A 228,605-nucleotide genomic window follows, 5' to 3' on the forward strand; every position below is an offset into this window, starting at 1 on the left:
AGCCACTGTCTGCGTTGCATCTTCCCACTTTCGCACGGTGCCCGCAGCACCGCGGGCATGAAAAAAGGGTGCCCACGGGCACCCTGGCTGGAAGGAGGGAGCCAGAGCGGCCCCGGCAAGTTCCGCTCAGCGCAGCGCGAACCCCAGCGCCACACCGGCAAACATGCAGGCACCGATCCAATGGCTTTTGCTGAAGGCCACAAAACAGCCTTCGCGCGTGCGGTGCCGGATCAGCGTGTAGTGCCACACGAGCTGCGCCGCCGCCGCGCCCATGCCCAGCCAGAACGGCCAGCCCAGCTGGTACGGCGCCAGCACCCAGGCCGTCAGGCCCCAGCACAGCACGAAGAAGGCCATGATGCCGGCCACATCGAAACGGCCCAGCGTGATGGCCGACGTCTTCATGCCGATCTTCAGATCGTCGTCGCGGTCCACCATGGCGTACTCGGTGTCGTAGGCCAGCACCAGGAACATATTGGCCAGCCACAGCACCCAGGCGGCCAGCGGTACGCTGCCTGTCACTGCGGCAAAGGCAATCACGATGCCGAAGTTGAAGGCGATGCCCAGAAAGGCCTGGGGCATGGCAAAGAAGCGCTTGGTGAACGGGTAGAGGATGGTGAACAGCACGGCCGGCACCGACCAGGCCACCGCCTCCCAGCGCGTCGACAGCACCAGACCGAATGCCACCAGGGTGAGCACCACGCCGACCATGACCGCCTCTGGCACCGAGACCTGGCCGCTGGTGATGGGCCGCTGCGTGGTGCGCTTCACATGCTTGTCGAAGTCGCGGTCGGCAATGTCGTTGATGGTGCAGCCGGCGCTGCGCATCAGCACCGTGCCCAGCACAAAGACGAGCAGCAGATGCCAGCCCGGAAACCCGTCTGCAGCCACCCACAGCGCTGCCAGCGTGGGCCAGACCAGCACCAGCCAGCCCGCGGGGCGGTTCCAGCGGATCAGGTCCAGATACAGCGACAGTTTGCTGCGCGCCGGTGCAGCAGGGGAAGCAACAGGGGAGGTCATAGCCGGGAATTGTCGCGCCAAATGCACAACGCCCGCTGGCAGCGGGCGTTGCGACTGAGCAGTCTGGTGCGGGAAGTGGTCAGTCTTCCAGCAGCGAGCGCAGCATCCAGGCAGTCTGCTCATGCACCGTCAGGCGCTGGGTCAGCAGGTCGGCCGTGGGCTCGTCGCTGGCCTTGTCCGCCAGGGGGAACAGTTCGCGCGCGGTGCGGGCCACGGCTTCGTTGCCCTGTACCAGGATGCGGATCATCTCCACGGCCTTGGGCGGGGTGGCGGGCACATCGGGCAGGCTGGTCAGCTTGCCGAACTGGGCATAGGAGCCGGGGGCAAAGTGGCCCAGCGAGCGGATGCGCTCGGCAATCGGGTCCACCGCATTCCACAGCTCGGTGTACTGGCCCATGAACATGGTGTGCAGGGTGTTGAACATCGGACCCGTCACATTCCAGTGGAAATTGTGCGTGGTCAGGTACAGCGTGTAGGTGTCGGCCAGCAGGCGCGACAGGCCTTTGGCAATCGCTTCACGGTCCTTGTCGCTGATACCGATATTGATAGCAGGCACTGCCGGTACAGCCTCGGTCTTGCTGTCTTTCTTAACGCTTGTCTTGCTCGAATCTTTGGCCATGGATCTGGACTCCTTTCATGCAAGCCCCGTGGGGCGTTCTGAAAACTGTAGCGCACAACGCGCGCGCTGTCATGCGCGCGGCTGTGACCAAGCTCAAGATAGGCGCGTGACGCCCGGCAGCGCGCAGGCGTAGACGGCGTTGCGCAGCGCGGCAATGGCTTCGTAGCGGGTGAAGCTGCGGCGCCAGACCAGCACCACGCGGCGGCTGGGAGGCGGCACACCGTCTTCTTCGACGATGGGCAGGTAGCGGATGTGCGGCTCGTCCGATTTGCGGCGGCGCGGCGTGTCCAGCGCATCCTTGGGCACGGACAGGCGCGGCACCAGGGTCACGCCCATGCCGGCGGCCACCATGTGCTTGATGGTTTCCAGCGACGAGCCTTCGAAGGTGCGGCGGATGCCTTCGGCATTGCTGGCGTAGCGGGCGAACTCGGGACAGACCTCGAGCACATGGTCGCGGAAGCAGTGGCCTGCGCCCAGCAGCAGCATGGTCTCGTTCTTCAGGTCCATGGTGGACAACGGTGGACTTCTGCGCCAGCGGGGGTGGCTGCTGGGCACGGCGGCCATGAAGGGCTCGTCGTACAGCGGCGCGATGGCCAGGCCGGTGTCGGGGAAGGGCTCGGCCACGATGGCACAGTCGATCTCGCCGGTGCGCAGCATTTCCAGCAGCTTGACGGTGAAGTTCTCCTGCAGCATCAGCGGCATCTGCGGTGTGCGCTCGATGGAGTTGCGCACCAGATCGGGCAGCAGATAGGGGCCGATGGTGTAGATCACCCCCAGCGTCAGCACGCCGGACAGCGGGTCCTTGCCACGCTTGGCGATCTCCTTGATCGCGGCCGCCTGTTCCAGCACGCTCTGCGCCTGGCGCACGATTTCCTCACCCAGCGGCGTCACCGTCACTTCCCCCGCGCTGCGCTCGAACAGCTTGACGTCCAGTTCATCCTCGAGCTTCTTGATCGCCACAGACAGCGTGGGCTGCGACACATAGCAGGCATCGGCCGCGCGGCCAAAGTGCTTTTCTCGGGCAACCGCAACGATGTACTTCAGTTCTGTGAGCGTCATGGCGTGTGTGGATCTTTTCTATGCAGGGAGAGGACTCAACATTTTGCATGCCCTCGCTTGTTTCGCAGTCAGGGTGCAGCGATTTTTTCAGAAAAATGTCAGCTGAACACCAGATATCGACCGCATATCGTGCGCTGATCCGGAAGTTCACGCCTTGAGGTATTCGGCCTTGCCGCCCAGCCAGCGTGAAATATGCATCTCCGCCAGCAGCGGATGCTGCTCCAGCATGGATGGTGCCAGCTCACGCGCCCATTCCAGCAGCGCAATGTCCTGCTCCAGATCGGCAAAGCGCAGCATGGCCGCGCCCGACTGGCGTGCGCCCAGGAATTCGCCCGGGCCGCGGATTTCCAGGTCGCGCCGCGCAATCTCGAAGCCATCGTTGGTCTCGGCCATGGCGCGCAGCCGCTCCTTGCCGGTATCGGACAAGCGCCCGTTGTCGTTGACCGCATACAGCAGCACGCAGGCCGAAGCCGCCGCGCCCCGCCCCACGCGGCCGCGCAGCTGGTGCAGCTGGCTCAGGCCAAACCGCTCGGCATGCTCGATCACCATCAGGCTGGCATTGGGCACGTCCACCCCCACTTCGATCACCGTGGTGGACACCAGCACGCCCATGATGCCGGCCGTGAACAGCTCCATCACGGCCTTCTTCTCGGCCGTGGGCATGCGCGAGTGCAGCAGCCCCACCATCACGCCGGGCAGGGCTTCGCTCAGATCGGTGTGCGTGGCCGTGGCATTGGACAGGTCCAGCGCCTCGCTTTCCTCGATCAGCGGGCACACCCAGTAGACCTGCCGCCCGGCGGCCACCTGGGCACCGATGCGGGCGATGACCTCGTCCTTGCGACTGTCCGAGATGACCTTGGTCACGATGGGCGTGCGCCCCGGTGGCAGCTCGTCGATGACGGACACATCCAGATCCGCGTAATAGCTCATCGCCAGGGTGCGGGGAATGGGCGTGGCACTCATCATCAGCAGGTGCGGCTCCAGGCCGGCATGGGCCAGCTTCTGCCGCAATGCCAGGCGCTGGGCCACACCAAAGCGGTGTTGCTCGTCGATCACGGCCAGCGCCAGGTTGTGGAACTGCACCTGCTCCTGGATCACCGCATGCGTGCCGACCACCAGCGCGGCTTCGCCGCTGGCCACCAGCGCCAGCATGGCGGCACGTTCCTTTTTTTTCTGCGCCCCGGACAGCCAGGCCACTTTTTTGCCCAGCGGCTCCAGGATGGGCTCCAGCCAGCCCACCAGCTTGCCGAAGTGCTGTTCGGCCAGGATTTCAGTGGGCGCCATCAGCGCGCACTGCCAGCCGGCGGCAATGCAGACCATGGCCGACAGGGCGGCCACCACGGTCTTGCCCGAGCCCACATCGCCCTGCAGCAGGCGGTGCATGGGCATGGTGCGCGCCATGTCATCGGCGATTTCGCGGCAGACGCGCTGCTGGGCCCCGGTCAGGCCAAAAGGCAGGACCGCCAGAAACTGCTCCACCAAGGACTGCTCCCCGGCGGCAGGCGGCGGCACGCGCAAGGCCGGGGCCCTGAGCCGCGCACGCTCGCGCTTGGCCTGGTACTGCGACAGCTGCTGGGCCAGCAGCTCTTCGGCCTTCAGGCGCTGCCAGGCCGGGTGGGAATGGTCTTCCAGCGTGGCCAGCGCCACATCGGGTGTGGGGTTGTGCAGGAAATAAAGCGCCTCCCGCAAGCCCAGCAGGCCATGCAGCCCCGCTTCGCTCCAGTACGGCAGCACCGGCGGCGGCGTGCCCGGCGGCAGCGTCTCGGGCAGCTGCACACGCTGCAACGCACTGGCAATCGCACGGCGCAAATAGGGCTGCGGCAGGCCGGCGGTGGTCGGGTAGATGGGGGTCAGCGCCTGGGGCAGCTCGCCACCGGCCAGCTTGAAGGCAGGGTGCAGCATCTGCCGCCCCCAGAACCCCCCTTTGACTTCGCCCCGGATGCGCAGCACCGCCCCCGGCGACAGGGTTTTCTGGTGCGAGGGGTAGAAGCTGAAGAAGGTGAGCACGCAGGTGCCGGTGCCGTCGTCCACCGTGACCTTGAGCATGCGGCGGGGGCGCAGCTGGACTTCGCTCTGGGTGACCGTGGCTTCGATCTGCACCGTCTCGCCATCGCGCGCATTCTTCAGCGGGATGATGCGGGTTTCGTCCTCGTAGCGCAGCGGCAGGTGCAGGGCCAGATCGATGTCACGCACCAGGCCCAGCTTGTGCATGGCCTGTTGGGCGGCACTGGCGGCAGGTTTTTTGGCGGGAACAGAAGCAGGCATGAGCAGAATCAAACAGCAGGCAGGCGATGGCGACAAGCAGCGGGGGACAGGCTACCATGGTCCACTCCTGACCAGCGCCAAAGTGCCGCCCCTATCGCATGTTCAAGCGCATCTCCGTTCAGCACCTGACCACCGGCATGTACATCTACGAGATGTGCGGCCCCTGGATCTCCCACCCTTTCTGGCGCAGTGCCTTCCTGCTGACCGATGCGTCCGACCTGCAGCGGCTGCGCAAAAGCAAGGTCACGGAGGTCTGGATCGATCCGGCCCGCGGCAAGGACATTGCCCCCGGCGTGCCCTGCGTGGTCTGGGATCCCCAGCAGACATCCGACCCGGACCGCACACCGCCCACGGCCAAACCGCAGGCGCGCCCGCTGGCGGCCATCGACACGGCGCCGACCTCCCTTGGCAAGGAGCTGCACACGGCCATGGCGCTGTGCGAGCAGTCGCGCGATGCCATGCTGGACATGTTCAGCGAAGCCCGCATGGGGCGCGCCATCGGCATGGACATGGCCGAGAACCTGGTCAACGAAATCACCGGCTCCGTGCTGCGCAGCCCGGATGCACTGCTGAGCGTGGCGCGCCTGAAGACGGCCGACAACTACACCTATATGCACTCGGTGGCGGTCAGCGGCCTGATGGTGGCGCTGGCACGCAAGCTGGGCCATGACGAGGCCGCGGTCCGGCGCGCCGGCATGGCCGGCCTGCTGCACGACCTGGGCAAGGCCCACATGGACCCGGCCATTCTGAACAAACCCGGGCAACTGACGGACGCAGAGTTTGCGCACATCAAGGGCCACCCCCGCGCCGCCTATGACCTGCTGTGCGGCAGCAGCGACATGGATGCCACCGTGCTGGACGCCTGCCTGCATCACCACGAGCGGCTGGATGGCGGTGGCTACCCCGACGGACTGGGGGGCGATGAAATCAGCCTGCTGGCACGCATGACCGCCATCTGCGATGTGTACGACGCCATCACCTCCGACCGCCCCTACAAGAAAGGCTGGCCCCCGTCCGAATCGCTGCGCCGCATGGCCGAATGGACGGGTACCCACCTGGACAAGCGCCTGTTCGAAACCTTTGTCAAAACCGTGGGCATCTACCCGGTGGGATCGTTGGTGCGCCTGCAATCCGAACGGCTGGCCGTGGTCAGCGAGCCCTCGGTCAAAAGCCTGACCGCCCCCCGCGTGGTGGTGTTTTACTGCACACAAAGCCAGCGCAATCTCAGCCCCCAACTGGTCGATCTGTCCCAGCCGGGCCAGGACCGCATCGTCTGCCAGGAAGACCCGGGCGAATGGCCGTTCACCCACCTGGAAACGCTGTGGCGCAAGGGTGCAGCTGCCACTGCCTGAAGGCGCCACGGGGCGCGGTAGGCAAGCGCCCGCCTGCAGGCTGCAAGGCGCGTGCGGGCTTCAGACCGGCTGCTGGGTGGCGTCTTCCGCCGGCACCTGCGGCGCGGCTGCCAGCTGGCAGCCGTTGCGCCCCAGCGATTTCGCGCCGTAAAGCGCCGCATCGGCCATGTCCACCAGCTGGGTGCGGCCATAGCGACCGTCCTTGCTGGCGGGCGGCACCATGCTGGCCGCGCCCGCGCTGACGGTGACGCAAGGCCAGACCGGCGAGTTGCCGTGCGCCAGCTCCAGCAGGCGTACATTGCGCACGATCTGCCTGGCCACGGCCAGCGCGCCTTCGGCGTCGGTGTCCGGCAGGATCACGGCAAACTCTTCACCACCGTAGCGCGCCACCACATCGCTGACGCGGTGCACGCTGGTGCGCAACGCCTGGGCGACGGCCTGCAGGCAGCGGTCGCCCTGCTGGTGGCCGTGGTGGTCGTTGTAGCGCTTGAAATGGTCCACATCGACCATCACCAGCCCCACGGGCCGGCCGCTGCGGCCGGCCTGGGCACAGGCCTGCACCAGGCGTTCCTCAAAGTAGGCGCGGTTGGCAATCTGCAGCAGGCCATCGGTGCGCGACATGGCTTCCAGCCGCACATTGGCCTGGGCCAGCTCCTGGGTGCGTTCGGCCACGCGTTCTTCCAGCAGCAGATTGGATTCGGCCAGCTGCATGTTCTGCAGCGACAGCGCGGTGTAGAGCTTGCCGATCATCTTCAGCAGCGCCTGGGTGCCGTTGTCGTTGTTGCGGCGCTCCTGGTCGAAGGCCTGGGCCGGCGACAGGCCGCCGCGGATAGAGCAGATCTGCCGCGCCATCGACTGGTCCACGCCCAGGATGTGCAGGCCCAGCCACGAGGTCAGAAAGCCCACCAGCGTGGTGCCCGGGTCGGCCATGCTCTTGCGCTGGCGCCACAGCAGCGCCACCTGCTCCACAAACTGCTGGTGCAGATGGCGGTGCGGCTGCATGTGGCGTTCGTCCAGGCCGTGCTGCTGCATCAGCTCTTCTTCTTCGGCAAAGTGGTATTCGGTATAGGCCAGCAGACGGCGGTAGATGTCTTCCAGCAGGGCGTCGTTGTCCTGGCCCTGCCCCTGGCGAAACAGCGCACCGCTCAATTCGTTGAACAGATCCACCAGCGCATGGTGTTGCCCATCCACGCCTTCCAGATCGGTAATGAAGTTGTCGTCCCAGACAAATGTCGTGTCCATGCCCACACCACTTGTTGCAGTAAGTAACTAGCCAGTCTAGGCCGTGCGCTTTGTACGTGTACTGATACGGCGCAAACATTCCCATGGACCCCGGGGACATATGTGGAGCGATCAGGGGAATTACCCGTATGCTTTTGCGCCCCGTCGCCGGTATTTGCGACAATTCGTCTTTCGGTTTCGACCTTGGAACGGGCTTGTCAGGCCCTCAAGAACACGCATGTCTTTCAGTCCCCGCCCGCACACCCTCAGTGATTTCGACTTTGCTCTGCCCGAGCATCTGATTGCCCAACACCCTGCCGCCGAACGCAGCGCCTCGCGCCTGCTGGACGGCCGCCAGAGCCCTCCGGTGGACCGCGTGTTCAAAGAGCTGCCCGATCTGCTGCACGAAGGCGATCTGCTGGTCTTCAACGACACCAAGGTGGTCAAGGCCCGCGTGTTCGGAGAAAAAGCCAGTGGCGGCAAGCTGGAACTGCTGATCGAACGCGTGCTGGAAGGCAACGAGGTCGTGGCCCATATGAAGGTCAGCAAGAAGCCCCTGCCTGGCGCCAAGATCCATCTGCACGGCGGTCTGGGCAAGGGCGGCTTCGATGCCACGCTGCTGGGCCGCTGGCCCGATGAAAGCGGCCCGCTGTTCCGCTTTGCGCTGCAGGGCGCCCACAACGCCACCCCCTGGGATCTGATGGAGCAGTTCGGCCACCTGCCGCTGCCGCCCTACATCGCCCGCAACCAGAACAGCGACGAAGACCCGGACGAAGCCGAGGACACCGAACGCTACCAGACCGTTTTCGCCAGCCACCCCGGCGCCGTCGCGGCGCCCACGGCAGCCCTGCACTTCGACCAGGGCGTGCTGGATGCGCTGAAGGAGCGCGGCGTGGAGACCGCCTCAGTCACGCTGCACGTGGGGGCCGGCACCTTCCAGCCGGTGAAGGTGGAGAACATCGCCGAACACCAGATGCACAGCGAGTGGTACAACATTCCGCTGGGCACGCTGGCTGCGCTGGAGCGCTGCCGCCAGCGCCGTGGCCGCATCATCGCCGTGGGTACCACCAGCGTGCGCACGCTGGAATCCTGGGCCCGCACCGGCCAGATCAGCGGCGACACCAACATCTTCATCACCCCGGGCTTCGAGTTCCGCGTGGTGGACTGCCTGATCACCAACTTCCACCTGCCCAAGAGTACGCTGATGATGCTGGTCAGCGCCCTGGCCGGCTACAAGCACGTGATGGAGCTGTACCAGCATGCGGTGCAGAACGAGTACCGCTTCTTCAGCTACGGCGATTCGATGCTGCTGGAGCGCAAGCGCTGAGCCACCGCGGCGTTTGCCGATCGCCCCAGGGCGTCAAGCCCCCCTTGTCGCCCTGCATGCCTCCGCTCCGGAGCGGGGGCTCCCGGAGAAGCCGGCGCGCCTACTGCGGCACGCCCTTGCAGCCCCGCACGCGCGACAGCTGCATATGCTGCGGGGCCAGCAGCGCCACCAGGCCGCAGCCCAGCGACGCCTGCCACTGGACATAGTCGTGGCCGCTGACGAAGCTGCGCTGCATCACCCTCAGCCCGCGCGCGCGCAGCACGTCGCCCAGCTCGGCCGTGGTTTCCAGAATGCCGTCGCGCGCGCCCCGACCGCTTTCGAACAGGCCCGCATCAAGGTAGAAGCGCACGTTCGGCATGGGCGCGGGCAGCGTCTGCCAGGCCCGCTGCATCCAGCCCGGCGCTTCGCCCTCTGGTGCCCACCAGTAGGAGCCTGACATGCTCAGCACGTTGCCAAACAGCTCCGGGTGGGTCAGTCCCAGGTAGCTGGACACCAGTCCCCCATAGCTGCTGCCCGCCACCACGGTGCGGCGTGCCATCTGCCCCAGCCCCTGGGCCTGCACCCAGGGCATCAGTTCCTCGGCCATGAAGCGGGCGAACTGCGGGTTGGGTGGCAGCTCGTCCCCCCGGACCTCGGGACTGGCATTGCCCACGATCACCGCCGCCACCGGCGGCAGCAGGCCATTGGCCACCAGGTTGTCCAGAATGCGCGGCGTGGCCACGTCGTGCACATAGGCATGGGCGTCGAACAGCACCAGCAGCCCCTGCACGCCCTGCGCGCCCGCGCCCGCAGGCACATAGGTCCACACATCGCGCTCATTGCCCAGGATGGCGCTGTGCACCACATGGCGTGTCAGCGTGCCGCGCGGCACCCCGGCGCGTGCGGCGACCCAGGGCTGGGCAGGCGCCTGCGGCAGGCTCAGCACCGAGCGCCCCTGGTGGATGTCGTCCAGCCCGCCCCACGGGGCGGTGGGAAAGACCGCCGGGTTCAGCGGATCGCGCTGCAGTGTGGCCAGAATCATGCGCCGCTGCTGCCGCGTATCGGCAATCTGCGGCACATCCGGCGCCAGCCCATAGCTCAGGCGCGCGCGCGGATCCATCACCACGCTGGTCCACCAGACATCGCTGCCGGCCAGCTTCTGCAGCGGGTTGTGGTCGCCGCTGGGGCTGCCGAACAGGCGCACATTGGTGTTGCCCCGGTCGCGCCACACAAAGGTCACCAGCAGTTGGCCGTCCTGCCACGGCTCCACCAGCGGCGCACCCTGCCGCTGCACGGTCTGCCAGAACGCCTCGGTGCCAGCGCCGCCGGCCACGGCCTGCTCCAGCGCCTGCAGCTGCGGACCCATCGGCGTGTCCGCGGCAGACAGGGGTGCGGGCCCTTCGCTGGTCCAGGTCTGCAGCACCTGCAGGCCCGCCGTGGCCGGCAGGCCGGCCAGCACGGGCGTGGCCCACAGCTGTTCGTGCTGTGCACCCTGGGTACGCCACATGGCCGTCTGCACGCCCCGGCCGTTCTCGGCCAGGCGGCGCAGATGCAGCCCCTGGGCATCGCGCAGATCGACGTGCACGTTCTCCCCGGTGATGCGCAGCTGCACCACCTGGCCGGCGGGCACTTCCAGCGGCAGCCGCTGCCCTGCGGCGGCAACGGCGGTCTGCACCGTTTTTTTCAGCATCGGCTCCGGGCTGTTGTCCTGCGCCTCCGCCGCGCCAGCGAGCACCGCGCACAGGACCCCGGCCAGGGCGAAGGGGGTGGGTTTCTGCAAAATTCTTTTCAAGGTCATGTCTGCTTCGTTGCCCTCGGCGTGGCCCTCTCCTGCACCACAGCCCCGGCGCAGGGTATGCGCACCGGGGCTGTGGTCATGGCAATGCGCCGGACGAATTCACCCGGCGCAACATACGGTTCAGAAGTCCACCGTGGCCGACAGACGCAGCGTGCGCGGTGCACCCACGGTCATGAAGTTGTCGGCGAATGCCCCCGCCCAGTATTGGCGGTCAAACAGATTCTGCAGGTTGGCGCGCAGGGTGACGGGCTTGCCGCCCATGCGGGTGGCATAGCGCACCCCGGCGTCAAAACGCGTCCAGCTGGGCGCCTGGATGGTGTTGCTGGAATTGACCCACTGCGTACCGGTGTAGACCATGCGGCCGCTGACCGCCAGCCCCGGCACGGCGGCCACGGCATAGTCGGCCCCCAGATTCGCCGTCCAGCGCGGCACGCCATACATGTCCAGCCCGTCCTTGCTGCCGCCCTGGGTCTTGGTCTGCTTGGCCTGGGTGTAGGCCACGCCACCCAGCAGCGTCCACGCGGATGCGAGCTTGCCCGACACGGTCCACTCCGCACCGCGGTTGCGCTGCTCGCCGTCATCCACCAGCGTGGGCAGCGTATCCCCCACGCGGGTCACCGAAATGGCGGAGGGCTTGCTGATCTGGAACAGAGAGAAGGTGTGCGTCAGCCCGGCGTTCTGCCACTTGACCCCGGCCTCCATCTGCTTGGTCTGGTAGGGCTTCAGGGTCTCGCCAGCATTCGCGTACCCGGCGGCCACGGTGGTGCCTGCGCTCAGGCCTTCGATGTAGTTGGCGTACAGCGACAGATGCCCTCCCCAGGGCTTGGCCACAATGCCCAGCATGGGCGTGGTGGCCTGGGCGTCGTAGCCAGCCATCTTCTGCTCCACCTGCTGCAGGCGCAGACCGGCGGTGACGGCGAGCTTGCCATCGAGCATGTTCAGCGTGTCGGCCACGGCATAGCTGGTGATGACGTTGTCCTTTTCCTGCTTGTAGGCGGTCGCCTCGCTGCTGAACACCACCTTGTCGCTGGGCGCATACAGATCGCTCACATAGCTGGCCGACGGCACGCCGCCCTTGGCATTCAGGCCACGCCCGCCTTCCTGGCGCAGCTGGTTCATGGACAGCACCAGTTCATGCGCCACCGCGCCGGTGCGGAACTTGCCGCGCACCCCCACATCCCCGGTGAGGTTCTTGGTGTAGCCATACTGGTTGTAGGTCTGGGTGTTCAGCGTGTGGCCGTCTTTTTGCAGAATGCCGCGCGTGCCGTTGAGCATGCCGGTGTATTCGTGCTCGGCCCAGCCCAGGCTGCCGTACACGCTCCAGGCGTCGTTCAGCTCGGCCGTACCGCGCAGCATCACGCCGTCACTTTGCTGCTCCGCCTGCATGCCGCGGAACTGGTTCAGCGAGGCATCCGGCGCGGCCACCATATGGCCCACCGTGGCAAAGCCCACCATCAGCGGGCTGCCATTGGCGATGGTGGAGCGGTAGCTGTAGGCGTCCAGCCCCAGCGTCCAGCGATCGCCCTGGTAGTCCATCGCCAGCGCACCCAGGCGCTTGCGGCGCTTCTGGTCGTCGACATCGGTTTCACCGCTGGCCATGCTGCCGTTGACACGGATGCCGAGCCGGCGCTCTTCCCCAAAGCGTCTGGACACGTCGGCGTGCACACCGAACTGCGAACCCGTGGCGAACGAGGTGGTCAGCTGTGTGCGGTCATCGGCCGTGGGACGCTTGGTCACCACATTCACGACACCGCCCACGGCGCCGCCCGGCGCCATGCCGTTGAGCAGCGCGCCCGGGCCCTTGAGGACTTCGACACGCTCCAGCATTTCGGTGGGAATGTGCCCGTCGGGCGCCATGCCGTACAGGCCGTTGAGAGAGACATCGCTGGAATTCACCTCCAGCCCGCGGATGGTGTAGTTTTCGTAGGCGTGACCGGCATTGGTGGTGAAGCGCACCGAGGGGTCGTTTTCCAGCACCGCCGCCACCGTGGCGCTCTGCTGGTCGGCAATCACCTGCTGGGTGTAGCTGGTGATGTTGAACGGTGCATCCATCACATCGCGGTTGCCCAGCAGACCCAGGCCGGCGCCCTTGGCCACCTGCCCCCCTGCCGCCGGGGCAGGCAGCGTCTGCACATCCTGTGCCGAACGCACGGTGACTTCCTTGAGCGTGGTGGTGGGCTCGTCCTGGGCCCGTGCGACGGTGGCACTCAGGCCCAGCACACCGGCCAAGGCCAGGACATGGGGAGACAGCAAGCCGCTGCGCGCAGCGGGGAACAGGGTGCGATGCGAAGGAGACATGAACAAAAAAGGCCCACACGGGCCAAGGAGTGATTTTTAATGAGAATTATTATCACTCACGTTTTGTATCGGTGCGTGCATCCTGACCCAAACTTGAGAGGCGCACGCAGTCTTGCGCCGCCTCTCCCATCGGCCAGCGCTTTCCCGCTACGCATCCCTGTCGGTGGGGTGTGGCTTGATACCGGCCGTACCTGCTACCAAAAAACAAGCACCGACGTGACTGCCAATGGCAGCCACCGTGCCAGCACCGCTACCAACCGCAGACACACTCGCTACACAGGCGCGGCGGTGCGCCCTCCCCCATGGGAACGGCCATCACGCAAAGTAGTGGCACAAGCGCTGCCCCTGGATCTCATGCACCGAGACGGGAATGCCGTAGAGCGCGCTCAGCACCTCGTTGCGCACCACGGTGGCAGGTGTGCCGATATAGGCCAGCTGCCCGTCCTTCATCGCCACGATGTGGTCGGCATAGCAACTGGCAAAGTTGATGTCGTGCAGCACCACGACCACGGTCTTGCCGCGCTCGTCCACCATGCGCCGCAGCAGCTTCATCATGGTCACGGCATGGGCCATGTCCAGGTTGTTCAGCGGCTCATCCAGCAGAATGTAGGGGGTGTCCTGGCACAGCACCATGGCGATGTAGGCGCGCTGGCGCTGGCCGCCAGACAGCTCGTCCAGAAAGCGCTCGGCCAAATCCTGCAGGTGCAGGTATTCCAGTGCTTCGTCCACATGGCGCAGGTCGTCGGGCGTCATGCGGCCCTTGCTGTGCGGAAAGCGGCCAAAACCCACCAGGTCGCGCACCGTCAGGCGCAGCGTGCTCTGGTTGTCCTGGCGCAGGATGGCCATCACACGGGCCAGCGCATCGCTGGCCGTGGTGGTCACATCCAGTCCGGCCACGCTGGCGCTGCCGCTGCTGATCGGCATCAGGCGGCTGACCAGCGACAGCAGCGTGCTCTTGCCTGCCCCGTTGGGGCCGATGATGGCCGTGAATTGCCGCTCCGGAATCTGCACCGTCACACCGTGCAGCACGGTGGTGCTGCCATGGCGCTTGACGATGTCGCGCGTCTCGATCATTGCTTTCCCCTGCGCATCAGCAGCGCAATAAACACCAGGCCGCCGACAAATTCCACCACCACCGACAGCGCAGAATTGAAGCCCAGCAGCCGCTCCAGCACCACCTGGCCGCCCAGCAGCAGGACGGTTCCCCACAGCAGCACGGCCGGCAGCACCCAGGCGTGGCGGCGTGTCCCCATCCACTGGTAGGCCATATTGGCCACCAGCAGACCGAAGAAGGTCACCGGCCCCACCAGCGCGGTCGATACCGCAACCATGGTGCAGACCACCAGCAGCAGCTGCAGCACCTGGCGGCGATAGTCCAGCCCCAGGTTGATGGCGGCATCCCGCCCCAGCGCCAGCACGTCCAGCACATGGCGGCGGCGCCAGAAGAAGCCACCGCCCAGCAGCAGCAGGATGCCGGCAGGCAACAGCAACGGCGTCTGGATGGTGTTGAAATTCGCGAACATGCGGTCCTGCAGCGAGGCGAACTCGTTGGGATCGATCATGCGCATGGCAAAGCTGGTCAGGCTGCGAAACAGGATGCCCGCCACCATGCCCACCAGCAGCATCAGGTGCAGGCTGCTTGCCTGGCCCGCAAACAGCCAGCGCACCAGCAGCACGCTGAGCGCCACCATGCAGACAATCTCCAGCCCGAACTTGGGCACCATGCCCAGCGCCACCACGCCCACGGATCCCAGCACCAGCACCAGCGCCGCCTGCAGCAACTGGTAGAGCGCATCCAGGCCCATCACCGCCGGCGTCAGAATGGTGTTGTGCGTCACGGTCTGGAACACCACGGTGGACATGCCCAGCGCACAGGCCACCACCACCATGGCCGCCAGCTTGGTGCCGCGGTGCTGCAGCACAAAGGCCCAGTCGGCCTCCACACCCACGGTCATGAACGCGGTCATGGCCAGCAGCGCCAGCACAGCCAGCAGCCCCAGCCGCACGGCAGGGCGCTGCCAGCGCACAGACTGCACAGGAGCCGGTTTTGCATCCGCCACGGTGGCGGGATTCCAGGTCGGCATGCTTCAGCCCTCCCGCTTTCGCTGGTGCAGCAGGATGGCCAGGAACAGCGCACTGCCCACCACGCCCATCACCGTGCCCACCGGAATTTCATAGGGCGCAATCACCAGGCGCCCCACCAGATCGCAGGCCAGCGTCAGCCCGGCGCCCGCCGCCGCCACCCACAGCACACTGCGGCGCACGTTGTCACCCACCAGCAGGCGCACCACATTCGGCACGATCAGCCCCACGAAGGGAATGCTGCCCACCGTGACCACGATGCAGGCCGTGACCAGCGCCACCACGATCAGCCCCTGCCAGACCAGCGCCTTGTAGTTCAGTCCCAGGTTGGTGGCGAAGGATTCGCCCAGGCCCGCCACTGTGAAGCGGTCCGCCGCCAGACAGGCCACCACGGTGACCGCCAGCGACAGGTAGAGCATCTCGTAGCGGCCTTCGACGACGGCCGAAAAATCGCCGTTCGACCAGGCACGCAGCGACTGGATCATGTCGTGCTGGTAGGCCAGGAAGGTGGTGCCCGCCTCGATCACGCCCGCCAGAATCAAGCCCACCAGCGGCACGATCCACGCCGTGCGCAGGCGGATGCGCGACAGTGCGCCAATGAACAGGCCGGTGCCCGCCAGCGCAAACAGCGCCGCCACGCCCATCTTGGCCATCACCGGCCAGTCCGGCGCCCACAGAATGCACACCAGCATGCCCAGCGTGGCCGACTCCACCGTGCCCACGGTGGATGGTTCCACAAAATGGTTGCGTGCCAGCATCTGCATCAGCAAGCCCGCCACCGCCATGGCCGAACCGGCCAGCACCAGGGCCAGTGTGCGCGGCACGCGCGAGTACATCAGCACCTGGGCCACCAGATCATCCTCGCTGCGGCTCCACAGCGTGTTCCAGGACACATCGCTGACGCCCACGGCCAAGCTGGCCATGGCCAGCGCCAGCAGGGCAATGGCGGCGGCGATGACCTTGGCACTGCCCCCGACCCATCCGGACGCGGGTGGCGAGGATGGATGGGTGCGGGGCGCCTTACTTGCCGAAAGCATCGGACAGCTGCTTGAGGTTCTCCCTGAGCGCGCCCGGACCGGCGTTGGACAGCAGATACCAGTTCGCCGCATTCAGGTACACGATATGCTGGTTGCGCCAGGCCTTGGTGGCATGCACCAGCTTGTTGTCCAGCAGCTTCTGGGCCGAAGCGCCTTCGCGGCTGATGGCCGCATCGCGGTCCAGCACCAGCATCCAGTCGGGGTTGGTCTTGAGCAGGTACTCGAAGGACACGGCCTGGCCATGCTTGGAGACCTCGATCTTGTCCTTGATGGGCTGCACGCCAAACACTGTGTACAGCATGTCAAAGCGCGAGCCCGGGCCGTACACGCTCATCTTGCCGCCATTGGTCATCAGCATCAGGGCCGAACCCTGCTTCTGTGCCTTGGACTTCACATCGGCGATTTCGGACTCGATCTGCTTGATCTCGGCCGCCCCCTTCTGCGGCACGCCGTACACGGCCGAGATGGCGCGGATGTTGCGGTAGATCTGCGTCAGCTGGTCACCGTCGCCGATCGTCACATCCAGCACGGGTGCGAACTTCTTGAGTTCATCGATCTTGGGCAGCGTGCGGTTGCCGGCAATGATCAGGTCGGGCTTGAGGGCCTTGATCTTTTCGTAATCGGGCTCGAACAGGCTGCCGATCTGTGGGTACTTGGCGGCATCCTTGTAGCCCGCCAGCAACGGCGGCAGGGCCTGGTTGGGGACACCGTGCACCGCGCCGCCCAAGGTCTGGATGATGTCCAGCGCGCCCAGGTCATAGACCAGCACAGTCTTGGGCTGCAGCGGCATAGACACCTCACCGGTGTTGTCCTGCACCTTGACATTTGCCGCCTGCGCCGCCGACCACGACAGGGCCAATACCACACCCAAGCCCGCCAACGTCTGGCGGCGCGTCCACAAACCTTGCATATCCATTCCTTTGCGATGCCTTCAAGAGGACCAAAAGCCCATCGAATCCATTTTATGAGAATCATTCTCAGTAAAAGTTCCGAAAGAATTGCTACCACTCCCAAACGAGGGCATTGCAAACGCTTCCTTGATCCGCCTGAGGCGGCTTTTACCGAGCACTCGACAAAATGACACACATACGCGACGTATCGGACGAACCAAAGTGCAGAGTCTGTGACAAACATGCTAGATTCAAAGGCTATCCATAGCCATGCTACAGATGTAATGCAGTCTCCAGAAACATATATGCCTCCCGATAATGAGATTGATCTTCTGGATCTGCTCGTGGTAATCGCCGAAAATCTTCGGCTGCTTGTAGCAGGGACCATGCTGGCCGGCCTTTTGGGGTTGGCGATTGCTTTTTCGCTGCCCAAAACTTACGAAAGTACCTCGATACTGTCGCCCAGCAAAAATGGATTGGATGTTTCCGGCCAAGTGGTCGCAAGCTATATCAAATCTGCCGATATTCTGGAGCAGGTCGCCAAAGATCTGCAGTTTGAGCAGGATGTAAGCAGCGCCCAACGGCTGAAGAAAATGGAGGCGCTGATTCAGGTCGCTGTGGGCAAACAGGAAGCCCCCTTGGTTACGCTGACAACCCAAGGCCCCACCCCTGAAAAGGCCCAGACACTCAACGCCACCATCTGGAAAAAACTTTTGCCCCACACCGCTCCACGCGGGAAAGAGCAGGAACGTCTGCAACAGCAACTGGAGGCAGAAAGCGCACGCTTGGCCTCGGCAGAAATGCTGGAAGCCGCGACCCTCAAACAGTTGCAAAGCGGCACCAGCAGCGAAGGACTTTCCCGTTTGTATGGCGAGCTGCAGGCGTCGAACAGCAAAAGGCAAGAGCTCATTTCCAAGCTGGAGTCCCAGATGGAAGGCCTGACTGAAGAGAATTTGGCCCAGCAACCCACTCTGACAGAGCTGCCCGCCAAGCCCCAGAAGTCGCTGATTGTGCTCGGCTGCACCGCCGCTGGCGGCATGTTGCTACTGCTGTTCGTTCTGATCCGTCATGCCTTGCACGGGGCCAACCAGAATCCCGCGCAAGCGGGAAAAGTCGCGCGCCTGCGTGCAGCACTTGGCCTGAAACCATAAACACCCGACGACCAAACTCCTCCAAGGCATGCTTAGCGCATGCCTTTTTTATGGTGCGAACGTCAAAACAGCTGGCACTTCATGCCAGGAGCCACAGCACATCCGGATCTCAATATCCGTGCGTTTCCCGAAACCGCTTGGCTTGCCCAAAGTGCCCATTGCCGATGAAGGGCACAGGCGGACGCAATGCGGACAGCGGTGAGGGGTGGTTGCTCATCAGCACCAGGTGACCGCGGTCCTGCGGGATCAAGAGGCGCTTGGACTGGGCATGGCTGCCCCAGAGCATGAAGACCGTGGGCCTGCCCTGTTCGGCCACCTGACGGATGATGGCATCAGTCAGCAGCTCCCAGCCGCGCTTGCTGTGGCTGGCGGCCTGGCCTTCTTCCACGGTCAGGCAGGTGTTGAGCAGCAGCACACCGTTCTGTGCCCACTTCACCAGGCTGCCACCGGGTTGCGGGAATGGGGGAAATGGCGCACCCAGGTCGCGCTGGATTTCCTTGAAGATGTTCTGCAGCGAAGGCGGCAGCCGCACGCCGCTGGCCACGGAAAACGCCAACCCTTCGGCCTGTCCTCTCCCATGGTAGGGGTCCTGCCCCAGAATGACCACCCGCACATCCTCGGGCGCGGTCAACTCCAGTGCACGCAGCGGCTGCGGTGGAAACACCACCGCACCCGCATCCAGGCGCTGCTGCAGATAGTCCAGCAACTGCTGGCCGGAGGGCGAGAAGAAGAACGCATCCACCGCCGCCTGCCAGCCAGGCGCCACGGCCCAGTCGCTGGGATTGGCGCTTTCCAGTTGCGTTGCTGTTCCAGCGCTTGCATCGGACATTTCAGACCACTTTCCTACTCAAAAACACGAATGGCCAGCGAGCGCAGTGCACTGATTCTGGCGCGCTCCCCGCACTTGCCAGCTTGGCCGCGTGCACCAGCCATCCCCTGCACACCATCCGTCACCGCACAGCGTGCCGCTGCGGGCAGAGACGCTGTGCCGTGCAATGGCCTTATTTCTTGGGATGGGCAAACAAGGCGGCCAGCGCTTCGCCCGGTTCATCCGCACGCATGAAGGCTTCACCCACCAGAAAGGCGTTGATGCCCGCATCGCGCATGGTCTTCACATCGTCACGGGTCATGATGCCGGACTCGGTCACCAGCAGACGGTCGGCCGGCACCTGCTTTTGCAGGTCCAGTGTGGTCTGGATATTGACTTCGAAGGTGCGCAGATTGCGGTTATTGATGCCCACAAGTTCGGTCTTGAGCTTGAGCGCCCGCTCCAGCTCCACGCCATCGTGCACCTCCACCAGCACCGCCATGTCCAGGCTGTGGGCGATCTGCTCCATCTCCGCCATCTGGCTGTCTTCCAGGCAGGCAGCGATCAGCAAAATGCAGTCGGCACCCATGGCCCGCGATTCGTAGATCTGGTAGGGATCCACCATGAAGTCCTTGCGCAGCACCGGCAGCAGCGTGCTGGCACGGGCCTGCTTGAGGAAATCAGGCTCGCCCTGGAAGAACTGGCGGTCGGTCAGCACCGACAGGCAGGCGGCCGTGGCGTTGCCGTGGATCTTGGCCTTGGTGTTGCTGTTGCCCACCATGTAGCTCTGGGCAATGTCGGCCGGATCGAAGTCCGGACGGATCACACCCTTGCTGGGGCTGGCCTTCTTGATCTCTGCAATCACACCGGCCTGGCCGGCTGCGATCTTGGCGCGCAGCGCACCCACGAAGTCGCGTGTGCTGACACGGCTTTCGGCATCTCGGCGCATGGCCTCGAACGGCGTACGCTGCTTGGCTTCCGCCACTTCCTGCACCTTGACGTCGCAGATTTTTTTCAGAATGTCGGACATATGGATTCCCTTGTTCGTCGCAGCCCCTGACGGGGCTTTCTATGCATTCGATTGTCGCGCCTTGCCTGCCGCCAGCCACATCACTCCATCGGTAAGCCCTCCAGGCTGCCGCGTGACGCATGCTATGCAGCACCCACACCGCCGGGGCCTGCATGCTTCAGTCCGTGGGCGGCGCTGGCTTGTCAGGCGCCGGCGTGCGGGCGATCTGCAGGATGATGCGGTGCATCACCACCCCAACCACCAGGAACAGCAGCGAAATGCCCAGCACGATCCACGTGCCAGCATCGTTCCAGATCGGGGCATCGAGCAGGCTCATGCAGACAGTTTGCCCGTGTAGGCAACCAGTTGCTGCAGTTTCTGCAGCGCGGCACCGCTGTCCAGTGCCTGCTGGGCACGCAGCAGGCCGTCTTCAATGCTGCGGGCCACATTGGCAGCGTACAAGGCAGCACCGGCATTCAGGCAGACGATGTCACGCGCAGGCCCCTGGTCGCCTTGCAACACACCCAGCAGCATGGCCTTGGATTCCTCGGGGTTCTCCACCTTCAGTGCACGCGTACCCGCCATGCGCAAGCCAAAGTCTTCGGGGTGGACTTCATACTCGCGCACCACGCCGTCCTTGAGCTCGCCCACCAGCGTCCCGGCACCCAGGCTGATTTCGTCCAGGCCGTCACGGCCATAGACCACTAGTGCGTGTTCAGCACCCAGGCGCTGCAGCGCACGGACCTGGATGCCGACCAGATCCTCATGGAACACCCCCATCAGGATGTTGGGCGCACCAGCCGGGTTAGTCAGCGGCCCCAGGATGTTGAAGATGGTACGCACGCCCAGTTCCTTGCGCACCGGGGCCACATTCTTCATGGCCGGGTGGTGGTTGGGCGCGAACATGAAGCCGATGCCCACATCGCGGATGCAGTCCGCAATCTGCGTGGGCTGCAGGGTGATGTTGATGCCCAGCGCTTCCATGGCATCGGCACTGCCGCTTTTGCTGCTGACGCTGCGTCCACCGTGCTTGCTGACCTTGCCGCCGGCCGCCGCGATCACAAAGGTCGAGCAGGTCGAGATGTTGAAGGTATTGGCACCATCGCCGCCGGTCCCCACAATGTCCACTAGGTGGGACTTGTCGTGCACCTGCACCTTATTGGAGAACTCCCGCATCACCTCGGCGGCCGCGGAGATTTCGCCAATGGTTTCCTTCTTCACGCGCAGACCGGTGACGATGGCGGCGGTCATCACGGGCGAGAGCTCCCCGCGCATGATCATGCGCATCAGGTGCAGCATTTCATCGTGGAAGATTTCGCGGTGTTCGATGGTGCGCTGCAGCGCTTCCTGGGGGGTGATGGCGTTGATGGTGGCCATGGTCCGTATTCCTTTGCGGTGGCTGGTGCTGCCTGGTATGCGCGAGGCGCCGGGTTTCAGGTTGTTTTTGCTTGGAAACCGAAGCGGCCTGCACACAGCAGCGGTGCAAAATGAAAGGGCCGGCTGCTGGTGGCAGCGCGGCCCGGGTTTTATTTCTGTTCCAGAAAGTTCTTCAGCATGGCATGCCCGTGCTCCGTGAGGATGCTTTCCGGGTGGAACTGCACACCCTCCACGGCCAGCGTCTTGTGTCGCACGCCCTGGATCTCGCCGTCCTCGCTGGTGGCGGTGATTTCCAGGCAGTCCGGCATCGTGGCCCGGTCAATGACCAGCGAGTGGTAGCGGTTGACGGTGAACTGCTTAGGCAGATCGGCGAACACGCCGCGCTGGTCGGTGGTGATGACACTGGTCTTACCATGCATCTGCTGGCCCGCACGAACGATGTCACCACCGAACGCCGCGCCAATACCCTGGTGGCCCAGGCACACACCCAGCACCGGCAGCTTGCCGGCAAAGTGCTGGATGGCGGCCACCGAAATGCCCGCTTCCGCCGGCGAACAGGGACCGGGCGAGATCACAATGCGCTCGATGCCCTGCTCCGCCACCAGTTGGATCACCGCGTCCAGCGTGGTTTCGTCGTTGCGCACCACAGTCACATCCGCCCCCAGCTCGCCCAGATACTGGACGATGTTGTAGGTGAAGCTGTCGTAGTTGTCGATCATCAGGAGCTTCATGGCTGCTCCCCCTTGGGCTGCAGGCCGGCAGCGCGCAGACGGGCCAGCTCCTGGTGTTCGTAATCGATGTAGCACTCCATCATGGCGCGGTACAGGCGTTCGATCAGGTCGGGATTGCCGCCCTGGGCCATCGCCTGGGGCCGCACCCTGTCGATGATGGTCTGGATGCGGGCTTCATCGCGCACCAGGGCTTCGTCGTTCTTCACCGTGGCGGCCTGGGTCATGTAGCCGCTGCGCTCCACCAGCAGTGGCACCAGGATGTCGTCCAGCGCATTCACGCCGGCACGCACTTCTGCCATGGTGCTGCAGGTTTTCACTTTGTCGATCGCGCGCGTCATTACTCGAGTCCTTCTTCTACCAGCTCTGCCGCGCGCAGCATGGCGCGCGCCTTGTGTTCGGTTTCTTTCCACTCCATCTCGGGAACGGAGTCGGCCACCACACCGGCCGCCGCCTGCACATACAGCATGCCGTCCTTGATGACGCCGGTGCGAATGGCAATCGCCATGTCCATGTGGCCGGCAAAGCTCAGATACCCCACGGCGCCGCCGTAGATGCCGCGCTTGGTGGGTTCCAGCCTGTCGATGATTTCCATGGCGTGCACCTTGGGCGCGCCCGACAGCGTACCTGCCGGGAACGTGGCCTTGAGCACGTCCATGCTGGTCATGCCGTCCTGCAGAATGCCCTCGACGTTGCTGACGATGTGCATCACATGGCTGTAGCGTTCCACCACAAAGGCCTCGGTCACCTTCACGCTGCCGGTCTTGGCAATGCGACCAATGTCGTTGCGCGCCAGATCGATCAGCATCACATGCTCGGCACGCTCCTTGGGGTCGTTCACCAGTTCCAGCTCGGCTGCCTTGTCCTTCTCGGGGGTGGCGCCACGCGGGCGTGTGCCGGCCAGGGGGCGGATGGTGATCTTCTCTCCCTCCTCCACTTTCTCCTGGCGTACCAGGATCTCGGGGCTGGCCCCCACCACCTGGAAGTCGCCGAAGTGGTAGTAGTACATATAGGGGCTGGGATTGAGCGAGCGCAGCGCGCGGTACAGCGCCAGCGGCGATTCGGTGTAGCGCTTGTGGATGCGCTGACCGACCTGCACCTGCATGAAGTCACCGGCTGCAATCAGCTCCTTGGCCTCGCCCACTGCCTTCAGGTAGTCCGCCTTGGCAAAGCTGCGCTCGGCCGGGTGGCTGTCACCGCCCTTAATCTGGGGCGCACTGACCGAGTAGCGCAGCTGGTCCTTCAGCTGGCGCATGCGGCGCTTGGCCTTCGAATACGCCTCGGCCTCGGCCGGATTGGCATAGACGATGAAGTACAGGCGCCCCGACAGATTGTCGATGACGGCCACCTCCTCGCACTGCAGCAGCATGATATCGGGCGTGCCCAGCGTGTCGGGAGGGCAGCTGGCTTCGAGCTTCTTCTCGATATAGCGCACCGCGTCATAGCCAAAGTAGCCGGCCAGACCGCCGCAGAAGCGCGGCAGGCCGGGCACCAGGGCCACCTTGAAGCGCTTCTGGTAGTCGGCAATGAAGTCAAGCGGATTGCCGACATGCGTTTCCACCACGGCGCCGCTGGTCACCACCTCGGTCTTGGCCGCCGCGCCAAAGCCGCTGGCACGCAGATGGGTGTGGCTGGGCAGTCCAATAAAACTGTAGCGCCCGAAGCGCTCTCCGCCGACGACGGACTCCAGCAGAAAGCTGTATTTGCCGTCGCCGTTGGCATGCGCCAGCTTGAGATAGAGGGACAGCGGCGTTTCGAGGTCGGCAAACGCCTCGGTCACCAGGGGGATGCGGTTATAGCCTTCGCTGGCCAGGCTTTTGAATTCGAGTTCCGTGATCACAGGAGCAGATTCCCATCGCGGGCGGCGCTCCGGTCTTGTGGGGGCCAGGCAGGCCCACGGGCGCCGCGGGTTCATTCTTTGCGCCCCGTGCGCAACGGCAGGGGCTACGGGTGCACGCGCGGCAATGCACCCGCGTGCGTGTTAAACGGTCATGACGGATGGCTTGCGCCAGGGCCAGGCTCCCCGGTCCGCGCAACCTGTGATGAACACGTAGTGAATGAACATAGCGCCAAAGTGTAGCAAACCTGCGCACGGACCGGCGGATGGGATGCATCTTGTCCTGCAATCCCGACCATCGCGCCCGCCCATGCCCTGGCGCAGAGCATTGCCACCGCGTGTGGTCTTCCGTTACGGCCCCGACACGGCCGCCGCATGGAACCGGCATCCCGCCACCACAGCGCCCTCAGAAAGCCGTGCGGCCAAGCTGCAACCGCCCGGACCCGGCTCAGGCCAGCGCCAACACCGCCTGCAGCTGCACCAGGCTGTCCACAAAGCCGTCGGCATCCACGCCGTGGATCGGCTGGCCGTGGTTGTAGCCATAGCTCACCAGCACCACCGGGCAGCCGGCTGCCCGTGCCGCCTGGGCGTCGTTGCTGGAGTCTCCCAGCATCAGCGTGCGCGCGGGCGGGGTGCCCAGCGCCTCGCAGGTCTTGAGCAAGGGCATGGGATCCGGCTTTTTCCGGGGGAAGGAATCGCCCCCGAACACCTGCTCGAACAGGCCCTCCAGCCCCTTGGCCGCCAGCAGCGGCACGGTGAAAGCCATGGGCTTGTTGGTCACGCACGCCAGGCGCAGGCCTGCATCCTTGAGCGCCTGCAGCCCTTGCGCCACCCCGTCGTACACGGCCGAATACTGGCCGTTGATGGCGATGTAGTGGTGCTCATACCGTGCCAGCGCCTGCGGAAACAGCGCCTGCACAGCCGCATCCCGCTCTGCCTGCGGATGGCCGGCATGCTGCAGCACATGGGCCAGCACGCTGCGCAGCAGGTGCTCTGTGCCCTTGCCCACCATGTGTTCGACCGCAGAGGCCGGCAGCGCGGGCAGCTGCAGATCGGCCAGCATGCGGGTGATGGCCTCGGCAAAGTCGCCGATGGTGTCCACCATGGTCCCGTCCAGGTCCACGATGGCGGCATCCACATCCACGGTCTTGCGGGTATGGCCCGCTGGAAATTGCACTTGCATAGATATCCCAAAGTGGGCCGCCTGTGCGCACCCAGGCGGCACAAGCCACCAGAAACAACCCATCTTCATGGACCCCTGCCGGCACAGCGCAGGTCCGAAGCCAGAGCCGCAAATTATCCCCGCACTCCTGCGCATGTGCCTGCTGCCCGCGGCGCCATGAAAAAAGCCTTCCAGCAATAGGCTGGAAGGCTTTTCCCGCCACGGCGGATCCTGCGCGCAGATGGTTCATAACGTACTCTGCACATTGCGCGCTAGCGTCGGCGGCCAAAAACACTGATGCGAGCCCTCCTCGGGAAGGCGTCCCGGCATACAGGCCGCATCAGGCCGCCAGGTTGGCGCGCATGGTGTCGATCACGGCCCGGTAGTCGGGCTTGCCGAAGATGGCGCTGCCGGCCACAAAGGTGTCGGCACCCGCATCGGCCACGGCGCGGATGTTGGCTTCCTTGATGCCGCCATCCACCTCCAGGCGGATGTCCTTGCCGGAGGCTTCGATACGCTTGCGTGCGGCTTCCACCTTGCGCAGCGTGCTGTCGATGAAGCTTTGGCCACCGAAACCGGGGTTCACGCTCATCAGAAGGATCAGGTCGATGTCCTCGATCACCCAGTCCAGCACGTCCAGCGACGTGGCGGGGTTGAACACCAGGCCGGCCTTGCAGCCATGTCCCTTGATGTTCTGGATGCTGCGGTGCACATGGCCCGAGGCATCGGGGTGGAAGCTGATGTAGTCCGCGCCCGCCTTGGCAAAGGCCGTGGCCAGATCGTCCACGGGCTGCACCATCAGGTGCACGTCGATGGGCACAGGCTGGCCGGTGGGGGTCACGGCATGGGGCTTCAAAGCCTGACAGATCATGGGGCCAAATGTCAGGTTGGGCACGTAATGGTTGTCCATCACATCGAAGTGGATCCAGTCAGCGCCGGCAGCAATGACGTTGCGCACTTCTTCGCCCAGGCGGGCAAAGTCGGCAGACAGGATGGAAGGGGCAATGCGGTAGGTGGGGCTCATGGCTTTGAATTGTCGCAGTTACCATTGCACCATGCCGACCTACGAGTTTCAGGTGGAAGTCGAAACCCAGTACCTGCCCGCGCAGTCCGCGCCGCAGGAGGGAATGTTTCGCTTTGCCTACACCATCACCATCACCAACACCGGCACGGTGGCTGCCCAGCTGGTGGCCCGAGAATGGCATATCCATGACGCCCACGGCCGCGAACAACTGGTACGCGGCCTGGGGGTGGTCGGGCGCCAGCCCCTGCTGCAGCCCGGCGAGGCCCACCGCTACACCAGCGGCTGCGAGCTGACCACGTCCACCGGTACCATGCACGGCAGCTATCTGTGCGTCGCCGAAGACGCCGAGGTGTTCCACACGCCCATCCCCCTGTTTGTGCTTGATGTCGAAGATCCGGATGACGGCATGCCCGCCGCCATGCCGGCCACCCGCATCCTCCACTGAAGGACGCATGAAGCGAAATGCCCATGACCTGCCCCGCCTGCTGGCGGAGCTCAACCCCCATGCCGAACTGGCCCAGCGCCACCTCTGGCTGATTCACCTGATCGAATGGGTGCGCGCCGCCCATCCGTCCACCGAAGGCGCGGTGGAGCGCGTGCGCCTGTTTCTGGATGCCCTGGACGCCGACCCCGATGCCGCCGCACGCCTGCAACTGTGGTGGCTGCAGTTCATCGACCAGGTGGACATCACCACCTTGCTGGCCGATTTTGGTTTTGCCCCCCGCACCGCCTTCTTCAGCGAGCTGACGGAACGCCTGCGCTACAAGCTGCTGCCCAGCACGCCCGAGACGATCGACGCCTCCGAACTATTCTCCATAGCGCTGAACGAAGAGTTCGATGTGCGCTGGCTCCAGGCGCTGGACGAACCTCTGCTGCAGCGCCTGGCCCTGGCCCTCAGCCCCGCGGGCAGCCCGGGCGCCAGCTTCTGGCAGCACGCGCTGCTGGGCGCCATCACCTACTGCGCGGGCCAGATCCTGTCGACCGGCTTTGCCCCCGAGCTGCGCCTGCGCATGAGCGAGGAAATCCGCGATGAAAAGCCTTTCCACGCGCTAATCCACGATGTGGAAAGCCTGCGCGTGGAAGTGCTCCATGGCCTGCGCACCACCGACCGGCTGGAGCAGGCCGAGGCCCGCCTGCGCGAGCGGCTGGACGCCTGCCGCGCGGCGGTCGGCACGGTGTATACGCATTTTGCGGCCGAAGGCATCTCGGTCGGTCTGGTGTTCCGCCTGCGCCAGCTGCGCACCCGCATCGTGCGCGTGCGCCAGTTGCTGGACTGCCTGCTGTCCACGCGCCCCGAACTGGATGCGGCCCGCCTGCTGGCAGGCTTTGTCAGCGTGGGCCGCGACCGCCGCAGCCTGCGTGCGCTGTATGACGCCAATTCCTCGCTGCTGGCCGCCAAGATCACGGAACGCAGCGCCGAAACCGGTGAGCACTACATCACCCGCACCCCGCGCGAATACCTGGACATGGTGCGACGCGCCGCCGGTGGTGGCCTGGTGATGTCCTTCACCACCCTGTTCAAGCTGGCCCTGCATGTCCTGGCGCTGTCGGCCTTCTGGGGCGGTTTTCTGGCCGGCATCAACTACGCCATCAGCTTTGTGCTGATCCAGCTGCTGCACTTTACCGTGGCCACCAAGCAGCCGGCGATGACGGCGCCGGCCATTGCCGCCAAGCTCAAGGATCTGGAGCGCGGCAACGCCGTCGAGGAATTCGTCGACGAAGTGGCCAACCTCACCCGTTCGCAGGTGGCGGCCGTCCTGGGCAATGTGCTGGTGGTGTTCCCTGCCGCACTAGGCCTGTCGCTGCTGGTGGCACGCCTGTGGGGCTCCCCGCCGCTGGACCCCATCCATGCACTGCAGACCCTGGATTCGCTGAGCCTGCTGGGCCCGTCGCTGCTGTTTGCCGCCTTCACCGGCGTGCTGCTGTATGCCAGCAGCATCCTGGGCGGCTGGGTGGAGAACTGGTTTGTGCTGCGGCGCATGGATTCCGCCATCCGCTACAACCCCCGCATCACCCGGCTGCTGGGCGAAAAGCGGGCCCTGCGCTGGTCCGGCTTTCTGCGCCAGAACATCTCGGGCTTAACCTCCAACATCGCCCTGGGCTTCATGCTGGGGCTGACCCCGGCCATTGCGGGCTTTTTCGGACTGGGGCTGGAAGTACGTCATGTGACACTGTCCTCTGGTCAGATCGGCGTTGCCAGTGCTACGCTGGGCCTGCAGGTCCTGCACCTGCCTGCCTTCTGGTGGGCCGCGGCCATGTTGCCCTTCAACGGCGCACTGAATGTGCTGGTCAGTTTTCTTCTGGCGTTTCGCACCGCCTTGCGTGCGCACAACGTCAGCGGCGTGGAGCGTTCGCGCATCTACGCCGGCATTCGCCACCGGCTACGCGTCCGCCCGCTGAGCTTCTTCCTGCCATCCGGCACACGTTGAACCCCAGCCACCCAGGGCACGCTGCTGCGTGATGCCAGGCGCCCCGGCCACCACGGCCGCGGTCGCGCCTCCACCCGTGCGGGCCACTGCGCCGGCACGCTGCTGAAAGGACATGCCATGCCTGACATGTTGAGCTTTTGGTCCCAATGGCTGCGCCCCTCCGCCGGCCTTCCTGCCGTGCACTGGGCCGTGCTGCTGGCGGTGGCCGCCGTCGTCGGTTCGCTGTGCCAGCGCCAGACCGGTATTCCCAAAGTGGTGGGCTATGCCATGGTCGGCGCGCTTGCTGGCTTGCTGGGGTTTTCTGGGTCGGAATGGCCGCTGCACGGCCCGGTGCTGTTCCTGGTGGAGCTGGGAGTGGCCGTGGTGCTGTTCGAATGCGGCGGGCGCATTGCGCTGCGCTGGTTCCGCCACAACCCCATGGTGCTGGTGCAAAGCGTGCTCGAATCCGCGCTGACCTATGCCGCCGTGTTCTTCACGCTGCGCTGGCTGGACCTACCGCCCCACATCGCCAGCCCGCTGGCCATGATTGCCATGGCCTCATCGCCGGTGTTGCTGCGCCGCGTCAGCGACGACACCCATGCTAGCGGCCCGGTCACAGACCGCGCCATGGTACTGGCCACGCTGTCCACCCTGTATGCACTGACCATCGGCAGCGCCAAGGCGGAGATCTTTGCCCGTCCCACCACCTCGCTGCTGGACGATATCTCGCCGGTGCTGGTGGTGCTGGGCATCTCGGTGCTGATGGCCGCGCTCCTGGCCCTGCTGATGCGCCTGGCGCTGCGCTTCATGAGCCCCACCAGCGAAAACACCTCCATCCTCATTCTGGCGCTGATTGCCGCCGCCAGCGCCGTAGCGGCCCACCTGGGCGGATCGGCCCCACTGGCCGCGCTGCTGGCGGGCATGGTACTCAAGCACATGCACCCGCGCCCCTGGGCCTGGCCGCGCCAGCTGGGCACGGCCTCCAGCCTGTTGACCATGCTGATGTTCGTGCTGGTCTCCAGCGTCGCCACCAGTGCCTCCGGTGGCTGGGCGCTGGGACTGGCCACTCTGGCACTGATTGTGGTGCGCCTGCTGGCCAAGTCGGTGGGCGTGGCGGTCGGCAATATCGGCTCGGGCAGTAGCTGGCGCCAGTCGGCGTGGGTGGCCTGCGCCATGGCGCCGATGTCGGCCGTGGCGCTGCTGCTGGCATCGCAGTTTGCCCAGGCCGCCCCCGAAGCCGGGCAACTGATTGCCAGCATTGCCCTGCCCGCCATCGTGCTGATGGAGCTGGCCGGCGCCGTGCTGGCCACCATGGCGCTGTACCGCGCCGGCGAAGGCACGGGCTGGCGTGGCGCACGGCGCAACCAGGTGGCGGCGCCCAACGCCCCTGCCCCGGCGCCCGCCGCCGCACCCGAACCCACCCCGGCCCCCACTGCTGCAGGAGACCGCGATGCCGCTTGAGACTTTTCACACCTCCGCCCCGCTGACCCTGGGCGTGGAGCTGGAGCTGCAACTGGTCAACACCCACGACTATGACCTGGCACCCTATGCCGAGGACATGATCCGGCTGATGCACAAGACGCCGCTCCCCGGCTCGGTGGTGCCGGAGATGACCAGCAGCATGATCGAGATCTCCACCGACATCTGCCACAGCGCCGCCGAGGTGCTGCACCAGCTCACGCCCATCCGCGATGCCCTGGTCAGGAATGCCGACAAGCTGAACATCGCCGTGATTGGCGGCGGCACCCACCCGTTCCAGCTCTGGCACCAGCAGCGCATCTATGACAAGCCGCGCTTTCAGGAGCTGTCGGCCCTGTATGGCTACCTGTCCAAGCAGTTCACCATCTTCGGCCAGCATGTGCACATCGGCTGCCCCGGGCCGGACGAGGCGCTGCTGATGCTGCACCGCATGAGCCGCTACATCCCGCACTGCATTGCGCTGTCGGCCAGCAGCCCGTTCGTGCAGGCCCAGGACACGGCGTTCGACTCGGCACGGCTGAACTCGGTCTTTGCCTTTCCGCTGTCGGGACGTGCACCCTGCGTGCTGACCTGGAAGGAGTTCGAGCAGTATTTCGACAAGATGACCGCCACCGGTGTGGTCAAAAGCATGAAGGATTTCTACTGGGACATCCGTCCCAAGCCCGAGTTCGGCACCATCGAAATCCGCGTGTTCGACACGCCCTTGACCATCGAGCGCGCCGCCGCGCTGGCCGGCTATGTGCAGGCACTGGCGGCCTGGTTCATCGACACCCAGCCCTTCACGCCGCAGGAAGACGACTACCTCGTCTACACCTACAACCGCTTCCAGGCGTGCCGCTTCGGGCTGGACGCCGTCTATGTGGACCCGGCCGACGGCAGCCACCTGCCGCTGGCCGAGCACATTCTGCGCACCATGGACCAGATTGCGCCGCAGGCCGAGCGCCTGGGCGCCGCACCTGCGCTGCAGATGCTGCGCAGCGAGGTCCAGCGCCAGCACAACGATGCCCGCTGGCTGCGCGAGCGCCAGCAGGACGAACAGCTGCTGGCCGAAGTGGTGCGCCAGGCCGGGTTGCGCTTTCGCGGTGCCGCATGACCCCGCTGCGTCGCCTGCGGACTGCGGCGCTCCCTCACCTGTGGGAGCCCAGTTTCGCGGTGGGCGTCCCTGGCCTGCACTCCCGGGCAAAGGCTGCGCAAAGCGGTGCTGTGGGCGCGCAGGCGGCGGTGGTTTTTGTGGCGCCCGACGCCACACAAGCTGCAGCACAGGCGCGACAATCGCAACCTTGATGACGAGGGCCGCACACCGTGGGTGAATTTGATCTGATCCGCCGCTTCTTCCAGCGCCCCGTGCGCCGCGCCGCCCTGGGTGTGGGGGACGACTGCGCGCTGCTGGCCCCCGGACCCGGCATGCAGCTGGCCGTGTCCTGCGACATGCTGGTGCAGGGTCGCCACTTCTTTCCCGACGTGGACCCGCACCTGCTGGGCCACAAGTCCCTGGCCGTCAACCTGAGCGATCTGGCGGCCAGCGGTGCCACACCGCTGGCCTTCACGCTGGCGCTGTCGCTGCCCCTGGCCGACGAAGCCTGGTGTGCCGCATTTTCCGAAGGCATGTTCGCGCTGGCGGCCCAGCACGACTGCGAGCTGATCGGTGGCGACACCACGGCCGGGCCGCTGAACATCTGCATCACCGTCCTGGGCGAAGTGCCCGCCGGCCAGGCCCTGCTGCGCAGCGGCGCCCGCGCGGGCGACGATATCTGGGTCAGCGGCAACCTGGGCGATGCCCGCCTGGCGCTGGATGCATTGCTGGGACGCCACCCGCTGCCCCCCGCCCTGCTGACCACCGCCCGCACCCGGCTGGAAGCGCCCACGCCCCGCGTGGCCCTGGGCCAGGCGTTGCGCGGTGTGGCCACCAGCGCGCTGGATGTGAGCGACGGCCTGCTGGGCGATCTGCAGCACATTCTGGATGCCAGCGGCGTCGGCGCCTGCATCGACACCAGCCTGACGACGCCGCTGATCGCCGCCTATGCCGACATGCTGGGCTCCGAAGCCATTTTTGACCGCGACTATCTGCGCCAGTGCACCCTGGCCGGTGGCGACGATTACGAGCTGTGCTTCACCGCCCCGCCGCAGGCCCGCGACGCGGTGCTGCAGGCCGGTGCCGCCAGCGCCACACCCGTCACTCGCATCGGCTGCATCGAGGCCCACGCCGGTCTGCGTCTGGTGGACGCTGCGGGCGAGCCGGTGGCAGCGCACTTTGCCTCGTTCGACCATTTCGCGGACTGACCCCCTCGGCTGCGCTGCGCCGGACTAAAACACGTGCCCCCCTGCCGGGCAGCACCGCAGGCATTTCTACAATCATGTCCATGGACCAACCGATTTCCGACGCCGAGCCCAAGCGCATCGTCGAACACGACACGCCTGCGGGCTCCGCTGCCTCCCGCACCTTCACCGCCACACCGGCCAAGCCACCGCGCCCGACGGTGTCTTTCATGATGGCCCACCCGGCCCACCTGATTGCCCTGGGCTTTGGCAGCGGCCTGGGCCGCATCGCACCTGGCACCGTGGGCACGCTGTGGGGCTGGCTGTCGTTTCTGGTGCTGCAGCTGTGGCTGACGCCGGCACAGATCGGCTGGCTGCTGCTGGCCTCGCTGTGCGTGGGCTGGTGGGCCTGCACCGTCACCGCCCGCCACCTGCGCGTGGCCGACCCCGGCCACATCGTCTGGGACGAGGTGCTGGCCATGTGGATCATCCTGTGGCTGACCATGCCCATGGGCTTCTGGGGCCAGCTGGCGGCCTTTGTCTTGTTCCGTTTCTTTGATGCTGCCAAGCCCCAGCCCGTGAAATGGGCCGACCGGCTGTTCAAGGGCTTTGGCTGGAAAGGAGGCTGGGGCATCATGTTCGATGACCTGGTCGCCGCCTTCTGCACCCTGCTGGTCATGGCCGTCTGGCGCCACCTGACCCGCTGACCCACGGAGCCCCCATGCACCCTGCCCTGCCCGCACTTTCGCTGGTCTGCCTGACATCCCTGGCCACTGCGGTGCAGGCCCAGGACTCCCGCATCACACAGGTCACGGTCTACCCCGGCAGCGCCACCGTGCAGCGCACGCTGCAGGTGCCCCCAGGTGCACGCCAGGCCGTGCTGGCCTGCCTGCCCGCCGGGCTGGATGCACAGACCCTGCAGGTCAGTGCACCCGCCGGCATGACTGTGGGCGAGCTGTCGGTGCGCCAGCAGCCACGGGCGCTGATTCCCGGTTGTGCCCACCCGCAGCAGGCCCGCATCCGCGCGCTGGAAGACCAGATCGCCGCGCTGCAGGCCGAGGCCCAGGGGCTGGAGCAGGCAGGCGGCTGGCTGAACCGCTATACCCAGCCCACAGGCACCGCCCAGATTGCCGCCACGGCCGATGCACTGCGCCGCACCGGCCAGAGCGTGGCCCAGCGCCAGCACCAGCTGGCACGCGAGCGGCAGGCGCTGGAAGAGCAGCTCAAGCCGCTGCAGGCCGATGCACAGCGCACCGGCGGCGCCCAGGGCCTGGCCAGCACGGTGCTGGTCACGTTGTCGGCCCCCCAGGGCGGAACGCTGCAGCTGAGTTACCAGGTGCGGGGCACCGGCTGGCAACCCGGCTACCGTGCCAGCCTGGATGTGGAACGCCAGCGTGTGCGGCTGGAGCGCACCGCCCAGGTCAGCCAGAACAGCGGCGAGGACTGGCGCGATGTGCCGCTGACCCTGTCCACCGGGCAGCCCAATGCCGCCGCCAGCGGTCCGCTGCCGCGCCCTTGGCGCATCAGCGAAGCCCAGCCTGCGCCGCCGGCCCCGCCCATGCCCGCTCCGGTCGCCGCGCCCATGGCCCGCATGGCATCTTCGGCAGAAATGGCCAGTCTGGCCCCCACGCCGGAACCGGCCAGTTTCGACGCCAGCGTCTTCGAAGGCAGCCACGCCACCCAGTTCGTGCTGCCGCAGCGCGTCAACGTCCCCTCCAACGGCGAGCAGCTGAGCCTGACCTTGGGCGAGCAGCAGCTGGACGCCCAGGTGCTGGTGCGCAGCACGCCGGCGCTGGATGCACATGCCTACCTGATCGCCAGCTTTGCCCTGCCTGAAACAGGCGTCTGGCCCAGCGGCCCCATCCGCCTGTACCGCGACGGTGCCTATGTAGGCGCCAGCCGCCTGGATGCCGCCCAGGTGGCCCAGACCGGCCTGGGCTTTGGCCGCGACGAACGGGTGCAGCTGCGCGCCCTGCCCACCGAGCAGACACAGGGCAGCACGGGCTTCACCGGCAGCCGCCAGCAGCGGGTGGAAAGCCGCCGCTGGGAGGTGCGCAACCTGCACCGCACGCCGGTCACCTTGCAGCTGCTGGATGCCGCCCCGGTGGCAGAACAGCAGGACATCCGCGTGGAATCGCGCTACAGCCCACAGCCGGCCAGCACCCGCTGGAACGGACAGCCCGGCAGCGTGCTCTGGGAACTGGCCCTGCCGCCCGGAACCACCCAGCAGATCAGCGCCGAGCACCGCATCTCCTGGCCGCAGGACATGCGCTTGCGCGAGCGCCGCTGACCCCGCCCGAAAGACAGCCGACATGCCCACCCCTTTGCACGACACCCTCTCCGCCCTGGCCCAGGCCCTGGTGGCACGCGGCTGGATGATGGCCACCGCGGAAAGCTGCACCGGCGGCCTGATTGCCGCCGCCTGCACCGACCTGCCCGGTTCCAGCCGCTGGCTGGAGCGGGGCTTTGTCACCTATTCCAATGCCGCCAAGACCGAGCTGCTGGGGGTGCCTGCGGAGCTGATTGCACAGCACGGCGCCGTCAGCGAGCCGGTGGCCCGCGCCATGGCTGTGGGCGCCGCCCGGCACGCACCGGTACAGGCCAGCGTGGCCGTCACCGGCGTGGCCGGCCCGGACGGCGGCAGCGCCGACAAGCCGGTGGGCACGGTGTGGTTTGGCTGGTCGGTGCAAGGCGAGCTGCACACGGCCTGCCTGCGCTTCGCAGGCGACCGTGCGGCCGTGCGCCAGCAGACACGCGACCACGCGCTGCAGCAGTTGCTGGCCCTGGTCGCAGCATCCGCACCCTAGCCAGGCGGGTAGCGATGCCGCTCAATAGACCAGCTCGGCCGCGCCGCCGCAGTTGAGCTGACCGCCCACTTCAGTGAGGGCCAGGTCAACGCCCAGCAGGCGCAGCAAGGTGTTGACCAGCGGGTCCAGCACCGGCGCCAGCACCCCGGCCACCAGGCCGCCGATCAAGGACAGCAGCCCCGCCAGAATATCGTCCACCAGCTTCAGAATGCCCTGGATGCCGGCCTGCGAGGCACGCGGATCGGCGGGCAGTGTCGTCAGCCCGCTCAGGCTGCCCAAGGTGTTGTCCAGGCTCTGGACCACGTTGTCCGTCTGGATGCCACCCCACACCGCGGCCTGGTCCAGGCGCGGGGGTTGCAGCAGCTGAAACCCCGCCACCTGTTTGCTGGCGACCGGGGTGTCCAGCTTCAGGCCCAGGCCGCCAAAGTACTGCGCCGTGCGCTTGCCCACGCCGTCGCAGCCCCAGCAGCCAATATCCAGCACCGGCAGCGGCTGCATGACCACCGGGGCATTGGAGGCAAAGGCTTTCTGTGCCGCCTCGTTGGCCGTCAGGCCCAGCCGTCCCACCCGGATTTCGGCGGCCGAGGTCCGCACCGTCTGCACCAGCGCCTTGCCGGTCGGGGTACAGACATAGTCCGTCAGATAGACCTGACCGCCGCCCGCCTCTACGACCACATCCACCCGGCTGGGGGCCGGCAGCAGCTCCAGGTCAGCATAGCCGCTGCCGCCTCCGGTCAGAAAATTGACCAGGGCCACGGCCGGCGAAATCAGCTTCAACAAGGCATTCAGCGCTGTGATGGTGGCACCCACCAGCGGCAGGTCCACCGAGATCAGGGCCCGCACCTGGGCCGTGCGCACGAACAGCCGGTCGGCCCCCAGGGGATCGGCCTTGGCCAGCGCGGGGTCGCCGATCGCGGTCAGCTGCGGGGGTTGCAGCACCTTCAGACGCAAGCTCGTATTCGCAATCCCCAGCGGGATGTCCACCGCCGCGGCCGCCGCATTGTTGCCATTGCCCACCTGGATCACGGCCTGCGCCAGCTCCAGCACATTCAGCGAGGTCGACAGCGCCGAGCCGGTCAGCCCGCTTTGCAGCTTCAGCAACTGGTTCAGCTGCAGCCGCACACCCGGCACGGTGGCCGCCACGCCCGCCAGGCTCTGCAGGGCCTGCACATTCGCATCCGCCGTGGTCGCACCACGCTGCACCACGTCCAGCATGGCCTCCAGCACCTTGTTCACGCTGACCTGGGTGCTCAGCAAGCGGTCGTAGTCCCCGGCATCAATGCCGACCTTCAATGCCAGGGCGTCCAGAAACGCCAGCAGGTCGATCTGGGTGCCCAGCAGGCCATTCCAGCCCAGCACCGAGATATCCACCTTGCCGCCCAGCAGACCGCCCACCAGCGCATTGAGCAACAGCGCATCGTTGTTGTTCTGGATGGCGGCCAGCTTGGAGCGCACGGACAGCCGGGCCAGCTGCGGCCGCTGGACGGCGGTGGCCGTGGCCTGCAGGCTGCGGCGCCCGCCGTCGGCCGCCGGCCACACAAAGAAATACGGCACCGTGCGCTGCACCGTGACCCGACAGGCGTTCACCACCGAGGCAGCACCGGCCACGAAATAGCTGGCGCGCTGTCCGGATGCATTGGGCTGCCAGTGCCCGGACTGCACCTGCAGCTGGTCGGTCGCTGCCCGTCCGTTGCTGGCGGCGCTGGCCGCCGCCAGGGAAGCACAGGTGTTCACGGGATCCGCGGCACCCGCCACCGCAGCCAGGTCGGCCATCTTCTGCAGCTCGCGCTGCTGCCAGAACAGGTTGCCGATATCGAGCGCCATCAGGCACGACAGCGCAACGCCCATCCACAGCGCCGCCACCAGCGCCACAGCGCCTTTCTGGGAGCGGTGCAGGGAAGGGGTCACGGGGGCCTTCGGTGCGCTACTTCTTCGCCATGGGCGATGCCGCGCGCTCGGGGATCGGGTGGGCAAAGCTCTCCACATAGCGTGCATAGACTTTCTGCGCCACCACGCCGGCCATGGGCTGCGGGGGACGGGAGGGCTCGGTGGTGGCCTGCTGCTGCAACAGGGCGCGTGTCGCCTGCCCCACGGGCATGGCCGTGGGGGTGGTCCCTGGCAGGGGTTGGCAGGGCGGTGCCGCACACGCAGCCACCGGAGCCGCGTGCGCAGCTTGCGGCGGCGTTGAAAGCGCTGGTGGCGGGGTCTGCGCGGACACGCTGCCCGCCCCCACCAGAACCAGGGTCCACCACATCGGTTTGCAGATCATGAGGGTGCTCCTTGCTGTGCCACGGCCGTGGTGCCGGGGATGGATGCGGCCGCGGGAAGCGGCAGCGGCAAATCCGGTTCGGGAGCGCGCTGCAGCACTTCCAGCTGCTGGGCCTGCTGAAACACCTGCTGGCGCAGCGGGGCCCCCATCTGGTGCTGCTGCATCCACTGGGCCGCTTCCTGGTCTTTGCCAAACAGCAACAGGTACACGGCCACATTGCTGAGGATGCGGCGCTGTGCAGGCTGCAGCTGTACCGCCTGCATCAGCGGAAGGCGTGCGTCGCGGGCCTGCGGCGTGTGCAGCAAGGCGTAGCCCAGATCGTTCAGCAGCAAGGCATCGGTCGGCGACAGCCGGCGTGCCGCCTGCAGCTGCGCCACGGCCTCCCGGTACTGCCCTTGCGCGGCGGCCAGCAGGCCCAGGCCATGCGCTGCACGCGCGGCCTGGCTGCCGCTCTGCAAGGTACGGTACAGGCGTTCACTGTCCTGGAACTGGCCCGTCTGGCGCAGCGCATCGGCACGCAGCAAACGGCTGGTGTCCGAAACACCCCAGCGCTGCTCCAGCGCGTCCAGATGCGCCAGCGCGGCATACCACAGCGATTTGCGCTGCAGCTCCGCCACCACCTGCAGGTAGCTGGCCTGCGTCTCTTGTCCCAGCATCGGCGTGGCGTCACCGGCGCGCTCGGCATCCGCCTGCTGCTCCGCCCGAGCCTGGCTGTCCGCCGCCTGCGACGAAGCCATGGCCGCGGCCGCCATGCTGCCCAGCACCTGGGTGCTGCAGCCGTACAGCCCCATGCTGCCTGCCAGCGCGGCGGCCAGCAGACACCGGCGCCACCCCCATCCCTTTGCACTGCCTAGCTGCTTCATTTGACACTCCCCAAAGTTCGCATCACGGCCAGAAAGCCGGGGCCGGCGGTGATCACCATCAACGCCGGCAACAGGGTCAGGACCATCACCGCCGTCATCTTGACCGTGACCTTGCCGATGGCCTCCTTCATGCGCATGCGCCGCTGCTCACGCAGGCGCTGGCCGAACTGGCGCAAGGGTTCCTGCACCGCCCCACCGTGCTGGTCGATCTGCACCAGCAACGCCGTCAGATCGGCCAGGCTGTCGCTGTGGAACATCTCGGACAGCCGGGAAAAAGCCTGGTCGCGGGAACGCCCGCCGGCATACAGCCGGTTGGCCAGCTGCAGCTCACGCGACAGCACCGGCAGCACCTGGCCAAAATCCTGCGCAATCAGCTGCAGACTCTGGTCGATGCCCTGTCCGCTGCCCTGCAGCAGGGACAGCAGATCGACCAGCACCGGCAACTCCGCCTCCACGCTGCGCCGCCGCCGCTGGGCATAACGGCGCAGCACCCACTTGGGCAGCAGATAGCCCAGGGCCAGCGCGGCAAACAGGTACAGCAAGGACAGCCGGGCCATGAAGGCTGGCGCCCACAAGGCCAGCAGCAGTGGCAGAAAAGCCATCAGGGCCAGGCGTGCCAGCACCAGGTAGACCACACCCAGGCTGTTGCCAAAGCCGCATTGCGCCAGCAAGGTCCGATCTTCCTGCGCCACCACCTGCTGCCCGGCGGGCGAGGCCAGCCATGCCCGCAGGCGCTGGCTTTGGCGCTGGAGCCACTGGCGCGGGCGCAAGGCTGTGCGGCTGCGGGGTGTGGGCCCCACCGGCTGGCGCCGCTGCAGCACCGCGTCCACATGGCGGTGCCGCTGCGCCCGCTGCCGGGCCAGCCGCCACAGCCACCACCCGAGCACCAGCAGCGGCAAAAACGCCAGCGCTGCCAGCACACTTCCTTCCCCAGGCAGATAGCGGTCCATGCGCCCTGCTCATTCCAGCTGGGCCAGGCGGTACAGCATGCACACCCCGACCACCTGCAGACCGGCGGCCGCATACAGCAGCTGGCGGCCTCCCGTGTCGTTCCACAGCTGCATGAAGTAATCCGCATTGGTGATGATGATGGCGCCCCCCACCAGCAGAGGCAGCAGGCTCAGCACCCAGGCAGACAGGCGCACCTCGGCCGACAGGGCGAACAGTTCCTGCCGGGCCTGCTGCTGGTCGCGCAAGAAATGCGCCACCCGCTCCAGCAGGCTGTCGACCCGCCCGCCGAACCGGCCGCCGACCTGCAGGATGGCCGCCAGCAGCGAGAAGGCTTCCAGCCCCCAATGGCGGCTGGCGGTGGCCAGGGCCTGGTCCACCGGCATGCCGGCCTTGGCAAAGGCCGCAGCCTGGTTCAAGGTGGCCAGCAAAGGCGGCTTGGCCGCTGCCGAGGCCAGCAAAAAGGCCGACGGGGTGGCATGCCCCAGCACCACCATGCGCACCATGCCGTCGATGAACGCCGGCAACTGCTGCTGCACCTGCTGGCGCAGCCGCTGCCAGCGCCGCCAGGCCAGCAGCAGGGCCACGCCTATCAGCAGGCACCAGAGCAGCAACGCCGCGCGCTCCCAGCCCAGCACCGCCAGCGGCAGCGCCAACACCACCGGCACCGACAAGCCGCCCCACAGCCAGCGCCAGCTGACCGCATGCCGCAGCCAGGGTGGCCCCCAGGACAGCCCTGTCGCCACCTCCTCACCGCCCACCGGGCCCAGCAGCACCGCCGTCCCTTCGCGCTGCTCCAGCACGGTCTGCAGGTGCCGGGCCATCTGCTGCTGCAGGCGCTGGTGCGCTTCATAGCCCCACAATGCCACGCCCAGCCCGGCCAGCAGGCAGGCCACACTCAGAATGGCCCAGCCGCTCACAGCGGCCACCCCCCGCCATCGGCCATGCCCCGTGCGGCGTTGCCGGCCTTCCAGGCGGCCAGCTTCGGTGTCTGCGGCGGCACTCCCAGGCTGTGCCAGCTGTCGACCTGCCCGCCCTGGGACTCGTGGCGGTACAGCTCCTGCAGCGCCACCGTGTCGTCCACCATGCCCACCACCTCCGTGATGGACAGCAGCCGGCGCTTGCCGTTGGGCAGGCGGCCGATCTGCACGATGAAATCCAGGGCCGACACCATCTGCCTGCGCAGGCTCAGCTCGCTGCCGGCAAAGCCGGCAAACCCCGCCAGCATCTCCAGCCGGTACAGGCATTCGCGCGGCGAGCTGGCATGGATGGTGGCCATGGAGCCGTCATGGCCGGTGTTCATGGCCTGCAGCATCTCCAGCACCTCGGCGCCGCGCACTTCACCGACGATGATGCGGTCGGGCCGCATGCGCAGGCTGTTGCGCAGCAGATCGCGCGTGGACACGGTCCCCTGCCCGTCCAGTCCGGCAGGCCGGCTCTCCATGCGTACCACATGCGGATGGTGCAGCGACAGCTCGGCCGCATCCTCGATGGTCACCACCCGCTCGCTCTCCGGGATGAACACCGCCATGGCGTTGAGCAACGAAGTCTTGCCGGAGCTGGTGCCACCGCTGATCAGGATGTTGCAGCGCTCGCGCACGGCGTGGTGCAGCAGGCTGGACATGGCCGCATCCAGGCTGCCCATGCGCACCAGATCGTCCATGCCCCAGGCCTCCTGCCGGAACTTGCGGATGGAGACCAGCGGGCCATCCAGCGCCAGCGGCGGAATGACGGCATTCAGGCGCCCGCCGCCCGGCAGGCGGGCATCCACCATGGGCGACGATTCGTCCAGACGCCGCCCCAGGGGGGCCAGCACGCGCTGCACAATGCGCAGCAGATGCTGGTCGTCACTGAAGGCCAGTGCCTGTTTGTGCAGCACCCCCCGGCGCGATATGAACACGTTCTGGTAGCCGTTGATCAGGATGTCTTCCACATCCTGGTCCTGCATCAGATCGTCCAGTGGACCCAGGCCATTGATTTCCTTGAGCAGGTCGCGCGCAATCTGCTGGGCTTCGCTGGTATTGATGGGAACGCGCCGCAGTTGCACAAAGCGGTCGATCTCCCGCGCCACGAATTTCTGCACCCGCGCCTCGTCCCAGTGCGAGAACTCCGATCCGACTTCCTCTATCCGCGCCAGCAGGTGTTCATGGGCCTGCAGGCGAATGGCCAGGTATTCGCGCGACGCCGCAAACCCGCCGGCCGCATCGCTGTAAATCATCTGCATCATGGTGTGCGCCCTCCTGCCCGCTGCAGCCATGTCTGACAGCGCTGCAGCAGCCCCTGCGGCCGGGGCGCGGCGGCCACGCCGTCGGCCTGCAACGATGCAGCCATCTGCCGCACCTGCACGCAATAGGGGTCGGCCGCATCGGCTTCGGACAGCAACTGCCCCTGGCTGCTGGCCTGCAGCATGGCCAGGTCGCGCTGCGGCAGCACATGGCGCAAGGGGTGTGCCACCCGCCGGGCAATTTCCTCGGGCGCCATGCCGGCACCGCGCAGCGCGCGGTTGATCACCACGCCATCGCACATCGGCGCCCCCTCCGGCTTGGACGGCAGGGTGCTGAGCATTTCCGTCAGGGACACAATCCCCCCCACCGACTGGTCGCACACCGCCCAGACGTGGTCGGCCTCGCGGGCCACGGCCTGCACCATCTCGTGGGCGGGCAAGCCCCCCAGGTCAATCACCTGCCAGGCAAAAAACGCGCGCAGACGTTGCACCATTGCCGACATGGAGCGCGGCTCCACATCCCGCATGATCTGGGGCTGTGCCGGCCACGGCAGCACCATCGGGCCGCAACGGTGGCGCGGCAAGGCGGCCGCCAACAGGGCCGGGTCCAGCCGGTGCATGCTCTGGATCGCATCGACCATGTGAAAGCTGCTTTGCAGGCCCAGGTGCATCAGCCCGTCGCGCAGCGGAAAGCCCAGGTCCAGCAAGCCCACCAGCGCACTGCTTTTTGCTGTCGCCGGACCAGTCGCCCCCATGGTCTGCGCCAGGGCCGCCGACAGGTGTGCCGCCAGGGTGCTGACCCCCATCCCGGGCCGGGCCCCCAGCAGCGCAACGGTTTTTCCCAGCTGCTGCCCTGCGGCCGCCTTACTGCCCAGCACATGCGCGCTGCCGCGCATGCTCAAGGACCAGAAGGGCTTGAGCTGCTCCTCCACGGACCCCGCCATGTCCAGGAAGTCCTGCGCCCCGCCCCGCAGTGCCGCCAAAGGCACCTTGGGGGTGTTGGCATAGCCCATGCCCAGCACGGACAGCTTGGGCTGGTGTTCGCGCAGCCACTGGGCCAGCTTGACCGGTCCTTCCAGGTCCTGGCGGGCATCGAACTGCACCACCACCATCACCACCTGGGGGGTCAGTGCGGCCTTCATCGCCTCGGGGTGGGGCGCGCAGTGCAGCACCTGCATGGCATTGCCGATGCGCGCCTGCAGCCAGGCCGCATCCTCCGCCGAATCCCCCACCTGCAGCACACACACCGGCGCATCCTGGGCGGGCGGCGGCTCCAGCAGCGAAGGGGTCGTGACATCCGCAAAGTTCATGGCCCCTCCTTATTCCGAAAAGCCCGGCAGGGCATCGCTGCTGCCGCTGGGGCCGACATAGCTGCCCCAGAAGCGGCGGCCCCCGGTGCCATCGCTTCCGGCCCCCGGCAGCTGCCCCTCCTGCAGCTGTCCCTGGGCAAACGGTCGCACCAGGCGCGGGGTGACGACGATCACCAGCTCCCGCTCCTTGCGGCTGAATTCCTGGCGCTTGAACAAGGTGCCCAGCACCGGAATCTGGCTGAGCAGCGGCACCCGGTTGACGGACGACACCGTGGCCTGACTGACCAACCCGCCGATGACAAAGCTCTCGCCATCCCCCAGCTCCACCGTCGTGTCCGCACGCCGCGTGGTGATGGCGGGCACCGCCACGCTTTGCAGCGTGACCGCATTGGCATAGTCGAGCTCGCTCGATTCGGGTGCCACTTTCAGCACGATGCGCTGGTCGTCCAGCACCGTGGGAGAGACGGTCAGGCCCACGCCATAGGGCTTGTATTCGATGCTGACGGAGCCATTGCCCTGGGACAGCGGAATCGGGATTTCACCGCCGGCCAGGAAATTGGCGCTCTGCCCGGACAGCGTCACCAGCGACGGCTCGGCCAGCACCCGTGCCATGCCACTGCCTTCGAGCATGCCCAGGTTCACGCCCACGCCGGCCTTGCCGAAATCCAGCAGCAGGCCAAACGCCTGGGCAAAAGGCGAGCTGGCATCCGGCGCCAGCAAGCCAGGGGAACCAAAGGCAGTACTGCCCGTGGCGCCCGCCGACAGCACGCCAAAGCGGAACCCCTGGCTGTTGCTGCGGGTGCTGAACAGATTGATGCCGGCCTGCTGCATGCGGTTCTTGTTGATCTCCACCACCTTCACGTCCACCTGCACCACATGGCTCTTGAGCAGCACCACGCCGGCATCCCCCTGCGCGGCCTTGTCCCCCGCCATGCGTTGCGCATGGGCTTCCAGGCTGGTGGAACGCACCCCCTCCTGCCCGGAGCGCTGGCGCACCGTCAGCACATAGTGGCGCGCCGCGCCGGTACCTTGCGGCCACACCATCAGCGAGCTCACGCCCGGCTTCAGCGGGGTCAGCACCAACTGGGCGGACCCGCCGGTGGGCCGAGCCCGCTGCACCTGCACGCCCAGCACGGTGTCATCGCCCACCGCCAGGCGGCGCACCCCCTCGGGCACCTCCAGCAGCTGCTGCACCCCCACCTGCAGGCTTTTTTCCAGCATCGACGGCGCTGCCTGCCCCTGGGACTGCGCCACCGCCAACGGCACGGCACCACACGCCACCGTCACCAGCCCCCCCACTGCCCGGCGCCACCACCAGGACGGATTGGCGGGTGTTGCGCGATATGAACTCATGGCACCTCACTCAGTAATGCACGGTTTCGGACCGGTTCCCCCGTAAGACTTCGACCGCCAGACCCGTTGCGCGCGGTGGCGATCCCTCCCCCCCGGGCCTGCGCGCCGCTGGCGGCAGGCCATGGTGTGCGGTCAGCAGTGACGCGGTCTGCGACGGCGGCAGTGCGCGCCCGGGCGCGGTGCGGGCCAGTTGCTCCAGCACCACCACTTCGGTGCTCGGTACGGCCGCGCGGGATGGCGCATCCTCCCTGTCCAGCGGATTGCGCAAGGCCAGCAGCACCTGCCCCTGGCGCTCCGCCAGCAGCAAGGCATTCACTTCCTGCGCCTGCACCGCCAGCACGGCGGTACGCGGCGGCTGCCCGGTGCGTGCGGCCTCATCGGCGCCGTCCTTGCCGGCAGCGCCCTCCATCTGGCTGCCATAGGCCAGCACCCGCTTGCGGGCCAACAGCTGCCGGGCCTGGGTGGCGTCCACTTCCTGGCTGTCCTTGCGCAGCACCACCAGTACATCCACCCAGTCGCCCGGGGCCAGCTTGTGCCCCACGGCGGAGGACTCATCCACCTTGATGGCCACGGCGCGCTCGCCGGCTTGCAGCCCGGCGGCGATACCCCCCAGCAGCCGGGAAGCGATCACCGGATCGCCTTCTGCCGCAGGCTGCGCCAGGGTGCGCCCCAGGACGCTGGCCTCCAGCGCCACCGCGCCGGGCGGCAGCATGGCCACCGGCTGCAGGCGCACATCCTCGGCCTGCAGCAGATGGCCGGCAGGCAAGGCCTTGCTGGCCACCACCATGCTGACCGTAGGAGCGACCGTGCCCGGCGTTGGAGCAACCGGCGCCCTGGCCGGACCCGAGACCAGAAAGGCCATCCACGCCAGCCCGCCTCCCAGGACCACCAGGGCCAGCGCGACGAATTTGAAGCCTTTGTGCATGTGCCTCCCGTTCAGTAGCTGAGCGCAATCTGCGTCACCGCCATCCCGGTGAGACGCTGGGGTGTGGGCAGCAGCGGCAGGCGCGGCAGGATGGGGGTGGCCGCATAGTCATAGTTCAGCGACACCGACAGACAGCGCACCCGGCTGGCCAAGGCCGCCGGAATCTGGCACTGCACGGCGGTCACCAGCTGCGTCTGGCAGGCAATGGCACGCCCGCTCACCTGTTCCAGCCAGCGCACGCCCTGCTTGGCCATGGTGCAGGCCGCGGTCGTGCGGGAGGCTTCGGCATCGTTCAGGCTGTCAAAGCGCAAGGCCGCACGCGCGCCTTCCGCCGCAGACTGGGCCAGTGAATGCTGCGCCGCAAAGATCAGCCCATAGGACAGCAGGCCATACATCATCAGAAACAGCACGGGAAACACCAATGCCAGTTCCAGCGCCGCCACCCCGCGTTGCCTGTTCGGGTTCCGGTGGGTGGCGGGCAACTGGGGCATCGGGTGTCGACTCCTTGTGCAATTCGGCGGCTCAGCGGCGCAACCACCAGACGGCCACTGCGGCCAGGCTCAGCGCCATGCCGTAGGGCACCTGCCGCAAGGGCGGCATGCGCGGCGCGGCACGGGGAACGGCCAGCGGCGCCGGGCCGGGCCGCGCCCACTGCAGGCCCAGACCCCAGGCCACCGCCAGCAGCACGCTGATCAACCATGCTTCGCCGGCGTGGGCAGCGCCCAGCCACATGCCAATGGCCGCGGCCAGCTTCACATCCCCGGCCCCCATCCAGCGCAGCAGATAGAACGGCAGCAGCGCCAGCAAGGCCAGTGCCATGCCCAGCAGGGCCTGCCCCAGGTCCAGGCCAAAGGGCGACACTTCCAGCACGGCCGCCGCAGCACCCAACGCCGCCAGCAGCAGCACATCCCGGTTGGCAATGCGGCGCCAGCGCACATCGCACCACGCCACATGCGCCAGCACGGCGGCCGCCAGCCCCTGCAGCGCGATGGCGCCGAGCATGGTCTGCCTCAGGGGGTAGCAGGCGCGGAGGCGGTCGTAATGGCCGTGCTGATGCTTTGAAACACGCCTCTGATGTCGGTGCCCAGGGCCGTCAGGGCAGCGACGATGACCACCGCAATCAGGCCAGCGATCAGGCCATATTCAATGGCGGTGGCACCTTCTTCATCGCGCCAGAAGCGCAGCAGAGCTTTTTGCATGGCAACTCTCCTCTCAGCAGGCTGACATGCCCGCCATGAGGAAAGTCTAATGACGCCATACCTGGAGAATCCCCGTCCGTCCGACCCACTGTCGGATCGCGGCGAGCGGTGAACGGGGAAACAAGTCAGCCAAACTTTTCACAATGATTTACACAGGCCAAGCTTCATCTAACTTCAAGGATTTGCAGATGTGACGGCGGCAATCCATTGATTACCACCACCACGCTGACGCCATCTATCTCCTGCGACGCACGCCGCAGTCAGAGCAGTCCTACAAACAAGACCACCCTATAAGAATGGGTACCTCGTCTCCCCCTTTCTGCTACGCCTGTGCCGCTTGACCGGCGCGGCGGCGCCCGCCCCGCGTAGGGTGATGCCTTCAGCCCTGCACCCGGTCCATCAGCCGCTGGCTGGCGGCATCCAGCCCCTGTACCTGTACCGTGCACCCGTGCTGGCGCAGGCGCTCGACCACCTTGTCCAGCGCCCCCACGGCGGTGATGTCCCAGAAATGCGCCCCGCTGACGTCGATGCGCACCACCCGGCCGGCGGCGGCACGCACATCGAACGCTTCCACCAGCGCATCGGCAGAGGCAAAGAACACCTGACCGCGCACCGTCCATTCCAGCGCACCATCGACCGCCTCGCGCAGCGTCACCTGCATCATGTGCGAGACCTTGAACGCAAAGAACACACCCGACAGCAGCACCCCGGCCAGCACGCCGGCCGCCAGGTTGTGGGTGGCGACGGTGATGGCCACGGTGGCCACCATCACGCCGCTGGACAGGCGCGGGTAGCGCAGCAGATTGCGCAGCGAGCCCCAGTCGAACGTCGACGCCGACACCATGACCATGATGGCCACCAGGGCCACCACCGGCACGCGCGACACCCAATCCTTGAGGGCCACCATCAGGATCAGCAGAAACACCCCGGCAAACAGCGTGGACAGTCGGCCCCGGCCGCCGTATTTCACATTGCCCACGGCCTGACCGATCATGCCGCAGCCGGCAATGCCGCCGAACACGCTGGACGCCATATTGGCCAGGCCCAGCCCGGTGCATTCCCGGTTCTTGTCGCTGGGGGTGCCGGTCAGCTCGTCGACCACGGCCGCCGTCAGCACCGACTCCAGCAGACCCACCATGGCAATCGCCAGCGCCGGCAGGGCGATGATGCGCAGCGTCTGCAGATCGAACGGAACGGCGGGCAGGCCGAACGCCGGCAAGGCCTGCGGCAGCTGGCCCAAGTCGGCCACGGTGTGCAACGGCAGCCCCATGGCGCTGGCGATCACCGTGGACAGCACCACGCACACCAGCGGCGGTGGAATGGCCACCAGCAGCTTCAGCCCGGTGCGCTGCGCGATCCACGGCAGGCCGTAGATCAGGGCCAGCCCCAGGCCCAGCATGGCCCAGGTGGGCAGGTTGGCCCCCTTCAGATGGGGCAGCTGGGCCGCAAAAATCATGATCGCCAGCGCATTCACAAAGCCGGTGCGCACCGAGCTGCTGACAAAGCGCATCAGCATGCCCATGCGGCACAGACCGAATGCGACCTGCATCAGCCCCGCCAGCAGGCCGGCGGCCAGCAGGTACTGCAGGCCGTGCGACGCCACCAGCGGCGCCACCACCAGCGCCACCGAGCCCGCCGCCGCCGACACCATGGCCGGCCGCCCGCCGAAAAAGGCGATGACGATGCTGATGACGAAGGACGCAAACAGCCCCACCGACGGATCCACCCCCGCCACAAAGGAGAAGGCAATCACCTCCGGAATCAGTGCGAACGTGGCGACGGCACCGGCCAGCAGTTCACGGGGAATGCTGGGGGCCCATTCGGCACGCCAGCGCATCAAGGTGGAAGGGTTCATGGAGAGCACAAAACACCCGGCATCTGCGGGCTCTGGTGCGCGATGGTACGCAGCCTGGGGCAAGTCTGCAGCCGCCGGGCTGTGCACCGTGTGCGCCGCCAGGGCGCACCCGAACCTTTTTACTCCGCATCCACCCGCTGTTGCGGGCGTGCTGCGGGCAACTCCAACTCCATCGGTGCCGGCGCCAGCATGGGCGAGGCGACCGGCGCGGGGAACAGCAGCTCCACCGTCTGCGCCACGCTCTGCTGCCAGTCGGTGCGCGGCTCCTGGCCGATCAGCGCCAGCAGGCGGCGGTTGTCCAGGCGGTGCGGGGTACGCCAGACATATTCCATCGAGCCCAGCGCGCGCATACGGGGGGAAAAACAGCCCAGCAGTTTCCACAGCGGCCACTGCACATGGCCGGAGCGCAGATCGGCGGCGCCGGTCACCCAGCCCCGCTGCTGGGCGATCTGTCCCAGGGCCTGCCACCAGTCCTGGCCTTGGCGCTGCTGGCCGGCAAAGTGCAGCCGGACCCAACTGCCCAGCCGGTGGCGTTGGCTGGCCACACGCTCCAGGGTCTGGGCCAGGTCGTGCACATAGACCCAGGGCGTGGCCACGTCATACGGCCCCAGCCAGGCCATGCGCCCGCGCGGCAGCTGGCCGGCCACCGAATCACGGATCCAGCCATCGCCCGCATGGCCGTAGTAGGCCCCGGCACGCAGGGTGCAGACCGACAGGCCGGTTTCCGCCGCCATGCGCAGCTGCAGCTCGGTCTGGGCACGCACCTCGGCCAGGTAGGAGCCCAGCATCGCCGCATGCGGCAGGGCATCGTCCTCGCGCAGCACCTCGGGCAGCTGGCGCCCGTAGGCCAGGATGGACAGCGGCACCAGCAGCAGGGCGTTGCAGCGCCGGGCGACGGCAATGCTGGAGCGGGTGAGCTGCTCCAGCTCGCGGGCCCAGGCCCAGGAGGAAAACCCCGTGGCCATGGCATGCACCACCACGTGCACTCCACCATGGCTGGCCAGCAGCTGGTCCCAGCCGGCCGTGTCGGTCAGCGGGGTGTCGACCCAGCGCACCTCGCCGGCCACCGGCGGCGCTTCGCACGGGTGCTGCACCAACCCGCTGCCGGGACACACATGGGCCAGCACGCGCCAGCCCGCCTGGGCAAATGCCTGGACACAGGCATAACCCAGACGCCCGTGTGCGCCCAGCACCAGCACGGTACACAGGGTGCGGGAGGCCAGCAGGGTGGGGGCAGCGCCATGGGGCTGTTCGGAGGGCAGCAGCCCTTGCCAGGGCAAGGTCTGCGCGGGCACGGAAGTCGCAACGGTCATCTAGGCAGGTAGGCAGATGGACCCGGACGGCGCCGTGGCGCGCCCGCAGATCATGCAGACCGCCTCGATTCACCCCGATGCGGGCGGCAAAGCGCGCGGCCCTGGGGACCGGACAGGAATCTGCCGATTATCCGGCGCGCCCAGCTACGTAATAACACGTACATCGCCACCACATGCCCCTGCACGCTGCCCAGAAAAAAAGGAACCCGCGTCCTGCAGGTTCCTTTTTCTGGTGCGATGGCCTTGCGGCCGCCGCAGTGTCCGTGCCGGCTCAGGCGCCGCAGCACTTCTTGAACTTCTTGCCACTGCCGCAGCTGCAAGGGTCGTTGCGGCCGGGCTCGTCGCCCTTGACCACGGCGGTCACGCGCGGGCCCATGCTGCGCCACAGCTGGCGCAGGTCGTACACAGCCCAGACGGCTTCGCCGAAGGCGTCGACGCGCTCCTGGCTGGTCGATACCGGGCCGGTTTCCTCGTACAGGTTCAGTGCCGGCTCGTCGGTGTCGTCTTCGGTCAGGTTGACGATGAATTCCATGGCCGCATCCAGCCACTGGGCGGCTTCCTTGTCCCGGGGAGCGGCCCATTCCTCGGCCCAGTTCTCCACCACGAACATGAAGCCCAGGGCCCACACCTGGGCGAAGGACGGCACTTCCTCGTCTTCGATCTCGGCGCGCTCGGCTTCGGGCAGCACCAGGATGGCGCCGCGCGTGTCCAGCACTTCGGGCTGGAAGGCTTCGTCATCGGCCAGGGACTTCACTTCGGTGTCCAGCTGGACACGGATTTCGTCGATGCGGCGCTGGGCCAGTTCCAGGAAGCGGGCCTGCTGCTCGGCACTGGCAAACACCTCCAGCTGGGGCAGGGGCTGGCCATCGGGCACTTGCAGGTCTTCACCGTCGCCCAGCAGCATGGGCAGCCATTCGCCCACGGAGATGGGGCGGCGCGTGCAGACCACGGCGGTCAGGAAGCCGTCGCAGAACTCCCACTGCGGCACTTCTTCCGAACGCTCGCGCAGGCTGTCCAGCAGCTCGTCCAGTTCCTGCAGGTCTTCGTTGCTCAGAGCGGGTTGTGCCGTAGCTTCGGCGGGTTGTGCCGTAGCTTCGGCGGGTGTGGTGTTTTCCATGGTGCGATCCTGCGCGTCAAAGGCTTCTATGATGGCCCGGCAGCCAGTTGCCGCAGAGGTGCGGGGCTGCGCCGGGCGGGGCCGTTGGCGCATGCCGCGCCAGCCAATGGGCGGCAGTGTAGCCCGCCCCCCATGTCCGTGCACCGTACACAGGAGTTGCCCATGGTTGCTGCCGCCACCCGCTCCGGCGGGCTGTTTCCCATCCGTTACACCGCGCTGGTGCTGTGCGCCCTGGGCGGCGCGCTGTGCCTGGCGGCTGCGCTGCTGTGGCCGCGCTGGTGGTGGTGGCTGGCCGCCGCCCTGCTGCTGGCCCTGGCCCTGGTGGGCTGGTTCGACCTGCGCCAGACCCGCCACGCCATCCTGCGCAACTATCCCATCATCGGCCACCTGCGCTTTCTGTTCGAGTCGATCCGGCCCGAGATGCGGCAGTACTTCATCGAGTCGGACAACGAGAACCTGCCCTTCTCCCGCGCCCAGCGCTCCCTGGTCTACCAGCGCAGCAAGGGCCAGCCCGACAGCCGCCCCTTTGGCACCCAGCTGGATGTCAGCGCCAACGGCTACGAATGGGTGAACCATTCGCTGCAGCCCAGCACGCTGGCCTCGCACGACTTCCGCACCTGGATCGGCGGCGTCCCCGGCCAGCCACACGAGGGCGTGGCGCCCTGCACCCAGCCCTACCAGGCCAGCGTGTTCAACATCTCGGCCATGAGCTTTGGTGCGCTGTCGGCCAATGCCATCCTGGCGCTGAACCAGGGCGCCCGCACCGGCGGCTTCGCCCACGACACCGGCGAAGGCTCCATCAGCCAGCACCACCGCGTGCATGGCGGCGATCTGATCTGGGAAATCGGCTCCGGCTACTTCGGCTGCCGCAACGCCGACGGCAGCTTCAGCGCGGAACGCTTTACCGCCAATGCGCTGGATCCGCAGGTCAAGATGATCGAGCTCAAGCTCAGCCAGGGCGCCAAGCCCGGCCATGGCGGCATGCTGCTGGGCGCCAAGGTCACGGCGGAAATTGCGGCTGCCCGGGGCGTGCCGGAGGGAGAAGACTGCATTTCGCCGTCCAGCCACAGCGCCTTCACCACCCCGCTCGAGATGCTGCAGTTCATCGCCAGGCTGCGCCAGCTCTCCGGCGGCAAGCCCGTGGGCTTCAAGTTCTGCGTGGGCCATCCCTGGGAATGGTTTGCCATCGTCAAGGCCATGCAGCAGACCGACATCACGCCCGACTTCATCGTGGTGGACGGTGCCGAAGGGGGCACCGGCGCAGCGCCGGTGGAATTCACCGACCATGTGGGCGTGCCGCTGCAGGAAGGCCTGCTGCTGGTGCACAACACCCTGGTCGGCGTGAACCTGCGCCACCGCATCCGGCTGGGTGCCGCCGGCAAAGTGATCACCGCCTTCGACATCGCGCGCATGATGTCGCTGGGTGCCGACTGGTGCAACTGCGGGCGCGGCTTCATGATGGCCCTGGGCTGCATCCAGGCCCAGACCTGCCATACCGGCCGCTGCCCCACCGGCGTCACCACCCAGGACGCCCGGCGCCAGCAGGCCCTGGTGGTACCCGACAAGGCCACGCGCGTGGCCAACTACCACCGCCAGACCCTGCACGCGCTGATGGAGCTGGTGCAGGCCGCCGGTCTGCAGCATCCGCGCGATTTCACGCCCCACCACATCGTGCGCCGCACCGGCGACAGCCAGGTGCACCTGCTGTCGAATGTGGTGCTGCATGTGCAGCCCGGCGCCCTGCTGGGGCCGCTGGATGGACAGCACAATGTGTTCCAGATCTACTGGCCGCGCGCCTGTGCGGAGAGCTTTCACATCGCCCCGCCGCCGATGACGCCTTCGGCCGAGCGCCCGCAGAACGTGCCCCAGGCCTGAGCGCCGCCACGGCTCCGGCCGGCCAGGGCGCCGTACGGCGCCGCAAAAACGGCACAATCCGCTGTCCGCACACCGGCCTGACCCCGGTGGGCCCTGTGCCCTTGTTTCCCTTTCGATCGCTGCCCGTGCCCGCTACCGACCTGCCCGTCCCCACCCTGGATTACGCCGCCTTTCTGCAGCAGCATGTGCGCCTCCAGCCGCACAGCGTGGTGCGCTATGTCCAGCCCACGGAAACGCTGTGGCTCAAGCGCGTGGGCCGCAGCAATGCCGCCTGGCGCTACCGCTTCCTGGGGGCCGTGGCGCGCTGCCTGCGCGTGCCGGTGCTCACCCCCGTGCCCAACCCGGGCGGGCGCGTGGCGATTGGCACCGAGGTGGCCCGCCTGCGCGATCTGGCGGCCCGCGGCCTGCGCGTGCCCGAGGTGCTGGCCGCCTGCGAAGACGGCTTTCTGATGCGCCACCTGGGCGCCCCCGGCGAGAACACACCCAGCCTGGGCAACGAGATGGAACAGGCCGTGCCGCGTGGCAGCGCCACCGTGCTGGCACTGTGGAAGCAGGGGCTGCAATCGCTCACCAAGGTCCACCGGGCCGGCACCTGCCTGAGCCAGGCCTTTGCCCGCAACCTGGTACGCTGCCCGGATGGCGTGATCGGCTACATCGACTTTGAAGACGACCCCGCCACCGCCCTGCCGCTGCCGCTGTGCCATGCGCGGGATGCGCTGTGCTTTGCCCATTCCACGGCCTGGATCCTGCACGCTGCCGACGCCCTGCCCGCCGCCCGCACCCAGTGGCAGGCCTGGGTGCAGACGCTGACTCCCGCCGCCCAGCAGGCCCTGCGCGACAGCGTGGCCCGCATGGCCTGGGCCGGCCGCTTCCCCGAAAACCGCAAATGGGGTCGCGACGCACAGCGCATCCGCATGGCCTGGGAACTGCTGCGGCCCTGACACCCGCGTTGCGCCCGCCGCACAGAGGGATGTCGGGGCGCATGGGCTGCGCGATACTGGGTGCCGGAGCACCATGCGCAACCTGATCCACCTCACCAACCGCCACCGCACCCCCGGCACCAACCTCACCCTCGGCCTGGTGCTGGCGTTCACGGCCGGCGCCATCAACGCGGGCGGCTTTCTGGTGCTGCACATGTACACCTCGCACATGACGGGCTTTGCCTCCCAGCTGGCCGATGCCCTGGTACTGGACAACCACCGGCTGCTGCTGAACGCGCTGGGCGCCATCCTGGCCTTCATGGCCGGGGCCGCCACCTGCGCCGTGCTGGTGAACTGGAGCCGCCAGCGCCATCTGCACAGCGTCTATGCCCTGCCGCTGATGCTGGAGGCGCTGCTGCTGTTCCCCTTCGGCCTGATGGGCGCCGCCACCCTGCGCTGGAACACCCCGTTCGCCGTACCGCTGACGGTGCTGCTGCTGTCCTTCATGATGGGACTGCAGAACGCCGTCGGCTCGAAGACCTCCGGCGGCAGCATGCGCACCACGCACATGACCGGCAACATCACCGACCTGGGCATGGAACTGGGCAAGCTGCTGCTGTGGCAGCGCAGGGCCAGCGCCAGCGCGCAGCCCGTGCCCCACCACTGGCCGCGGATGAAAGCCTCTGCGGGGCTGCTGGCGATGTTTGTGCTGGGCGGCATGGCCGGGGCACTGGGTTTTCAGCACCTGGGCTTTGTCTGCGTGGTGCCGCTGGCGGCCTTGCTGCTGGCCCTGGCCGTGCCTCCGCTGCTGCGCGATCTGCCGCGCTCCCGGCAGCGGCACGGCCCGCGCTAGCCGCACGCGCGGCCGTGCGCACCGCAGGTGGCGGCTCAGCAACAAGCCGGACCGTGCCACAGGATGTGCAGTGAGCGCGATGGCAGACCGCGCCGGCACAGGTGATACACCACCCCAGCCCGACGCAGACGCGCCAACACCCAAGGGTTAACCCCAATCTTCATACTTTCCTATAGTTCTAACAATAGAACTATGAAACCAAAGAAACTCACACCGGACTGGTCGATCGGCAAGCAGCCGCTGTACCTGCAGCTGGCCACCATCTTCCGCCCCCGCGTGGAAACCGGCCTGTGGCCGCGTGGCGAACAGACGCCGACGCTGGAAATGCTGATGCGCGAATTCGGTGTGGGCCGCGTCACCGTGCGCAGTGCGCTGGCGGAGCTCGAAAGCGAAGGCCTGCTGGTGCGCTCCCGCGGCAAGGGCACGTTCATCCAGGACCTGCCCGCCAATGCGCCGCAGAAATTCGTCGTGGGCACCACCTGGGAAGAACTGGTGGCGCGCGGCAATCTGAATGCCTTGACGGTGTCGCTCAACACCGCCAGGGAAGCAGCCTGGCCGCTGCCGGCCTGGTGCGGCACGCAGGCGGGTCAGAACCAGAAATATTATCTGCTGGAGCGCGTGTATTCACGACAAGGTATTCGCGTGTGCTACAGCCGGGTTTTTCTGGAAGCCAGCATTTATCGGCGGCTGAAAACGGAAATCCGCCAGCAGGCCGTCCTCACCGTGCTGGGCAATGACCGCCAGACACACATCCAGTCCGGCAAGCAGAGCATCACCATCATTTCCGCCGGAGATGACACGGCCGCCCATCTGCATATTCCGGTGGGTTCACCGGTGGCAGAAATTACCCGCAGCATTTATGACACGGAGAATAAATTGATTTATTGGGCCTGTGTGCATTATGACAGCCGATATATACGACTGGATTTTGATTTAGTGAAGTAAATCATTCTCCGGCATTAATAAATACATCAAAGGAGACCTTATGCCATTCACGTTCCGTGCCCTCTTGCCTGTGCGCCTGGCCGCCGCCGCCGCCCTGGGACTGGGTCTGACCGCCAGTACGGCGGCCCAGACCGCATCCCCCTACCCCAGCAAGCCGATCTCGCTGATCGTGCCCTATGGCGCCGGGGGCAGCACCGACGCCCTGGCCCGCGCGCTGACCGACCGCATGGGCAAGAAGCTGGGTCAGCCCTTCATTGTGGAGAGCAAGCCGGGGGCGGCCGGCACCCTGGGCGTGACGCAGATGGTGCGCACCCGGCCAGACGGCTACAGCCTGACCTTGGTGCCGCTGTCGGTCTTCCGCCAGCCCTACCTGACCAAGGTGCAGTACGACCCGCTCAAGGACCTGTCGTACATCGCCACGGTGATGAACTACACCTACGCCATTGCCGTGCCCTACAGCGCGCCGTGGAAGAGCATCCAGGAACTGGTGGCCGACGCCAGGAAGTCGCCCGACAAATACTCCTATGCCGGCTCGGCCCAGTACAGCTCCAACCATCTGGCCATGACCGAGCTGGCGCGTGCCGCCCAGCTGCAATGGACCTTTGTGCCCTACAAGGGCGATGCCGAGGCCATCAACGCCCTGCTGGGCGGGCATGTGGACATCATCAGCGCCACCAGCACCATCCTGCCGTTCGTCGAATCCAAGAAAGCGCGCGTGCTGGCCGTGGCCGGTGCCGAGCGCTCGCCGGATTTCCCCGGAGTCCCCACGCTCAAGGAGGCCGGCTATCCCGTGGAAATGGCTTCGCCGCTGGGCATTGCCGGCCCGGCCGGCCTGCCCAGGGACATCGTCGACAAGCTCGACAGCACGGTGCGCGAGGTCATGCAGGACCCCGACTTCATCCAGCAGGCCCGCATGCTGGGCGTCGAGCTGAACTACCGCGGCAGCAAGGCCTACACGGCCTGGGCCGCCGACACCTACGCCAAAGAAAAAACCATCATCACCCGCCTGGCGGGCCAATAACCCTGTGATCTGCTGACAACGCCATGACATCTCTCCCCCCTCTCGCTCCCGCCACCTCTGATCTGCAACTGGGCAGTCAGCCCTTCACGCCCGGCACCAGCCGCGTCACTGTGCTGGGTGCCGGCGTCATGGGCCCCGGCATTGCCCTGGTGTTTGCCGAACACGGCTACCAGGTGGATCTGTGCGAAATCCACGAGACCGGCCTTGCCAAAGGCATGCAATCGCTGCGCGACGGCCTGGCGCTGAAAGTCAGCGAACAGTTGCTGACGCAGGAGGCCGCCGACGCTGCCCTGGCCCGCGTGCAAAGCCATGTGGGCAGTGACGTGGCCATCGCCCGCGCGGACCTGGTGATCGAGGCCGTGTCCGAGAACAAGGAGGTCAAGCGCCAGGTCTTCGACACCATCGCCCGCATCGGCAAGCCCACGGTCATCACCTGGAGCAACACCTCGTCGCTGGATGTGTTCGCCCTCAGCGACGCCAGCATGCGCGGCCGCCTGGTGGTGGCGCACTGGTTTGCGCCGGCCCAGATCATTCCGCTGGTGGAAGTGGTGGGTTCGGCCCCGCACACCGACACGCTGATGCAGCAGACCTGCGAAGTGCTCCGCGCCGTGGGCAAGACACCGGTGCGCCTGAACAAGATGGTCAACGGCTTTGTCATCAACCGCCTGCAGCGCCTGCTGGGCCGCGAAATCTTCCACCTGCTGGAAAGCGGCGTCATCAGCCCGGAAGACATGGACATCGCCGTGCGCGCCAGCATTGCCCCGCGCATGCAGGTGCTGGGCGTGGTGCAGCGCTACGACTTCACCGGTCTGGGCCTGAGCGTGCGCAATTTCCGCGACCCCGACTTCCAGGACCCGCCGTTCGAGGAGGTGCCCAAGCACCTGCTGGACCGCGTCAACGACGGCCACCTGGGCGTGGCCACCGGCCAGGGCTTCTTCGACTACGGCACCCAGACCATGCTGGAGCTGCAGAACGAACGCGACCGCCACCTCTACCGCGTGATGGAGCGTTTGAGCCATTACGTCGATGGTCCCCGCCCGGTGCGCTGAGCCCCCAGCAGGTGCTGCACCGCCACCGCAGCACCCGCCGCTTTCCCTACTCCGCGCGGGACTGCGCGGAGCCCTCCGCGCCAGTCCACCCCGCCCCCTCTTCTTTTGCATCCCCCATGCACACCATCGACTTTGCTTTGCGCGCCTTTGTGCCTGGCGCCCAGGACTCGGAGTTTCCGCTCCAGAACCTGCCTTACGGCATCTTCAACACCGCCCGGGCGCCCCGGCCCCGCGTGGGCGTGGCCATTGGTGACCAGATCCTGGACCTGGCCGCTGCCGCCCAGGCCGGTCTGCTGGTCAGCGTGTCGGCAGACGCCCTGCTGCAGCCCACACTGAACGCGCTGGCCGCCCTGGGCCGCGCGCGCTGGACCGCCCTGCGGGCCGAGCTGGCCGCGCTGCTGCAGGAAGGCTCGCCACTGGCCACCTACCCGCAGGCCACGCAGCTGCTGGTTCCCCAGGCCGAAGCCCGGATGCACCTGCCGTTCGCCATCGGCGGCTTCACCGACTTCTATGCCTCGGAAAACCACGCCTACAACTGCGGCTGCCTGTTCCGCGACCCGGCCAACGCCCTGCCGCCCAACTGGAAGCACATCCCCATCGGCTATAACGGCCGCGCCAGCAGCGTCATGCTGGGCGGTGCGCCGGTGGTGCGCCCCAACGGCCAGCTGCCCGGCAAGGAGGGGCCCAGCTGGGGGCCCACGCAGTCGCTGGACTTCGAACTGGAGATTGGCGTCTTCATCGGCCGTGACACGGAGCTGGGCCAGCCTCTGCCCGTTGCCCAGGCACAGGACGCCATCTTTGGCGTGGTGCTGCTCAACGACTGGAGCGCGCGCGAGGTGCAGCGCTGGGAATATGCCCCGCTGGGCCCGTTCCAGGCCAAGGCCTTCCACACCTCGATCTCGCCCTGGGTGGTCCCGCTGGACGCGCTGCAGCCCTTCCGTGTGGCACTGCCGCCGCAGCAGCCCACCGTGCTGCCCTATCTGCAGCAAGCCCAGCGCCATTCCTACGACGTGCAGCTGTCCGTGAGCCTGCAGCCCGGCACCGCCGACCGTGCCACACCCATCAGCTGCAGCAATCTGCAGCACCTGTACTGGAGCTTCGAGCAGCTGATCGCCCACCACACCGGCAGCGGCTGCAATCTGCGTGTGGGCGACCTGCTGGGCACCGGCACCATCAGCGGCACCGACCACGATGCCCTGGGCTGCATGCTGGAGATGACGCGCAACGGCCAGGAGCCGCTGCACCTGCTCACCGGCGAAGCACGCCGCTTTCTGGAAGACGGCGACACGCTGCGCTTCAGCGCCCAGGCCCACCAGGGCGGCATCCGCATCGGCTTCGGGGAGCTGTGCAGCACCGTGGCACCGGCGGTGGCCTACCCGCAGGGGTGAGCCCCGGGTAACCCGGGTCGCGGCCACAGCGCCCGGGAGCTTGCAACCAGAAGCACCACCCCATAAAAAAACCGCTCCGGCTTCCCAGCCAGGGCGGTTTTTTGGGATGGCACTGCTACGCAGTGGCCGAGCGCAGCAGCCCGCAGGCTACCGACCGTGCTCAGGCATGGGCGCGGTGCCCGGGTTCCTCGAGCTCCACCGGGTTGCCCGACAGTGCAGCGTCCAGCTTGTCGTGGTCCAGGGCATTTTCCCACTTGGACACCACCACGGTGGCCACGGCATTGCCGATGAAGTTGGTCAGCGAACGACATTCCGACATGAAGCGGTCCACGCCCAGGATCAGGGCCATACCGGCCACGGGCACTTCGGGCACCACGGCCAGGGTGGCGGCCAGGGTGATGAAGCCGGCGCCGGTCACACCGGCCGCGCCCTTGGATGACAGCATGGCAACCAGCAGCAGCGCGATCTGGTGGCCCAGCGTCAGGTGGGTGTCGGTGGCCTGGGCAATGAACAGCGCCGCCAGCGTCATGTAGATGTTCGTGCCGTCCAGGTTGAAGGAGTAACCGGTGGGCACCACCAGACCAACGACGGACTTGCTGCAGCCGGCCTTCTCCATCTTGTGCATCAGCGAAGGCAGGGCCGATTCGGAAGACGAGGTACCCAGCACCAGCAGCAGCTCGTCCTTCAGGTACTTGATCAGCTTGACCACGGAGAAACCGCAGAAGCGGGCCACGGCACCCAATATCACCAGCACGAACAGGGCAGAGGTGATGTAGAACGTCAGCACCAGCTCGGCCAGGTTGACCAGCGAACCCAGACCGAACTTGCCGATGGTGAAGGCCATGGCGCCGAAGGCACCGATGGGGGCGGCCTTCATCACGATGTTCACCAGCTTGAAGATGGGCTTGGTCAGCGATTCCAGGAAGTTCAGCACCGGCTTGCCGCCTTCGCCGGCCAGGGCCAGGGACACGCCAAACAGCACGGCCACCAGCAGCACCTGCAGGATGTTGTCACCGACGAAGGGACTGACCAGGGTCTTGGGGATGATATCCATCACAAAGCCGGTCACCGTCATGTCGTGGGTCTTGGCCACATAGCCCTTGACGGCGGTCTGGTCCAGATCGGCCACGTTGATGTGCATGCCGCCACCGGGCTGCATGACATTGGCCACGATCAGGCCCACCACCAGCGCCAGCGTGGAGAAGGTCAGGAAATAGGCCATGGCCTTGCCGAACACGCGGCCCACAGCGCTCAGGTGCGTCATGCTGGCGATGCCGGTGACGATGGTCAAGAAGATCACCGGCGCGATGATCATCTTGATCAGCTTGATGAAGGCATCGCCAAACGGCTTCATGGCCTCGCCGTAGGCGGGCTAGAAATAGCCCAGCAGCACGCCGATGATGATGGCGAACACCACCTGGAAGTACAGTTGGCGGTAGAACGGCTTGCGCAGCGTCTGGATGGTTTCGGTGGGAATGGCGTGCATGACGCAGGCTCCTGAAAACGCAAAAAATGCACCACCTCGGTGCACCACTGCCCGCATTGGACTGCGGTCCGTTTTCCGTGCCGATAACCTATTGGTATTAGACGCAGAGGCTTCCCTAGGCAAAATGCAGACAACCAAGGGTAAACACCTAATACACCATGTCACCCCCAGGCCACGCCGGGCTGGGGTCAGGCCTGCCGTTCCGCCCTTCTCGCGCCCACCGGCGCCACTGCACCGCACCACACCGTGAGCTCCTTCAACCTGTTCTCGCCCCGCCGCCACCCGGCCTGGACCCTGCTGATCCTGCTGGGCGGCATGTGCCTGTGCATGACCCTGGCCTACCAGCTGGCCTGGCAGCATGCACTGCGCGGTGAAAGTGAAAACGTGCAGCGCCAGCTGGGCCTGTACGCCCAGGCACTGGCCCAGCGCATCGACCGCTACCGCACCCTGCCCGAAGTGCTCTCGCTGGACCCCGAACTGCGCAGCGCCCTGCACCAGGCGTTGGACCAGCCGCTCAGCCCGTCCCAGGTGGACCATCTGAACCGCAAGCTGGAGCTGGCCAACGGCGTCAGCCAGGCCTCCACGCTGACCCTGATCGATCTGCACGGCAAGGCTCTGGCCGCCAGCAACTGGCGCGATGCGCGCAGCAATGTGGGCGAGGACTACAGCTTCCGGCCCTATGTGCAGCAGGCCCTGGCCCAGGGCAGCGGGCGCTTTTACGGCATCGGCATGACCACCGGCCTGGCCGGCTACTTTCTGTCGCGCGCGATCGAAGACGAGCACGGCCGCATCACCGGCCTGGTGGCCATCAAGATCCTGCTGCACGAGCTGGAGAGCGAATGGCTGCAGGTGCCCGACACGGTGCTGGCATCGGATGCGCACGGCGTGGTCTTTCTGGCCAGCGGCGATGACTGGCGCTACCGCCTGCTGCAGCCGCTGAGCGCGGCCGACGAGGCCGAGCTGGCCGCCACCCGCCAGTACGCCAACCAGCCGCTGCGCCCGCTGCGCTACAAGGTGGAGGAGCAGCTGGACCATGGCGGCACCCTGGCCCGGCTGCAGGAGCCGGCACTGCCCGGCCGCACTCTGTGGCACACCCAGCTTCTGCCCGCCAGCCGCTGGCAGCTGCACCTGCTGCACAACACCGATGCCAGTCGCACCACCAGCCGCTGGGCCGCCGCCGCCGCCGGCGGCGCCTGGCTGGCGCTGTGCCTGCTGTGGCTGTTTGTGCGCCAGCGCCAGCGTATCACCCGCCTGCGCCTGCGCAGCCGCCAGGAGCTGGAAACCGTGCTGCACCAGCATGCCCAGGAACTGCGCACCGCCCAGGACGGCATTCTGCAGGCCGCCCAGCAGGCCGCCCGCACCACCGACACCGGCCTCTCCCCCAGCCTGGAGCACCTGCCCCAGGGCGTGGTCATCATCGATGCCGACCTGAACCTGGTGGCCTGGAACTCCCGCTACGTGGAACTGTTCCGCTATCCGGCCGAGCTGATGCGCGTGGGCCATCCCATCGAAGACCTGCTGCGCCACAACGCCCGACGCGGTCTGCTGGGCAGCGGCCCGATGGAAGGTGCCATCCAGCGCCGCCTGCAGCATCTGCGCAGCGGCAAGCCCCATCTGCACGAAAGCGCCAAGGGCGATGGCACGGTGCTGGAGATTCGCGGCAATCCACTGCCCGGCGGCGGCTTTGTCACCAGCTACGCCGACATCACCAGCTACAAGAACGCGGCGCGCGAACTGCGCTCCCTGGCGGACACGCTGGAAAAACGCATTGCCGAGCGCACCCGCGATCTGGATGCCGCCAAGCAGGAGGCCGAGCGCGCCAACCGCTACAAGACCCGTTTTGTGAATGCCGCCGTGCACGACCTGCTGCAGCCGCTGAATGCCGCGCGCATGTACACCAGCCTGCTGCCCGGCCACCTGCACGACGCAGCCGGCCGCCAGGTGGCGCACAGCATCGACCAGGCCCTGGCCTCGCAGGACGCCATCCTCACCAGCCTGCTGGACATTGCGCGCATGGAGTCCGGCCAGCTGGAAGTCCATGTGCGTGACTTCGCGCTGAACGCCCTGCTGGAAGTGGTGCAGAACAACTTCGGCATGCAGGCCGAAAGCGAAGGCCTGACCCTGCGCTGCCTGCCCACGCACTATGTGGTGCACAGCGACGAGGCGCTGCTGCGCCGCATCCTGCAGAACTTTGTCTCCAACGCCATCCGCTACACGCGCAAGGGCCGCATCGTCGTCGGCTGCCGCCGCGTCGGCCAGCAGCTGCGCATCGAGGTGCACGACCAGGGGCCCGGCATTCCCGAGAGCCTGCAGCAGGAGGTGTTCGAGGAATTCCGCCGCCTGGACGAAGGCCACGCCGACGACCGCGGCACCGGCCTGGGCCTGGCCATCGTCGAGCGCCTGGGCCGCCTGCTGGGCCACGAGATCGGCCTGCGCTCCCAGCTGGGCAAGGGCAGCGTGTTCTGGGTCACCGTGCCGCTAGGGGACGCCACCGCGCTGGCCCCGCAGCCCGTGCCCAGCCATGTGCAGCAACCGGACACCGGCCCGCTGCACGGTGCCTGCGCCTGGTATGTGGAAGACGACCCGTCCACCCGCGCCGCCACCTGCGCCCTGCTGCAACGCTGGGGCTGCCAGCTGCCTTTTGCCGGCGGTGCCCCCGAAGCGCTGGCCGAGGCCGCCCCCGGCAATGCCCCCCAGCTGGTGCTGCTGGACGTGCACCTGGGCGCGTTCTACGGCCCGGATGTCTACACCCAGCTGTGCGAACGCTGGGGCAGTGCGCCCCCCGTTATCCTGCTCACCGCCGAGCGCGACGCCACCTTGCGCCGCCAGGCCGCCGAGCGCGGCTGGGGATTTCTGGCCAAGCCGGTCCGGCCGCCGGCGCTGCGGGCATTGATGAGCCAGACCCTGGTCCGGGGGCGGGAAGGCGGATAAGGCAGGTAAGGCCGCGGAGCGGAACGCACCGCGCATGGGTGCCGAAAAGCTGCAGCGAAGGCGCATCCTAGAATGCCGGACTGGATATCCGTCGTGCGCGCGCCTGTGGCCTCCCCGCTGCGGCGCATAGAAAAACCCCTTATCCGGTTCCGTGTACATGCAACTGCCCATCCACATCGTCGACGCCTTCACCCCCGAGCGTTTCAAGGGCAACCAGGCGGCCGTTGTGCCGCTGGAGGCCTGGCTGCCTGCCGCCACACTGCAGGCCATCGCCACCGAGAACAATCTGTCGGAAACCGCCTTCCTGGTCTGGAGCGCCGAACGCTCCGCCTTTGAGATCCGCTGGTTCTCCCCGCTCAAGGAAATCGACTTCTGCGGCCATGCCACGCTGGCCAGTGCATTCGTGCTGTTCGCGGCCGATGCCGCCCTGCGCAGCATCACGTTCTGGGCGGCGGCCGTCGGCAACGTCACGGCCACACAGGAGGCCGAAGGACGCATCCAGATGACCTTCCCCCGCCGGGATGCCCGGCCCGTGGAGGCCCCGCCGGCCGCGCTGATCGACGGACTCACCCCGCGCCCGCTGGCCTACTTGGTCAATCAGCAGGCCTATGTGGCGGTGTATGCCTCGGAAGCCGATGTGCGCCAGGTGCAGCCGGATCTGGACAAGCTCACCATGCTGGGACCGCTGGATGTGGTGGTCACCGCCCCGGCACCAGCCGGCGCACCCTATGACTTTGTCAGCCGCTATTTCTGGCCGGCCAATGGCGGGGTTGAAGATCCAGTCACCGGCTCCATCCACGCGGCACTGGCCCCCTACTGGGCCGGACAACTGGGCAAAAACAGCCTGGTGGGCCACCAGGTCTCGCTGCGCACGGGCACGCTGTTCTGCGAGGTGGGCGACACCACGGTGCAGGTGTCGGGCCACTGTGCCCGCTATCTGAGCGGCACGATCACGGTCTGACGCGGGCCCATCGGCCGCATGCGGCCGAGGGCGAACCCTGCAGCCGGTCGGTTACCAGCCCCGGCACACAGCGGTTCGCGCACCCGCGCGTGGTACTGCAGTGCTCCAACGCACTCACTCCACTTTCGCTGAAGCTGGGTCCCTCTGCGCCGCAGTCCCTTCCGGCACGCCGGCTGGAGGCAACCCCGCGGGGGCCAGCGCCGGTGCATCCTCCAGCACGATGCGGTTGCGCCCGGCTGCCTTGCCGGCATACATCGCCGCGTCGGCCCGGGAGATGACGGCTTCCGTCGGTTCGCCGAGGCGGTAGGCACTCAGGCCCACAGTGCAGTGCACCTGCAGGTCGGCATGCACCAGCTGGGCCCAGGGCAGCTCGGCAATGTGCTGGCGCACGCGCTCCAGCAGCACCTGGGCCTGGCTGGGCGTGGTGCCGGGCAGCACCAGCAGAAATTCTTCTCCGCCGTAGCGGCCCACGCAGTCGATGGCACGTACCTGGGCGGCCAGCAACTGGCCGAAAGCGCGCAGCACGGTGTCACCACCGTCGTGGCCGTAGCGGTCGTTGATCTGCTTGAAGTGGTCGATGTCCAGCAGCGCCACACACAGCGGCGTGCCCTGGCGTTCCACGGCCTGCTGGGCCTGCTGCAGCCGCTCCATCACGCCGCGGCGGTTGGCCACGCCGGTGAGTTCGTCGCTGCGGGCCAGGCTTTCGATCCGGGCCAGTGCGCCGGCCAGCTGGTCATGGGCACCGCGCAGCCGGTACTGCATGCCGCGAAAATAGGTGACCAGCAGGCTGCAGCGGAACACCCCCCCCACCATCACCGCCACAGCCAGCAGCTGGCCGGCGGGGGTGTCGGTGGTCATGCGCATCTGCGGGCCCAGGACGTAGACGATGGCGGCCACGGCCACCAGGGTGCAGCCCCAGGTCATCCAGAAGCTGGTGCGCCGTCGCGCCAGAAAGCCGTCGGCGCTGAAGGCCAGCAGCATGACCATGGCCTGGAAGGCCACCTGGGGCGCGGCCATCCACAGGCCCAGGGTGCCGCTGATGGCAATCAGCTGGTGCGCCAGAAACATGCCGGGATCGCGCCGGGTCTGGCTCCAGCCACTGGCGTAGGCCCAAGTGATGAAGCCCATGCCGGCCCCAATCCACAGCGCATACCAGCCCAGCGCCTGCCAGGGTGCATAGCCCGCCCAGGCATGGCCGACGAACAGCAGCAGCGCATAGAGATGGCTGAGCACGACGGAGCCATGCAGCTGCCAGGTGCGCCGCCGCCACCGCGCCGCATAGTCGGTGTCGCCCGCCGCTTCGGGCCCCCACAGCAGGCGGCTGTCCGTCGTGTTCGCAGGAGAATCGGGCGGGGTCATAGTCAAAGCACGGGCAGGGCAATGGCGGGGATTAATGTTTCCTATTGTGACATTTTGGGCTGACACCCCTGCTGGCGGTGGGGCCGCCGTCCCTGTGGCAGTGGGCTGTGCGTCTGGCCCCGACCACCAGGCGCTCGGAGCGCACGGGGCGCGCGGAACCGGCCGCGCCGCAGCTTTTACAGCGTGTTCTTGTGGATCTGGCCGCCTTTCATGATCACACGCAGGTGCTGCCCGGGATCGGCCAGAAAGTCTAGGTTCACCGCCGGGTCGCCATCGGCCACCAGCAGGTCGGCCCAGGCGCCTTGGGCAATGCGGCCCAGCATGCCGGGGTAGGGATTGCGTTCACCCGACAGCGCCAGCAGTGCGCCATTGGTCCCCGTGGCCTGGCCCAGCAGGGTCAGCGGATCGTAGAAACGCGTCAGCTTGGCCAGATGCCGGCCCTGGCCAGCCGTGTTCTTGGGGTTGAACAGAATGTTCGTCCCCCAGCCGGTATGCACACTGTACTTCTGCGCCATGGCATAGGCGTTGACCGTGCCTTCGGCCACCTGCTTCTGGCTGGCACGGCGGGCAGGGTCGGGATAGGGGTTGCTGTCCTCGTCCTGCAAAAAGGGCTGCAGGCTCCACCACACGCCTTCGTCGCGCATCATGCGCACGGTGGCCTCGTCGGCCAGCTGCCCGTGCTCGATGCATTTCACCCCGGCGCGGATGGCCCGCTGTATGCCCTTGGAGGTGTACACATGCGCCATCACATAGGTGTTCCAGTCGCTGGCCGCCTCCACGCCGGCGCGCAGCTCGCGCTCCGTGAACTGCGTGCTGTCCAGCGGGTCGTACTGCGAGGCCACCCCGCCGCCGGCCAGCATCTTGATCTGTGTGGCCCCCAGCATCAGCTGCTCGCGCACACGGCGCAGCACCTGCGCTTCGCCGTCGGCGATCATGGCCACGCCGGTGTTCTCCACCAGGCTCATCGGTGCGCCGTCGGCGCGCGGCAGATCACTGCGCAGGCGGAAATCCCCGTGGCCCGACGTTTGCGAAATCATGGCCCCGCTGGGGAAGATGCGCGGCCCAGCCACCAGGCCTTCATCGATGGCGCGCTGGAGCGCGAACGCCGGCCCGCCTGCGTCGCGCACCGAGGTAAAACCACGCAGCAGCGTACGCTGCGCCTCCTGCGCCGCCACCAGGTACAGATAGCCCAGATCGGCTGTCATGGCCACCATCTGCGAGACGCCCGCCAGCATGGTGTGCCAGTGCACATCAATCAGGCCGGGCATGACCAGCTTGCCCTGGCAATCCAGCACCCGTGCACCTTCCACCGTGGCGGCGGCGGGCAGCAGATCGGCGATCCTCTGGCCCTGGACCAGCACCTGCACGCCATGGCGCACCGGCTTGCCCGTGCCATCGAACAGGCGCAGATTCGTCAACAGCAGCGGGCGGTCATCGCTGGCAGCCGCAGCCGTGCCCGGCAGGGCAAACGGTGCCAGCATGGCCGCCATGCCGCCCAGAAAGCGGCGGCGCGACAGATCTTCACTCACCCGGTGGTGCAGACGCTGGCACATGGCACTGCTGCAGGGGCAGGCCAAGGCGCGGATGGGGCCCAGGCGCCAGGGCAAAGAAGAGGCGGAACCGGCGGGAAACGTCATATGCACCATCCTTTGCTGCAGACAGGAAAAATCTGCCCCGCACACGGTGGCGCGGGAGGGAAAACCACAAGCGGGCCACGCCGTGGCCCACCCCCGTTTGGCACCTGGGCGCGTCCACCGCGCCGCCGTGTTCGGCGTTTATTCCAGACCGCTGATCTTCCAGGCGCCGTCGGCCTGCAGGCAGAACCAGACGTTCCAGCTCTCGGTCTGCTGGCGCTGGCTGACCTTGGCCGACAGCAGACGGCACTGGCCGGCCGACTGCGTGGCGACGGTGGCACCCGGCGTCAATTGCACCTTCACGGGCTGCTTGCTGCTGCGGGCGCTGCTGTTCCATTCCTGGGCCACGCCGGCCTGGCCTTCATTCAAGGCCTTGCCGATGAAGGCACGGAAATCCGGCACGTCCCGGGCAGGGATGTGCAGCAGCACCGACTGGTTCAACGGACCCAGCGACAGGGCCTGTGCGCCCAGAGGCATGAACAAAGCGACCGCAGCGCAGGCCGCACCCAGGGAGATGGCTTTTTTCATTTGCAACATCACCACACGATAACGCCGAATGGCGGCCATGGCGCGTTTTGCCCGCACAGGGGCATCCGGACTGTAGCGGATCCCGCACGGACGCAACGCCGGCCCCCGACGGGTGTGGACGCGGAGACCGGACCGGTGGCAGCCGACCTGCCACCACAGCGGCCTCACATATCCTGGTCGTTTTCCAGGCTCTTGACCAGCACCGCGGCCTGGGTGCGTGAATAGCATTCCAGTTTTTTCAGAATGGCCGTCACATGCACTTTGACGGTGTTCTCGGCCAGGCCCAGTTCATGGGCGATCTGCTTGTTCAGCAAGCCGTCGGCCAGGCACAGCAGCACACGGAACTGCTGGGGCGTGAGCTGTGCCAGGCGGGCGGCCAGTGCGGCATCGGCCTCGGAGCGTTCGGCCACCATGGGGGGAAACCAGTTGTCTCCGGCCAGCACCGCGTCCAGTGCCGCACCCATGGTGTCGGCCGGTGTGGATTTGGGGATGAAGCCCGCCGCCCCGAATTGCTGGGCACGGCGGATGACACGGGGGTGGTCATTGGAGGAGATGATGACCACCGGGATCTCCGGGTACTCGCCACGCACATGCAGCAGCACCGAAAAGCCGCGCGCACCGGGCATGGCCAGGTCCAGCAGCACCAGTTCCACCTCGGGGTGGGCCTGCAGCGCGGCGCCCAGGGTGGCGGCACTGGCGGCTTCCACAATGGCGTACTGCGGCAGGCGTTCGCGCAGTACATGCATCACGGCGGCGCGAAACAGCGGGTGGTCGTCGGCGACGAGAAGCGTGGGGGCGGACATGGAGGGCAAGTCTGCCATGCCCAGCGGCAGCGACGACGACGCAGCACAAAAAACCATCCCGGGCAGCGCGCGCCGCACGATCCGCCGCCACCCAGCCCCATCACTGACATTCAGAGTTCTGGAGCAGACCGCATGGTTGTGCCCCTTCGGCCTGCCGCCGAACGGCAGCAGGCAACAAAAATGCCCTGCAGCCGGTGCTGAAGGGCATATTGCTGGGGTGCCGCCAGGGCACCCTGTCCGCCGGGAAGTGACCGCGCGGCGGGCGCGGCAAGCCGCAGGGGCTTACTGGCTGGCGACTTCCAGGTGGGCCTCGCGGGCTTCGTGGATGAAGTTGATCAGAGAGTTGATAGCTTGGCGCATGACAGACCTTCTTTCGTAATGCTACGGAGAGATGCACTTCCACTGAGGGTGGGAATGGCTGCATCTCGACGGCCACTCCTAGGGTCAAACCCGATAAGTGTTAACCCGTAGACCTAAGTATAAACCACAATCCAAATTTGTGCATAGCAGCATCACGCAGCGGCCACCATGCCGTCGGTCCCCGGGGGAGAACCCGCACAACGCCGCCCAGGTGACTGTGTTGCAGCGCCGCGACTGTCCACACTGGCAGGCATCTGTTCAGGAGGACCGCAATGACCCGCAATGTGACCGTCGCCGTGGCACAGACCGCCACCGTGTTGTTCGATACCGCCGCCACCGTGGCCCAGGCCCAGCGCCTGATGCACGAGGCCGCCCGCCAGGGTGCCCGGGTGCTGGTGTTTCCCGAGGCCTATATCGGCGGCTACCCCAAGGGGGCGGACTTCCACATCTTCATCGGCGCCCGCACGCCCGAGGGCCGGGCCGACTACCAGAAGTACTACGAAGCCGCAGTCACGCTGGACGGCCCCGAGCTGGCGGCCCTGGCCCAGACCGCGGGCGAACTGGACCTGACCGTGTGCGTGGGCATCATCGAGCGCGACGGCGGCACGCTGTACTGCACCGCCGCCTACCTGGGCCGCGGCGCGGATGGCCATGGCACGGTGCTGGGCCACCACCGAAAGCTGATGCCCACGGCGCTGGAACGCCTGGTCTGGGGCTATGGCGACGGCTCCACGCTGCAGGCCATCGACACGCCCCACGGCAAGCTGGGTGCGGTGATCTGCTGGGAAAACTACATGCCCGCGCTGCGCATGGCCATGTACCAGCAGCGTGTGGCCCTGTACTGCGCGCCCACCGCGGACGACCGCGACACCTGGGTCAGCAGCATGCAGCACGTCGCCATGGAAGGACGCTGCTTTGTGCTGTCGGCCTGCCAGCACCTGCGCCGCAGCCAGTTCCCCATGGATGCCATGCACAACCGCCTGCCGGCCGCCGACGACACGGTGCTGATGCGCGGCGGCAGCGTGATCATCAGCCCGGCCGGGCGCATCCTGGCCGGACCGGTGTATGGCGAGGACGCCCTGCTGACCGCCGAGATCGATCTGGACGAGATTCCGCGCATGCAGATGGACTTCGACCCGGTGGGCCACTACGCGCGGCCCGATGTCTTCCAGCTGCGCGTGCACACCGCCGCACAGCGCGCCGTGGATCTGCAGCCTGGCCACGGGCAATAAAGCCGCAGTGGCGTGCACCGGAACGGCGCAAGGCCGCATCCAGTGGCACGGGTTCCATGCCCCAGCTGCTAAGCTGCCGGCATCCGGGGCCCATGGTCCCGGTCTTGTTCAACCCTGCCAGGAGCTGCCGCCATGATCGTGACCACCACCCCCAGCATCGAAGGCCAATCCATCACCCGGTATTGCGGGGTGGTGGCCGGCGAAGCCATCCTGGGCGCCAATATGTTCAAGGACATGTTTGCTGGCATCCGAGATCTGGTGGGCGGGCGCAGCGCCACCTATGAACGCGAGCTGCAGAAGGCACGCGAGATTGCGCTGCGCGAACTGCAGGAGCGCGCAGCCGCCCTGGGCGCGAACGCCGTGGTCGGCGTGGACCTGGACTACGAGGTGCTGGGCCAGGGCAACGGCATGCTGATGGTCAGCGCCAGCGGCACGGCCGTGGTGGTGCAGTGACGCGGGTGCGCAAAGTGGTGCGCCCGGCCGGCTGAAAAGGATTTTTCAACCGGCGCGGCACATCCCCTCAAACAGCCATCCACCCCGCGCGCTCCGCTTACGCCTTCCACGCCCCCACATGCGGGGCCGTGGCTTCGTCGATCAGGGACGGGCCGGTGCACTCCATGGCAAACGGCGCCGCACGGAACACATCGCGGCAGGAAAGCTCCACGTCGCGCTGGTCCAGGCGCTCGCCGCGGAACACGCGCAGGCGGCGGTCGTCGATGCCATAGACCACGCGGCGGATATTGGCCCAGAAGATGGCGCCGGCGCACATCACACAGGGCTCGCCGGACGCATAGATGGTGGCCGTCTCCAGCGTGGCGCGGTCGTGGCGCTGGCAGGCGTAGCGGATGGCCTGCACCTCGGCATGGGCCGTGCAATCACCGGTTTCGCCATTGCTGTTCCAGCCCTGGCCCAGCACCGTCCCATCGGCACCGATGATGACCGAACCGAAAGGCCGGTTGCCCCGCTCGCGCGCGGTGCGCGACAGCGCGATGGCCTGGCGCAGATAGCGGCCGTCCCGTTCGTCCACAGCCTGCTCGGCGGCCAGCACCGCCTGTCCGCCTGGCGGGCCTGCAAAAATGTTTTCAACGGCGTTCATGCAGCGCTCCCTTGCTTGACGGCGGTCGGCAGGAAGGCGGTGTTCCACAGTTTCTCGGGCGCCGGCAGCTGGCCCAGCGCAAAGGTCTCGCCCACCTCGGCGATCTGCTGCTTCAGCACCGCAGGCACGATGCGGCCCAGGCCGGCAGCCTGCGTCTCGGCGGTGGCCAGGTAGCCGCGGGTGATGGCCCAGCGCGCGGCTTCCAGATCGGCGCGCAGCAGCGGGTCACGCTGGCGTACGGCATCCAGGCCGGCCTGGGGGTTGGCCAGCATTTCCACCAGGGCACGCTGCGTGGCACGCAAAAAGCCTTTCAGCGCTTCGGGGCGCTCCTGCATCAGCTTGGTGGAAGCCAGCACCGCATTGCCATACAGGTGCACGCCGGCATCGGCATAGGACAGCACGCTCAGCTGGGCCGGCGGCATGCGCTGGAACAGCGAGACCGCGGAATCGTGGAAATAGGTGGCGGCATCTACATCACCGCGCACCACCACGTTGTCGCGGGCGGAGAAATCGGTGGTCACCCACTGGAACAGATCGGCGCCCAGCTTCTGCTGCTTGGCCACCATGGGCCAGCTGCGGCGGGTGGACTCCACTGCCGCCGCCGCTACCTTCTTGCCCTGCAGGCTGGCAAAACTGGTGCCCACACCCCGGTCCTTGCGACCGATGATGACAAACGGCGCGCGGTTGTAGTACTGGTAGACGGCCTGCACCGGCAACGCGGTCTCGGCCTTGGCATGGGCCTCGATCAGTGCACTGATGTCGCCCAGGCCCAAGTCGTAGGCACCGGAAGCCACACGGGTGATGGAAGCCACCGAGCCGGAGCCGGAATCGATCTGCACCTCCAGGCCTTCGGCCGCGTAATAGCCTTTGGCGGCGGCCAGCACAAAGGGCGCGGTCTGGCTGCTGAACTTGAAATCCAGCGTGAGTTTGAGCGGCTGCAGGGCCTTGGCCTGGGCGTGCACGGCCAGCGGCAGAGCGGAAGCAGCGGTCAGCGCACAGGCGCTGGAGAGGAAGTGGCGGCGTTGCATGACAAATCTCCTGGGATCGTGGGTGCCACGCCGCCGCCGGAAAGCAGAAAGCAACCGGGCCCGCGCCCATGCCACAACCTGCTCCCTTGCAACGGTGGTGGCAAGGCAGGTTGAGCAATTTCCGGGCGTTGGCGGCTGGATACAGCCGCCTTGCGCTGAACGCTTCTACTCGTTCGGCGCTGCAAGCATTTGCCGTGCCAGATGTTTGATGCAGCGCAAAAACTTCCGCAACTTTGCGCCGGACCGCCGCCACGGAATCGGGCCGCCATGCCATCGGTGCACGGCACGCCCCGGCACCCGGTCCGGCACGCTGGCACAGCTTGTGCATGCATGTGCAGCGCACGAGTAGAAGCGTTCAGCACCGTCCCCTGTACCACAGGGGGCGGGCAGGAAATTGCTCAGGCCGCACGGTGGCGGGAAGCCCCCGCACCGTGCGCCGCGCCTGAGGGCTGGACGCCACCTGCAAGACCGCTGCACCAGCAGCGTGCACGGCCACCCAGCCTGGGGCATTCACCACACCGTAGCACTCACCTGCTCCCTGTTTTGGAAAGCCAGCCATGCTGAACCCTGTCACCACCACTCCCCCCGCCCCCTCCGACTTCGCGCTGGAAGAACTGCGCAAGGAATCCACCATGGGCACCGAAGGCACGACCGTGGCGCGCGAAGTGCGCGTGATCGATCTGAGCGACTTCGAGGCCCGCCGCGCCGAAATCACCGAGCAGCTGTGGAGCGCTGCGGTGGAAATCGGCTTCTTCCAGGTCAGCCACCACGGCATTGCCCAGGCCGACATCGATGCGGCATTCGCCCGCTCTGCCGCCTTCTTTGCGCAGGCCGAAACCACCAAGGCCCAGTGGCCGCTGGCGCGCAACGCCGGCTGGGAAAGCCGTGCGCAGATCCGCCCCTCCACGGGCAAGGCCGACCTGAAGGAAAGCTACCAGGTCACCCGCCCGCGCATGGCCGGCCTGTGGCCGACCGAGGCCGAACTGCCCGGATTTCAGGCCGACACCCTGGGCTTCGAGGCGCAATGCTGGGCCGTGGGCATGCGCGTGCTGTCCTGCTTTGCCGACAAGCTGGGCATGGAGCGCGACTTTTTCACCCGCGCCCACAACCCGGCCAGCCCGCACTACCAGAGCACGCTGCGCATGCTGCGCTACTTTGCGCCCCAACCCGGCCAGGAACCCGGCGCCTGGCGCGCCGGTGCGCACACCGACTTCGACTGCCTGACCCTGCTTTTCCAGCGCCCCGGCCAAGGGGGGCTGCAGGTGCTGCCCGGCAAGGAAATGGAAGGCCGTGCCTGGACCCCGGTGGAGCCCATGGAAGGCGTGATCACCTGCAATATCGGCGACATGCTGATGCGCTGGAGCGATGACCAGCTGCCCTCCAACTTCCATCGTGTGAAGAACCCCGCTGCGCATGAATACCAGGGCGACCGCTACAGCCTGGCCTTCTTCTGCCAGGCCGACGAGGACGTGCTCATCCACAGCAAGAGCGGCAAATACCCCGATATCACCGCCGCCGAGTACCTGAAGCAGCGCATCAGCGCCAACTTCTCCAACAAGTACTGAGAAAACCCGGCAGCGCCCGTGTCCGCCCCCGGATGCGGGCTCGGCCAGCGCGGCGGGCACCCGGTGGGCCTGGGCACTGGCAGGCGCGGCACGGGCACATGCTTTTCCTACACAGCAGCCTCACAGGCTCCCACGCCACAGCAGGGGATAAACGGCGCATAACTGCAGCACGTCGCTACGGAGCCCTGCCATGCGCCACACCCTCCACGCCCACCGGGCGCATGACCGCCTGCACTTCCGGCTCCATGCGCGCTCCCACCCGCAGGCCTCGGTGCCCCCTTTGCACCTGCGCTACCACAGCCAGTTGCTGGTGGCGGCCGCCGTCATCGCGGCCCTGGCACTGTTCAGCGGCATCTGGCTGCAGCCCGCGCCGCCCGACCCAGCCCAGAGCACCACGAGCACGTCCGCCGTGGAAGCGGACCAGGACCTGGCGCCCGCGGAGTGAGCGGCATCAGCGAATGCACGGCATGCAGGCGCCCACGCTACGGCCATGGCCGCGGCACTGCCGCTGCGTCACGGCGGTGCATGGCAGCGCCCACCCGCTCAGGCCTGGTGCGCCCGGCGTGCGCGCACCGCGGCTGCCAGCTGCTGCAGCACGGGCACGGTCTGCTCCATGCTGATGCAGGCGTCCGTCAGCGACACTCCATAGGCCAGCTCGGCGCCGTCCACGATGTCCTGGCGGCCTTCGTGGATATGGCTTTCGATCATCACGCCGGTGATGCGGGCATCGCCACCCGCCACCTGTTCCGCCACATTGGCGGCCACGTCGATCTGGCGACGGTGCTGCTTGCTGCTGTTGGCATGCGACAGATCGACCATCACCTGCGGGCGCAGGCCGCTCTTTTCCAGCAGCTCGCACGCGGCCTGCACATGGGCCGCGTCGTAATTGGGCGCCTTGCCGCCGCGCAGAATGATGTGGCAATCCTGGTTGCCACGTGTTTCAAAGATGGCGCTCTGGCCCATCTTGGTGATGCCCATGAAGGCATGGCTGGACGCTGCGGCCAGCATGGCGTCGCTGGCCACCTTGACGCCGCCATCTGTGCCGTTCTTGAAACCGACGGGGCAGGACAGGCCGCTGGCCAGCTGGCGGTGGCTCTGGCTTTCGGTCGTGCGGGCACCGATGGCGCCCCAGCTGACGAGATCGCTGATGAACTGGGGCGACAGCAGATCCAGAAACTCCGTGCCCGCCGGCAAGCCCAGCTCCAGCACATCCAGCAGCAGGCGGCGCGCCATCTCCAGCCCTTCGTTCACGGCAAAGCTGCCATCGCGGTGCGGGTCGTTGATATAGCCCTTCCAGCCCACCGTGGTGCGCGGCTTTTCGAAGTACACGCGCATCACGATCAGCAGATCGTCCTGCAGTGCATCGGCGTGCACCTTGAGCTGGCGGGCATAGTCCATGGCCTGGTCGTGGTCGTGGATGGAGCACGGCCCCACCACCACCACCAGGCGGTCATCCTGGCCGTGCAGCACGCGCGAGATGGCGGCGCGGCTGGACTCCACCAGTGCATACGCCTGCTCGGTGATCGGCAGCCACTCTTCCAGCAGCGCCGGCGTCAGCAGCGGACGCACGATCTTGATGCGTGTATCGTCCACACGGGTCTTGTCCAGCGTGGTCAGCTTGGGAGAGGCGGGCACGGCCTTGCGGACCGTTGCAGCAGTGGGAGGCAGGGGCGTCGTGGAGGAAGTCATCCCGCTATTGTCGCGCCATGCGCTTCTCCCTTGGCGATGACCTGGCGTGCGGGCACGGGCAGGCTGGCGGCCCCACTCCCGCTAGACTGCGCTCCGACTCTGGCCGCACTGCCCCCCGCTTGCCCCGTTGAACACCACCCCATGGAACTGCAGTTCACCATCACCCCTGCCCACACCGCCATCCGCCTGGAGGCCGCGCTGCAGCGCGAGATCGCGCGGTTGCACGGGCAGCAACGCCGCGCCGTCGCCCACGTGGCGCACTGGCAGAGCCGCTGGCTCAGCCCCTTGCTCTACTGGCTGTGCCTGGGCGCAGGCCTGCTGGCGGAGTCGTACATCGCCATGCTGGTGTGGGTGCTGCTGTTCACCCTGCTGTGGCGGCGCTACGCCCCGCGCCTGCTGGGCGGCGTGAGCGCCCGCCAGACCGGCCGCCAGCCGCCCCTGCAAGGCCTGCACCAGCGGCTGACACGCAGCATGCTGCAGACCGCACTGCAGCGCGAGGAAGGCCGCTGGCGCCTGCTGCTGGATGCACAGGGCTTCACCCTGGTGCACGCCGGACGCCACCCTCCCCGGCAGGCCCGTACCGCATGGGCGGACATCGTGCACCTGCAGGCCACACCCGACTTCTATTGCCTGGCCACGGCCGCGCTGGCGGCCCAGGGCAAGGCCTACCACCTGCCCCGTCACAGCGATGCCATGGACCCCGCCCTCTACCAGCGGCAACTGGCGTTGTGGCTGCAGCGCTGCCTCGTGGCACTGGAAACCCCTGCCATGCCCGAGGCCACTGTGGACTTGGTCCAGAACACCGCCCAGGCAGTCACTCCGCAGACAGCTTCATCAGCACCAGACCGCTGACGATCAGCACGGCGGCCAGCATGCGCAGGGCGCTGAGCTGCTCCCCCAGCACGGTGATGCCCACCACAAAGGCGCCCACGGCACCGATGCCGGTCCAGATGGTGTAGGCCGTGCCCAGCGGCAGCGTGCGCATGGCCACCGACAGCAGACCAAAGCTGGCGATCATTGCCACCAGGGTGATGGCGCTGTATTTGAGGTTGGTGAACCCGTGGGACTGCTTCATGGTGAAGGCCCACACCACTTCCAGAACGCCTGCGATCAACAGATACACCCATGCCATAAACCACTCCTGAAACGGTTGCATGGCCGGGTCGTCCCAGCAAGCGGCGGCTGCCCCGCAGGGGCCAGCGGTGCAGGGCCGTCCCTGCACACCGAAAACATGGTCATCCTAGCCGCAGCAGCGGCCGTGGGCACAGACCGTCCGCATGGCCCGGCCGCGCATGGGTGGTTGGCACGCCACAGTCGTCCGCAAAAAGGTGAGCGGCCGGCGCCCACTGCCCTAGGATGAAAAGGTATTTGCGCACGCCCCAGCCATCCCCACGCCACCCCATGCTGACCACACTGAACCACCTGACCCTGGCCGTGACCGGTCTGCCGCGCAGCCTGGACTTCTACACCCAGGTGCTGGGCTGCCGCCTGCATGCGCGCTGGGATGGGGGGCATATCTGACGCTGGGCAGTCTGTGGATCTGCCTGTCACCGGATGCGAGGCGCGTGTCCGCCAGCACCCCGCCGGACTACACCCACTACGCCTTCAGCCTGTCCCAGGCCGACTTTGCGCCTTTTGTTGCGCACGCCCGTGCCCTGGGCGTGTGCGAATGGAAGACCAACCGCAGCGAAGGCGATTCCTTCTACTTTCTGGACCCCGACGGCCACGCGCTGGAAGCCCATGTGGGCACGCTGGAGAGCCGGCTGGCGCAGTGCCGGCTGCAGCCCTATGCGGGCATGCAGTTCTTTGACTGATCAGGCCGCTGCTGCGGCCGGCTCGGCGGCGTCCAGCACCACCACATTGCCCACCGTCGCACCGTAGTGCGTGGCCACGCGCTTGCGCTGCTTGAGCACGGCGCGGTCCTTGCTGACCAGCACCGCCTGGTGCAGGCTGGCCAGATCCAGGAAATGCTGGTCGTCCGGATCGGTACAGGTGAAGCGGATCTTGGGCGCCTCGGCCACGTATTCGACGGCCGCGTCAAAGTCCGCCATCACACCTTGCGGCGTCTTGCCGTAGTAGCTGACACGCGGCGCGATCTGGCTGTAGTGGAGCACGCGCTCCAGCTCGATGCGCTGGGCCTGGTCGGCAATCCAGCGCACTTCGCCCCGGGCGACCAGTTCCCGGATGGAGGGAATGTGCGGATCGTCAAAGATCAGCATGTCCAGCACCACATTGGTGTCCAGCACCATGGGACGCGGCAGCGGACCGGCATAGCCGTCGTTGCAGGACGGCCAGCGCAACGGAGCGATTTTCATGCCCCGTGCCCTTCGGCCCCAGGGCCTTGCGGAGCGCCGGAGGCACTGTCCTGCTTGCGGGGCTTGGTCGAGCCCTTGACCATATCGAAGCAGAACAGACGGCATTCGATCGGGCCATTCCACATCGGCGTGCGGCGCGATTCCTTGAGGCGCATCTTGCCGGGCAGCTTGAGGTCGGGCGTCAGCATCCACGCGCTCCAGCCGCTGTAGTTCTTCTTCCAGTGGCTGGCCAGCTGGCTGAAGAACTCGCCGCCGTCTTCGGTCTGCGCGGTTTCACGGCCTGCGCGCTCCACCTGCCCCATGCGCTCGGCGGCATTGCGGCCGGCGGAACCGGCCGCGGCGATCCGCTCGCCATAGGGCGGGTTCAGAATCAGCATGCCCGGCTGCTCGCAGGGCGGCATGCGCTGCAGCGCATCACCGCCGCGCAGCTGGATGGTGTCGGCCACCCCGGCGCGTTCGGCATTGCGCTGGGCAAAGTCCACCATCCGGAAGGCGATGTCGGAACCGTAAATGCCCACGGGCGACTCGGGCAGGATGGCGCTTTCCGCCTCATCCAGCATGGCTTCCCAGACATGGCGCTGGAACGGCACCAGCTTCTCGAACGCAAAGCGGCGCAGAATGCCGGCGGGAATCTTGCGCGCAATCTGCGCGGCCTCGATCACCACGGTGCCGCTGCCGCAGCAGGGGTCGTACAGCGGCTGCGGGTTGTCGCCATGCGGGTCCCAGCCGCTGGCGGCCAGCATGGCGGCGGCCAGGGTTTCCTTCAGCGGGGCGTCGCCCTTGTCCTCGCGCCAGCCGCGTTTGAACAGCGCTTCGCCCGAGGTGTCGATATAGATGGTGGCGCCGTCGGTGGTCAGGTGCAGGTGCACGCGCACATCGGGGTGGTGCGTCTCCACGCTGGGGCGCACGCCGTGGCGCTTGGCACGGAAGCGGTCGGCAATGGCGTCCTTCACGCGCAAGGCGGCAAAGTTCAGGCTGGTCAGCGGGCTGTGCTGGGCCGTGACCTCGATCTTGAAGGTCTCCTGGGGCGAAAACCAGATCTCCCAGGCCACCTCGCTGGCCGCGCGGTACAGATCGTTCTCGTTGCGGTACATGCTGTGCGACAGCTCGATCAGCACGCGCTGTGCCAGCCGGCTGTGCAGGTTGAGCAGCAGGGCGTCGCGCCACATGCCGCGCAGCATCACGCCGCCCCGGCCCACCAGCAGGTCTTGCCCGGTGGCGCCGGTGATGGCGTGGACCTCGTCGGCCAAAAAGCCCTCGACGCCGGCGGCGCAGGGCAAAAACAGGTGCAATTGGTTCATAGCAAGCCGCCAAGGATACGCGAGACACCCCGGCCACGGCGCGCGGTGGAGTTTCTGCGTCCCCCCTGTCCGGACCGTCCAGGCTCCCCTGCTGGCCTCCCGGACACTCCGCACCGCCGGGATTTGCGTACGATGCGGGCATGTCTACGCATTTCCTGACCTCTGTCCCGGCACTGGCCCGTGTCCGCCTGCTGCTGGCTGCTTCGGCCCTGGCCCTGCTCAGCGCCTGCCAGTCCGCGCCCACCCAGCCGGCAGCGCCTGCCACCGCCGGCCAGGCCATGCCCGCCGCAGCCACTGCGCCTGCCGTGGCCGAACCCCAGCCGCTGGACGAAACCCCGGAGCCGCCGATTCTGGGCAAGCGCACCGACAGCCATGGCTGCAAGCCTTCCACCGGCCATGCCTGGTGCGAACGCACCAAGAGTTGCGAACGCCCCTGGGAGCTGGCCCTGCAGCGCGGCTTTGAAAACACCCCGGCGGGCTGGCACGCCTACTGCGACGGCAGCACCCGCTGAGCACGGCACGCCTGCAGCCCGGCACGGCGGCTGGCGCGCTCGCCCCGCCGCCTACTGCACATGCAGCGGGCTGGCCACGCCACCGGCCAGGGCTTCGACCTGGGCCCGCTGCGGTATGGAAGGCTGGGCGCCCACCTGGCCCATGCACAGGCTGGCGGCACGTATGCCCCATTGCACGGCATCGCCCAGGGCATGGCCTTCGGCCAGCCGGGTGACCAGCGCCCCCAGAAAGCTGTCGCCCGCCCCCGTGGTGTCCAGCACCGGCAGCGCCAGCGCGGGATGGGTGCTGACACGCCCGCCGCAGACGGCCACCGCCCCCTGAGCACCCAGCGTGACCACCACCTGGGACACGCCCCGTGCCAGCAGGCGCTGGGCGGCGTCGGCTGCCGTGGCCGGGCTGTCCACCACCTGATCGCTGTAGGCGGCGGCTTCGACCTCATTGACCACCAGGGTGTGGACCAGGGGCCACCAGGCTTCAGGCAGCTCGCGCACCGGTGAAGGGTTGAAGACCACGCGGCAGCCGGCGCTGCGTGCTGCCTCCAGCACCTGCTCCAGCACGCTGTCCGAGGTCTCGCGCTGCAGCAGCACGAAATCGGCCTGGGCCAGCACGTTCAGCAGCGCCTCATCCGGCAGCTCCAGCAGCACATTGGCGCCGGGCACCACGCAGATCCGGTTCTGGCCATTGCCCTCCACCAGCACCATGGCCGCACCGGTAGAGACCCCGTCCAGCACCTGCACATGGTCCATGTCCACGCCGGCGTCGTGCAGCGCCAGCCGCAGGCTGTTGCCATGGTGGTCGCGGCCTACGCAGCCAAACAGCGTGACCTGGGCGCCGTGGCGTGCGCAGGCCACGGCCTGGTTGCCGCCTTTGCCGCCAGGCAGGTAGCGCAGGCTGTGGGCCATCACGGTTTCCCCGGCCCGGGGCACGCGTTCCAAGTGCAGCACCGCATCCATGTGCAGGCTTCCCACCACGGCGATGCGGGCCACGCTGTGCGGGTGGTCGGGTTCGGGCTGCGCCGACAGCAGCTTGCGAGGCAGCGCGGAAGAAGAAAGCGGTGCAACCATGGGGGGTCTCCTTTGCTGCCAACGGCCGTGGCATGTGCGGAATGAACCAAGGATGGCTGCACGATACCTCCAACTGCCGGCGCTGCCCAGCCGGTTTGCACGGGTCTGGGGGATTGCGGCAGCGCAGCATGCCACGCAGGGGTTCCGCCACCGCGGGCCGTGGCCTCACCGGGCGCCCCGCCGCCCTCTGCAGCCCCGCTGCGCTTACAGCGTCTTGCGCAGATTGGCCGGCGCGATCTTCAGCGCCTCACGGTACTTGGCCACGGTGCGGCGGGCGCACTCGATGCCCTGCTCCTTGAGCATTTCGGCGATCTGGCTGTCCGACAGCGGCTTCTTGGCGTTCTCGGCCGAGACAAACTGCTTGATCAGCGCCCGCACTGCGGTGCTGGAGGCATTGCCGCCGGTTTCCGTGCCCAGCCCGGAGCCGAAGAAATACTTGAGCTCGAAGGTGCCGTGCGGCGTGGCCATGTACTTGGCGGTGGTCACCCGGCTGATGGTGGATTCGTGCAGGCCCAGTTCGTCGGCGATGTCGCGCAGCACCAGCGGGCGCATGGCCAGCTCGCCGTGCACGAAGAAGTTCTTCTGCCGCTCCACGATGGCGCGCGACACCCGCAAGATGGTGTCGAAACGCTGCTGCACGTTCTTGATGAACCAGCGGGCTTCCTGCAGGCGCTGCTGCAGGCCGGCATGGCCTTCGCTGCCCTTGTGGCCGCGCAGCGCACCGGCATACACATCGTGCACGCGCAGACGCGGCAGCACGTCGGGGTTGAGCTGCACGTTGAACTGGGGTGTGCCTTCGCTGGCGCGGCGGCCGGCGCGGGTGACGATCACGTCCGGCACGATGATGTTGCGCTCCACATTGACAAAGCGCCGGCCGGGCCGGGGCTCCAGCCGGGCGATCAGTGCCATGGCCATGCGGGTGCGCTCTTCGCTGCTGCCGGTGGCCTGCATCAGGCGGCGCACATCGCGCCGGGCCAGCAGGTCCAGCGGCTGGGCGCAGATGGTCAGCGCCGTCTCCACCACACTGGCCTCGGCCTCACCGCGCTGCAGCAGATGGTTCAGCTGCAACTGCAGGCATTCGGCCAGCCCCTGGGCGCCCACGCCCACCGGCTCCAGGCTGTGCAGCAGCCGCAGTGCCACGGTGAAGCGGTGCACCAGCTCGTCGAGCTGCTCTGGATCGTCCGTGCCGGCCAGGCCCTCGGCCAGGGACTGCAGCGACTCTTCGAGGTAGCCGTCGTCATTCAGGTTCTCGATCAGGAAACGCAGCACATAGCGGTCCAGCTCGGACAGGTGCAGCGACAGCGACTGGCGCAGCAGGTGGTCGGTCAGCGATTCATGTGCACGGGCCAGATCCAGGGCGCTGACCTCGTCGCCATCGCCGCCCTGGGCGTTGCGCGCCGGGGCATCGCCGCCCCATTCGCTGTCATCGGGGCGCAGTTCGCTGGTGCCGTCGCCCTCCCAGTCGGGGGCATCGTATTCCGTGCTGCCGGGGCCTTCCGCACTGTCGGCGGGCGCCTCCGCAGCCCCTGCCGTCAGCGCGCCATCGGCGGCATAGTCATCGCCCTGCGCCGGCGTGTCCGACTGGGACAGGCCGAAGTCTTCGCGGGGGGCGTCGTCGCTGTCGACTTCCAGAAACGGGTTGTCGTCGAGCATCTGCTCGACTTCCTGCGCCAGCTCCAGCGTGGACAGCTGCAGCAAGCGGATCGACTGCTGCAATTGCGGCGTCAGCGCCAAATGCTGCGACACCCGCAGTGACAAACCAGGCTTCAACGCGACGCTCCCTCTCTGTGATCTTGTGTGTGTGTCGTGGCGGCGGAAGTGACGGGCTACATCCTGAAATGTTCGCCCAGGTAGACCCGCCGGACGTCGGCGTTCTCCACAATCTCTTCCGGTGTGCCCTGCGCCAGCACATGGCCGTCGCTGATGATGAAGGCGTGGTCGCAGATGCCCAGCGTCTCGCGCACGTTGTGGTCGGTGATCAGCACCCCGATACCGCGCTCCTTGAGGAAGCCGATGATGCGCTGGATCTCGATCACCGCGATGGGGTCGATACCCGCAAACGGCTCGTCCAGCAGGATGAAGCGCGGCTGCGTGGCCAGGGCCCGGGCGATTTCCACGCGGCGGCGCTCGCCACCCGACAGCGCAATCGCCGGCGAGGAGCGCAGGTGGTCCACACGCAGTTCCTTGAGCAGATCGGTCAGGCGCCGCTCCACCTCGGCCTTGGTCAGGGGCTTGCCCTGTTCATCCTGCTGCAGCTCCAGCACGGCGCGCACATTGTCTTCCACGCTGAGCTTGCGGAAGATGGAGGCTTCCTGCGGCAGGTAGGACAGACCCAGGCGCGAACGCTGGTGGATGGGCATGTTCGCCACCGAGTGGCCGTCGATGTAGATATCGCCGGCATCGCTGCGCACCAGGCCCACGATCATGTAGAACGAAGTGGTCTTGCCCGCGCCATTGGGGCCGAGCAAGCCCACCACTTCGCCTTTCTGCACGGCCAGGGACACGTCCTTGACCACCTTGCGGCTGCCATAGGACTTGGCCAGATGGTGCACTTCCAGGCGGCTGCTGGCGCCTGGGGCGGTCGGGGTGTCGGAAGAGCGGGTCACGGGTTGCGCGATTTCATGGTGTCCGAAGGCTTGAGCGGCTGCGCACTCGGCGCCACCGGGGCCTGCGGGGGCTGGGTCTTGGGCGCCAGCACGGCGCGCACGCGGCCACCGGAGCCGGCCGCAGCTTCCTCGCTGCCCGGCGTGGCGCGGCGGTTGCCGTCCACGGTGAACACATCGGTCAGGTTGTTGTAGGTGATGATGTTGCCGGTGATGTCGTCACTCAGCGTGGCGCCGGTGTAGCCGCGCAGCTGGCCCCGCTGGATCAGGCGCACATCGTCCTTCTTGCCGTCGTACTCGATGATTTCGCCTTCGCCTTCCACGTACTCTTCGGGTGCACCGGGCTGGGTGTCGCGCTTCTGGCGGAAGAACGCGCGCTTGCCGGGGGCCGCCCAGACCTTGCCGAACTGGTAACCCTCGGCGTCCTGGCGCACTTCCAGCTTGGCGCCGCGCAGCACGATGGTGCCCTTGGTCAGCACCACATTGCCCGTGAACGTGCTGACCTGCTGCAGCTCGTCATGGTGCAGCGCATCGGCTTCGATGTTCATGGGCTTGTTGCGATCGGCCTTTTCGGCCTGTGCCGTGCCCATGGCAGCTGCCAGGACCGTAAGCGCGAGTATCGGGAGGAGTTTGCGTGTCATGTGAGAAGGCATGAATCTTGCAGCCATTGTAGGGCACTGGTTTTCCCCAGGGCTGCCCTGTGGGCGACTCGCAGGGAAATCGACACAAAAAAGCCCGCTGGAAAGCGGGCTGGGTGCAGGGCGGTCAGGCCCTGCCGGGCGAAAGCGGGACCGCTCAGGCCTTGCGGCTCTGGTTGGCCAGGTAATCCACCACATTCAGCACGTTCTGCATGCTGCCGGCGCGGGGGCCGTCGGTGTAGAACTTGCCGGCCACGCCCATGGAAGGCACGCCCTCCACATCGTATTCCTGCTGCAGCGCCGAAGCCTTGCGCACCTGATTGGCCACGGTGAAGGAGTTGTAGATCTCCTTGAACTTGGCCACGTTCGCGCCCTGCTTGCCCACCCATTCGAAGATGGCGTCATCGGTGGCCAGCTTGTTGCGCTCCACGTGGATGGCGTGGAACACCTTGACGTGCATGGCATCGAAGTTGTCCATGGCCTGCAGCGTGAAATACAGCTTTTGCTGGGGCACGAAGCTGGCGTTGAAGGCCACGGGCACACGGCGCACCACCACATGGGCGGGAGCCTTCTGCTTCCAGGCGGCGAATGCCGGCTCGAAAGCGTTGCAATGCGGACAGCTGTACCAGAAGAACTCGACCACTTCCACCTTGCCGGCAGGTGCCTCGGTGGTGGCGGGCTTGGACAGTTTCACATAGTCCTTGCCTTCCTTGGGGGCGGCGGCCTGGGCATGGGCGGTCGCGGTGGCGCCCAGGGCCATGGCAGATGCGACCGAGGTGACGGCCAAGGAAAACTCACGGCGTTTCATCAAAGCTACTCCTGTTAGGGGATATTCACTGCCCAGTCAGAGCCGGGCCGTGGCAAAAAGTTCTGCCGGTCAGCGCTGCACGCGCACCAGGGCCGAATCCACCCCGGCGCCGTCGAGCTTGCCCTTGAGCTGCTCGGCGTCGTCACGCTTGCCGAATGGACCCACCCGCACCCGGAACACGGTGCGGCCGTTCTGCTCGCGCTCGCTCACGCGGGCTTCCCAGCCCAGCATGGCCAGCTTGGCGCGCTGGGCATCGGCGTCGGCCTGGGTGCGGAAGGCACCCGCCTGCACAAAGTAGTCGAAACCGTCCGAACCCGAAGCGGCGGCGGCCTTGGCCTCCGACTGCTTGAGCTTCTGGTTGGCCAGGTCCCCCAGCGGGTCCGCCGAGGAGGCCTTGCCGTCAGGTTTCTTGGCGTCCTGCGCCGGCGGAGTGGCCGGCGGGGTGCTGACACCCGTGGCCGGGCCACTGGTCGGTGGCGTGGTGGGCGTGGCCACCGGCGGCGCGGTGGGCGCCACGGGCTGCTGGGTCACCGGCTGCGTCTGCGTCTGGTTGGCCGGGTTCTTGCCGTACAGCGGCGAGTTCGGGTCCCAGTTCTTGTTGCGTTCGGCTTCCTTGGCCTCGGTGTCCTTGGGGGTCTTGGTCAGGAAGGGCACCGGCACCTTGGTCACATAGACCGCCACTGCCAGAGCGGCCCCCAGGCCGATGATGATGCCCAGGATCAGTCCGATCAGGGTTCCGCCACGTTGCTTGGTCTTCATAGTTTTGCGAGTCAATGCTTACATACGCTCGGGCGCGGACACGCCCAACACCGCCAGACCATTGTGCAGCACTTGTGCCGTGGCGGCGACCAGGGCCAGACGCGCCAGCTTGACCGCTTCATCGTCCACCAGGATGCGCTCGGCGTCGTAGTAGCTGTGGTAGCTGGAGGCCAGGTCGCGCAGGTAGAAGGTCACGTCGTGCGGGGCATTGCCCGCAGCGGCGGCGCTCAGCATCTCGGGGTACTTGGCCAGCAGCAGCATCAGCGCCTGGGCCTGCGGACCTTCCAGCGCGGACAGGTCCACCTTCTCCAGCGCAGGCACGCCCGCGCCGCCGGCTTCCTGCCAGGCGCGCAGCACGGACTGGATGCGGGCATGGGCGTACTGCACGTAGTACACCGGGTTGTCGTTGTTCTGGGCCACGGCCAGATCAACGTCGAAGGTGTATTCGGTGTCGGGCTTGCGCGAGAGCAGGAAGAAGCGCACCGCATCCTTGCTGGTCCACTCGATCAGATCGCGCAGCGTCACATACGAGCCGGCACGCTTGCTGATCTTCACTTCCTCGCCATTGCGCACCACGCGCACCATGGTGTGCAGCACATAGTCGGGGTAGCCCTGGGGAATGCCGACATTGGCCGCCTGCAGGCCGGCGCGCACGCGGGCGATCGTGCCATGGTGGTCGGTGCCCTGGATGTTGACGACCTTGCCGTAACCGCGCTTGAACTTCTGGATGTGGTAGGCCACATCCGGCAGGAAGTAGGTGTAGGTCCCGTCGGTCTTGCGCATCACGCGGTCTTTGTCGTCACCGTAGTCGGTGGACCTGAGCCACAGTGCCCCGTCCTGCTCGTAGGTATGACCGCTTTCGATCAGGCGCTTGACCGTGTCTTCCACATGGCCGTTCTGGTACAGGCTCGATTCGAGGTAGTACTCGTCGAACTTGAGGTTGAAGGCCTGCAGATCCTTGTCCTGCTCGTTGCGCAGATAGGCCACGGCAAAGTTGCGGATGTTGTCGTAGTCCTCGACATCGCCGTTGGCGGTGAACTCACGGTCATCGGCCTTGACGGTTTCCTTGTTCAGGAACGCCTGGGCAATGTCGGCAATGTAGTCACCGTTGTAGAAATTCTTGGCCAGCGGGTTCTCGCTGTCGGTCGGCCAGCATGCGTCACCGGGCTTGAAGCCCTTGGCGCGCAGCTGGGTGGACTTGGTCAGGGTGTCGATCTGCACGCCCGCGTCGTTGTAATAGAACTCGCGGTGCACCTTCCAGCCCTGGGTGGAATACAGATTGCTGATGGCATCGCCAATCGCCGCCTGGCGGCCATGGCCCACGTGCAGCGGGCCGGTGGGGTTGGCGGAGACGAACTCGACCAGGACGTTCTCGCCACGGTCGGCCTGGAAGCCGAAGCGGGCCCCCTGCGCCAGCACTTCGCGCACGATCTCCTGCTTGGCAGCAGGCTTGAGGCGGATGTTCAGAAAGCCAGGACCGGCGATCTCGATCGCATCCACCCACTGCCGGAACGCGGGCGTGGCTTCCAGCGCGGCCTTGAGCTGTTCGCCCAGTGCGCGGGGATTGGCCTTCAGAGGCTTGGCCAGCTGCATGGCCGCCGTGCAGGCGAAGTCGCCGTGGGCTGCCACCTTGGGGTTTTCAAATGCGGCGCGGGCGCCGGCGCCGGGCGAAAGTGTTTCGAGCTCGGCAGCCAGGGCTGCGAGCAAATCCTGTTTGACGGAAAGCATCGGGGGATTTTACGTGGCTGCCCATATCTTGCCGGCGGCCCGTGGCCACACCCTTGAGCCCGTGCTGCCAGCCAGGGGCCGGGCACAGGGAGCCGGGGCCCACCGAAACGCCCCGAAAAGCGGCATCCGCCCTTGCGCGACATACACAAACAGCTCCTCTTTTTACATTTTCACAAAACTTCGCTGACCGCCACGGGGGGCCGCCAGCGTGCCATTCCCCCGCACACCGTGGCGATGCCACTACACCACGCCAAACAAATAACAATCATTCTCATTCAAGAATAGAATCGCCGGCATGTCCCCGCCGCATCCGCCGTTCGACCCCATGCAGCAGGCCCAGCAACTGTTCGCGGGGCACCACCCCTGGCTGCTGTCCCGGCTGAAGGCCCGGCTGCGCAACACGGCCGAGGCGCAGGACGTGGCGTCCGAAACCTTTTTGCGGGTGGTCGCTGCGCCGCAGCCGATGCGGATCGACGAACCGCGCGCGTTTCTGACCACCATTGCCCAGCGCCTGCTGTTCACCTTGTGGCGGCGGCGCGAGCTGGAGCGCGCCTACCTGGAAGCCCTGGCCCAGCGCCAGGACGAACTGGCCCCCTCCCCCGAAGAGCGTGCGCTGCTGCTGGAAACCCTGGAAACCATTGCCCAGGCCTTGGAGGGCTTGCCGCTCAAGGCCCGGCAGACCTTTCTGCTCAGCCAGCTCGACGGACTGACCTACCATGCCATTGCCGAGCAGCTGGGCATTTCGCACAGCACGGTGCGCCGCCACATGACCGAAGCATTTCGCCGCATTGCCATCGCCCAGCTACAGCAGCAGGCAGGCGTCCCCCGGGCGTCCCGCCATGGCTAGCCACGCCAGTACCCCGCTGGACAGCGCCACCGAAGCCGCGATCGGCTGGCTGGTGCAGCTGCATTCCGGCGACATGGGCGCACCCGAGCGCGACCGCCTGGCGCAGTGGCTGGATGCGGACCCGCAGCACCGCACCGCCTGGGAACAGCTGCAGGTCCCGCTGCAACGGCTGCGCGTACCGCAGCCCGCCGCCGGGCGCCTGCTGAGCGACACCCTGGCCCGTGCCGAGTCCCGCACCCGCAAACGCCGCCAGGTGCTGCGCGGGGCCCTGGGCCTGGGCGGCGTGGCCGTGGGCGCCACCTGGCTGGCCGACCGCCACCAGCCCGTGGCGCAATGGAGCGCCGACCTGCGCACCGGCACCGGCGAGCGGCGCGAATTTCTGCTTCCCGATGGCAGCCGCCTCACGCTGGATGCGCGCTCGGCCGTGGACCTGGACTTCCGTCCCGGCCACCGCCGCGTCCGGCTGCGCCAGGGCGCCCTGCTGGCCGAGGCCACGCCCCAGGCCGACCTCGGCCCCGCCTTCACCGTGCACACCGTGCATGGCCAGGTCCAGGCCCTGGGCACCCGCTTTACCGTGCGCCTGCAGGACACCTCCAGCCTGGTGGGCATGCTGGAGCACAGCGTGGAAATCACCACCGCCAGCGGCCAGCAGCGCCAGCTGCACGAAGGGCACAGCGCCTGCTTCAATGCCACGGACATCGAGGATGCCGACACGCTCAGCCCCGAAGGCACGGCCGCCTGGCGGCACGGCATGCTGCAGGTGCACGACCAGCCGCTGGCCGACGTGGTGCAGGCGCTGCGCGCCTACCGCCCGGGCGTGCTGCGCATCGCGCCGCGTGCGGCGGCCCTGCAGGTCTATGGCACCTATGCACTGGACGACACCGACCGCGCCCTCACCGCGCTGGCCGAGACCCTGCCCATCACCGTGCACCGTGCGCTGGGCGGCTGGCTGGTGACGATCGAGTAAGGCCGCACGGAACAGAAACCAGGCATCCCGCGGGCTCCGGATGGGCTCCCCCGTCCGCACCCGCGGCACTGCCATGCCCCCCCAACCGGCTTCCCGCACCCTGTCCGTGCAAAAAAATGAACACTTTGCGCGGGCTGTTCGACAAGCCATGGACGCCTTCAGGTTCTGTCCTTTGTCCACCTTTGTCGAAAGCCTTTGCATGCTGCACCCCTGCCCCCTGCCGTTGCGCGCCCTGGCCGCCGCGGCCCTGGCCTGCGCCTTGAGCGCCCACGCCCAGACCGCCACCACTGCGGGCCCCGCCACCGCCACCTCCACCGCCGTCCGCAGCTATGACCTGCCGGCCCAGCCCCTGGGCAGCGCCCTGGCCCGCATCGCCGCCGACAGCGGCCAGCAGATCAGCCTGGATGCCGAACTGGTGCGCGGACGCACCGCACCGGCCGTGCGCGGCAGCTACACCGCCGAGCAGGCCGTGCGCGCCGCGCTGGCGGGCAGCGGACTGGAGCTGGTGCGCACCGGCTCCGGCAACTGGTCGCTGCGCACGCAGCCCACGCCCGCCCCACGGGCGGCAGGCGAAGCCCCCAGCCTGGGGGAAGTGCGCGTGAGCGCCGAGGCCACACGCAGCGCCACCACCGACCACACGGGCAGCTACACCGCCCGCGCCGTCACCATAGGCAAGAGCGAGCAGCCCCTCAAGGACATTCCCCAGTCGGTCAGCGTGGTGACGCGCCAGCTGATGGACGAGCAGAACGCCACCTCGGTCTACGACGCCCTGGCCAGCACCACCGGCATCACCCTGCTGCAAAGCCCGCAGGGCGGCAAATACATCTATTCGCGCGGTTTTGACATTGCCACCCTGCAGTACGACGGGGTCAATGTGCAGCGCCTGTACGGCCGCTCCAACAACTACAACGGCAGCACCGCCATCTACGACCGCGCCGAGATCCTGCGCGGTTCGGCCGGCCTGCTGCAGGGCGGTGGCGACCCCAGCGGCGCCGTCAACCTGTCGCGCAAGCGCCCGCTGAAGGAAGGCGGCGTCAGCGTCACGGCCAAGGCCGGCTCCTGGGACCGCTATGCCACCCAGATCGATGGCAGCAGCGCGCTGAATGCCGAAGGCACGCTGCGCGGCCGGGCCGTGCTGGACGTGGAAGACGAACACTCCTTCATCGACTTAGTCAACCGCCGCAACACCACCTTGTACGGCACGCTGGAATACGACCTCTCGGCCCAGACCCAGGTCAGCATCGGCGCCAGCTACGAAACCTTCAAGGGACGGCCCTTCATCTCGGGCCTGCCGCGCTACAGCGACGGCAGCGACATCCGCCTGCCGCGCTCCACCTACCTGGGTGCCAGCTGGAACCGCCAGGACAACAGCACCCAGACCATTTACGCCGACCTGTCGCACCAGTTCAACGACCAGTGGCGCGCCAAGGTCTCGGCCATCCACGTGCAGGAAGACGTCTACCTCAAGTACGCTTCCTCCCAGCGCACCGTCAACCCCGCCACCGGCCTGGGCGGCACCGTGGCCAACATCACCGATGCCAGCCAGACCGCCTGGGGCATCGACGCCAACCTGACCGGCGAGTTCGCGGCTTTCGGCCGCCAGCACGAGCTGGTGCTGGGCGCCAGCTACAACCACACCCGGGCAGACACGGACTACAGCTCCAAGACCCCGTTCACTCCCATCGATGTGTTTGCGCCCAATCCCTACCGGACCGAACCCACCGATGCCGAGATCCGCTACGCCAACACCGAAAACCGCCTGGCCACGTCCCGCCAGCTGGGCGCCTATGGTGCGCTGCGCCTGCAGCTGAGCGACCCGCTCAAGCTGGTGGTAGGCGGCCGTGCGGCCTCCTACCGGACCATCTGGGACACCACCGTCACCACGCTGGGCGTCGCCACCCCCTCGTCCACCCTGCAGGACAACAACCGCTTCATGCCGTTTGCGGGCCTGATCTACGCGGTCAACCCCAGCTGGTCGGCCTACGCCAGCTATGCCGACATCTTCAACCCCCAGTGGTCACTGGATGCGGCAGGCCAGAACCTCAAGCCCATCCAGGGTGCCACCTATGAAATCGGGTTGAAGGGTGAACTCTTCGGCGGCCGCGCCAACACGTCCTTCGCCCTGTACCGCGTGGACCAGAAAAACCGTGCCACCGAAGACCTGGCCTCGGGTGCGAACTGCCGCGACGGCTATTACTGCTACACCGACAGCGGCCGGGTGCGCAGCCAGGGTTTTGACGCCGAAATCAGCGGCGAGCTGGCACGCGGCTGGAACCTGTTTGCCGGGTATACCTTCAACCGCAACACCTACGAACGCGACATCAACAACCAGGGACAGGACTTCAACACCTACACGCCCAAGCACATGCTGCGTGCCTGGACCACCTACCAGCTGCCCGGTGCATGGAGCGCCTTCACCCTCGGCGGCGGTGTGAATGCGCAAAGCGCCTCCTACCGCAAGGTGGGCAGCGCGAGCATCCAGGCCCCGGGCCGCGCGGTGTGGAGCAGCTATGTGCGCTACCAGATCAACAAGCAGTGGCAAGCTTCGCTGAACTTCAACAACATGTTCGACAAGCGCTACTACACATCGATCGGCAACCTGGTCAACAGCAGCCACTACGGCGATCCCCGCAATGTGATGCTGACCCTGCGCGGCAATTTCTGACCAGCGCCAGCACGCACCACCTGCACCAGCCCATCCCGGCTGTGAAAAGGCCGCTCTAAAGCGGCCTTTTTCAGCAGTGCCGCGCTTTCACCAGCCGCGCGCCCAGAACACAGCGATGACGGCGATCACCGGAATCAGGTGCGACTGCCACATGATCCAGCGGCGTGTGCGGCGCACGGCATCTTCCGGCGGCAGGCTGCCCTCGGCCTGCAAGGCCTTGGCCCAGCGGCGGAAGTCGATGGAAGGCTTGATGGACATCAGCGCCGCCAGCACAAACAGCGTCATCTTCAGGTGGAACAGCGGCTGGCTGACATACCAGCCCATGCCTTTGGCACCCCACAGCACCCGCGCCACGCCGGACAGCAGCAGCACCACGGCGGCAATGCCGTAGATCAGGTCCAGCCGCGCCAGGCGCCGCACCACGGCGGCATTCATCCATTCGGGACGGCACAGGGCCGCCTCGCTGCTCAGGAACACCACCAGGGTCAGGATGGCCACGATGTGAATGGCGGCCAGTACAGCTTCCAGGGTCATGGATTCACTCCCTCGCGCCAGAACTCCGGGCGCTCATAGTGCATTTTGAGGTAATCGATCCACAGCCGGACGCGCAGCGGCATGTGTTTGCGTTGAGGAAACACAACGTAAATGCCATTCGGGGGGGCGGCAAACTCCTCCAGCACCGCCACCAGCCGGCCAGCAGCGATTTCGGTCTCCACCTCCCAGGTGCTGCGCCAGGCCATGCCCCAGCCGCCCAGGCACCAGTCGTGCAGCACCTGGCCGTCGGAGCAATCCAGCGGCCCGCCGGGTTTGATGTGCACCACTTCGCTGCCGCCGCTGTCCTGCGGCATGCGAAACGCCCAGCCCCGCGTCTGCGAGGCATCGCTGGACAGCGTCAGGCAGCGATGCTGCGCCAGCTCGCCCGGGTGGCGCGGCGTGCCGTAGCGCGCCAGATAGGCCGGCGTGGCCACGCACAGGCGCCGGTTGTCGGCCATGCGCACGCTGACCAGGGAAGAGTCGGGCAGATCGCCCACCCGCACCGCGCAGTCATAGCCTTCCCCGGCCAGGTCCACCACGCGGTCGCTGAGGTTCAGCGAAATCGTCACCTCGGGATGCAGATCGTGAAAGCGCGGCACCAGCGGCGCCACGTGGCGGCGGCCAAAGCCGGCCGGCGCCGTGACGCGCAAATGCCCGGTGGCCTTGACGCCACCGGCCGACACGCTGGCCTCGGCGTTGGCCACATCGGACAGCAGGCGCTGGCAATCCTCCAGAAAAGCGCTGCCCTCGTGCGTGAGGCTGATGCGCCGCGTGGTACGCACCAGCAGCTTCACGCCCAGATGCTCTTCCAGCGCGTCCAGGCGCCGCCCCATGATGGCGGGCGCCACCCCTTCCGCCTTGGCCGCAGCCGTCAGGCTGCCCTTGGTGGCAACGGAAACAAAGGATTCGAAGGCTTTGAGTTTGTCCATACACCCCGGTGCAGTCACAGTGCCTGCTGCAAGCCCACAGCGTGACGGCCCCTCCACGCCTTGCCATGGAATCGGCCGCTTGCGCCTGCTGTCCTTGCACGCACAGCGATCAAAACAGATATTGCTACAGCGCTGCCACCGTGGCAGAAAGGCCCGTAGCCCCACGCTGGTGCGCAGCATGCGTCACTTTTGCAAAAAAGTCATTGGTTTTGACATATTCGGTCGGTTTATTAACCGAATTATTTCTAATACAGTGTACCCAGCGCCTATCCTGGTGGGCTGTTTCCGGCCCGCTTTGTTTTGTTTTCTGCCCACGAGGTTTCCATGACCCAACGCACCAACGCCCACGGCCTGCAAGTGGCCAACGAGCTGTACAACTTTGTGAACACACAAGTGCTGCCCGGCACCGGTGTGGAACAGGACGCCTTCTGGAAGGGTTTCAGCACCCTGGTGGGTGACCTGGCCCCCAAGAACGCCGCCCTGCTGGCCGAGCGTGACCGCCTGCAGACCGAGCTGGACACCTGGCACAAGGCCAACCCCGGCCCCATCGCCGACATGGCGGCCTACAAGCAGTTCCTGACGCAGATCGGCTACCTGATCGAGTCCCCCAAGGACGCCAAGGCCACCACCGAAAACGTGGACGCCGAACTGGCCCAGATCGCCGGCCCCCAGCTGGTGGTGCCCATTCTGAACGCCCGCTACGCACTGAACGCCGCCAACGCCCGCTGGGGCAGCCTGTATGACGCGCTGTACGGCACCGATGCCATCAGCGAAGAAGGCGGCGCAGAAAAGGGCAAGGGCTACAACCCCGTGCGCGGCGCCAAGGTCATCGCCTTTGCCCGCAACTTCCTGGACCAGTCCGTGCCGCTGGCCGCTGGCTCGCATGCCGACTCCACGGCCTATGCCGTCGAAGGCGGCAAGCTGGTCGTCACCCTCAAGGACGGCAGCAAGACCGGCCTGAAGGACGCAGACAAGTTCATCGGCTTCCAGGGTGATGCCGCAGCCCCCTCCTCGGTGCTGCTGAAGAACCACGGCCTGCACATCGACATCATCGTCAACAAGTCCACCCCCATCGGCAGCTCCGACGCCGCGGGCGTGTCCGACGTGGTCGTGGAAGCCGCCGTGTCCACCATCCTGGATCTGGAAGACTCCGTGGCGGCCGTGGACGCCGAAGACAAGGTGCTGGGCTACAGCAACTGGCTGGGCATTCTGAAGGGCACGCTGACCGAATCGTTCGAAAAGGGCGGCAAGACGCTGACCCGCGGTCTGAACGGCGACCGCAGCTACACCGGCGCCAACGGCCAGCCCGTCACGCTGCATGGCCGCTCGCTGATGTTCCTGCGCAATGTGGGCCACCTGATGACCAACCCGGCCATCCTGTGGGGCGCCGAAGGCAAGGAAATCCCCGAAGGCATTCTGGACGCGGTGGTGACCACCGCCATCGCCATGCACGACCTGCAGGGCCACGGTGCCAACGGCATCCGCAACAGCCGCACCGGCAGTGTCTACATCGTCAAGCCCAAGATGCACGGCCCCGTGGAAGTGGGCTTTGCCAACGAGCTGTTCGGCCGCGTCGAACAGCTGCTGGGCCTGAAGGCCAACACCGTGAAGCTGGGCATCATGGACGAGGAGCGCCGCACCTCCGTCAACCTGAAGGCGTCCATCGCCGCCGCCCCCGCCCGCGTGGCCTTCATCAACACCGGCTTCCTGGACCGCACCGGCGACGAGATGCACACCGCCATGCAAGCCGGCCCCATGGTGCGCAAGGGCGACATGAAGTCCTCCGCTTGGCTGGCCGCCTATGAGCGCAACAACGTGCTGGTGGGCCTGACCATGGGTCTGCGTGGCCGCGCCCAGATCGGCAAGGGCATGTGGGCCATGCCCGACCTGATGAAGGCCATGCTGGAGCAGAAGATCGGTCATCCCAAGGCCGGCGCCAACACCGCCTGGGTGCCGTCGCCCACCGGCGCCACGCTGCACGCCCTGCACTACCACCAGGTGAGCGTGGCCGACGTGCAGAAGGAACTGGAAAAGACCAGCGCCGACACCGAGCGCGACAACATCCTGGCCGATCTGCTGCAAATCCCCGTGGCCAAGAACCCCAAGTGGACCGACGCCGAAAAGCAGCAGGAGCTGGACAACAACGTGCAAGGCATCCTGGGCTATGTGGTGCGCTGGGTCGACGCCGGCGTGGGCTGCTCCAAGGTGCCCGACATCCACAACGTGGGCCTGATGGAAGACCGCGCCACGCTGCGCATCTCCAGCCAGCACATCGCCAACTGGCTGCTGCACGGCGTGGTGACCGAGCAGCAGGTGCGTGACACCTTTGCCCGCATGGCCAAGGTGGTGGACGGCCAGAACGCCGGCGACGCCAGCTACAAGAGCCTGGCCGCCAACCCCGGCGGCGCGGCCTTCCAGGCGGCCCTGGACCTGGTGTTCAAGGGCGTGCAACAGCCTTCCGGCTACACCGAACCCCTGCTGCACGCCTGGCGTCTGAAGGTCAAGGCCGGCGCATAAGGAATTCCCCCGACGGCAACGCGCATTCGCCACTGCCGTATGACATGGCGCAAAAGCGGCACCTTCCGGTGCCGCTTTTTTGCGTTCTGCGTACATCTTGTCAGCCAGTTAAAAGTATCTTGCTGTTACATACGCGCAGAATTCATTTCTTTCATTCCTGCACGATCACATGCGCTCTTTTCAACTGACTTTCCTGGCTGCTGTCGTGGCCACGCCGCTGGTGCTGACCGGCTGCGCAACCGAAACCTCCCAGGCCGTGGCCGCCACCCAGACGCAGAGCGCCACCCGCAGCTACCACGGCCCGCGCAGCCCGATTGCCGTGGGCAAGTTCGACAACCGTTCCAGCTACCTGCGTGGTGCGTTTTCTGACGGTGCGGACCGGCTGGGCAGCCAGGCCAAAACCATTCTGATGGCCCATCTGCAGCAAACCAACCGCTTCAATGTGCTGGACCGGGACAACATGGCCGAGATCAAGCAGGAAGCTGCCATCCAGGGCGCTACCCAGCAGCTCAAGGGCGCAGACTATGTGGTCACCGGTGACATCTCCGAATTTGGCCGCAAGGAAGTCGGCGACAAACAACTGTTCGGTGTGCTGGGCCGCGGCAAGACCCAGACGGCCTACGCCAAGGTCACACTGAACATTGTCAACATCCGCACCTCGGAAGTGGTGCGCTCCGTGCAAGGCGCGGGCGAATACCAGCTCTCCAACCGCGAAATCATCGGCTTCGGCGGTACCGCCAGCTATGACTCCACCCTCAACGGCAAGGTGCTGGATCTGGCCATCCGCGAAGCCGTGGACCGTCTGGGCGAAGCCGTGGATGCCGGCGCACTGCCCGCCCTCTCGGCGCAGCGTTGAAGGAGCACGCCATGAAGATCTCTTCGGCCATCCGTACCGGCAGCGCCCTGGCCCTGACTGCATTGTTGGTGGGCTGCGTGTCCGCTCCCAAGCCACTCTACAGCTGGAACGGCTACCAGACACAGGTTTACAGCTACCTCAAGAGCGATGGGCCGGCACAGGAAGAGCAGATCCTGGAGCTGGAAAAAGGCGTGCAGCAAACCGCCGGCAAGGATGCACACCTGCCCCCCGGCTACCAGGCCCACCTTGGTCTGCTGTACCTGAACACCGGCCGCACCGACCAGGCCCTGGCCGCCTGGGAACAGGAGAAACAGCAGTTTCCCGAGTCGGCTCCCTACATCAACTACCTGGTCAGCAACCTGAAGAAGAACGGCAACTGATATGCGCTTCCCCCGGATTTCCCGCGCCCTCCAATGGGGTGCCCTGCTGGCCACCAGCGCCTGGCTGGCCGGCTGTGTCACAGCACCCACCAAGGACTACAGCGCCTACCGCGCCGCCAAGCCGGCCTCCATTCTGGTGCTCCCACCGGTCAACGACGCCCCCGAAGTCCAGGCCAGCGCCAGCGTGCTGTCACAGGCCACCCTGCCTTTGGCCGAGGCCGGCTACTACGTGATGCCCGTCACGCTGGTGAGTGAAACCTTCCGCCAAAACGGTCTGGAAATTGCCGGTGACATCCACGAAGTGCCGACGCCCAAGCTCAAGGAGATCTTCGGCGCCGATGCCGCGCTGTACATCCGCGTGACCAAGTACGGCACCACCTACCAGGTAATCCAGAGTGCCACGGTGGTCAGCGTCGAGGCCCGCCTCGTCGACCTGCGCACCGGCGAGCAACTGTGGGACGGTCGTGCATCCGCCTCCAACCAAGAGGGAGGCAACAACTCCGGTGGCGGCCTGATCGGCATGCTGGTGACGGCCCTGGTCAACCAGATCATCAACTCCGCCACCGATGCGGCCCACCCCATGGCGGGAGTGGCCACCAACCGCATGCTCGCGGTGGGTACACCCAACGGTCTGCTGTACGGCCCGCGCTCACCGCAGTACGGCAAAAACTGAACCCGCGCAGCGCAAAGCCAAGGCCCTTCGGGGCCTTTTTTCATGGCTGCCCGACTGGCATGCCTTGCGCACGCGGGGCCGCTGGTCTGCCCTATCCTCGCGGCCAACCCGACCGGCGCGCGTGCTGAGCACCAGCCCTAGGCCGACCCCAGCACCGGCCGCATTGCCAGCATCAGGCGGTACAGGGCCTGGGCCGCCACGGACAGGCTGCGCTCACGCCGGCGCACCAGGTAGATCTGACGCTCCATCCCCGGCAGCGGCAAGGGCCGGGTGCACAGGCCCGGTTTGTCAAAGTGGAACAGCGACAGCGCCGGCACCACGCTGATGCCCAGGCCCGCCTGCACCAGCCCCATCACCGTGGCCAGTTGCTCCACCTCCACCAGGGTGCGCAGGGTTTGCGGAAACAGCGCGGCATCCAGGTACTGGCGCACGCTGCTGTGCCGGGCCAGGTGCACAAAAGGCCAGGGCTGCAGATCGCCCACACGGATCTGCGCCTGGGCGGCCAGCGGGTGGTCGGTACGGCACACCAAATGAAAGTTGTCGCGGCAAAACGGCTCGGCCTGCAGCTCGGGCGTATCGGCGCGGATGGCGGCCAGGGCAAAGTCGGCATCGCCCTGGGCCACGGCGGCAATGCAGGGCTCGGACAGCACATCGTGCACCGCCAGCTCCACCCCCGGGTGCCGGGCCATGAACTGCGCCAGCACCTGCGGCAGCCACCCCGCTGCCAGCGACGGCAGCAGCGCCACTGCCACATGGCCGCGCGCCAGCTGGGCGGTGTCGCGCATGGCGCGGGCGCAGTCGTCCAGCTCGGCCGCGATGCGCTGGGCCGACAGCAAGAAGCGCTCACCCTCCTGCGTCAGCAGCACGTGGCGCGTGCTGCGGTCAAACAGGCGCAGGCCCACGCTGTCCTCCAGCGCCTTGATGAGGGCGCTGAACGCAGGCTGCGACAGGTGGCAGCGCGCGGCGGCGCGGGTGAAGTTCTTCACCTCGGCCAGCGCCATAAAGGCCTGGATGTCCCGCGCCGAAAGATTCATCTGCATTCCAAATCAATTCATCTCAACTATCTATTTCACAGCTTAGATGCCGCTTCCTATAGTGGTCTACAGGAGATTCCATGACACCCGCTACGCCCCCTCCCGCCCCCCTGCTGATTGGCTGTGCCGCCGGCTTCTCGGGCGACCGCATCGATGCCGCCGGCCCCGTGGTGCAAGAGCTGATCCGCCAGCACCAGCCGGCCGTGCTGATTTTTGAAACCCTGGCCGAACGCACGCTGGCACTGGCCCAGCTGGCCCGGCGCAGCAACCCGGAAGCCGGCTTCGAGCCGCTGATGCCCGAATTCCTGCGCCCCGTGCTGGCCGATTGCCTGCAGCACGGCATCCGCATCGTCAGCAACTTTGGGGCGGCCAATCCGCCCGCCGCGGCCCGTGCCATCCAGTGCCTGGCACAGGAGCTGGGCATCCGCACACCGCGCATCGCCGTGGTGCATGGCGATGACCTGAGCGCGCCCGCACACCGCCCGCTGTTGACCGCCGCCCTGGCCGAGCGCATGCCCGCACACGAGCTGGTCAGCGCCAATGCCTACATCGGCGCACAGCCCATTGCGGCAGCGCTGCAGGCCGGGGCCGAGATCGTGGTCTGCGGGCGGGTGTCCGACCCCTCCCTGGTGGTGGGCCCCGTCATGGCCCATTACGGCTGGGCCTGGGACGACTGGGACCGCCTGGGCCGCGCCACCATGGTGGGCCACCTGCTGGAATGCGGCACGCAAGTGACCGGCGGCTACTTTGCCGACCCCGGCTACAAGGACGTTCCGGGCATGGACCGCCTGGGCTACCCGATTGCCGAGGTGGATGCCGAGGGGCACTGCACACTCTTCAAGCCACAGGGCACCGGCGGCTGCATCACCACCGCCACCGTCAAGGAACAGCTGCTGTACGAAATCCACGACCCGGCGCAGTACCTGACCCCCGATGTGGTCGCCGACATCAGCGCCGCAGAAGTCATCGCCGTCGGCCCGGACCGGGTGCGCCTGCAAGGGGTACAAGGCCATGCCCGCCCCGAGACGCTCAAGGTCAATGTCTGCTACGCCACCGGCTGGTTTGCCGAGGCCGAAATCTCCTACGCCGGCCCCCGCGCCGCGGAGCGTGCACGCCTGGCCGGACAGACCATCCAGCAGCGCCTGGGCCATATCGCGCCCCTGCGCACCGACCTGATTGGCGTGACCAGCGTGTGGGGGGACGACCGCAGCCGCTGGCTGGAAGGCGCCGACCTGCAGCAGGCCAGCCAGGATGTGCGCCTGCGCATGGCCTGGCAGCATGCCGACCACGCTGCCGCCCTGCGCCTGCCGCGTGAAGTGAATGCCCTGTACTGCTGCGGCCCGGCCGGCGGCGGTGGCGTGCGCACCCATATGCGCCAGCGGCTGGGGCTGACCTCGTGCTACATCGCCCAGCAGCACATTCCCACCGGCTTTACCTGGGCCGCCCCTTTGACCACCACGGAGCTGTCGCATGCCTGAGCCCACCACCACCCTGCCGCTGTACCGGCTGGCCCATGGCCGCACGGGCGACAAAGGCAACCGCTCCAACATCAGTGTGATCGCCTACCACCCCGCGCTGTGGGAACTGGTCCACACCCAGGTCACGGCAGACGCCGTGCGTAGCTTGTTTGCCGACCGCCAGCCGGGCCAGGTCACCCGCCATGTGCTGCCCCGGCTGCAGGCCATGAACCTGGTGCTGGACGATGTGCTGGATGGGGGCGTGAACGATGCCCTCAACCTCGACAGCCACGGCAAGACCCTGTGCTTTCGCGTGCTGCAAATGCCCATTGCCGTGCCCACCGCGCTGCTGCCCCAGTTGCAGCCGCATCTGGCCGGCCCCCCTACAGACGCCTAGGCGGCAGCAGACCGCCAACGTACTGCTTTCATAACCATACCAAGGAGACACACCATGCCGACACTGCCCCATCCCGCCCACCTGGCCCGCCTCGCTCGCCGCACCCTGCTGGCCAGTATCGCTCTGGCCCTGGCCCCCAGCGCCTTTGCCCAAGGCGCCTACCCCAACAAGCCCATCACCCTGCTGGTGCCGTTTGCCGCCGGCAGTGCCACCGACCAGCTGGCCCGCGCCCTGGGGCAGTCCATCACCGACCAGACCAAGCAGCCCGTAGTGGTGGAAAACAAGGGAGGGGCCAGCGGCATGATTGCCGCGCAGGCTGCCGCCAAGGCCGCTCCGGACGGCTACACCGTGCTGATCACGACCAACACCACACATGCGGCCAATGAACACCTGTACAAAAAGCTGTCCTACGACCCCGTCAAGGACTTTGCCCCGCTGGGCGGCTTGGGCAAAGGCGGGCAGGTGCTGGTGGTGCCGGCCAATGCGCCCTACAAGAGCGTGGGTGAGCTGGTGGCCTTTGCCAAGGCCAACCCCGGCAAGCTGAGCTTTGGCAGCGGCAGCTCGTCCAGCCGCATCGCGGGGGAGATGCTCAAGCAACTGGCGGGCGTGGACATCCTGCATGTGCCCTACAAGAGCAACCCGCTGGCCATCACCGACCTGCTGGGTGGACAGATCAATCTGATGATCACCGACGTCTCCACCGGCGTGCCGCAGATCAAGGCCGGCAAGCTGCGCGCCCTGGGCTACTCCACCCCCAAGCGCAGCACCCAGCTGCCCGATGTGCCCACCATTGCCGAAGCCGGCGTCAAAGGCTACGACATGGGCTACTGGTTTGCCGCCTACGCCCCCGCCCATACGCCGGCCCCCGTGGTGGCCAGGCTCAACCAGTTGCTGACCACCGCCGTGGGCAGCGCTGCGGCCAAATCGTTCTTCGAGATGTCGGGTTCCGAGCCCTGGACCACCACCCCGCAAGAGCTGGCACAGTTCCAGGCGGCAGAAACCCAGAAATGGGGCCAGGTGATCAAGGCCGCGGGCATCACACCCGAATGAGGGCCTTGCCTCCGGGAAGCCAGGCGACCGCCGTGCTTTCCGGGTGCCATATGGCGCCATCCACTGCCAGGCCCTGCGGGGCTTTTTTTCTGGGGAGTAGGCAGGGGAATGCCCGTGGCTTCCGCTACCATGCGCCCATGCAGTTGAAAACCATTCTCATTAACAAGCTTGCACACGCCACCTTGGCAGCAGCGGTGCTGGCACTGGCCGGCTGTGGCGCACTGCGCTCGCCCCCTCCATCCTCCCTGGCCGCAGACGCCCTGGATGCCCCGGCCTGGCTGCAGCATCTGGAACGTTTCGACCGTGCCCAGCCCCTGCCCGCCATCCTGCTGCTGGGCGAACAGCACGATGCCCCTGCCCACCAACAATGGGAACGCGACACCATCCAGACCCTGGCGCGTGACGGCCGCCTGGCGGCCGTGGTGCTGGAGATGGCCCATGCCGGCACGGACAGCCGTGCGCTGGACCGCAACCCCAGCGAAAACGATGTCCAGGCCGCGCTGCAGTGGAATGCCGCCGGCTGGCCCTGGGAACGCTACGCCTCCGTGGTGATGGCTGCCGTGCAGGCCGGCGTGCCGGTCTATGGCGGCAATCTGCCGCGCAGCGCCATGCGCAGCGTGATGCAGCAAGCCCACTGGGACCAGCACCTGCCCTCTGAAGCCTGGGAACGCCAGCGCGATGCCATCCGCATCGGCCACTGCGGCCTGCTGCCTGAGGCCCAGCTCACGCCCATGGCCCGCATCCAGCTGGCCAAGGACGAGCGCATGACCCAGACCGCCAAGGCGCTGCTCCAGCCCGGCAAGACCGTGCTGATCGTGGCCGGGCGCGGCCATGTGCTGCGGGAGGTGGGGATCCCCACCTGGTTGCCGGCCCACATCACCACCGGTGTGGCCGTGGCCCAGGCCCAAGGCGCCGAGCCCACGCGGGTCAGCGACCGCGACTGGCTGGTTCACACCCCGGCCATCCCCGCCGAAGACCATTGCGCCGCACTGCGCGCGCAGTGGAAAGACGGGGCCCCAGGCGCAAACCGGCCCGCCGCGAAACAGCCATGACGGCGGGTGCGCATCGCACCGGCGCACACGACGGGCACGCTTGGCACCAGCGGCTATAGAGAAGAGCCCGCTTCAGCTGGCAAATGCCGCCAGTACCTGCAGCACCGCCTCCACCGCCGGGTTGGGCACGGGCAGCCGACGGTGGGCCACCGCCATGGGCCTCAGCAGCGGCGGGTGCAGCGGGCGAATGTCCACACCCGGCGCATGGCGCTGGTCCTCCACCTCTTCCAGCGGCAGCAGGGCCGCACTCTGGCTGGCAGCGGCCAGGCTCTTGAGGGCACCGGGGTAGGTCAGCGTCAGAAACGGACGCGGATGGTGGCCGGCCTGGCCAAACCAGGCGGAAATCAGCCCGTGCATCTGGGTGGCAGGCGCAAACGAGGCCCAGCGGCGCTCGGCCAGCCAATCCGGCGTGATCTGCGCCGGTGCATTCCAGGCTGAAGGCAGCAAAGCCACCATGGGATCGGTGCGCCAGGGTGTGAGCACAATGTCGGCCGCCGCCGGCTGGGGGCTGGCTACCACGGCGATATCCAATGTCCCGGCCTGCAGGCGCTGCATGGCATCGGTGGAACCCACGGCCTCCAGCCGCACTTCCACGCCCGGGCTGCGCTGGCCCAGGGCTTCCAGCATCAAGGGCAGCAGCCGGGTGCTGACGCCGGCCGACACGCCCACACGCACCAACCCTTCGCGCCCGCTGGCACGGCGTTGCACCAGGTCAATCAGATCGTCACTCGCCGCCAACAGCTTGCGGCCTTGCTCCACCAGCGCCGCACCAGCCGGCGTCAGCTCGGCCTGCCGGCGCCCGCGCAGCAACAGCACGGCATCCAGCCGGGACTCCAGCTCCTTGATGTGCAGGCTCACCGTCGGCGGCGCCAGATGCAGTGCCTGTGCGGCGGCGGCGAAAGTGCCCAGATCGGCAATGGCGATCAGGGTCTGCAACTGGTCGAGGTTGAGGTTACGCATCAGAATTTCTGCAGCAATGCTTCATGGAATTCAACTTTACGGATGGTAGTGCGGAATGGAACATCGCGTCCATGCCCCACGAACCTTCGCCCACCGCAGCAGTCTGTCCTACCCTCCCGGAGCCGGTTGCGAACCCACCCCAGGTCTACCGCCACATGGTGGTCTGCGCCCGCACTGCAGCGGTCCATGCCCTGGATGCACTGCGGCGTGCCGAAAAGCGCATCACCGAGAATTTCCGGGTACCGCCCCACGGCGGCTGAAAGGGGCAAGCTGCAACGCCATGCCAGCACATCACTCCGGCAGCGAGCGGTGACGCAAGAATCTGCTTGGGCGGGCCTCAGGTACTGCGGAGGTGCTGGCTACCCGCACACGCCATACCCCTGCGCACCCTGTCCGTGGCTGGCCGCCCTACACTGCACAGCATGGCGTTCTCTGCACCTTCCCCTGTCGCTTCCACCAGCGTGGACCCGCTGCGCTGCCCCCTGTGCGGCCAGAGCAACCAGTGCGCCATCACCGCCGGCCTGGCCCCGGAAAGCTGCTGGTGCATGGGCGCCGATATCGCTCCCGACGCGCTGGCCGCCATTCCCGAAGCCCAGCGCCGCCAGTCCTGCCTATGCCCGCGTTGCGCCGCCGGGCAGTTCCCGGGGAGAGCCCCGGCGACCACGACCACGACCACGACCACGACCACGGCCACGGCACCGCGCAACTGAGCAGAAAGTCGCCGCGTTCCGTCCTGGGGACCTGTGCCCAGGGACTGGCCAGGATGCCTGCGGCCACCCACGTTGCCCAAGAGGTGGCCACTGCACTCTCCATCGGAGCCTCCAGCCATTCCTCTGCCCCATCAATAAAAAAGAGCACGCGCAGCGTGCTCTTTTTTATGGGGTTGTCTGTCTGCAGATAAAAGACGGTGGATTGAATAATGGAGAGGCCTTGGCTGGGCCACATGCATTTCTGCACCGCTAAAAACAAAACCCCCAGCCTCTTGCGAGAGCTGGGGGTGTTGCGCTGTAAGAGCCTGACGATGACCTACTTTCACACGGGAACCCGCACTATCATCGGCGCAAATTCGTTTCACTGTCCTGTTCGGGATGGGAAGGAGTGGTACCAAATCGCTATGGTCATCAGGCATAACTTGTCACTAGGCAGTGCTATGCACTACCCAGTCAATTCATAGAGTCTGTAAATCAGCTTGTATTTCGATTGCGCCTACTTTGGCATAACAGTCTTGTACTACCTATTGGCAGTCAAAGTTATAGGGTCAAGCCGCTCGGGCAATTAGTACTGGTTAGCTTAACGCATTACTGCGCTTCCACACCCAGCCTATCAACGTCGTGGTCTACAACGACCCTTCAGGGGGCTCAAGGCCCCGGCAGATCTCATCTTGAAACGAGTTTCCCGCTTAGATGCTTTCAGCGGTTATCTCTTCCACACGTAGCTACTCGGCAATGCCACTGGCGTGACAACCGATACACCAGAGGTGTGTCCACTCCGGTCCTCTCGTACTAGGAGCAGGCTTCCTCAAATCTGCAACGCCCACGGAAGATAGGGACCAAACTGTCTCACGACGTTTTAAACCCAGCTCACGTACCTCTTTAAATGGCGAACAGCCATACCCTTGGGACCGACTACAGCCCCAGGATGAGATGAGCCGACATCGAGGTGCCAAACACCGCCGTCGATATGAACTCTTGGGCGGTATCAGCCTGTTATCCCCAGAGTACCTTTTATCCGTTGAGCGATGGCCCTTCCATACAGAACCACCGGATCACTATGTCCTGCTTTCGCATCTGCTCGACTTGTCAGTCTCGCAGTTAAGCACGCTTATGCCATTGCACTATCGTCACGATGCGACCGTAACTAGCGTACCTTCGAACTCCTCCGTTACGCTTTGGGAGGAGACCGCCCCAGTCAAACTGCCTACCATGCACTGTCCCCGATCCAGATAATGGACCTAGGTTAGAACCTCAAACGCACCAGGGTGGTATTTCAACGTTGGCTCCATGTGATCTAGCGACCACACTTCAAAGCCTCCCACCTATCCTACACAGATCCGTTCAAAGTCCAATACAAAGCTACAGTAAAGGTTCATGGGGTCTTTCCGTCTTTCCGCGGGGAGATTGCATCATCACAAACATTTCAACTTCGCTGAGTCTCAGGAGGAGACAGTGTGGCCATCGTTACGCCATTCGTGCAGGTCGGAACTTACCCGACAAGGAATTTCGCTACCTTAGGACCGTTATAGTTACGGCCGCCGTTTACTGGGACTTCAATCAAGAGCTTGCACCCCATCATTTAATCTTCCAGCACCGGGCAGGCGTCACACCCTATACGTCCACTTTCGTGTTTGCAGAGTGCTGTGTTTTTATTAAACAGTCGCAGCCACCGATTTTTGCAACCCCGTTTAGCTCCATTTGTACAACTTCACTTACTAGGGGCATACCTTCTCCCGAAGTTACGGTATCAATTTGCCGAGTTCCTTCTCCTGAGTTCTCTCAAGCGCCTTAGAATACTCATCTCGCGCACCAGTGTCGGTTTGCGGTACGGTCGTCAATAGCTGAAGCTTAGTGGCTTTTCCTGGAAGCAGGGTATCACTCACTTCGTGTGCAAGCACACTCGTTATCACCCCTCATCTAAGATCCCCGGATTTGCCTAAGGACCACGACTACAGGCTTGAACCAACATATCCAACAGTTGGCTGAGCTAACCTTCTCCGTCCCCACATCGCACTATTGATCGGTACAGGAATATTGACCTGTTTCCCATCAGCTACGCATCTCTGCCTCGCCTTAGGGGCCGACTCACCCTACGCCGATGAACGTTGCGTAGGAAACCTTGCGCTTACGGCGAGCGGGCTTTTCACCCGCTTTAACGCTACTCATGTCAGCATTCGCACTTCTGATACCTCCAGCACCCGTTACCAGGCACCTTCACAGGCTTACAGAACGCTCTCCTACCACGTGCAATAAATTGCACATCCGCAGCTTCGGTAACTGGCTTAGCCCCGTTACATCTTCCGCGCAGGACGACTCGATCAGTGAGCTATTACGCTTTCTTTAAATGATGGCTGCTTCTAAGCCAACATCCTGACTGTTTTAGCCTTCCCACTTCGTTTCCCACTTAGCCAATTTTAGGGACCTTAGCTGGCGGTCTGGGTTGTTTCCCTCTTGAGTCCGGACGTTAGCACCCGGTGCTCTGTCTCCCAAGCTGTACTCTGCGGTATTCGGAGTTTGCATAGGTTTGGTAAGTCGCCATGACCCCCTAGCCTAAACAGTGCTCTACCCCCGCAGGTAATACTTGAGGCACTACCTAAATAGTTTTCGGAGAGAACCAGCTATTTCCAAGTTTGTTGTTTAGCCTTTCACCCCTATCCACAGCTCATCCGCTGATTTTGCAACATCAGTCGGTTCGGACCTCCAGTACCTGTTACGGCACCTTCATCCTGGCCATGGATAGATCACTTGGTTTCGGGTCTACACCCAGCGACTGGACGCCCTATTCGGACTCGATTTCTCTACGCCTCCCCTACTCGGTTAAGCTTGCCACTGAATGTAAGTCGCTGACCCATTATACAAAAGGTACGCCGTCACCCCTTACGAGGCTCCGACTTTTTGTAAGCATGCGGTTTCAGGATCTATTTCACTCCCCTCCCGGGTTCTTTTTCGCCTTTCCCTCACGGTACTGGTTCACTATCGGTCGATTACGAGTATTTAGCCTTGGAGGATGGTCCCCCATATTCAGACAGGGTTTCTCGTGCCCCGCCCTACTTTTCTCTAGCTCAGTACCACCAGTCGGTTTTCACATACGGGGCTATCACCCACTATGGCCGGACTTTCCATTCCGTTTTGTTAACCGTCTGACTATCACTAGAAGGCTGTTCCGAATTCGCTCGCCACTACTATCGGAATCTCGGTTGATGTCTTTTCCTCTGGGTACTTAGATGTTTCAGTTCTCCAGGTTCGCTTCGACAGCCTATGTATTCAGCTGCCGATACCTATTGCTAGGTGGGTTTCCCCATTCAGAAATCTCCGGATCAAAGCTTATTTGCCAGCTCCCCGAAGCTTATCGCAGGCTATCACGTCTTTCGTCGCCTGTAATCGCCAAGGCATCCACCACATGCTCTTAGTCACTTGACCCTATAACTTTGACCTCTCTTGCGAGATGGTCGCCATTTCGGTTTTCAAAGACTTGTAAGGTCTCTCACCTTACGCGTTATGCCGTAATGTGAATGATTCTTCGGTGCAAATCTTTCGATTTGCGCCTAGAGAATGATTCGTCATTACTTGAATTCAAAGTTTGAATTCGTGTTGACGCAATCAAAATCGTTGCTGGTGGCACGGTGCATTTTTCATGCTTTCCACCAGCAACGCTGATTTTCGACTCTATGAATTTTTAAAGAACAGCCTATTGATCGGATCGATCAATACAAAAGCAGTCTTTGCAAGACTGCTTTTGTATTGAACTCTCATGTGCCGAGCCAATGATTGTAGCACCTTTGGGCGCTATGATTTTTCATTGGTGGAGGATGACGGGATCGAACCGACGACCCCCTGCTTGCAAAGCAGGTGCTCTCCCAGCTGAGCTAATCCCCCGGGATCCTCTTGCACTGGCATCGGAACCTAATGGTGGGTCTAGTTGGGCTCGAACCAACGACCCCTGCGTTATCAACACAGTGCTCTAACCAGCTGAGCTACAGACCCATTCCATGCAGCTCGCTTCACTCAGCGAGCCACCTGGCTTGTTCCAACAACCGATAAGTGTGGACGTTCAAACTTGATTGCTTGTTTCCAGAAAGGAGGTGATCCAGCCGCACCTTCCGATACGGCTACCTTGTTACGACTTCACCCCAGTCACGAACCCCGCCGTGGTAAGCGCCCTCCTTACGGTTAGGCTACCTACTTCTGGCGAGACCCGCTCCCATGGTGTGACGGGCGGTGTGTACAAGACCCGGGAACGTATTCACCGTGACATTCTGATCCACGATTACTAGCGATTCCGACTTCACGCAGTCGAGTTGCAGACTGCGATCCGGACTACGACTGGCTTTATGGGATTAGCTCCCCTCGCGGGTTGGCAACCCTTTGTACCAGCCATTGTATGACGTGTGTAGCCCCACCTATAAGGGCCATGAGGACTTGACGTCATCCCCACCTTCCTCCGGTTTGTCACCGGCAGTCCCATTAGAGTGCCCTTTCGTAGCAACTAATGGCAAGGGTTGCGCTCGTTGCGGGACTTAACCCAACATCTCACGACACGAGCTGACGACAGCCATGCAGCACCTGTGTTACGGCTCTCTTTCGAGCACTCCTCTATCTCTAAAGGATTCCGTACATGTCAAAGGTGGGTAAGGTTTTTCGCGTTGCATCGAATTAAACCACATCATCCACCGCTTGTGCGGGTCCCCGTCAATTCCTTTGAGTTTCAACCTTGCGGCCGTACTCCCCAGGCGGTCAACTTCACGCGTTAGCTTCGTTACTGAGTCAGTTAAGACCCAACAACCAGTTGACATCGTTTAGGGCGTGGACTACCAGGGTATCTAATCCTGTTTGCTCCCCACGCTTTCGTGCATGAGCGTCAGTGCAGGCCCAGGGGATTGCCTTCGCCATCGGTGTTCCTCCGCATATCTACGCATTTCACTGCTACACGCGGAATTCCATCCCCCTCTGCCGCACTCCAGCCTTGCAGTCACAAAGGCAGTTCCCAGGTTGAGCCCGGGGATTTCACCTCTGTCTTACAAGACCGCCTGCGCACGCTTTACGCCCAGTAATTCCGATTAACGCTTGCACCCTACGTATTACCGCGGCTGCTGGCACGTAGTTAGCCGGTGCTTATTCTTACGGTACCGTCATGACTCCAGGGTATTAACCCGAAGCTTTTCGTTCCGTACAAAAGCAGTTTACAACCCGAAGGCCTTCATCCTGCACGCGGCATTGCTGGATCAGGCTTTCGCCCATTGTCCAAAATTCCCCACTGCTGCCTCCCGTAGGAGTCTGGGCCGTGTCTCAGTCCCAGTGTGGCTGGTCGTCCTCTCAGACCAGCTACAGATCGTCGGCTTGGTAAGCTTTTATCCCACCAACTACCTAATCTGCCATCGGCCGCTCCAGTTGCGCAAGGTCTTGCGATCCCCTGCTTTCAACCTCAGTTCTCATGCGGTATTAGCTACTCTTTCGAGTAGTTATCCCCCACAACTGGGCACGTTCCGATGTATTACTCACCCGTTCGCCACTCGCCACCAGACCGAAGTCCGTGCTGCCGTTCGACTTGCATGTGTAAAGCATGCCGCCAGCGTTCAATCTGAGCCAGGATCAAACTCTACAGTTCGATCTTGAATTTAAAGTCTTTCGACTACTCACTCACTTGACGGAATCAAGAAAGATTTCTCTTTCCTCATTACTGTTTTTGTGAGCGTTTGTTTAGTTCCGAAGAACATTTGGCAATCGCCTTCAAACGCCCACGCTTATCGGCTGTACATTTTTAATGATGCGATTCAAACCAGAATCTCTGCTTTGAATTCAGTCCGCTGTGATCAGCGAAGCCTTGTATTGTAGCACAACTTTCATCGTGCTTTTGCGCTTTTAACGCTTTCTTTTCTCTTCGATGCACTCAAAGGGAAAAGAAAGCGCCCAGTCGCTCGACTGGGCGCTCTTGCTGTAAGAGCCTGACGATGACCTACTTTCACACGGGAACCCGCACTATCATCGGCGCAAATTCGTTTCACTGTCCTGTTCGGGATGGGAAGGAGTGGTACCAAATCGCTATGGTCATCAGGCATAACTTGTCACCAGGCAGTGCTGTGCACTACCCAGTCAATTCATAGAGTCTGTAAATCAGCTTGTATTTCGATTGCGCCTACTTTGGCATAACAGTCTTGTACTACCTACTGGCAGTCAAAGTTATAGGGTCAAGCCGCTCGGGCAATTAGTACTGGTTAGCTTAACGCATTACTGCGCTTCCACACCCAGCCTATCAACGTCGTGGTCTACAACGACCCTTCAGGGGCTCAAGGCCCCGGCAGATCTCATCTTGAAACGAGTTTCCCGCTTAGATGCTTTCAGCGGTTATCTCTTCCACACGTAGCTACTCGGCAATGCCACTGGCGTGACAACCGATACACCAGAGGTGTGTCCACTCCGGTCCTCTCGTACTAGGAGCAGGCTTCCTCAAATCTGCAACGCCCACGGAAGATAGGGACCAAACTGTCTCACGACGTTTTAAACCCAGCTCACGTACCTCTTTAAATGGCGAACAGCCATACCCTTGGGACCGACTACAGCCCCAGGATGAGATGAGCCGACATCGAGGTGCCAAACACCGCCGTCGATATGAACTCTTGGGCGGTATCAGCCTGTTATTATCCCAGAGTACCTTTTATCCGTTGAGCGATGGCCCTTCCATACAGAACCACCGGATCACTATGTCCTGCTTTCGCATCTGCTCGACTTGTCAGTCTCGCAGTTAAGCACGCTTATGCCATTGCACTATCGTCACGATGTCCGACCGTAACTAGCGTACCTTCGAACTCCTCCGTTACGCTTTGGGAGGAGACCGCCCCAGTCAAACTGCCTACCATGCACTGTCCCCGATCCAGATAATGGACCTAGGTTAGAACCTCAAACGCACCAGGGTGGTATTTCAACGTTGGCTCCATGTGATCTAGCGACCACACTTCAAAGCCTCCCACCTATCCTACACAGATCCGTTCAAAGTCCAATACAAAGCTACAGTAAAGGTTCATGGGGTCTTTCCGTCTTTCCGCGGGGAGATTGCATCATCACAAACATTTCAACTTCGCTGAGTCTCAGGAGGAGACAGTGTGGCCATCGTTACGCCATTCGTGCAGGTCGGAACTTACCCGACAAGGAATTTCGCTACCTTAGGACCGTTATAGTTACGGCCGCCGTTTACTGGGACTTCAATCAAGAGCTTGCACCCCATCATTTAATCTTCCAGCACCGGGCAGGCGTCACACCCTATACGTCCACTTTCGTGTTTGCAGAGTGCTGTGTTTTTATTAAACAGTCGCAGCCACCGATTTTTGCAACCCCGTTTAGCTCCATTTGTACAACTTCACTTACTAGGGGCATACCTTCTCCCGAAGTTACGGTATCAATTTGCCGAGTTCCTTCTCCTGAGTTCTCTCAAGCGCCTTAGAATACTCATCTCGCGCACCAGTGTCGGTTTGCGGTACGGTCGTCAATAGCTGAAGCTTAGTGGCTTTTCCTGGAAGCAGGGTATCACTCACTTCGTGTGCAAGCACACTCGTTATCACCCCTCATCTAAGATCCCCGGATTTGCCTAAGGACCACGACTACAGGCTTGAACCAACATATCCAACAGTTGGCTGAGCTAACCTTCTCCGTCCCCACATCGCACTATTGATCGGTACAGGAATATTGACCTGTTTCCCATCAGCTACGCATCTCTGCCTCGCCTTAGGGGCCGACTCACCCTACGCCGATGAACGTTGCGTAGGAAACCTTGCGCTTACGGCGAGCGGGCTTTTCACCCGCTTTAACGCTACTCATGTCAGCATTCGCACTTCTGATACCTCCAGCACCCGTTACCAGGCACCTTCACAGGCTTACAGAACGCTCTCCTACCACGTGCAATAAATTGCACATCCGCAGCTTCGGTAACTGGCTTAGCCCCGTTACATCTTCCGCGCAGGACGACTCGATCAGTGAGCTATTACGCTTTCTTTAAATGATGGCTGCTTCTAAGCCAACATCCTGACTGTTTTAGCCTTCCCACTTCGTTTCCCACTTAGCCAATTTTAGGGACCTTAGCTGGCGGTCTGGGTTGTTTCCCTCTTGAGTCCGGACGTTAGCACCCGGTGCTCTGTCTCCCAAGCTGTACTCTGCGGTATTCGGAGTTTGCATAGGTTTGGTAAGTCGCCATGACCCCTAGCCTAAACAGTGCTCTACCCCCGCAGGTAATACTTGAGGCACTACCTAAATAGTTTTCGGAGAGAACCAGCTATTTCCAAGTTTGTTTAGCCTTTCACCCCTATCCACAGCTCATCCGCTGATTTTGCAACATCAGTCGGTTCGGACCTCCAGTACCTGTTACGGCACCTTCATCCTGGCCATGGATAGATCACTTGGTTTCGGGTCTACACCCAGCGACTGGACGCCCTATTCGGACTCGATTTCTCTACGCCTCCCCTACTCGGTTAAGCTTGCCACTGAATGTAAGTCGCTGACCCATTATACAAAAGGTACGCCGTCACCCCTTACGAGGCTCCGACTTTTTGTAAGCATGCGGTTTCAGGATCTATTTCACTCCCCTCCCGGGGTTCTTTTCGCCTTTCCCTCACGGTACTGGTTCACTATCGGTCGATTACGAGTATTTAGCCTTGGAGGATGGTCCCCCATATTCAGACAGGGTTTCTCGTGCCCCGCCCTACTTTTCTCTAGCTCAGTACCACCAGTCGGTTTTCACATACGGGGCTATCACCCACTATGGCCGGACTTTCCATTCCGTTTTGTTAACCGTCTGACTATCACTAGAAGGCTGTTCCGAATTCGCTCGCCACTACTATCGGAATCTCGGTTGATGTCTTTTCCTCTGGGTACTTAGATGTTTCAGTTCTCCAGGTTCGCTTCGACAGCCTATGTATTCAGCTGCCGATACCTATTGCTAGGTGGGTTTCCCCATTCAGAAATCTCCGGATCAAAGCTTATTTGCCAGCTCCCCGAAGCTTATCGCAGGCTATCACGTCTTTCGTCGCCTGTAATCGCCAAGGCATCCACCACATGCTCTTAGTCACTTGACCCTATAACTTTGACCTCTCTTGCGAGATGGTCGCCATTTCGGTTTTCAAAGACTTGTAAGGTCTCTCACCTTACGCGTTATGCCGTAATGTGAATGATTCTTCGGTGCAAATCTTTCGATTTGCGCCTAGAGAATGATTCGTCATTACTTGAATTCAAAGTTTGAATTCGTGTTGACGCAATCAAAATCGTTGCTGGTGGCACGGTGCATTTTTCATGCTTTCCACCAGCAACGCTGATTTTCGACTCTATGAATTTTTAAAGAACAGCCTATTGATCGGATCGATCAATACAAAAAGCAGTCTTTGCAAGACTGCTTTTGTATTGAACTCTCATGTGCCGAGCCAATGATTGTAGCACCTTTGGGCGCTATGATTTTTCATTGGTGGAGGATGACGGGATCGAACCGACGACCCCCTGCTTGCAAAGCAGGTGCTCTCCCAGCTGAGCTAATCCCCCGGGATCCTCTTGCACTGGCATCGGAACCTAATGGTGGGTCTAGTTGGGCTCGAACCAACGACCCCTGCGTTATCAACACAGTGCTCTAACCAGCTGAGCTACAGACCCATTCCATGCAGCTCGCTTCACTCAGCGAGCCACCTGGCTTGTTCCAACAACCGATAAGTGTGGACGTTCAAACTTGATTGCTTGTTTCCAGAAAGGAGGTGATCCAGCCGCACCTTCCGATACGGCTACCTTGTTACGACTTCACCCCAGTCACGAACCCCGCCGTGGTAAGCGCCCTCCTTACGGTTAGGCTACCTACTTCTGGCGAGACCCGCTCCCATGGTGTGACGGGCGGTGTGTACAAGACCCGGGAACGTATTCACCGTGACATTCTGATCCACGATTACTAGCGATTCCGACTTCACGCAGTCGAGTTGCAGACTGCGATCCGGACTACGACTGGCTTTATGGGATTAGCTCCCCCTCGCGGGTTGGCAACCCTTTGTACCAGCCATTGTATGACGTGTGTAGCCCCACCTATAAGGGCCATGAGGACTTGACGTCATCCCCACCTTCCTCCGGTTTGTCACCGGCAGTCCCATTAGAGTGCCCTTTCGTAGCAACTAATGGCAAGGGTTGCGCTCGTTGCGGGACTTAACCCAACATCTCACGACACGAGCTGACGACAGCCATGCAGCACCTGTGTTACGGCTCTCTTTCGAGCACTCCTCTATCTCTAAAGGATTCCGTACATGTCAAAGGTGGGTAAGGTTTTTCGCGTTGCATCGAATTAAACCACATCATCCACCGCTTGTGCGGGTCCCCGTCAATTCCTTTGAGTTTCAACCTTGCGGCCGTACTCCCCAGGCGGTCAACTTCACGCGTTAGCTTCGTTACTGAGTCAGTTAAGACCCAACAACCAGTTGACATCGTTTAGGGCGTGGACTACCAGGGTATCTAATCCTGTTTGCTCCCCACGCTTTCGTGCATGAGCGTCAGTGCAGGCCCAGGGGATTGCCTTCGCCATCGGTGTTCCTCCGCATATCTACGCATTTCACTGCTACACGCGGAATTCCATCCCCCTCTGCCGCACTCCAGCCTTGCAGTCACAAAGGCAGTTCCCAGGTTGAGCCCGGGGGATTTCACCTCTGTCTTACAAGACCGCCTGCGCACGCTTTACGCCCAGTAATTCCGATTAACGCTTGCACCCTACGTATTACCGCGGCTGCTGGCACGTAGTTAGCCGGTGCTTATTCTTACGGTACCGTCATGACTCCAGGGTATTAACCCGAAGCTTTTCGTTCCGTACAAAAGCAGTTTACAACCCGAAGGCCTTCATCCTGCACGCGGCATTGCTGGATCAGGCTTTCGCCCATTGTCCAAAATTCCCCACTGCTGCCTCCCGTAGGAGTCTGGGCCGTGTCTCAGTCCCAGTGTGGCTGGTCGTCCTCTCAGACCAGCTACAGATCGTCGGCTTGGTAAGCTTTTATCCCACCAACTACCTAATCTGCCATCGGCCGCTCCAGTTGCGCAAGGTCTTGCGATCCCCTGCTTTCAACCTCAGTTCTCATGCGGTATTAGCTACTCTTTCGAGTAGTTATCCCCCACAACTGGGCACGTTCCGATGTATATTACTCACCCGTTCGCCACTCGCCACCAGACCGAAGTCCGTGCTGCCGTTCGACTTGCATGTGTAAAGCATGCCGCCAGCGTTCAATCTGAGCCAGGATCAAACTCTACAGTTCGATCTTGAATTTAAAGTCTTTCGACTACTCACTCACTTGACGGAATCAAGAAAGATTTCTCTTTCCTCATTACTGTTTTTGTGAGCGTTTGTTTAGTTCCGAAGAACATTTGGCAATCGCCTTCAAACGCCCACGCTTATCGGCTGTACATTTTTAATGATGCGATTCAAACCAGAATCTCTGCTTTGAATTCAGTCCGCTGTGATCAGCGAAGCCTTGTATTGTAGCACAACTTTCATCGTGCTTTTGCGCTTTTAACGCTTTCTTTTCTCTTCGATGCACTCAAAGGGAAAAGAAAGCGCCCAGTCGCTCGACTGGGCGCTCTTGCTGTAAGAGCCTGACGATGACCTACTTTCACACGGGAACCCGCACTATCATCGGCGCAAATTCGTTTCACTGTCCTGTTCGGGATGGGAAGGAGTGGTACCAAATCGCTATGGTCATCAGGCATAACTTGTCACCAGGCAGTGCTGTGCACTACCCAGTCAATTCATAGAGTCTGTAAATCAGCTTGTATTTCGATTGCGCCTACTTTGGCATAACAGTCTTGTACTACCTACTGGCAGTCAAAGTTATAGGGTCAAGCCGCTCGGGCAATTAGTACTGGTTAGCTTAACGCATTACTGCGCTTCCACACCCAGCCTATCAACGTCGTGGTCTACAACGACCCTTCAGGGGGCTCAAGGCCCCGGCAGATCTCATCTTGAAACGAGTTTCCCGCTTAGATGCTTTCAGCGGTTATCTCTTCCACACGTAGCTACTCGGCAATGCCACTGGCGTGACAACCGATACACCAGAGGTGTGTCCACTCCGGTCCTCTCGTACTAGGAGCAGGCTTCCTCAAATCTGCAACGCCCACGGAAGATAGGGACCAAACTGTCTCACGACGTTTTTTAACCCAGCTCACGTACCTCTTTAAATGGCGAACAGCCATACCCTTGGGACCGACTACAGCCCCAGGATGAGATGAGCCGACATCGAGGTGCCAAACACCGCCGTCGATATGAACTCTTGGGCGGTATCAGCCTGTTATCCCCAGAGTACCTTTTATCCGTTGAGCGATGGCCCTTCCATACAGAACCACCGGATCACTATGTCCTGCTTTCGCATCTGCTCGACTTGTCAGTCTCGCAGTTAAGCACGCTTATGCCATTGCACTATCGTCACGATGTCCGACCGTAACTAGCGTACCTTCGAACTCCTCCGTTACGCTTTGGGAGGAGACCGCCCCAGTCAAACTGCCTACCATGCACTGTCCCCGATCCAGATAATGGACCTAGGTTAGAACCTCAAACGCACCAGGGTGGTATTTCAACGTTGGCTCCATGTGATCTAGCGACCACACTTCAAAGCCTCCCACCTATCCTACACAGATCCGTTCAAAGTCCAAAAAAGCTACAGTAAAGGTTCATGGGGTCTTTCCGTCTTTCCGCGGGGAGATTGCATCATCACAAACATTTCAACTTCGCTGAGTCTCAGGAGGAGACAGTGTGGCCATCGTTACGCCATTCGTGCAGGTCGGAACTTACCCGACAAGGAATTTCGCTACCTTAGGACCGTTATAGTTACGGCCGCCGTTTACTGGGACTTCAATCAAGAGCTTGCACCCCATCATTTAATCTTCCAGCACCGGGCAGGCGTCACACCCTATACGTCCACTTTCGTGTTTGCAGAGTGCTGTGTTTTTATTAAACAGTCGCAGCCACCGATTTTTGCAACCCCGTTTAGCTCCATTTGTACAACTTCACTTACTAGAGGCATACCTTCTCCCGAAGTTACGGTATCAATTTGCCGAGTTCCTTCTCCTGAGTTCTCTCAAGCGCCTTAGAATACTCATCTCGCGCACCAGTGTCGGTTTGCGGTACGGTCGTCAATAGCTGAAGCTTAGTGGCTTTTTCCTGGAAGCAGGGTATCACTCACTTCGTGTGCAAGCACACTCGTTATCACCCCTCATCTAAGATCCCCGGATTTGCCTAAGGACCACGACTACAGGCTTGAACCAACATATCCAACAGTTGGCTGAGCTAACCTTCTCCGTCCCCACATCGCACTATTGATCGGTACAGGAATATTGACCTGTTTCCCATCAGCTACGCATCTCTGCCTCGCCTTAGGGGCCGACTCACCCTACGCCGATGAACGTTGCGTAGGAAACCTTGCGCTTACGGCGAGCGGGCTTTTCACCCGCTTTAACGCTACTCATGTCAGCATTCGCACTTCTGATACCTCCAGCACCCGTTACCAGGCACCTTCACAGGCTTACAGAACGCTCTCCTACCACGTGCAATAAATTGCACATCCGCAGCTTCGGTAACTGGCTTAGCCCCGTTACATCTTCCGCGCAGGACGACTCGATCAGTGAGCTATTACGCTTTCTTTAAATGATGGCTGCTTCTAAGCCAACATCCTGACTGTTTTAGCCTTCCCACTTCGTTTCCCACTTAGCCAATTTTAGGGACCTTAGCTGGCGGTCTGGGTTGTTTCCCTCTTGAGTCCGGACGTTAGCACCCGGTGCTCTGTCTCCCAAGCTGTACTCTGCGGTATTCGGAGTTTGCATAGGTTTGGTAAGTCGCCATGACCCCCTAGCCTAAACAGTGCTCTACCCCCGCAGGTAATACTTGAGGCACTACCTAAATAGTTTTCGGAGAGAACCAGCTATTTCCAAGTTTGTTTAGCCTTTCACCCCTATCCACAGCTCATCCGCTGATTTTGCAACATCAGTCGGTTCGGACCTCCAGTACCTGTTACGGCACCTTCATCCTGGCCATGGATAGATCACTTGGTTTCGGGTCTACACCCAGCGACTGGACGCCCTATTCGGACTCGATTTCTCTACGCCTCCCCTACTCGGTTAAGCTTGCCACTGAATGTAAGTCGCTGACCCATTATACAAAAGTAAGTACGCCGTCACCCCTTACGAGGCTCCGACTTTTTGTAAGCATGCGGTTTCAGGATCTATTTCACTCCCCTCCCGGGGTTCTTTTTTCGCCTTTCCCTCACGGTACTGGTTCACTATCGGTCGATTACGAGTATTTAGCCTTGGAGGATGGTCCCCCCCCATATTCAGACAGGGTTTCTCGTGCCCCGCCCTACTTTTCTCTAGCTCAGTACCACCAGTCGGTTTTCACATACGGGGCTATCACCCACTATGGCCGGACTTTCCATTCCGTTTTGTTAACCGTCTGACTATCACTAGAAGGCTGTTCCGAATTCGCTCGCCACTACTATCGGAATCTCGGTTGATGTCTTTTCCTCTGGGTACTTAGATGTTTCAGTTCTCCAGGTTCGCTTCGACAGCCTATGTATTCAGCTGCCGATACCTATTGCTAGGTGGGTTTCCCCATTCAGAAATCTCCGGATCAAAGCTTATTTGCCAGCTCCCCGAAGCTTATCGCAGGCTATCACGTCTTTCGTCGCCTGTAATCGCCAAGGCATCCACCACATGCTCTTAGTCACTTGACCCTATAACTTTGACCTCTCTTGCGAGATGGTCGCCATTTCGGTTTTCAAAGACTTGTAAGGTCTCTCACCTTACGCGTTATGCCGTAATGTGAATGATTCTTCGGTGCAAATCTTTCGATTTGCGCCTAGAGAATGATTCGTCATTACTTGAATTCAAAGTTTGAATTCGTGTTGACGCAATCAAAATCGTTGCTGGTGGCACGGTGCATTTTTCATGCTTTCCACCAGCAACGCTGATTTTCGACTCTATGAATTTTTAAAGAACAGCCTATTGATCGGATCGATCAATACAAAAGCAGTCTTTGCAAGACTGCTTTTGTATTGAACTCTCATGTGCCGAGCCAATGATTGTAGCACCTTTGGGCGCTATGATTTTTCATTGGTGGAGGATGACGGGATCGAACCGACGACCCCCCCTGCTTGCAAAGCAGGTGCTCTCCCCAGCTGAGCTAATCCCCCGGGATCCTCTTGCACTGGCATCGGAACCTAATGGTGGGTCTAGTTGGGCTCGAACCAACGACCCCTGCGTTATCAACACAGTGCTCTAATCAGCTGAGCTACAGACCCATTCCATGCAGCTCGCTTCACTCAGCGAGCCACCTGGCTTGTTCCAACAACCGATAAGTGTGGACGTTCAAACTTGATTGCTTGTTTCCAGAAAGGAGGTGATCCAGCCGCACCTTCCGATACGGCTACCTTGTTACGACTTCACCCCAGTCACGAACCCCGCCGTGGTAAGCGCCCTCCTTACGGTTAGGCTACCTACTTCTGGCGAGACCCGCTCCCATGGTGTGACGGGCGGTGTGTACAAGACCCGGGAACGTATTCACCGTGACATTCTGATCCACGATTACTAGCGATTCCGACTTCACGCAGTCGAGTTGCAGACTGCGATCCGGACTACGACTGGCTTTATGGGATTAGCTCCCCCTCGCGGGTTGGCAACCCTTTGTACCAGCCATTGTATGACGTGTGTAGCCCCACCTATAAGGGCCATGAGGACTTGACGTCATCCCCACCTTCCTCCGGTTTGTCACCGGCAGTCCCATTAGAGTGCCCTTTCGTAGCAACTAATGGCAAGGGTTGCGCTCGTTGCGGGACTTAACCCAACATCTCACGACACGAGCTGACGACAGCCATGCAGCACCTGTGTTACGGCTCTCTTTCGAGCACTCCTCTATCTCTAAAGGATTCCGTACATGTCAAAGGTGGGTAAGGTTTTTCGCGTTGCATCGAATTAAACCACATCATCCACCGCTTGTGCGGGTCCCCGTCAATTCCTTTGAGTTTCAACCTTGCGGCCGTACTCCCCAGGCGGTCAACTTCACGCGTTAGCTTCGTTACTGAGTCAGTTAAGACCCAACAACCAGTTGACATCGTTTAGGGCGTGGACTACCAGGGTATCTAATCCTGTTTGCTCCCCACGCTTTCGTGCATGAGCGTTCAGTGCAGGCCCAGGGGATTGCCTTCGCCATCGGTGTTCCTCCGCATATCTACGCATTTCACTGCTACACGCGGAATTCCATCCCCCTCTGCCGCACTCCAGCCTTGCAGTCACAAAGGCAGTTCCCAGGTTGAGCCCGGGGATTTCACCTCTGTCTTACAAGACCGCCTGCGCACGCTTTACGCCCAGTAATTCCGATTAACGCTTGCACCCTACGTATTACCGCGGCTGCTGGCACGTAGTTAGCCGGTGCTTATTCTTACGGTACCGTCATGACTCCAGGGTATTAACCCGAAGCTTTTCGTTCCGTACAAAAGCAGTTTACAACCCGAAGGCCTTCATCCTGCACGCGGCATTGCTGGATCAGGCTTTCGCCCATTGTCCAAAATTCCCCACTGCTGCCTCCCGTAGGAGTCTGGGCCGTGTCTCAGTCCCAGTGTGGCTGGTCGTCCTCTCAGACCAGCTACAGATCGTCGGCTTGGTAAGCTTTTATCCCACCAACTACCTAATCTGCCATCGGCCGCTCCAGTTGCGCAAGGTCTTGCGATCCCCTGCTTTCAACCTCAGTTCTCATGCGGTATTAGCTACTCTTTCGAGTAGTTATCCCCCACAACTGGGCACGTTCCGATGTATTACTCACCCGTTCGCCACTCGCCACCAGACCGAAGTCCGTGCTGCCGTTCGACTTGCATGTGTAAAGCATGCCGCCAGCGTTCAATCTGAGCCAGGATCAAACTCTACAGTTCGATCTTGAATTTAAAGTCTTTCGACTACTCACTCACTTGACGGAATCAAGAAAGATTTCTCTTTCCTCATTACTGTTTTTGTGAGCGTTTGTTTAGTTCCGAAGAACATTTGGCAATCGCCTTCAAACGCCCACGCTTATCGGCTGTACATTTTTAATGATGCGATTCAAACCAGAATTTCTGTTTTGAATTCAGTCCACTGCGATCAGCGGAGCCTTGTATTGTAGCACAACTTCCATCGTGCAGACCAAAGAATTTTTTGATCTTCCTGACCGCCGGAGCCGGTAGCTCTCAGCAGCGAAGCCTTGCATTGTACACCGAAATTTGAAGCTTTCCGGCGTCTCGCTGAAGACTCCACTTAGCAGCACTGCAAGGCAGTGCTGCTAAGCAAGGGAGCGAACTGTAGCAGGCTTTGATCGCCCTGCTGGCAAAAGGCTCAGCTTTTTTGCGCAATGGCCGCTTCCAGCGCATCCACAAAGAGCGCAGCGACATCACAGCCCATCTGGTCGGCGATCTCCTGGAAGCAGGTGGGGCTGGTGACATTGATCTCGGTGACACTGTCGCCGATCACGTCGACGCCCACCAGCAGCAGGCCCCGCTCCACCAGCACCGGCCCCAGGATGTCGGCGATCTGGCGGTCCCGTGCGGTCAGCGGACGGGCCACGCCCTTGCCGCCAGCCGCCAGGTTGCCACGCACCTCGTTGCCCTGGGGAATGCGGGCCAGGCAGTACGGCACCGGCTTGCCACCGATGATCAGCACCCGCTTGTCCCCATCGGCAATGGCGGGCAGGAAGCGCTGCACCATCACGCTGGTAGCACCCTGGTGGTTCAGCGTCTCGATGATGCTGCCCAGGTTCATGCCGTCCTTGCCGACACGGAAGATGCCCATGCCACCCATGCCATCCAGCGGCTTCAGGATGATGTCGCCATGCTCGGCATGGAAGGCGCGGATCTGGGCCGGATCGCGGGTCACCAGCGTGGGGCCCAGCAGCTGCGGGAACTCCATGATGGAGAGCTTTTCCGGGTGGTCCCGCAGTGCGGAGGGCTTGTTGAAGACCTTGGCGCCTTCCCGCTCGGCCTGGCTGAGCATGTGGGTGGCGTAGAAGAACTCACTGTCGAAGGGCGGATCCTTGCGCATCACAATGCCGTCAAAGTCGGCCAGCACCACCACGGACTCCTGCTCCACGGTGAACCAGCCAGGCTTTTCGCCGGTCAGGCGGATCTGGCGCACCATGGCCTGCACTTTGCCGCCGGTTTGCCAGGAGACATGCTGTGGCTCGCAGGCATAAATCACATGGCCGCGGGACTGGGCCTCACGCATCATGACGAAGGTGGAGTCCTTCTTGATGTTGAAGGATTCCAGCGGATCGGCGATGAACAGCAGTTTCATGGGTATGCGGGCCTGGCCGGCCTGTGGTCAGCGATGAAAAAAGCAGCAGCCTCAGCTGCCACGACGCCCATACTTTTGCACAAACAGCGCCACAACGCCGGCAGCCACCCCCCAAAACGCCGAGCCCACTCCGGCTATCACCACGCCGCTGAGGGTGACGAGAAAGGTGATCAGTGCCGCTTCACGGTGGGTTTCGTCCCGCAGCGCACCGGCCAGCCCGCCGCCGATGCTGCCCAGCAGTGCCAGCCCGGCGATGGCCAGCACCAGCTCCTGCGGGAAGGCGATCAGCAGACCGGTGACCACGGCACCAAAGATGCCGATGACCATGTACATGGCGCCGCAGACCACGGCCGCGGTGTAGCGCTTGTCCTTGTCTTCGTGCGCCTCCGGCCCCATGCAGATGGCCGCGGTGATGGCCGAGAAATTCAGTGCATAGCCACCGAACGGCGCCAGCAGCAGGCTGGCGATGCCGGTCATGCTGACCAGGCGCGAGACCGGCAGCTCATAGCCCGTGGCACGGATCACCGCCACGCCCGGCATGTTCTGCGAGGCCATGGTGACAACAAACAGCGGCAGCGCCAGGCTGACAAAGGCCTGCCAGGTGAATTGCGGTGCGGTGAACACCGGCAGCGCCAGCTCCCACTGCACGCGGGACCATTCCATCTTGCCGCTGGCAGCCGCCCAGGCCACGCCCACCAGCAGTGTCAGCACCACGGCATAACGGGGCAGCAGGCGCCGCCCCAGCAGATAGGCTGCCAACATGGCCAGCACCATGCCCAGGGCGGTTTGTGCAGCACCAAAGGCCTGCAGGCCGAACCGGGCCAGCACCCCCGCCAGCAGGGCGGAGGCAATTTCCATGGGAATGCGGTCCATCAGCTTTTCGAACCAGCCGGTCACGCCGCACAGGGTGATCAGCACGGCGCACACCAGGAATGCACCCACGGCCTCGGGCATGGTGAAGCTGCCGGCCATGCCCGCCGAGGCCAGCACCGCTGCTCCCGGCGTGGACCAGGCCACCATCACCGGCTTGCGCAGCCACAGCGAAGGCACCAGGCAGCACAGACCCACGCCCAGGCCCAGTGCCCACATCCACGAGGTGATTTGCGCCGGTGTGGCGCCAAAGGCCTGGGCCGCCTGGAACACCAGCGCCACAGAGCTGGTGAAGCCCACCAGCACGGCCACGAAACCTGCCGTGAAGGCAGACAAGCTCAGATCACGAAAGAAGCGCATGGCCGCAGATTCTGGCACCCGCCGGGACGCCAGGCTGACACCTGTGCGGCCGGCGATCACCGATTCATCAAAATCCATAGCTGCTCATGCGCTTGCAGATTGCATGGGCAGCGAACCGACCTGTGACAGCTTTTTTTCGGCCTCAGATGTGGACCTTGGTCCCCAGCTCCACCACCGCATTGGCCGGCAGGTGGAAGAAGCCCGCTACGCCACTGGCCCCGGCGTGCATCTGGGCGAACAGCTTCTCGCGCCACAGCGCCATGCGCCCCCCCATGCGGGGCACCACCACTTCCCGCGACAGGAAATAGCTGGTGCGCATGGGATCCAGCTTCCAGCCCGGCAGCTCGGCCGAGCGCAGCGCCTCGGGCACATTGGGGTCGTTCTTGAAACCGAAGTGCAGCACCACCTGCCAGCAGCCGGCGCCCAGCGCCTGCACCTGGGCACGCTGCTCCAGGCCGATCCACGGCACCTCGTGGTGGCGCAGCACCACAAACAGGTTTTGCGTGTGCAGCACCTTGTTGTGCTTCAGGTTGTGCAGCAGCGCCGGGGGTACCAGCCCTTCCTCGCTGGTGATGAAAACGGCCGTGCCATCCACCCGCTGCAACGGGTTGCCTTGCTGCAGACTCTCCAGAAAGCTTCCCAGGTCCACGGCTTCCGCGCGGTGCTGTTCGGACAGCAGGGTGCGGCCCAGGCGCCAGGTGCGCATCAGCAGGAAGACGCAGCCGGCGATCAGCAGCGGGAACCAGCCGCCGGCCGCCAGCTTGAGCGCATTGGAAGCGAAGAACAGCACATCCACCACAAAGAAGCAGCTGGTCGCCGCGACACACAGCCACAGCGGGTAGCGCCACAGGTAGCGGATGACGAAGAAGGTCAGCGTGGTGGTGATCAGCATGTCCAGCGTCACGGCCAGGCCATAGGCGGCGGCCAGGTTGTCGCTGGAGCGGAACATGATCACGGCCATGGCGATGGCAATGAACAGCGACCAGTTCACGAACGGCATGTAGATCTGGCCAGTGTCCTTGGTGCTGGTGTGCAGCACCGTCATGCGCGGCAGGTAGCCCAGCTGCATCACCTGCTTGGTGATGCTGAAGGCGCCGGAGATCAGCGCCTGCGAGGCGATCACCGTGGCCAGGGTGGCCAGCACCACCAGCGGCAGGGTGGCCCAGGACGGCGCCATCAGGAAGAAGGGATTGCGCACGGCCTCCGGCTGGTCCAGCAGCAGCGCGCCCTGGCCCAGGTAGTTCAGCGTCAGCGCCGGCATCACCACCGAGAACCAGGCCAGCCGGATCGGTTTCTTGCCGAAGTGGCCCAGGTCGGCATACAGCGCCTCGGCCCCGGTCACGCACAGCACCACGGCCCCCAGCAGGATGAAGGCCGTGCCCGGCTGCGCCCGCACAAACTGCAGCGCATGCGTGGGCCACAGGGCACTCAGAATTTCGGGGTGGTGCACGATCTGGCCCAGGCCCAGCGCCGCCAGCACGCCAAACCACAGCAGCGTGATGGGGCCGAACCAGCGGCCGATGCTGGCCGTGCCTCGCTTTTGCAGCGTGAACAGCACCAGCAGCACCGCCAGTGTCAGCGGAATCACCACCGGGTGCAGACCGGGCGCCACCACCTCCAGGCCTTCCACGGCCGACAGCACCGAGATTGCGGGGGTGATCACCCCGTCGCCATAGAACAGGCTGGCGCCAAACAGGCCCACGGCCATCAGCACCGCATGCAGCCGCGGCTTGTCCTGCACCGCCTCGGACGCCAGGGCCAGCATGGCCACCAGACCGCCTTCGCCGCGGTTGTCGGCGCGCAGCACCAGCACCACGTACTTGAGGGAGACGATGACGGTCAGGGTCCAGAACAGCAGCGACAGCACGCCGTAGACATTGGCCGGGGTGTAGGCCACATGGCCGCTGCGGAAGACTTCTTTGACGGCATACAGCACGCTGGTGCCGATGTCGCCATAAACCACCCCAATGGCCCCCAGCGTCAGCGCGGCCAATGAAGATCGGGATGAGGTGTGCTGCATCCAATGCAAACCGGGCCCCACGGGCCCGGTCCTATCTGTGGAAATGCCGCCATTGTGCGCGAGGTGCTGGCAGTCTGCCAGCCACCCCATGGCGCCGTTCGATCAGCGAACAACGCCAACGCTCCCCGACGGTCAGTCGTAGATTTCGGCGTCCGGGTTGGTGGCTTCCAGCTCGTAGCTGGCAGCCAGCATGGCCAGGCGGGCGATCACGCCGTACATGTAGAAGCGGTTGGGCGCGCTGGCGCCGGCGCGGGCACCGATCTGCGGCAGCTGGGTGCTCTGCGGCGGGAAAGCCAGCGGCACAAAGCCCGAACCGGGGGCATTCAGGTTCTCGTCGATGCCGCGCTCCGGGTGCATGCGGTAGAAGCCGCCCACCACGTAGCGGTCCATCATGTAGACCACCGGCTCGGCCACGGCATTGTTCATGCGCTCGTAGGTCAGCACGCCTTCCTGCACCAGCACATCGTGCACCGGCTGGCCGTCCTTGATGACGCCCATCTTGTTGCGGGTGCGCTTGTCCTTCAGGGCTTCCAGCTCCTTGGCGTCGCGCACGGTCATCACGCCCATGCCGTAGGTGCCGTTGTCGGCCTTGACCACGACGAACGGCTTTTCCTTGATTCCGTATTCCTTGTACTTGCGGCGCACCTTGGTGATGGTGGCATCCACCTGCACCGCCAGCTGGTCCAGGCCCGTGCCTTCGACAAAGTCGATGTTCTCGCATTTGCTGAACACCGGATTGATCAGCCAGGGGTCGATCCCCAGCAGCTTGCCGAAGCGCTTGGAGACTTCTTCGTAGCTCTGGAAATGGCGGCTCTTGCGGCGCACGCTCCAGCCCGCATGCAGCGGCGGCAGCAGGAACTGCTCGTACAGCTCTTCCAGAATGCCTGGGGCGCCGGCCGACAGGTCGTTGTTCAGCAAGATGGTGCAGGGGTCGAAATTCTTCAGCCCCAGGCGGCGCTTGGTGCGCAGCGCCGGCTCCAGCGTGATGGTGTCGCCATGCGGCAGCTTGATTTCGGTGAGCTTCTTGATGTCGGGACTGACCGAGCCGATGCGCACATTCAGACCCGCCATGCGGAAAATGCGTTGCAACTGCAGAATGTTGCTCAGATACGACGGATTCTTCTGCTGATTTTCCGGAATGATCAACAGATTGCGCGCTTCCGGACAGATTTTCTCGATCGCGGCCATCGCTGCCTGCACGGCCAAGGGCAGCATTTCGTCGGTCAGATTGTTCCAGCCACCGGGGAACAGGTTGGTGTCCACCGGCGCCAGCTTGAAGCCCGCATTGCGGATGTCCACCGAGCAATAGAACGGCGGCGTGTGCTCCATCCACTCGAGGCGGAACCAGCGCTCGATGGCTGGCATGGAGTCGATGATGCGCTGCTCGAGCTCGTTGATCGGGCCGGTCAAAGCTGTGATAAGATGTGGAACCATGAAACCCTCAAGAGACGGTAGTGACCCAGATTTTAGGGACTTGCGAAACGAATAGGGGTAAACCCTCAACCTTTGCCACAACCAAGTACGTACTCACCTTCTCCAGAAAGAAGGTGTTAGCAGCGCCAGAAAACTCAGTATTTCCAGCCGCCCCAGCAGCATGCCCAGGGTACAGACCCAGACCTGGAAGTCATTGAGCACCGCATAGGTGGACGAGGGCCCAATGCTACCGAGTCCCGGGCCCGTGCAGTGCACACTGGCGACCACGGCAGAGAATGCGGTGATTGGATCCAGATCGCTGAGCATCAGCAGCATGCTCAGCACAATGATGGTGCCGCCATACACCAGCATAAAGGCCAGCACCGAAAAAATCATGCGGTGGTCCACCACGCTGCGCCCCAGCAACACCGGCTGGACGGCACGCGGGTGCACCAGGCGCGTCAGCTCCAGCCGCGCCTGCTTCACCAGGATCAGCATGCGCACCATCTTGATGCCGCCGCCGGTCGACCCGGCGCTGGTGGCCACGCCGGACAGGAAGAGCATGAACACCGGCGCGAACACCGGCCAGGTCAGGTAGTCGGCCGTGGCAAAGCCGGTGGTGGTGGCCACCGATATCGTGTTGAACACCCCGTAGCGCAATGCATCCACCGGGCCATACACGCCCTTGACCCACAGCAGCAGCGCCACCAGCAGGCCGCTGCCCAGCAGCACGCCGAGGGTGGCACGCATTTCCGGGTCCTGCCAAAAGCCGCGCCAGTGCCCTTTGCGCAGGGCCACGAAGTACAGCGCGAAATTGCAGCTGGCCATCAGCATGAACACCAGCGTAATGCCTTCGATCACCGGCGAGTTGTAAAAACCCAGGCTCGCATCGTGCGAGGACAGCCCGCCCAGGCTGACCGTGGTGAACATGTGCATCACCGCATCCAGCGGTGTCATGCCCGCCAGCCAGAAGGCCAACGCGCAGCTGATAGAGAACACGGCATACACGCCCCACAGCCCTTTGGCCGTCCCTGTGATGCGCGGCGTGAGCTTGGTGTCCTTGACCGGGCCCGCGGCCTCGGCACGGAACAGCTGGCTCCCCCCCACGCCGAGCAGCGGCAAGATGGCCACGGCCAGAATCAGGATCCCCATGCCGCCCAGCCATTGCAGAAACGTGCGCCAGATGTTCAGGGACACGGGCAGCGCATCCAGCCCGGACAGGACGGTGGCACCCGACGTGGTCAACCCGGATACGGCCTCGAAATAGGCATGGGTGAAGGACAGCGACCGCCCCAGCTCCGCATAGGCCAGCTGCAGCGGCACGCTGGCGCACAGTGGTAGAAAGACCCAGACCAAAGTCACCAGAATCACGCCATGGCGTGGCTGCAGCTCTCTGCGGTAACGCTCCATGCAGGCCCACAGCAGGGCGCCGGCCAGCACCGTGCCGCCCAGCGACCACAGCCAGACCAGCCACATGCCATCGCGCAGAAACCAGGACACTGCCAGCGGCAGCCCCATGGACAGGCCGAACATCACCATCAAAGCGCCCAGCAGGCGCAGAACGGGTAACAGGTCACGCATGGCGGCCTCGGTCCGATCAGAAGAAGGTGGCGCTCACGCGGAACAACTTCTCCACGTCTTGCACCAGGCGCTTGTTGGGCAGGAAGAAGACCACGTGGTCATTGCTCTCGATCACCGTGTGGCTGCGCGGAATGATGACCTGGGGCTCGCCTGCCACGGTCTCGGACGGGTCCGCGGCATGTTCGCCCTGCTCCGGCAGGCCGCGCACGATCAGGCCGATGTGCACCTCCGGCGGCAGCTTCAGCTCCTCCACCCGGCGGCCCACCACGCGCGAGCTCTTGCGGTCGCCGCGGGCCACAATCTCCAGCGCCTCGGCCACCCCCCGGCGCAGGCTGTGCACGGCCTGCACATCGCCCCGGCGCACATGGGCCAGCAGCTCGCCCAGCATGGCCTGTGCGGGGGACAGTGCAATATCAATCTGCGTGCCGTGCATCAGATCCGCATAGGTGCGGCGGTTGATCAGCGCCAGCACCCGCGTGGCGCCCAACCGCTTGGCCAGCAGACAGGCCATGATGTTGTTTTCATCGTCGTTGGTCAGCGCCAGGAACAGGTCCACATCTTCGATGCTTTCATCGTCGAGCAGATCCTCGTCGGTGGCATCCCCCTGCAGCACCAGCACGTCCTCGGGCAGCGATGCGGCCAGCTCCATGCAGCGCTGGGGGTTCATTTCGAGGATCTTGATGTGAAAGCGTCCTGGCTCCTGGGCCAGCTGCGCTGCCAGCCGCTGGCTCACGCGCCCGCCGCCGGCCATCATGATGCGCCGCACCGGCCGCGCCGGCTGGCCGGCGGGGCGGTGCATGGCCGCCAGGATTTCCGGCAGGTTTTCCCTGGCAGACAGTATGAAGACTTCATCACCCGGCTCGATCAGCGTGCTGCCATCGCAGCGCACAAAGCGATCGGGTTCGTCGGCAAAGCGCCGGTAGATGGCCACGATGCGCAGCCCCATTTCGGGGTTGTGCAGCCGCAGTTCACCAATACGCAGACCGACGGCCGCAGCCCCCATGCGTGCCCGCACCGATGCCAGACAGGCACGGCCGCCGGCAAATTCGCGCACCTGCAGCGCCTCCGGGTATTCGGTGAGCTTGCCGATGTAGCGGGTCAGCGAGGCTTCGGGGCAGATGATGGCGTCCGCGCCCAGGCCATCCTTGCCTAGCACCACATCGTCGGCGCCAAAGCTGGACGAGCGCACCCGCGCAATGCGCGTGGGGATGTTGAACAGCAACTGCCCCAGCTTGCAGCACACCAGATTGGTCTCATCCAGCGCGGCGCAGGCAATCAGCAGGTCGGTGTCGGCCGCACCGGCCTCGGCCAGCACCTGCGGGTCGATGCCGCTGCCCACCACGCCGCGCAGGTCGAACCGACCTTCCAGATCGCGCAGCCGCGTGGCATCCGTGTCGATCACGGTGATGTCGTTGCGCTCCGAGACCAGGCTTTCGGCCACGCTGTACCCCACGCGGCCGGCTCCCAGGATGATGATTTTCATGCTGCGCTGTTGATGGTTGTGACGGTGTGTGCCAGGCCGCCCCGGCACGGGAGGCGACTTTAGCCGCGCACCTGGCCTTCGCCCAGCACGATGTATTTGAGCGAGGTCAGGCCTTCGATGCCCACCGGCCCACGCGCATGGAACTTGTCGGTGCTGATGCCGATTTCGGCACCCAGCCCGTACTCGAACCCGTCGGCAAAGCGCGTGCTGGCATTGACCATCACGCTGGCGGAATCCACCTCGCGCAGGAACTGCTGGGCGTGCATATGGTCCCGCGTCAGAATGGCTTCGGTGTGACCGCTGGAGTAGCGGTTGATGTGGGCAATGGCCTCGTCCACACCGGCCACCACCTTCACGCTGATGATGGGAGCCAGGTATTCCTCGCTCCAGTCCTGCTCGGTCGCCGCCACCAGCTTGGCGTCGGGCACCTGCTGCAAAATGGCCAGCGCTTCGGCATCGCCGCGCATCTCCACCCCCTTGGCCGCGTAGATGGCGCCGATCTGCGGCAGAAAGTCCGCCGCCACGCCACGCGCCACCACCAGGCTTTCGCTGGCGTTGCAGGGGCTGTACTTCTGGGTCTTGGCATTGTCGGCCACGGTCACGGCCATGGCGATGTCGCAAGGGTCGTCCACGTAGGTGTGGCAATTGCCGTCCAGGTGCTTGATGACCGGCACCTTGGCCTCGCGGCTGATGCGCTCGATCAGGCTCTTGCCGCCGCGCGGGATGATCACGTCCACATACGCGGGCATGGCGATCAGATGGCCCACGGCCTCCCGGTCGGTGGTCTGCACCAGTTGCACGGCGTTTTCCGGCAGGCCGGCTTCGAGCAGGGCCTGGGCCACCAGCCGGGCCAAAGCCTTGTTGGATTCGATCGCTTCCGAGCCGCCCCGCAAGATGCAGGCATTGCCGCTCTTGATCGACAGGCTGGCCGCTTCAATGGTCACGTTCGGGCGGCTTTCGTAGATCATGCCGAACACGCCGATGGGCACGCGCATCTGGCCCACCCGGATGCCGCTGGGCATCTGCTTCATGCCGAGGATCTCGCCAATCACATCCGGCATGGCTGCCAGCTGTTCGCAGCCCTGGGCGCAGGTCTCCAGCACCTTGGGGGTCAGGCGCAGGCGGTCCACCATCGGGGCCGACAGGCCGTTGGCCACAGCACGCTCCAGGTCCTTGGCGTTGTCGACCTGCAGCGGCTCCACCTGCTCCCGCAGCAGACGGGCCAGGGCCAGCAAGGCCTTGTTTTTCACAGCAGCGTTCGCCCGTGCCATCTGGGCGGAAGCCACTTTTGCTTGCAGACCCAGGGTCTGCATGGTTTCGGCAATATTCAGCGCGTTCATGCCCCGATTCTCGCCGAGTTGCCCGCCCAGGGGGTGGAATGCACGGCCATGCCCTGGGGGCGCAGTGCAGGACCTACACTGCTGCGACCATTGACCCCGCCTTGCGGCGCCTGCCATGCACTCTGCTCCCCCCGACACCCTTCTGGCTGCCCAGCAACTGGCGCAGCTGCGCACCGGCTTTGCCCAGCTGGCGCAGCAACAGCTGTCCGCCGCGGCACTGGGTGCCCAGGCCCGAGCCAGCGGTGCCCTGCTGACCACCCTGCCCCCGCGCTATGCCGAGGTACTGCTGAACCTGCTGGACCGGCTGGAGGCCAGCGCACTGTTTTCCGAGGAAAGCTGCTCCTTCAGCCAGAAAGATCTGTTCGACACACTGGAACAATGGGCCGACAAGGCCCAGGCACGGCTGGCAGCGGGGACCTGAGCCAGCGCCTGCAGCTTCTGCGCCGACACCCTGGACCCTGGCCGCCGCCTTACGCGCACCGGAGGCAGCGCGCCGTCAACGGGCCGCCGGGCGCTGTCCTTGCGCGGTCTGCACCAGGTCCATCGCCAGCCTGCGCAGCGCCTGCCAGCCATCCTGCGGCCAACCGGGTGCCGGCAGGCCTTTGATGATGCCGTCCACCACATGGGCGGAATGCAGCAGCCGGGCAGCGGCAGCATCGCTCAGGCGCGGCAGGATGCGCTCGAACAGGCGCTCCTTCACGCCCCAGATGCGCTGCGCCCGCAGTGCCATTGGCAGCGGCTGGCCGTTTGCCATGGCATCGCGCACGCGCTTGAGGGCCCGGATATCTTCGGCCAGCGTCCAGTGCACCAGCACCTCGGCCGCGCCTTCGGCCTGCAGACCGTCGAGCATGCGCACCACGCGCGCCAGCTGTCCGGAGAGCACCGCCTCGGACAGCTTGAAGACGTCGTAACGCGCCACATTCAGCACCGCCTGTTCGACCTGGGCCAGGCTCAGCTCCCCCTGGGGGTAGAGCAGACCCAGCTTCTGGATCTCCTGGTGGGCCGCCAGCAGATTGCCTTCCACCCGGTCGGCAAAGAACTGCAGCGTGCGCTGCCCTTCCTCGCCCGACACCACGCGCTGACCCTGCTGGGCCAGGCGCTGGGCAATCCACGGCGGCAGCGTGCCCCGTTCGATGGTGTCGATCTGCACCGTCACCCCATGGGCTTCCAGCGCGGCGAACCAGGCACCGCTCTTGGTCTGCTTGTCCAGGCGCGGCAGGGTGACGATGGTCAGGGTGTTGTCGTCCTGCGCCGCCTGGGCAGCCAGTTGCTGGATGGCAGCGCTGCCGTCCTTGCCCGGTTTGCCGGACGGGATGCGGATTTCCACCATCTGCTTGTCGGCAAACAGGCTCAGCGAACCGCCTGCCGCCAGGACCGCACTCCAGTCGAAATGCGCACCCGCCACGGTGTAGACGCTGCGTTCGGTGTGCCCCTGCGCGCGCGCCGCCGCCCGAATCGCATCGGCCGCCTCCTGCTGCTGCAGCGGCTCGTCCCCATGCAGGGTATAGAGCGGACGCAGCCCTTTTTGCAGGTGCGCCCCCAGCTGGTTGAACGCCAGTTGCATGGACCGCCGATCAGGATGCGGCCGTCGGCTGGGCCGAGGACAGACGCCGCATCACCTGCTGCACCAGGTCAGACTGCATGGTTTTGTACAGCACGGCGGCTTCTTGCTCCTTGGCCAGCGCCAGGTTTTCGTCGTAGCTCAGGTCGCGCTCCAGCTCCAGCTCGGTGGGTGGAATCCACTCCACACCATCTGCGCCGGTCAGGCTGAACGTCATGCGGTAGCGCAGCGTCAGCTCGCGCACCTGGCCGGCCGCGTTCTTGCTGATGATGATGCGGTCATTGCGCTCGCCCAGCAGCTTCCAGACCACCTGGGCCTCGTCCGGGCGCCGCGGTGCCCGCAGCACCTTGAGCTTGTCTCCGGCCGTGGCCAGGTTGCGTTCCAGCTCGCGTGCAAATGCGGAACGGCCGTCCGCCTGCAGATAGATGGAGGTGAATTGGAATTCCGGCACCCCGCGCAGGCGGAAGCCGCAGGCCGACACCAGCGGTGCCAGTGCCATCAGGGAAAGCAGCGTGCGCTTGCGCATGGGGGCTCCTTCTCGCTTTGTATCGCGTCAGACGACGACGTTGACCAGACGGCCCGGCACCACGATCACCTTCTTGGGTGTCGCACCCAGGATGAATTTCTGTGCCTCCTCGTTGGCCAGGGCCACCGCTTCGATCTGCGCCTTGTCGGCTGCCGCCGGCACCAGGATGGAGCCGCGCAGCTTGCCGTTGACCTGCAGCATCAGCTCCAGCTCATCCTGCACCAGGGCCGATGCATCCACCTGGGGCCAGGCGGCATCCAGCAGATCGCCCTGCTTGTTGGCGTAGCCCAGCTCGCTCCACATCACATGGGTCAGGTGCGGAGTGGCGGGGTAGAGCACGCGCAGCAGGATGCCAAAGCTTTCAATCACGGCGATCTGGCCGTCGGCCGTGTCCGTGGCCTTGAAGCTTTCCAGCGCGTTGATCATCTTCATCGCGCCCGACACCACGGTGTTGTACTGCATGCGGCTGTAGTCGTATTCCACCTGCTTGAGCACGGTGTGAATCTCCAGGCGCAGGGCCTTGGCATCCTTGCCGAACTGCACCTGCGACAGATCCGTCAGGCCGCTGGTGGCCTCCTGCGCGGCCGCGTAGTCCAGCTCGAGCAGCTTGTGGCCGAAGTTGTAGACGCGGCGCAGGAAGCGGTAGCTGCCTTCCACACCGGCATCGTTCCACTCCAGCGTCAGTTCGGGCGGGGCCGTGAACATGGTGTACAGGCGTGCCGTGTCGGCGCCGTACTTCTCGATCAGCTCCTGCGGATCGATACCGTTGTTCTTGGACTTGGACATGGTGCCCACGCCCTCGTAGTCGATGGCCGTACCCACAGGCAGCATGCCGTCGGCACTGTCCACCGCGTTCTTGAGCTTGGCGCCGATGACCTTGCCGCCTTCGTCCAGCACATGCTCGACATCCTTGGGCCAGAAGTATTCCTTGGCGCCCTTGGCGGTGCGGCGGCTGTAGATGTGGTTGAGCACCATGCCTTGCGTGAGCAGCTTGGTGAAGGGCTCGTCGATCTTGAGCAGGCCCAGATCGCGCATGACCTTGGTCCAGAAGCGTGCGTACAGCAAGTGCAGGATGGCGTGCTCCACGCCACCGATGTACTGGTCCATGGGCATCCAGTAGTCGGCGCCGCCGGCCACCATCTGCTCGCTGTTCTTCGCGTCGCAATAGCGCATGAAGTACCACGAACTGTCCACAAAGGTGTCCATGGTGTCGGTTTCGCGGCGGGCAGGCTTGCCGCAGCAGGGGCAGACCACACCGGCGTGGAAGGCTTCGCTCTTGACCAGCGGGTTGCCGGAGCCATCGGGCACCAGATCCTGCGGCAGCACCACAGGCAGGTCTTTTTCCGGCACCGGCTGGGCACCGCAGTCTTCGCAGTGAATGATGGGGATGGGGGTGCCCCAGTAACGCTGGCGGCTGATGCCCCAGTCGCGCAGACGCCAGGTGGTCTTGAGCTCGCCCAGGCCCTTGTCGGCCAGCACCTTGGCCACGGCCTGCACGCCGTCCTGGTGGTTCAGACCATCGAACGCGCCGGAATGGATGAGTACGCCGCGTTCCTTGTCGCCGTACCAGTCGTGCCAGGTCTTGCTGTCGTACGCATCCTGGCCCGCCACGGTCACCACCTGCTGGATGGGCAGGTTGTACTTGTTGGCAAAGGCGAAATCCCGCTCGTCATGGGCAGGCACGCCCATCACGGCACCATCGCCATAGCTCATCAGCACATAGTTGCCGATCCACACCTCGACTTGCGCGCCAGTGATGGGGTGGGTGACGAACAGGCCGGTGGGCTTGCCTTCCTTTTCCTTGACGGCCAGTTCCGCCTCGGTCGTGCCGCCCTTCTTGCATTCTTCAATGAAGGCAGCCAGTTCGGGCTGGGACGCCGCGGCATGCTGGGCCAGCGGGTGTTCGGGCGCCACCGCGCAGAAGGTCACGCCCATGACGGTGTCGGCACGGGTGGTGAAGACGAACATCTTGCCGTCCTGGATCAGCTGGCCGTCCGCGCCCTGGATGGTGTGGGTGAACGCAAAGCGCACACCGGCCGACTTGCCGATCCAGTTTTCCTGCATCAGGCGCACCTTGTCGGGCCATCCGGTCAGGGTGGCCTTGTCGTTGCCCATCTGCACATGGTCCAGCAGCTCTTGCGCGTAGTTGGTGATGGCCAGGTAGTAGCCCGGGATCTCGCGCTTTTCCACCAGCGCGCCGGTGCGCCAGCCGCGGCCGTCGATCACCTGCTCATTGGCCAGCACGGTCTGGTCCACCGGGTCCCAGTTCACGGTCTGGGTCTTGCGGTAGGCCACGCCCTTTTCCAGCATCTTCAGGAACAACCACTGGTTCCACTTGTAGTAGTCGGGGTCGCAGGTGGCGATCTCGCGGCTCCAGTCGATGGCCAGCCCCATGGCCTGCATCTGCTTTTTCATGTACGCGATGTTCTCGTACGTCCACTTGGCAGGCGGCACCTTGTTCTTCAGCGCAGCGTTCTCGGCAGGCAGACCGAATGCATCCCAGCCCATGGGCATCAAGACGTTGTAGCCCTTCATGCGCAGCTGGCGCGAGAGCATGTCGTTGATGGTGTAGTTGCGCACGTGGCCCATGTGCAGCTTGCCGCTGGGGTAAGGCAGCATGGAGCAGGCGTAGTACTTGGGCTTGCTGTCGTCTTCGGTGACGCGGTAGGCGTCCTGTGCGGTCCAATGGGCGTGCGCGGCGCGCTCCACCTCGATGTGGTTGTATTTGTCTTGCATGGAACTGGGGGTTGGTGCTGCAGTCACAATACTGCCTTCGCCCGGATTTTAGGCTGTGGGCGCATCCCCCTCGCTGCACTGGGCGACAGGCCCTGCCGCCGGCACTGCCCGGCACCGCGCCCCTCCCCCCGTTTTTGACCCTGCAGGCCCCGCCGTCACCGGCCCCGGGCCGATTCTGGCTTTTCGTGACCTTGACCGATTTTTCCTTCTACACCGAGCTCGCACCGCGCTACCAGGCCGCCGTGGGCCTGTGCCTGCTGGCCGTGCTGGCCTTCGCCCTGCGCCTGGTGATCCAGGGCGTGCTGCTGCATTTTGTGCGCCTGTGGCGCAAGACCCTGCCCGCCACCAGCTGGACCCAGATCCTGCTGCACGACCATGTGCTGGTCCGGCTGGCCAAGATCGTCCCGTCGGTGGTGATCCAGATCGGCATCGACGCCGTGGCGCAGTTGCCCGCCCCGCTCAGCCAGACCATCGGCAACTTCGCCACCGCCTTCACGGTCTACCACCTGGTGCGTGCCGTGGCGGAGCTGCTCAACGAGATCAATGCCGCCCACGACCGGCATGACGGCCCCAAGGCCACGCACACCCATTCCATCAAAAGCTATGTGCAGCTGGGCAAGCTGGTGGCCTACATCCTCGGCGCGCTGCTGATCGCGGCCGCCATCCTGAACCGCTCGCCGCTGCTGCTGCTGTCCGGCCTTGGCGCCATGTCGGCCGTGTTGATGCTGGTGTTCAAGGACACCATCATGTCCTTTGTGGCGGGCGTGCAGATCGGCACCAACGACATGCTGCGCGTGGGCGACTGGATCGAAATGCCCCAGGTGGGGGCCGACGGCTTCGTGGTGGACATTGCACTGAACACCGTCAAGGTGCAGAACTTCGACAAGACCATCACCACCATCCCCACCTGGAAACTGATGAGCGACAGCTTCAAGAACTGGCGCGGCATGGCCAATTCGGGGGCGCGCCGCATCATGCGCGCCCTGCCCCTTGACGCCAGCACCGTGCACCTGCTGACCCCGTCGGAGCGCAGCCAGCTGAAGCACATCCCGCTGCTGCAGGACTACTGGCATGCCGAACGCGGCCTGTTGCCCATTCCCAGCGGCATGGAGACCAGCCTGCCGCTGGCCCCGGTGCCCCCCGACCAGGTGACCAATCTGGCTGCCTTCAAAGCCTATGCCTATGCCTACTTGGTGGCCCATCCCGGCATTGCCAAAGGCCCGGGCATGTTCCTGCTGGCCCGCACGCTGGAGCCGACCCCTACCGGCCTGCCGCTGCAGCTGTACTGCTACACCGCCACCACCGTGTGGCTGGAGTACGAAACCATCCAGGGCGCCATCTTCGACCACCTGATCGGCATGCTGCCGCAGTTCGGCCTGCAGCTGTACCAGCGCTCTTCGGACTTCGGCAGCCGCCAGCTGGCCAGTGCGCTCAACGCGCACTGAGCGGAGCCAGAGCACCGCGCACGCTGCGTTCCGGGCGGTCTACGGCGCCGCAGCCGGTACCGGTTGCGCCACAAAGCCGATGCGGCCCAGCCCTGCCGCGTGGGCCCAGCCCATGACCTGCACCACGCGGCCATAAGGCACGGCAGTGTCGGCTTTCAGCTGCAGCTCGGCCTGCGGGTCCTGGGCGGCGAGGGCGGCCAGCCGCTGGCGTACGGTCGCCTCATCCACCGCCTCCGCGCCGATGTGCAGCGCGCCCTGGGCGTCCAGCTCCAGCGCCAGCGACGGGGTCTGCGCTGGCGGTGCGGCCTTCACCCCCTCGGCCTGGGGCAGCTGCACCCGCAATGTGGCCGCCAGAATGGGGGCAGCCAGAATGAAGATCACCACCAGCACCAGCATCACATCCACCAGCGGCGTGACATTGATGCCGGCCACCGGCTGTGCCTGGGTCCGGGAAGCAAAGCGTCCGAATGCCATGGCCGCCCTTCAGCGCGCCCGGCGGCGCTGCCCGCATGCACCCGCCGTTCGGGCTGTCGTTCTCCTGCCCACGTCACACCACGCTGCGCAGGCCGGGGAAAGGTGCCGCAGGCCGTTCACAAAGGCGCTCATCGCCTGTCCGCAAAATGCGCATGCAAATCGTGTGCAAAGCCGTCCAGTGCTTCGTCCAGCAGGGCGATGCTGCGGCCAAACAGGTTGTAGGCCAGCGCGGCAGGGATGGCCACCGCCAGACCGGCAGCGGTCATCACCAGGGCCTCGCCCACCGGCCCGGCCAGCTGGTCCAGCGACACCTGCTGCACGCCGGTCAGCGCCGCCAGCGCATGGTGAATGCCCCAGACCGTGCCCAACAGGCCCACAAAGGGCGCCAGCGCGCTGATGGAAGCCAGCATGGTCTGGCCCCATTGCAGACGCGCGCCCACCTGCTGCAACGCGACACGCAGATGGCGCATCAGCCGGTCCCCCTGCGCGGACTGGCCCGCCAGGGTAGCCTCTGCCGATGCTTCGGTCCGTGCCGTCTGCACCGCCTGCACCAGGGGCAGCAGCCAGGGTCCCTGCTTTTCCAGCAGCCCCCGGGCAAAGGGCAGATCGGCAGCCTGCCAGAACGCATCCATGGCCTGCGGTGCCTGGCGACGGCGGCGCACCAGCCCCACCAGCTGCACCAGAATCACCACCCAGCTGGCCACGGACATGGCCAGCAGCAGCACCGCCGTGCCCCGGGTGACCGCGTCACCTTGCGCCAGCCATTGCCAACGTGCGTCCATAAGCAGCTCCTGGAAGAGTGAAGGTGGGGCCTGGGTGCTCAGCGCAGGCTGAGCACGTCGAACATGTCGAACTGGCCGCTGGTCTTGCCGGCCAGAAAACGTGCTGCACGCAGGCTGCCCTGGGCATAGCCGGCGCGGCTACTGGACTTGTGCGAGATTTCCACGCGCTCGCCCGTGCCGGCAAACAGCACGGTATGGTCACCCACGATGTCGCCACCGCGCACGGTGGCAAAGCCGATGGTGTCGGGCTTGCGCTCGCCGGTGTGGCCAAAGCGCTCGTACACGGCGCGGTCGGCCAGCTGGGTACCCTGGGCTTCGGCAATCACCTCGCCCATTTTCAGCGCCGTACCGGAGGGTGCATCCACTTTGTGCTTGTGGTGGGCTTCGATGATTTCGATGTCATAGCCACCTTCCTGCAGCGCCTTGGCCGCCATTTCCAGCAGCTTGAACGTGACATTGACGCCCACGCTCATGTTCGGCGACAGGATGACCGCCGTCTTCTGGGCATGGACGGCGATTTCGGCCTTCTGCGCATCGCTGAAGCCGGTGGTGCCGATCACCAGCTTCACCCCCAGCTCGGCCGCCACGGCCAGGTGGGCCAGCGTGCCTTCGGGGCGGGTGAAGTCGATCAGCACATCGGCCTTGGCCAGAGCGGTGCGCACATCGCTCTCGATCAGCACGCCGGTGGCCTTGCCAAGGAAGGCGGCGGCGTCCTGGCCCAGGCCGGGGCTGCCGGGCTGGTCGAGTGCGGCGGCCAGCTGGCAGTCACCGCTGGCCAGCACGGCCTCGATCAGCATATGGCCCATGCGGCCGGATGCGCCGGCAATGGCCACGCGCAGCGAAGAAGGGGAAGAAGCGGTCATGGTGAAACAGCGGGATTCAGGGCGGGGCCGCGTACGGCCGGGGGTTCCTATGGCAAAAGGGCCGCTGGTGCGCATGGCTGCGCGGCGACCCTTTTCAATTCATGGCACGGCAGTGCCGGCGTGAGCCGGTGGCCGCCCCGTGGGCATCAGCGGGCCGGCGCATCCAGGCGCGGGTAGGCCGTGGTGCTGGCGGGCGTTGCCGGCGCAGCATCGGCCACCGCGGTGTCGGCCGTCTTCTTGACCGGGTAGCGGGCCAGCTGGGCCTCGGTGGCTTCGAGCTGGGGCACCTTGATGTTGCCCATCTTCTTGCCCAGCGAGGCCACGAATTCGTCTTCGGAGGGCATCTCATCGCCTTCGGCGCGGTCAAACTGGTCACCGTTGAAGAACACGGTCAGCTTGCGCGTCTGGGGATCGACCTTGGCGCGCTTGAGCGTGAACACGTATTCCCAGCGGTCGGCGTGGAACACGCTGGTCACCAGCGGCGTACCCAGGATTTCCCGCACCTGCTGGCGGCTCATGCCGGGCTGCAGGGCAGCGACCTGCTCCTTGGAAACGAAGTTGCCCTGCACCACGTCCACCTTGTAGGGGGTGATGACGCTGGCAACACTGCGCGAGGCACTGTCGAAGCTGCCGCAAGCGGCAAGCAGTCCGCCCAGCGACAGGGTCATGAGCACAGAAACACAACGGCGGGCTTTGGCATGCATGGGTAATGGCTACGGGATATGATCCGAACCATTGTAGCGGCAGGTTCCGGGAGGAGCCCCAGGTGCACCGCCACCCCGCTGCAAGGGCCATTCCTGCCGCCGCTGGCGCACCGTCCGTCCACGGTCGCCAGGCCAACCAGAGACCCAGACATGAAAAACATCGACGAGCTCAAAAGCACGGGCCTGAAAGCCACCCTGCCCCGCCTGAAGATTCTGGAGATCTTCCAAACCGGCAAGCAGCGCCACATGACGGCCGAAGACGTGTTCCGCGTGCTGCTGGACGAACGTTCGGACATCGGTCTGGCCACGGTCTACCGCGTGCTGACCCAGTTCGAACAGGCCGGCATCCTGCTGCGCAGCAACTTCGAAAGCGGCAAGGCCGTCTACGAGCTGAACGAGGGCCAGCACCACGACCACTTTGTCTGCACCAGCTGCGGCAAGGTCGAAGAGTTCTATGACCCCGAGATCGAAAAGCGCCAGCAGCTGATCGCCAACCAGATGGGCTGGTCCATCCAGGACCACTCCATGTCGCTGTACGGCCAGTGCGCCGACTGCTCCAAGAAAGGTGCACAGCGCTGAGGTCTGACGCGATCTTTACCTGCTGATGCAAAAAGGCGCTCCACGGAGCGCCTTTTTTTGTGTCCCAGAGCTGAGACACCCTGCGGATCTGGCCCGGCTTACTCGATGCCGCGCTCCATGGCACGGCGGTGGCGGTCCACGAACTCCTGGTAGGTGTCAATGCCCCGCAACTGCAGGATGGTGTTGCGCACGGCGGCTTCCACCAGCACGGCGATATTGCGACCGGCCACCACCTGGATGATCACCTTGAGCACCGGCACGCCCAGCACATCCTGTGTCAGCGGCTCCTGGGGCAGGCGCTCGTAGTCGCGCTCCATGGTTTCCTTGCGCACCAGGTGCACGATCAGCTTGAGGCGCATCTTGCGCCGCACCGCCGTCTCGCCAAAGATGGCACGGATGTCCAGCAGGCCGATGCCGCGCACTTCCAGCAGGTTCTGCAGCAGATCGGGGCACTTGCCTTCGATCGTGGTCTGGTTGATGCGAAACAGGTCCACCGCATCGTCGGCCACCAGCCCGTTGCCACGGGTGACCAGTTCCAGTCCCAGCTCGCTCTTGCCCAGGCCGGATTCGCCGGTGATCAGCACGCCCATGCCCAGAATGTCCATGAACACGCCGTGCATGGTGGTGCGGTCGGCAAAGTGCTTGGACAGGTAAGCGCGCAGCACGTCGATCACAAAGGCCGCAGCCTCGTGCGTGGCGAACATGGGGATCTGCGCGCGCTCGCACATCGAGATCAGCGCCTGCGGGGCCTGCTGGCCATCGGCCAGCACCAGCACCGGCGGCTCCAGCGTGACGATGCGCGACACCCGGCGGGCACAGTCCTCGGGCGTGGCATTGGTCAGGTAGGCGACTTCGCGCTCACCGATCACCTGCACCCGGTAGGGATGGATGTAATTCAGGTAGCCGACCAGATCGGCGCCGGAGCGGGCCGAGCGCACGGCCATTTCATCGAAACGGCGCTCGGAAGCTCCCAGGCCTGCCAGCCATTCCCAGCGCAGGCTTTCGCGGAAAGCCTCGAACAGGCGGTCGGCGTTGACGGCGGTGGGCTTCACAGGCTCAGGCGGCGGGGGAAGAGGCGGCCGACTTCCAGTCGGCAATCAGGCCGTACAGCTCTGCGGCGTCGGTGCAGGCCACCAGGCGCTGGCGCAGGGCCGAATCGCTGAGCAGCTCGGCGATCTCGGACAGGATTTCCAGATGCTGCTGCGTGGCCGCTTCCGGCACCAGCAGGAAGATCAGCAGGCTGACAGGTTGCTCGTCGGGCGCATCGAAACCGATGGCGCGCGCCATCTGGAACACGGCCGCCATCGGCGACTTCAGACCCTTGATGCGGCCATGGGGAATGGCCACGCCATGACCCAGACCGGTCGAGCCCAGGCGCTCGCGGGCGAACAGGCTGTCGGTGATGAGCGCGCGGGACAGACCGTGCAGGCTTTCAAACAAAAGCCCTGCTTCTTCGAAAGCGCGCTTCTTGCTGGTGGCGTCCACGCTCACAAGGACTTGTGCGGACGGCAGGATGGAGGCTAGACGGTTCATGTAGGAAGAATTATGCACCGGGTGGCCCGATCACGGCACATGCCCCCCAGTCGCGCAAAAAGAGCCGCGCGGGGCGGCTCCTCTGTGGTGAAAAGGTCGGTGTCAGGCTGTTGCAAGCGCACTGAGGTCACGTTTCGCCGCTTCCCCTCGCCGCTCCTGCAGGCGGGTCTTGTGTTTGACGACCTTGCGGTCCAGCTTGTCGATCAGCTCATCCACGGCCGCATACAGATCGAAGTGGGAACTGCCGGCATACAGATCATTGCCTTTGACGCGCACATTGCATACGGCGCGCTGGCGCTTGTCCTTTTCGCTCTGGTTGTGTACCGAAAGCAAGACCTTCACGTCGATCACTTGGTCAAAGTGGCGCAGCACGCGCTGCAGTTTTTCCATGACGTAATTGCGCAGTGCGGGGGTGACATCCAGATGGTGCCCGCTGATGGTCAGGTTCATAAACCAGCCTCCTGTGGTCTCAAAGTCCAGATTGCCTTCCGACAGGCTGAAGAACCTGCCGGAGGCGTTCGGCGGTGAATGCGCATTCGTCTCGCTTGGAGCCCACTGTGCGCGATCTGCACCGGGAAATCAACGGCATACCGCCACATCCCGCTGGGGAATGGGGGTGGTGCTGACCGACCGCCGGAATGGGCGCACAATAAGTCGTTTTGATGAAAATCCCGACAGACGGCAGCACGCGCTGCTGTCCACCGACCCTGCCCAGGAAGGCATCCGACACGCCCGGTGTGGATGTGGTCTTCCACCCGGCACAGCCCGGCGTCGGCACGTAGAATTCCGCCCTGGCACCGCCTTGCTCCCAGAGCAGCGTCCCGAGCCCGCCCCTATTCCCAGTGACCCCCATGACCACCCAGTCCAGCCCTTCCGCCCTGCACACCTCCAATATCCGCTCGCTGCCCCTGCTGGCACGCGGCAAGGTCCGTGACAACTATGCCGTGGGCGATGACCGCATCCTGATGGTGGCTTCCGACCGTCTGTCGGCTTTCGACGTGATCATGGGCGAACCCATCCCCGGCAAGGGCGTGCTGCTGACGCAGATGGCGCTGTACTGGTTCGACAAGCTGGGCCATATCTGCCCCAACCACCTGACCGGCGACCGTCCCGAATCCGTGGTCACCGCCGATGAAGTCAAGCAGGTCGAGGGCCGCTCCATGCTGGTCAAGCGCCTCAAGCCCGTGCTGATCGAAGCCGTGGTGCGTGGCTACCTGGCCGGCAGCGGCTGGAAAGAGTATCAAGAGTCGCAAGCGGTCTGCGGCGTGAAGCTGCCCGCTGGTCTGGTCAACTCGGCCAAGCTGCCCGAACCCATCTACACCCCCGCCGCCAAGGCCGAAATGGGTGACCACGACGAAAACATCACCTACGAGCGCACCGTCGAGATGGTGGGCGAGCCACTGGCAGCGCAAATCCGCGATACCGCCATCCGCATCTACAAGGAAGCGGCCGAGATCGCCCTGACCAAGGGCATGATCATTGCCGACACCAAGTTCGAATTCGGCCTGACCGAAGACGGCACCCTGGTGCTGATGGACGAGGTGCTGACCCCCGACAGCTCGCGCTACTGGCCCGTGGAAGGCTATGCCGACGCCCTGGCGGCCGGCGCCAACCCCCCCAGCTACGACAAGCAGTTCGTGCGCGACTGGCTGGAACAGGCCCAGGTCAACGGCAAGGCCTGGGACAAGACCGCTCCCGCGCCCCGCCTGCCCCAGGATGTGATCGCCAAGACCGCCGCCAAATACCATGAAGCGCTGGAACGCCTGACGGCCTGATCGCTGTGCCTGCGGCGCACCCCCGGTGCGCGCAGTCCCTCCTCACAGAACGCCTGGAGTGCGTCTGCGTGCGGTGTCAGAGATCGCCCTCTCTGAACGCCTGCCCCGGATGCGCCAGGCGTTTTGCTTGCGGCAGCGGCCTGGAAAGCCCCGCCTCCAGGCACCGCCCACCCTGCCACGTAGTAAGCGGTTAATACCCGCCACCCTGCCCGTCTGCCTACCATGGTCGCCGCCCCCACAGCAGGGGCGCACCACCACACACAGGAGACAGACATGGCAGGCAAGAAAATTCTGATGATTTGCGGCGACTACTGCGAGGACTACGAAACCATGGTCCCCTTCCAGACGCTGCAGGCGGTGGGCCACACCGTGCATGCCGTCTGCCCCGACAAAAAGGCCGGCGACCACATCAAGACCGCCATCCACGACTTCGAAGGGGCCCAGACCTACAGCGAAAAGCCCGGTCACAACTTCACCCTGAACGCCAGCTTTGCCGAGGTGAAAGCCGAGCAGTACGACGCCCTGGTCATCCCCGGGGGCCGCGGTCCCGAATACCTGCGCAACCACGCTGACGTGCTGGCCGCCGTGCGCCACTTCTTTGACGCCGGCAAGCCCGTGGCCGCCGTCTGCCATGGCGCCCAGCTGCTGGCCGGCGCGGGCGTGCTCAAGGGCCGCACCTGTTCGGCCTACCCGGCCTGCAGGGCCGAGGTGGAACTGGCCGGTGGCCGCTACGCCGACATCGCGGTGGACCAGGCCCATACCGAAGGCAATCTGGTCAGCGCCCCCGCCTGGCCAGCCCATCCCGCGTGGATGGCGCAGTTCCTGGCGCTGCTGGGCACCCGCATCAGCCACTGAGGCGATTTCCGGGCCGGTTGCCCCTCACCGCACCAGCGCGGCCGGCGCCGGGGCGCCGCCGTGTCGCTCCGGCCCCCAGCCCTCCTCCCCGCAACCCCGGATGGACGCCTGCCCTGTCGCCCCCTAGGATGGCCCGGCCACCTGCATTTCCGGGAATCTTTCCATGTGCCAAGTCTTTGTCAGCGCCGACCCGCAGCTCTATGCCCACCGCGCCCGCTCCATCCGGTTGCATGGTGTGGCCACCAGCATCCGGCTGGAGAACCTGTTCTGGCAGGTACTGGACGACATTGCCACGCGCGACGGCTTCACCGTTCCCCAGCTGTGCACCAGGCTGTACGACGAACTGGTGGCCGAGCGCGGGACGGTGGACAACTTCACCTCGTTTCTGCGCGTGTGCTGCACCCGCTACCTGGCGCTGCAGCTGTCCGGCGAGATTCCGCAGGATGTGCACATCCCCATCCGCTCGCTGACCGTGGGCCCCAGCGGCCTGGAACGCCATCCGGGCCGCACCGCGTTGCGCCACTGAAAGCCTCCCTTCCGCTACGGCGCGGCATGGGGGCGTTGGTGCACACGCGGTCTGGCGTTGGCGACGCGTACGGACACTGCCAGCCCTTCTGCGCCCGCCCCCGCCATCCGGCACGGTGGGCACCGCATGGCCCAGGCTAAAACAGATGTTTTACTCATTAACAAAATAGAAAACATTATTTTCAGAAATATCAAATGATTTCTACAGTGGCGTCCATTGACATTCCAAGCCGAAAGACGCCCCATGACTGCCCGCGAAGCCCCGCTGTTCACCCCCGACACCCTGCCCCTGCTGCTGGCCGGCCAAGGCATTGACGCTCCCGCGGCCCAGGCCGCCGTGCAGGCCGGTCTGCAGGTGCTGCAGGACTTCATGCGCACCTTCAACGCCCGCGATGCCCTGGCCTGGGCCCAGGTGATGAACTACCCCCATGTGCGCCTGGCGGGCGACCAGGTCATCGTCTGGCACAACGCCGCCGACTACGCCGCCGCCAACGACCTGACACCGCTGGCCAACACCGGCTGGGCCTACAGCCGCTGGGACTTCATCCGTCCCGTGCAGGCCGATGCCACCAAGGTGCACTTTGCGCTGCAATTCACCCGCTATGACGCCCAGGACCGTGCCCGGCAATCGTTCCAGGCCCTGTACGTGGTCACCTTGCAGGATGGCCACTGGGGCGTGCAGTCGCGCTCCAGCTATGCCGGCGTGCTGACACCCGGCGCTGCCTTCTGAAAAGGGAGCACGCCATGCCCACTTCCACTGCCGTGTCCCGTCGCAGCTGGCTGCACAGCGCCCTGGCCGCCAGCACTGCCTTCACCACGGCCGGCCTGGGCCTGCCGCTGGCGGCCCACGCCGCCCAGGCCAAGGCCGCTGCGGCCTACCCGGTCCGCCCCGTCAAGGTGGTAGTGCCCTATCCGGCCGGCGGCGTGATCGATGTCACGGCCCGCGCCGTCACCGACGCCCTGGCCCAGCGCTGGGGCCAGCCCGTGATCGTGGAAAACCGCCCCGGTGCCAACGGCAACCTGGGCGCCCAGGCGGTGCACCAGGCAGCCGCCGATGGCTACACCCTGCTGATCGGCTCCACCTTCACCGTCATCAACCCGCTGACGGACAAGACCACCCGCTACCGCACCAGCGACTTTGTGCCTGTGGCCAGCATCGGCAGCACGCCCAATGTCTGGGTCGTGCCCGCCAGCGCGCCCTGGCGCACGCTGCAGGACTTCATCACCCAGGCCCGCCAGCAACCCGGCGCCTTCAATGTGGCCAACCCGGGCCAGGGCAGCTCCAACCACCTGGGGCTGGAGCGTCTGGCCGCCAGCGCCGGCATCCAGATCACCCAGGTCAACTACCAGGGCCAGCCCCCTTTCATCACCGACCTGGCCAATGGCCAGATCCACATCGCCCCGCTGACCGCCACCCTGGCACTGCCCCATATCCAGAGCGGCAAGCTGCGTGCCCTGGCCGTGAGTGCCCCCACCCGCCTGCCGGCGCTGGCCCAGGTGCCCACGCTGGCCGAGCTGGGCCTGGGGGACGCCACCGTGGTGCCGTGGAGCGGCTTCATGGCCCCGGCCGGCACGCCGGCGGCGCTGGTCACCCAGCTGCAGGCGGCGATTGCCGAAGTGCAGGCCCAGCCCGCCGTGCTGCAGCGCTACGCCACCTTGCAAGCCCAGGTACCCGAGCGCCCGCAGGACTTTGCCCAGCTGGTCCAGCGCGAGCAGCAGCGCTGGTCCGCCCTGCTGGGTGCAGCGGTCAAGACCGCCAGCGCCCCGTGACCGCTGCGTGAGCCGCCACCCCAGCAAAAAGGCCACCCGAAGGTGGCCTTTTGACAGGGCCAGGGCCCACAGGCGTCAGTTCAGCGCCATGCTCAGACGGCGGCGGTAGCTGTTGACCAGGGCCGTGGCCTCGTCCTGCTCCGCGCCGCCCTTGCCCACCAGCTCGATGCCACCGGCGGTCTTGCCGGGCACGGCGTCCTGCTTCTTGGGCTTGGGCGGAGTCAGCAGCTCCAGAATGCCCACGTACAGCTTGCGCGCAGCCTGGCCGTTCCAGTCCTTGTCGCGCATGATGATTTCCAGCAGCTCGTCCATGGACGCCGTCCACTGGCCTTCGGCAGCCAGGATGCGGGCCTTGGCAAAGCGGGTGTCAAAGTCGCGCTTGTTCTGGGCAATGGCGGCATCGAACTGCTCCACGGGCCAGTTGCCGCGCTCATCCTGCTGCACAAAAACCATGCACTGCAGCCACTGGTTCAGCGCTTCGAAGCGCAGGACCTGGGGAATGCGCTTGAGCGGCTCCATCATCAGACTGGCGGCCTCTTCATAGCCACCAGTGGCGATCAGCAGGCGCACATAGTCAAAACGGGCATCGTCATTGGTGGGGTCGGCGGCAAGGGCATCGGCCAGCTTGCCCAGCGCGGCCTGCGTGTCCCCGGCTTCCAGCATCTGCTGGGCCTCGTCCACCTCGGCTTCGGCCTGCAGCTCGCCCTCGCTGGGCAGGTGCTTGTCCAGGAAGTCGCGCACCTGGCCTTCGGTCTGGGCCCCCATGAAACCGTCCACCGGGCGACCGCCGATCATCAGGATGCAGGTCGGCACGCTGCGGATGCCGAACATGCCGGCGATCTGCTGGTTGGCATCCACATCCACCTTGGCCAGGGTGAAGCGGCCGGCGTATTCCACCTCCAGCTTCTCCAGCGTGGGCACCAGCGTCTTGCATGGGCCGCACCAGGTGGCCCAGAAATCCACCAGCACCGGCGTCTGCATGGAGGCGGCAACCACCTCGGTTTCAAAATTTTCAATGGTGACGTCAATCATGTGGTTCCCAATGTCCGAATGCGGGGTACGGCGTGCGTACGGTGTGTCTCTACGGGTGCGGCCTGCGGGGCAGGCCACGGGGTCTCCGGCTGCGGTGCGCACCGCCTGCGCAGCGCGCAGCACACCATGCAGCGATTCTCTCCGCAAACGCGGCACACGCCTGCGAAGGCCTGCGAAGGCCTGCGAAGGCCTGCGAAGGCCTGCGAAGGCCTGCGAAGGCCTGCCGCCCGAGCGTGCACTGCTGCATGACAGCTGTACACATGGGAGCGGTTGCGGCCTTCTTCAAGGGGCGCCGTGTGCACCGCCACCCGTCCCCACTTGTCACACCGGGCGCCGATAGCTCCGCTTTTCAGAGCACCGTGCTCCGCGCCAGTGACCACACCCCGTGCCGGACGCGGTGACCCGGGCGGTGCACACGCGGCCGGCGGGGACCGTCCCTACGCCCGGCTATGCCCCGTGCAGGGCCACAGCTATGGCGAAACCGTAAAATCAGGGGTTCCACTAGGCCGGGCGGCAGTGCCCCGAAGAACATGAACCCCATCCAAGTTGGCGTGGTCATGGGTTCCAGCAGCGACTGGGACACCATGCAACACGCAGTTGCCATCCTCCAGCAATTCGGTATCGCGTTTGAAGCGCAGGTCGTCTCGGCCCACCGCATGCCGGACGACATGTTCCGCTTCGCCGAAGCCGCTGCCGACCGCGGCCTCAAGGCCATCATCGCCGGTGCCGGCGGCGCAGCCCACCTGCCCGGCATGATTGCCGCCAAGACCACGGTGCCCGTGCTGGGCGTGCCCGTGGCCAGCCGCCACCTGCAAGGCGTGGATTCGCTGCACTCCATCGTCCAGATGCCCAAGGGCGTGCCCGTGGCTACCTTTGCCATCGGCAACGCTGGCGCTGCCAACGCGGCCCTGTTCGCCGTGGCGCTGCTGGCCAACGAGGATGCGGCACTGCGCAAGCAGCTTGACGCCTTCCGCGCCGAGCAGACCGAAGCGGCCCGCAACATGACCCTGCCGGTGAACGCATGAGCGCCAGCGACACGCACGTGATCCTGCCCGGCGCCACGCTGGGCGTGCTGGGCGGCGGCCAGTTGGGCCGCATGTTTGCCCACGCGGCCCAGGCCATGGGCTATTTCACCGCCGTGCTGGACCCGGATGCCACCAGCCCTGCCGGCCGGGTCAGCCACCACCATGTGCGCACCGGTTACGAGGACGCACAGGGCCTGGCCGAGCTGGCCACGCTGTGCGCGGCCGTGACCACCGAATTCGAGAACGTGCCCGCAGCGGCCCTGAACCGGCTGGCCGAAAGCCTGCCCGTCTCGCCGGCCGGCGCCTCGGTCGCGATTGCCCAGGACCGCGCGGCCGAAAAAGCCCACTTCGTGAAGTGCGGCGTGCCCTGCGCCCCCTATGCCGTGATCGAAACGGCCGCCCAGCTGGCTGCCGTCAACGACGCGCTGCTGCCCGGCATCCTGAAGACGGCCCGCATGGGCTACGACGGCAAGGGCCAGATCCGGGTCAAGACCCGGGCCGAACTGGCGGCCGGCTGGGACGAGCTGGGCCAGGTGGCCTGCGTGCTGGAAAAAATGCTGCCGCTGGCGCACGAATGCTCGGTCATCGTCGCGCGCGGCCGCAATGGCGACATCGTCAACCTGCCGGTGCAGCGCAATCTGCACCGCGACGGCATTCTGGCCGTGACCGAGGTGTATGCCGGCAACCTGCCCGCCGCACAGGCAGAGCAGGCGATCGCCGCGGCCAAGTCGGTGGCCATCGGTCTCGATTACGTGGGCGTGCTCTGCGTGGAATTCTTTGTGCTGGACAACGGCCAGCTCGTGGTCAACGAGATCGCCCCGCGCCCGCACAACAGCGGCCACTACAGCCAGAATGCCATGGATGTGTCGCAGTTCGAGCTGCAGGTGCGCTGCATGACCAACCTGCCCCTGGTGCAGCCGCGCCAGCACAGCGCCACCGTGATGCTGAACCTGCTGGGCGATCTGTGGTTCACGCAGGGCGAAACCGCCAAGTCCCCCGCCTGGGACCAGGTGCTGGCACTGCCCGGCACCCATCTGCACCTGTACGGCAAGGTCGATGCCAAGCGCGCCCGCAAGATGGGCCACCTGAACATCACCGCGGCCACGCCCGACCAGGCGCGTGACACCGCGCTGCAGGCAGCCGCCATCCTCGGCATTGCGCCTTTTTAAGGAACACACGTGATTCTGGATGGAACGCTGGACGCCTCGGTCCAGGCTGCGGCTGCGGCACTGCAACGCGGTGAACTGCTGGGCCTGCCCACCGAGACGGTCTATGGTCTGGCCGCCGACAGCGACAACGACGCCGCCGTGGCCCAGATCTTCACCGCCAAGGGCCGTCCGGCCAACCATCCGCTGATCGTGCATGTGGCAGACAGCGCGGCCATCACCCGCTATGCCAAGGAAGTGCCGGTCTTTGCACAGCAACTGATCGACGCGTTCTGGCCCGGCCCGCTCACCCTGATCCTGCAGCGCCTGCCGGGCGCCGCCAAGGCCTCGACCGGCGGACAGGACAGCGTGGGCCTGCGCTGCCCGTCGCACCCGGTGGCCCACGCCGTGCTGGCGGCCTGCCAGCAGCTGAACCCGCCGGTCTGGGGCGTTTCCGCCCCCAGCGCCAACAAGTTCGGCCGCGTCAGCCCCACCACGGCCGACCATGTCGCCACCGAATTCGGGGATGCGCTGCTGGTGCTCGATGGCGGCGCCTGCGAAGTCGGCATCGAGTCGACCATCGTGGACTGCACGCGCGGCGTGCCCGTGCTGCTGCGCCCCGGCGCCATCACACGCGACGATATCGAGCGCGCCTGCGGGCAGCGCCCTCTCTCGAAAGAGGAACTGACGGCGGACACCCCGCGCGCCTCAGGCACGCTGCTGGCCCATTACGCGCCCAATGCCAAGGTGCGGCTGATGGATGCGGCTAAGCTGCAGCAGGCCCTGGATGGCCTGGGGCCGGAGGCAGGCCAGCTCTGCGTCTACCACCGCAGCGCGCTGCGTTCGACGGCGCCCGGCGTCACGCTGCACGCCATGCCCCGCCAGGCGCTGGCCGCTGCCCAGGAGCTGTTCGGCACGCTGCGTGACTTTGACGCACTGGGGGCCCAGTTCATCTGGATCGAAACCCCACCCGACAGCGCCGACTGGGAAGGCGTACGCGACCGGCTGCAGCGCGCGGCCGCAGCCGGCTGATCCACCGCATCCCGGGTCCTGGGCGGCCCGGTGCCGGTGTCAGCCGTCCTGCCTGCCTCGGGTGTCAGCGCGGCGCGGCCGCCGTGACGGCGCCACTGTCCCGTGCCACCCAGTCCACCAGCGCGTCCAGCGCCGGGCGGGCGGCACCGGCATTGGCGTGGTTGACGAAGGCCACCAGCACATAGCGCTTGCCGCTGACCCCATCCACATAGCCGGCCAGCGCATTGCTGTCGCGCAGCGAACCGGTCTTCAGGTGGGCGGAGGCCTGGGCCTTGCTGCGGCGCAGCGTCCCGTCCACGCCGGCAATGGGCAGCGAGGCCACGAACTCCGGCATCACCGGCGACAGCCAGGCACTCTGCAGCATGCGGCCCAGCGCGTGGGCGCTGATGCGCGACTCCCGGCTCAGGCCGGCACCGTTGTCCACCACCGGCCGCTCGGCCACACCCCAGCGGCTGCTCCACCAGCGGGCCACGGCCTCGTTGGCGGTCTGCATGCTGCCCACGCCGGCCTGCTCCAGCCCCAGCGTCAGGAACACCTGCTGAGTCATCACGTTGTTGCTGTATTTGTTGATGTCGCGCACCACCTCGCCCAGCGCAGGCGATTCGGCCACAAAGGCCGGGCTGAGACCGGCGGGCACACGGCCTTCGCGCACCACGCCGCCGAGCTTGCCGCCCAGCTCGCGCCACATGCCTTCCACCGCCCGGGCCGCGAACTGCTGCGGATCGGCCGGGGCAATGGACCACACCTTGTCGCCGCAGCTGGCCGGGTACTGGCCCGCAAAGCCCATGCGCGCCGGATCGGCCCAGTCGCCTTGCAGCGCGCTGCGCCAATCCCCGCAGTCGGTGCCCACCGGCGCCAGCGGCACGGTGGCCTGCTGCTGCACGCCCGCCAGCGGAGGCTCCCACTGCACGCGGGCCACACCGGCCCGGGCATCGGGCACCAGCGTCATCACGGCGGATTTGTAGTTCAGCAGCAATGCATCGGGCGCCACGTTGTAGGGCCGGAAAGGTTCGCCATCGAAGGCGGCCGCATCGTGGGCCGGCAGGGCAAAGGCGCTGCGGTCCAGAACGATGTCCCCCGCAATCGACTTCACCCCCATGCCCTGCAGGCGGCGCAGCAGCAGCCACAGCCGCTCCATCACCAGCTTGGGGTCGCCCCGGCCCTGCAGGTAGAGATGGCCTTGCAGGCTGCCGTTGCCGATACTGCCGTCCAGGTACACCGGGGTGCGCCAGACATAGGCCGGCCCCAGCAGGTCCAGTGCCGCATAGGTGGTGACCAGCTTCATCACCGACGCCGGGTTCATGGCTTCGCGCTCGCGCCAGACCAGGCGCGGGCTGCTGCGGCCTTCGGCCTCGGCCACATAGAAGGACACCGCCTCGCGCGGGATCTTGGCGCGCTGCAGTGCCGCGTCGACCACGGCTGGCAGGGCCATGGCACGGGCAGAAGTCGCCGGCGGTGCAACCACCGGGGAGGAAGGCGCCGCCGCCTGCGCCACGGCCAGCACCGGCAGGACGGCCAGCGCACCGGCGGCGGTCAGCCGGCACATGGCGCGGACACCGCGCCCAGGGTCAGAAATTCGCATGGCCCGCAGTCTAGTGCCTGCGCACCGACCCGGACAGCACCGGGGACGGCAGGTGCCAAGGCCATGCCTGCCCCTGGGAAAGCGCGCGCGCCCGATAATCCATGGTTGCCCTGGCGGCACTGCCCTTGTTTGTTGTGTGGCAGACCGCCCCCTCGAAAGTCGCCCCGCCATGAAACTGCTTGCCTTTGATACCAGCACGGACCAGCTGTCCATCGCCATCCAGCATGGCGAGCGCATCTGGCAGCACCAGGGTGCGGGTGGCGCACAGTCGTCGTCCACGCTGATTCCCGCCGTCCAGCAAGGCATGCAGGCCCTGGGCCTGCGCTATGACGAGCTGGACGCCATTGCCTTCGGCCGCGGTCCTGGCTCGTTCACCGGCCTGCGCACCTCCTGCGCCATCGCCCAGGGCCTGGCCCTGGGGGCCGGGCTGCGGCTGCTGCCTATCGACACCCTGCTGGCCATGGCCGAAGAGGCACGCCTGCAGCACGGCTGCACCGACCTGCTGGCCGTGCTGGACGCGCGCATGCACGAGGTCTACCACGCCGGCTACCACTACGCCGACGGCCGCTGGAGCGAAACCCGGGAACTGGGCCTGTGCGCGCCCGAGGCGCTGTCCGTGCCTGCGGGCCTGCCCGTGGTGGGCAATGCCCACGCCGCCTACCCCGAACAGCTGGCACCCGGCGCCCCCCACCTGCACGCCCTGCCCACGGCCGCCGCCCTGCTGCGCCTGGCCCCCCAGTGCATCGCCGACGGCGGGCTGGTGGATGCCATCGATGCGCTGCCGCGCTACATCCGCGATAAAGTGGCCAAAACCACGGCCGAACGCGAAGCCGAAAAGCTGGCCGCCGCCCAGCCCTCCGCGCCTGCTGCATGAGCTCCACGCTGTCTCCCGCACCGCTGCTGATCCCGCTCCAGCCTGAATGGCTGGACCGCGTCGTGGCCGTGGAGGCAGCGGCCTACACCCACCCCTGGACGCCAGGCAACTTCCGCGACGCACTGGCCTCGGGCTACCAGGCCCAGATGCTGGTACAGGGCGATCGGCTGCTGGGCTATTACGTGGCCATGCAGGTGCTCGACGAGGTGCATCTGCTGAACATCGCCGTCGCCCCCGACGCCCAGGGCCAGGGCTGCGCCCGGCTGCTGCTGGAGACACTGGACCACTGGTCCCGCCTGCAAAGCGCCAAATGGCTCTGGCTGGAGGTGCGCGCCAGCAACACCCGCGCCCGCGCCATCTACGAACGCCATGGCTACCGCCAGGTGGGCGAGCGCAAGCGTTACTATCCCGTGCACCACGGCGAGCGCGAGACCGCCATCATCATGAGCATGCCCCTCTATGGCCCTGAACCTTGACGCCCGCCAGCGCGCCATGTTGCAAGACATGGGCATCACCTTCTGGGGCCCCAGTGCGCCGCCGGCCGCCGTGCCTGCGGTCGCAGCAGCAGCCCCAGCCGAAGCCTCTGCCCTCCCGGCTGCCGTAGCGACGCCAGCGGCCCCTACGGCGGTGGCGGCTCCGCAGCCGCCCACCGCTGCCAGCGCAACGGCCACGGCACCGGCAACTGCAACGGCCGCTGCGCCCGACCCACAGCCCGAGCACGCCGCACCGGCCCAGCCCGCAGCGGATGCAGCCTCCTCTGCAACGCAGGCTGCATCAACCGACGCAGCGCCCGCCCATGCCACGCCGGTCTACCGCGCCCCGGCTGCGGCCAGTGCACCCTGGTTCATGGCCCCGCTGGTGCATGCCTATGCCGAATCGGCCGCCCCCGATGCGCCCGACGCCGGCTGGCTGGTGCTGGTCGAATGTGCCGATCCGGCCGACCCCTGGGCCGGCGATGCCGGCGCACTGCTGAACAACATGCTGCGCGCACTGCGCCTGCAGCAGCACCCCCAGGTGCGCATTGCGCCCCTGACGCGCCAGGCGCCGGGCAGCGCCGCCGGCCACCCCGGGCTGGAGCCGCTGGCCCCGGCGCTGCAGACCGCCCTGGCCACCCACCGCCCGGCGCGCGTGCTGGTGCTGGGCCTGCATGCGGCCCGCGCCGTGCTGCAGCGCAGCGAAGCCCTGGGCCCGCTGCGTGCCGAACTGCACCAGCTGCACGGCATCCCCGGCGTGGTCAGCTACGACCCCGCCTACCTGCTGCGCGCCCCGCACGCCAAACCCGGCGCCTGGGCCGACCTGTGCCGCGCCCACGCGCTGCAACCGCCCGCGCACTGAAAACCGCCCATCCGGTGATGTCCGTTGCACTGCACAAAAGCGGTGCCAGAGGCATAATCGCCGGCTTGTCACATTGAGGAGATATCTCCGTGGAAACCTACCCGAGTTGGTAGCTTCCGCCTCCCTGGCCAGTGCCGTGGAGCCGGAAGCGCACCCCGCACCGCACACTGCAAGAACAAGCCATGGGAGTGAGCCGTCATGCTCAACATCTTTACGCTGTCCAATGGACGGCTGGTTCAAGTCGAAATCGAATCGCTGGAAGAGCTCACGCAGTTCCAGCCGATCTGGGTGGACCTGGAGTCGCCCACGGTCGATGAAAAGCGCTGGGTCAAGCAGCACTACGGCCTGTCGATCCCCGAAGACGCCACCGACGAAGACATCGAAGAATCCGCCCGCTTCTACGAAGAAGACAACGGCGAACTGCACATCCGCAGCGACTTTCTGGTGGACGACGAAGACGACCCGCGCAGCGTGCGCGTGGCCTTCATCCTGAACCAGCACAATACCGAGCTCAACAGCTGCGGCGTGCTGTTTTCCATCCACGAGGAAGACATCCCCGTCTTCCGCCTGCTGCGCCTGCGCGCCCGCCGCGCGCCGGGGCTGATCGAAGAGGCCAAGGAAGTGCTGCTCAAGCTCTTCGATGCCGATGCCGAATACTCCGCCGACACGCTGGAAGGCATTTACGACGACCTCAAGCAGGTCAGCGCCCAGGTGCTGGAAGGCAATATGACCGACGACCACGCCCAGGGCGTGCTGTCCGACATTGCCCGCCAGGAAGACCTGAACGGCCGCATCCGCCGCAACATGCTGGACACGCGCCGTGCGGTGAGCTTCATGATGCGCTCCAAGATGCTCAATGCCGAGCAGTTCGAAGACGCGCGCCAGATCCTGCGCGACATTGAATCGCTGGACAGCCACACCGCCTTCCTGTTCGACAAGATCAACTTCCTGATGGACGCCACGGTCGGTTTCCTGAACATCAACCAGAACAAGATCATCAAGATCTTCTCGGTGGCCAGCGTGGCCCTGCTGCCTCCCACGCTGATTGCCAGCGTGTACGGCATGAACTTCAAGTTCATGCCCGAGCTGGAGTGGGAGTTCGGCTATGGCTATGTGGTGGGGCTGATGATCCTCAGCGCCGTCGGGCCCATGCTGTACTTCCGCAAGCGCGGCTGGCTCAAGTAAAGCGCCCCTGGCACCACCTGTGGCGCCCTGCCCCTCCCTCATGGGAGGGCACGCCTAGCGTGCGGCGCGGCACGGCGTGTGATCCGCGCACCCGCACCGGGATTCGCGGTGCCGGCACCGCTCCCGCGGCGCACGGCGCATCACCCCAGCTGCACCCAGTGCTGCACGATCTGCAGCGCGTAGCGGCTGGCCACGGCCTGCACAAAGGCGGGGAAGTCCACATGGGCGCTGTCGTCCGCACGGTCGGAGATCGTGCGGACGGCGGCAAACGGCACGCCATAGTCGGCGCAGACCTGGGCAATGGCCGCACCTTCCATCTCCACCGCTAGGGGGACATGGCCGGCGGCCTGCAGATCGGCCGTGATCTGGCCGGAGACCGCAGCCGAGACGATAAACTGGTCACCGCTGGCCACCAGCCCCGCATGGGCGCGCGGCACGTTGCCGGCCAGCAAGGGCTCGTTCCACGCTGCCGCCTGCGCCACACAGGCCTGTGCGGCCGCCAGCAAACCGGCGCTCAGCACCGCATCACAGGCCAGCGTGGGGGCCGCATAGCCGGGCACCTGCCAGCGGGGGAACAGCGGGCGCACGTCCATGTCGTGCTGCAGAAACTGCTGGGCCACCACCACATCGCCCACCTGCACGCCCGCCCCCACCCCACCGGCCACGCCGGTGAACAGCAGCTGCTGGGCGCCAAAGCCTTCCATCACGGCCGTGGCCGTGGTGGCTGCGGCCACCTTGCCGATGCCGGTCAGCCCCAGCACCACGCTGCGGCCGTGCAACCGGCCCAGGGTGAAATCCCGTCCGGCGCGGCGCACGGTCCGGGCATCCGTCAGCAGGTGCTGCAGACCATATTGTTCTTCGGGCAGGGCGCTGAGGATGGCAAGGGCCATGGCAGTTCTTCACAGGTCAAGTCGGCGGCGCCTGCGCAGCAGGGGCGCAGGCGCCGCCGGAGTTTCGGGCGCAGCGCACCGGCAGAACCCCGGTGCGGCACAGCCCGCCATTCTCGCCCAGCGGGGGCGTGGCTGCCGGGCGGCGGGTTTCAGATCGCCAGTGGTGCCACGGCGTTGCGCAAGGCCCGCAGCACGCTGAACACCGTCAGCGCCGAGGTCTTGGGATTGGCCGCCAGCGGCTGGCCCGCCAGCTCCAGCGACAACCGCCCGAACGCCCCCTGGGCGGCAATCTGGTGCCGGTTCTCGCTGCACTGCGGATCGGCCACCAGCCGGACCTCGGTGTCGTCCAGCCCCAGGCCGGCCAGGGCCACGGTGGCGGCCACATTGGCATTGCGCGGGTACTGCTGCGCAGCCTCGCGCGCGCTGCCCTGGAAGAAACAGAACGGTGCCGTCAGCGCCGCCAGATCGCACACCGTCTCGGCCGGCGTGCCCTTCCAGGCCGCTGCCGGTTTGGTGCCGGTGTAGGTCACCTGCGCCAGCCCCCCTTCGCGGGCCGCGGCCAGTGCGTCGATGGCACCGATGGCACCGGGCAGCAGCTGCACGCGTGTGCCCCCCTGCCGGGCCGCATCGGCCAGCTCTTCCACCAGACCGGGCGCCGCCAGCGCGCCGACCGACACCACCAGACAGGGAATGCCACGCCGCAGCGCCGGCAGCACATGGGTGGCAATGGCACTGTGGCCGGCACATTCCACCAGCAGATCGGGCCGTGCATCCTCCGGCAGCGCCTGCAGCAGCTGGGCGCCGGGCACATGCTGCGCCAGCCAGTCCACCACGTCGGGACGCGGCTGGCGGGCCAGCACCCAGTCCACCCGCAGGCCCTGCAGGCCGGACAGCTGCGGCAGGCGCTGCAGCACTTCACTGCCGATGGCGCCGCAGCCCACCAGGGCAATGCGCATGAAAGACGGAGGGGGAGGCTGCCGGGGTGCAGCAGCAAGGGGTGTGGAGGTCTGCATGGCGCTCAAGCGTACGCGATGGGACAGCACCTGACCGCCAGCGCCATGAAAAAAGGGAGCGCGAACGCTCCCCGGGTGGTGTGACCGCCCGCGTGGTGCGGGCAGATGGCCGTCAGGCCGCGACGGCAGCCGCCGGCGTGCTGTCGCGCAGCTCGCGGCGCAGGATCTTGCCCACCGGGGTCTTGGGCAGTTCGGTGCGGAACTCGATCACCTTGGGGCGCTTGTAGCCGGTCAGGTTTTCCTTGCAGAACTCGCGCAGCCGGGCCTCGGTCAGGCTGTCGTCCTTGCGCACCACCACCAGCTTCACGGCTTCGCCGGAGCTGGCATCGGGCACGCCCACCACCGCGCACTCCAGCACGCCGGGGCAGGTGGCCACCACATCTTCCACCTCGTTGGGATAGACGTTGAAGCCGCTGACCAGCACCATGTCCTTTTTGCGGTCCACGATCTTGAAGTAGCCGCGTGCGTCCATCACACCGATGTCGCCGGTCAGGAAATAGCCATCTGCCGTGGTGACCTTGGCGGTTTCATCCGGACGCTGCCAGTAGCCGGCCATGACCTGCGGGCCCTTGACGGCGATCTCGCCGGTCTTGCCCAGCTCGGTGACGGTCTGTCCGCCTTCGTCCACCAGCTTCACATAGGTGCTGGGCTTGGGCACCCCGATGCTGCCGGTGAACTCCTTGGCCGTAACCGGGTTGCAGCTGACCACGGGGCTGGTTTCCGACAGGCCATAGCCTTCGACGATGGGGCAGCCGGTCTTTTCCAGCCACAGCTTGGCCACAGCGCCCTGCACGGCCATGCCGCCCCCGACCGAGACCTTCAGGTGGCTCCAGTCCACGCTGTTGAAGTCCGGGTGATGGGCCAGCCCGTTGAACAAGGTGTTCACCGCCGGGAAGTTGTGGAAGACCTCGCCCTGCAGGTCCTTGAACACCGCTTTCAGGTCGCGCGGATTGGCGATCAGGATGTTGCGCCCGCCGGTGTGCATGGCCAGCATCATGTTCACCGTGAACGCGAAGATATGGTAGAGCGGCAGCGCGCAGATGCTGGTGACCTGCTCGCCCGTCTTGCGGATGTCCTGCAGCACCGGGTTGAACCAGGCTTCGCACTGCAGCGTATTGGCGATGATGTTGCGATGCAGCAGCACCGCACCCTTGCTGACGCCGGTGGTGCCGCCGGTGTACTGCAGCACGGCAATGTCCTCGGACCCCACCGCCACCGGCACAAAGCGGCGGCTGCGGCCCTGGGCCACGGCGGTCTTGTAGCCCACGGCGCCGGGCAGCTGGAACGGGGGCACCAGCTTCTTGACCTTGCGCACCACATAGTTGACCAGCAAGCCCTTGAGGCCCAGCTCATCGCCCATGCTGCACAGCACCACATGCTGCACCGGCGTCTGGGCGATGCACTGCTGCAGCGTGTGGGCGAAGTTTTCGATGATGACGATGGCCTTGGCGCCGGAGTCCTTGAGCTGGTGCTCCAGCTCGCGGGCGGTGTAGAGCGGGTTGACGTTCACCACCACATAGCCGGCGCGCAGAATGGCAGCCACGGCCACCGGGTACTGCGGCACATTGGGCATCATGATGGCCACGCGGTCGCCCTTTTCCAGGCCCAGCGACTGCAGGTAGGCGGCAAACGCCTGGCTTTGCCGGTCCACATGGCCGAACGGAATGTTCTTGCCCATATAGGTGTAGGCCGTGCGATCGGCATAGGCCTTGAAGGCCTGTTCCATCAGCGCCACCAGCGAGGTGTAGCGCGAAGGGTCGATATCTGTTGGCACGCCTTCGGGATAGGCTGCCAGCCATGGACGCTCTGTCGTCATGCCCGGGGTCTCCACTCTGTATTGTTCTAACGCGATCCCCCATTCTGATAAAAAGCACGGCCGTTCGGTACTTGTGGTTACCCTAGGGTGCAACCCTAGGCGCTGCATGCCGCCACCTCTTGGCCCCGGCTGCAGGCGCAAAAAAACCCGCAGGCTTGCGCACTGCGGGTGGGTGGGTGCCGGACTTGCCGCGCTACAGCCTGTAGCGCCGGCAGCCATCACCAGGGCCGGTTTACTTGACCAGCTGGGCCAGATCGCCTGCGGCGTACTTCTTGGCCATCTGTTCCAGGCTGTAGCCCTTGATCTTGGCGCCTTGGCCTTCGCAGCCGAACTCGATGTAACGGGCCTTGCAGACCTGCTTGGCGGCTTCGCGGGCCGGCTTGAGCCATTCGCGGGCATCGAACTTGTCGGGGTTCTCGGCCAGGAACTTGCGCACCGCGCCGGTCATGGCCAGACGGATGTCGGTGTCGATGTTGATCTTGCGCACGCCGTATTTGATGGCTTCCTGGATTTCCTCGACGGGCACGCCGTAGGTTTCCTTCATCTTGCCGCCGTACTGGTTGATGATGGCCAGCAGTTCCTGGGGCACCGACGACGAGCCGTGCATCACCAGATGGGTGTTGGGGATGCGGGCGTGGATTTCCTTGACGCGGCTGATGGCCAGGATGTCGCCTGTGGGCTTGCGGCTGAACTTGTAGGCGCCGTGGCTGGTGCCGATGGCGATCGCCAGCGCATCCAGCTGGGTGGCCTTCACGAACACGGCTGCTTCCTCGGGGTCGGTCAGCATCTGGCTGTGGTCCAGCTTGCCGACGGCGCCGATGCCGTCTTCCTCACCGGCGTCGCCGGTTTCCAGGTTGCCCAGGCAGCCCAGCTCGCCTTCCACGGTGGCGCCGATCTGGTGGGCCATGGCCACCACCTTCTGGGTCACGTCGACGTTGTAGTCGAAGGACGAGGGGGTCTTGCCGTCGCTCATCAGCGAGCCGTCCATCATCACCGAGCCGAAGCCCAGGTTCAGCGCGCCCTGGCAGATTTCGGGGGTGGTGCCATGGTCCTGGTGCATCACCAGGGGAATGTGGGGGTACTGCTCGGCAGCGGCCTGGATCAGGTGCTTGATGAAGGGCTCACCGGCGTACTTGCGGGCGCCAGCGCTGGCTTGCAGGATCACGGGCGCGCCGACTTCGTCAGCCGCCGACATCACGGCCTGGACCTGTTCCAGGTTGTTCACGTTGAAGGCGGGGATGCCATAGCCGTTTTCAGCGGCATGGTCGAGCATTTCGCGCATCGAGATCAAAGGCATGGTCGTGGTTCCGTTAAAAGTGGATCAAGGGCACGGTGGCCGCAAGGAAACGTGGCCGTAACCACGTGGTAACCGATCGATTTTAACGATTTGCCCGCACAGTGGCACCGGCAGGGGAAAGGCCGCGCGGGGTCTCCCTGTCGGACGGTGCCGCCTCCCGGTCCGGCGTGCGGCCAGAAGCCCTGGCAGTGCAGTGCGCCGGAGCGCGGCCCGCAGCCGCAGCGCCCGGCGCCCCGGTTCACTCCACCTGGCAGATCTTCAGCATGTTGCTGCCGCCGGGCTGGCCCATGGGCTCGCCGCAGGTGATGGCGTAGACATCCCCGCTTTGCACGATGTTGCGCATGCGCAAATGGTTTTCCGCCTGCTCCAGGGCAGTGTCCCGGTCGGCGCTGGTGTCCATCAGCAGCGGGCGCACATTGCGGAACAGCGCCATCTTGCGCTGCGTGGCCACCTTGGGGGTCAGCGCATAGATGGGAATGTGGATGCGGTGGCGGCTCATCCACAGCGCGGTGGAGCCGCTTTCCGTCATCGCCACGATGGCCTTGGCACCCAGGTGGTGGGCGGTGAACAGCGCGCCGATGGCGATCGCCTGGTCGATGCGGCGGAACTGGCGGTCCATGAAGTCCGAATCCTTGCGCGGCTCCTCGGCGGCCTCGGCGGCGGCGCAGATCTCGGCCATGGCACGCACGGTCTCCAGCGGGTACTTGCCGGCGGCGGTCTCGGCGCTGAGCATCACCGCATCGGTGCCGTCCAGCACGGCATTGGCCACATCGCTGACCTCGGCGCGCGTGGGCACCGGATTGGTGATCATGCTCTCCATCATCTGGGTTGCCGTGATGACCACCTTGTCCATCTCGCGCGCCATGCGGATCATTTTCTTCTGCAGCGCCGGCACGGCGGCATTGCCCACTTCCACGGCCAGATCGCCGCGCGCCACCATGATGCCGTCGGACACGCGCAGGATGGCCTCCAGCTGGGGAATGGCTTCGGCGCGTTCGATCTTGGCGATCAGCCCCGGGCGGTGGCCGCTGCCTGCCGCCGCCACGCTGCACAGCTGGCGCGCCATTTCCATGTCGGTGGCATTCTTGGGAAAGCTCACCGCCACATAGTCCGCCCCCAGGCCCATGGCGGTCTTGATGTCCTCCATGTCCTTGGCCGTCAGTGCAGGCGCCGTCAGCCCGCCGCCCTGCTTGTTGATGCCCTTGTTGTTGGACAGCTCGCCACCGATGGTGACCGTGGTGTAGACCGCATCGCCCAGCACCCGGTCCACGGTCAGCACGATCAGCCCGTCGTTGAGCAGCAGCACATCGCCCGATTTCACATCGCGCGGCAGCTCCTTGTAGTCCAGCCCCACACCGCTCAGATCGCCGGGCTCGGCGCGTGCAGCGTCCAGCACAAAGGGCTGGCCGGCTTCCAGCATCACCTTGCCGGCCGCAAACTTGCCCACGCGGATCTTGGGGCCCTGCAGGTCGGCCATGATGGCCACTTCCCGGCCCACACGCTGGGCGGCAGCACGCACCATGGTGGCGCGGTCGATATGGTCCTGGGCCGTGCCGTGGCTGAAATTCAGGCGCACCACGTTGACGCCGGTGGCAATCATCTGGGCCAGCAGTTCCGGTTCGCTGGAAGCGGGGCCCAGGGTGGCAACAATCTTGGTGGCGCGGCGCACCTGCAGGTGGGTGTAGGAGACGGGGATGCTCATGGATTCCAGCTATCAAAGGGAAAGGGCCAGGGGATCAGGTCAGCCCATGGGACAGTGCCAGGGCCAGGGTATGGGCCACTATGGCCGCTCCCAGCCCGTGGCGCCAGTAGATGTAACCCGCCAGCAGGCCGAAGACGGTGTGGTTCAGCAGCACATAGGCCAGCAGCTCCGGGGAGAGCCCGCCCATCAGCGCCATGGCCGCAGGCAAATTGGACGCGGCACCCAGCAGGGCCGCCAGCGCGATGACCGTCCACACCAGCCCGCTGCGGGGAGCGCCGCCGCGCGGCTGCAGCATGCGCCACAGGGCGAACAGCAGCACGCTCATCATGCCCCAGCGCACCAGCAGCTCTTCGGCCACGCCGCTGTACAGCAGCTTGATCCACAGCGGCAAGGCCTGCACCGGGTCGCCCGGCGCCAGCGCATCCGGGGTGAGCTGGGCCAGCGTGACCATCCAGGCCGCCCCCATCACGCCGCCGGCCACGCCGGGCAACCACATCTGCTGCAGCGCCGTCACCGGCCGGCCGCGCCGCTGCACCAGGGAGCCCAGCATGGGCGCGCCCAGACCGACCCGCGGGGACAGCCAGGCGCCAAAGAACACGGCCGCCGCCAGCAGCAGCAGGCTCTGCACGCTGCCCATCACCGGCAGGGCCCAGCCCGGCAGGTGGCCGCTGGGCAGGCGCTGGCCCACCTGCCAGGCCATGCCGACCACACCGGGCAGGCCCAGCAGCCACAGCAGCAGGCTCAGCCGCAGCGGCTGGCGCAGTTCCTCGGCGGGCAGGGAAGCAGGAGCGTCGTCGTCGGAGGCGGGGTCCATCATGGCGACTGGCAGGGCAGGCGGGTGGGAGGAGCGAACACGGAACGGTCTCAGGCGCGCATCAGCGCTTCGATGTCATCGGGCTCGACCGGCACGCCGCGCGTCAGCAGCTCGCAGTCACCGTCGGTGACCACGGCATCGTCTTCGATCCGGATGCCGATGTGGTGGAACTGCTCTGGCACGCCGGGCGCCGGGCGCACATAGATACCGGGCTCGATGGTGGTCACCATGCCGGGGTGCAGGATGCGGCTGGGGCGGTTGGTGATGGTCTCGCCCGACAGCGGATCCTTGCGTTGGCTGGACTGCCCCAGCTCGCTGGCCTCCACATAGCTGCCGCAGTCGTGCACATCCATGCCCAGCCAGTGGCCGGTGCGGTGCATGTAGAACTGGAAATAAGCGCGCGCATCGATCACATCCTGGGCGGTACCGTAGGTGGACTTGTCCAGCAGCCCCAGATCCAGCATGCCCTGGGCCAGCACAGCCACGGTGGCATCGTGCGGATCGTTGAAGCGCCGGCCGGCACGGGTCACGGCAATGGCGGCTTTCTGGCTTTCCAGCACCAGCTCGTACAGCGCGCGCTGGGGACCGGTGAAGCGGCCATCGGCCGGGAAGGTGCGGGTGATGTCGCTGGCATAGCTGTCCAGCTCGCAACCGGCATCGATCAGCACCAGCTCGCCGGCACGCACCGGCGTATTGCCGGCGCGGTAGTGCAGCACACAGGCATTGGCACCTGCCGCGACGATGGAGTCATACGCCACGCCCTGGGCGCCGCCCTGGCGGAATTCGTGCAGCAGCTCGGCATCCAGGTGGTATTCGCGGCAGTCCTCGCCGGCACGCAGCATGCGGGCCGAGCGCTGCATGGCACGCACATGGGCGCGGGCGCTGATCACGCCGGCGCGGCGCATCACATCCAGCTCATAGGCATCCTTGACCAGGCGCATGTCATCCAGCAGCGCACAGACATCGCCCTGCGCCGTGGGGCACAGCGCACCATAGCGGGAGCGGGCGCGCACGGCGGTGAGCCAGCCTTCCACCTGGGCGGCCAGGCCCTCGTGCGTGGCAAACGGGTACCAGACGCGCTCCTGGTTCTCCAGCAGGCGCGGCAGGCGGCTGCCCAGCTCCGTGACGGGATAGGCGGCATCCACTCCCAGGCTGGCCACGGCGGCTTCCGGGCCCAGGCGGTAGCCGTCCCAGATCTCGCGCTCCAGGTCCTTGGGCTGGCAGAACAGCGTGCTGCTGCCGTCGGCCGCCAGCACCAGCGTGGCCTGGGGTTCGGTGAAGCCGGTCAGGTAGTAGAAATAGCTGTCGTGCCGATAGAGGTAGCTGTTGTCGCGGTTGCGCCCCCGCTCCGGCGCAGTGGGAATGATGGCAATGCCACCGGCGCCCAGTTGGGCAGCCAGGCGCGCGCGGCGTTGGGCGTAAACAGAGGTCATGGCAGCTATCGTAGCGCTGCCGCGACCCGCTGCACGCCAGATGGCCGCCCGGAGGCCGCCAGGGGCCGAAATTTGTGGCGCCGCCCCCACCCGCCACCCGCACAACGGATGCCCGCCGGGATCAGCAGGTGCCGGAAGCGGCCCTCGAAAGCCCGCCGGGGCTCACGCCAGCAGCATGCTCACCCCGGCCACCAGCAGCAGGCTGCAGACCATCCACTGCAGTACCCGGGTGGACAGCGGCGGCGGGTATTTGGCCAGCAGCCAGGTGACGCCGGCGACCACCGGCACGGCCACGGCCGCCGTGAACAGCGACGACCAGCGCAATCCGCCCGAAGGAATGACGATGCCCAGACGCAGCACGGTGTTGGCCAGGAACATCACCAGCAGGCACTGGCGCACCAGGGCCGCCGGCAGCGGCTGGCGGTACAGGTGGTAGACCATGGGCGGCCCGGAGGTGGAAAACAGCCCGCCCAGCAGGCCGGACAGACCGCCCGCCACCCACATGGAGCCCGGCCCTGACAGCGTGGCGCGCTGGCTTTTCTGCAACAGCAGCACGATGGCGCAGGCAATGATGGTCACACCCAGCAGCATGCGCAGCACATTCACCAGATCGCCGCTGAGCCAGTGCAGCAGCGCCAGCCCGCCCACCACGCCGATCAGGCTGCTGGCCAGAATCGGTTTGAGCATGTCCCAGCGCGGCTGGAACGGGTGGCTGCGCAGGTACACCACGCCGTTGACCAGGGACAGCAGCCCTGCGACGTTGGCCGCATCGGCAATCGGCATCAGGTGCAGGGCACCGGCCATGCCGACAAAAATCAGCCCGAAGGCGAAACCGGTGAGGTTCTGGCAGGCCGACGCCACGACCACCACCGCTATCAACCACCCGTAGGTGCTCCAATCCACATCCATATGCCTGTCCGTTGGCGGCGCTTGCCCCGGCCACCCATGGGGAATTCAACTAAAACAGGAGCTGCCTGCGATACCAGGCCGGCACATTGCACCACTTTTATTACGCCAACGTTTGCGGCGTCAGCGACAGGAGCTCTGCCTTTCAGGCTGCTGCATTCAGCTGGGCCAGCCGCTCGGGCGTGCCCACATCCACCCAGAGGCCGCGGTAGACGCTGGCCCCCACGCGCCCGGCATCCATGGCACGGCGCAGCAGCGGCGCCAGCGGCGCGGCCCCACCCTGTGGGTTGCCTGCGGGAAGGTCGCACCAGGGCGCGCCAAACAGTTCGGCCTTGAGCAATGCGATGGTGCTGTAGGTATAGCGCGGCAAGGCCGCCAGCGCAGCGCTGGCCTGCGTTTTCGGCACGTTTACGGCGCGGCCCGTGCCGCTGCCCGGCGCACTTTCCGCCAGACCGAAGTCGCCTTGCGGGTTGTGCGCCGGATTGGGCACCAGCCAGAGATGGGCCAGATCGTTGCTGACAGCAAACGCGTCGTGTGCCGCAGCATCGAACACGAAATCCGGCGCAAACACATCGCCCGCCGCCAGCCAGAACACGGGCGGCAGTTGCGGCAGGGCGCGGGCAATGCCGCCGGCCGTTTCCAGCGCATGGCCGAAATCCGCGCCTTCGTGCGAATAGCGCAGGCCACCGGCCGCCGCCAGCGCGGGCCAGGCCGCGTTCAGGTGCACGGGAATCTGCGTTCCCAGCCAGGCGGTGTTCACCACCATGTGGTCCACGCCGTCGCGCTGCAGCGCCGCCACATGCCAGTCCAGCAGCGCGCGGCCCCGCACGGCCAGCAGCGGCTTGGGAGTGGTGTCGGTCAGCGGGCGCATGCGCTCGCCACGGCCTGCGGCCAGCAGCATCGCAGCGCGGGAGTGGGGTTCTGCCGGTAAAGAGCTCATGTCCTGTCCTGTCTTGCGCGGTGTCAGGCCTGCACCGCAGCCGCTACTGTAGGGCTTGTGGCGCTCACATTTCCATGCCGAAGCGTGATTTCCGACTGCGCAGCCCCCGCGCTGCACAGGGGGCTCTGTAACCCGTATGAAACTCGCCGCAGCCACATCGGTAAAATCCCGCCCATCTCTTTGCACACTCACCCCTCGGAGCTGCCCTCCATGGCAAACACCCAAATGATGGCCAACGCAATCCGCGCGCTGGCTATGGACGCTGTTCAACAAGCTAATTCCGGCCACCCCGGAGCCCCCATGGGCATGGCCGACATGGCCGTGGCGCTGTGGAGCCGCCACCTCCAGCACAACCCTGTGAACCCGCACTGGGCCAACCGCGACCGGTTCATCCTGTCCAACGGCCACGGCTCCATGCTGATCTACGCCCTGCTGCACCTGACCGGCTACGAGCTGCCTCTGCAGGAGCTGAAGAACTTCCGCCAGCTGCACAGCAAGACCGCCGGCCACCCCGAAGTGGGCGTGACACCGGGCGTGGAAACCACTACCGGCCCGCTGGGCCAGGGCATCACCAATGCCGTGGGCTTTGCCCTGGCTGAAAAGCTGCTGGCCGCCGAATTCAACCAGGACAAGCACACGATCGTGGACCACCACACCTTCGTGTTCCTGGGCGATGGCTGCCTGATGGAAGGCATCTCGCATGAAGCCGCCTCCCTGGCCGGCGCCTGGAAGCTGAACAAGCTGATCGCGCTGTACGACGACAACGGCATCTCCATCGACGGCAAGGTCACGCCCTGGTTCATCGACAACACGCCCGAGCGTTTCGAGGCCTACGGCTGGAACGTGATCCGCGCCGTGGACGGCCACAATGTGGACGCCGTGGACGCCGCCATTGCCGAAGCCAAGAAGAGCGCCACCAAGCCCACGCTGATCTGCTGCAAGACCAGCATCGGCAAGGGTTCGCCCAACCGCCAGGACACCGCCAAGGCCCACGGCGAGCCGCTGGGTGCCGAAGAAATCGCGCTGACCCGCGCCGCACTGGGCTGGACCTACGGCCCCTTCGAAATCCCCGCCGATGTCTATACCGACTGGGACGCCAAGGACCAGGGTGCCAAGGCCGAAGCCGCCTGGGACAAGAAGTTCGCCGCCTACGCCAAGGACTACCCCGAGCTGGCAGCTGCCTTCACCCGCCGCATGGCCGGCAACCTGCCCGACAACTTCGTCGAAGTGGCCGCGCAGATCGCCTCCGACGCGCATGACGCCGGCGCCACCGTGGCCAGCCGCAAGGCCAGCCAGCTGGCCCTGGAAGGCCTGACCGCCGCGCTGCCCGAACTGCTGGGCGGCTCCGCCGACCTGACCGGCTCCAACCTGACCAACACCAAGTCCACCCCCGCTTTCCGCGTGGACGACAACGGTGCCGTGGTCAAGACCGAAGAAGGCAAGATCGGCCGCCACATCAACTACGGTGTGCGCGAGTTCGGCATGGCCGCCATCCTGAACGGTGTGGCGCTGCATGGTGGTTACATCCCCTACGCAGGCACCTTCCTGACCTTCTCCGACTACAGCCGCAACGCCATCCGCATGGCCGCGCTGATGAAGCAGCGCGTGATCCACGTGTTCACCCACGACTCCATCGGCCTGGGCGAAGACGGCCCCACCCACCAGTCCATCGAACATGCGGCCAGCCTGCGTCTGATCCCCGGTCTGGATGTGTGGCGCCCCGCGGACACCACCGAAACCGCCATGGCCTGGGCCGTGGCCATCAGCCAGAAGAACCGGCCCACAGCCATGCTGCTGTCGCGCCAGAACCTGGCCTACGCTCCCAAGAGCGAAGACGCGCTGGACAACATCGCTTGCGGCGGCTACGTGCTCTCCGAGCCCAAGGACGTGGGCCTGAAGGGCAAGAAGGCCCAGGCCGTGATCATCGCCACCGGCTCCGAAGTGCAGCTGGCCCTCGCGGCCCAGAAGCAGCTGGCCGAGAAGAAGATTGCCGTGCGCGTGGTCTCCATGCCCAGCACCACCACCTTCGACCGCCAGGACATGGCCTACAAGCAGTCCGTGCTGCCCGCCGGCCTGCCCCGCATCGCGGTGGAAATGGGCGTGACCGACTTCTGGTGGAAGTACGGCTGCGCTGCCGTGGTCGGTATCGACAGCTATGGCGAATCGGCTCCCGCACCGGTGCTGTTCAAGCACTTCGGCTTCACCGCCGAGAACGTGGCCGACACCGTGCGCGAGGCTTTGCGCCGCAACAAGTAATCACGATCAAGACGCCCACCCTGGCTTGGCTTTGGTGGGCGTTTTGCCTAGAGTGATCCGGTTTTTGTTTTCACCATCCCTAGAGACGAGGCAACCATGACCATCAAGGTAGGTATCAACGGTTTTGGCCGCATTGGCCGCAACGTGCTGCGCTCCGCAGTGCAGAACTTCAGCGACATCGAAATCGTTGGCATCAACGACCTGCTCGAGCCCGACTACCTGGCTTACATGCTGAAGTACGACAGCGTGCATGGCCGCTTTGACGGTGAAGTCTCCGTCGAAGGCAACACCCTGGTCGTCAACGGCAAGAAGATCCGCCTGACCCAGGAACGCGATCCCGCCAACCTGAAGTGGAACGAAGTCGGCGCCGACGTGGTGATCGAATCCACCGGCCTGTTCCTGACCAAGGAAACCGCCCAGAAGCACATCGACGCGGGCGCAAAGAAGGTGATCCTGTCCGCTCCTTCCAAGGACGACACCCCCATGTTCGTGTTCGGCGTGAACCACGCCACCTACAAGGGCGAAGCCATCATCTCCAACGCCTCGTGCACCACCAACTGCCTGGCCCCCGTGGCCAAGGTGCTGAACGACAAGTGGGGCATCAAGCGCGGCCTGATGACCACCGTGCACGCTGCCACCGCCACGCAAAAGACCGTGGACGGCCCTTCCAACAAGGACTGGCGCGGCGGCCGTGGCATTCTGGAAAACATCATTCCCTCCAGCACCGGCGCTGCCAAGGCGGTGGGCGTGGTGATTCCCGAGCTGAACAAGAAGCTGACCGGCATGTCCTTCCGCGTGCCCACTTCCGACGTGTCCGTGGTCGACCTGACCGTGGAACTGAACACCGAAGCTTCCTACGAAGAAATCTGCGCCGAAATGAAGGCCCAGTCCCAAGGCGCGCTGAAGGGCGTGCTGGGCTACACCGAAGACAAGGTGGTGGCCACCGACTTCCGCGGTGAGACCTGCACCTCCGTGTTCGACGCCGAAGCCGGCATCGCCCTGGACAAGACCTTCGTCAAGGTCGTTTCCTGGTACGACAACGAGTGGGGCTACTCCAACAAGTGCCTGGAAATGGTGCGCGTGGTGGCCAAGTAAGCCCTGCGGCTTCACTGCCCGGATCGCTGTTCAGGCCTTTGGGCGCTGCAGCGATCCGCCACAAAAAAAGCCAGCCCGGCAACGCGGCTGGCTTTTTTGCATCCTGTGGATGGCGGATGCGGCTTTCGAGGGCGGCTTATTCGATGCGACCACCTGCTGCCTTGACGATCTGGCCGGCCGCCACCCAGTCGTCCTTCAGCAGCTGCTGGAACGCCGGCACCGGCAAGGTACCGGCTTCCACGCCCACGCGGGCAAGGCGTTCCTGCACCACCGGCTCGGCCAGCACCTTGCGCACCGCGGCATTGATGCGCTCCACCTCGGCAGCGGGCGTGCCGGCCGGTGCCAGCAGACCCAGCCAGGAATCGAAGGCATAGCCGGGTACGCCGGCTTCGGCCACCGTGGGCACATCGGGCAGGAAGCGCGAGCGCTGCTGGCCCGAATACGCCAGCAGCTTGATGCGCGGATCATGCTGGAAGGCCAGCATGCCGATGGTGGCGCCCGTGACCAGCTGTACGCGGCCCGCCAGCAGCTCGGTGGTGGCGTCACCGGTGGACTTCATCGGGATATGCTGCAACTGCACACCGCTTTGCGCCGCCAGCAGGGCACTGGCCAGGTGGGACGCGCTGCCATTGCCCGCCGAGGCGTAGTTGAACTGGCCCGGCTGGGCCTTGGCGCGCTGCAGCAATGCAGCCAGCGAGCTGATGCCGCTGCTGGAGGGAACACCCACCACATAGCCGGTGCGGCCCAGGAAGGAGACGCCGACAAAGTCCTTCTGCGCGTCATACGGCAGCTTGGCGTACAGGTGGCTGGCCAGGTTGTGGCTGGCAGCCGCCAGCACCAGGGTATTGCCATCCGGCGCGGCCTTGGCCACCTGGGATGTGCCCACACTGCCACCCGCGCCCGCGCGGTTTTCCACCACCACGGTAGCGCCCAGGGCCTGGCCCAGTTCGTTGCTGAAGGTGCGGGCCACGGTGTCTTGCGTGGCACCGGCACCGAACGGCACCACGATGCGGATCAGGCGCTCGGCCTGTGCGGCGGACGCAAAGGAAACGGCCACGGCAGCAGCCAGCAGGGAACGGCGGGCGAGGGGGGAGAAGATCATCGCGACAGTCATGCAGGGGGAAGAAAAAAAGCACCCACCTGCGCAGCACGACAGCGGCAAGGCGCCTGTGTATCGCAGGGAGTGCGAGCCCCCGATTCTGGCCAGCCACCCCCCGAAACCCAACCAATCATTTGCCATGTGCAAACTACCAAATCAACCGAAGGCCCGGGGGCTGTCCAGGCTTCGACTGCCACCACCAGGGTTGCACGACAGTTGCCACGCCCGGGGGCCGCATGATGGACGCCATGACTGCACCCTCTTCCCTGCACGCGCCGATTGGCTTTGACGATTTTCTGCAAGTGGAACTGCGCGTAGGCCGCATCGTGGCGGCCGAAGTATTCCCCCAGGCGCGCAAGCCCGCCTACCTCCTCCAGGTGGACTTTGGCCCGGCCCTGGGTCTGCGCAAGTCCAGCGCCCAGATCACCCAGCTCTACCAGCCCGAGGACCTGGTGGGCCGGCAGGTGGTGGCGGTGCTGAACTTTCCCAAAAAGCAGATCGGTCCCATCCAGTCCGAATGTCTGGTGACCGGCTTTCACAATGCAGACGGCCATGTGGCGCTGTGTGTACCGGACCGCGAGGTGCCACTCGGCACCAAGCTGCTCTGACGGGGGCCGGAGGCGCCAGCTTCAGGCGTGCTCGCGGACTCCGGCGCTGTCCGTGGGCGGCACCATCGCTGCCGCCAGAAAATCCAGAAACGCCGTGATGCGTGCCGCCAGCGCGGTGTTGCGGTAGTACACGGCGTGGATGGCCTGGCGCTGCAGCACGGTGGCCTGCGGCAGAACCTGCACCAGCGTCCCCTGGGCGCGGTCGCGCACGGTCATGAAGTCGGCCAGACAGACCACGCCCTGACCGGTCAGCGCCAGCTGGCGCATGGTCTCCCCGCTGGAGGCCGTGAGCTGGGGCGCCGCATCCCAGCGTTCGCCACCATCGCTGGTGCGCAGCGGCCACTGGTTCAAGCCCGGCACCTGGCTGTTGCCTATGCGCTGGTGCTGGGCCAGATCGGCCACGCTGCGGATGCGCGCATGCCCTTCCAGATAGGCCGGGCTGGCCAGCACCCGCAGCGGGCTGTGGCACAGCAGGCGCGCGTGCAGCGTGGAGTCACGCAGCGCACCAATGCGGATGGCAATGTCGGTGCGCTTTTCCAGCAGGTCGATGTGCAGGTCATCGGTGTTCAGCTCCAGCGTGATCAGCGGGTAGCGCGCACGAAACGCCGCCACCAGCGGCACCACCACATGCAGCATGAAAGGCGAAGCGGCGTTGACACGCAGCGGCCCCGCCGGGGCCTGGCGCCGCACGGCCAAGTCCTCCTCGGCGGCATCCAGGGCCTCCAGCACGGCACGGGCCTGGGCCAGAAAGCGCGCGCCTTCCTCGGTCAGCTCCAGCTTGCGCGTGGTGCGGCGCAGCAAGGTGGTGGCCAGTTTCTTCTCCAGCCGTGACAGGCTGCGGCTGATGCCGGACGTGGTCTGGTCCAGTTGCAGGGCCGCTGCCGTGATGCTGCCGGTGTCGACCACCGTCCGAAAGGCAAGCAGTTCTTCCAAAGTGGATTGCATGGGACCGAGCTTGGCGCAATTGTTGATTTTTAGTCAATTATTTTCTGTGGATTCAGGGCTTTTTCTGCAGGTATGGCTGCGCCACACTGGCGCCATGCTTCGTGATGGCCTCGCAACGCCTTGCCACCGCGGTGTTCCCCTGTGCGGGCGGCAGCACCTGCCATTGCCTTCTCCCCTGGCGGTGTCCGGCCACCGGCACCGCCCCTGTTTTGAAAGCCTTCCCATGACCGATACCCTGGCACACCCCGCTGCCGCTGCCCTTTCCGTGGTCCCCCCGCTGGGCCTGGGCACTTTCCGCCTGAAGGGCGATGTGGTGCAACAGTCCGTGCGCACCGCCCTGGAGCTGGGCTACCGCGCCATCGACACCGCGCAGATCTACGAGAACGAGGCCGATGTGGGCAGCGCCATCGCCGCCAGCGGCGTGCCGCGCCAGGACCTGTTCCTGACCACCAAGATCTGGGTCGCCCACCTGGGGGCCGATGCCCTGATCCCCAGCCTGCAGCAAAGCCTGGAGCACCTGCGCACCGACCATGTGGACCTGACGCTGATCCACTGGCCCTCGCGCGACGTGCCGCTGCAGGACAGCCTGCGGGCCCTGCAGCGTGCCAGGGAACTGGGCCTGACGCGCCACATCGGTGTCTCCAACTTCAACACCGCGCTGCTGCAGCAGGCCATCGACACCGTGGGGGCCGACCAGATTGCCACCCACCAGATCGAGCTCAGCCCCTATCTGCAAAACCGCGCTGTCGTGGACTTCGCGCGCCAGCACGGCATCCACACCACGTCCTACATGACCCTGGGCTACGGCAAGCTGCTGGGCGAGCCGGTGCTGGCCGAGATCGCTACCGCCCACAGCGCCAGCCACGCCCAGGTGGCCCTGGCCTGGGCCATGCAGCACGGGATCGCCGTGATCCCCTCGTCCACCCAGCGCGCCCACCTGCAGAGCAACTTGGCCAGCCGCACGCTGCGCCTGAGCGCGGATGACATGGCTCGCATCGATGCGCTGGAGCGCGGCGACCGCCAGGTCAGCCCCGAAGGCCTGGCCCCGGTGTGGGACTGAGACCTGCTTGTCTCCTCGGGTCCGCACGCCACAGCGCACAGGCCACAAAAAAAAGCTCCTGTCGGAGCTTTTTTTGACGGCAAGGCCGTCCCTGTGAGACGACCTGAGGCCCCATGGGGCCCGTACTTCAGGCCGTGATCTGGATGGCGCCCAGATCGACGTATTCCAGAAACTCTTCGCGCGACAAGGTCACGGTAATGGGCTGGCCCTCGCTGGTCCAGGACACCACCATGCTGGCGATGGCCAGGTCCACCACGACCTCCTGGCCCTGGGGAATGGGCTCCAGCGGACCGTCTCCCACACGGTGCTGGACCAGGCCCGCAATCCGGGCGGAGAAGCGTGCTGGCAGGCCATCGGTGTCGCTGTCGTCGGCTGGGTCGGGAATGGGGGGATGGGTGCTCATGCGCAAGTTCCTTTCCTTGTGATGGGCCGTGCAATCCGGCCGCGTGCTGCCATGCAGCAACGGGACACCTACTGTAGCTGCCGCCGGCCCCACCGTCTGTCAGCCAAGGCGCTGTATCCGGCCAGGCCGGTCTGTGCGCACATTGCCGGCCTCGGCACCCTGCCACAGGGCCTGGCCGGTCCCCCGCCGCAGCGGCGGACACAAAAAAAGGCCGCCTGTCCGGCGGCCTGTGCGCACAGGAGAGGGGCCCTGCACGGGCTCCGGGCCTGTGGCCCTCCAACCCTAGCCCACGGCGGGGTCTTCCACACCACGCACGCTCTCGCGACCGTTCTTGTCCTTGAGCTTGCCCAGATCGGTGTCCACCGCACGCAGCAGCTTGTCCACGGCCACGGCAAAGGCTTCATGCACCTTTTCAGCCTCGGCATTCACCGCAATCGGGGGTCGGCCATTGGCACGGGTTTCCAGTACGCAGCGCTTGCCGGGGCCGCCGGTGCTTTTGAGGGCATCGACGCCGGTGAGGTAGACCTCCACGCGCTGCACGTAATCCTTGAGTCGTGCCAGACGGGTGTTGATTTCTTCCTGGGCCCACTGCGCGAGCGAATCGCCGCCCTGGATGGAGTCGTCGGCATGAACTTGAACTTGCATCAGCTTCCTCCTTGTTGCCTTGCTGCCGCGCATGGCCTGCGCAGCGGTGAAACGACTTCACCCGCCACGGCCTGCTCGGGTCGACCTGGTGGTACTTGCCCGGCTTCGGCCTGCCATGCACGGTTTCATGATGCCCCAGTTCGGCCTGCGGCGCAGCCTTTCGTCGCCACGAGAAGGACGCCTGTTGATGTCCGTCAAGTCCTACTTCGTGGCCCGACAGCCACAGCCAATGGCACACCAGTGCGCATGCAGACTGCCTCAAACACTTCCAAATTCATAGCAAACAGCACAAAGTAGCCCGAAGTTGCAGGCATCGCCAGATGTACATCCCGTTCTGCCGTACGACTGCGCCTACATGTAAAACCCGGATCGACTGCGCACAAAGGGGCGCATGCGCACTAGCATGGATGCTCATGACCGCGCCCGCCTCCCGCCGCCTGAAGATTGGCCTCTCGGCCTGCTTCTCCCATGCCGACCCTTACCGGCCGCTGTTCACCGGCAAGACACTGCAGTATGTCGAGCAGTCGATCGCCCACTGGATCATGTCCAGCGGTGCCATGGTGGTCATGGTGCCCTGCCCCACCGGTGAAACCGCGCGCGGCGACGTGACGCTGGCGCATTACGCCGAATGGCTGGATGGCGTGGTGATGCACGGCGGTGCCGACGTGTGGCCCGGCAGCTATGGCGAGGAACCGCTGCAGCCCGAATGGCTGGGCGATCGGGTGCGTGACCTGTACGACATGGCGGTGGTGGAGGCCTTCAGCCAGGCCGGCAAGCCCATCTTCGGGGTCTGCCGCGGCCTGCAACTGATCAATGTGGCCTTTGGCGGCACGCTCTACCAGGACATCGAAACCCAGGTGCCCGGCGCACAGCAGCACCGCAACCCCATCACCTACGACAAGCACCAGCACGACATCGCCATCGTGCCCGGCAGCCGCCTGGACCGGCTCTACCCCAACCAGCCGCGCGCACGGGTCAACAGCATCCACCACCAGGGCATCAAGAACGTGGCGCCGGGCTTTGACATCGAGGCCTGGAGCATTCCGGACCGCATTCCCGAAGCCATCCACCGCCGCATCGGTGGCAAAAGCTATATCGCGGCCACGCAGTGGCATCCCGAGTTCCGCGACCCCGAAGGCCGCACCCTGGACGACCGCGTCATTCTGGAAGATTTTCTGGCCGCCTGCGAACGCGCCCAGGTGCGTCCGGCACTGAGCCACAGCCCGTTCCAGATCCGCGACCGCGCGGCCCGCATGCTGCGGCGCGCCCTGCTGCGCAAGCGCTGAGCACCGGCGCCGCCGGTGCACCAGCAACGACACAGCCGCCCGCAGGCGGCTGTGTGCAAGGGGTTGGCAAAGGGCTGCCCGCCGGCATCTCAGCGCGCCAATACCGCCCGCTCCGCCACCCGCACCGCACGGCGTGCGCGGCGCTTGCGTTCCCAGATGACGATGCCGGTGACCGAGAGCATCACCACCATCAGCCCCATCAGCGACATCAGGATGCGCCCCGGCATGCCCAGGATGCGCCCGGAATGCAGGGGCAACTGCAGTTGCACGAACACATCGGCCGCCGTGCCGTGCCAGGGGCGGTGCATGCCCAGCACAGTGCCATCTTCCGCACTGACGTAGATGTTGGACATCTCCATGCCCATGGCCCCCATTTCGTCCGTGGGATCAAAGAACGAGACGTTGTAGAACGGGAAGTCCCCGCCGTACCAGATGCCGCCGGGGGTGTGGGCAAAGCCCAGGCGCTGGCCCTCGGCACGCGCAATGTCGATGGCCTGGGCGAACGAGATCTTGGGCTGGATGAAGCTGCCGTAGGGCGCAGGCTTGATCGTCTCGTACGGACCGGGCGTGGTGGTGGAGATCTGGCGCATCACCGGGTAGAACACCTCGCGGTACAGGTTCAGCGAGAACGAGGTGAACGCCACCACGATGATGATGCCCCACACCCACAGGCCGCCCGCACGGTGCAGGTCGAAGTTAAGCTTGTAGCCTCCGGCACGCCAGCGCACCACCCAGGACGGTTGCCAGCGCCCCCACCAGGAACGCGCCGGTGCCGCCGTGCGCTGGGCCGTGCCGCGGGCCGCCAGGCGCCGCGGCAGCGTCAGGTACAGGGCCACAAAGCTGTCGATCAGCCACATCAGCGCCACGCCCCCCATCAGCCAGAAGCCCCAGCGGTCGCTGCCCCAGAAGGCCGGCATGTGCAGGCTTTCGTGCAGGTGGCGCAGCCAGGGCATCAGGTTGCGGGTGCTCAGCGCAATGCTCTTGGAATCCCGGTGGCCGGTGACCTGCGCGGTCACCGGGTCCACGAACACATTGTTGTAGCCCAGCACATAGGGACGGCCGGTGGCCGGGTCCTGGCGCGGGCGCACCAGGAAGGAGGCGGCATGCCCCTCCTCCAGTCCCAGGGTCATATAGGCCACTTCGGCACGCGGATCGCTGGCCTCGACGGCGGCGGCCAGCGCCACCGGGTCCTGCAGCGCGCCGCGGCCCGGCGTGTGCATGATGTCGGCGTTGAGCCACTCATCGAGTTCGTGGTCCCAGGAGATCACCGCTCCTGTGGCGCCCGCCACCATCAGGAACAGGGCCACGGTCAGCCCGATCCAGCGGTGGACCCCGGTCCAGAATTCACGCATGCTGTGTCACCTTCAGAAGTCCATGCTGGCGCTCAGGGTGAAGGTGCGCGGGGCACCCAGCACCAGATAGCCAGAGCCGGGGTAGCCGCCCACCGAGGCCCAGTAGTTGCGATCCGCCACATTGTCCACGCGGGCACGCAGCGTCAGCAGCTTGCCCTGCACTTCGGTCATGTAGCGCACGCCCAGATCCAGGCGGTTCCAGCCGCTGACACGCAGGGTGTTGGTGGCATTGGCGTAGGTGGCGCCGGTATGGACCACGCGTGCATCCAGCGTCAGGCCTTGCACCGCAGGCACATCCCATTCAGCGCCTGCCGTGGCCTGGAACTGCGGCACACCGATCACACGCTTGCCGTCGGTGGTGCTGCTGCCGGTGCTGCGCTGCTTGGCATCCAGCCAGGTGGCACCACCCAACAGACGCAGGCCGCGCACGGGCTCGCCGAACACGTTCAGCTCCACCCCCTGGTGGCGGTCTTCGCCCGAAGAGCCAAAGATGCGGGTGACCGGGTCAAAGGCCGAGCGGGGCTTGTCGGTCGAGAAGAAGGCCAGTCCACCGCCAATCTTGCCGCCGTCGTACTTGACACCGACTTCCTTTTGCTTGGCGACGTAGGGCGCGTGCTGCTCGCCGACATTCGCAACGGCAATCCCGCCGGAAGTCGCCGGCGCGGTGTCGCCCTGCACCAGACCTTCGATGTAATTGCCGTACAGCGACACCTGCGGCGTCAGCTTGAACACCGCACCCACCACCGGGCTGGTGCGGCTCTTGTCATAGGCGGAAGCACGCGCACCGCCGGCACTGGTCTGCACGCCGTTGTTGACAACGCGGTAGGTCAGCGAATCGGATTCGAGCGTCTGGTGGCGCACCCCCAGGGTCAGCAGCGCCTTGCCATCCAGCAGGGACAGGGTGTCGCCCAGCGCGTAGCTTTGCAGCGTGACGCCGCGGTTGTAGGCCGGGTTGTTGAGATCGTTGCCCAGGAACGTCAGTCCGGTGATGGCGTAGGACGTCGGGTTGTAGATGTTGGTGTTGAGCGTATTGCCTGCCCCGGTGCTCATGCCGTAGGCGTTGTACACCTTGAGGTCGAAGTGCGAGTAGCTGGCCACCAGCTCATGGCCCACGCTGCCGGTCTTGAACTTGCCGCGAATACCCAGCTCTCCCGTGCTCACATGGTCTTCCCGGGCGTTGTCGAAGCGGCTGGTCGTGGCAGCGCCATTGCCGGCCGCCGTGAGCGTGACATTGGCCAGCGCGTTGCGTTCCTTGCTGCGGCGCAGGCCATAGGCGGCCCAGGCGGTCACATCGTCGTTGATGTCCCATTCCCCACGGAAGGTGCCGAACAGATCGCGCTCGTTGGAGTACGACCAGGGCTGGGCCCAGTTGGACGATGCGTCGGGCGCGCTGGGGATCACTGTCACCCCGGTGCCGGGCGTGACATTGGTGCGGGTCTCTTTCAGGCGGTTGTTCTGCCAGCCGATGTCGCCCGACAGCCGCACATTGCGGCTGCGCCAGTCGACGCCCAGGGACAGCAGATCCAGCTTGGCGCTTTCCTGGTCGGTGGCCGTATCACCGCCGCGGTGCGCGGCGTTCAAACGCAGGCCCGTGCTTTGGTCCGGGCCGAAACGGCGGCTGATGTCTGCCGAGACCGTGGCCTGGCCACCGCTGGAAACGCCCACGCCCACGCGGTTCAGGGGCTCGTTGCCGGCACGTTTGGGCAACAGGTTGATGTTGCCACCCAGGCCCCCGCCGTTGGGGCTGGCACCGGTCAGGAAGGCCGAGGCACCGCGCAGCACTTCCACGCGCTCGAACAGCTCGGTGGCGATGTACTGGCGCGGCAGCAGGCTGTACAGGCCGTTGTAGGCCACATCGTCCGAGCTCAGGGTGAAGCCACGGATGAAATACGCTTCCTGGAAGTTGCCGAAGCCACGCGCCACCCGCACCGTCGGATCGTTCTGCAGCACATCGCCCACGCTCTTGGCCTGGCGGTCCTGGATCAGCTCATTGGTGTAGCTGGTGATGGAAAACGGCGTGTCCATGTTGTCGCGCGTGCCCAGAATGCCGGCACGCCCGCCGCGTGCCACCTGGCCTCCGGCATAGGGCTTGGACAGGCCTTCGGCCGAGGCATCGGCGCTGGCTTCGACGGTGACGGTTTCCAGCTCAGTGGCGGCGGCCTGCGCCCAGACACTGGCGCCAGAGGCCCACAAAGACAAAGCGACCGCAATCGGTCGCAGGGGGAATGCTGGATGGCTCATAGACACAGGGATGTTGAAGATTGTCAACGTAATTTTATTGACAATCATTCTCACTCGTATATCCACATTCCTGACAAGGACGCCGTCTGTCGCTCCTTGCACACAGCACCGCATTCCATGTAAGCACTTGCTTTTGTTGCACGACCCTGGTGAAAGGCGAAGCAGAGAGCAGCGATTCGGCACAAAAAAGCCGCCCGAAGGCGGCTGCTCTCACCGGGCCGGAAGCGGTGCAGACCCTGCGTGCCCTGGCAGTGCCACGGCACGCGGCGGCCCCACCGCCACCCTTGCCTCTCAGTGGTGGTGGCCGTGGCCGCCATGCACATGGCGGTGGGCAATTTCCTCTTCGGAAGCCGCACGCACTTCGCTCACGGTGCAGGCAAAGCGCAGGGCCTGGCCGGCCAGCGGATGGTTGCCGTCCAGCTGGACCACCGGGCCCTTGATCTTCACCACGTTGTAGATCTGGGGCAGGCCCTGGTCGTTGGTGCCGCGCAGCTGGCCGCCCACCTTCACGCCGGGGGGGAACTCGCCCTTGGGGATGGTGCGCAGCAGGCTTTCGTCGCGTTCGCCAAAGGCGTCTTCGATCGCCAGGTCCACGGTCAGTGCATCGCCGGTCTGCTTGCCTTCCAGGGCCGCTTCCACCTTGGCAAAGATGTTGTCGTAACCGCCATGCAGATAGGCCACGTCGCCCTTGTCCAGCAACGGACCGGCCAGACCGCCTTGCAGCAGCGCGTGGATCTTGTAGTGGATGGTGACGGCGGTGTCTTTGGTGATGTTCATGCTCTGCAATCAAAAGCGGGGCGGCTGCCTGCGCAGCCACCCCGTTGGTTGGGATGGGAACCATTGTCCCCGATCTGCCGCGGCCCCCCGGGGGCAGGGGTCAGAAGCTGGTCCATTCCTCGGTGTCGGCCGTGGTGGCCGCTGCCGTCCCTGCAGGTCTGGCAGTGGATGCCACTGGAGCCTGCGGCGCAGGGGCCAGTGCCGGGGCGGTGGCCGGGGATGCTGCCTTCACGGCGGCAGGCTTGCTGAAGGTGCTGCCAGCCTTGGCTCCATGGGCGACGGTGTGGAGCACCTGGGCCGTGGCGGCCGCCGCCTGCTTGCGTGCCGCCGTGTGGGCCGCAGCACGGCGGGTCAGACCGGTCTGACCGCCGCCTTGCACACGGAACACGGCCACGGCATGCAGCAGTTCTTCGGACTGGTGGCGCAGGCTGTCGGCAGCGCCCGCCATTTCCTCCACCAGCGCAGCGTTCTTCTGTGTGGTCTGGTCCATGTGGGTCACGGCCTCGCCCACCTGGGCCACGCCGGTGCTTTGTTCGGCGCTGGCCAGGCTGATGCTGGAGATCAGCTGGGTGACCTTCTGGATCTCGCTGACCGCCTGCTCCATGGTTTCCCCGGCGCGCGCGGCGCGGGCATTGCCCTGGTGCACTTCGGCCACGCTGGTGCTGATCAGCTGCTGGATTTCCTTGGCGGCTTCGGCACTGCGGCTGGCCAGGGCCCGCACCTCGCCGGCCACCACGGCAAAGCCGCGGCCATGCTCGCCGGCACGCGCGGCTTCCACGGCGGCATTCAGCGCCAGGATGTTGGTCTGGAAGGCGATGGAGTTGATCACCCCGGTGATGTCGGCAATCTTCTGGCTGCCGGCATCAATGCCCTGCATGGCCTGCACCACCTGGCGCACGGCGTGGCCGCCTTCGGTCACCACCTGCTGGGCGCTGCGCGCCAGCTGGTCGGCGGTCTTGGAGTGGTCGGCGTTATGGGCCACGGTGCTTCCCAGCTCTTCCATGGCGGCGGCGGTTTGTTCCAGCGCACTGGCTTCGTTTTCGGTGCGGCTGGCCAGGTCCAGATTGCCCTGGGCGATCTGTGCGCTGGCAGCGGCCACGCTTTCAGCCTGGGCCTGGACCGTGCGCACCACATCCGACAGGCCATCCACCGTGTGGTTCATGGCGTCCAGCAGCTGGCCTATTTCGTCCTTGCGCTCATGCGGGATCTTCACCGTCAGGTCCCCGGCGGCGATGGTGCGGGCCAGCTGGCTGGCTTCGTTCAGCGGGCGCACGATCATGCGGCGCAGCAGCAGGAACCACACCCCGGCCAGCACCAGCACGGCACACAGGCCCATGGCGGCAAACAGGGCGATCATGCGGCGGGTTTCAGCCACGAACTCGTCCACATAGGCGCTGGAGACGATGGTCCAGTTCCAGGGCGCATATTCGCCAAACACCGCCAGCTTGGCGCGCGGCGCAGACTCCCCCGCATTCGCCCAGGGATAGCTGATGGCGCCCTGCTTGCGCTCCAGGATCTCGCGGATGAAGGCACGGCCGTCGCTGTCCCTGGATTCCAGAATGCTCTGCCCCTCCTGGGACGGGTGTACCACCAGCGTGCCCGGGGCGGCAGCGTCGTTGCGCAGCACGTAGTAATAGCCGCCTTCGCCCACTTTCAGCGCGCGGATGGAGGCCTTGAGGTTGTTCAGCAGCTCCGAGAAGTCCTGCCCCACGAAGGCCATGCCCACGATGGCGCCCGAGGCATCTTTCAGCGGACGGTACTGCGTCATGTACTGGCGGCCGAACAGCATGGCCAGGCCCATGTAGCTGCGTCCGGCCTGGACTTCGGCATAGGCCGGGTGCTGGCGGTCCAGCTGGGTGCCGGTGGCGGGTTCGCCCTTGTCGGTATTCAGCGACGAGGCCACACGCAGGTAGTCATCCCCCTGGCGCATGAACACCGTGGCCACCGCACCGGTGGCGCGGGTGAAGCGATCGATGCGGGCGTTGTCGCCATTCAGCGCCACCCCGTCCAGGCGCAGCAGCGGCTCGGCGCTGCGGTCCAGTTCCAGCGTGCCGTTCAGGCTGGCCGCGAAGCTGTCGGCCAGGAACTGGGTGCGCTGGCGCAGGTCACGGTCATTGGCCTCGATGAAACGGCCCAGCATCGAGACGCCCTGCTCCAGCTCGTTCTGCACCTTGTGCTCCATCACGCGGGTCACGCTCCAGGCAATGCCCAGCAGCAGCGCCGCCAGAATGGCTGCCACCCAGACGAAGTTGGTGATGGCCAGCTTGGTTCCCAGACCCTGGCGGCGCCAGTAACGTTGCCCAATGTGCATAGTGCCTCTTGATGGTGGGGGAGCGGCGCGTGCACCTGCGGTGCCGGACCCTGCCTCAGGGCCACGGCGGTGTCCACTCCCAAAATCACAAGGCTAACGATCACCGCCGAAAAGCACTTGACCCACATCAACGCGTAACAATCAAGTAACAAATCCGGCGATTCCCTGCGCTATGCAAGGCGCTTTTGCGCCGCCAGCAACCCACAGGCTCCTGCCCGGCGTGGGCCAGGCAGGCCTGTGCAGTCTCACCCGCAGCCGCCGGGCATCAGGCCGTGGGCCGCTCTTCCACCTGCTGGCCCGGGTGGCGGGCGAAGCGGCGGATCTCCGGGCCATGCACCGGATCCTGGCTGTCCCAGGGCCAGCCGCCAAACTGGGTGCGGCGGTAGTCCATCATGGTCTGCATGATTTCCTGCTGCGTGTTCATCACGAACGGTCCGTACTGCACCACGGGTTCGGCAATCGGCCGGCCTTGCAGCATCAGCAGCTCCGCCACATCGCTGCCGGTGTTCTCCAGCACCCAGTCCTGGCCGGCGGCCATTTCCAGCGCCGCATGTTCGCGCAGCGTGTCACCAGCCACCTGCAGCTGCTGGCCCACAAACCAGTACAGCATGCGCCGGGTCTGCGCGCCCTGGGCGGCGGGCAGCGACCAGCGGGCGCCGGGTTCCAGCCGCAGCGTCCAGATCGCCACATCCGCATCCGCCTGACCGGCCCAGGACTCGGGCGGCGGCGGCAGCGGCGCACCCGCACCCGGCAGCGCACCGGCCACCACGGTGACCGTGGTCCGGGCGCCGCCGTCGCTGGTATGCACCAGGCGCGGGATGCGCTCGCTCCACAGCATGGTGAAGTGCGGCGCCACCATCTTGCGGGCCGCGGGCAGGTTCAGCCAGATCTGGAACAGCTCCAGCGGATTGGCCTGGTCGCGGTGCAGCAGCGGGAACATCTCCGAATGCTGGATGCCCTGGCCGGCGGTGAGCCACTGCACATCCCCTTCACCGAAGCGTGCGGCAGCGCCCAGCGAATCGGCATGGTCGATCAGGCCTTTGCGCACCAGGGTCACGGTTTCGAACCCCCGGTGCGGGTGGCCGGGGAAGCCGGGCACATGCTCGCCGTGGTACATCGAAAAGCCGTCCTTGCCGCTGAAATCGCTGCCGAGCTCGCGCTCGTCCAGCGCCACGGCCTGCAGGCCCATCTGCCCGTCCCCTGCCGGGTAGGCATCGTCGTGGTGGGCGCAGAACAGAAACGGATCCAGCACCGGCCAGCGCAGCCCGTCGATGGGCTGGCGGCTGAGAATCGCGTGCGGGGTGTGAGGCATCTGGGTCTCCGGTGGCGATGGGTGGGGCGGCAACCAACCGTGCCGCAGATCCTGCCTCGCCATGGTGCAGATGATGGGGCCGGCGCACCTTTTCCCAATGCCATGCCCGCGGAACGCAGCATCTCACCCACAGAACAATGCCTGCATGAAAGCAGGCATTGTTCTGTAGCTTGAAGTCTCAGCGCGGCGGCATCTGCAGCCCGCGCTGCACGGCCGGGCGCTTTTCCCAGGCCGCCAGCACGCGCAGCACATTGGGGAATTTGCCCAAGCCCACCAGCTCGCCCGCATCGTAAAACTCGATCAGGCAGCGCACCCAGGGCAGGATGGCCATGTCGGCAATGGTGTAGGTGTCGCCCATGATCCAGGACTTGCCCTTGAGCTGCTGGTCCAGCACCTTGAGCAGGCGCTGGGCTTCGGTGACATAGCGCTGCAGCGGGCGCTTGTCCTCATAGTCCTTGCCGCCGTAGCGGTGGAAGAAGCCGATCTGGCCGAACATGGGGCCGATGCCCCCCATCTGGAACATCAGCCATTGCAGCGTCTGGTAGCGCGCCACGGCGTCGGGGGGCAGGAACTGGCCCGACTTTTCCGCCAGATAGACGAGGATGGCACCACTTTCGGCCAGCACCAGCGGGCTGCCGCCGGGGCCCTGCGGGTCCAGGATGGCCGGAATCTTGTTGTTGGGATTGACGCTCAGGAACTCAGGGGTGAACTGGTCCCCGGTCTGGATGTCCACCCGGTGTGCTTCATACGGGATGCCGCATTCCTCGAGCATCACGGACACCTTCACCCCGTTGGGTGTGGGCAGGGAGTACAGCTGCAGCCAGTCCGGAAACTGGGGAGGCCATTTGCGGGTGACAGGGTAAGGACTCAGATCGATCATGCAGGGCCTTGTGCAGGAGTCAACAGCCGCTGGCGCATGCGCCAGCGTGTCTGCATGTTAACGGCCTTGTAGGACAAAAGGCCAGCGACAAACGGTAAAAAACGACAGCCTGCTCAATAAAACCATAGCAACCTACTACCGTCATATATACGCCTGAGCGCATTTAGGTACTCAGGACGTCTTTTTGTCCAGGCTCATGGTCAAGCCCTGTGCCGTGACCGTGATGACGCCGGGCTGCAGGCCGATGGTGTCGGCCAGCGCCAGATCCTTGTCCTCGAACTGGTGCAGCACCAGGTTGTCCAGCACCTGTTCGCCCAGGCGCGGCCCGTAGGTGGTCAGCATGTCCGCCAGCGCGGGCGGGGCATCGGCGATCTGCAGGCTGTTGACCAGCACGCGCTGGGCACGCAGCGTGCGGTCGCTGGGCTCGTAGCGCAGGCCAAAGCTCACATCCAGCTGGCCCTGGAAAGTCTGCTTGAGCACCGGGCCCGACAGCAGCACCGGCAGCACGGCCCGGATCTGGTTGCTGTCCGGCAGCATGGACAGCACCGGCGCCTGCAGCTGCAGTTGCAGCAGGCCGGCCACGGGATAGGGTTTGGGGAATTTGCGCGCCACCGTGGCTTGCAGCTGCTGCGTGCTCATGCTGAGCTGGCGTGGCAGGGAGCGGCCCGAGCAGGCGGTGGTCAGAAGAGGGACCGCACAGGCGGCACTGAGCAGAAAACGGCGGCGTTGCATGGGCTGCGAATCCGGGAAAGCACAAAAGCGGTACGGTGTTGGAACCGTGCGGGCGATACAGGTTCCCTGTACCTCGCCGAAAAACCTGGCATTGTGCGGCAATCCGCCGCCTTCTGCCGGGGCGTACGCTAGGGCCCCAAGCGCCAGAGGCAGCAATTCCCCACACCCCGTGTGTTTTCTGCCCGGCTGCGGCACACTGACCGGGTCAACTCGCCGGTGCTGGCAGGCGTTGGATGCGCAAGCGCCCCGCACGCCGCCCCACCCGGCCTTTCTCGCAGACCATGCCCTTGCCACCTTCTTTCACCGCTGCCATCGCGCAGCTGCAGTCCCTGCTGCGCCAAGGCTGGCAAGCCCTGCGCCAGTTTCTCGCCACCCGTACCCGCCGCCAGTGGTGGCAGGCCGCCGCCTGCGTGCCGGTGTTCCTGGTGCTGCTGCTGGGCGTGCTGGTGCTGCTCACGCCCAGCCTGTCGGACATCCGCAAGGCCAAGGAAGACAACCCGGCCCAGATCCTGAGCGCCGACGGCAAGGAACTGGCCCTGTTCACCCGCAGCAACCGCCGCTGGATCCCGCTGGCCCAGATTTCGCCCAATGTGGTCAAGGCACTGATCGCCACCGAAGACCACCGTTTCTACGAACACCACGGGCTGGACTGGCGCCGCACCGCCGCCTCGGTCGTCTACACCCTGTCGGGGGACCGCCAGGGCGGCTCCACCATCACTCAGCAGCTGGCGCGCAACCTCTACCCGGAAAAAGTGGGGCGCGACGCCACGCTCAGCCGCAAGCTCAAGGAAGCCGTGACCGCCTACAAGATCGAGGCGCTCTACACCAAGGACGAGATCCTGGAGACCTATCTGAATACGGTCCCGTTTCTCTACAACGCCTTCGGCATCGAGATGGCGGCACGCACCTATTTCGACAAAGGCGCCGACAAGCTCACGGTGCTGGAAGCCGCCACCCTGGTGGGCATGCTCAAGGGCACCAGCTACTACAACCCGGTGCGCAACCCCGAGCGCGCCGTGCAGCGCCGCAACACCGTACTGAGCCAGATGGTCAAGCGCGAGGTGCTGGCCGAAGCCGAGTTCGACCGGCTCAAGACCCGCCCGCTGCGCCTGGATTTCGAGCGCCAGGAAATCGCCGAAGGCCCGGCACCGCACTTTGTGCGGGCACTGCGCGGCTGGCTGGTGGACTGGGCCGACAGCCATGGCTATGACATCCACAGCGACGGCCTGGTGGTCCACACCACCGTCGATTCGCGCATGCAGGCCTGGGCCAACCAGGCCGTGGCCCGCCATGGCCGCACCTTGCAGGCGGTGGCCCAGCGCAACTGGTCGCAGGCCAGCGCCTGGGGCGCCCAGCAGCCACTGGTGCAGGCCCTGGTCAAGGAAAGCAGCGCCTACCGCAGCGCCGTAGCCAGCGGCGAAGCCCCGGCCGAGGCCCTGAAGCGCCTGCTGATCGACCGCGCCTTCATGGCCGCGCTGCGCGAAGAGAAAACCCGCATCCAGGCCGGCTTCCTAGCCATGGACCCGCGCAACGGCCATATCCTGGCCTGGGTGGGCAGCCGCGACTACAAGCAGGACCCGTTCGACCACGTGCAGCAGGCACGCCGCCAGCCCGGCTCCACCTTCAAGCCCTTTGTCTATGGCGCGGCCCTGCTCAACGGCAGCCGCCCCAGCGACACGCTGGAGGACAAGGCCGTGGAGATTCCGCTGTCCGGCGGCCAGATCTGGCGCCCCACCGACGCACAGCCGCCCAGCAACCAGGCCATGACCCTGGCCGATGGCCTGGCCTATTCCAAGAACACCATCACCGCCCAGGTGATGCAGCAGGTCGGCCCCGCCAAGGTGGTGCGCCTGGCCCGCAGCCTGGGCGTGCGCGACAGCGCGCTCGACGCCGTGCCGGCGCTGGCCCTGGGCAGCAGCCCGGTCAGCCTGCAGGAAATGGTCACCGCCTACGCCAGCCTGGCACGCAGCGGCCAGTACCTGCCGCCGGTCATGGTCACCCGCATCACCAACCGCGACGGCGATGTGCTGGCCGAATTTGCCCCCGCCCGCGCCGAAGCCGCCATGGACACCAACGCCGCCAATGCCCTGGTGGACATGCTGCGTGGCGTGATCGACAAAGGCACGGGCCGCGCCATCCGCAGCACCTACGGCATCCACGCCGATGTGGCCGGCAAGACCGGTACCACCCAGGGCAATGCCGACGGCTGGTTCATCCTGATGCACCCGCAGCTGGTGACCGGCGCCTGGGCCGGCTTCAACGACGGCCGCATCACCCTGCGCAGCGACTACTGGGGCCAGGGTGCGCGCAGCGCCCTGCCCATGGTGGGCGACTTCACCAACCGCGTGCTGGGCACCCGCCGCATCGACGCCCAGGCCCGCTTTGCCGAACCCGAGCACAGCGACTGGTGGGGCAATCTGGTGGACGGTCTGCGCGAACGCATTCAAGGCTGGTGGGGCAGCACCCCCGAGGACGAAGGCGCCGTGCAGGACCATGCCCCGTCCGCTCCCCGCCGCCCGGCGCCCGCACCGGACGCCAGCCCGCCGGCCACACCGTCCACGCCTGCTGCGCCCCCCATGCCCGGCGGCGGCTGGCCCGGGTGGGAGCAGCGCCCCGGCGGCCCGGCCCCGGTCACCCGCGACCCCGACACCAGCCACGACGGCCCGGTGGAAGAACGCACGCCCACCTTGCAGGAACAGGGCCTGCCCGCCCCTGCCCCGGCACCGGTGCAACCGCCTCCGGCCGGCCAGGACGGTGCCTACAACCCGTACAACCTGCCGCCCCTGCCCGGCCAGCTGCCCCGCCCGCAGGACCGCGAGGCCTACCCCATGCCACCATTGGGCGGCTGATGGCGGGTGATGGCGTTCGCCTCCCGGCCGGATGACGGCCGAGGCGCCGGGTGAAGTACGCACGCCCCCCACCCGGCACCTTGTCGGTGGCCTAGCTGTGGACAAGCACCACAGCACACGGCGTGCAAAATCTTTTCCAGGGATGGCGCTGGCGGCCTGGCCGCACGGGTTGCTGCATCGACGCACCCGTGCGCCGGAGTGCTATCGAACGTGAAGTGCGCAACTTGCTGTGCGCCGCGCTGCAAAACAATTTTCAGGACACTGGCGGGCCACCGGTGACGCCCCCGTGCAGGACTCCGCCCCATGGCTTGGGCCCATGGACACGCGGCCTGGGCCCGCGGAGGCACTAGGCGTCTGCGCCCCCCACCACGGCCGGGGTCACTGCCGTTCCGGCCAGCAGGCCGCCGTCGATATGGAACTCGCTGCCGGTGATGTAGGTGGCCTCATCCGACGCCAGCAGCACGGCCACGGACGCCACCTCTGACGGCAGCCCGAACCGGCGCAGCGGCGTGTCCCGCACCAGTGCGGCCATGCGCGCCTCCCGGTCCGCGCCGGTGCCCAGCATGGGCTCCCACATGGGCGTGAGGACGGCGGCCGGGTGGATGGAATTGCACCGGATGCGGAGCCCCTGTTCGGCGCAGTACAGCGCCACGGTCTTGCTGTGGTTGCGCACCGCCGCCTTGGACGAGGCATAGGCAGCCGCCCCGGGAATGCCCACCAGGCCCGAGCGGGAGGAGATGTTGATGATGGAGCCGGTCTGCTGCGGCCGCATCGCCCGGATGGCGTGCTTGCAGCCCAGGAACACCCCGTCGAGATTGGTCCGGTGCACGGCATGCCAGTCGGCCAGCTCGGCATGCTCCGGGTCATGGGCCACCACCCCACACTCGAACCCGGTCACGCCCGCGTTGTTCACCACCACGTCCAGGCGCCCGCGCTCGGCCAGGGCCTGCGCGGTGACGCGCCGCCAATCGTCTTCCTGCCGCACATCGAGCGGGGCATAACAGGCCTGCGCGCCCAGCGCATCGGCCACGGCGCGGCCCCGTTCATGCTGGATGTCGGTGACATAGACGAAGCAGCCCTGCTGGGCGAACATGCGGGCAATCGCTTCGCCGATGCCCTGGGCCGCCCCGGTGACGATGGCCACTTTGGAATCAAGTCGTTGGTCCATACCTGAAGCCGCGCACCGCTCTCTCAGGCGGCGCATGGAATGAGCAAAAGGCCAGTCTACCCGGCACATGCTTGCGTGCAGCGCCACGCCCCATCCGCCCTGCGCACCAGGTGCGCAGACTGCCGCAGCCAGCATGAAAAAGGCCGCTGGCACACTTCCATGTGCCAGCGGCCGTTCTCTTGTGGGAAGCTCCGCAGACCCGCCTGCGGAGCGGCGGCCATCAGCCTTCCAGGTACATGCGCGCCAGCTGCGCGCGTTCGGCAGCCCCCACGCCCAGGGCTTCGGCCAGATAGCGGTCCATGGTGCCGTAGCGTTCTTCGGCCAGGGCAAAGGCGCTGTCCAGGAACGGCATCTGCACACGCCACAACACATCCAGAATCTCCTGCGGCACCGTCTGCGCGGCCCTGGCGGCCAGCTCGGGCGGGCGACGGTAGAGCTGGTTGGTCAGCAGGTAGTCGTCATGCACCACCTCGCGGGACACGCCCAGCGCCAGCAGGATCAGCGCCGCCGCCCAGCCGGTGCGGTCCTTGCCGGCGGTGCAGTGGAAGACCAGGGGACGGTCGCTTTCCAGCAGCATGCGGAACAGCGTGGCAAAGCGCTCGGCATTGTCGATGACAAAGCCGCGGTAGGTGTCCTGCATCAGGCCCACGGTATCGGCCGGCGTGAGCCGGTGGCCCTGGTGGATCATGGCGAACGCGCGCTGCACCACGGTGGGTTCGATGGTCAGCGCATGCTGGGTCAGAAACGGCCAGTCATAGCCCTGGGCCACGCGCTCTTCCACGCCGCGAAAGTCCACTGCCCGGCCCACATTCAGCTCCTGCAGGGCCTGCAGGTCGGTCTGGCTCAGGCCTGCCAGGTGGTCGGAGCGGAACAGGTGGCGCCAGCGCACCGTGCGGCCATCGGCCCCGGTGTAGCCGCCCAGATCGCGGAAATTGGTCGTGCCCTGCAGCGCCACGCTGCGGGGGAACGGCGTGGCAACAGGGGCAGTGGTGGGGGCGGCATCGAGGGCCAGGTCCATGGTCGCTCCTTCAAGGGTCAATCACCGGGCACAGCACCCGGGGCGGCACAGCGTGCAGACCCCATGGTGCCTGCACTCCGTGACCAACGCATGTACCCGTGCGACACCCGGCCCGCAGCAGCAGGCCGCCGGTCGCACGGACGGGGTCAGTCGTTGCTGACCAGGTGCTTGCCGACGATGCCGGTCAGCTCGAACATGCCGATGCGGTCCTTGCCGAACACCGGCAGCAGCTTGGCGTCCGCCACGATGATGCGCTTGTCCTTGGGGTCCTGCAGGTTGCGGGCCTTCACATAGTCCCAGACCTTTTTCACCACCTCGGTGCGGGCCACGGCACCGTCACCGATGACGGCGGCCAGTGCCGCATCCGGGCGGTAGTTGGCGGCGGCGGGCTTGCGGGCCGTGGTCTTGGCGGCGGCCTTCTTGGCGGCAGGCGCCTTCTTGGCTGCCGCAGTCTTGACCGGGGTCTTGGCGGCAGCACCCGCCGCCGTCTTGCGCGGTGGGTACTTGGATTCGCGCTGCTCGAACTCGAAGTTCACCTTGCCCGCTTCCGCATCCCAGACCAGGAAGGCCTTGAAATTGCGGCGCGTGCGGTTGGAGACGAACTTCTCCAGCAGATCGGTCTTGCCGGCAGACAGCAGCTTGGTCATCTGCTCGCGCTCGATCGGCTGCTGCAGAATGATCTGGCCGCTCTTGAAATCGCAGCTGGGCGTGGGCTGCTGCTGTGTGGGCACGGCCTTGGAGCAGACGTAGTTGGCGCCATGCTCGAACACCGGTGCACCGCACTTGGGGCAGTTGCCCAGAGACTGCTGGGCGCTGAAATCCACGATCTCGCCGGACTCTTCTTCCTTGTCGTCGCCAAAGTCGAATTCCAGCTTGTAGTTCTGTGCCTCTTCGTCGCGCACGATGGCCACTTCGGCGGTGAAGGGCCAGCCGGCCTTGGAGCGGAAGCCTTCCAGCGGGCCGATGCGGCGGTCGCGCAGCAGGGCTTCGGCCTCGGCCGTTTCAAAGGTGCGGCCGGCCGGCGACTTGGTGAACGAGAAGCCGCAGCCTTCGCCCGCCCCGTTGGCGCCCGTGCAGGCGTAGCGGCGGTAGTTCTCCTTGACCACGCCCTGGCAGTTGGGGCATGGTGTGGACAGGGTGGCGTAGTCGCCGGGCACGGTGTCGCGGTCGTATTCCTTGGCCTTCTTGACCAGCTTTTCGGTCATGGCGGCAATCTGCTGCATGAAGGCGGCGCGCGACAGCTCGCCCTTTTCCATCTGCGACAGCTTGTATTCCCACTCGCCGGTCAGGTCGGCGCGGGAGAGTTCTTCCACCTGCAGGCCGCGCAGCAGCGTCATCAGCTGGAAGGCCTTGGCCGTGGGGATCAGCTCGCGGCCTTCGCGCAGCATGTACTTCTCGGTCAGCAGGCCTTCGATGATGGCCGCTCGGGTGGCTGGCGTACCCAGTCCCTTCTCCTGCATCGCGGAGCGCAGCTCTTCGTCGTCAATCTGCTTGCCGGCGATTTCCATGGCGCCCAGCAGCGTGGCTTCCGAATAGCGCGCGGGCGGCTTGGTTTTCAGGCCTTTCACATCGGCATGGTCGGTGCGGGGCTGCTCGCCCGGTTGCACCGCCACCAGCGGCTGGCCCTTGTCGCCTTCCTTGGCGTCTTCCACCTCGTTGGCGGCTTCCTTGCCGTAGATGGCCAGCCAGCCCGGCTTGACCAGCACCTTGCCTTCGGTCTTGAAGGAATGCTGCTCCACCTTGCTGATGCGGGTGGTCACCTGGTGCTCGGCGCTGGGGAAGAACACGGCCATGAAGCGGCGCACCACCAGGTCGTACAGCTTCTGCTCCGCCTCGCTCAGGCCGCTGGGCGCCTGGGTGGTGGGGATGATGGCAAAGTGGTCCGAGATCTTGCTGTTGTCGAAGATGCGCTTGGACGGGCGGATGTAGTTGTCGTTGATGGCCTGCTGCGCAAACGGCGCCAGATGGCGCATGCCGCTGGTGGCCAGCATCTCGAAGGTCTGGCGTGCCACGGGCAGATAGTCTTCGGGCAGGGCACGTGCGTCGGTACGCGGGTAGGTCAGGGCCTTGTGGCGTTCGTACAGGCTTTGCGCCAGCGCCAGCGTGGTCTTGGCGGAGAAGCCGAACTTGCCGTTGGCCTCGCGCTGCAGGCTGGTCAGGTCGAACAGCAGCGGCGATGCCTGGGTGGTCGGCTTGCTCTCTTCGGTCACCGTGGCGGGCTTGCCCCGCACCGCCGCGGCAATGGCGTCGGCCTCGTGCTTGTTCCACAGGCGGTCGGCCTTGGCTTCAGCGTCTTCGCTCTTCTTCCACTGGGGGTTGAACCACTTGCCCAGGTACTGGCCGGCCCGGGCGTTGAACGCGCCATGCACTTCCCAGTAGTCGCGGCTGACGAACTTGCGGATCTTTTCCTCGCGCTCCACCACCAGCGACAGCGTGGGGGTCTGCACCCGGCCCACCGTGGTCAGGAAGAAGCCGCCATCGCGCGAATTGAACGCCGTCATGGCGCGCGTGCCGTTGATGCCCACCAGCCAGTCGGCTTCGGAGCGGCTGCGGGCGGCATCGGCCAGGCCCTGCATCTGCTGCTCGCTGCGCAGCTTGTCAAAGCCGTCGCGGATGGCCTGGGGTGTCATGGACTGCAGCCACAGGCGCTTGATGGGCTTGCCCAGCCCGCCCTTGGCGCCGCCGGCGTACTGCTCGATCAGGCGGAAGATCAGCTCCCCTTCACGGCCCGCGTCACATGCGTTGATGAGTTCGGTCACATCCTTGCGCTTGGCCTGCTTGACCACCGCGTTCAGACGGCTCTTGGTCTTGTCCACCGGCTTCAGGTCGAAGCGCGGGGGGATCACCGGCAGGTTGGCAAAGCTCCACTTGCCGCGCTTGACGTCGAACTCCTCGGGCGCCTGGATTTCCACCAGATGGCCGACGGCGCTGGTCACCACATAACGCTCGTTCTCGAAATGGTCTTCGTGCTTGTCGAACTTGCCGTAGGCAGGCGTCAGCGCGCGCACGATGTCCTGGGCCACGGAGGGCTTTTCTGCAATCACCAGGGTCTTTGTCATGGGTGGTTCTCGTTCATTACCACGGCGGCTTCACCAGCGAAGCCGCCGCTTCTACAATGCGTCTCGCACGCGTGCGCACATGCGCGCACGTGTGTGCACATTCAAGTTATCAGAGATTGCCATGCCCCGCACCGCCGAATCCCTTTCCAGCCATCGCCGCATTCAAACCAGACGGTCCGGCGTGCACGGCAAAGGCGTGTTCGCCGTGCAGGACATTGCGGAAGGCGAAACCCTGATCGAGTACACCGGCGAGGTGATCGGCTGGCAGGAAGCCCAGGACCGCCACCCGCACGACCCCAGCCAGCCCAACCACACCTTCTACTTCCATGTGGACGAAGACCGGGTGATCGACGCCAACTACGGCGGCAACTCGGCCCGCTGGATCAACCACAGCTGCGCCCCCAACTGCTACACCGACGAACGCGAGGGCCGCATCTACATCGTGGCGCTGCGCAATATCGCGGCGGGTGAAGAGCTGAACTACGACTACGGCCTGATGGTGGAAGAGCGCTACACACCCAAACTCAAGGCCGAATACGCCTGCTACTGCGGCGCGGCGCGCTGCCGGGGCACCATGCTGGCGCCCAAGAAGGGCTGGCGCCCGCCGATGCCGGGCGACCAATGAGGCCCGCCGCGCTGCGGGGCGACCCAGGCACCGTACGGCGCACGGCAAGCAACAAAAAGAAAGAACCACGATGACCTCACCCATTCACTGGAACGCCGAAGCCCTGTGGGAAGCCGTGGCCCCGCGCCTGCCGGGCTTCACCATCGACATCCTGCCCAGTGTGGACTCCAGCAACACCGAGCTGATGCGCCGCGCCCGCACCGGCGACACCGCTCCCACGCTGCTGGTGGCCGAGCAGCAGACGGCCGGCCGGGGCCGCATGGGCAAGCCCTGGGCCAGCAGCCTGGGCGATTCGCTGATGTTCTCGCTGGGCCTGCCGCTGACCCCCCAGGACTGGTCCGGCCTGTCGCTGGCCGTGGGCCAGGTCCTGGCCGAGGCGCTGCAGCCCGGCGGCGGCACCAGCGGCCAGCCGCGCATCGGCATCAAATGGCCCAATGACCTGTGGCTGGAAGGCGACCGCAAGCTGGCCGGCATCCTGATCGAGACCGCGCATTTCGGCCCCGGCCCGCGCCAGGTGATCGTGGGGGTGGGCATCAACATCCGCCCCCGGCCTGAACAGAATCTGTCCACCCCGCCGGCCTGCCTGCAGGACCTGGATCCGCGCTGGGAAGCGCCGACGGCACTGGCCACGGTGATTCCCGCGCTGGTGGACTGCCTGCAGCGCTTTGAGGCCGAAGGCTTTGCCCCGTTCCGCACCGCATTTGCCGCCCGGGATCTGCTGCGCGGCCGCCCGGTCCGCCTGAGTGACGGCACCCACGGCATGGCCGAGGGCGTGGGCGCCGAGGGCGCCCTGCTGGTGCGCACGGCCGGCGGCCTGCAGCAGATCACCAGCTCCGAGGTCAGCGTCCGCCCGGCACCAGCCGCCCCTGCGGCCCCGGCCCGCTAAACTGCGTTCCACGATGTTGCGACACACCCTGCTTGCCCTGCTGTTGGCCAATGCCGGCTACCTGGCCTGGAGCCAAGGCTGGATGGCCTCCCTGGGCTGGCAGCCCGAAACCCAGTCCGAAGCCTTCCGGCTCAAGCAGCAGATGCGCCCGGAAGCCATCCAGGTCGGCCCCGTCACGCCACCGGCACGCGCCACCCCGGCTGCGGCCCCGGCGACCGACGCGGCGGCACCCGCCGCTCCGGACACCGCCACCCTCACCGCCGCCAGCGGCCCCGGCCGCTGCTGGCAGGCCGGCACCTTCGACGACAAACAGGTCGTGGCCGTGCGCACCGCGCTGCGCGACCTGGAGATCCCGGCCGAACAATGGGAGCTGCAGACCTCGGCCGTCAACGGCCGCTGGATGGTCTACCTGGGCAAGTTCCCGAGCGCCGAGGCGCTGGATGCGCGCCGGGCCGAGCTGCGCCAGCAGGGCGTGGGCTTTGACCGTGCCACCGGCGCGCTGGAACCCGGCCTGTCGCTGGGCCGCTTCCCCAGTGAAGAGGCCGCCACGCGCGAGCTGACCACCTTCCTGCGCAAGGGGGTGCGCGGCGCCCGTGTGGTGCAGGAACGGGCCGAAACCACGCTCTACACCCTGCGCCTGCCCCATGTGTCCCCGGAGCTGCACGCACGCATGGAACGCCTCAAACCCGCGCTGGCCGGCAAACCGCTGCGCCTGTGCGAAGGCTGAACCCCGCCACCACCGCCCCTGCTGCGACCCAGGCGCCCACAAAAAAAGCCCACTGCCTGACGGCCGTGGGCTTTCTTTTTGCCATGTCCTGGGCATGCCGGCAGCGCCGGCGTGCCTCTGGGGAAAGACTCAGTCGATCTGGATCTTGGCGTCCACAGCCACCTTCTTCATGGTGGCCACGGCGGTCTGGATCTGCTTGGTGAAATCCGCAGTGGACGAACCCGAGGGGTACAGACCCTGGGAAGACATGCGCTTTTGCACAGCGGGGTCCTTCAGTGCTGCCACCACGGCCTTTTGCACGCGTTCCACCTGGGCGGCAGGCATGCTCTTGGGCGCCACCAGACCGAACCACGAAGGGTTGTTCAGGTCGGGGTGACCGGCTTCGGCGTAGGTCGGCACGTCGGGCAGCACGTCCAGGCGCTGGGGCCAGGACACGGCGATGGCGCGCAGCTTGCCTGCCTTCACGTGCGGCAGGGACGCTGCCACCTGGTCAAAGTAGACGGGCACCTGGCCGCCCAGCACGTCGTTGATGGCCGGGCCTGCACCACGGTAGGGAATGTGCAGCATGTCGGTACCGGTGCTGCGCTTGAACTGTTCGCCCCACATGTGGCCGATGGTGCCGTTGCCGGGAGTGGCGTAGGACACCTTGCCGGGGTTGGCCTTCAGGTAGGCCACCAGTTCGGCAAAGTTCTTCACCGGCAGGATGGCGGGGTTCACCATGATCACGCCCGGGGCCTTGACGATTTCGGTCACGCCCACGAAGTCCTTGATGGCGTCATAGGGCAGCTTGCTCAGCACGGCGGGGTTCACGCCGTGGGTGGACAGCGTGGCGATACCGAAGGTCACGCCGTCGTTGGCACGGGCCACTTCGGCCATGCCGATGGAGCCGCCGGCACCGGCCTTGTTCTCGATCACCACGGTCTGGCTCAGCAGCTTGCCCAGCACGTCCTGCAGGTTGCGCGGCACCATGTCGGTGGCGCCTCCAGGCGGGAAGGGCACGATGATGCGGATGGGACGGCTGGTGTCCTGGGCCAGGGCCATACCGGGCGCAGCTGCCACGGCAGTGGCGGCGGCCACGGAGGAGAGGAAGTGACGACGTTGCATCTGAGGATTCCGATAGTGAGAGGAGAGAAAAGAAGGGTAAGGGATTTGTCCAGCTGACAAAAGCAATAGCTGTGCCTGTTATCATTCCCAAAAGGAATCAAATCAGTGTCTTCCAGCCTGTTACCTCTGCGGCGCCTGACGCCCCCTGTCCACCTGTTGAGGGCCTTCTCCACCGTAGCCCGGTTTGGCGGTGTGTCACGCGCTGCCGAAGCCTTGCACCTGACCCAGAGCGCCGTGAGCAAACAGGTGCAGGAGCTGGAAAAATGGGTGGGCGTGCCACTGTTCGAGCGTAACCGCAAACGTTTGACCCTCAGCTCTGCGGGCGAACGCTATGAGAAATCGGTGCGCGCTCTGCTGTCGCAACTGGAGTCGGCCACGCTGGAATTGATCACCAGCAGCGATGGCGGCGGAGCCCTGCACCTGTCCACCCTGCCGACCTTTGGCGCCAAGTGGCTCATTCCAAAGCTTCCTGATTTCCAGACCCGCCACCCGCAGGTGACCTTGCATTTCGTGCCCTATGTGCAAGGCTATGACTTTGGCAGCCCCACGCTGGACTGCGCCATCCTGTTCGGCGACGGCCACTGGCCCAACACCCGCGCCCACTACCTGACCGGGCGCGAAGTGGTGCTGATCGCCCCGCGCAACCCGGAACAGACCATCCGCACCCCGGCCGACGTGGCGCACTGCACGCGGCTGCGCCATGTGACCGTGCCTCAGGCCTGGTCGCGCTGGAGCGAGACCTATGGCGTGGAAGACATCGACCCGCTCAGCGGCCCGCAGTTTGACCAGTTCCAGACCATCATCCGCGCCGTGCAGGCCGGCATGGGCGTGGCCCTGGTGCCCCGCTGCCTGGTGCAGGATGAAATCAACGCCGGCCTGGTGAGCGAGCCCCTGCCGCAGCACAGCGTGCTCAGCGACCAGGGCTACTGGCTGTGCTACCCCGAGACGCGCGCCAACCTGACCCCGCTGCAGCAGTTCCGCGACTGGCTGCTGGCCAAGGTCGAAGCGGCGACCGAAGCCGAGGCCAGCCTGTCTGCCTTTCCCCGCCCGGCGCTGGCGTTCCCCGACCTGGCATAAGACGCACCGGGCTGGCCGCAAGCCACGGTGCCGCTGGGCGCACTCTTCGACGCCGCCCCTACTCCGCCACCTGGGCCGGAAAGCGCACCGTGAAGCGGGCACCGGGCATGGGCTGGCCCGGGTGCACATCTTCCAGCGCCACCTGGGCGCCATGCTGGCGGGCAATCTCCAGCACGATGGGCAGACCCAGGCCGGAGCCGTCGGCCTCGGTGCCCAGCGCACGGTAGAAAGGCTGGAACACCAGGTCGCGCTCCGCCTCGGGCACGCCGGGACCGGTGTCTTCCACCTGCAGCACCACCACGCGGCCGAACGGATCGGGCAGCACGCGCACCGTCACCAGACCGGGCTGTGCATTACTGGACGGGGTGTAGTTGATGGCGTTGTCCACCAGGTTGCGCACCAGCTCCTGCAGCAGCGTGGCATTGCCCCAGACCTGAAGGGCCATGGTGCCGGGTTCGGCGCCGTCGTAGCCCAGGTCAATGTGCTTGTCCATGGCACGGGGCAGGCAGTCCTGCACCACCTCGATCACCAGCTCGGCCATGTCGCAGGGAGTGCGCTGCAGCGCCGTGCTGGCGCCTTCGGCCCGGGCCAACGACAGCAGCTGGTTGACGGTGTGCGTGGCGCGGATGGAGCTGCGCCCGATCTGCTGCAGCGAGCGTTTCAGGTCTTCGTTGCTGGTCCCCGGGCGCTGGGCCAGATCGGCCTGCATGCGCAAGCCGGCCAGCGGGGTCTTGAGCTGGTGGGCCGCATCCGCCAGAAAGCGTTTTTGTGTGGCAATGGAATCGTTCAGCCGCCGCAGCAAATCGTTCACCGCATCCACCAGCGGCGCCACCTCCATGGGCACGGCCTTGTGGTTCAGCGGCGACAGGTCGTCTGGCTTGCGCGCACGGATGCGCTCTTCCAGCCGGTGCAGTGGCTTGATCCCACGCGCCAGCGCCAGCCACACCAGCAGCACCGACAGCGGCAGGATGACAAACTGCGGCAGCATCACGCCCTTGATGATTTCCGCCGCCAGCACGCTGCGCTTTTCACGCGTTTCTGCCACCTGTACCAGTGCCAGCACCTCCTGGTCCAGCGGCACCCGCACCCAGATCGAGGCCACGCGGATGTCCACGCCGCGCAGATCGTCGTCGCGCAGCTGTACCTGGCCGATGCTGGCTTCGAAGCCACCGCCGGTTTCCGGCGGCATGGGGAACTCGCGCTCGCCCGACAGCAGCACGCCTTTGGCGCCCAGCACCTGGTAGTACACCATGTCGGAATCGTCGGCGCGCAGCAGCTCGCTGGCCGGACGCGGCATGTGGAACTGCAGCTGCCCGTCGCTGACCACCAGCAGCTGCGCCAGCGCCTGGGCGTTGTACTCCAGCGCACGGTCGAACGGCTTGTTGGCCAGCTCCTGCGCCACCAGCCAGGTCAACGCCAGCGACACCGGCCACAGCAGCAGCAGCGGCGTGAGCATCCAGTCGAGGATCTCGCCAAACAGGGACCGCTGCTCACGCTGGAAGATGTTCAAGGTGCAGGTTCACGCCAGGGGCCGGCAAAGGTGGCCCGGAACAAAACCGCCACGGCGGACACCGCGGCGCAGGACAGGCCGCGCGCACCGGGCGCGCAGCCCCTCAGTGGTTGATCTTCTCCAGACAATAGCCCAGGCCGCGCACGGTGGCGATGCGGATGGGACCGCGCTCGATCTTCTTGCGCAGGCGGTGGATGTAGACCTCGATGGCATTGTTGCTGACCTCTTCGCCCCACTCGCACAGGCGTTCCACCAGCTGGTCCTTGCTGACCAGACGGCCTGCACGCTGCAGCAGCACTTCCAGCAGGCCCAGCTCGCGGGCGGACAGCTCCACCATCTTGCCGTCGATGGTGGCCACGCGCCCGGCCTGGTCGTACACCAGCGGGCCGTGCTTGACGGTGCTGCTGGTGCCTCCCATGCCCCGGCGCGTCAGCGCACGCACGCGGGCTTCGAGCTCCTGCAGGCTGAAGGGCTTGGCCATGTAGTCGTCGGCACCGAAATCCAGCCCCTGCACGCGCTCCTCCACGCTGTCGGCGGCGGTGAGGATCAGCACCGGCAGCGCATCGCCCCGGCTGCGCATCTTCTTGAGCACTTCCAGCCCATGCATCTTGGGCAGGCCCAGGTCCAGGATCAGCAGGTCGAACTGGTCGTTGGTCATCAGCGCGGCATCGGCCTCGCTGCCACTGGACACATGGTCCACCACGGCACCAGCGCCGCGCAGGCTGCGCAGCAATCCATCGGCCAGCACCTGATCATCTTCGGCGATGAGTATGCGCATGGGGGTCTCCTGAAGGCGCCGCAGTCGGGCCGCGGTCGTTTATGTCTTGATGCTTCGGATGGCACTGTGAAGTGCGCCGCACCAGCCTGTCGGCCAGCCGAACCATTCTAGAAGCCGCCCATCCCCCGCACCAGCGGACTTCCCCCGGGAAAACACCCGGTTCACCTGTACGGAAGCTGACATTCACGCCGGTCTTGATGCAAGTCATTTCCGCGCGCATCCGGCAGTCCCCGGCCGCTGGCGCCGACAGACGGTACCGTGCCGTCCCGCGCGCCTGCCCACAGGCACTCAGGCCAGCGTGCCGCTGTCGCCGGCGTAGGCCTCCAGGCCAATCTGGACCACGGTGGCCACATCCTGGCCCACCGATTCCACAAACTCTGCCTCGGCCTGGGCCACGGCGTCATGGAAGGCCTGCAGCCAGTCCAGCCCGGTGGGCGTGAAGCACACGCGCCGCGCGCGCCGGTCGTGCGGATCGGACTCCCGCGTGACCAACCCCCAGGCCACGCACTGGTCCACCAGATCGGCCATGGCCTGCTTGCTCATGCCCGCGCGCTCGGCCAGGTCGGTGATGCGGTCGCCCGCCAGCGACAGGTGGCGGGTGATATGGATGTGCGCCGCACTCACCTGGTCGCGCGCCGCCAGGTTGGACAGCGCAAGCGGCACGGCCACATCGCGTGCCATCAGCTGCAGCACGCGGGCGTCGAACTGGCGCATGGCATGGCCCAGCAGCCGGCCCAGGTGGGTCTGGCGCCAGGCATCGCTGGGGGGAATGGCGTGGGGAAGTTCGCTCATGGCCCCATGGTAATTTAGTCAGGCAAACTGACTAAATATTTGTGGAATTGGCAAAACAGCACCCCTAAACTACTGTTCAAGCATCCAGCCTGTTATTCATTCCAGTGGCTGCACCCCATCCCGCCAAACCCTTCCAAGGAGAGTTTTCATGAACGCCATTGCCGCCAAGTCCGCCGACGCCAACAGCGAAAAAGCCAAGGCACTTGCTGCCGCCCTCGCCCAGATCGAAAAGCAATTCGGCAAAGGCACCATCATGAAGCTGGGCGAAGGCGAAGCGGCCCAGGACATCCAGGTGGTGTCCACCGGCTCGCTGGGCCTGGACATCGCTCTGGGCGTGGGCGGCCTGCCCCGCGGCCGCGTGATCGAAATCTACGGCCCGGAATCCTCGGGCAAGACCACGCTGACGCTGCAGGTCATTGCCGAGATGCAAAAGCAAGGCGGCACCTGCGCCTTCATCGACGCCGAACATGCACTGGACACCGGCTACGCCCAGAAGCTGGGTGTGAACCTGAGCGAAGTGCTGATCAGCCAGCCCGACACCGGTGAGCAGGCGCTGGAAATCTGCGACAGCCTGGTGCGCTCCGGCGCCGTGGACCTGATCGTGATCGACTCGGTCGCCGCGCTGACCCCCAAGGCCGAAATCGAAGGCGAAATGGGCGACCAGCTGCCCGGTCTGCAGGCCCGCCTGATGAGCCAGGCACTGCGCAAGCTGACCGCCACCATCAAGAAGACCAACTGCATGGTCATCTTCATCAACCAGATCCGCATGAAGATCGGTGTGATGTTCGGCTCGCCCGAAACCACCACCGGCGGTAACGCGCTGAAGTTCTACGCCTCGGTGCGCCTGGACATCCGCCGCACCGGCACCATCAAGAAGGGCGACGAAGCCATCGGTAACGAAACCAAGGTCAAGGTCGTCAAGAACAAGGTTTCGCCTCCGTTCAAGACCGCCGAGTTCGACATTCTGTTCGGTGAAGGCATCAGCCGCGAAGGCGAGATCCTGGACATGGGCGTGAACGCCAAGATCCTGGAAAAGTCCGGCGCCTGGTATGCCTACAACGGCGAGAAGATCGGCCAGGGCCGCGACAACTCGCGTGAATTCCTGCGCGAGAACCCCGCACTGGCCGTGGAAATCGAGAACAAGGTGCGCGACAGCCTGGGCATTGCCCTGCTGCCCGTGGCCGCCGGCGAAGACGCCGCCAAGCCCGCCAAGGGCAAGAAAGGCGACAAGAACGCCACGGTGGATGAAGACGGCGTGATCGGCTAAAGCCCCCGAGCGGTTGTCCCCTCGCCACGCCAGGGGACTGCCGCCGGGCCAGGGCAGCGCCTGCCTGCGGCCTGCAGCGCACAGGCCTACGGTCGCTGCCCGCCGCCGCGTCACCACACAGGTTTGCCATCTTTGCGCAGGGTTCCCTGCGCCTTTTTTGTTTCTTGAGCGTGCACCGCATGGGCTTTGCCAAACTCTCCCTCACCGGCCGCGCGCTGCGGCTGCTGGCCCAGCGCGAGCACTCGCGGCTCGAGCTGGAGCGCAAGCTGGCCGCCCATGTGGACGAAGGCGACGATCTGGCCGCCGTGCTGGATGCGCTGGAGGCCAAGAACTTCATCAACCCGGAACGGGTGGCCCAATCCGTGGTCTACACCCGCAGCAAAAAGCTGGGCACGGCCCGCGTGGTGCAGGAACTGCGCAACAAGGGCCTGGACGATGACACCGTGCGTGCGGCCACCGCACAGCTGCGCGCCACCGAACACGCCCGCGCCTGGGCAGTGTGGCAGCAGAAGTTCGGCCAGCCGCCCGCCACGCCCCAGGAACGCATGAAGCAGATGCGCTTCCTGTCCAGCCGGGGCTTTGGTGGCGAGGTGGTGAGCAAGGTGGTCAAAGGCCAGCCCCCCGATCCCGACCACAGCTGATGCCGCATCTGCCCTGTGCAGGGCCCCCGCCTCACCACAGCCGGCCCAGGACCCCGCCGGCCACCAGGGCCAGCAAGCCGCCGGTGACCAAGACGCCATAGCGGGCGCCCCCGCTGGCAAAGGCCAGCGCGCTTTTGGCCAGGCTGCTGCTGGCCAGCACACCCAGGACTCCCCAATGCGCCACCTCCAGCGGCACCACCCCGCTGGCCGCCATCTGGGCCACGCCAACGGCGGCGGCGTGCACCTCGGCCAGCGCCACCAGCATGGTGCTGGCCAGCACCCCGGCGCTGCCATAGCGCGCGCCCAGCCAGGCCGCCAGCAGTGACACCCCGGCAATCAGTGCCGCAATCCACAGCGCCTGCGACAGCTGGAAGGCCCGGCCGGTCGGCGCAGCCGCCTGGGTCTGCACACCTTGTGCGCGCCGCCACAGCAGCGCCACCACCCCCAGCAAGGCCAGCCCAGCCCCCACCAGGGTCCCCGCAGCCGTCTGCAGCAGGTCCGGAGACACCGCCCCCACCACGGCCACGAACAGCAGCAGCGACGCCAGATTGGCCAGCAACGCCGCCGCAGCGCAGGCACCGGTGTGGGCCGGTTCGACCCGCGCACGTTGACCCATACTGGAGACCGCAGCGGTGGACGAGGCAAAGCCGGCAAAGAAGCCCGCAATCGACAGCCCCCAGCGTGCGCCGAACAAGCGCTGCGCGACATGACCAAGCATGCCCACCGCCATGACCAGCACCCCAATGCGCCACACCATCAGGGGACTGACCGCACCCCAGGGATCGACGGGACTGCGGGAGAGCAGCGGCATGACCACCAGGGCCGCGGCCCCCAGCATCAGCGCATCCTGCAGCTCTTTTTCGCTGATCCACTCGCGGCTGAGCTTCTGCATCGGCACCTTGGCCTGCAACAGAATGGCCATCAGCACCCCCAGGGCGGCGGCCAGCGCCGCGTCTCGGGCGGCCAGCCCACCCAGCAGCGCGGTGAGCAGCAGGGCGATTTCGCCCGTCAGCCCCGGGTCCTCGCGGGCAGTGAAACCATAGGCCAGCCCCGTGAGCACGGCCACGGCCAGCAGGGCCGCAATGAACACGCCACTGCCCAGCATCCAGGCCACACACCCCAGCAACCCCACCAGGGCATGGGTGCGCGTGCCCGCCATCAGCGCCGGGGCGGCATGCATGCGCTCGCGGACCACCCCCACCAGCAGGCCCACACCCAGGGCGGCCAGCAGCGCGCGAAAAATCGCTTCCCCTTCCATACGCCTCCGGCCCAGGTTGCAGATGGCCGGATTATCGCCAGCGCAGCGGCGCGCCGGAAGGCGGCGTCAACGCACGCGCGTGGCGCCCCAGCAGACCAGCGAGCCCACCGTCACCAGCAGCACGCCCTGCCAGAACGGCCACCCTGGCTGCACCGACAGCCACAGACTGGCCCACAGCGCCGACAGCACCGGCGCGAAATACGAGCCCGCCGCCATCACCGCCAGATTGCCGCGCTGGATGCCATGCTCCCAGCAGCTGTAGCCGATGGCCGTGGACGCGCCGATCGCCAGCACCTCCAGCCCTACGCCCCAGGACCAGCGCAGGGGCACGGTGTCCACCGCCAGCCACTGCACCCACAGCACCACGGCCGTCAGCAGCACGAACAGGCCCACACCGTTGAAACCACCGCCGTGGATGCGTGACAGCACCGAATACACCGGCCACAGGGCGGCGGCCGCGAACGCCAGCGCATAGGCCAGCGGGTTGCTGCGCATATGGGCCAGCAACTCCTGCCACCAGGGCAGGTTGCTGCCTGCGCCATCCCCACTCAGCACCCACACCAGTCCCCAGATGCACAGCGCCACGCCCGGCCACAGCCACCAGCGCGCGCCCTGCTGGCGGCACAGCACGGCCAGCACGATGGTCAGGCTGGGCCAGAGGTAGTTGATCATGCCCAGCTCCATGGACTGGGCACGGTCCTGCGCCAGACCGATGGCCACGGACAGGCAGATCTCGTAGAGCACGAACAGCAGGCCGCAGCCCACCAGGTACACCTTGGAGACGCTGCGCAGCTGCGCCACGCGCGGCACGCCCTGCACCGCAAACAGCAGCGCGGCGCTGACGCTGTAGAGCATGGCCGCACCGCCTAAAGCGCCCAGCGCTTCGGACACCGAACGGATCAGGCCCACGGTGCTGCTCCAGCACAGCACGGCCACCAGACCGAACAGGGTGGCACGGCGCACGCTGGCAGCAGCGTGCGAAACAGGGGAAGCAGGAGTGGACATGCGGCGAAGAAACGGTGGATGACAGGGTGGGCGGCTGGCAGCGCACGCCGGAAAGCCGTGCCGCATGCGCTCACCGCCCCTGCGCAAGCGGCCGGCCGAAGCCGTTCCCGCCGCGCTGCGCCAACCGTGCGCAGGGCATTGTGCATGGCCGCAGCAGGGCCGTGGCGCAAAAAAGGCCCTCGCAAGGGCCTGGGTGGGAAACGCACGCGGGGTCGCTCAGGACTGCGTGTTGGCGGCCAGCGGGGTGACCGTGGCGGGCGTGGCAGACGCGGCGGCGGCCAGTTGGCGCTTGCGCAGGAACCGATAGGCCACGCCCAGCAGCACAAACCACGCGGGCGTGGCGATCAGCGCCTGGCGGGTGTCGGCTTCCAGCGTCAGCAGCACCAGGATGCCGGCGAAGAAGGCCAGGCAGGCCACGCACATGGCCACACCGCCGGGCATCTTGTAGCGGGATGCGGCATGCAGGGCTGCCCGCTGGCGGCGGTAGACGATGTACGACAGCAGGATCAGCGACCAGACGAACATGAACAGAATCGCCGACACCGTGGTCACCAGGGTGAAGGCCTCCACCAGATTCGGCACCACCCACATCAGGAAGGCTCCGCCCAGCAGGCAGACGCAGGAGAACAGCAGGCCCCGGGCCGGCACGCCACCGCGCGACAGGCGGTGGAAGGATTCGGGCGCATCGCCCTTGAGCGCCAGGCCGTACAGCATGCGGCTGGTGGAAAACACGCCGCTGTTGGCCGACGACGCGGCAGAGGTCAGCACCACGAAGTTGATGATGCCGGCCGCCGCAGGCAGACCCGCCAGCACGAACAGCTCCACGAACGGGCTCTTGCCCGGCACCACATCGCGCCAGGGGGTGACGGCCATGATGGCGATCAGCGCCAGCACATAGAACACGATGATGCGCACGGGGATCGAGTTGATGGCGCGCGGCAGCGTGCGTTCGGGGTCTTTGGCTTCGGCAGCCGTGGTGCCCACCAGCTCGATGCCCACAAAGGCAAACACGGCGATCTGGAAGCCCGCGAAGAAGCCCAGGGCCCCGTGCGGGAACATGCCGCCGTCGTTCCACAGATTGGCCAGGCTGGCCCCGCGCCCGGCGGGCGAGGTGAAACCGCTGGCCACCATGTACAGACCGGTGCCCACCAGCGCCACGATGGCAACGATCTTGATCATGGCGAACCAGAACTCGATCTCGCCGAACAGCTTCACCGTCAGCAGATTCAGGCCCAGCAGCACGGCCACGCAGGCGATGGCTGGCGCCCACTGCGGCAGATCGGGCCACCAGAACTGCGCATAGGCCGAGATGGCGATCACATCGGCAATGCCGGTGACGATCCAGCAGAACCAGTAGGTCCAGCCGGTGAAGAAGCCGGCCCAGGGGCCCAGCAAATCGGCCGAGAAGTCGATGAAGGAGCGGTACTGCAGGTTGGACAGCAGCAGCTCGCCCATGGCCCGCATCACAAAGAACAGCATCACGCCGATGATGGCGTAGACAAAGACGATGGATGGGCCGGCCAGGCTGATGGTCTTGCCCGACCCCATGAACAGGCCGGTACCGATGGCGCCGCCGATGGCAATCAGCTGGATGTGGCGGTTGGTGAGGTTGCGTTGCAGGTCGCCCGAACCTTCGGGGCCGGCCGTGCCGGGTGCTTTGCGCGTCATCTGGGGAAACCTTTGAAAAGCTGCCACCCGCGCACCCGCAACGCCGCAGCCGCGGCACCCGACTGCCGCTGGCAGGAAACCGGAAATCCGAAAAGGGAAAACCCTAGGATAAACCGCCGCGGCACGCCGTGGCGCGCGGCAGGGTCCATGCCCCCTGGGACCGCCAGGGGCGGAGCCGGGGCCTAAGCCCTGGCCCGGTGCGCCGCACGCCCTGTGGGCCTGCGCGGCATGCTATGGAAGGAGAAGCGCCGGGTTACAGGCCCAGCATCAGCTGCAGGTTCTGCACGGCCGCGCCGCTGGCGCCCTTGCCCAGGTTGTCCAGTCGGGCAATCAACACGGCCTGGCGGTATTGCTCATTGGCAAACACGCGCAGCTCCAGCTGGTTGGTGTCGGCCAGGGTGTCGGCCGCCAGCTTGTTGTCGTCTGTGGGCGGCAGCACGCTGACCCAGTTGGCGGGCGTGTTGGTGCGGGCATAGTGGCTGGCCAGCGCGTCGTGCAGATCGGCCGCCTTGGGGGCGCCGGGCAAAGTGTCCAGATGCAGGGGCAGTTGCACCAGCATGCCCTGGCGGAAATTGCCCACGGCGGGGATGAACACCGGACGGCGCGTCAGACCCGTGTAGTGCAGGATTTCCGGGATGTGCTTGTGGCCCAGGCCCAGGGCATAGACCTCGTAAGGCGCAGCGGTGCCCGCCTCGTAGGCTTCGATCATGGGACGACCGCCGCCGGAGTAGCCGGACACCGAGGGCAGGCTCAGCGGAAAATCGGCCGGGATCAGGCCAGCAGCCACCAGCGGGTGCAGCAGGGCGATGGCGCCCGTGGCGTAGCAGCCGGGGTTGGTCACGCGGGTGGCGGTTTTCACCAGCTCCAGCTGACCGGCGCGCAGCTCGGGGAAGCCATAGACCCAGTCCGGCGCCACACGGTGGGCGGTGGAGGCGTCGATGATCTTGATGGCGCGACCGGTCTTGGCGGTGATGGCGTCCACCATGGCGGTGGTCTCGCGCGCCGCATCGTCGTGCAGGCACAGGATGACCAGGTCCACGCCCGCGATCAAATCGCGCTTGGCAGCAGGGTCTTTTCGCAGCTCGGGGGCAATGCTGACCAGCTCGACGCCAGCCATTCCCTGCAGGCGTTCGCGGATCTGCAGACCCGTGGTTCCGGCCTCGCCATCGATAAAGACTTTGGACATTCACTCACTCCCGCGCCCTCTGGCGCACACCCACACACTCCGCCAAGCGGCACGTTTCATTCCAAGGAATTAAGGGCCGCATTGTCACTGAAATCACGGCCGCTGCAGCGCCCCGATGCAAATGACGGGCTGGCGACAATGTCGCACAACCACGTATGTATATACGTATATGCCACTTGACAAAGCTCTTTTTCGTTGCGATGCAGCATGGTACATTCTTCGATTGCCATGTCATACGAGCCCGGCCGCCTGACCACGCGTCCATGGCAAACGGGTATTTCCCCTCCGTTCACAGAGACAAACTCATGAAGATTCATGAATACCAAGGCAAGGAAATCTTGCGCCAATTTGGTGTGCCCGTTCCCCGCGGCATTCCAGCGTTCACCGTCCAGGAAGCTGTAGAGGCAGCACAGAAGCTGGGTGGCCCCGTGTGGGTGGTGAAGGCGCAGATCCACGCCGGTGGCCGCGGTAAAGGCGGCGGCGTCAAGGTGGCTAAGACCATCGATGACGTGAAGAAGCTGTCCGAGCAAATCCTCGGCATGCAACTGGTGACGCACCAGACCGGCCCCGAAGGCCAGAAGGTCCGCCGTCTGTACATCGAAGACGGTGCCGACATCAAGAATGAGCTGTATGTGTCCCTGGTGACCGACCGCGCTACGCAGAAGGTGGCCCTGATCGCCTCCAGCGAAGGCGGCATGGACATCGAGGAAGTGGCCCATTCCACCCCCGAGAAGATCGTCACCGAGATGATCGACCCGCTGACCGGCATCACCGAATCGCAATCGCGCAAGGTGGCTGCTGCCATCGGCCTGACCGGCGCTTCCGTGGACCAAGCCGTAGACATCTTCGCCAAGATCTACAAGTGCTACATGGACACCGACGCATCGCTGGTGGAAATCAACCCGCTGAACTGCGACTCCAAGGGCAACCTGATCGCTCTGGACGCCAAGTTCAACTTTGACTCCAACGCGCTGTTCCGCCACCCCGAAATCGTGGCCTTCCGCGATCTGGACGAAGAAGATCCTGCCGAAGTCGAAGCTTCCAAGTTCGACCTGGCCTACATCTCCCTGGACGGCAACATCGGCTGCCTGGTGAACGGCGCCGGTCTGGCCATGGCCACCATGGACACCATCAAGCTGTTCGGCGGCGAACCTGCCAACTTCCTGGACGTGGGCGGCGGTGCCACCCCCGAGAAGGTCACCGAAGCCTTCAAGATCATGCTCAAGAACCCCAAGGTCAAGGGCATTCTGGTCAACATCTTCGGCGGCATCATGAAGTGCGACACCATCGCCACCGGCGTGATCACTGCCTGCAAGGCCGTGAACCTGCAAGTGCCTCTGGTGGTCCGCATGAAGGGCACCAACGAAGAGCTGGGCAAGAAGATGCTGGCCGAATCCGGCCTGCCCATCATCAGCGCCGACACCATGGCCGAAGCGGCCACCAAGATCGTCGAAGCCGTCAAGTAAGAAGCCCTCGGAGATAAACACATGTCGATCTTTATCAACAAAGACACCAAAGTCATCACCCAGGGCATCACCGGCAAGACCGGCCAGTTCCACACGGAAAAGTGCCAGGAATACGCGAACGGCAAGAACTGCTTCGTGGCGGGCGTGAACCCCAAGAAGGCCGGCGAGTCGATCTTCAACATCCCTATCTACGCCTCCGTCAAGGAAGCTGCACACAACACCGGCGCCACCGTGTCGGTGATCTATGTGCCGCCCGCAGGCGCTGCTGCAGCGATCTGGGAAGCCGTGGAAGCCGATCTGGACCTGGCCATCTGCATCACCGAAGGCATTCCCGTCCGTGACATGCTGGAAGTGCGCAACAAGATGAAGGCCAAGGAAGCGGCCGGCGGCAAGAAGACCCTGCTGCTGGGCCCCAACTGCCCCGGCCTGATCACGCCCGACGAGATCAAGATCGGCATCATGCCCGGTCACATCCACAAGAAGGGCCGCATCGGCGTGGTGAGCCGTTCCGGCACGCTGACCTATGAAGCCGTGGCACAGCTGTCCGAACTGGGCATTGGCCAGTCTTCCGCTGTCGGTATCGGTGGCGACCCCATCAACGGTCTGAAGCACATCGACGTGATGCGCGCTTTCAACGACGATCCCGACACCGACGCCGTGATCATGATCGGTGAAATCGGCGGTCCCGACGAAGCCGAAGCCGCACAATGGTGCAAGGCCAACATGAAGAAGCCTATCGTGGGCTTCATCGCTGGCGTGACCGCCCCTCCCGGCAAGCGCATGGGCCATGCTGGCGCGCTGATCTCCGGCGGTGCCGACACGGCCGACGCCAAGCTGGCCATCATGGAAGAATGCGGTTTCACCATCACCCGCAATCCTTCCGAAATGGGCCGCCTGCTCAAGGGCCTGCTGTAATCACTCCGTCTCCCGGGCGACTTTTTTTGCCCGGGTTACGCAGAATTACGCATCGGCAAGGGTGCCCGGCCCTACTACACTGGGCGCTCCCATAAAAGAAAACGCCAGTCTGCTCATGCAGGCTGGCGTTTTCCATTCATAACAGCGGAGTAAAAATGGAGTTCCTGAGCAATGCCGATTTCTGGATCGGCCTGGTGAAGATCGTCTGGATCAACATCATCCTGTCTGGCGACAACGCTGTCGTCATCGCCCTCGCAGCCCGTTCGCTGCCCCCTGAGCAACAGAAGAAGGCCATCATGTTCGGCTCCGGCGCTGCCGTGGTGCTGCGCATTGTGCTGACCGTCGTGGCGGCCAAGCTGCTGGAGCTGTCGTTCCTGCAGGTCATCGGCGGCGTGCTGCTGCTGTGGATCGGCTACCAGCTGCTCAGCGGTGGTGAAGACGAAGAAGGCGAAGCCAAGGGCACGGGCTCCATGGTCGCTGCCATCCGCACCATCCTGATCGCCGACCTGGTGATGAGCCTGGACAACGTGATTGCCGTGGCCGCCACCGCCCAGGGCAATATGGTCCTGCTGATCCTGGGCCTGGCCATCTCCATCCCTCTGGTGATCTTCGGCTCCACGCTGATGATCAAGCTGATGGAACGCTGGCCCGTGATCATCACCTTCGGCGCGGCCCTGATCGGCTGGGTCGGCGGCGAGACCATCGTCAACGACAATCTGCTGCACGCCTACACCGCAGCCCACCCCTGGCTGCACTACACCGCCGCTGCGGCGGGCGCCATCCTGGTGGTGGCCGTGGGCAAGTACATGCAGTCCCGCACGGCCAAGGCAAGCGACTGACCGCTGCCTCCGCGTGCGCGCCCCGCGCACGCCCCACGCTCAAGGCGCCTGCAGGCGCCTTGTTGCGTTCTGGGGCCTGGAAACGCAGCCTTCCCCGCATGCAGCCCCCTCGGCGTGCAGGCCCGCGCGCGATACGCCTGCGCTGCGGGCTTGGCAAGCCGCACGCACCAAGTCCATGCCGCAGCCGTTGCTGCCTGCGAGCCTGTAGCCGCAGTGTCAGCCCATGCCTACACTGCCTGCATGGAAGCCTTGCTTGAAACCGCCTTCTGGATCGGTCTCTTCAAAATCATCTGGATCGACGTCATCCTCTCGGGTGACAACGCCGTGGTCATCGCACTGGCCGCCCGCAGCCTGCCGGCGCACCAGCAGCGCAAAGCCATTCTGTGGGGCGCGGGCTTTGCCATCGCCATGCGGGTGTGCCTCACCGTCGTGGCGGCCAGGCTGCTGCAGTTCCCGTTCCTGGAAATCGTCGGCGGCCTGCTGCTGCTGTGGATCGGCGTGGGTCTGCTCCAGGGGGACGATTCCCACAGCGGCGACAGCGGTACCCCGGGCAGCACCTCGATGTTCGCGGCCATCCGCACCATCCTGTTGGCCGATATGGTGATGTGCCTGGACAACGTGATCGCCGTGGCCGCCACCGCCCAGGGCAACTTCACGCTGCTGATGCTGGGCCTGGCCATCAGCATCCCGCTGGTGGTCTTCGGCTCCACGCTGATGATCCGGCTGATGGAGCGCTGGCCCGCCATCGTCACCCTGGGCGCCGCGCTGATCGGCTGGGTGGCCGGCGAAACCATCGCCAACGACCATGTGCTGGCCGACTTCACCGGCACCCGCCCCTGGGTCCACTACGCCGCAGCCGCCACGGGGGCCGCCCTGGTGCTGCTGGTGGGCACCGCCCTGCAACGCCGCAAGGCCGCCTCCGCCGGCCCCGGCCAGCGCTGAACCCGGACCGGTCTAGCGGAAATCGCTTTTTCCACCCTGCTTAGCGGTCACCTGGATGCCCTCCATACACATGCGCTTGTCCACCGCCTTGCACATGTCGTACACGGTCAGCAGGGCCACCTGCACCGCCGTCAGGGCTTCCATTTCCACACCGGTCTGGCCATGGGTCTCCACCGTCGCCGTGCACTGCACTGCGTGTTCGGCATCGAGCAGCTCGAAATCCACGGCCACCCGGGTCAGGGCCAGGGGATGGCACAGGGGAATCAGGTCGCTGGTTTTCTTGGCGGCCATGATGCCGGCAATGCGGGCAATGCCCAGCACATCGCCTTTCTTGGCCGTGCCGCTGGCGATGATGGCCAGGGTGGCCGGCGCCATCACGATGCGGCCTTCGGCCACGGCGATGCGGTGGGTGTCGGGCTTGCCGCCGACATCCACCATGTGGGCCTGTCCGTGTGCGTCGAAATGGGTGAGTTGGTCTGCCATAGAAATACCGTGAAATGCGAGAAAAAGCCGGGCACTGCGCCGGGCCGCACCGGGGTCGGCCGGTCCAGACCGGACGCTGCCCAGGAACATTGAGCGATTGCAGGCATCATACGGGGGTGATTCCGCCGCGCCTGCACCGGCCGCCAAGGGTATAGCGCCTGCAATACCCGCTGCGGCCCGGTACACAAGCCACCGCTGGGAGCGGCGCCTTGGCTGCTGCAGCACCTGGCGCCCCGGGCGTTGCGGCGGGCCCTGCCTGTGATTTCTGCCGATTTCTCTGCCATGCAACTTTCTGTGCGAAAAATGCCTGTGGCGCGCATCCTGTCTGCGCTGGGCGCTACGGTTCTGTTCAGTTTCATTCCGGCCAGCCTGCCTCCGGCCCAGGCCCAGAACGTGGCCTTGCCCCGCATGGGCGACGGTGCGGAGCTGACCGCCAACGACGAGCGGCGTCTGGGTGACAGCATCATCCGCCAGCTCTACCGCGACCCGGACTACATCGACGACCCGGTGGTCCACAGCTATGTGATGGGCATCTGGTACCCGCTGAAGGAGGCCGCCGCCCAGCGTGGCGAGCTGTCGCCCGAGCTGGACGAACGCTTTGCCTGGGAGGTGCTGCTGGGCCGTGACCGCAGCATCAACGCCTTTGCCCTGCCCGGCGGCTTTCTGGGCGTGCACCTGGGACTGGTGGGCGCCGTCGCCACACGCGACGAACTCGCCTCGGTGCTGGCGCACGAACTCAGCCACGTCACCCAGCGCCACATTGCCCGGCTGATCGCCCAGGACAAGCGCAGCACGCCGCTGATGGTGGCCAGCATGATCCTGGGGGCGCTGGCCGCCAGCCGCAGCCCGGATGCCGGCATGGCCATGATGATGGGCGGCCAGGCCCTGGCGGTGCAGAACCAGCTGAACTTCTCCCGCGACATGGAGCGCGAGGCCGACCGGGTGGGCTACGGCCTGATGGCACCGGCCGGTTTTGCCCCGGCCGGCTTTGCCAGCATGTTCGAGCGCCTGCAGCAGGCCAACCGCATCAACGACAACGGCAGCTGGCCCTATCTGCGCAGCCACCCGCTGACCACCGAGCGCATGGCCGACATGCAGGCCCGCACCCAGATGCTGGGCCAGGCCGCCCAGGCCCAGCCTCCCACGCTGGAGCACGCCATGGTCAGCGCCCGCGCCCGCGTGCTGACCCGCCCCGGACCCGATGCACTGCGCCAGTGGGCCGCCCTGCCGGCCCAGCACAGCTTCACCCAGCAGACCCCTGCCCAGCAGGCCGGGACGCTGTATGCCGCCATCCACGGCCTGCTGCAGCTGCGCGATCTGGCCGGTGCTGAAGCGCTGCTGCCCCGTCTGCAGACCCTGACCCAGGGGGATGCCGCCGCCCAGCGCCAGACCCTGTGGCTGGCCGCCGAGCTGGCCCTGGCCGCAGAACGCCCGCAACAGGCTTTGCAAAGACTGGAGCAGCTTCCGCCCGCACCCCCAGCACAGCACCGCAATCCGGAGGCGGAACGCACGACGCTGCTGCAGCGGGCCCAGGCCCTGTCGATGCTGCACCGCAGCGGGGAGATGGCCGGCGCACTGCAGACCTGGGTCAGCGACCATCCCCAGGATGCCGCCGCCTGGCAGGCCCTGGCCCGCGCCTCGCGCGAATCCGGACAGCCACTGCGTGCGCTGCGGGCCGAAGCCGAAGCATCCGTCGCCCAGTACGACTACGCGGCAGCCGTGGACCGCTTCAAGGCCGGCCAGCAACTGGGCCAGCGCAGCGGTGCCCAGGCTGACCACTTCGAAGCCTCCATCATCGACACGCGGCTGCGTGCCGTGCAGGCCCTGCTACGGGAACAGACGGCCCAGCGCTGAGTCGATGACCATGCCCAGCAGCGAGTACAGGAAGGCGGCCCACACCGCCGCCCAAAAGCCGCTGACGCTCAGGCCCCACAGCAGGTTGGCGGCGGCCCAGAACATCAGGCCGTTGATGATGAACAGGAACAGACCCACGGTGAGCAGCGTGACCGGCAGCGTCAGCACCACCAGAATGGGGCGCACCAGCAGGTTCAGCAGGCTGATGACCACCACCGCCCACAGGGCCGAACCAAAACTGTGCACCTGCAGTCCGCTGTAGACCGAGGCCACCAGCAGCAGTGCGCACGCACTGAGAATCCAGTTGAGCAGCAATTTCATGCCAGCCAGCATAGCGCAGCAGGCCGGCCTGCGGTGTGCCGCCCCCGGCAAGCGCCCAAAAGAAAGGCTGCGGGGGTACCGCAGCCTCGGATACAGCGACCGGTGTGCAGTGCCTCAGCGGCACCGCACCGGGACACGCGTCAGACCGTCAGATCAGTGCTTCTTCCAGAAACACGCCCAGGCAGGTGGCCATGGCCGCCAGCACGGCGGGCAGGGCCCGTCCGGTCTGCAGCTTGCCCTTGCCCAGCGGCAGGGCGGCCGGGACATGCGCGGGAGCGACCTGGGATTCCAGCTTGGGACGACGCAGGTCAATGATCTGGGGCGAAGTACCCAGTTCCTGGCGGAGCTGGTCCACCACTTCGGCCAGCGGGCCACGGGCCAGCAGCGAAGTGACCTGACCCGCGCTGCCCTGCAGCACCGGCAGCGAGGCCGCAAACAGCTTGTCCGCCCACTTGGTGCGCCAGTTCTCGCGGGCGCGGTTGCTCACCCATTTGCTCACGCGGTGGGTGATGCGCGGCGCACAGGCGACCACCACCCAGTGGGTGTGGGCAGCACGGGGTGCCTGGGCCATGGACTGCAGCAGCGGCTGGGCATATTCCGCATCGTCCAGATACACGATGATGGTTTCCACGCGGTAGGTTCCTGTTGGTTGTCGGCGCAAAAAAGGGGCAGATCGGCGGTGTGAGCCTGCATTTTGCGGTTTGGTTCCCGCATTTTTGCAGCTCTTTCCTGCGATTGCCCCTGTGGAGACCGCGGGCCGCCCGCATGCAGGCGGCCCGGGCTGTTCAGCGCTTAGGCGTGTTCCGCCTTGCCCTTCTTGGAAGCAGCCATCTTGCCGATGGCCAGCACCAGCAGTGCGCCGCCGATGTGGGCGATCCAGTAGATGGGCATGGAGGAGTTGAACACCGCCATCTTGGTCTCAGCGTTGTACTCCAGCAGCTTGGGAGCCCATGTCCACTGGTCAGGCACCACGAACAGCGGGTCGGTGACCAGCATGCCGCCGGCAATCCAGCCCAGCAGCATGCCGCCGGCCACGATGATCGAGGGGTAGCGTTCCATCAGCTTGATGACCAGCTGCGAGCCCCAGACGATGATGGGGATGGAGATCAGCAGGCCCAGCACGATCAGCAGGAACTGGTGCTCGCCCGAGCTTTGGGCGGCGCCGGCAATGGCGATCACGTTGTCCACCGACATCACCAGGTCGGCCACGATGATGGTCTTGATGGCGGCAAACAGCTTGTCGCTGCCTTCAATGTTGTCATGGCCTTCTTCTTCCGGCGCAATCAGCTTCATGCCGATCCACACCAGCAGCAGGGCGCCCACCACCTTCAGGAAAGGCAGCTGCAGCAGCACCATGGCGAAGGCGATCAGGATGATGCGCAACACGATGGCACCGGCCGTGCCGTAGATGATGCCCTTGCGGCGCTGCTCGGGCGGCAGCTTGCGGCAGGCCAGCGCGATCACGACCGCGTTGTCGCCACCCAACAGGATGTCGATGATGATGATCTGGCCGAGCGCGATCCAGAACGGGGTATGGGTGAGAAAGTCCAAATCCATGGTGAGAAGTCCTCGTTATCGAAAGACAGCCAGTTCCAAACCGACTGCGCCTTTATACCGGGCACCATGGAGAAAAGGGGCAACAAGCTGCCGGCAAGCGGTGCTTGCTGACAGGAAGTGACACTTTGAGCCGACCATGGAAGCCACGGGCCCAAAGGTCTTGTTCGACAGCGGTATGACCGTGCCTGGCAGGCCGGGAGTGCAAGACTCCGTATTGACGACCTGGCATCCGTCTGCAGTCCGCCCTGGTGACAGCGCGGTGCAAACGGGGAACTACTCCCCTTTGAATTTCGCTATTGGAACACAGAATGCGGTGTTGCAGCAAAAAGTCGTCATTTGCACGCAAAACACCACAGCGGCTGCGGATGCCGGGGGCGCACTATCATGCCGCCTGCCTTTTGCTTCCTTGCTGCGTCCCTTTCTGCCCATGCACGGCATCCACATCACCGACATCGAAGCCGCCATCAACCACTGGCGGCAGCGGCATCCCAGTCCGGACGGCGTGCGCCTGTCGCCCGAGGTGCGGGCGCTGGCCCCGGTGTATGCGCGGCTGATCCATGCCGGCGCCCAGGAAGTGAACCCCGCCAGCCTGTCCGCCGCCGCCATGCAGGCCTGGCTGGGCTGGTACGAGACGCAGCCGGACACGCCGTGCATCGCGATCTGCTCCACCAGCCAGGGCGATGCCCAGTGCAAGGGCTGCGGGCGCAGCTTTGGCGAGGTGCAGCAGTGGCTGGAGCTGAGCCCGGTGCACAAGCGCGCCGTGTGGCGGCGCATCGTGGCCGAGGGCACGGCGCTGCGTTTCACCCGCTACGCCGAACGCGCCAAGTAAGCGCACCCTCACCATCCACATCCACCAGGACATGAAAAAGGGCGCGACCTGCGCGCCCTCCTGGGGTGTTCCGCCGCACCGGGCCGGCAAGGCCGGCGCTGCAGCTGCCCGGGCCCTACCAGCCCAGGCCGATGTGCAGCGGCAGGTACACCGCCATCCCCACCACGATGGTTCCCAGGATGCCGCGCTTCCACCAGAAGTAGGCGGTGGCGCAGACCAGGGCCGGCAGGCGGGCATCCACCAGGGTGTGGATCAGTTGGCCGTTGCTCATCACGATCTCCGGCGCCACCACGGCCGCCAGTGCCGCCAGCGGTGCGTAGCGCAGGCCGCGCTTGAGCCATTCGGGCATGGGCAGCTCGCGCTCGGGCACCATGAAGAAGGCCCGCGTGACCAGGGTGATCACCGCCAGCCCCAGGCTGGCCACATAGCCCCAGATCCAGTGTTCGCCGCCGCTCATGCACGCTCCTTGCTGGCCGCCGCATTCGCGGCCGGGTTGGCTGCAGCGGCATGCGGCCGTGCAGATGCGGTGTCGCTGCCCTCATCCAGCGGCAGCACCGGATGGTGTTCGCCCTTGGCCGGGTCCGGCGGGCGCACCGCAGGCAGCGGGCGCAGACGGGCGGCACGGCGCTCGGCCTGCTCCATCAGCAGGCCCACGCTCACGGCGGCAGCAATCGCCGTCAGGATGTTGAGCTTGAGCGGCAGCGCAAACGCTGCCACCGCGGCCAGCGAGGCCACGGCACAGGCCACCCAGGTGGCGCGGTCGTTGAGCATGGAGTACAGCACGCCCAGCAGCGCCAGCACGCCGGCAAAGCCCAGGCCCCAGGACAGCGGAATCACATTCGCCAGGTAGATGCCGGCGATGGACGGGATCTGCCAGCCCAGCCAGTTGGACAGGGCCGCCCCCCAGAAGTAGGGCACCTGCTCGGGGCGCTTCACCGCCTCGGGGTAGCGCTTGGTGAAGGCCACAAAGATCACGTCGCCGCTGAAGTAGCCGATCGCCAGCCGGTGGCGCAGCCGCAGGTGCGAGAAGAAGCCGCGCCACATGGTGCTCAGGATCACAAAGCGCAGGTTCACGCAGAACGCCGTGAACCACAGCACCCACAGCGGCGCCCCCACGGCCATCAGCGGCAGCACGGCCAGCTGGGCGCTGCCGGCATAGATGGTCAGCGTCATGAACACCGCCAGCGGCAGCGACATGCCGCTTTTGACCATGGCCACACCGGTGACCAGGCCCCAGGCCGCAATGCCGGGCATGGTGCCCAGCATGTCGCGCACCCCCTGCATGAAGGCCGGCTGGCGTGCAATGCCTGTGGCCCGCTGCCACAGGACGTTCACTTCGCTCATGGCTGCTCCGGCAGGTGTGGCAATTGCAACTGGCTGCCCACGGGCAGCTCGAAACCGCGCAGAAAGTCCGCCGCGGCCAGCTTCTTGCCCCCGGCGCGCTGCAGCTGCGTCAAGCGCAGCGCACCTTCGCCGCAGGCCACCAGCACGCCCTGGGCGTCGGCGGCCAGCACCTGGCCGGGCTGGGCGCTGCCGTCGAAGGGCTCGGGCACGGCGGCCCACAGCTTGATGGTTTCCTCGCCCAGCTGGGTGCTGCCCCCGGGGAACGGGGTGAAGGCGCGCAGGCGGCGGTCCAGCACCGTGGCGCTTAAACGCCAGTCCATGGCGCTTTCGGCTTTCTCGATCTTGTGGGCGTAGGTCACGCCCTCGGCCGGCTGGGGCGTGCGGTGCAGGCCACCGCAGGCGCTCATCTCCAGCGCTTCCACGATCAGGCGGCCGCCCAGCGTGGCCAGCTTGTCGTGCAGGCTGCCGGTGGTGTCATCTTGTGCAATCGGCAGGCGCTCCAGCACGCACATATCGCCGGTGTCCAGGCCGATGTCCATCTGCATGATGGTCACGCCGGTTTCCGCATCCCCCGCCTCGATGGCGCGGTGGATCGGTGCCGCACCGCGCCAGCGCGGCAGCAGGGAGGCATGGATGTTCAGGCAGCCCCGGGGCGGCAGGTCCAGCACCCACTGCGGCAGGATCAGGCCGTAGGCGGCCACCACCATCACGTCGGCGCCCGCGTCCAGCAGAGCCTGGCGCGCAGCGGCCGCGTCCTCGGGGTATTTGCCGTCCAGGCGCAGGCTGCGCGGCTGCTCGACGCGGATGCCGTGCTCCAGCGCGCACTGTTTGACAGGGGAGGCCTGCAGCTTCATGCCGCGGCCGGCGGGGCGGTCGGGCTGGGTCAGCGCCAGCGGCACGTCAAAGCCTGCAGCCAGCAGGCGTTCCAAGGCCACGCGCGCGAAATCGGGCGTGCCGGCAAAAATAACTTTCATGGGTTCAACCAGTCTGCGGACCAGCCCCGGTCCGGAAAAAACGATGCACCGCCGCCAGGCCGTGTGCGGGCGACGCTGTCAGCGACGGTCGTCGTCGTTGCGCCACTCGTCGGTAAACATGATGCGCTGCACCACGCGCTGCGGATCCAGGAACACATGGGCCAGGCGGTCTCCGCCATTTTCGCGGAAACGGTAGGTCCAGATGTCGCCTTTGAAATTGGCCACCCCCTCCACCAGCGCCGGCTTGCCGAAGTAGCGGTAGACGCTGTCCTGCGTGTCCACGCCAGGGCGCAGCTGGTGGAAATCGGAAGGGTTGAGCACCTGGCGCACAGACAACAGGCGCTGTCCGCTATCAAAATCAAAGTGATAGATTTGCTGCCCCATGGGCTGGCGGCTGTAGACCCAGCGCTCGCCGCCATCCGGCAGCGGGTTGCGCACCTGGGGCTGCCCCATGTCCTGCAGGATCTGGCTGGCCGGCGTGCCGGGCTTTTGCCATTCGGGCACGGCGCAGGCGGTGAGTGCCAGCGCCACCACGGCCATGCCGGCCGCTGCACACACCCAGCGCGCCAGTCGGTGGAGCACTGGGTGGGCGATCATCCGCGTTCTGCCTCGCGCTGCTGCTTGACCATCTTGGTCTTGATGCGGTTGCGCTTCAGGGGGGACAGGTATTCGACGAAGACCTTGCCCATCAGGTGGTCCATCTCGTGCTGGATGCAGATCGCCAGCAGACCGTCGGCTTCGATCTCGCGGCTCTGGCCCTGTTCGTCCAGGGCCTTGATCTTCACGGCGATGGAGCGCTCCACGCCGTCGTAGATGCCGGGCACCGACAGGCAGCCTTCTTCGCCCAGCTGCTTTTCCTCGCTGGCCCACAGGATTTCCGGGTTGATCAGCACCAGGGGCTGGTCACGGTCCTGCGACACGTCGATCACGATCAGACGCTCGTGAAAATCCACCTGCGTCGCTGCCAGTCCGATGCCATTGGCGTCGTACATGGTCTCGAACATGTGCGCCACCTGGGTGCGGATGCGGTCATCCACCTGGGCCACAGGCTGCGCCACCTTGTGCAGGCGTGGATCGGGATAGCAGAGGATAGGAAGAAGTGCCATGGCAGATGCAAGAACAGATGTCGCTATTTTCGCCACTTTTGCCGCTGGCCGCCATGCAGCCGACCGATAGGCATTGCCCACTCCGGGGCATGGGCTGAAAATTTCCGCCATGGCCCGGTCGTGCGCGGCCCCATTCCACAGTTCTACCGTTCCGCCATGCCCCCCATGGCACGGCCGCCCGCCCACCGCCCTCCCTCACCCAGCACCCATGCCCTCTGCCCTGACCCTGTCGCAAGACGAACTGGCCGCCTGGCTGCGGCTGGCCCTGACCCCAGGCGTCGGCAACGGCGCCGCCCGGCGCCTGCTGGCACGCTTTGGCCAGCCCGGAGCCATCTTCAGCCAGAGCACAGCAGCGCTGCATAGCTGCGTGCATGCCAGCCAGGCCGCGCAGTTGCACCAGCACCCGCCCGGCTGGGACACCGCCCTGGACACCGCATGGACCTGGCTGCAGAACGCGGGGGCAGCGGAGGCAGAAGGCTGTGGCCGCGCCCTGATCCCACTGGGCGACCCCCGCTATCCCCCGGCCCTGCTGCAGATCGAAGACCCGCCGCTGATGCTCTACGCCCTGGGCCCCGCGGCCTGGCTGGCGCAGCCCGTGCCGCTGCTGGACAGCCGCTGCGCGCTGGCCATCGTCGGCTCGCGCAACCCCACGGCCCAGGGGAGCGAAAACGCCCGCAGCTTTGCCCAGACGCTGGCCCGGCAAGGCTGGTGCGTGGTGTCCGGGCTGGCGCTGGGCGTCGATGGCGCGGCCCACCAGGGCGCACTGGAATCCGCACCGCAGGCGCTGCCGAGCGCCGTGCGCCCCTGCACCGTGGCCGTGGTGGGCACCGGCATCGACCGGGTCTACCCGCGCAGCCACCAGGCGCTGGCCCATGCCATCGTGCGCCAGGGCTTCATCCTCAGCGAATACCCGCTGGGCACGCCGCCGCTGGCGGCCAACTTTCCCAAGCGCAACCGGCTGATCGCCGGCCTGTCGGCCGGCACCTTGGTGGTGGAAGCGGCCTTGGCCTCGAGCTCGCTGATCACGGCACGGCTGGCGGCCGAGCAAGGCCGCGAGGTGTTTGCCATTCCCGGCTCCATCCACGCCCCACAGGCCAAGGGCTGCCACACGCTGCTGCGCGAGGGCGCCAAGCTGGTGGAATCGGTGCAGGACATTCTGGAAGAGCTGCCCGCCGCCCGGCAGGCGCTGGACCGGCTGACGCAGGCGGCCTCCACCCCAACCCCGACCTCCGCGTCCCCCGCCGCTGCGTCGGCCGCCGCAACAGTGACCCCCAGCCCCAGCACCGCGGCCGAACACCCGGTGCTGGCCGCGCTGGGCTTTGACCCCATGGGCCTGGACCAGCTGCAGGGCCGCACCGGCTGGAACACGGCCGCGCTGCAAGGCTGGCTGCTGGAGCAGGAACTGGACGGCCAGGTGGCCCGCCTGCCCGGCGGACTGTTCCAGCGCCTGGTGCGCAGCTGAGCGGCCCGCTGGTGCCGCGCCGGCGTGTGCAGAGCCAGGGCGACCACTGCGGCAATCGGCATCACTGCCCAGGCGCCGCCAGGCCATAGAAAAAGGCACCCGAAGGTGCCTTGGCATTGCGTATGCAGCGAGGGGGTCAGACCACCGCGCCCGAATTCGGGTCGTTGGGGTCGCCTTCCTTGCGCACCGGCGCCTTCACCAGGTCTTCACGCTTGACGCCCAGCCACATGGCAATGGCGGCGGCCACGAACACCGAGGAGTAGATGCCGAACAGAATGCCGATGGTCAGCGCCAGCGCAAAGTAATGCAGGCTGGGGCCGCCGAAGAAGAACATGGACAGCACCATGGCTTCGGTCGACGCGTGGGTGATGATGGTGCGGCTCATCGTCGAGGTGATGGCGTGGTCGATCACCTCGTGGGTGCTGAGCTTGCGGAATTTGCGGAAGGCTTCGCGGATCCGGTCAAAGATCACCACCGACTCGTTGACCGAGTAGCCCAGCACAGCCAGCACGCCGGCCAGCACCGCCAGCGAGAACTCCCACTGGAAGAAGGCGAAGAAGCCCAGAATGATCACCACGTCGTGCAGGTTGGCGATCACCGCCGCCACGCCGAACTTCCACTCGAAGCGGAACGCCAGGTAGATCACGATGCCCAGCACCACCATGCCCAGCGCCATCAGGCCGCCGTGCACCAGTTCCTCGCCAACCTGCGGGCCGACGAACTCGGTGCGGCGCAAGGTGACCTCCGGATCTTCTGCCTGCAGCGCACCCAGCACCTGCTCGCTTTGCTGGGCCGAGGTGACGCCCTTTTGCACCGGCAGGCGGATCATCACGTCGCGCGAGGTGCCGAAGTTCTGCACCACCACGTCGCTGTAGCCCAGGCTGGCGACCTTGTCGCGCACCTTGCCGATGTCGGCGGTCTGCTGGTAGGCCACTTCCATGACCGTGCCGCCGGTGAATTCCACCGACAGGTGCAGGCCCCGGGTGAACAGGAAGAACACTGCCAGGGCAAAGGTGATGAAGGACACCGCGTTGAGGACCAACGCGTACTTCATGAAGGGAATGTCTTTTCTGATGCGGAAGAACTCCATGGTCTTCCTCCTTAATTGCTGTTGCCGCGGGAGGCCACGGAACGGTGGTCATCGCCCTCGGGCTTCCACACCTGGCCAATGGACACGCTCTTGAGCTTCTTGCGGCGGCCATACCAGAGGTTGACCAGGCCACGCGAGAAGAACACGGCCGAGAACATGCTGGTGACGATGCCGATGCAGTGCACCACGGCAAAGCCGCGCACCACACCGGTACCGAAGGCCAGCAAGGCCAGACCGGCGATCAGCGTGGTCACGTTCGAGTCCAGGATGGTGTGCCAGGCGTTTTCGTAGCCGGCCTGGATGGCCGCCTGCGGCGAAGCGCCGGCACGCAGTTCTTCCCGGATGCGCTCGTTGATCAGCACGTTCGAGTCGATGGCCACACCGATGGCCAGGGCCATGGCGGCAATACCGGGCAGGGTCAGCGTGGCCTGCAGCATGGACAGAATGGCCAGCAGCAGCAGCACGTTCACGCCCAGGGCGATGGTGGAGATCACACCGAACACCATGTAGTACAGGCACATGAAGACGGCAATCGCCACCATGCCCCAGACCACGGAATGGATGCCGCGGTTGATGTTGTCGGCACCCAGACTGGGGCCGATGGTGTATTCCTCGATGATTTCCATCGGCGCGGCCAGGGAACCGGCGCGCAGCAGCAGCGAGGTGTCGTTGGCTTCCACCGTGGTCATGCGGCCGGAAATCTGCACGCGACCGCCACCGATTTCGGAACGGATCACGGGAGCGGTCACGACCTCGCCCTTGCCCTTTTCGAACAGGATGATGGCCATGCGCTTGCCCACGTTCTCGCGGGTCACGTCCTTGAAGATGCGCGAACCCTTGGCATCCAGCGTCAGATTGACGGTGGGCTCCTGGGTCTGGCTGTCAAAGCCGGGCTGAGCGTCGGTCAGGTTCTCGCCGGTCAGCACCACCTGCTTCTTGACGATCAGCGACTGGCCGTTGCGGTCGTTGTACTTCTCGGTGCCGAAGGGCACGGGGCCGGAGCCCATTTCGGCAGAGCGCGCCTCGGAGGACTCGTCCACCATGCGCACTTCCAGCGTGGCGGTGCGGCCCAGGATGTCCTTGGCCTTGGCGGTGTCCTGCACGCCGGGCAGTTGCACCACGATGCGGTCCAGGCCTTGCTGCTGGATCACCGGCTCGGCCACGCCCAGCTCGTTGATCCGGTTGTGCAGCGTGGTCATGTTCTGCTTGAGCGCCTGTTCCTGCACCTTGCGCAGGGCTTCGGGCTTGATGGTGGCGCGCAGCACAAAGCCGTCGCTGCCATCGGGCACATCGCTGGCCTGCAGATCGGGGAACTGGTCGGCAATCAGGTTGCGCGCGGCCGTCAGCGTCGCCTGGTCGCGCACGCGCACTTCGACGGTCTGGCCGTCACGCGAGATGCCGCCATGGCGGATGTTCTTGTCGCGCAGCATGGTGCGCAGGTCGCCGGCCAGGGACTCGGCCTTCTTGGTCAGCGCGGCCTGCATGTCCACCTGCAGCATGAAGTGCACGCCACCACGCAGGTCCAGACCCAGGTACATGGGCTTGGCGCCCAGGGCGGTGAGCCAGTCGGGCGAACGCGAGACGAGGTTCAGCGCCACGATGTAGGCGGGGTCGGTCGCATCGGTGATCAGCGCACGCTGGATCACGTCCTTGGCCTTGAGCTGGTCGTCCGGCGTATCAAACCGGGCACGGACCGAAGTGCCCTCCAGGGCCAGGTGATCGGTCGGCAGGCTGGCAGCCTGCAAGGCGGTCTGCACTTTCTGCAGCACCGCATCGTCCACCTTGACGGTGGACTTGGCCGACGACACCTGCACCGCAGGCGCCTCGCCAAAGAAATTCGGCAGGGTGTAGACCACCCCCACCAGTAGCGCGATCACAATGATCGCGTACTTCCAGACCGGGTATCGGTTCATGCTCGCGCTCTTCTCTCACACAGGGCGTGAGAGGGCAGGGCGCGCCATCGGCCGTCCGGCCCGCTCACAAAAAGGGCTTACTTGGTACCGACGGTGCCCTTGGGCAGCACCTGGACCACGGCGCTGCGCTGCACTTGCACAACGACACCATTGGCGATTTCGATGAACAGGAACTGCTCGTTCAGGTCATTCACCTTGCCCAGCAGACCACCGCCGGTGGCCACTTCGTCGCCCTTGGCCAGGGCTTCCACCATGCTGCGGTGTTCCTTCTGGCGCTTCATCTGGGGGCGGATCATCACGAAGTACATCACCGCGAAGATCGCCACCATCGGCAGCACGTTGGTGGTGAGCGAGGACATCATGTCGCCACCGGCAGCAGCGGCAGGAGCGGTCTGGGCGAAAGCGGAAGAAATAAACACGGAGGAGCTCCAGTTTGGAATGTTCTAGATAAAACGGCTGCCTGCAACCGCAAAAAGTCCCAGGCGAACGGGACATTGTATGCGGCCCTCTCTGGCGGCGCAGGGGCTATTCCAAGCTGGCGGCGGGTTTTTGCCTCCACCGCCGCCGACAGCGGTCCGCAGGCAAGGTAGCCAGAAAAAACTGGCGCAACCGCTCCATGCCGTTGCGCCAGCCACCACCCCACCTTACCCTCGCAAGCCCTGGCCCGGAGGCCATCGCAGCGCCCTGCCGGCCAGCGGCAGGGCATTTCCTCAGGCGATCAGGCCTGGCGCCACTGCTGCATCAGCTGCGCCCACTTGGGCCGGGCGGCCTGCAGATGGCGCTCCTTCACATGGCCGTAACCCCGGATGTCCTCCGGAATGCGGGCGATCTGCACGGCCAGCGGCAGCTTCTCGGCCGTCAGGCCGGCCAGCAGTTCGTCCACGCTGGCCCGGTACTCGGCAATCAGCGCGCGCTCGGTCCTGCGCTCCTCGGTCTTGCCGAACGGATCCAGCGCCGTGCCGCGCAGGCCCTTGAGCTTGGCCAGCACGCCGAACGCACTGCGGATCCAGGGCTGGTAGGACTGCTTGACCAGGTGGCCCTGCGCGTCCTTGGCGGCCGACAGCGGCGGCGCCAGGTGGTGCACCAGCTTGTAGTCGCCTTCGAACATGTCCGCGATCCGGGCGGTAAAGGCCGGATCGGTGTGCAGGCGGGCCACCTCGTACTCGTCCTTGTAGGCCATCAGCTTGAACAGATAGCGCGCCACGGCCTCGCTCAGCGCCGTGCTCTTGCCCAGCGCGCTTTCGGCCGCATGCACCCGGTCCACCAGCGCCTGGTACTCGGCCGCATAGGCGGCGTTCTGGTACCCGCCGAGGAATTCCACCCGTTTGGCCACCAGTTCCTGCAGCGAAGGCTTCTTGACGATGCGGATCACCTGCGCCGCCTGGTAAAGCGCCTGCACCTCGGCCAGGTTGTGGGCGCAGCGGCGGCCCCATTCGAAGGCGGCCTTGTTGTTGTCCACCTGCACGCCGTTGAGCTCCATGGCGCGCATCAGCGCGGCGTGGGCCAGTGGCACGCGCCCCTTCTGCCAGGCGTAGCCCAGCATCAGCGGGTTGGTGTAGATGCTGTCGCCCAGCAGCTGCACGGCAGCCTGTTCGGCGTCGAAGCTGCCGACCAGCCCGGCGCCCACCGCCCCGACAATCGCGGCTTCGCAGCTGCCGCCAGGGAACTGCCAGTCCGGGTTGTGCACGAAGGCTGCCGTGGGCGTGCCGTGGCTGTTGAGCGCGACAAACGTGCGCCCGCTTTGCATCACCGCCAGCGAGGCCTTGTTGGCCGCCACGATGGGGTCGCACCCGATCACCAGATCGGCCTTGGCCATGTCCACCTTGGTGGTGTAGATGGCATCGGGGCGGTTGGCAATCTGGATGTGGCTCCAGGTGGCACCGCCCTTCTGGGCCAGACCGCCGGCATCCTGCGTGACCACGCCCTTGCCTTCCAGGTGGGCCGCCATGCCCAGCAGCGAGCCGATGGTGATCACGCCGGTACCGCCCACACCGCCCACCACGATGCCCCAGGCCGTCTCGGCCACGGGCAGCACCGGTTCGGGAATGGGGGGCAGTGCCGACAGATCGCCCTTCTTCTCCTTCTTGGGCTTTTTCAGCGTGCCGCCTTCGACGGTGACAAAGCTGGGGCAGAAGCCTTTGACGCAGGAGTAGTCCTTGTTGCAGGTGTTCTGGTTGATGCGGCGCTTGCGGCCGAAATCGGTCTCCACCGGCTCCACCGACAGGCAGTTGGACTGCACCGAGCAATCGCCACAGCCTTCGCACACCAGCTCGTTGATGACCACGGTCTTGTCGGGCGTGGCCAAGGTGCCGCGCTTGCGACGGCGGCGCTTTTCGGTGGCGCAGGTCTGGTCGTAGATGATGGCCGTGCAGCCGGGGATCTCGCGGAACTCGCGCTGGATGCGGTCCAGCTCGTCGCGGTGGAACACCTCGATGCCCGGCGGCAGGTCGTTCAGCAGCTCCAGGTGCTTGGCGCGCGCCGGGTTGGCGTCCACATGGTGGGTGCGGCCATGGTATTTGCTGGGGTCGTCCGTC

The 228,605-nt window shown here is 65.7% G+C and carries 192 protein-coding genes, 6 tRNA genes, 9 rRNA genes and 2 pseudogenes (1 of these 209 only partly in view); 74 read left to right on the forward strand and 135 right to left on the reverse strand.

Going from position 1 to position 228,605, the window contains the following annotated elements; translation table 11 throughout:
• Positions 1 to 126: 126 nt before the first annotated feature.
• The 4 genes from ubiA to recG all read right to left on the reverse strand — a co-directional run bounded on the left by ubiA (position 127) and on the right by recG (position 4,960).
• Positions 127 to 1,017: a 4-hydroxybenzoate octaprenyltransferase gene (gene ubiA, locus CT3_RS19585; RefSeq protein ID WP_066541344.1), complete on the reverse strand. Its 891-nt coding sequence runs from the start codon at positions 1,015 to 1,017 to the stop codon at positions 127 to 129.
• A gap of 79 nt (positions 1,018 to 1,096) precedes the next feature.
• Positions 1,097 to 1,636, reverse strand: a complete 540-nt coding sequence (locus CT3_RS19590) for a Dps family protein (protein ID WP_066541346.1) — start codon at positions 1,634 to 1,636, stop codon at positions 1,097 to 1,099.
• A 93-nt stretch (positions 1,637 to 1,729) separates the two neighbouring features.
• Complete coding sequence (locus CT3_RS19595) at positions 1,730 to 2,695, reverse strand: LysR substrate-binding domain-containing protein (protein ID WP_066541348.1); 966 nt, start codon at positions 2,693 to 2,695, stop codon at positions 1,730 to 1,732.
• Positions 2,696 to 2,842: 147 nt separating this feature from the next.
• Complete coding sequence (gene recG / locus CT3_RS19600) at positions 2,843 to 4,960, reverse strand: ATP-dependent DNA helicase RecG (protein WP_066541575.1); 2,118 nt, start codon at positions 4,958 to 4,960, stop codon at positions 2,843 to 2,845.
• 98 nt (positions 4,961 to 5,058) lie between these two features.
• Between recG and CT3_RS19605 the strand changes: the two genes are divergently transcribed.
• The gene (locus tag CT3_RS19605) at positions 5,059 to 6,312 is read left to right on the forward strand and encodes a cyclic di-GMP phosphodiesterase (RefSeq protein ID WP_066541350.1); all 1,254 of its coding nucleotides are present in this window, start codon (positions 5,059 to 5,061) and stop codon (positions 6,310 to 6,312) included.
• 60 nt (positions 6,313 to 6,372) lie between these two features.
• Here CT3_RS19605 and CT3_RS19610 read toward each other — a convergent pair whose 3' ends face one another.
• Positions 6,373 to 7,554, reverse strand: coding sequence for a GGDEF domain-containing protein (locus CT3_RS19610; protein WP_066541352.1), 1,182 nt, complete (start codon positions 7,552 to 7,554; stop codon positions 6,373 to 6,375).
• 217 nt (positions 7,555 to 7,771) lie between these two features.
• Between CT3_RS19610 and queA the strand changes: the two genes are divergently transcribed.
• A complete protein-coding gene (gene queA, locus CT3_RS19615) occupies positions 7,772 to 8,860 on the forward strand; it encodes a tRNA preQ1(34) S-adenosylmethionine ribosyltransferase-isomerase QueA (protein WP_066541356.1) in 1,089 nt (362 codons plus the stop codon).
• A 100-nt stretch (positions 8,861 to 8,960) separates the two neighbouring features.
• On the opposite strand, the gene CT3_RS19620 is transcribed toward queA, so the two are convergent.
• The 6 genes from CT3_RS19620 to CT3_RS19645 all read right to left on the reverse strand — a co-directional run bounded on the left by CT3_RS19620 (position 8,961) and on the right by CT3_RS19645 (position 16,964).
• A complete protein-coding gene (locus CT3_RS19620; RefSeq protein WP_083520621.1) occupies positions 8,961 to 10,637 on the reverse strand; it encodes an enterochelin esterase domain-containing protein in 1,677 nt (558 codons plus the stop codon).
• A 120-nt stretch (positions 10,638 to 10,757) separates the two neighbouring features.
• Positions 10,758 to 12,935 carry a TonB-dependent receptor gene (locus CT3_RS19625; protein ID WP_083520646.1) on the reverse strand — a complete coding sequence of 726 codons (2,178 nt, stop codon included), beginning with the start codon at positions 12,933 to 12,935 and terminating at the stop codon, positions 10,758 to 10,760.
• Between the two features lie 315 nt (positions 12,936 to 13,250).
• Positions 13,251 to 14,009, reverse strand: coding sequence for an iron ABC transporter ATP-binding protein (locus CT3_RS19630; protein ID WP_066541362.1), 759 nt, complete (start codon positions 14,007 to 14,009; stop codon positions 13,251 to 13,253).
• On the reverse strand, positions 14,006 to 15,019 hold the full coding sequence (locus CT3_RS19635; RefSeq protein ID WP_066541364.1) for an iron chelate uptake ABC transporter family permease subunit: 1,014 nt from the start codon (positions 15,017 to 15,019) through the stop codon (positions 14,006 to 14,008). Before CT3_RS19635 ends, CT3_RS19630 begins: the two co-directional genes overlap by 4 nt.
• Before the next feature lie 3 nt (positions 15,020 to 15,022).
• Complete coding sequence (locus tag CT3_RS19640) at positions 15,023 to 16,054, reverse strand: ABC transporter permease (RefSeq protein ID WP_083520622.1); 1,032 nt, start codon at positions 16,052 to 16,054, stop codon at positions 15,023 to 15,025.
• Positions 16,038 to 16,964 carry a siderophore ABC transporter substrate-binding protein gene (locus CT3_RS19645; RefSeq protein WP_225608868.1) on the reverse strand — a complete coding sequence of 309 codons (927 nt, stop codon included), beginning with the start codon at positions 16,962 to 16,964 and terminating at the stop codon, positions 16,038 to 16,040. The genes CT3_RS19640 and CT3_RS19645 overlap by 17 nt, the downstream gene beginning before the upstream one ends.
• A 285-nt stretch (positions 16,965 to 17,249) precedes the next feature.
• Here CT3_RS19645 and CT3_RS19650 point away from each other — a divergent pair, with 285 nt between their 5' ends.
• The gene (locus CT3_RS19650; RefSeq protein WP_066541371.1) at positions 17,250 to 18,095 is read left to right on the forward strand and encodes a Wzz/FepE/Etk N-terminal domain-containing protein; all 846 of its coding nucleotides are present in this window, start codon (positions 17,250 to 17,252) and stop codon (positions 18,093 to 18,095) included.
• A 109-nt stretch (positions 18,096 to 18,204) separates the two neighbouring features.
• Here the strand turns inward: CT3_RS19650 and CT3_RS19655 are convergent, their stop codons facing one another.
• The 9 genes from CT3_RS19655 to rpe form a co-directional block, all read right to left on the reverse strand.
• Positions 18,205 to 18,924, reverse strand: coding sequence for a uracil-DNA glycosylase (locus tag CT3_RS19655; protein WP_066541381.1), 720 nt, complete (start codon positions 18,922 to 18,924; stop codon positions 18,205 to 18,207).
• 172 nt (positions 18,925 to 19,096) lie between these two features.
• Positions 19,097 to 19,933: an indole-3-glycerol phosphate synthase TrpC gene (gene trpC, locus CT3_RS19660; RefSeq protein ID WP_066541384.1), complete on the reverse strand. Its 837-nt coding sequence runs from the start codon at positions 19,931 to 19,933 to the stop codon at positions 19,097 to 19,099.
• A 157-nt stretch (positions 19,934 to 20,090) separates the two neighbouring features.
• Positions 20,091 to 20,249 carry a hypothetical protein gene (locus tag CT3_RS21510; protein WP_172591760.1) on the reverse strand — a complete coding sequence of 53 codons (159 nt, stop codon included), beginning with the start codon at positions 20,247 to 20,249 and terminating at the stop codon, positions 20,091 to 20,093.
• On the reverse strand, positions 20,246 to 21,280 hold the full coding sequence (gene trpD / locus CT3_RS19665; RefSeq protein ID WP_098066301.1) for an anthranilate phosphoribosyltransferase: 1,035 nt from the start codon (positions 21,278 to 21,280) through the stop codon (positions 20,246 to 20,248). Before trpD ends, CT3_RS21510 begins: the two co-directional genes overlap by 4 nt.
• 158 nt (positions 21,281 to 21,438) lie before the next feature.
• Entirely contained in the window at positions 21,439 to 22,020 is a 582-nt protein-coding gene (locus tag CT3_RS19670; RefSeq protein WP_066541387.1) for an anthranilate synthase component II, read from the reverse strand.
• Positions 22,017 to 22,358 (reverse strand): chorismate mutase, encoded by a 342-nt coding sequence (locus CT3_RS19675; RefSeq protein WP_066541388.1) that lies wholly within the window; start codon positions 22,356 to 22,358, stop codon positions 22,017 to 22,019. Before CT3_RS19675 ends, CT3_RS19670 begins: the two co-directional genes overlap by 4 nt.
• Positions 22,358 to 23,857: an anthranilate synthase component I gene (trpE, locus tag CT3_RS19680; RefSeq protein ID WP_066541389.1), complete on the reverse strand. Its 1,500-nt coding sequence runs from the start codon at positions 23,855 to 23,857 to the stop codon at positions 22,358 to 22,360. Before trpE ends, CT3_RS19675 begins: the two co-directional genes overlap by 1 nt.
• A 445-nt stretch (positions 23,858 to 24,302) precedes the next feature.
• Entirely contained in the window at positions 24,303 to 25,037 is a 735-nt protein-coding gene (locus CT3_RS19685; RefSeq protein WP_066541391.1) for a phosphoglycolate phosphatase, read from the reverse strand.
• A gap of 319 nt (positions 25,038 to 25,356) precedes the next feature.
• Positions 25,357 to 26,040 (reverse strand): ribulose-phosphate 3-epimerase, encoded by a 684-nt coding sequence (rpe, locus tag CT3_RS19690; protein WP_066541393.1) that lies wholly within the window; start codon positions 26,038 to 26,040, stop codon positions 25,357 to 25,359.
• 31 nt (positions 26,041 to 26,071) lie between these two features.
• Here rpe and apaG point away from each other — a divergent pair, with 31 nt between their 5' ends.
• The 8 genes from apaG (at position 26,072) to CT3_RS19730 (ending at position 34,990) form a co-directional block, all read left to right on the forward strand.
• Positions 26,072 to 26,485 carry a Co2+/Mg2+ efflux protein ApaG gene (gene apaG, locus CT3_RS19695; protein WP_066541395.1) on the forward strand — a complete coding sequence of 138 codons (414 nt, stop codon included), beginning with the start codon at positions 26,072 to 26,074 and terminating at the stop codon, positions 26,483 to 26,485.
• A 7-nt stretch (positions 26,486 to 26,492) separates the two neighbouring features.
• On the forward strand, positions 26,493 to 28,469 hold the full coding sequence (locus CT3_RS19700; protein WP_066541400.1) for a site-specific recombinase: 1,977 nt from the start codon (positions 26,493 to 26,495) through the stop codon (positions 28,467 to 28,469).
• A gap of 117 nt (positions 28,470 to 28,586) precedes the next feature.
• Positions 28,587 to 29,909, forward strand: coding sequence for a cation:proton antiporter (locus CT3_RS19705; RefSeq protein ID WP_083520624.1), 1,323 nt, complete (start codon positions 28,587 to 28,589; stop codon positions 29,907 to 29,909).
• A complete protein-coding gene (locus tag CT3_RS19710) occupies positions 29,899 to 31,020 on the forward strand; it encodes a YbdK family carboxylate-amine ligase (RefSeq protein WP_066541402.1) in 1,122 nt (373 codons plus the stop codon). The genes CT3_RS19705 and CT3_RS19710 overlap by 11 nt, the downstream gene beginning before the upstream one ends.
• 209 nt (positions 31,021 to 31,229) lie before the next feature.
• On the forward strand, positions 31,230 to 32,207 hold the full coding sequence (thiL, locus tag CT3_RS19715) for a thiamine-phosphate kinase (protein WP_066541404.1): 978 nt from the start codon (positions 31,230 to 31,232) through the stop codon (positions 32,205 to 32,207).
• Positions 32,208 to 32,413: 206 nt separating this feature from the next.
• A complete protein-coding gene (locus CT3_RS19720; protein ID WP_225608890.1) occupies positions 32,414 to 32,890 on the forward strand; it encodes a phosphatidylglycerophosphatase A family protein in 477 nt (158 codons plus the stop codon).
• Between the two features lie 14 nt (positions 32,891 to 32,904).
• On the forward strand, positions 32,905 to 34,473 hold the full coding sequence (locus CT3_RS19725; RefSeq protein WP_066541405.1) for a DUF4139 domain-containing protein: 1,569 nt from the start codon (positions 32,905 to 32,907) through the stop codon (positions 34,471 to 34,473).
• A gap of 22 nt (positions 34,474 to 34,495) precedes the next feature.
• Positions 34,496 to 34,990, forward strand: a complete 495-nt coding sequence (locus tag CT3_RS19730) for a CinA family protein (RefSeq protein WP_066541407.1) — start codon at positions 34,496 to 34,498, stop codon at positions 34,988 to 34,990.
• Between the two features lie 21 nt (positions 34,991 to 35,011).
• On the opposite strand, the gene CT3_RS19735 is transcribed toward CT3_RS19730, so the two are convergent.
• The 15 genes from CT3_RS19735 to CT3_RS19805 form a co-directional block, all read right to left on the reverse strand.
• A complete protein-coding gene (locus CT3_RS19735; protein ID WP_066541409.1) occupies positions 35,012 to 36,898 on the reverse strand; it encodes a TadG family pilus assembly protein in 1,887 nt (628 codons plus the stop codon).
• Between the two features lie 16 nt (positions 36,899 to 36,914).
• A complete protein-coding gene (locus CT3_RS21515; RefSeq protein ID WP_172591759.1) occupies positions 36,915 to 37,088 on the reverse strand; it encodes a DUF3613 domain-containing protein in 174 nt (57 codons plus the stop codon).
• A 167-nt stretch (positions 37,089 to 37,255) separates the two neighbouring features.
• Positions 37,256 to 38,122: a tetratricopeptide repeat protein gene (locus CT3_RS19745; protein WP_066541411.1), complete on the reverse strand. Its 867-nt coding sequence runs from the start codon at positions 38,120 to 38,122 to the stop codon at positions 37,256 to 37,258.
• Positions 38,119 to 39,072, reverse strand: coding sequence for a type II secretion system F family protein (locus CT3_RS19750; protein WP_066541413.1), 954 nt, complete (start codon positions 39,070 to 39,072; stop codon positions 38,119 to 38,121). Before CT3_RS19750 ends, CT3_RS19745 begins: the two co-directional genes overlap by 4 nt.
• A gap of 9 nt (positions 39,073 to 39,081) precedes the next feature.
• The gene (locus tag CT3_RS19755; RefSeq protein WP_066541414.1) at positions 39,082 to 39,999 is read right to left on the reverse strand and encodes a type II secretion system F family protein; all 918 of its coding nucleotides are present in this window, start codon (positions 39,997 to 39,999) and stop codon (positions 39,082 to 39,084) included.
• The gene (locus CT3_RS19760; protein WP_066541415.1) at positions 39,987 to 41,297 is read right to left on the reverse strand and encodes a TadA family conjugal transfer-associated ATPase; all 1,311 of its coding nucleotides are present in this window, start codon (positions 41,295 to 41,297) and stop codon (positions 39,987 to 39,989) included. The genes CT3_RS19755 and CT3_RS19760 overlap by 13 nt, the downstream gene beginning before the upstream one ends.
• Positions 41,294 to 42,604 carry a CpaE/TadZ family protein gene (locus CT3_RS19765; protein WP_066541419.1) on the reverse strand — a complete coding sequence of 437 codons (1,311 nt, stop codon included), beginning with the start codon at positions 42,602 to 42,604 and terminating at the stop codon, positions 41,294 to 41,296. Before CT3_RS19765 ends, CT3_RS19760 begins: the two co-directional genes overlap by 4 nt.
• 9 nt (positions 42,605 to 42,613) lie before the next feature.
• Entirely contained in the window at positions 42,614 to 43,957 is a 1,344-nt protein-coding gene (locus tag CT3_RS19770) for a type II and III secretion system protein family protein (protein ID WP_083520627.1), read from the reverse strand.
• A gap of 10 nt (positions 43,958 to 43,967) precedes the next feature.
• On the reverse strand, positions 43,968 to 44,882 hold the full coding sequence (cpaB, locus tag CT3_RS19775) for a Flp pilus assembly protein CpaB (RefSeq protein ID WP_066541422.1): 915 nt from the start codon (positions 44,880 to 44,882) through the stop codon (positions 43,968 to 43,970).
• A gap of 11 nt (positions 44,883 to 44,893) precedes the next feature.
• Positions 44,894 to 45,373: a TadE/TadG family type IV pilus assembly protein gene (locus tag CT3_RS19780; protein ID WP_083520628.1), complete on the reverse strand. Its 480-nt coding sequence runs from the start codon at positions 45,371 to 45,373 to the stop codon at positions 44,894 to 44,896.
• A gap of 31 nt (positions 45,374 to 45,404) precedes the next feature.
• Positions 45,405 to 45,884 (reverse strand): prepilin peptidase, encoded by a 480-nt coding sequence (locus tag CT3_RS19785; RefSeq protein WP_066541426.1) that lies wholly within the window; start codon positions 45,882 to 45,884, stop codon positions 45,405 to 45,407.
• Between the two features lie 8 nt (positions 45,885 to 45,892).
• Positions 45,893 to 46,081: a Flp family type IVb pilin gene (locus tag CT3_RS19790; RefSeq protein WP_066541435.1), complete on the reverse strand. Its 189-nt coding sequence runs from the start codon at positions 46,079 to 46,081 to the stop codon at positions 45,893 to 45,895.
• Positions 46,082 to 46,460: 379 nt separating this feature from the next.
• A complete protein-coding gene (locus tag CT3_RS19795) occupies positions 46,461 to 47,936 on the reverse strand; it encodes a SulP family inorganic anion transporter (protein WP_066541436.1) in 1,476 nt (491 codons plus the stop codon).
• A 119-nt stretch (positions 47,937 to 48,055) separates the two neighbouring features.
• Positions 48,056 to 49,249, reverse strand: a complete 1,194-nt coding sequence (locus CT3_RS19800; protein ID WP_066541437.1) for an NAD-dependent epimerase/dehydratase family protein — start codon at positions 49,247 to 49,249, stop codon at positions 48,056 to 48,058.
• 271 nt (positions 49,250 to 49,520) lie between these two features.
• Positions 49,521 to 50,366, reverse strand: coding sequence for a UPF0149 family protein (locus tag CT3_RS19805; protein ID WP_066541438.1), 846 nt, complete (start codon positions 50,364 to 50,366; stop codon positions 49,521 to 49,523).
• 162 nt (positions 50,367 to 50,528) lie between these two features.
• On the opposite strand from CT3_RS19805, the gene CT3_RS19810 reads away from it, so the two are divergent.
• From CT3_RS19810 to fahA, 7 genes are all read left to right on the forward strand, one after another.
• A complete protein-coding gene (locus tag CT3_RS19810) occupies positions 50,529 to 52,241 on the forward strand; it encodes an FMN-binding glutamate synthase family protein (protein WP_066541439.1) in 1,713 nt (570 codons plus the stop codon).
• 125 nt (positions 52,242 to 52,366) lie between these two features.
• Positions 52,367 to 53,182: a BUD32 family EKC/KEOPS complex subunit gene (locus CT3_RS19815; protein WP_227657838.1), complete on the forward strand. Its 816-nt coding sequence runs from the start codon at positions 52,367 to 52,369 to the stop codon at positions 53,180 to 53,182.
• Positions 53,183 to 53,255: 73 nt separating this feature from the next.
• A complete protein-coding gene (locus CT3_RS19820) occupies positions 53,256 to 54,014 on the forward strand; it encodes a YoaK family protein (RefSeq protein WP_066541443.1) in 759 nt (252 codons plus the stop codon).
• Between the two features lie 276 nt (positions 54,015 to 54,290).
• Positions 54,291 to 54,959, forward strand: coding sequence for a GntR family transcriptional regulator (locus tag CT3_RS19825; protein WP_172591758.1), 669 nt, complete (start codon positions 54,291 to 54,293; stop codon positions 54,957 to 54,959).
• Between the two features lie 40 nt (positions 54,960 to 54,999).
• Entirely contained in the window at positions 55,000 to 55,980 is a 981-nt protein-coding gene (locus CT3_RS19830) for a tripartite tricarboxylate transporter substrate binding protein (protein ID WP_083520629.1), read from the forward strand.
• A gap of 23 nt (positions 55,981 to 56,003) precedes the next feature.
• Positions 56,004 to 57,029 (forward strand): 3-hydroxyacyl-CoA dehydrogenase family protein, encoded by a 1,026-nt coding sequence (locus CT3_RS19835; protein ID WP_083520630.1) that lies wholly within the window; start codon positions 56,004 to 56,006, stop codon positions 57,027 to 57,029.
• A gap of 116 nt (positions 57,030 to 57,145) precedes the next feature.
• Positions 57,146 to 58,417: a fumarylacetoacetase gene (gene fahA, locus CT3_RS19840; protein WP_066541455.1), complete on the forward strand. Its 1,272-nt coding sequence runs from the start codon at positions 57,146 to 57,148 to the stop codon at positions 58,415 to 58,417.
• A gap of 160 nt (positions 58,418 to 58,577) precedes the next feature.
• On the opposite strand, the pseudogene CT3_RS19845 reads toward fahA, so the two are convergent.
• Positions 58,578 to 59,903: pseudogene (locus CT3_RS19845) on the reverse strand (dicarboxylate/amino acid:cation symporter).
• A 315-nt stretch (positions 59,904 to 60,218) separates the two neighbouring features.
• On the opposite strand from CT3_RS19845, the gene CT3_RS19850 reads away from it, so the two are divergent.
• Both CT3_RS19850 and CT3_RS19855 read left to right on the forward strand, forming a co-directional pair.
• The gene (locus tag CT3_RS19850; RefSeq protein ID WP_066541581.1) at positions 60,219 to 62,834 is read left to right on the forward strand and encodes a hybrid sensor histidine kinase/response regulator; all 2,616 of its coding nucleotides are present in this window, start codon (positions 60,219 to 60,221) and stop codon (positions 62,832 to 62,834) included.
• A gap of 157 nt (positions 62,835 to 62,991) precedes the next feature.
• A complete protein-coding gene (locus CT3_RS19855) occupies positions 62,992 to 63,795 on the forward strand; it encodes a PhzF family phenazine biosynthesis protein (protein WP_066541456.1) in 804 nt (267 codons plus the stop codon).
• Positions 63,796 to 63,909: 114 nt separating this feature from the next.
• On the opposite strand, the gene CT3_RS19860 is transcribed toward CT3_RS19855, so the two are convergent.
• The 4 genes from CT3_RS19860 to CT3_RS19875 form a co-directional block, all read right to left on the reverse strand.
• Positions 63,910 to 65,154 carry a GGDEF domain-containing protein gene (locus CT3_RS19860; RefSeq protein WP_083520631.1) on the reverse strand — a complete coding sequence of 415 codons (1,245 nt, stop codon included), beginning with the start codon at positions 65,152 to 65,154 and terminating at the stop codon, positions 63,910 to 63,912.
• Positions 65,155 to 65,330: 176 nt separating this feature from the next.
• Positions 65,331 to 66,791: a metal-dependent hydrolase family protein gene (locus CT3_RS19865; RefSeq protein ID WP_066541582.1), complete on the reverse strand. Its 1,461-nt coding sequence runs from the start codon at positions 66,789 to 66,791 to the stop codon at positions 65,331 to 65,333.
• A gap of 138 nt (positions 66,792 to 66,929) precedes the next feature.
• On the reverse strand, positions 66,930 to 67,316 hold the full coding sequence (locus CT3_RS19870) for a hypothetical protein (protein ID WP_066541457.1): 387 nt from the start codon (positions 67,314 to 67,316) through the stop codon (positions 66,930 to 66,932).
• Between the two features lie 164 nt (positions 67,317 to 67,480).
• Positions 67,481 to 68,119 (reverse strand): response regulator, encoded by a 639-nt coding sequence (locus CT3_RS19875; RefSeq protein WP_066541458.1) that lies wholly within the window; start codon positions 68,117 to 68,119, stop codon positions 67,481 to 67,483.
• Between the two features lie 632 nt (positions 68,120 to 68,751).
• Between CT3_RS19875 and CT3_RS19880 the strand changes: the two genes are divergently transcribed.
• Both CT3_RS19880 and CT3_RS19885 read left to right on the forward strand, forming a co-directional pair.
• Entirely contained in the window at positions 68,752 to 69,711 is a 960-nt protein-coding gene (locus CT3_RS19880) for a carbon-nitrogen hydrolase family protein (protein ID WP_066541460.1), read from the forward strand.
• A 132-nt stretch (positions 69,712 to 69,843) separates the two neighbouring features.
• Complete coding sequence (locus CT3_RS19885) at positions 69,844 to 70,164, forward strand: heavy metal-binding domain-containing protein (protein ID WP_066541461.1); 321 nt, start codon at positions 69,844 to 69,846, stop codon at positions 70,162 to 70,164.
• Positions 70,165 to 70,261: 97 nt separating this feature from the next.
• Here CT3_RS19885 and CT3_RS19890 read toward each other — a convergent pair whose 3' ends face one another.
• Both CT3_RS19890 and CT3_RS19895 read right to left on the reverse strand, forming a co-directional pair.
• Positions 70,262 to 70,807 (reverse strand): nucleoside deaminase, encoded by a 546-nt coding sequence (locus tag CT3_RS19890; protein WP_083520632.1) that lies wholly within the window; start codon positions 70,805 to 70,807, stop codon positions 70,262 to 70,264.
• Entirely contained in the window at positions 70,804 to 71,835 is a 1,032-nt protein-coding gene (locus tag CT3_RS19895) for an ABC transporter substrate-binding protein (RefSeq protein WP_066541462.1), read from the reverse strand. Before CT3_RS19895 ends, CT3_RS19890 begins: the two co-directional genes overlap by 4 nt.
• 557 nt (positions 71,836 to 72,392) lie before the next feature.
• Here CT3_RS19895 and CT3_RS19900 point away from each other — a divergent pair.
• Positions 72,393 to 73,400, forward strand: coding sequence for an isopenicillin N synthase family dioxygenase (locus CT3_RS19900; RefSeq protein ID WP_066541464.1), 1,008 nt, complete (start codon positions 72,393 to 72,395; stop codon positions 73,398 to 73,400).
• 190 nt (positions 73,401 to 73,590) lie between these two features.
• On the forward strand, positions 73,591 to 73,845 hold the full coding sequence (locus CT3_RS19905; RefSeq protein ID WP_066541465.1) for a hypothetical protein: 255 nt from the start codon (positions 73,591 to 73,593) through the stop codon (positions 73,843 to 73,845).
• A gap of 98 nt (positions 73,846 to 73,943) precedes the next feature.
• Here CT3_RS19905 and CT3_RS19910 read toward each other — a convergent pair whose 3' ends face one another.
• Positions 73,944 to 75,089 carry a 3-deoxy-7-phosphoheptulonate synthase gene (locus CT3_RS19910; protein WP_066541466.1) on the reverse strand — a complete coding sequence of 382 codons (1,146 nt, stop codon included), beginning with the start codon at positions 75,087 to 75,089 and terminating at the stop codon, positions 73,944 to 73,946.
• Between the two features lie 141 nt (positions 75,090 to 75,230).
• Here CT3_RS19910 and CT3_RS19915 point away from each other — a divergent pair, with 141 nt between their 5' ends.
• Positions 75,231 to 75,941, forward strand: coding sequence for a hypothetical protein (locus tag CT3_RS19915; protein ID WP_066541471.1), 711 nt, complete (start codon positions 75,231 to 75,233; stop codon positions 75,939 to 75,941).
• Here the strand turns inward: CT3_RS19915 and CT3_RS19920 are convergent.
• Positions 75,904 to 76,221 carry a DMT family transporter gene (locus tag CT3_RS19920; protein WP_066541472.1) on the reverse strand — a complete coding sequence of 106 codons (318 nt, stop codon included), beginning with the start codon at positions 76,219 to 76,221 and terminating at the stop codon, positions 75,904 to 75,906. The two genes, CT3_RS19915 and CT3_RS19920, sit on opposite strands and share 38 nt — an antisense overlap.
• Positions 76,222 to 76,490: 269 nt before the next feature.
• Between CT3_RS19920 and fos the strand changes: the two are divergent.
• A pseudogene (fos, locus tag CT3_RS19925) lies at positions 76,491 to 76,903 on the forward strand (fosfomycin resistance glutathione transferase).
• Here the strand turns inward: fos and CT3_RS19930 are convergent.
• Positions 76,904 to 77,404, reverse strand: coding sequence for a PIN domain-containing protein (locus CT3_RS19930; RefSeq protein WP_066541473.1), 501 nt, complete (start codon positions 77,402 to 77,404; stop codon positions 76,904 to 76,906). It lies immediately after the preceding pseudogene.
• Positions 77,401 to 78,705, reverse strand: coding sequence for a THUMP domain-containing class I SAM-dependent RNA methyltransferase (locus tag CT3_RS19935; protein ID WP_066541475.1), 1,305 nt, complete (start codon positions 78,703 to 78,705; stop codon positions 77,401 to 77,403). Before CT3_RS19935 ends, CT3_RS19930 begins: the two co-directional genes overlap by 4 nt.
• Before the next feature lie 140 nt (positions 78,706 to 78,845).
• Here CT3_RS19935 and CT3_RS19940 point away from each other — a divergent pair, with 140 nt between their 5' ends.
• Positions 78,846 to 79,217, forward strand: coding sequence for a hypothetical protein (locus CT3_RS19940; RefSeq protein ID WP_083520633.1), 372 nt, complete (start codon positions 78,846 to 78,848; stop codon positions 79,215 to 79,217).
• Between the two features lie 51 nt (positions 79,218 to 79,268).
• Here the strand turns inward: CT3_RS19940 and CT3_RS19945 are convergent, their stop codons facing one another.
• The 7 genes from CT3_RS19945 to argS all read right to left on the reverse strand — a co-directional run bounded on the left by CT3_RS19945 (position 79,269) and on the right by argS (position 86,818).
• Positions 79,269 to 80,282, reverse strand: a complete 1,014-nt coding sequence (locus CT3_RS19945; protein WP_066541476.1) for a ribokinase — start codon at positions 80,280 to 80,282, stop codon at positions 79,269 to 79,271.
• A gap of 204 nt (positions 80,283 to 80,486) precedes the next feature.
• Positions 80,487 to 82,052 (reverse strand): RNA polymerase factor sigma-54, encoded by a 1,566-nt coding sequence (locus CT3_RS19950; protein ID WP_066541479.1) that lies wholly within the window; start codon positions 82,050 to 82,052, stop codon positions 80,487 to 80,489.
• A 56-nt stretch (positions 82,053 to 82,108) separates the two neighbouring features.
• Entirely contained in the window at positions 82,109 to 82,888 is a 780-nt protein-coding gene (gene lptB, locus CT3_RS19955) for an LPS export ABC transporter ATP-binding protein (RefSeq protein ID WP_098065964.1), read from the reverse strand.
• The gene (gene lptA, locus CT3_RS19960) at positions 82,885 to 83,526 is read right to left on the reverse strand and encodes a lipopolysaccharide transport periplasmic protein LptA (protein WP_066541483.1); all 642 of its coding nucleotides are present in this window, start codon (positions 83,524 to 83,526) and stop codon (positions 82,885 to 82,887) included. Before lptA ends, lptB begins: the two co-directional genes overlap by 4 nt.
• Before the next feature lie 154 nt (positions 83,527 to 83,680).
• The gene (locus CT3_RS19965; protein WP_066541485.1) at positions 83,681 to 84,331 is read right to left on the reverse strand and encodes a thiol:disulfide interchange protein DsbA/DsbL; all 651 of its coding nucleotides are present in this window, start codon (positions 84,329 to 84,331) and stop codon (positions 83,681 to 83,683) included.
• Between the two features lie 69 nt (positions 84,332 to 84,400).
• Positions 84,401 to 85,090 (reverse strand): SPOR domain-containing protein, encoded by a 690-nt coding sequence (locus CT3_RS19970; protein ID WP_066541487.1) that lies wholly within the window; start codon positions 85,088 to 85,090, stop codon positions 84,401 to 84,403.
• 18 nt (positions 85,091 to 85,108) lie between these two features.
• Positions 85,109 to 86,818, reverse strand: coding sequence for an arginine--tRNA ligase (gene argS / locus CT3_RS19975; protein ID WP_066541488.1), 1,710 nt, complete (start codon positions 86,816 to 86,818; stop codon positions 85,109 to 85,111).
• A gap of 295 nt (positions 86,819 to 87,113) precedes the next feature.
• On the opposite strand from argS, the gene CT3_RS19980 reads away from it, so the two are divergent.
• From CT3_RS19980 to CT3_RS19990, 3 genes are all read left to right on the forward strand, one after another.
• Positions 87,114 to 87,665 carry a sigma-70 family RNA polymerase sigma factor gene (locus CT3_RS19980; RefSeq protein WP_066541490.1) on the forward strand — a complete coding sequence of 184 codons (552 nt, stop codon included), beginning with the start codon at positions 87,114 to 87,116 and terminating at the stop codon, positions 87,663 to 87,665.
• Positions 87,658 to 88,632: a FecR domain-containing protein gene (locus tag CT3_RS19985; RefSeq protein ID WP_066541491.1), complete on the forward strand. Its 975-nt coding sequence runs from the start codon at positions 87,658 to 87,660 to the stop codon at positions 88,630 to 88,632. The genes CT3_RS19980 and CT3_RS19985 overlap by 8 nt, the downstream gene beginning before the upstream one ends.
• Before the next feature lie 199 nt (positions 88,633 to 88,831).
• Positions 88,832 to 91,297 (forward strand): TonB-dependent siderophore receptor, encoded by a 2,466-nt coding sequence (locus CT3_RS19990; protein WP_083520634.1) that lies wholly within the window; start codon positions 88,832 to 88,834, stop codon positions 91,295 to 91,297.
• 87 nt (positions 91,298 to 91,384) lie between these two features.
• Here the strand turns inward: CT3_RS19990 and CT3_RS19995 are convergent, their stop codons facing one another.
• Positions 91,385 to 91,831 carry a DUF2214 family protein gene (locus CT3_RS19995; protein WP_066541492.1) on the reverse strand — a complete coding sequence of 149 codons (447 nt, stop codon included), beginning with the start codon at positions 91,829 to 91,831 and terminating at the stop codon, positions 91,385 to 91,387.
• The gene (locus CT3_RS20000; RefSeq protein ID WP_066541493.1) at positions 91,828 to 92,760 is read right to left on the reverse strand and encodes a LysR family transcriptional regulator; all 933 of its coding nucleotides are present in this window, start codon (positions 92,758 to 92,760) and stop codon (positions 91,828 to 91,830) included. Before CT3_RS20000 ends, CT3_RS19995 begins: the two co-directional genes overlap by 4 nt.
• A gap of 324 nt (positions 92,761 to 93,084) precedes the next feature.
• Between CT3_RS20000 and CT3_RS20005 the strand changes: the two genes are divergently transcribed.
• The 4 genes from CT3_RS20005 to CT3_RS20020 all read left to right on the forward strand — a co-directional run bounded on the left by CT3_RS20005 (position 93,085) and on the right by CT3_RS20020 (position 97,186).
• A complete protein-coding gene (locus tag CT3_RS20005) occupies positions 93,085 to 95,277 on the forward strand; it encodes a malate synthase G (RefSeq protein WP_066541494.1) in 2,193 nt (730 codons plus the stop codon).
• Positions 95,278 to 95,446: 169 nt separating this feature from the next.
• A complete protein-coding gene (locus CT3_RS20010) occupies positions 95,447 to 96,133 on the forward strand; it encodes a CsgG/HfaB family protein (RefSeq protein WP_066541495.1) in 687 nt (228 codons plus the stop codon).
• A gap of 11 nt (positions 96,134 to 96,144) precedes the next feature.
• Positions 96,145 to 96,513 (forward strand): DUF4810 domain-containing protein, encoded by a 369-nt coding sequence (locus CT3_RS20015; protein ID WP_066541589.1) that lies wholly within the window; start codon positions 96,145 to 96,147, stop codon positions 96,511 to 96,513.
• A 1-nt stretch (position 96,514) separates the two neighbouring features.
• Entirely contained in the window at positions 96,515 to 97,186 is a 672-nt protein-coding gene (locus tag CT3_RS20020; RefSeq protein WP_083520635.1) for a DUF799 domain-containing protein, read from the forward strand.
• 137 nt (positions 97,187 to 97,323) lie between these two features.
• Here the strand turns inward: CT3_RS20020 and CT3_RS20025 are convergent, their stop codons facing one another.
• On the reverse strand, positions 97,324 to 98,220 hold the full coding sequence (locus tag CT3_RS20025) for a LysR family transcriptional regulator (protein ID WP_066541593.1): 897 nt from the start codon (positions 98,218 to 98,220) through the stop codon (positions 97,324 to 97,326).
• An 80-nt stretch (positions 98,221 to 98,300) separates the two neighbouring features.
• Between CT3_RS20025 and CT3_RS20030 the strand changes: the two genes are divergently transcribed.
• From CT3_RS20030 to CT3_RS20045, 4 genes are all read left to right on the forward strand, one after another.
• The gene (locus CT3_RS20030) at positions 98,301 to 99,698 is read left to right on the forward strand and encodes an acyclic terpene utilization AtuA family protein (RefSeq protein ID WP_066541496.1); all 1,398 of its coding nucleotides are present in this window, start codon (positions 98,301 to 98,303) and stop codon (positions 99,696 to 99,698) included.
• Positions 99,691 to 100,074 carry an AtuA-related protein gene (locus tag CT3_RS20035; RefSeq protein WP_066541497.1) on the forward strand — a complete coding sequence of 128 codons (384 nt, stop codon included), beginning with the start codon at positions 99,691 to 99,693 and terminating at the stop codon, positions 100,072 to 100,074. The genes CT3_RS20030 and CT3_RS20035 overlap by 8 nt, the downstream gene beginning before the upstream one ends.
• A gap of 54 nt (positions 100,075 to 100,128) precedes the next feature.
• Positions 100,129 to 101,124, forward strand: a complete 996-nt coding sequence (locus CT3_RS20040) for a Bug family tripartite tricarboxylate transporter substrate binding protein (protein ID WP_066541498.1) — start codon at positions 100,129 to 100,131, stop codon at positions 101,122 to 101,124.
• A gap of 137 nt (positions 101,125 to 101,261) precedes the next feature.
• Entirely contained in the window at positions 101,262 to 102,176 is a 915-nt protein-coding gene (locus CT3_RS20045) for a ChaN family lipoprotein (RefSeq protein ID WP_066541499.1), read from the forward strand.
• A 72-nt stretch (positions 102,177 to 102,248) separates the two neighbouring features.
• Here the strand turns inward: CT3_RS20045 and CT3_RS20050 are convergent, their stop codons facing one another.
• Positions 102,249 to 103,136, reverse strand: coding sequence for a LysR family transcriptional regulator (locus CT3_RS20050; RefSeq protein WP_066541504.1), 888 nt, complete (start codon positions 103,134 to 103,136; stop codon positions 102,249 to 102,251).
• A 23-nt stretch (positions 103,137 to 103,159) separates the two neighbouring features.
• Here CT3_RS20050 and CT3_RS20055 point away from each other — a divergent pair, with 23 nt between their 5' ends.
• Positions 103,160 to 103,396: a hypothetical protein gene (locus tag CT3_RS20055; protein ID WP_127446165.1), complete on the forward strand. Its 237-nt coding sequence runs from the start codon at positions 103,160 to 103,162 to the stop codon at positions 103,394 to 103,396.
• A 162-nt stretch (positions 103,397 to 103,558) separates the two neighbouring features.
• The gene (locus CT3_RS20060; protein ID WP_066541505.1) at positions 103,559 to 103,846 is read left to right on the forward strand and encodes a cysteine-rich CWC family protein; all 288 of its coding nucleotides are present in this window, start codon (positions 103,559 to 103,561) and stop codon (positions 103,844 to 103,846) included.
• Positions 103,847 to 104,149: 303 nt separating this feature from the next.
• On the opposite strand, the gene rrf (CT3_RS20065) is transcribed toward CT3_RS20060, so the two are convergent.
• The 22 genes from rrf (CT3_RS20065) to CT3_RS20170 all read right to left on the reverse strand — a co-directional run bounded on the left by rrf (CT3_RS20065) (position 104,150) and on the right by CT3_RS20170 (position 131,207).
• A 5S ribosomal RNA gene (gene rrf, locus CT3_RS20065) occupies positions 104,150 to 104,262 on the reverse strand.
• Between the two features lie 128 nt (positions 104,263 to 104,390).
• A 23S ribosomal RNA gene (locus CT3_RS20070) occupies positions 104,391 to 107,269 on the reverse strand.
• Between the two features lie 380 nt (positions 107,270 to 107,649).
• Positions 107,650 to 107,725, reverse strand: a tRNA-Ala gene (locus CT3_RS20075).
• A 31-nt stretch (positions 107,726 to 107,756) separates the two neighbouring features.
• A tRNA-Ile gene (locus CT3_RS20080) sits at positions 107,757 to 107,833 on the reverse strand.
• A gap of 91 nt (positions 107,834 to 107,924) precedes the next feature.
• A 16S ribosomal RNA gene (locus CT3_RS20085) occupies positions 107,925 to 109,454 on the reverse strand.
• A gap of 335 nt (positions 109,455 to 109,789) precedes the next feature.
• Positions 109,790 to 109,902 (reverse strand): 5S ribosomal RNA (rrf, locus tag CT3_RS20090).
• Positions 109,903 to 110,030: 128 nt separating this feature from the next.
• Positions 110,031 to 112,908: ribosomal RNA gene (locus tag CT3_RS20095) — 23S ribosomal RNA — on the reverse strand.
• A 381-nt stretch (positions 112,909 to 113,289) separates the two neighbouring features.
• Positions 113,290 to 113,365, reverse strand: a tRNA-Ala gene (locus CT3_RS20100).
• Positions 113,366 to 113,396: 31 nt separating this feature from the next.
• Positions 113,397 to 113,473: transfer RNA gene (locus tag CT3_RS20105), tRNA-Ile, on the reverse strand.
• 91 nt (positions 113,474 to 113,564) lie between these two features.
• Positions 113,565 to 115,098 (reverse strand): 16S ribosomal RNA (locus tag CT3_RS20110).
• 335 nt (positions 115,099 to 115,433) lie between these two features.
• Positions 115,434 to 115,546: ribosomal RNA gene (gene rrf, locus CT3_RS20115) — 5S ribosomal RNA — on the reverse strand.
• Positions 115,547 to 115,674: 128 nt separating this feature from the next.
• Positions 115,675 to 118,560 (reverse strand): 23S ribosomal RNA (locus CT3_RS20120).
• 380 nt (positions 118,561 to 118,940) lie between these two features.
• Positions 118,941 to 119,019: transfer RNA gene (locus CT3_RS20125), tRNA-Ala, on the reverse strand.
• A 31-nt stretch (positions 119,020 to 119,050) separates the two neighbouring features.
• Positions 119,051 to 119,127: transfer RNA gene (locus CT3_RS20130), tRNA-Ile, on the reverse strand.
• 91 nt (positions 119,128 to 119,218) lie between these two features.
• A 16S ribosomal RNA gene (locus CT3_RS20135) occupies positions 119,219 to 120,750 on the reverse strand.
• Together the 16S, 23S and 5S rRNA genes with 6 tRNA genes alongside form the textbook arrangement of a ribosomal RNA operon.
• 436 nt (positions 120,751 to 121,186) lie before the next feature.
• A complete protein-coding gene (gshB, locus tag CT3_RS20140) occupies positions 121,187 to 122,140 on the reverse strand; it encodes a glutathione synthase (protein WP_066537862.1) in 954 nt (317 codons plus the stop codon).
• Positions 122,141 to 122,191: 51 nt separating this feature from the next.
• Positions 122,192 to 123,370, reverse strand: a complete 1,179-nt coding sequence (locus CT3_RS20145) for a benzoate/H(+) symporter BenE family transporter (protein ID WP_083520473.1) — start codon at positions 123,368 to 123,370, stop codon at positions 122,192 to 122,194.
• Positions 123,371 to 123,512: 142 nt separating this feature from the next.
• Entirely contained in the window at positions 123,513 to 125,390 is a 1,878-nt protein-coding gene (locus tag CT3_RS20150; RefSeq protein ID WP_066537867.1) for a potassium transporter Kup, read from the reverse strand.
• A gap of 132 nt (positions 125,391 to 125,522) precedes the next feature.
• On the reverse strand, positions 125,523 to 126,824 hold the full coding sequence (gene gshA / locus CT3_RS20155; RefSeq protein WP_066537869.1) for a glutamate--cysteine ligase: 1,302 nt from the start codon (positions 126,822 to 126,824) through the stop codon (positions 125,523 to 125,525).
• A gap of 93 nt (positions 126,825 to 126,917) precedes the next feature.
• Positions 126,918 to 128,384 carry a TrkH family potassium uptake protein gene (locus CT3_RS20160; RefSeq protein WP_066537870.1) on the reverse strand — a complete coding sequence of 489 codons (1,467 nt, stop codon included), beginning with the start codon at positions 128,382 to 128,384 and terminating at the stop codon, positions 126,918 to 126,920.
• 16 nt (positions 128,385 to 128,400) lie between these two features.
• On the reverse strand, positions 128,401 to 129,867 hold the full coding sequence (trkA, locus tag CT3_RS20165) for a Trk system potassium transporter TrkA (protein ID WP_066537871.1): 1,467 nt from the start codon (positions 129,865 to 129,867) through the stop codon (positions 128,401 to 128,403).
• A 59-nt stretch (positions 129,868 to 129,926) separates the two neighbouring features.
• Positions 129,927 to 131,207 (reverse strand): glutamate-5-semialdehyde dehydrogenase, encoded by a 1,281-nt coding sequence (locus CT3_RS20170; RefSeq protein ID WP_066537873.1) that lies wholly within the window; start codon positions 131,205 to 131,207, stop codon positions 129,927 to 129,929.
• A gap of 115 nt (positions 131,208 to 131,322) precedes the next feature.
• On the opposite strand from CT3_RS20170, the gene CT3_RS20175 reads away from it, so the two are divergent.
• Entirely contained in the window at positions 131,323 to 131,628 is a 306-nt protein-coding gene (locus CT3_RS20175) for a hypothetical protein (protein ID WP_066537876.1), read from the forward strand.
• Between the two features lie 75 nt (positions 131,629 to 131,703).
• On the opposite strand, the gene holA is transcribed toward CT3_RS20175, so the two are convergent.
• The 3 genes from holA to leuS are packed head-to-tail and all read right to left on the reverse strand — an operon-like array spanning position 131,704 to position 136,030.
• Positions 131,704 to 132,771 carry a DNA polymerase III subunit delta gene (holA, locus tag CT3_RS20180; protein ID WP_066537879.1) on the reverse strand — a complete coding sequence of 356 codons (1,068 nt, stop codon included), beginning with the start codon at positions 132,769 to 132,771 and terminating at the stop codon, positions 131,704 to 131,706.
• Positions 132,772 to 132,781: 10 nt separating this feature from the next.
• Positions 132,782 to 133,294: an LPS-assembly lipoprotein LptE gene (locus tag CT3_RS20185; RefSeq protein ID WP_066537881.1), complete on the reverse strand. Its 513-nt coding sequence runs from the start codon at positions 133,292 to 133,294 to the stop codon at positions 132,782 to 132,784.
• Positions 133,295 to 133,321: 27 nt separating this feature from the next.
• Positions 133,322 to 136,030 carry a leucine--tRNA ligase gene (gene leuS, locus CT3_RS20190; RefSeq protein ID WP_066537888.1) on the reverse strand — a complete coding sequence of 903 codons (2,709 nt, stop codon included), beginning with the start codon at positions 136,028 to 136,030 and terminating at the stop codon, positions 133,322 to 133,324.
• A 191-nt stretch (positions 136,031 to 136,221) separates the two neighbouring features.
• Between leuS and CT3_RS20195 the strand changes: the two genes are divergently transcribed.
• Positions 136,222 to 137,475 carry a mechanosensitive ion channel family protein gene (locus tag CT3_RS20195; RefSeq protein ID WP_066537891.1) on the forward strand — a complete coding sequence of 418 codons (1,254 nt, stop codon included), beginning with the start codon at positions 136,222 to 136,224 and terminating at the stop codon, positions 137,473 to 137,475.
• A gap of 39 nt (positions 137,476 to 137,514) precedes the next feature.
• On the opposite strand, the gene CT3_RS20200 is transcribed toward CT3_RS20195, so the two are convergent.
• The 4 genes from CT3_RS20200 to CT3_RS20215 all read right to left on the reverse strand — a co-directional run bounded on the left by CT3_RS20200 (position 137,515) and on the right by CT3_RS20215 (position 140,298).
• Positions 137,515 to 137,949 (reverse strand): ExbD/TolR family protein, encoded by a 435-nt coding sequence (locus tag CT3_RS20200; protein ID WP_066537894.1) that lies wholly within the window; start codon positions 137,947 to 137,949, stop codon positions 137,515 to 137,517.
• A 128-nt stretch (positions 137,950 to 138,077) separates the two neighbouring features.
• Positions 138,078 to 138,731, reverse strand: a complete 654-nt coding sequence (locus CT3_RS20205) for a MotA/TolQ/ExbB proton channel family protein (protein WP_066537897.1) — start codon at positions 138,729 to 138,731, stop codon at positions 138,078 to 138,080.
• A gap of 38 nt (positions 138,732 to 138,769) precedes the next feature.
• The gene (dapB, locus tag CT3_RS20210) at positions 138,770 to 139,594 is read right to left on the reverse strand and encodes a 4-hydroxy-tetrahydrodipicolinate reductase (RefSeq protein WP_066537900.1); all 825 of its coding nucleotides are present in this window, start codon (positions 139,592 to 139,594) and stop codon (positions 138,770 to 138,772) included.
• Between the two features lie 146 nt (positions 139,595 to 139,740).
• A complete protein-coding gene (locus CT3_RS20215) occupies positions 139,741 to 140,298 on the reverse strand; it encodes an outer membrane protein assembly factor BamE (protein WP_066537903.1) in 558 nt (185 codons plus the stop codon).
• A 150-nt stretch (positions 140,299 to 140,448) separates the two neighbouring features.
• On the opposite strand from CT3_RS20215, the gene fur reads away from it, so the two are divergent.
• A complete protein-coding gene (gene fur, locus CT3_RS20220) occupies positions 140,449 to 140,877 on the forward strand; it encodes a ferric iron uptake transcriptional regulator (RefSeq protein WP_066537912.1) in 429 nt (142 codons plus the stop codon).
• A gap of 98 nt (positions 140,878 to 140,975) precedes the next feature.
• On the opposite strand, the gene hprK is transcribed toward fur, so the two are convergent.
• From hprK to hpf, 3 genes are all read right to left on the reverse strand, one after another.
• Complete coding sequence (gene hprK, locus CT3_RS20225; RefSeq protein WP_066537922.1) at positions 140,976 to 141,929, reverse strand: HPr(Ser) kinase/phosphatase; 954 nt, start codon at positions 141,927 to 141,929, stop codon at positions 140,976 to 140,978.
• Positions 141,930 to 141,933: 4 nt separating this feature from the next.
• Positions 141,934 to 142,410, reverse strand: a complete 477-nt coding sequence (locus tag CT3_RS20230; protein WP_066537931.1) for a PTS sugar transporter subunit IIA — start codon at positions 142,408 to 142,410, stop codon at positions 141,934 to 141,936.
• A 102-nt stretch (positions 142,411 to 142,512) separates the two neighbouring features.
• Complete coding sequence (gene hpf, locus CT3_RS20235; protein ID WP_066537933.1) at positions 142,513 to 142,860, reverse strand: ribosome hibernation-promoting factor, HPF/YfiA family; 348 nt, start codon at positions 142,858 to 142,860, stop codon at positions 142,513 to 142,515.
• Positions 142,861 to 143,261: 401 nt separating this feature from the next.
• Here hpf and CT3_RS20240 point away from each other — a divergent pair, with 401 nt between their 5' ends.
• From CT3_RS20240 to CT3_RS20260, 5 genes are all read left to right on the forward strand, one after another.
• A complete protein-coding gene (locus tag CT3_RS20240; RefSeq protein ID WP_066537934.1) occupies positions 143,262 to 144,185 on the forward strand; it encodes a phosphoribosylaminoimidazolesuccinocarboxamide synthase in 924 nt (307 codons plus the stop codon).
• Positions 144,186 to 144,458: 273 nt separating this feature from the next.
• Entirely contained in the window at positions 144,459 to 145,040 is a 582-nt protein-coding gene (locus tag CT3_RS20245; protein WP_066537935.1) for a DJ-1/PfpI family protein, read from the forward strand.
• Between the two features lie 163 nt (positions 145,041 to 145,203).
• Positions 145,204 to 145,566, forward strand: coding sequence for a ribbon-helix-helix domain-containing protein (locus CT3_RS20250; RefSeq protein WP_066537937.1), 363 nt, complete (start codon positions 145,204 to 145,206; stop codon positions 145,564 to 145,566).
• A 243-nt stretch (positions 145,567 to 145,809) separates the two neighbouring features.
• Positions 145,810 to 146,295, forward strand: coding sequence for a hypothetical protein (locus CT3_RS20255; protein WP_066537939.1), 486 nt, complete (start codon positions 145,810 to 145,812; stop codon positions 146,293 to 146,295).
• Between the two features lie 14 nt (positions 146,296 to 146,309).
• Entirely contained in the window at positions 146,310 to 147,335 is a 1,026-nt protein-coding gene (locus CT3_RS20260; protein ID WP_066537942.1) for a tripartite tricarboxylate transporter substrate binding protein, read from the forward strand.
• A 75-nt stretch (positions 147,336 to 147,410) separates the two neighbouring features.
• Here the strand turns inward: CT3_RS20260 and trxA are convergent, their stop codons facing one another.
• Complete coding sequence (gene trxA, locus CT3_RS20265; RefSeq protein ID WP_066537950.1) at positions 147,411 to 148,367, reverse strand: thioredoxin; 957 nt, start codon at positions 148,365 to 148,367, stop codon at positions 147,411 to 147,413.
• A 530-nt stretch (positions 148,368 to 148,897) separates the two neighbouring features.
• On the opposite strand from trxA, the gene purE reads away from it, so the two are divergent.
• The 3 genes from purE to CT3_RS20280 are packed head-to-tail and all read left to right on the forward strand — an operon-like array spanning position 148,898 to position 151,569.
• Entirely contained in the window at positions 148,898 to 149,392 is a 495-nt protein-coding gene (purE, locus tag CT3_RS20270) for a 5-(carboxyamino)imidazole ribonucleotide mutase (protein WP_066537955.1), read from the forward strand.
• Positions 149,389 to 150,561, forward strand: a complete 1,173-nt coding sequence (locus tag CT3_RS20275; protein ID WP_066537959.1) for a 5-(carboxyamino)imidazole ribonucleotide synthase — start codon at positions 149,389 to 149,391, stop codon at positions 150,559 to 150,561. Before purE ends, CT3_RS20275 begins: the two co-directional genes overlap by 4 nt.
• Before the next feature lie 9 nt (positions 150,562 to 150,570).
• Entirely contained in the window at positions 150,571 to 151,569 is a 999-nt protein-coding gene (locus tag CT3_RS20280; protein WP_066537962.1) for an L-threonylcarbamoyladenylate synthase, read from the forward strand.
• A gap of 64 nt (positions 151,570 to 151,633) precedes the next feature.
• Here the strand turns inward: CT3_RS20280 and dacB are convergent, their stop codons facing one another.
• On the reverse strand, positions 151,634 to 153,151 hold the full coding sequence (dacB, locus tag CT3_RS20285) for a D-alanyl-D-alanine carboxypeptidase/D-alanyl-D-alanine endopeptidase (RefSeq protein ID WP_227657839.1): 1,518 nt from the start codon (positions 153,149 to 153,151) through the stop codon (positions 151,634 to 151,636).
• A gap of 169 nt (positions 153,152 to 153,320) precedes the next feature.
• Here dacB and tsaB point away from each other — a divergent pair, with 169 nt between their 5' ends.
• The 4 genes from tsaB to corA all read left to right on the forward strand — a co-directional run bounded on the left by tsaB (position 153,321) and on the right by corA (position 156,545).
• Positions 153,321 to 154,025: a tRNA (adenosine(37)-N6)-threonylcarbamoyltransferase complex dimerization subunit type 1 TsaB gene (gene tsaB / locus CT3_RS20290; RefSeq protein WP_066537965.1), complete on the forward strand. Its 705-nt coding sequence runs from the start codon at positions 153,321 to 153,323 to the stop codon at positions 154,023 to 154,025.
• Complete coding sequence (gene rimI / locus CT3_RS20295; protein ID WP_066538382.1) at positions 154,022 to 154,501, forward strand: ribosomal protein S18-alanine N-acetyltransferase; 480 nt, start codon at positions 154,022 to 154,024, stop codon at positions 154,499 to 154,501. Before tsaB ends, rimI begins: the two co-directional genes overlap by 4 nt.
• Positions 154,485 to 155,360 (forward strand): uracil-DNA glycosylase family protein, encoded by an 876-nt coding sequence (locus tag CT3_RS20300; RefSeq protein WP_066537968.1) that lies wholly within the window; start codon positions 154,485 to 154,487, stop codon positions 155,358 to 155,360. The genes rimI and CT3_RS20300 overlap by 17 nt, the downstream gene beginning before the upstream one ends.
• Positions 155,361 to 155,558: 198 nt before the next feature.
• Positions 155,559 to 156,545 (forward strand): magnesium/cobalt transporter CorA, encoded by a 987-nt coding sequence (gene corA, locus CT3_RS20305; RefSeq protein ID WP_066537970.1) that lies wholly within the window; start codon positions 155,559 to 155,561, stop codon positions 156,543 to 156,545.
• A 140-nt stretch (positions 156,546 to 156,685) separates the two neighbouring features.
• Here the strand turns inward: corA and CT3_RS20310 are convergent, their stop codons facing one another.
• The 9 genes from CT3_RS20310 to CT3_RS20350 form a co-directional block, all read right to left on the reverse strand.
• On the reverse strand, positions 156,686 to 157,435 hold the full coding sequence (locus tag CT3_RS20310) for a 5'-methylthioadenosine/adenosylhomocysteine nucleosidase (RefSeq protein WP_066537972.1): 750 nt from the start codon (positions 157,433 to 157,435) through the stop codon (positions 156,686 to 156,688).
• Positions 157,436 to 157,584: 149 nt separating this feature from the next.
• Positions 157,585 to 158,391 (reverse strand): aspartate dehydrogenase, encoded by an 807-nt coding sequence (locus CT3_RS20315; RefSeq protein ID WP_066537974.1) that lies wholly within the window; start codon positions 158,389 to 158,391, stop codon positions 157,585 to 157,587.
• Between the two features lie 169 nt (positions 158,392 to 158,560).
• Positions 158,561 to 160,264 (reverse strand): long-chain-fatty-acid--CoA ligase, encoded by a 1,704-nt coding sequence (locus tag CT3_RS20320; RefSeq protein WP_066538383.1) that lies wholly within the window; start codon positions 160,262 to 160,264, stop codon positions 158,561 to 158,563.
• Between the two features lie 232 nt (positions 160,265 to 160,496).
• Entirely contained in the window at positions 160,497 to 161,561 is a 1,065-nt protein-coding gene (gene fba, locus CT3_RS20325) for a class II fructose-bisphosphate aldolase (protein WP_066537977.1), read from the reverse strand.
• Between the two features lie 238 nt (positions 161,562 to 161,799).
• Complete coding sequence (gene pyk, locus CT3_RS20330) at positions 161,800 to 163,236, reverse strand: pyruvate kinase (protein ID WP_066538384.1); 1,437 nt, start codon at positions 163,234 to 163,236, stop codon at positions 161,800 to 161,802.
• Between the two features lie 61 nt (positions 163,237 to 163,297).
• Positions 163,298 to 164,080, reverse strand: a complete 783-nt coding sequence (locus CT3_RS20335) for a CPBP family glutamic-type intramembrane protease (RefSeq protein ID WP_066537980.1) — start codon at positions 164,078 to 164,080, stop codon at positions 163,298 to 163,300.
• A 47-nt stretch (positions 164,081 to 164,127) separates the two neighbouring features.
• On the reverse strand, positions 164,128 to 165,510 hold the full coding sequence (locus CT3_RS20340) for an aminopeptidase P N-terminal domain-containing protein (RefSeq protein WP_066537987.1): 1,383 nt from the start codon (positions 165,508 to 165,510) through the stop codon (positions 164,128 to 164,130).
• Between the two features lie 162 nt (positions 165,511 to 165,672).
• Entirely contained in the window at positions 165,673 to 166,419 is a 747-nt protein-coding gene (locus CT3_RS20345; RefSeq protein WP_066537994.1) for a sulfite exporter TauE/SafE family protein, read from the reverse strand.
• A 142-nt stretch (positions 166,420 to 166,561) separates the two neighbouring features.
• Positions 166,562 to 167,356 (reverse strand): nucleotidyltransferase family protein, encoded by a 795-nt coding sequence (locus CT3_RS20350; RefSeq protein ID WP_066537999.1) that lies wholly within the window; start codon positions 167,354 to 167,356, stop codon positions 166,562 to 166,564.
• A 210-nt stretch (positions 167,357 to 167,566) separates the two neighbouring features.
• Between CT3_RS20350 and tkt the strand changes: the two genes are divergently transcribed.
• The gene (gene tkt, locus CT3_RS20355; protein ID WP_066538001.1) at positions 167,567 to 169,612 is read left to right on the forward strand and encodes a transketolase; all 2,046 of its coding nucleotides are present in this window, start codon (positions 167,567 to 167,569) and stop codon (positions 169,610 to 169,612) included.
• A 96-nt stretch (positions 169,613 to 169,708) separates the two neighbouring features.
• On the forward strand, positions 169,709 to 170,707 hold the full coding sequence (gene gap, locus CT3_RS20360) for a type I glyceraldehyde-3-phosphate dehydrogenase (RefSeq protein WP_066538004.1): 999 nt from the start codon (positions 169,709 to 169,711) through the stop codon (positions 170,705 to 170,707).
• A gap of 136 nt (positions 170,708 to 170,843) precedes the next feature.
• Here the strand turns inward: gap and CT3_RS20365 are convergent, their stop codons facing one another.
• Positions 170,844 to 171,809, reverse strand: a complete 966-nt coding sequence (locus CT3_RS20365; protein ID WP_066538007.1) for a tripartite tricarboxylate transporter substrate-binding protein — start codon at positions 171,807 to 171,809, stop codon at positions 170,844 to 170,846.
• A gap of 245 nt (positions 171,810 to 172,054) precedes the next feature.
• Between CT3_RS20365 and CT3_RS20370 the strand changes: the two genes are divergently transcribed.
• Complete coding sequence (locus tag CT3_RS20370; protein ID WP_066538386.1) at positions 172,055 to 172,414, forward strand: tRNA-binding protein; 360 nt, start codon at positions 172,055 to 172,057, stop codon at positions 172,412 to 172,414.
• Between the two features lie 21 nt (positions 172,415 to 172,435).
• Here the strand turns inward: CT3_RS20370 and CT3_RS20375 are convergent, their stop codons facing one another.
• Positions 172,436 to 173,359: a LysR family transcriptional regulator gene (locus CT3_RS20375; RefSeq protein ID WP_066538009.1), complete on the reverse strand. Its 924-nt coding sequence runs from the start codon at positions 173,357 to 173,359 to the stop codon at positions 172,436 to 172,438.
• Between the two features lie 223 nt (positions 173,360 to 173,582).
• Between CT3_RS20375 and dkgB the strand changes: the two genes are divergently transcribed.
• Positions 173,583 to 174,419 (forward strand): 2,5-didehydrogluconate reductase DkgB, encoded by an 837-nt coding sequence (gene dkgB, locus CT3_RS20380; RefSeq protein WP_066538011.1) that lies wholly within the window; start codon positions 173,583 to 173,585, stop codon positions 174,417 to 174,419.
• Positions 174,420 to 174,546: 127 nt separating this feature from the next.
• On the opposite strand, the gene CT3_RS20385 is transcribed toward dkgB, so the two are convergent.
• Positions 174,547 to 174,822: a hypothetical protein gene (locus tag CT3_RS20385; RefSeq protein ID WP_066538014.1), complete on the reverse strand. Its 276-nt coding sequence runs from the start codon at positions 174,820 to 174,822 to the stop codon at positions 174,547 to 174,549.
• A 282-nt stretch (positions 174,823 to 175,104) separates the two neighbouring features.
• Positions 175,105 to 175,467: an HPF/RaiA family ribosome-associated protein gene (locus CT3_RS20390; RefSeq protein WP_066538017.1), complete on the reverse strand. Its 363-nt coding sequence runs from the start codon at positions 175,465 to 175,467 to the stop codon at positions 175,105 to 175,107.
• 413 nt (positions 175,468 to 175,880) lie between these two features.
• On the opposite strand from CT3_RS20390, the gene CT3_RS20395 reads away from it, so the two are divergent.
• Positions 175,881 to 176,753, forward strand: a complete 873-nt coding sequence (locus CT3_RS20395) for a gamma-glutamyl-gamma-aminobutyrate hydrolase family protein (RefSeq protein WP_066538019.1) — start codon at positions 175,881 to 175,883, stop codon at positions 176,751 to 176,753.
• 89 nt (positions 176,754 to 176,842) lie between these two features.
• Here CT3_RS20395 and CT3_RS20400 read toward each other — a convergent pair whose 3' ends face one another.
• From CT3_RS20400 to CT3_RS20430, 7 genes are all read right to left on the reverse strand, one after another.
• Positions 176,843 to 178,105 (reverse strand): PepSY-associated TM helix domain-containing protein, encoded by a 1,263-nt coding sequence (locus CT3_RS20400; protein ID WP_066538021.1) that lies wholly within the window; start codon positions 178,103 to 178,105, stop codon positions 176,843 to 176,845.
• Between the two features lie 12 nt (positions 178,106 to 178,117).
• On the reverse strand, positions 178,118 to 180,346 hold the full coding sequence (locus CT3_RS20405; protein WP_066538023.1) for a TonB-dependent receptor: 2,229 nt from the start codon (positions 180,344 to 180,346) through the stop codon (positions 178,118 to 178,120).
• A gap of 291 nt (positions 180,347 to 180,637) precedes the next feature.
• A complete protein-coding gene (locus CT3_RS20410; RefSeq protein ID WP_066538025.1) occupies positions 180,638 to 181,123 on the reverse strand; it encodes an FKBP-type peptidyl-prolyl cis-trans isomerase in 486 nt (161 codons plus the stop codon).
• 100 nt (positions 181,124 to 181,223) lie between these two features.
• The gene (locus tag CT3_RS20415) at positions 181,224 to 183,434 is read right to left on the reverse strand and encodes a methyl-accepting chemotaxis protein (protein ID WP_066538031.1); all 2,211 of its coding nucleotides are present in this window, start codon (positions 183,432 to 183,434) and stop codon (positions 181,224 to 181,226) included.
• A gap of 265 nt (positions 183,435 to 183,699) precedes the next feature.
• Positions 183,700 to 184,746, reverse strand: a complete 1,047-nt coding sequence (locus CT3_RS20420) for a pirin family protein (protein ID WP_066538032.1) — start codon at positions 184,744 to 184,746, stop codon at positions 183,700 to 183,702.
• Positions 184,747 to 184,924: 178 nt separating this feature from the next.
• Positions 184,925 to 185,626 carry a glutathione S-transferase N-terminal domain-containing protein gene (locus tag CT3_RS20425; RefSeq protein WP_066538033.1) on the reverse strand — a complete coding sequence of 234 codons (702 nt, stop codon included), beginning with the start codon at positions 185,624 to 185,626 and terminating at the stop codon, positions 184,925 to 184,927.
• A gap of 171 nt (positions 185,627 to 185,797) precedes the next feature.
• Complete coding sequence (locus CT3_RS20430; RefSeq protein ID WP_066538039.1) at positions 185,798 to 186,358, reverse strand: hypothetical protein; 561 nt, start codon at positions 186,356 to 186,358, stop codon at positions 185,798 to 185,800.
• Between the two features lie 281 nt (positions 186,359 to 186,639).
• On the opposite strand from CT3_RS20430, the gene CT3_RS20435 reads away from it, so the two are divergent.
• The gene (locus tag CT3_RS20435) at positions 186,640 to 189,207 is read left to right on the forward strand and encodes a penicillin-binding protein 1A (RefSeq protein ID WP_083520474.1); all 2,568 of its coding nucleotides are present in this window, start codon (positions 186,640 to 186,642) and stop codon (positions 189,205 to 189,207) included.
• Positions 189,208 to 189,553: 346 nt separating this feature from the next.
• Here CT3_RS20435 and CT3_RS20440 read toward each other — a convergent pair whose 3' ends face one another.
• The 3 genes from CT3_RS20440 to CT3_RS20450 all read right to left on the reverse strand — a co-directional run bounded on the left by CT3_RS20440 (position 189,554) and on the right by CT3_RS20450 (position 194,452).
• The gene (locus CT3_RS20440) at positions 189,554 to 190,375 is read right to left on the reverse strand and encodes a glucose 1-dehydrogenase (RefSeq protein ID WP_066538043.1); all 822 of its coding nucleotides are present in this window, start codon (positions 190,373 to 190,375) and stop codon (positions 189,554 to 189,556) included.
• A 220-nt stretch (positions 190,376 to 190,595) separates the two neighbouring features.
• Positions 190,596 to 191,393 (reverse strand): tyrosine-protein phosphatase, encoded by a 798-nt coding sequence (locus tag CT3_RS20445; protein WP_066538045.1) that lies wholly within the window; start codon positions 191,391 to 191,393, stop codon positions 190,596 to 190,598.
• Between the two features lie 146 nt (positions 191,394 to 191,539).
• Positions 191,540 to 194,452: a DNA topoisomerase III gene (locus CT3_RS20450; RefSeq protein WP_066538049.1), complete on the reverse strand. Its 2,913-nt coding sequence runs from the start codon at positions 194,450 to 194,452 to the stop codon at positions 191,540 to 191,542.
• Between the two features lie 121 nt (positions 194,453 to 194,573).
• Between CT3_RS20450 and CT3_RS20455 the strand changes: the two genes are divergently transcribed.
• The 3 genes from CT3_RS20455 to CT3_RS20465 all read left to right on the forward strand — a co-directional run bounded on the left by CT3_RS20455 (position 194,574) and on the right by CT3_RS20465 (position 196,690).
• A complete protein-coding gene (locus CT3_RS20455; protein WP_066538052.1) occupies positions 194,574 to 195,077 on the forward strand; it encodes an SET domain-containing protein in 504 nt (167 codons plus the stop codon).
• A 70-nt stretch (positions 195,078 to 195,147) separates the two neighbouring features.
• Positions 195,148 to 195,963: a biotin--[acetyl-CoA-carboxylase] ligase gene (locus CT3_RS20460; protein WP_066538054.1), complete on the forward strand. Its 816-nt coding sequence runs from the start codon at positions 195,148 to 195,150 to the stop codon at positions 195,961 to 195,963.
• Positions 195,964 to 195,976: 13 nt separating this feature from the next.
• Positions 195,977 to 196,690, forward strand: coding sequence for an SPOR domain-containing protein (locus tag CT3_RS20465; protein ID WP_066538057.1), 714 nt, complete (start codon positions 195,977 to 195,979; stop codon positions 196,688 to 196,690).
• A 129-nt stretch (positions 196,691 to 196,819) separates the two neighbouring features.
• Here CT3_RS20465 and CT3_RS20470 read toward each other — a convergent pair whose 3' ends face one another.
• Positions 196,820 to 197,794, reverse strand: coding sequence for a tripartite tricarboxylate transporter substrate binding protein BugE (locus CT3_RS20470; protein ID WP_066538068.1), 975 nt, complete (start codon positions 197,792 to 197,794; stop codon positions 196,820 to 196,822).
• 117 nt (positions 197,795 to 197,911) lie between these two features.
• On the opposite strand from CT3_RS20470, the gene CT3_RS20475 reads away from it, so the two are divergent.
• The gene (locus CT3_RS20475; RefSeq protein ID WP_066538388.1) at positions 197,912 to 198,871 is read left to right on the forward strand and encodes a LysR substrate-binding domain-containing protein; all 960 of its coding nucleotides are present in this window, start codon (positions 197,912 to 197,914) and stop codon (positions 198,869 to 198,871) included.
• A 58-nt stretch (positions 198,872 to 198,929) separates the two neighbouring features.
• On the opposite strand, the gene CT3_RS20480 is transcribed toward CT3_RS20475, so the two are convergent.
• The 3 genes from CT3_RS20480 to CT3_RS20490 all read right to left on the reverse strand — a co-directional run bounded on the left by CT3_RS20480 (position 198,930) and on the right by CT3_RS20490 (position 201,951).
• A complete protein-coding gene (locus tag CT3_RS20480) occupies positions 198,930 to 200,381 on the reverse strand; it encodes a sensor histidine kinase (RefSeq protein ID WP_066538071.1) in 1,452 nt (483 codons plus the stop codon).
• Positions 200,382 to 200,484: 103 nt separating this feature from the next.
• The gene (locus tag CT3_RS20485) at positions 200,485 to 201,159 is read right to left on the reverse strand and encodes a response regulator (RefSeq protein WP_066538078.1); all 675 of its coding nucleotides are present in this window, start codon (positions 201,157 to 201,159) and stop codon (positions 200,485 to 200,487) included.
• 288 nt (positions 201,160 to 201,447) lie between these two features.
• Positions 201,448 to 201,951 (reverse strand): MarR family winged helix-turn-helix transcriptional regulator, encoded by a 504-nt coding sequence (locus tag CT3_RS20490; RefSeq protein WP_066538081.1) that lies wholly within the window; start codon positions 201,949 to 201,951, stop codon positions 201,448 to 201,450.
• 148 nt (positions 201,952 to 202,099) lie between these two features.
• On the opposite strand from CT3_RS20490, the gene recA reads away from it, so the two are divergent.
• Both recA and recX read left to right on the forward strand, forming a co-directional pair.
• Entirely contained in the window at positions 202,100 to 203,218 is a 1,119-nt protein-coding gene (gene recA, locus CT3_RS20495; protein ID WP_066538084.1) for a recombinase RecA, read from the forward strand.
• A 179-nt stretch (positions 203,219 to 203,397) separates the two neighbouring features.
• Positions 203,398 to 203,859 carry a recombination regulator RecX gene (gene recX / locus CT3_RS20500; RefSeq protein ID WP_066538087.1) on the forward strand — a complete coding sequence of 154 codons (462 nt, stop codon included), beginning with the start codon at positions 203,398 to 203,400 and terminating at the stop codon, positions 203,857 to 203,859.
• Positions 203,860 to 203,890: 31 nt separating this feature from the next.
• Here recX and CT3_RS20505 read toward each other — a convergent pair whose 3' ends face one another.
• From CT3_RS20505 to argC, 4 genes are all read right to left on the reverse strand, one after another.
• On the reverse strand, positions 203,891 to 205,117 hold the full coding sequence (locus CT3_RS20505) for an MgtC/SapB family protein (protein ID WP_066538090.1): 1,227 nt from the start codon (positions 205,115 to 205,117) through the stop codon (positions 203,891 to 203,893).
• Between the two features lie 66 nt (positions 205,118 to 205,183).
• Positions 205,184 to 206,122: an aromatic amino acid DMT transporter YddG gene (yddG, locus tag CT3_RS20510; protein WP_066538091.1), complete on the reverse strand. Its 939-nt coding sequence runs from the start codon at positions 206,120 to 206,122 to the stop codon at positions 205,184 to 205,186.
• A gap of 216 nt (positions 206,123 to 206,338) precedes the next feature.
• Positions 206,339 to 207,790: a D-serine/D-alanine/glycine transporter gene (cycA, locus tag CT3_RS20515; protein ID WP_066538093.1), complete on the reverse strand. Its 1,452-nt coding sequence runs from the start codon at positions 207,788 to 207,790 to the stop codon at positions 206,339 to 206,341.
• Between the two features lie 253 nt (positions 207,791 to 208,043).
• Positions 208,044 to 208,976 carry an N-acetyl-gamma-glutamyl-phosphate reductase gene (gene argC / locus CT3_RS20520; RefSeq protein ID WP_066538096.1) on the reverse strand — a complete coding sequence of 311 codons (933 nt, stop codon included), beginning with the start codon at positions 208,974 to 208,976 and terminating at the stop codon, positions 208,044 to 208,046.
• 305 nt (positions 208,977 to 209,281) lie between these two features.
• On the opposite strand from argC, the gene sucC reads away from it, so the two are divergent.
• The 4 genes from sucC (at position 209,282) to CT3_RS20540 (ending at position 213,138) form a co-directional block, all read left to right on the forward strand.
• Positions 209,282 to 210,442, forward strand: coding sequence for an ADP-forming succinate--CoA ligase subunit beta (gene sucC / locus CT3_RS20525; protein ID WP_066538098.1), 1,161 nt, complete (start codon positions 209,282 to 209,284; stop codon positions 210,440 to 210,442).
• A 21-nt stretch (positions 210,443 to 210,463) separates the two neighbouring features.
• Positions 210,464 to 211,357, forward strand: a complete 894-nt coding sequence (gene sucD / locus CT3_RS20530; protein ID WP_066538099.1) for a succinate--CoA ligase subunit alpha — start codon at positions 210,464 to 210,466, stop codon at positions 211,355 to 211,357.
• 155 nt (positions 211,358 to 211,512) lie between these two features.
• A complete protein-coding gene (locus tag CT3_RS20535; protein WP_066538101.1) occupies positions 211,513 to 212,196 on the forward strand; it encodes a TerC family protein in 684 nt (227 codons plus the stop codon).
• Between the two features lie 240 nt (positions 212,197 to 212,436).
• Positions 212,437 to 213,138, forward strand: a complete 702-nt coding sequence (locus CT3_RS20540) for a TerC family protein (RefSeq protein WP_066538102.1) — start codon at positions 212,437 to 212,439, stop codon at positions 213,136 to 213,138.
• Positions 213,139 to 213,150: 12 nt separating this feature from the next.
• On the opposite strand, the gene moaC is transcribed toward CT3_RS20540, so the two are convergent.
• Complete coding sequence (moaC, locus tag CT3_RS20545) at positions 213,151 to 213,621, reverse strand: cyclic pyranopterin monophosphate synthase MoaC (protein ID WP_066538104.1); 471 nt, start codon at positions 213,619 to 213,621, stop codon at positions 213,151 to 213,153.
• Positions 213,622 to 213,903: 282 nt separating this feature from the next.
• Here moaC and CT3_RS20550 point away from each other — a divergent pair, with 282 nt between their 5' ends.
• Entirely contained in the window at positions 213,904 to 215,475 is a 1,572-nt protein-coding gene (locus CT3_RS20550; RefSeq protein ID WP_066538391.1) for a M48 family metalloprotease, read from the forward strand.
• Here the strand turns inward: CT3_RS20550 and CT3_RS20555 are convergent.
• From CT3_RS20555 to CT3_RS20565, 3 genes are all read right to left on the reverse strand, one after another.
• Positions 215,449 to 215,796 carry a phage holin family protein gene (locus tag CT3_RS20555; protein ID WP_066538389.1) on the reverse strand — a complete coding sequence of 116 codons (348 nt, stop codon included), beginning with the start codon at positions 215,794 to 215,796 and terminating at the stop codon, positions 215,449 to 215,451. The genes CT3_RS20550 and CT3_RS20555 overlap by 27 nt on opposite strands.
• A 148-nt stretch (positions 215,797 to 215,944) precedes the next feature.
• Positions 215,945 to 216,427, reverse strand: a complete 483-nt coding sequence (locus CT3_RS20560) for a hypothetical protein (protein ID WP_098065973.1) — start codon at positions 216,425 to 216,427, stop codon at positions 215,945 to 215,947.
• Between the two features lie 161 nt (positions 216,428 to 216,588).
• On the reverse strand, positions 216,589 to 217,353 hold the full coding sequence (locus tag CT3_RS20565) for a TerC family protein (protein ID WP_066538106.1): 765 nt from the start codon (positions 217,351 to 217,353) through the stop codon (positions 216,589 to 216,591).
• Positions 217,354 to 217,780: 427 nt separating this feature from the next.
• Between CT3_RS20565 and CT3_RS20570 the strand changes: the two genes are divergently transcribed.
• On the forward strand, positions 217,781 to 218,182 hold the full coding sequence (locus tag CT3_RS20570) for a DUF3717 domain-containing protein (protein ID WP_066538395.1): 402 nt from the start codon (positions 217,781 to 217,783) through the stop codon (positions 218,180 to 218,182).
• 115 nt (positions 218,183 to 218,297) lie between these two features.
• Here the strand turns inward: CT3_RS20570 and CT3_RS20575 are convergent, their stop codons facing one another.
• The 5 genes from CT3_RS20575 to def all read right to left on the reverse strand — a co-directional run bounded on the left by CT3_RS20575 (position 218,298) and on the right by def (position 221,606).
• Positions 218,298 to 218,639 (reverse strand): AzlD domain-containing protein, encoded by a 342-nt coding sequence (locus CT3_RS20575; protein WP_066538108.1) that lies wholly within the window; start codon positions 218,637 to 218,639, stop codon positions 218,298 to 218,300.
• Positions 218,636 to 219,526 carry an AzlC family ABC transporter permease gene (locus CT3_RS20580; protein WP_083520466.1) on the reverse strand — a complete coding sequence of 297 codons (891 nt, stop codon included), beginning with the start codon at positions 219,524 to 219,526 and terminating at the stop codon, positions 218,636 to 218,638. Before CT3_RS20580 ends, CT3_RS20575 begins: the two co-directional genes overlap by 4 nt.
• Positions 219,523 to 220,500 (reverse strand): methionyl-tRNA formyltransferase, encoded by a 978-nt coding sequence (fmt, locus tag CT3_RS20585; protein ID WP_066538114.1) that lies wholly within the window; start codon positions 220,498 to 220,500, stop codon positions 219,523 to 219,525. Before fmt ends, CT3_RS20580 begins: the two co-directional genes overlap by 4 nt.
• A gap of 78 nt (positions 220,501 to 220,578) precedes the next feature.
• Complete coding sequence (gene bamE, locus CT3_RS20590) at positions 220,579 to 221,097, reverse strand: outer membrane protein assembly factor BamE domain-containing protein (protein ID WP_172591884.1); 519 nt, start codon at positions 221,095 to 221,097, stop codon at positions 220,579 to 220,581.
• Positions 221,094 to 221,606, reverse strand: a complete 513-nt coding sequence (gene def, locus CT3_RS20595; RefSeq protein WP_066538116.1) for a peptide deformylase — start codon at positions 221,604 to 221,606, stop codon at positions 221,094 to 221,096. Before def ends, bamE begins: the two co-directional genes overlap by 4 nt.
• Before the next feature lie 226 nt (positions 221,607 to 221,832).
• Between def and dprA the strand changes: the two genes are divergently transcribed.
• Positions 221,833 to 223,068 carry a DNA-processing protein DprA gene (gene dprA, locus CT3_RS20600; RefSeq protein WP_066538399.1) on the forward strand — a complete coding sequence of 412 codons (1,236 nt, stop codon included), beginning with the start codon at positions 221,833 to 221,835 and terminating at the stop codon, positions 223,066 to 223,068.
• 136 nt (positions 223,069 to 223,204) lie between these two features.
• On the opposite strand, the gene secF is transcribed toward dprA, so the two are convergent.
• From secF to CT3_RS20620, 4 genes are all read right to left on the reverse strand, one after another.
• Positions 223,205 to 224,158 carry a protein translocase subunit SecF gene (gene secF, locus CT3_RS20605; RefSeq protein ID WP_066538119.1) on the reverse strand — a complete coding sequence of 318 codons (954 nt, stop codon included), beginning with the start codon at positions 224,156 to 224,158 and terminating at the stop codon, positions 223,205 to 223,207.
• Between the two features lie 11 nt (positions 224,159 to 224,169).
• On the reverse strand, positions 224,170 to 226,071 hold the full coding sequence (gene secD, locus CT3_RS20610) for a protein translocase subunit SecD (protein ID WP_066538122.1): 1,902 nt from the start codon (positions 226,069 to 226,071) through the stop codon (positions 224,170 to 224,172).
• 77 nt (positions 226,072 to 226,148) lie between these two features.
• Positions 226,149 to 226,490: a preprotein translocase subunit YajC gene (gene yajC / locus CT3_RS20615; protein ID WP_066538126.1), complete on the reverse strand. Its 342-nt coding sequence runs from the start codon at positions 226,488 to 226,490 to the stop codon at positions 226,149 to 226,151.
• 299 nt (positions 226,491 to 226,789) lie between these two features.
• On the reverse strand, positions 226,790 to 228,605 hold the 3' portion of the coding sequence (locus tag CT3_RS20620) for an indolepyruvate ferredoxin oxidoreductase family protein (RefSeq protein WP_066538129.1). Its footprint extends 1,784 nt past the window's final position; 1,816 of the gene's 3,600 nt are visible here — the last part of the coding sequence; its start codon lies beyond the right edge, outside the window; it ends in the stop codon at positions 226,790 to 226,792.

It is taken from the genome of Comamonas terrigena NBRC 13299, assembly GCF_006740045.1.
GTDB lineage: Bacteria > Pseudomonadota > Gammaproteobacteria > Burkholderiales > Burkholderiaceae_C > Comamonas > Comamonas terrigena.

What these genes read in the sequence shown, in the direction of transcription:
- CT3_RS19700 (WP_066541400.1), top strand. Translation starts at nt 26,493, where the DNA reads ATGAAGCGAAATGCCCATGACCTGCCCCGCCTGCTGGCGGAGCTCAAC.
- CT3_RS19675 (WP_066541388.1), bottom strand. Translation starts at nt 22,358, where the DNA reads ATGACGCGCGCGATCGACAAAGTGAAAACCTGCAGCACCATGGCAGAA.
- recX (WP_066538087.1), top strand. Translation starts at nt 203,398, where the DNA reads ATGGGCTTTGCCAAACTCTCCCTCACCGGCCGCGCGCTGCGGCTGCTG.
- CT3_RS20015 (WP_066541589.1), top strand. Translation starts at nt 96,145, where the DNA reads ATGAAGATCTCTTCGGCCATCCGTACCGGCAGCGCCCTGGCCCTGACT.
- sucD (WP_066538099.1), top strand. Translation starts at nt 210,464, where the DNA reads ATGTCGATCTTTATCAACAAAGACACCAAAGTCATCACCCAGGGCATC.
- CT3_RS19945 (WP_066541476.1), bottom strand. Translation starts at nt 80,282, where the DNA reads ATGGTTGCACCGCTTTCTTCTTCCGCGCTGCCTCGCAAGCTGCTGTCG.
- CT3_RS20550 (WP_066538391.1), top strand. Translation starts at nt 213,904, where the DNA reads ATGCAACTTTCTGTGCGAAAAATGCCTGTGGCGCGCATCCTGTCTGCG.
- CT3_RS19630 (WP_066541362.1), bottom strand. Translation starts at nt 14,009, where the DNA reads ATGATCGAGACGCGCGACATCGTCAAGCGCCATGGCAGCACCACCGTG.
- CT3_RS20565 (WP_066538106.1), bottom strand. Translation starts at nt 217,353, where the DNA reads ATGGATTTGGACTTTCTCACCCATACCCCGTTCTGGATCGCGCTCGGC.
- fba (WP_066537977.1), bottom strand. Translation starts at nt 161,561, where the DNA reads ATGCCTTTGATCTCGATGCGCGAAATGCTCGACCATGCCGCTGAAAAC.
- CT3_RS20020 (WP_083520635.1), top strand. Translation starts at nt 96,515, where the DNA reads ATGCGCTTCCCCCGGATTTCCCGCGCCCTCCAATGGGGTGCCCTGCTG.
- CT3_RS19605 (WP_066541350.1), top strand. Translation starts at nt 5,059, where the DNA reads ATGTTCAAGCGCATCTCCGTTCAGCACCTGACCACCGGCATGTACATC.
- CT3_RS20375 (WP_066538009.1), bottom strand. Translation starts at nt 173,359, where the DNA reads ATGCAATCCACTTTGGAAGAACTGCTTGCCTTTCGGACGGTGGTCGAC.
- CT3_RS19770 (WP_083520627.1), bottom strand. Translation starts at nt 43,957, where the DNA reads ATGAGTTCATATCGCGCAACACCCGCCAATCCGTCCTGGTGGTGGCGC.
- CT3_RS19645 (WP_225608868.1), bottom strand. Translation starts at nt 16,964, where the DNA reads ATGCAAGGTTTGTGGACGCGCCGCCAGACGTTGGCGGGCTTGGGTGTG.
- CT3_RS20490 (WP_066538081.1), bottom strand. Translation starts at nt 201,951, where the DNA reads ATGAGCGAACTTCCCCACGCCATTCCCCCCAGCGATGCCTGGCGCCAG.
- CT3_RS20540 (WP_066538102.1), top strand. Translation starts at nt 212,437, where the DNA reads ATGGAAGCCTTGCTTGAAACCGCCTTCTGGATCGGTCTCTTCAAAATC.
- CT3_RS19625 (WP_083520646.1), bottom strand. Translation starts at nt 12,935, where the DNA reads ATGTCTCCTTCGCATCGCACCCTGTTCCCCGCTGCGCGCAGCGGCTTG.
- CT3_RS20245 (WP_066537935.1), top strand. Translation starts at nt 144,459, where the DNA reads ATGGCAGGCAAGAAAATTCTGATGATTTGCGGCGACTACTGCGAGGAC.
- CT3_RS19745 (WP_066541411.1), bottom strand. Translation starts at nt 38,122, where the DNA reads ATGAAGCAGCTAGGCAGTGCAAAGGGATGGGGGTGGCGCCGGTGTCTG.
- CT3_RS20145 (WP_083520473.1), bottom strand. Translation starts at nt 123,370, where the DNA reads ATGCGCTTCTTTCGTGATCTGAGCTTGTCTGCCTTCACGGCAGGTTTC.
- CT3_RS20010 (WP_066541495.1), top strand. Translation starts at nt 95,447, where the DNA reads ATGCGCTCTTTTCAACTGACTTTCCTGGCTGCTGTCGTGGCCACGCCG.
- CT3_RS19720 (WP_225608890.1), top strand. Translation starts at nt 32,414, where the DNA reads ATGATGGCCCACCCGGCCCACCTGATTGCCCTGGGCTTTGGCAGCGGC.
- CT3_RS19995 (WP_066541492.1), bottom strand. Translation starts at nt 91,831, where the DNA reads ATGACCCTGGAAGCTGTACTGGCCGCCATTCACATCGTGGCCATCCTG.
- CT3_RS20260 (WP_066537942.1), top strand. Translation starts at nt 146,310, where the DNA reads ATGCCCACTTCCACTGCCGTGTCCCGTCGCAGCTGGCTGCACAGCGCC.
- CT3_RS19830 (WP_083520629.1), top strand. Translation starts at nt 55,000, where the DNA reads ATGCCATTCACGTTCCGTGCCCTCTTGCCTGTGCGCCTGGCCGCCGCC.
- CT3_RS19835 (WP_083520630.1), top strand. Translation starts at nt 56,004, where the DNA reads ATGACATCTCTCCCCCCTCTCGCTCCCGCCACCTCTGATCTGCAACTG.
- CT3_RS20040 (WP_066541498.1), top strand. Translation starts at nt 100,129, where the DNA reads ATGCCGACACTGCCCCATCCCGCCCACCTGGCCCGCCTCGCTCGCCGC.
- fahA (WP_066541455.1), top strand. Translation starts at nt 57,146, where the DNA reads ATGCACACCATCGACTTTGCTTTGCGCGCCTTTGTGCCTGGCGCCCAG.
- CT3_RS20465 (WP_066538057.1), top strand. Translation starts at nt 195,977, where the DNA reads ATGTTGCGACACACCCTGCTTGCCCTGCTGTTGGCCAATGCCGGCTAC.
- CT3_RS20240 (WP_066537934.1), top strand. Translation starts at nt 143,262, where the DNA reads ATGACCACCCAGTCCAGCCCTTCCGCCCTGCACACCTCCAATATCCGC.
- CT3_RS19905 (WP_066541465.1), top strand. Translation starts at nt 73,591, where the DNA reads ATGCGCCACACCCTCCACGCCCACCGGGCGCATGACCGCCTGCACTTC.
- CT3_RS20045 (WP_066541499.1), top strand. Translation starts at nt 101,262, where the DNA reads ATGCAGTTGAAAACCATTCTCATTAACAAGCTTGCACACGCCACCTTG.
- CT3_RS19725 (WP_066541405.1), top strand. Translation starts at nt 32,905, where the DNA reads ATGCACCCTGCCCTGCCCGCACTTTCGCTGGTCTGCCTGACATCCCTG.
- CT3_RS20200 (WP_066537894.1), bottom strand. Translation starts at nt 137,949, where the DNA reads ATGGCATTCGGACGCTTTGCTTCCCGGACCCAGGCACAGCCGGTGGCC.
- CT3_RS19865 (WP_066541582.1), bottom strand. Translation starts at nt 66,791, where the DNA reads ATGACGTTTCCCGCCGGTTCCGCCTCTTCTTTGCCCTGGCGCCTGGGC.
- CT3_RS20570 (WP_066538395.1), top strand. Translation starts at nt 217,781, where the DNA reads ATGCACGGCATCCACATCACCGACATCGAAGCCGCCATCAACCACTGG.
- CT3_RS19635 (WP_066541364.1), bottom strand. Translation starts at nt 15,019, where the DNA reads ATGCCGACCTGGAATCCCGCCACCGTGGCGGATGCAAAACCGGCTCCT.
- CT3_RS19870 (WP_066541457.1), bottom strand. Translation starts at nt 67,316, where the DNA reads ATGAAAAAAGCCATCTCCCTGGGTGCGGCCTGCGCTGCGGTCGCTTTG.
- CT3_RS19980 (WP_066541490.1), top strand. Translation starts at nt 87,114, where the DNA reads ATGTCCCCGCCGCATCCGCCGTTCGACCCCATGCAGCAGGCCCAGCAA.
- CT3_RS20170 (WP_066537873.1), bottom strand. Translation starts at nt 131,207, where the DNA reads ATGAACGCGCTGAATATTGCCGAAACCATGCAGACCCTGGGTCTGCAA.
- CT3_RS20005 (WP_066541494.1), top strand. Translation starts at nt 93,085, where the DNA reads ATGACCCAACGCACCAACGCCCACGGCCTGCAAGTGGCCAACGAGCTG.
- CT3_RS19655 (WP_066541381.1), bottom strand. Translation starts at nt 18,924, where the DNA reads ATGTCCGATGCAAGCGCTGGAACAGCAACGCAACTGGAAAGCGCCAAT.
- CT3_RS20385 (WP_066538014.1), bottom strand. Translation starts at nt 174,822, where the DNA reads ATGAGCACCCATCCCCCCATTCCCGACCCAGCCGACGACAGCGACACC.
- CT3_RS20390 (WP_066538017.1), bottom strand. Translation starts at nt 175,467, where the DNA reads ATGCAAGTTCAAGTTCATGCCGACGACTCCATCCAGGGCGGCGATTCG.
- CT3_RS20315 (WP_066537974.1), bottom strand. Translation starts at nt 158,391, where the DNA reads ATGCGCATTGCCCTGGTGGGCTGCGGCGCCATCGGCAGTGAAGTGCTG.
- trpC (WP_066541384.1), bottom strand. Translation starts at nt 19,933, where the DNA reads ATGTCCGACATTCTGAAAAAAATCTGCGACGTCAAGGTGCAGGAAGTG.
- tsaB (WP_066537965.1), top strand. Translation starts at nt 153,321, where the DNA reads ATGAAACTGCTTGCCTTTGATACCAGCACGGACCAGCTGTCCATCGCC.
- CT3_RS19875 (WP_066541458.1), bottom strand. Translation starts at nt 68,119, where the DNA reads ATGTCCGCCCCCACGCTTCTCGTCGCCGACGACCACCCGCTGTTTCGC.
- CT3_RS20150 (WP_066537867.1), bottom strand. Translation starts at nt 125,390, where the DNA reads ATGCAGCACACCTCATCCCGATCTTCATTGGCCGCGCTGACGCTGGGG.
- cycA (WP_066538093.1), bottom strand. Translation starts at nt 207,790, where the DNA reads ATGACGCGCAAAGCACCCGGCACGGCCGGCCCCGAAGGTTCGGGCGAC.
- CT3_RS19750 (WP_066541413.1), bottom strand. Translation starts at nt 39,072, where the DNA reads ATGGACCGCTATCTGCCTGGGGAAGGAAGTGTGCTGGCAGCGCTGGCG.
- CT3_RS19685 (WP_066541391.1), bottom strand. Translation starts at nt 25,037, where the DNA reads ATGCAAGTGCAATTTCCAGCGGGCCATACCCGCAAGACCGTGGATGTG.
- CT3_RS20350 (WP_066537999.1), bottom strand. Translation starts at nt 167,356, where the DNA reads ATGAGCTCTTTACCGGCAGAACCCCACTCCCGCGCTGCGATGCTGCTG.
- CT3_RS20400 (WP_066538021.1), bottom strand. Translation starts at nt 178,105, where the DNA reads ATGCGTGAATTCTGGACCGGGGTCCACCGCTGGATCGGGCTGACCGTG.
- CT3_RS19650 (WP_066541371.1), top strand. Translation starts at nt 17,250, where the DNA reads ATGCCTCCCGATAATGAGATTGATCTTCTGGATCTGCTCGTGGTAATC.
- CT3_RS19850 (WP_066541581.1), top strand. Translation starts at nt 60,219, where the DNA reads ATGTGCCTGTGCATGACCCTGGCCTACCAGCTGGCCTGGCAGCATGCA.
- cpaB (WP_066541422.1), bottom strand. Translation starts at nt 44,882, where the DNA reads ATGCACAAAGGCTTCAAATTCGTCGCGCTGGCCCTGGTGGTCCTGGGA.
- argC (WP_066538096.1), bottom strand. Translation starts at nt 208,976, where the DNA reads ATGTCCAAAGTCTTTATCGATGGCGAGGCCGGAACCACGGGTCTGCAG.
- CT3_RS19795 (WP_066541436.1), bottom strand. Translation starts at nt 47,936, where the DNA reads ATGAACCCTTCCACCTTGATGCGCTGGCGTGCCGAATGGGCCCCCAGC.
- moaC (WP_066538104.1), bottom strand. Translation starts at nt 213,621, where the DNA reads ATGGCAGACCAACTCACCCATTTCGACGCACACGGACAGGCCCACATG.
- CT3_RS20365 (WP_066538007.1), bottom strand. Translation starts at nt 171,809, where the DNA reads ATGATCTTCTCCCCCCTCGCCCGCCGTTCCCTGCTGGCTGCTGCCGTG.
- CT3_RS20405 (WP_066538023.1), bottom strand. Translation starts at nt 180,346, where the DNA reads ATGAGCCATCCAGCATTCCCCCTGCGACCGATTGCGGTCGCTTTGTCT.
- CT3_RS19880 (WP_066541460.1), top strand. Translation starts at nt 68,752, where the DNA reads ATGACCCGCAATGTGACCGTCGCCGTGGCACAGACCGCCACCGTGTTG.
- CT3_RS20060 (WP_066541505.1), top strand. Translation starts at nt 103,559, where the DNA reads ATGGCGTTCTCTGCACCTTCCCCTGTCGCTTCCACCAGCGTGGACCCG.
- corA (WP_066537970.1), top strand. Translation starts at nt 155,559, where the DNA reads ATGCTCAACATCTTTACGCTGTCCAATGGACGGCTGGTTCAAGTCGAA.
- CT3_RS19595 (WP_066541348.1), bottom strand. Translation starts at nt 2,695, where the DNA reads ATGACGCTCACAGAACTGAAGTACATCGTTGCGGTTGCCCGAGAAAAG.
- dkgB (WP_066538011.1), top strand. Translation starts at nt 173,583, where the DNA reads ATGACCGATACCCTGGCACACCCCGCTGCCGCTGCCCTTTCCGTGGTC.
- CT3_RS19895 (WP_066541462.1), bottom strand. Translation starts at nt 71,835, where the DNA reads ATGCAACGCCGCCACTTCCTCTCCAGCGCCTGTGCGCTGACCGCTGCT.
- gshA (WP_066537869.1), bottom strand. Translation starts at nt 126,824, where the DNA reads ATGGTTCCACATCTTATCACAGCTTTGACCGGCCCGATCAACGAGCTC.
- CT3_RS19935 (WP_066541475.1), bottom strand. Translation starts at nt 78,705, where the DNA reads ATGAACCAATTGCACCTGTTTTTGCCCTGCGCCGCCGGCGTCGAGGGC.
- CT3_RS20505 (WP_066538090.1), bottom strand. Translation starts at nt 205,117, where the DNA reads ATGGAAGGGGAAGCGATTTTTCGCGCGCTGCTGGCCGCCCTGGGTGTG.
- apaG (WP_066541395.1), top strand. Translation starts at nt 26,072, where the DNA reads ATGCCGACCTACGAGTTTCAGGTGGAAGTCGAAACCCAGTACCTGCCC.
- queA (WP_066541356.1), top strand. Translation starts at nt 7,772, where the DNA reads ATGTCTTTCAGTCCCCGCCCGCACACCCTCAGTGATTTCGACTTTGCT.
- CT3_RS19620 (WP_083520621.1), bottom strand. Translation starts at nt 10,637, where the DNA reads ATGACCTTGAAAAGAATTTTGCAGAAACCCACCCCCTTCGCCCTGGCC.
- CT3_RS20450 (WP_066538049.1), bottom strand. Translation starts at nt 194,452, where the DNA reads ATGACAAAGACCCTGGTGATTGCAGAAAAGCCCTCCGTGGCCCAGGAC.
- yddG (WP_066538091.1), bottom strand. Translation starts at nt 206,122, where the DNA reads ATGTCCACTCCTGCTTCCCCTGTTTCGCACGCTGCTGCCAGCGTGCGC.
- CT3_RS19710 (WP_066541402.1), top strand. Translation starts at nt 29,899, where the DNA reads ATGCCGCTTGAGACTTTTCACACCTCCGCCCCGCTGACCCTGGGCGTG.
- gap (WP_066538004.1), top strand. Translation starts at nt 169,709, where the DNA reads ATGACCATCAAGGTAGGTATCAACGGTTTTGGCCGCATTGGCCGCAAC.
- trkA (WP_066537871.1), bottom strand. Translation starts at nt 129,867, where the DNA reads ATGAAAATCATCATCCTGGGAGCCGGCCGCGTGGGGTACAGCGTGGCC.
- CT3_RS19890 (WP_083520632.1), bottom strand. Translation starts at nt 70,807, where the DNA reads ATGAACGCCGTTGAAAACATTTTTGCAGGCCCGCCAGGCGGACAGGCG.
- rpe (WP_066541393.1), bottom strand. Translation starts at nt 26,040, where the DNA reads ATGAGCCCCACCTACCGCATTGCCCCTTCCATCCTGTCTGCCGACTTT.
- CT3_RS19885 (WP_066541461.1), top strand. Translation starts at nt 69,844, where the DNA reads ATGATCGTGACCACCACCCCCAGCATCGAAGGCCAATCCATCACCCGG.
- CT3_RS19765 (WP_066541419.1), bottom strand. Translation starts at nt 42,604, where the DNA reads ATGAACTTTGCGGATGTCACGACCCCTTCGCTGCTGGAGCCGCCGCCC.
- CT3_RS19590 (WP_066541346.1), bottom strand. Translation starts at nt 1,636, where the DNA reads ATGGCCAAAGATTCGAGCAAGACAAGCGTTAAGAAAGACAGCAAGACC.
- CT3_RS20340 (WP_066537987.1), bottom strand. Translation starts at nt 165,510, where the DNA reads ATGACCTCTGTTTACGCCCAACGCCGCGCGCGCCTGGCTGCCCAACTG.
- CT3_RS20415 (WP_066538031.1), bottom strand. Translation starts at nt 183,434, where the DNA reads ATGCACATTGGGCAACGTTACTGGCGCCGCCAGGGTCTGGGAACCAAG.
- CT3_RS20440 (WP_066538043.1), bottom strand. Translation starts at nt 190,375, where the DNA reads ATGGACCAACGACTTGATTCCAAAGTGGCCATCGTCACCGGGGCGGCC.
- CT3_RS20435 (WP_083520474.1), top strand. Translation starts at nt 186,640, where the DNA reads ATGCCCTTGCCACCTTCTTTCACCGCTGCCATCGCGCAGCTGCAGTCC.
- CT3_RS19820 (WP_066541443.1), top strand. Translation starts at nt 53,256, where the DNA reads ATGCGCAACCTGATCCACCTCACCAACCGCCACCGCACCCCCGGCACC.
- CT3_RS20230 (WP_066537931.1), bottom strand. Translation starts at nt 142,410, where the DNA reads ATGAACCGTCTAGCCTCCATCCTGCCGTCCGCACAAGTCCTTGTGAGC.
- holA (WP_066537879.1), bottom strand. Translation starts at nt 132,771, where the DNA reads ATGCAACTGGCGTTCAACCAGCTGGGGGCGCACCTGCAAAAAGGGCTG.
- CT3_RS20455 (WP_066538052.1), top strand. Translation starts at nt 194,574, where the DNA reads ATGCCCCGCACCGCCGAATCCCTTTCCAGCCATCGCCGCATTCAAACC.
- CT3_RS20205 (WP_066537897.1), bottom strand. Translation starts at nt 138,731, where the DNA reads ATGGACGCACGTTGGCAATGGCTGGCGCAAGGTGACGCGGTCACCCGG.
- CT3_RS20575 (WP_066538108.1), bottom strand. Translation starts at nt 218,639, where the DNA reads ATGAGCGGCGGCGAACACTGGATCTGGGGCTATGTGGCCAGCCTGGGG.
- ubiA (WP_066541344.1), bottom strand. Translation starts at nt 1,017, where the DNA reads ATGACCTCCCCTGTTGCTTCCCCTGCTGCACCGGCGCGCAGCAAACTG.
- CT3_RS19970 (WP_066541487.1), bottom strand. Translation starts at nt 85,090, where the DNA reads ATGAAGACCAAGCAACGTGGCGGAACCCTGATCGGACTGATCCTGGGC.
- secF (WP_066538119.1), bottom strand. Translation starts at nt 224,158, where the DNA reads ATGGAGTTCTTCCGCATCAGAAAAGACATTCCCTTCATGAAGTACGCG.
- CT3_RS20175 (WP_066537876.1), top strand. Translation starts at nt 131,323, where the DNA reads ATGCACTCTGCTCCCCCCGACACCCTTCTGGCTGCCCAGCAACTGGCG.
- recA (WP_066538084.1), top strand. Translation starts at nt 202,100, where the DNA reads ATGAACGCCATTGCCGCCAAGTCCGCCGACGCCAACAGCGAAAAAGCC.
- gshB (WP_066537862.1), bottom strand. Translation starts at nt 122,140, where the DNA reads ATGAAACTGCTGTTCATCGCCGATCCGCTGGAATCCTTCAACATCAAG.
- CT3_RS20345 (WP_066537994.1), bottom strand. Translation starts at nt 166,419, where the DNA reads ATGGATGTGGATTGGAGCACCTACGGGTGGTTGATAGCGGTGGTGGTC.
- CT3_RS20395 (WP_066538019.1), top strand. Translation starts at nt 175,881, where the DNA reads ATGACCGCGCCCGCCTCCCGCCGCCTGAAGATTGGCCTCTCGGCCTGC.
- CT3_RS19670 (WP_066541387.1), bottom strand. Translation starts at nt 22,020, where the DNA reads ATGAAGCTCCTGATGATCGACAACTACGACAGCTTCACCTACAACATC.
- fmt (WP_066538114.1), bottom strand. Translation starts at nt 220,500, where the DNA reads ATGAAAGTTATTTTTGCCGGCACGCCCGATTTCGCGCGCGTGGCCTTG.
- CT3_RS20470 (WP_066538068.1), bottom strand. Translation starts at nt 197,794, where the DNA reads ATGCAACGTCGTCACTTCCTCTCCTCCGTGGCCGCCGCCACTGCCGTG.
- CT3_RS19705 (WP_083520624.1), top strand. Translation starts at nt 28,587, where the DNA reads ATGCCTGACATGTTGAGCTTTTGGTCCCAATGGCTGCGCCCCTCCGCC.
- CT3_RS20580 (WP_083520466.1), bottom strand. Translation starts at nt 219,526, where the DNA reads ATGAGCGAAGTGAACGTCCTGTGGCAGCGGGCCACAGGCATTGCACGC.
- CT3_RS19910 (WP_066541466.1), bottom strand. Translation starts at nt 75,089, where the DNA reads ATGACTTCCTCCACGACGCCCCTGCCTCCCACTGCTGCAACGGTCCGC.
- CT3_RS19940 (WP_083520633.1), top strand. Translation starts at nt 78,846, where the DNA reads ATGTCTACGCATTTCCTGACCTCTGTCCCGGCACTGGCCCGTGTCCGC.
- CT3_RS19900 (WP_066541464.1), top strand. Translation starts at nt 72,393, where the DNA reads ATGCTGAACCCTGTCACCACCACTCCCCCCGCCCCCTCCGACTTCGCG.
- def (WP_066538116.1), bottom strand. Translation starts at nt 221,606, where the DNA reads ATGGCACTTCTTCCTATCCTCTGCTATCCCGATCCACGCCTGCACAAG.
- CT3_RS19990 (WP_083520634.1), top strand. Translation starts at nt 88,832, where the DNA reads ATGCTGCACCCCTGCCCCCTGCCGTTGCGCGCCCTGGCCGCCGCGGCC.
- leuS (WP_066537888.1), bottom strand. Translation starts at nt 136,030, where the DNA reads ATGCAAGACAAATACAACCACATCGAGGTGGAGCGCGCCGCGCACGCC.
- CT3_RS19985 (WP_066541491.1), top strand. Translation starts at nt 87,658, where the DNA reads ATGGCTAGCCACGCCAGTACCCCGCTGGACAGCGCCACCGAAGCCGCG.
- CT3_RS20160 (WP_066537870.1), bottom strand. Translation starts at nt 128,384, where the DNA reads ATGCGTGACCTGTTACCCGTTCTGCGCCTGCTGGGCGCTTTGATGGTG.
- argS (WP_066541488.1), bottom strand. Translation starts at nt 86,818, where the DNA reads ATGCTTTCCGTCAAACAGGATTTGCTCGCAGCCCTGGCTGCCGAGCTC.
- CT3_RS19610 (WP_066541352.1), bottom strand. Translation starts at nt 7,554, where the DNA reads ATGGACACGACATTTGTCTGGGACGACAACTTCATTACCGATCTGGAA.
- dacB (WP_227657839.1), bottom strand. Translation starts at nt 153,151, where the DNA reads ATGCGAATTTCTGACCCTGGGCGCGGTGTCCGCGCCATGTGCCGGCTG.
- CT3_RS20335 (WP_066537980.1), bottom strand. Translation starts at nt 164,080, where the DNA reads ATGATGGACCCCGCCTCCGACGACGACGCTCCTGCTTCCCTGCCCGCC.
- CT3_RS19920 (WP_066541472.1), bottom strand. Translation starts at nt 76,221, where the DNA reads ATGGCATGGGTGTATCTGTTGATCGCAGGCGTTCTGGAAGTGGTGTGG.
- CT3_RS19965 (WP_066541485.1), bottom strand. Translation starts at nt 84,331, where the DNA reads ATGAAACGCCGTGAGTTTTCCTTGGCCGTCACCTCGGTCGCATCTGCC.
- CT3_RS19855 (WP_066541456.1), top strand. Translation starts at nt 62,992, where the DNA reads ATGCAACTGCCCATCCACATCGTCGACGCCTTCACCCCCGAGCGTTTC.
- CT3_RS20310 (WP_066537972.1), bottom strand. Translation starts at nt 157,435, where the DNA reads ATGGCCCTTGCCATCCTCAGCGCCCTGCCCGAAGAACAATATGGTCTG.
- CT3_RS20460 (WP_066538054.1), top strand. Translation starts at nt 195,148, where the DNA reads ATGACCTCACCCATTCACTGGAACGCCGAAGCCCTGTGGGAAGCCGTG.
- CT3_RS20555 (WP_066538389.1), bottom strand. Translation starts at nt 215,796, where the DNA reads ATGAAATTGCTGCTCAACTGGATTCTCAGTGCGTGCGCACTGCTGCTG.
- CT3_RS20035 (WP_066541497.1), top strand. Translation starts at nt 99,691, where the DNA reads ATGCCTGAGCCCACCACCACCCTGCCGCTGTACCGGCTGGCCCATGGC.
- CT3_RS20320 (WP_066538383.1), bottom strand. Translation starts at nt 160,264, where the DNA reads ATGACGACAGAGCGTCCATGGCTGGCAGCCTATCCCGAAGGCGTGCCA.
- bamE (WP_172591884.1), bottom strand. Translation starts at nt 221,097, where the DNA reads ATGATCGCCCACCCAGTGCTCCACCGACTGGCGCGCTGGGTGTGTGCA.
- CT3_RS20255 (WP_066537939.1), top strand. Translation starts at nt 145,810, where the DNA reads ATGACTGCCCGCGAAGCCCCGCTGTTCACCCCCGACACCCTGCCCCTG.
- CT3_RS20215 (WP_066537903.1), bottom strand. Translation starts at nt 140,298, where the DNA reads ATGCATGCCAAAGCCCGCCGTTGTGTTTCTGTGCTCATGACCCTGTCG.
- tkt (WP_066538001.1), top strand. Translation starts at nt 167,567, where the DNA reads ATGGCAAACACCCAAATGATGGCCAACGCAATCCGCGCGCTGGCTATG.
- CT3_RS19640 (WP_083520622.1), bottom strand. Translation starts at nt 16,054, where the DNA reads ATGCTTTCGGCAAGTAAGGCGCCCCGCACCCATCCATCCTCGCCACCC.
- CT3_RS20050 (WP_066541504.1), bottom strand. Translation starts at nt 103,136, where the DNA reads ATGCGTAACCTCAACCTCGACCAGTTGCAGACCCTGATCGCCATTGCC.
- trxA (WP_066537950.1), bottom strand. Translation starts at nt 148,367, where the DNA reads ATGATTGACGTCACCATTGAAAATTTTGAAACCGAGGTGGTTGCCGCC.
- CT3_RS20445 (WP_066538045.1), bottom strand. Translation starts at nt 191,393, where the DNA reads ATGGACCTGGCCCTCGATGCCGCCCCCACCACTGCCCCTGTTGCCACG.
- CT3_RS19800 (WP_066541437.1), bottom strand. Translation starts at nt 49,249, where the DNA reads ATGACCGTTGCGACTTCCGTGCCCGCGCAGACCTTGCCCTGGCAAGGG.
- CT3_RS19930 (WP_066541473.1), bottom strand. Translation starts at nt 77,404, where the DNA reads ATGAAAATCGCTCCGTTGCGCTGGCCGTCCTGCAACGACGGCTATGCC.
- CT3_RS20185 (WP_066537881.1), bottom strand. Translation starts at nt 133,294, where the DNA reads ATGCGCAAGCGCACGCTGCTTTCCCTGATGGCACTGGCACCGCTGGTG.
- CT3_RS20425 (WP_066538033.1), bottom strand. Translation starts at nt 185,626, where the DNA reads ATGATCGATCTGAGTCCTTACCCTGTCACCCGCAAATGGCCTCCCCAG.
- CT3_RS21510 (WP_172591760.1), bottom strand. Translation starts at nt 20,249, where the DNA reads ATGAGCCTGCTCGATGCCCCGATCTGGAACGATGCTGGCACGTGGATC.
- secD (WP_066538122.1), bottom strand. Translation starts at nt 226,071, where the DNA reads ATGAACCGATACCCGGTCTGGAAGTACGCGATCATTGTGATCGCGCTA.
- CT3_RS20370 (WP_066538386.1), top strand. Translation starts at nt 172,055, where the DNA reads ATGACTGCACCCTCTTCCCTGCACGCGCCGATTGGCTTTGACGATTTT.
- lptA (WP_066541483.1), bottom strand. Translation starts at nt 83,526, where the DNA reads ATGACACGCAAACTCCTCCCGATACTCGCGCTTACGGTCCTGGCAGCT.
- CT3_RS20055 (WP_127446165.1), top strand. Translation starts at nt 103,160, where the DNA reads ATGGAATTCAACTTTACGGATGGTAGTGCGGAATGGAACATCGCGTCC.
- CT3_RS19915 (WP_066541471.1), top strand. Translation starts at nt 75,231, where the DNA reads ATGGAACTGCAGTTCACCATCACCCCTGCCCACACCGCCATCCGCCTG.
- CT3_RS20030 (WP_066541496.1), top strand. Translation starts at nt 98,301, where the DNA reads ATGACACCCGCTACGCCCCCTCCCGCCCCCCTGCTGATTGGCTGTGCC.
- fur (WP_066537912.1), top strand. Translation starts at nt 140,449, where the DNA reads ATGAAAAACATCGACGAGCTCAAAAGCACGGGCCTGAAAGCCACCCTG.
- sucC (WP_066538098.1), top strand. Translation starts at nt 209,282, where the DNA reads ATGAAGATTCATGAATACCAAGGCAAGGAAATCTTGCGCCAATTTGGT.
- CT3_RS19760 (WP_066541415.1), bottom strand. Translation starts at nt 41,297, where the DNA reads ATGATGCAGATGATTTACAGCGATGCGGCCGGCGGGTTTGCGGCGTCG.
- CT3_RS20410 (WP_066538025.1), bottom strand. Translation starts at nt 181,123, where the DNA reads ATGAACATCACCAAAGACACCGCCGTCACCATCCACTACAAGATCCAC.
- CT3_RS20000 (WP_066541493.1), bottom strand. Translation starts at nt 92,760, where the DNA reads ATGGACAAACTCAAAGCCTTCGAATCCTTTGTTTCCGTTGCCACCAAG.
- CT3_RS20420 (WP_066538032.1), bottom strand. Translation starts at nt 184,746, where the DNA reads ATGCCTCACACCCCGCACGCGATTCTCAGCCGCCAGCCCATCGACGGG.
- CT3_RS19805 (WP_066541438.1), bottom strand. Translation starts at nt 50,366, where the DNA reads ATGGAAAACACCACACCCGCCGAAGCTACGGCACAACCCGCCGAAGCT.
- dapB (WP_066537900.1), bottom strand. Translation starts at nt 139,594, where the DNA reads ATGACCGCTTCTTCCCCTTCTTCGCTGCGCGTGGCCATTGCCGGCGCA.
- CT3_RS19810 (WP_066541439.1), top strand. Translation starts at nt 50,529, where the DNA reads ATGGTTGCTGCCGCCACCCGCTCCGGCGGGCTGTTTCCCATCCGTTAC.
- CT3_RS19790 (WP_066541435.1), bottom strand. Translation starts at nt 46,081, where the DNA reads ATGCAAAAAGCTCTGCTGCGCTTCTGGCGCGATGAAGAAGGTGCCACC.
- CT3_RS20275 (WP_066537959.1), top strand. Translation starts at nt 149,389, where the DNA reads ATGAGCGCCAGCGACACGCACGTGATCCTGCCCGGCGCCACGCTGGGC.
- CT3_RS20485 (WP_066538078.1), bottom strand. Translation starts at nt 201,159, where the DNA reads ATGCGCATACTCATCGCCGAAGATGATCAGGTGCTGGCCGATGGATTG.
- hpf (WP_066537933.1), bottom strand. Translation starts at nt 142,860, where the DNA reads ATGAACCTGACCATCAGCGGGCACCATCTGGATGTCACCCCCGCACTG.
- CT3_RS20430 (WP_066538039.1), bottom strand. Translation starts at nt 186,358, where the DNA reads ATGCAACGCCGCCGTTTTCTGCTCAGTGCCGCCTGTGCGGTCCCTCTT.
- rimI (WP_066538382.1), top strand. Translation starts at nt 154,022, where the DNA reads ATGAGCTCCACGCTGTCTCCCGCACCGCTGCTGATCCCGCTCCAGCCT.
- CT3_RS20250 (WP_066537937.1), top strand. Translation starts at nt 145,204, where the DNA reads ATGTGCCAAGTCTTTGTCAGCGCCGACCCGCAGCTCTATGCCCACCGC.
- CT3_RS19730 (WP_066541407.1), top strand. Translation starts at nt 34,496, where the DNA reads ATGCCCACCCCTTTGCACGACACCCTCTCCGCCCTGGCCCAGGCCCTG.
- CT3_RS19780 (WP_083520628.1), bottom strand. Translation starts at nt 45,373, where the DNA reads ATGCCCCAGTTGCCCGCCACCCACCGGAACCCGAACAGGCAACGCGGG.
- CT3_RS21515 (WP_172591759.1), bottom strand. Translation starts at nt 37,088, where the DNA reads ATGCCCGTGGGGCAGGCGACACGCGCCCTGTTGCAGCAGCAGGCCACC.
- purE (WP_066537955.1), top strand. Translation starts at nt 148,898, where the DNA reads ATGAACCCCATCCAAGTTGGCGTGGTCATGGGTTCCAGCAGCGACTGG.
- CT3_RS19785 (WP_066541426.1), bottom strand. Translation starts at nt 45,884, where the DNA reads ATGCTCGGCGCCATCGCGCTGCAGGGGCTGGCGGCCGCCGTGCTGGCG.
- CT3_RS20025 (WP_066541593.1), bottom strand. Translation starts at nt 98,220, where the DNA reads ATGAATCTTTCGGCGCGGGACATCCAGGCCTTTATGGCGCTGGCCGAG.
- CT3_RS20300 (WP_066537968.1), top strand. Translation starts at nt 154,485, where the DNA reads ATGGCCCTGAACCTTGACGCCCGCCAGCGCGCCATGTTGCAAGACATG.
- recG (WP_066541575.1), bottom strand. Translation starts at nt 4,960, where the DNA reads ATGCCTGCTTCTGTTCCCGCCAAAAAACCTGCCGCCAGTGCCGCCCAA.
- CT3_RS19860 (WP_083520631.1), bottom strand. Translation starts at nt 65,154, where the DNA reads ATGACCCCGCCCGATTCTCCTGCGAACACGACGGACAGCCGCCTGCTG.
- CT3_RS20535 (WP_066538101.1), top strand. Translation starts at nt 211,513, where the DNA reads ATGGAGTTCCTGAGCAATGCCGATTTCTGGATCGGCCTGGTGAAGATC.